Below are 230,686 nucleotides of genomic sequence, written 5' to 3' on the forward strand. Positions count from 1 at the left end.
CGACCTTGAAGCCCGCGTCGGCCGCCGCGTACGCGCCCGTCACCGTGGTGGCCCGTACGACGCAGGGGCACGCCTCGGGCGGCTCGGCGACGGGGATCCGCTTGCGGAAGCCGCCGTCCGCGCCCGTGGTGACGGCCCGCCCTTCCGCGTTGGCGCAGGAGTTGGTGCCGCCGATGGCGTTCTGGCCGCAGAGCAGCAGGGTGAGCAGAGTGCGGGGGCGCCAGCCCGTGCCGCGTACGGTGACGCTGCCGCCGGTGCCCGCCTCCTTCTTCGAGACGGTGATCTTCGGGCCGCCGTCCTTCGCGACGCCGGGCGCCGGGGCCGTACCGGACGCCGGGACCACGCGCGGTGCCGGGGCCGTACCGGCCGCCGAGGCCGACGCCGCGCTCGACGAGGGTGCGGCCAGCGCCGTCACCAGCAGCGCCGTGCCCAGCGCGCCGCCCGCGCTGCGCAGTGCCGCGCGCGCCCTCCTCCGGATGCTGGTGCTCACTTCGAGGCTCCCGTCAACTCGCGCTGCCCGCCGCCGTCCTGGCCGTCCCCGGTGCCGCCCCCGCCGCTCTCCTCCTCGTCGTCCCCGTCCCCGTCCCCGTTCCCGTCCCCGTCCCCGTCGTCGTTGCCGTCGCCGTCGGTGTCCCGCGCCCGGCCGCCGGACGCGCGCCGTCCGCTGAGCACGTACCAGCCCGTGCCGCCCCCGGCGAGGACCAGGAGCGCGCCGAGTGCGGCCACCCAGCCCCAGGGCACGGCCGTGTACGAGGCCGTGGCCGTACCCCGCGCGCCGCCCGCGGCGGTGACGGCCAGCCGCACCTGCGCGCGGTCCGCGGTGGGCGCCTGCGGCCAGCTCTCGTGGCGGGTGACGCGCTGTCCGGGCAGCAGTTCGACGGGCAGTGTGCGGGGCCCGGGGCCCGACAGGGGCCCGAAGAGCCCGCCGGCGCGGACGGTGAGCCGCGGTCGCAACGCGGTGTTGCCCCGGTTGACCAGCGTGTACGTCACGCTCGCGCCGCCCCCGTCGCGCGCGTGGACGGAGACGTTCTCGACGCTGAGCGCCGCCAGCGTGGGGCCGCTCACCCGCAGATGAATCCGGACCCCCACCTTCCGCTCGCCGTCGCCGACGACCACGGCCGCCGGATGGTCGCCGGGCACGGTGCCCTGCGGGAGGGTCACCGTGAAGGGCACTTCGGCGCGCGTGTGCGCGGGCACCTCGACGGTGTCCCGGGCCGGGGCCAGCCAGGTGCCCGGCCCCTCGCTCCGCCCCTCGCCGCGCACGGCGAAACCGCCGCCGCGCTCGTTGTACGCGTCAGCGCCCCGCAGCCGGAAGGTGCGGGTCCGCCCGCTGTCGTTGGTGAGCGCGAGGGTGTCCTTGAGGACGGTGCCGGGTGCGCCCTCCAGGTAGAAGTACGTCCGCGCGTCGCGACCGGGCGCCCCCTCCGGCGGCAGCGGCACGGCCGTCCACCCCCCCGACGCCGCGCCGCCCTCGCTGTGGCCCACGCCGCTCTTGCCGTCGCCGTCGCTCGTGGCCTCGTCCTCGCCCGTGCCCTCGCTCTGCACCGCGCTGTTGCCCTGAGCCCCGCCCCGGTCGCCGTCCCGGCCGGGTTCGGCCGCGCTCGCCGGTCCCGCGGCCAGCGCGCACACCGCCACCACGACGGCGATCCCCCTGGCGAGCACGGCCGACGACGACCGTACGGGCCACCCGGGCCATACGGACCGCACAGGCCGCCCGGACCGCCCGGACCGCGTGGGGGAGGGCGCCCCGGTGCTCCCCGCCGTTCCGGCCGACGGCGCACCCTCCGCCTCCCGGAGCGCGGGCGTGCCGGAGGCGGAGGTGGACGCGAAGGGCGGTGCGAAGGGCGGTGCGAAGGACTGCGCGGAGAGCGGTGCGGAAGGCGCATGGTGTGCGCGCGGGTCGCGGGCGACAGCCGAGGGATCTGTGCCGGGAGCGGCCCGGCCGTCCGACCCCGGACCCGCGCCCCGGCTATCCGGCCCCCGGCCCGCGCCCCGGCCGTCCGACCCCGGACGTACAGTCCGCCGGTCCGCCGCAGGACCCAGGCTCCGGCCGTGCGCTGTACGGCCCCCCACGGCCTAGTGCCGCACCGCGGCCCTGCGCCGCGTCACCCACAGTGTGCCGCCCACTCCGGCGAGGAGCACCGTGCCGCCGAGCGTGCCGAGCGCGACCGCGGAGTCCGCGGGGCCGGTCTTGGGCAGTTCGCCGCCGCTGGGCGAGGACTGGCTGCCGCCGCTCGCCGCCGCGCCGCCGGTGGCCGCGCCGCCTCCGGTGTCACCGCCGGTGGAGCCGCCGGACGAACCGCCGCTGCCGCCCGCCGCCTCCACGTCGAGGGTGAGGGAGGGCTTGGGGTTGTTCTTGGGGTTGCAGGTGGTGGTGGTGCCCAGGGCCTTGATGGTGAGGGTGCTGGCGGTGAGGGTGACCTTGCCGCTCTTCTTCGGGGTGTACGTGCCCGAGAGGGTCGAGATCTTGATGGGGGTGTTGGCGGGGATGGCCTCGCTGTTGGCCGGTCCGCTCACGGGGACGTTGCCGGTCTCGGCGCCGCCGAGCTTGATCAGCGCGCTGGGCTTCATGGCGCCCTTGCCCAGTTCGACGGGGCTGGAGGAGACGCCCTTCTCGAAGGACATCGACAGCTTGTAGGCGCTGCCGCTCTTGGTGCCCTTGATGTCGATCGGTGAGACGGCGCTCTTGTCGCCGATGGGCGTCTTGCACTGGTAGTCGACATCGACCGTCTCAGCGCTCGCGGCCGGAGCCGACAGCAGCACCGCCGATCCGGCGACGAGGGCCGCGACCGCCGTGGCTGCGGCGTTGCGGGTGTGGCGCTTCTTGCTGTGGGACACCGGGTTTCCCCCTTCATCCTTCTTCGCAAGTTACTGACGACACATCAGATTGGCCGCTGACAGTACGCCCGCCGTCTTACCGATGGAAGGGATCCCGCACCCCAAGTGCCGCCCCGTTCCCACGAGATGAGAAACGCGGCGGTGACCGGAGCGAGGCGGGGGCGACGCACGGGTGAGGCGGGGGATGACAAACCGCATGCCGAACGGGCAGGGCCCGGCGGAATCCGCTCCGCCGGGCCCTGCCCGTTGATGCCCGTTGACCGTCGTAGGCGTGTGTGACGCACCGCGCGGCGAGGCCCGCGCGTACGTCGGCCGGGAGCCGTAAGTCAGCCACCGTCAGCCGGATGCCCTCAGCTGGGGGCCGCGAGTTCGGCCCAGACCGTCTTGCCGGGGCCCTCCGCGTTGCGCACCACGCCCCAGTCGAGGCACAGCCGTTGGACTATGAACATCCCGTGGCCGCCGGGCCGCCCCGCGCGGTGCGGGGTACGGGGCGCGGGCGAGCCGCTGCCGCGGTCCACGATCTCCAGGCGCAGCACCTTCGAGCTGGCGCCGACCCGCAGTTCCTCGGGCCCGGTGGCGTGCAGGCAGGCGTTGGTGACCAGTTCCGAGACGACGAGGAGGACATCCTCGGCGGCTGCTCGCTGGTCGGCCGTGGCGGCGGGCAGCCAGCCCCAGTCCTGGAGCGCCTGCCGGGTGAAGTCGCGGGCGCGCGGTACGGCGCCACTGGCGCCGACGAGTCGCAGCCTGCGGACCTGGCGCATAGCCCGGCCCGCCTGCTGTGCGGTCGCGGAAGCGGCACTCTCCGCAGCGGTCTCCATGGCGCCACTTCCCCTCTCGGGTCCGGATGCTGAAGCGGAGTCGTCTGCTCCTGCCCTCGGCCCGCCCCCAGTATCCGGACCGGCCCGCACCTCCGTGTCACCGCCCCCGCCCCCGGCGGCTGCGCTCGACACGGTGCCCTCGGGCTCCGGCCCGCAGTCGCCCGCCGGGTGCGGCCGGGTGGTGCTCATCAGTGGTTCACCTCACCGATCACCGGTTGTACCTGTTCGCCGTCCCACGACGATCCGCACGGACCGTACGCGCTGTACACGAATGCCTGACAGATTCGAAAGGTCTCCTGCCCGGCCGCACCGTGAGAACACCCACGGATTCGGACGGACCGGTGTGACGCGCGTAACTCACTGGTGACGCGCTGGCCGGTGTTACGTCCCGGACGGATGGCGGAGGGCCGCTTCAAGGTCGTCGTGGACGGTGAATACGGCGTTGGCGCCCGTGATCTCGAAGACCCGCGCCACGACGGGCAGCATGCCCGCCAGATGGACGCCGCCCCCTTCGGCCTCCGCCTTGAGGCGGGCGCCGAGCAGGACGTTCAGTCCCGTCGAGTCGCAGAACTGGAGCCGTGAGCAGTCCACGACCAGGCGGCTGTAGCCGTCCTCGACGCTCTGCTCCAACGGCTCGCGCAGCAGATCAGCGGTGTGGTGATCCAACTCACCCTCGGGAGTCACCACGGCACTGTTGCCCACGTGCCGTACGTCGACCGTCAGCCGGCCCCGGCTTGTACTGCCGGGCATCCCGCGGTCCATGTACACCCCTTCTGATCGCGTAAGGGTCCTCACTGCTTCCCCCATCGAGGGGTTCGAACCCTACGCCCTCCGCGCCACTACCGGTAGCCGAACACCCAACGTTTTGGGGCAAATACGGACATAAGGAACTTGCTATGGGTGTAGATAAGCAGGTAGGTCTAGTAGAGATACGAAACCACGTCGGCTTTGGAGGCGCCGCACCTCGCAGTGCACGTCACGGCTTCGGCAGCCATATGCCGAGAAACAATGGAGGACAGCATGTCACCCCGGCTCGACAACGGGATACCGGACAGCGCCGACGCGCTCGCCCGGCAGGCTCCCGCCGTTCCGGAGCAGCATCGCCCGGACCGGCTGCCGGACCGACCCGCCACCCACGATTCCCTTGCCCAGTCCGCTGCCCAGGACTCCCTGAGCACTCAGGACGCCGGGGACGCCGAGAACGCCGAGAACGCCGAGAGCATGGTCGCCGAAGAGGCGGAAGCCGCCCTCATCGACCAGCTCCAGCTCCCCGAGATCCCACCGTACGACGAGGTGGGGCCGCTGGACGCGCGGGCCCTTTCCAAGACGCTCTTCGCGCGGCTGGAGACCCTCGAAGAGGGCACGCACGAATTCGCCTACGTACGCAACACCCTTGTCGAACTCAACCTCGCGCTGGTGAAGTTCGCGGCCTCCCGCTTCCGCTCCCGCAGCGAGCCGATGGAGGACATCGTCCAGGTCGGCACCATCGGGCTGATCAAGGCGATCGACCGCTTCGAGCTGAGCCGCGGCGTCGAGTTCCCCACGTTCGCCATGCCGACGATCGTCGGCGAGATCAAGCGCTTCTTCCGTGACACCTCCTGGTCGGTGCGAGTACCCCGCCGCCTCCAGGAACTGCGCCTGGATCTGGCCAAGGCCGGCGACGAACTCGCCCAGCGCCTGGATCGCGCCCCCACCGTCGAGGAGCTGGCCAAGCGGCTGAACCTCTCCACGGAGGAAGTCGTCGAGGGGATGGCGGCGAGCAACGCCTACACCGCCAGCTCGCTGGACGCGCAGCCCGAGGAGGACGACACCGAGGGTGCGCTGGCCGACCGCATCGGCTACGAGGACCACGGACTTGAGGGCATCGAGTACGTCGAGTCCCTGAAGCCTCTGATCGCGGAACTCCCCGCGCGCGACCGAAGAATTCTCTCGCTGCGCTTCGTGGCGAACATGACGCAGTCCGAGATCGGCGAGGAACTGGGCATCTCCCAGATGCACGTCTCCCGCCTCCTGTCCCGCACGCTGAGCAAGCTCCGCAAGGGGCTGATGGTCGAAGAGTGACGCGATCCCGTGCTGCCGCCGAAGCCGCCGGCGGCGCGGATGCGTGTGCCGAGGGCCCGGCCGGACGCCGCAAGGCAGTCCGGCCGGGCCCTCGGTGCGTGCGGACTCGGGTGACGCGGCTTCACCTGGCCGGTGTTCAGGTGGGCGGTCCGGAGACGGCCAGTGTTCGGGGGGCTGGTGCTCTTCAGGTGCTTGGTGCTCTTCAGGTGGTCGGTGGTGTCCTGGTGGCCGGTGTTCAGGTGATCGGGGGACGCCGGGCGGCGGCCAGGGACTCGGCCTGCCGCAGCACCTCGGCCGCGCCGTCCTCCTCCGCCATCCGGCCGGCGATCCGTCCGGCCGCCGCGCGCAGCCCCTGGTCCCGGACGGCGCGCTCGACCGGCGCCGCGAGCCGGTCCACGGCATCCGGCCAGGACAGCGAGGCGAACGGCACCGGCGGCGTGCCCGCGCCTGCCGCCGCCAGCCGCCCGGCCCAGAACGGCTGGTCGGCCGTCACGGGCACGGGCACCCCGGGCACACCGGCGCGCAGCGCGGCGGCCGTGGTGCCCGCGCCGCCGTGGTGCACCACGGCGGCGACATGGGGGAACAGCAGCTCGTGCGGTACGGGGCCGATGGCCAGCATGTCACCGTCCGCCAGATGCTCCCCGGGCGAGAGCCCGGCCGCGCCCGCCTGGAGAATTCCCCGTACCCCGGCGCGGCGCAGCGCGCGTACGACGACGGAGCCCAGCGGCTCTCCCCCGCGTGCGCGGCCCGCGGGCATGCTGCCGAAGCCGACGAGGACCGGGGCCGGTCCCGAGGCGAGGAAGTCGGCCAGCTCGGCGGGCAGGCGCGTATCCGCGGGGACGTACGGCCACCAGTTGCCGACGACGGTTGCCCCCGGGCGCCAGTCGGCGGGACGGGCCAGCAGCGCGGGGCTGAAACCGTGCGCGACGCCGCCGCCCCGCGTCCGTCCCCGGCGCCGCACGGCCCGCGCGGTGAGCGGGGGCAGCCCCAACTCGGTGCGGAGGGCGCGGACGGGCTCGCGGTAGAGCCGGCCGACCACGCGCCGCGAGAGGCGGCCGGCCCACAGGTTGCCGCGCCGCCCCAGGGAGCGCGCGCCGCCCCCGGGTGGCGCGAAGTCGCCGGTGGGCTCGGTGGGTTGGAGTGGGACGCCGAGCGCGGGGATGTCCAGTGCCTCGGCGAGGTGCACGCCGAGCGGGGCCGTCGTGGTGGAGAGCAGGAGCAGGTCGGGCGGATCGTCTTCGGTTGCCCGGACCAGGCCGGGGGCGAGGTCCTTGAGGAACGCGGCTGCGGTACGCAGGCTCGCCGCGCCGTGGCCGCGCGGATCGGCGCTCAGCGGGCGCGGCTGAAGCCCGGCGCTCCGGATGAGAGAGACGAGAGAGGCGTCGGAGCCGTGCGTGGTGAGGGCGACCTCGTGTCCGGCCTCCCGCAGGCGGACGCCGAGACCGGTGTAGGGGGCGATGTCGCCGTGGGAACCGGCGGCGGCGATGAGGACCTTCACGCCGCCCCCGCCCCCTGGGCCCCGGCCGCGCCCGGAATGTCCGCCGCGCCCTCCGGTTCTGCCGCGTCCGCCGGGCGCTGACCGTCCTGCCCGCCCTGACCGCCCTGGCCGCCCTGGCCGCCCTGGCCGTCCACGGCCTCCGGGCCCTGCCGTACGGCGTTCGCGTGGACCGCCGTACGCAGGTAACCGGCCAGTCCCGGACGCTGTTCGGAGGGCGGCACCAGCAGGGCGAAGGCGCGCGGGTCGGTGGCGAAGTCGTCCGCGATCCTGCCGTGCATGTCGAAGGGGCACGGGGTGAACCAGCGGGCCAGGTGCTGACGGTGCTCCTCCGCCACGTCCATCGCGGCTTCGCCCTCCGGTGACCCGCCCGCGTCGAAGACGGCCAGCAGCCGCTGCCGCCAGCGCGCGGCCTCGGCCATGATCAGCGCCCAGTCCTCCTTCGTATGCCGGGCCGCGCTGGCCATGGAGCGCCGATGGCCCTCGCTGTGCCCCCACTTGAGGTGGGCCTCGGTGGCGTAGCTGAGGTCGAAGGTGACCTCGCCGAACACCTCGAACCGCTCCTCGGGCGTCAGCTCCACCCCGGTGCCGCGCACCTCCATGGCCCGCTCGGCGACCTCGATGAGGCGCCCCAGCTTGGCGAACTGCTCGGTCAGCAGCCGGTGCCGGGCCCGCAGATGCTCCAGGACGTCGGTGTCCGGCTCCTTGACGAGCACGGCGATCTCATCGAGCGGGAAGCCGAGTTCGCGGTAGAAGAGGATCTGCTGGAGGCGCGCCAGGTCGGCGTCGGTGTAGAGGCGGTACCCGGCCGCGCTGCGGGCCCCGGGCGAGAGCAGCCCCGCCCTGTCGTAGTGGTGCAGCGTGCGCACCGTCACCCCGGCGAAGCCGGAGACCTGTCCCACGGAGTACATCCCCGCATGCCGCCCTTCTCCCGTACGGTCCGATCCAGCGATCCGGCGCGTGCCCGATCCGGTGTGCCCGCCGCTCCCCCGTGGGGGCGGGCACGGCGACCAGGGTGCTGCCTGACGTCGGGTGAGGGTCAATCCCCCGGCTCCGTGAGGGGCTTGGCGAGGCGGCCGGGAACGGTCGCGGCGGGTCGGCGCGGTGGGGGTGCGCTGGGAGACGACCTGGCGGCCGTCGTCCTGGACACGGACGCCGGGGGGTGGACCCGCTAGCATGCGTCACCTGGGAAGTGCCTCCGACGGCGGCGGGAACAAGGACCGCGATGATCCTCCTTCTTGCTGGTCAGAGGCATTTTTGCGTTCCGGACCGGCCGCCGGACAGCCCGCTTCACGCAGGAGCGGAGCCAGAGGTGATCAGCGGGGACGCCGGCCACGGCGAGCGTCCGGACGGAATCAGAGTTCCCTCTCATTGAATGCGTACATGTCACTCAACGTGCGGAGCAGCGGTGACCTCTTCCCCTTCTATGCGTGCAACACTGGTGACCAGGATCGACGAATGGACGCTGGGCGTACTGCCGCGCTTCAATCAGCAGATACCGACGGGACAAGCGCATGTGCCCGACATGGTAGCTGCCATGAATTCCATGCTCACCGACATGCCCTCCGCCGACACTTTCTCCCTTCTTCAAAAAAAGCAACTCCTGGTGCTTCTGGGAATCTGGGGATCCTCCGCTGTCCGGCATTCTCAGGAGCGGTCACCTTATCTGCGAGATAATGATCCGTCGGAAATTTTGAGGAATATTTCAGTCGGCGGTCGACCGGTCACTCTGAAGTCTTACTTCCGCCAACTCGCCGACTCCTCCGCAACCGGTCACCCTTACCGCGACGCGTACGCAAGCCTCGTCCGCTGGGGAACTCCGGCATCCGCCGCCTTCTGGAACGGTGAAAAACTGGTGGAATTGCCCAGCGTGTTCCCAGGGGGCCCCGCGCGCACGTACACGGATGATCCGGGCGAGCACCTCATCCTTGAGCTGTTCAAGCGCGCTGAAACGTTGGAGCGAGCCGCGAATCTGGTAGTAGAACCGCTCTGGGCGGGCAGTGAGAAGTGTTCGTCGCGCGAGGCTCAAGAACGCCTCTTCATCGCAACGAACATGCTGCTGGGCGTGCACCGGTTGTTCCTGGACTTCCCTCAGGGCGACGCCAGAGGAAAGCTCACGGTAGATCACTTTGTCGATGTCTTCCGGCAGTATGCGGTCCACTGGGAAATCGGGGACGTCCCGCCCAGCGGGCCGCAGGACGTCGAATTCGTGAGCCGGGACCTCATGTCCGGGTTCGGCACGGATTCCTACCGCCGGCACGTGTGGCGCATTTTTCCCGGCCTGCTCGCGGAGGAACGGGACAGGCTGCGAAACGCAATGGACCGGCCCTCACTTCCCGAACTGCTCATGACCGAGGCCGGAGTTACCGGGGAGCAACTGACAGCCGCTTCCACCGCCGAACTCTCAGAAATGGTGCGCACATTCCCCTCGTTCGCCTCGCTCTTCTACTTCCTGAACGCGGGGGCGCGCCTGTCGGCCATTCACCTGGCGATCGCCAAGAAATATCTGTTCAAAGAAATACGGGCACGTCAGCGGCGACTCGCCGAGGACAGCGCCGTGGTCCCCAACGATGCGGGCATAACCGGCCTGGAGGAAAAAAAGCTGGACGAGCTGCACCGAGCGCGCCACCAGCACTTTCTGCGCACGCTCTCGCGTATCTCACACGCCGATCTCCAGGAACTGTCCCGGGTGCGTCCGGTCCGCCAACTCACCTCTCAGCAGGCGAGGGACCTTCTAGGGCTCGGCCAGGGACCAGATGAGCATCGATTCGGCGCCGTTGTCGGCGAATCTGGTCGCTCTGTGGCCCGACACCTTTGATCCTGGCCGGAGTTCCCTCCGGGTCGAACGAGCGGTGGAAGGTGAAGGCGTGCGGTGCGGAGCCGTGGACGTGGAGGCCTGCCGGCCCGGAAACCCCCGTCCTGCCAGGTGGGTGGCACGGCCCTGTCGCGCACGGCCTCGCGCGCGACGTTCCGGTAACCGGCCCGCCGGGTGACGGCCCTGGAGCCCGGACAGGATGCACCGGAGCGCCGGGAGCGGTCACGGCAGGTCGGCGCCGTGGAGGATGCGCTCCAGGGCTGCCAGGTCCTCGGGGGGCAGGGCGCGAAGTGCCGGGGGCGGGGTGTCGGACAGGCGCGACATTTCGGCAGCGGCGGCGGCGCCCTCGGCCGTGACCGCGACCAGCTTGGAGCGGCGGTCGGCCGGGTTGGGGCTGCGGGTGACCAGGCCGCGCCGGACGAGGTGTTCGACGCTGACCGTCGTGTACGGCGCGTCCGCGTAGAGCGCGGCGGCCAGCGCGCTGAGCGTGAGAGGGCCCTCCAGGGCGATGTGGCGCAGCGCCTTGGCCCGGAAGTAGCTCATGCCCAGCGCCTCGGTGACCCTGGCACGGGTGTCGCCCGACTCCAGCACGAGCGACCGCAGCATGCGCCACGCACGAACGGCGGCATCCGCGTCGGCGGCCGTTGGCGCGTCGGCGGCCGTTGGCGCGTCGGCGGCCGTTGGCGCGTCGGCGGCCGTTGGCGCGTCGGCGGCCGTCTCCGCCTCAGTGCCCGTCGGCGCGTCCGTGGATGCCGCCGGGTTCACGGTTGCCATCCCGTCCGTGGATGCTGTCCCGCTCATCCGCGCGTCGCCTCGCCACTCGGGGAGACCGAACCGCTCGGGGCCACCGCGTCCGCGCGGGGGGAGACCGCGGCCGTGCTCGCGTCCCCGGCCGCGGACCCGCGTACGGGCTCGGGCTGGTCCAGGTCCTTGGCCACGCGGGCTGCCGTCGTCCGGGCCCAGCGGCCCGTGGTGAGGGCGCCCAGGGCGAGGACGGCCAGGCCGCAGCCGGACATGATCCACCAGGCGGTGCGCTCGGCGCCCTGGAAGCCCGCGCCGGGGTCGCCGTCGAGGGAGGCGCCGTTGACGGAGGCGGCCATGACGGCGCCGATGACGGCGACGCCGAGAGAGGTGCCGACCTGGCGGCTGGTGGAGGCGACGGCGGCGGCCACCCCGGCCTGTGCGCGGGGCATGCCGGAGACGGCGGTGTTGGTGATGGGCGCGTTGACCAGCCCGAAGCCGATACCGAAGACGACGTAGCCGCCGAAGAGCACCCACAGCGACTGGTCCGCCGAGGCGGTGCGGGCGAACAGCACGCCGGAGGCGGTCATGCACGCCCCCGCGACGAGCAGCGGCAGCCGGGGTCCGCGGGAGCCGACCAGGCGGCCCGAGAGCGGACCGCACAACAGCGTCATGAGGGCCATCGGCAGCATGCACAGTCCGGCGTGCAGCGCGCTCATGCCGCGTACGTCCTGGAGGTAGAGCGCCGTCAGGAACAGGAAGCCGCCCAGCGAGGCGAAGGCGCACACCGCGATGACGGTCGCGCCCGCGAACGGCACGCTGCGGAAGAAGCGCAGTTCGATCAGCGGCTCGGTGCGGCGCGACTCGTAGCCGAGCAGCGCCGCGAGGGACGCCAGCGCGAGCGCCCCGCAGCCCAGGACCAGCGGTGAGGTCAGCCCGGCGTGCGGGCTCTCGATGATGCCGTAGGTCAGCGAGCCCAGCAGGACGATCATCAGCAGCTGGCCGACGGGATCGACGCGACGGGCCCTGGGGGCACGGGATTCGGGGATGTAGAGCGTGGTGAGCAGCAGCGCCGCCAGGCCGACGGGGACGTTGACCCAGAAGATGGCCCGCCAGCCGCTGAGGTCCACGAGCAGGCCGCCGAGGATGGGCCCGGCCGCCATGCTGAGGCCGACGACGCCGCCCCATACGCCTATCGCGCGGGCGCGTTCGCGGGGTTCGGTGAAGGTGTTGGTGATGATCGACATCGCCACGGGGTTGAGCATGCACCCGCCCACGGCCTGGAGGGCGCGCGCCGCCACCAGCCAGTCGAGACCGGGCGCGAGGCTGCACAGCAGCGAACCGGCGACGAAGAGGGCGAGCCCCCAGCGGAAGACCCGCCGCCGTCCGATCCGGTCCGCGGTCGATCCGGCCAGCATCAGCAGCGCGGCCAGCACGAGGGTGTAGGCGTCGATGACCCACTGGAGCCCGGAGACCGAGGTGTCCAGGTCGGCGCGGATGTCGGGCAGCGCGACGTTGAGTGCGGTGACGTCGAGGCTGACGATCAGCAGCGACATGCAGCAGATCGCCAGCACGAGCATCCGGCGGCGTGGCGTGAGCGCCGTCTCTCCTGACCGGTCCGCCATGGGCGGTCCCCCCTGCAAGTAGTTGTGTGACTAAAACTATTGTGAGTCTACAACTAGCTTCGCGGGCTCCCCCACCGGGCCGGCCTCCCCCTTTTCTCCACCCCTGGGTGGAGCGCGGATTCCGAACCGGCACGGGATGTCCGCCTCGCCCCGCCTCCCTCTCGTTGTGCACGGTCGGGCAGGCCGCCTCCCGGCGGGACGGGCCGTCGTCTCACACCTCGCGCACACCCCGGCGCCAGACCTGCGCCACCAGCGGGACGCCGGGGCGGTAGGCGAGGTGCACATGCGAGGGGGCGTCCAGCAGGGTGAGGTCGGCGCGGGCCCCCGGGCTCAGGCGGCCGATGTCGGTGCGGCGCAGGGCGCGGGCGCCGCCCGCCGTCGCCGACCAGACCGCCTCACCAGGCGTCATGTTCATCTCGCGTACGGCGATGGCGATACAGAACGGCACGGACGAGGTGAAGGACGAGCCCGGGTTGCAGTCCGTGGACAGGGCGACCGTGGCCCCCGCGTCCAGCAGGCGGCGCGCGTCCGGGTACACCGCGCGCGTGGAGAACTCGCAGCCGGGCAGCAGCGTGGCGACCGTCTCGCCCTGGGCCAGCGCGTCCACGTCGGCGTCCGTCAGGTGGGTGCAGTGGTCGGCCGAGGCGGCGCCGAGTTCGACGGCGAGCTGGACGCCGGGGCCGTAGGAGAGCTGGTTGGCGTGGACGCGCGGGATCAGGCCCTTGGCCTTGCCCGCCGTGAGGATGGCCCGCGCTTGGTCGGCGCCGAAGGCGCCCTCCTCGCAGAAGACGTCCACCCAGCGGGCGTACGGGGCGCACGCGTCGAGCATCTCGCCCGCCACCAGCGCGGTGTACGCGTCCGCGCCGCCTGCGTCATGGGCGGATGCGTCGGATTCGGCGTACTCGGGAGCGACGATGTGCGCGCCGAGGTAGGTGACCTCCTCCGTGTGCGCGGCGGCGACGCGCAGGGCGCGGGCCTCGTCGTCCACCGTCAGGCCGTAGCCGGACTTGGTCTCCACCGTCGTCGTGCCCTGCGCCAGCATCTCGCGCAGGTGCGCGGCCAAGGTGGCGGCCAGCGCCTCGTCACTCGCCTCGCGGGTGGCCCGCACCGTGGTGCGGATGCCGCCGGCGGTGTAGGCGCGTCCGGACATGCGGGCGTTGAACTCGGCGGTCCGGTCGCCCGCGAACAGCAGGTGGGAGTGGCTGTCCACGAAGCCGGGGAGCGCGGCCCTGCCGCCCGCGTCGTGGGCGGTGTCGGCGGCCGGTGCCCGGTGCGCGGGACCGGCCCAGGCCACTTCGCCGTCCTCGACGATGAGGGTGGCGTTCTCGATGAGGCCCAGGGGCGACCCGTCGCCGAGGGCGGGGTCGTTGGTGACCAGGGAGGCGATGTTGGTGATCGCGGTGGTGGCGGACATGCGGGATGCGTCCTTAGTGGTTGATGCGTCCTCGGTGGCTGCTGCGTCCTCAGTGGCTGCGGAGGGCGGCGATGGCGTCGGTCAGGGCTGCCGGTACCGAGTCGATCGACTGGTGCGCGCCGTCCCGTACCACGTGACGGCCGCCCACCACCGTGTGCCGGACATCCGCCGCGCTCGCCGCGAAGACCGCCGTCTCTCCGGCGAGCCTGCGGACCGGGCCGGCTGTCCGGACGGAATCGAGCGCGACGGTCGTGAAGTCGGCCAGCATGCCCGTCTCCAGGCGGCCCGCCTCGGGCCAGCCCAGGGCGTGGTGGCCGTGCTCGGTCGCCGACCGCAGCAACTGGTCCGCCGTCCAGTGGCCGCGCGTACGGCTGCGGAGGCGCTCGTCGAGTTCCATGGCGCGGGCCTCCTCGAACAGGTCGATGACGGCGTGGCTGTCGCTGCCCAGCGACAGTGCGGCGCCCGCGTGGTCGAGGGCCGGGGCCGGGCCGATACCGTCGGCCAGGTCGCGTTCGGTGGTGGGGCACATGCACACCCCGGTGCCGGAGGTGCCGATGCGGCGGATGTCGTCGTCGGTGAGGTGGGTGGCGTGTACGGCGGTGGTGCGTGGCCCGAGTACGCCGTGCTCGGCCAGCAGCCCGGTCGGCGTCAGCCCGTGTACGTGGGCGCAGGCGTCGTTCTCGGCCGTCTGTTCGGACAGATGGACGTGCAGCGGCGCGCCCCGTTCCTCCGACCACGCGGCGATGGTGCCCAACTCGGCCGCCGGGACGGCCCGTACGGAGTGGACGGCGGCGCCGACTCGTACGTGCCATCCCTCGGGCCGGAACGCGGAGACCCGGTCGGCCCACGCCCCGGCGCTGCCGTCGGAGAAGCGCAGCTGCTTGTGGCCGGGGGGCTCGCCCCGGCCGCGCCTGCCGAGCCCGGCGGCCAGGTAGGCGGTGTCCAGGAGCGTGATGCGGATGCCCGCCTCGGCGGCGGCGGCCACCAGCGCGTGGCTCATCGCGTTGGGGTCGGCGTAGCGCTCGCCGCCGGGCGCGTGGTGCAGGTAGTGGAACTCGCCCACGCAGGTGATCCCGGCCAGCGCCATCTCCGCGTACACGGCCCGCGCCAGCGCGAAATAGCTGTCGGGGGTCAGCTGGGCCGCCGTCTGGTACATGGTGTCGCGCCAGGTCCAGAAGGTGCCGGAGCCGATCTGGACGGTGCCGCGCAGGGCGCGGTGGAAGGCGTGCGAGTGCGCGTTGGCCAGCCCGGGAAGGGTGAGGCCGCGCAGCGGGACGGCGCCGGGTGGCGGGGTGCCGAGGCCGGTGCGGACCGCGCCGAGCCGCCCCTCGGGGGTCGTCTCCAGGGCGACGCCCGGCTCGGCGGTCCCGTTGAGCCAGGCGGTTTCGCACCAGTACGTCGTCGTCACAGGAGACCTTCCAGTACGTCGGCGAGCGCGGCGACACCCGCCGCGCAGTCGTCCTCCCCGGCTGACTCGGCGGGTGAGTGCGAGATGCCGGTGGGGTTGCGGACGTACAGCATGGCCGTGGGGACCGAAGCGGACAAAATACCCGCGTCGTGTCCCGCGCCCGTGGGCAGCACGGGCGCTCCGCCCAGGCGGGCGGCCAGCGTGTCGCGCAGCGCGTGGTCGAACTCGACCAGCGGCGTCGCCGACTCCCGGGTGACCCGCACCCCCACCCCGTCCCGGCCGCCCCGCTCGGCGGCGGCGCGCTCGATCTCGGCGACGACACCGGCCAGGGTCTCCTCGTCCGGGGCGCGCGAGTCGAGCCAGCCGCTGACCAGCGACGGGATCGCGTTGACGCCGTTCGGCTCGACGGCGACCTTGCCGAAGGTGGCCAGCGCACCGGCCAGCCGGGCCTTCTTGCGAGCCGCGAGCACCGTGTTGGCGTAGGTGAGCATCGGGTCGTGGCGGTCCTCCAGGCGGGTGGTGCCCGCGTGGTTGGCCTCGCCGTGGAAGTCGAAGCGCCAGCGGCCGTGCGGCCAGATCGCGGAGGCGACCCCCACCGGGTGCGGTGTGCCGGCCAGTGCGCGGCCCTGCTCGATGTGCAGTTCGACGAACGCGCCGATACGGGAGAGCCGTTCGGGGTCGGCGCCGAGCGCGGCCGGGTCGTGGCCCGCGGCCTCCATCGCCTGCGGCAGCGCGATCCCGTCCGCGTCGCGCAGCGCGTGGGCCGCCTCGCGGGTGAGGGTCCCGGAGGCCAGCCGGGATCCCACGCACGCGACGCCGAAGCGGGCCCCCTCCTCGTCGGCGAAGTTGACGATGGCGAACGGGCGGGTGAAGCCGGTGCCTCTGGCGCGGAGTTCGTCGTAGGCGGCGAACGCGGAGAGGACGCCGAGGGGGCCGTCGTAGGCGCCGCCGTCCGGGACGGAGTCCAGGTGGGAGCCCGTCACCAGGGCGTTTCCGGCGGCGGGGTCACCGTGCCAGGCCCACTGGTTGCCGTTGCGGTCCACCTCTACGGCCAGGCCCCGGGCCCGCGCCTGTTCCGCGAACCACGCGCGGCACTCGGCGTCGGCCGGCGTCCACGCGTAGCGGCGGTAGCCGCCGCCGCTGTGCCTGCCCAGGGGGTGCAGGTCCTTCCACATGCTGTGGAACGACGGCGCCGCGCCGGGCGGGGGCGGCGTATCTCCGCGGTGGGAGTCCTGGCTCATCGGTCGCCCTCCCGCAGGGGGCGGTCGTCCTCCCGCATCGGCACGCGGACCCCGCGCTCGGCCGCGACCGCCTCCGCCTCCTCGTAGCCGGCGTCGACGTGGCGGATGACGCCCATGCCGGGGTCGTTGGTCAGCACGCGGCGCAGCTTCTCGCCCGCCAGCGCCGTCCCGTCCGCGACCGTGACCTGGCCGGCGTGCAGGGAGCGGCCCATGCCGACGCCGCCGCCGTGGTGGAGGGAGACCCAGGTGGCGCCGGAGGCCACGTTGATCATGGCGTTCAGCATGGGCCAGTCCGCGATGGCATCCGATCCGTCCCGCATGGCCTCCGTCTCGCGGTACGGGGAGGCCACCGAGCCGCAGTCGAGGTGGTCGCGGCCGAGCACGAGCGGGGCCTGGATCTCGCCCGAGGCGACCATGTCGTTGAAGCGCTCGCCGGCCGCCGCCCGCTCCCCGTAGCCGAGCCAGCAGATCCGCGCGGGCAGCCCCTGGTAGTGCACGCGTTCGCCCGCGAGGCGCAGCCAGCGGGCGAGGGACTCGTTCTCGGGGAAGAGGTCGAGGAGGGCGCGGTCGGTGGCCGCGATGTCCTTGGGGTCGCCGGAGAGCGCCGCCCAGCGGAAGGGGCCCTTGCCCTCGCAGAAGAGGGGGCGGATGTAGGCGGGCACGAAGCCGGGGAAGTCGAAGGCGCGGGTGTATCCGGCGAGTTGGGCCTCGCCCCGGATGGAGTTGCCGTAGTCGAAGACCTCGGCGCCCGCGTCCTGGAAGCCGACCATCGCTTCGACGTGGGCGGCCATCGACTCGCGGGCCCGCCGCGTGAAGTCGGCGGGCTTCTCGGCGGCGAGGGCCGCCATGTCGGCGAAGTCGAGGCCGGCGGGCAGGTAGGCGAGGGGGTCGTGGGCCGAGGTCTGGTCGGTGACGATGTCGATGGGCGCGCCCTCGGCGAGCATGCGCGGCAGCACCTCGGCGGCGTTGCCGAGCAGGCCGATGGAGAGGGGGCGGCGGGCGTCCCGGGCCTCGACGGCGAGGCGCAGCGCCTCGGCCAGGCTGTCGGCGCGTACGTCGAGGTAGCCGTGCTCGATACGGCGTTCGATGCGCGAGGGGTCGCACTCGACGACGATCGCGACGCCGTCGTTCATGGTGACGGCGAGCGGCTGGGCGCCTCCCATGCCGCCGAGCCCGGCGGTGAGGGTGATCGTCCCGGCGAGGGTCCCGGCGCTGTGCCCCTTCTTGGCGGCGAGCTTGGCGGCGACGGCGGCGAAGGTCTCGTAGGTGCCCTGGAGGATGCCCTGGGTGCCGATGTAGATCCACGAACCGGCCGTCATCTGGCCGTACATGGTCAGCCCGAGCTGCTCCAGGCGCCGGAACTCCTCCCAGTTGGCCCAGTCGCCGACCAGGTTGGAGTTGGCGATCAGCACGCGCGGCGCCCACTCGTGGGTGGTCATCACGCCGACGGGGCGGCCGGACTGGACGAGCATCGTCTCGTCGCCGCGCAGCGTGCGCAGGGTGCGGATCATCGCGTCGAAGGAGTTCCAGTCGCGGGCCGCCTTGCCCGTGCCGCCGTAGACGACGAGCTTGTCGGGGTGCTCGGCGACCTCCGGGTCCAGGTTGTTCTGGAGCATCCGCAACGCGGCTTCCTGCTGCCATCCGAGCGCGCTCAGTTCGCTGCCGCGCGGGGCCCGCACGGGGCGGGGCCCTCGGGACGCTCGGGGTTCTGCGGTGCCGGCCATGGGCGTAACTCCCTCGACTGGTGACGGTGGCGTGCTGCCGGTCCTCGCTCGGACGGCCGGGCGGGGCGCGGCGCACCCCGTGTAGCACAATTATTCAACCAGCTTATTCACTGAATAACTTTAGTCAACAGGTGCCCGCTCCCGGACTGCCGTGTTTGGCTGGCCCCATGAGCGCCGACCCCTTGAACCAGCCCGCCTCGGCCCCGGCCGCCCCGTCACCGAGCGACCCCGCCCGCCGCCGCGACCTCGCCGTACGCGCCGCCGTCGGGCGCGGGCTGCTGGCCGACGACCACACGCCGGTCGTGGGCCTGCTGGACGTCACCGCCGTACGCGAGTCGGCCCGCGCGCTGCACGCCGCCTTCCGAGAGGTGGCGGCACCGGACCAGCCCGTGCTGCACACCTTCGCCGTCAAAGCCTCCTCGCTGGTGCCGGTGCTGCGGCTGCTCGCCGACGAAGGGCTGGGCTGCGAGGTGGCCAGCCCCGGCGAACTCGCGCTCGCCCGCGCCGCCGGGGTGGACGCGGCGCACACCGTCCTGGACTCCCCCGCCAAGACCCGCACCGAACTGCGCGAGGCCCTCGCCGCGGGCATCGCGCTCAACGCGGACAACCCGCGGGAACTGGCCCGCCTCGACGCGCTGCTGGCCGGGGACGGGAGCGGCGGTGGCGGCCGGAACGGGGGCAGCGGGGCCGAGGGCGCCGGGGGCGCCGCGCTCGGGCTGCGGATCAACCCCCAGGTCGGCGGCGGCGCCATCGGCGCCATGAGCACGGCGACCGCCACCTCCAAATTCGGCTTCCCGCTGCGCGACCCGGGCGCGCGCGAGTGGCTGACCGAGGCGTTCCGCGCCCGCCCCTGGCTCACCCGGCTGCACGCGCACGTCGGCTCCCAGGGCATCCCGCTGGAGCTGATGGCACGCGGCGTCGCCACCGTGTACGAGCTGGCCGAGGAGATCAACGCGGCGGTGGGCAGGCGTCAGATCGACACCCTCGACCTGGGCGGCGGCCTCCCCGTCAACTTCGACTCCGACCAGAGCGCGCCCACCTTCGCCGCCTACGCGCGGCTGCTGGCCGAGACGGTGCCGGGCCTCTTCTCCGGCGCGTACGGCCTGGTCACCGAGTTCGGCCGGGCGCTGCTGGCCAAGGCGGGCACGGTGGTGGCGCGCGTGGAGTACGCCAAGAGCGCGGGCGGACGGCGGATCGCCGTCACCCACGCCGGGGCCCAGCTCGCGGTGCGCACCGTCTTCGCCCCCGACGCCTGGCCCCTGCGCGTCGCCGCCTACGACGCGCAGGGCCGCCCCAAGACGGCCCCGCCCGTGATACAGGACGTGGCGGGCCCCTGCTGCTTCGCGGGCGACCTCGTCGCCCGCGAGCGCCCCCTTCCCCCACTGGACGAGGACGACCACGCGGCCCTCCTGGACACCGGCGCCTACTACTACTCCACCCCGTTCGGCTACAACTCCCTCCCCCGGCCCGGCATTTACGGCTACACCGTCGGCGGGGACGAAACGGTCGCCCTCGCCACGGTCCGCGCGCCGCAGACGCTGGAGTCGGTGGTGGCCGAATCCGGCGCCGCACAGCGCGACGCGCTGCGCGACTGAGGCACCGCGGGGGGCCGACGCGCCGCGGGCGGGCGGGCCGACGGGCGTGAGCGGGCGGCGTGCGGGGACACGGGAGGGCGGCCCCGTTCGGACACGCGGCGCGTTGACGTCCTGCGTACGGTTGGTCGGCGTGTGACCCTGCGGGATGACGGAACAAGCCCCCGACGCTCCGGAGTACGACATGTCGCAGATCCTTTTCGTGATGACTGGCGCCGGCCACTGGACACTCGCCGACGGCACCCAGCACCCCACCGGCTTCTGGGCGGACGAGGCGCTCGCGCCGTACGAGGTGTTCAAGGCGGCGGGCCACCAGGTCTCCGTGGCCACGCCCGGCGGCGTCATCCCCGCCGCCGACCAGGCCAGCCTCACCGCCGACGCCAACGGCGGCCAGGAGAACGCGGACCGCATCGCCGCCGGACTGGAGTCCTTCACCGAGCTGCGCGAGCCCTTCGGCATCGAGGACGTGCGGCTCGACGCGTCAGGCGGCCCCGCCGGTTTCGAAGCCGTCTTCTATCCCGGCGGCCACGGTCCCATGGAGGACCTGGCCGAGGACACCGACTCGGGCACGCTGCTGGTGCGGACGCTCGCCTCGGGCAAGCCGCTCGGACTGGTGTGCCACGCGCCGGCCGCGCTGCTGGCCGCCCACGCCCAGGAAGGCGGCAACGCCTTCACCGGATACCGGCTGACCGGGTTCACCAACGCCGAGGAGCGCCAGGCGGGCCTGGCCGACAAGGCGAAGTGGCTGCTCCAGGACCGCCTCGTCGAGGTCGGCACCGACTTCCAGGAGGGCGAGCCGTGGGCCCCGCACGTGGTCGTGGACCGCAACCTGGTCACCGGCCAGAACCCGGCCTCCGCGGGCCCGGTCGCCGAGCAGCTCCTCAAGCAGCTGCCCTGACCCGGTGCGGCGTCGCGCTCACCGGCGCCCGTTCGTCTGCGCAGGTCCGACGGGGCAGCGAGCCACGAGGCAGCGGTCAGCGAGTCGGCGGTCCGCGAGGCCGTGCCGGGGGCCTCGGCGGGAATGCGGACCCGCAGCCGGGAAGACACGCCCGTCCGGGAGCGTTCATGACACCGGGGAGCCTCAGCTCTCCCTTTTTCCCGTACGACTCAACCCTTCTCGGTCGTCTCGAACGCCCCCACCAGCCCGGTCCCGGACCGGCCGACCTCGTCCGCGCCGATCCGCAGGTACCGCTCGCCGACCAGTTCGGCGAGCCGGTGCTGCTCCAGCAGGAGGGCGAGATCCGCCACATCGGCCTGTCCGAGGTCACCGTCGAGCAGGTGAAGCAGGCCAGGAAGCCGGCGGAGACCGTCTCCGTGCAGAACCTCTACAACCTCACCAACCGGGGCGCGGAGGACGTGCTGGAGTACGCGGAGCGGGAGAACCTCGCGTTCATCCCGTGGTTCCCGATCGCCACCGGCGAGCCGGCACGCCCGGGCGGCCCGCCGGACGCCCCGGCCAGGGAACACAGCGCCTCCCCCTCCCAGCTCGCGCTCGCCTGGCTGCTGCGCCGGTCACCGGTGATGCTGCCGATCCCCGACACCTCGCGGGTGGCGCACCCGGAGGAGAACACCGAGGCCGCGCGGATCACGCTGGGCGACGAGGAGTTCCAGGCGCCGGCCGACGCGGTCTGGACCCGGCGCGGTCCGGGCCGCGCACCGCCTGAGTCCCGCGCGGTCCGGGCAGCCGTCGGCCCGCGTCCCCGCCCGTGCGCCGGGTATCGACAACCGGCGCACGGGCGACTAATGAGCGGGCTATGGATCACACTCCGGCCTCCCGCCGCCCCCGCACGGCCGTCCTCACGACCACCTCCGCGTCCGTCACCACGTCGGGACCCGCATCCCTCGTGGCGTCCTTCCTCGCGTCCGCTGTGGCGCTCCTCCTCGCCGGGTGCGGCGTGCCGGGGGCCGGCGGCGGCGGGGGTCCGGCGCGGGAGCTGACCGGCGGCCGGATCACCGCACCGGTCACCCCGGCGGACGTCGCGGCGCACGGCAGGACGGAGCTGCGGCTACTCGCGGACTCCGGCGAACGGGGGTTCCTCAAGCGGCTGGTGGCCCGGTACGAGGAGAAGTACCCGAACGTCAGCGTCCGGGTGGAGACCAAGACGTTCGCCGACTTCTCCAAGACCATCGTGAACACGATGTCCGGCGCCCACCCGCCGGACCTCATCCAGGGCAACCAGGGCTACGGGATCGACGGCCCCCTCGTACAGAGCGGACTGCTGCGCCCCCTGGACGATGTGGCGCACGCCTACGGCTGGGACCTCGACCTGCCCCCCGGCGCCACCGCCCAACTGCGCTGGACCCAGGACGGCGCGATCTACGGCTCCGGCAACCTCTACGGCATCGGCCAGAGCAATGAGTACGTCGGCGTCTTCTACAACAGGAAGAAGCTCGACACCATAGGCGAGCACGGCATCGACCCGCCCCGCACCTGGGCGGACTTCACCCGGGCCCTGAAGCAGGCCAAGGCATCCGGGCAACAGCCCCTCATGCTCGGCAACTCCGAGCAGTATCCGGCCGAACAGCTCCTGGGCACCATCCAGGCGCAGACGGCCCCGGTCGGCGAGAGCCGCGCCTGGATCAACGGCGTCCCCGGCACCACGTTCGCCACCCGGGGCAACCGCGAGGCCGCCCGGACGCTGCGCGACTGGGCCGCGAAGGGCTACCTCGGCTCGGGCTACAACGGCATCAGCTCGGACGACGCGGTCACCAAGTTCCTCGGCGGCAAGGGCGTCTTCCTCGTCGCCGGCTCCTGGAACGCCCCGGCCATCGGCAAGGAACTCGGCCCGGACGCGGGCTTCGACATCCCACGCACCGCCGACGGACGCACCGTCGCGGCGGGCGCGCTCGGACTGCCCTGGCACATCTCGGCGAAGACCGACAACACCGACGCCGCCGTCGCCTTCCTCGGCATGATGCAGAGCAGGACCGGCGCCCAGGCCATGGCCGACGCCGGCCGCCTCCCGGTGCTCACCGAAGGCGTCACGATGCCCGACGCACTCGCCCGGCAGCAGGCCGCGACCGGCAGGCGGCTGCTGGACGACGACGGGCAGACCTTCTACTTCGACTGGGCCAGCAACTCCATGCTGGCCACTATCGGTTCGGCCACCCAGGACCTGCTGACCGGCCGCCTGAGTGTGGACGCCTACCTGAGAAAGGTGCAGGCCGACCGGGAATCCTTCCGCGCCGACCAGGAGAAGAAGGCCCGCCGGTCAGGACCCCGCCCATGAGGCCCGGCCCGGGGAAGCTCCTGGGGGCCGCGTCCGGGACGGCCAACGGACACGCGACGGCCCGGGGCGGGGACGGCCGTAGCGGGAGCGACCGTAGCGGGGAGGGCCGTAGCCGGGAGGGCCGGGTGCGGGTCTGGGCCCGGCGCCAGTACTGGCCCGCGTACCTGTACCTGCTGCCCGGCGCCGCGTTCTACATCCTGTTCGTGCTGCGCCCGCTGTTCACCACCGCGTGGATCTCCCTGTTCGACTGGGACGGGCTCACCCTCGGCACCTGGGCGGGCCCGGACAACTACACGGCGCTGCTGGGCGACCCGGCGCTGCGCTCCGCGCTGCTGCACTCGCTGGTCTTCCTCGTCTTCTACGCGCTGCTACCGGTCGCCGCCGGCCTGCTGCTGACGGGGCTGATGGTCCGTATCCGCATCCGTGGCCTGGCCGTCTTCCGCTCGCTGCTGTTCATCCCGCAGGTGCTCTCCACCGTCGTCATCGCCGTGTCCTGGCGCTGGATCTACGACACGGACGGCCCGGTCAACGGGCTGCTGCGCGCCCTCGGCCTGGACGGGTGGGCCCGCTCCTGGCTGGGCGACTACGGGACGGCGCTGCCCTCGGTCGGACTGATCGGCTCGTGGATCATGTACGGGCTGTGCATGGTGCTGTTCCTGACCGGCGCGCTGAAGGTCCCCCGCGAACTGTTCGAGGCCGCGCGGCTGGACGGGGCGGGGCCGGTGCGGGAGTTCTTCACCGTGATCCTGCCCGCGCTGCGCGGCGAGGCCGGCATCGCGCTGGTGCTCACCGTGACCCAGGCGCTGCGCAACTTCGACATCGTCTGGAACACCACCACCGGCGGCCCCGGCACCAGCACCACCGTGCCCAGTGTCTTCCTGTACCAGGGCGCGTTCGTCACCCGCCAGGTCGGCAGCGCCGCCGCCATCGGCATCGCACTGACCGCGCTGACGCTGCTCGTCTGCGGCACGATCCTGCGCGTGCTGCGCGAGCGGGACGCCCGAGGCGAGCGGGGCGACCGGGGTGGCCACCGGGGCAACCGGAATGGCCGGGGCGGGAACCGTCGGGGCGGGAATCGTCGGGGCGGGAAGGAGGGGATCTCATGAAGGGAGGGGGTCTCATGAACGGCGGACGGCGCGAGTCCGTCATCAGCCACGCGCTGCTGGTCATCGCCTCGCTCGTGGCGCTGTACCCGTTCGCGCAGATCCTGTTGGTGGCGCTGCACGAGCCGGGTGCGCGGGTGACCGGTTTCTCGGTTCCCTCCTCGCTCCACTTCGAGAACTTCGCCACGGCCTGGCAGCGGGGACTCTTCTCCAGCGCCCTGCTCTCCAGTCTGCTGGTGGCCGGGAGCGTGGTGGTGCTGACGCTGCTCGTCGCGGTGCCGGCCGGGTACGCGTTCGCGGTCTTCACGTTCCCGCTCAAAGGCCCCCTGCTGGGCATCCTGCTGATCGGGCTCGTACTGCCGTACGAGGCGACGGTGATCCCGCTCTACTACCAGATGCGGGCATGGGGCCTCCTGGACACCTACTGGGCGCTGATCCTGCCCCAGGTGGGCCTCTCCCTGGCACTGGGCACCTTCTGGATGCGCACCTTCTTCGCGGGCGTGCCCGGTTCGCTGCGCGAGGCGGCGGAGATCGACGGCGCGACGCGCCTCCAGACGCTCCGCAAGATCATGCTGCCGCTCGCCGTCCCGGCCCTGGGCGCCCTGGCGGCGCTGCTGTTCCTCTACGCCTGGAACGAGTTCCTGCTCGCACTCGTCCTCGTGCCCGACAACCCGGACGTGCGCACCGCGCCGCTCGCGCTCTCCTTCTTCACCAGCGACCGCCGCAACAGCGATCCCGGCGTCACCTCGGCCGCCGCCGTGCTCGTCGCGCTGCCCGTCCTCGCCGGCTACGTCCTGCTCCAGCGGACGTTCATCAGCGGGATGCTCGGCGGCGCGGTCAAGGAGTGAGCGGACGGGCGCGGGCGCCGGGCGATCGCGGTCCGGGCGATCACGGTCCGGGCGATCAGGACCTGGGTGAGCGGCACGGTGCGGGGCGGGGCGAGCGGCACGATGGGGGGCGAGCGGCACGGTGCCGGGTGATCGCCACGCCGGAGTTCGCGCCCTGGGCGATGAGTTTTCGTACCGTTCCCGGTCCCCACCCCGAGCGGCCCGGCCACCGGGCCTGTGGCCGGGAGGAGTGCCGCCATGGCGGAGCCGAAGCGTCCAAGGGAGACAGGAACTGCCCGCGCCGGATACCTCGGCGAGGCCGCCGCACTGCTGGAGCGCTCGGTCGGCTACGCGCTGGGCGCGGCCCGGTCCGTCACTCCGACCCTTCTCGGCCGCCCCACCCCGTGCGCGGCATGGGACCTGGGCCGGCTGCTGGCCCATATGGACGACTCCCTCGCGGCGCTGTACGAGGGCATCACCGAGGGAGCCGTCGCCCTCCGGCCACGGGCAGACCCGTACGACGAGCGAGCCCCGACTCAGGGGTCGGGTTCCCGGTCGGGTGCCGGGTCCGACCCGGCGGCCCTCTTCCGGCGGCGGGCGGTCCGGCTGCTGGGGGCCTGGGCGGCGGCAGGCACCGGCCACCGGCCGACCAGCATCGCCGGCTCCCCGCTGACGGCGGAGGCGCTGGCGCTGACCGGCGCGGTGGAACTGGCCGTACACGGCTGGGACATCACCCGGGCCACAGGAGAGCACGACCGGCCGCTCCCGGCGGCACTGTCCGCCGCACTCCTCCCGGTCGCACACCAGTTGGTCCCGCACGAGGCGGCGGCCCGCGCCCCGCTGTTCGCCCCCGTGATCCCGCTCCCGCCGGGAGCACCCCCGGCTGCCCGGCTGCTCGCGTTTCTGGGCCGCGCCCCCGAGAAATGACCGCGCCCCCAAGGGATGAGCGCACCCCGGAGGGATGAGCGCGCCCCCGAGCGGTGACGGCGGAGACCGGAGGGGGCGACGCCCGGACAGCCGGCTTCCCGCTCTCACTCCGCGAAGAGCCCCCGCTCCCGGGCGCGCGTGTCGAAGTCCTCCAGCCGGGCCTGCGCGTCGGGCAGCCCGTCGCACATGGCCTCCAGCAGCATCCGGCCCAAAAGCATCGGGGCGCAGGCGGTGTCGAAGGAGAGGCCGGTGCCGACGGCGGCGGGGAGCAGGACATCGTCCGGGTGTGCGACCGGCGCGAACACGCCGTCCGCGACCGTGACGACGGACAGTCCCGCGGCGCGCGCGTGCGCGAGGGCCTCGACGGTCTCGCGGGGGTGACGGGGCAGCGCGAAGCACAACAACGCGCGGGCCCCGGCCCGTACGCAGGCGTCGAGGCGATCGACGAGCATGGAGCCACCCTCGGTCAGCAGCCGCACGTCGGGGTGGACCTTGGCGGCGAAGTACGCGAATCCGCCCGCCTGCGCGGCGGCGGCCCGCAGCCCGAGCATGGGCAGCGGGCGGGAGGCCGCCAGCAGCGCTCCGGCCCGCTCGACCGGCGCGGGGTCGCTGAGCAGCGCGGAGAGCCGGCGCAGATTCTCGATCTCGGCGTACACCGCCTGCTGGTATTCGTTGCCGTCCGCGCCCTCGGCGCCGTCCCCCGCCTCGCCGTCCGGGAGCGCGGTCTCGCGCAGGTGGCGGCGGAGTGCGGGGTAGCCGTCGAAGCCGAGGGCGACGGCGAACCGGGTGACCGAGGGCTGGCTCACGCCCGCGAGTTCGGCCAGCTCCACGCTGGAGAGGAAGGGGGCGTCGGCGGCGCGGCGCACCATGCAGTGCGCGATACGGCGCTGGGTCGGCGTCAGCCGGTGCCCCTCGAAGAGTTGCAGCAGCCGCCCGTCCGCACCCATCCCGCCCCTCTCATTCAGCCCGCTCCTCCCTTGCATAACTCTATGCAGACAGCGGTCCGGCGGGCAAGACGCTGCGGCGCCCCGCGCCGCCCCGGCAGTGCGAGGCGGACTTCAGCCCTGGCCGCCCCCGGAGCTCTGGCCACCCTCCGCGCCCTGCCCGGCCCCCGAGCCCTGGCCGCCCGCGAACCAGTCGGCCAGCTCGGGGGCGACCCGGGTGACCGTGACCGGGCGGCCGTCCGCGCGCAGCGACTCCGTCGCGGCGACACCCGCGGCCACCGCCTCACGGGCCGCCACCGGGCTGGTGTCGGTCGCGCCCCCGGAGCGGACGAACCGCAGGAACTCGGCCACCAGCATCGGATCGGAGCCGCCGTGCCCTCCCTCGCCGGGGGAGGGCATCGGCACCACGAGGTCGGCGTCCGGGCGGTAGTCGCCGCGCCGCTTCCACACCCGCACCTCGGCGGTCTCGCCGTGGTCGCCGAAGTTCTCCAGCCGTCCCTCGTTGCCGATGACCGTGTAGTTGCGCCAGTAGTCCGGCGTGTAGTGGCACTGCTGGTAGCTGGCGTGGATGCCGCCCTCCAGCCGCATGACCATCATCGACAGGTCCTCGACATCGACGACCGGGTTGAGGCCGGTGTTCGACAGCGGCGGCCAGTTGTTCTCCGGGTCGTACCAGTCGGGCATCACCGCGCCGGGGGCCTGGCCCGAGCGGTCGGCGATGTCGCCGTAGACCGTGAGGCCGCCGAGCGCGGTGACGCGCTCGGTGTACGCGCCCGCGAGCCAGTGGATGACGTCCAGATCGTGGGCGCCCTTCTGGAGGAGCAGCCCTGTGGTGTTGCGGCGGTCGGCGTGCCAGTCCTTGAAGTAGAAGTCCCCGCCGTGGCCCACGAAGTGGCGGCACCAGATGGCCTTGACCTCGCCGATCTCGCCCCGCTGGATCAGCTCGCGCATGGTGCGCACCACCGGCATGTGGCGCATGTTGTGGCCCACGTACAGCCGCGCGCCGCCCGCCCGCGCGGCCTCCAGGACGCGGTCGCAGCCCTCGGTGGTGACGGCGAGTGGCTTCTCGACGAAGACGGCGACGCCCGCCTCCAGCAGCTCGACGGCCAGCTCCTCGTGGGTGTGGTCGGGGGTGATGACGAAGACCGCGTCCAGCTCCTCGGCGGCCAGCATCTCCCGGTGGCCGGAGTAGAGGTGTACGTCGTCGCCGAACCACTCGCGGGCCCGCTCGAACATTCCCGGCGCGGTGTCGGCGGCGGCGACCACCGCCGAGCCCTCGCCCGGGTGGTGGGCCTCCTGTGCGAGGTAGGCGCGCAGGCCGAGCCCGATGACGCCCAGCCGCAGGTCACGGACCGGCGCCTGGCCGCCGGCCGGGGCGGTGGAGGCCGGAGAAGGTGAGGTGGGTGAGCCGGGTGAGGTCGAGGCGAGGGAGGTGTCGGTCATAGGTGCTCAGCCCTTCATGCCGGAGAAAGCGATGCCCTGGATGAACTGCCGCTGCATGGCGACGAAGACGATGATCACGGGGAGGGTGGCCAGCAGCGAGCCCGCCATCAGCACCGGATACTCGGTCAGATGGGCGCCCTGGAGCGAGGCCAGCCCGGCCGACAGCGGCATCTTGGCCGGGTCGGTGTTGACGATCAGCGGCCACATCAGGTCGTTCCAGGACCACAGGAACGTGAGGATGCCCAGCGCCAGCAGCCCGGGCCGGGCCAACGGCAGGGCTATTCGCCAGAAGACGGTGAAGGGGTTGGCGCCGTCCAGCCGCGCCGCCTCCTCCAGTTCTTCGGGCAGCCCCATGAAGAACTGCCGCAGCAAGAACGTCCCGAAGGCGGAGAACATCCCCGGCACCACCAGCGCCTGCATCGAATCCAGCCAGCCGAGGTCCTGCATGATCTGGTACTGCGGCAGCAGGAAGAGCTGGCTGGGCACCATCAGCACGGCCAGGAACCCGAGGAAGATCGCCCCGCGCCCGGGAAAGCGGATGCGCGCGAACGCGTACGCGGCCATCGAGCACAGCAGCAGCTGCGCCGCGGTGCGCAGCAGCGTCATCACCACGGTGTTCACGAACTGCTGCCCGAAAGGGATCGCCTCGAACACCTTCGAGTAGTTCGACCAGTCCCAGTGCTGCGGCCAGATCGTCGGCGGGACGCGGACCGATTCGCCGAAAGTCTTGAAGGAGGTCAGCACCTCCCACAGCAGCGGGAAGACGGTGACCACCGCGCCGATGCACAGCACCACATGCGCGGGCCACATCCGGCCCTCGCGACCCTTGTGTCCCGTCGCGTCAGCCATAGTGGACCCACCTCTTCTGCAAGCGGAACTGGATGGCGGTCAGCGCCATGATCAGGAAGAACAGCACACACACGATCGCCGCGCCGTAGCTGCGCTGGTTGTCGAAGAACGCCTTCTGGAAGAAGAGCATCACGACGGTCTGTCCCTCGCCGTAGGCCGGATTCATCAGCGCGCCCTCGGTGTTGGCGCCCAGGATGAGGTAGACGAGGTCGAAGACCTGGAGCGACTGGATCACCGAGAGCACGGTGGTGAAGAACAGCGTCGGGCTCAGCAGCGGCAGCGTCAGCGAGAAGAACTGGCGCACGCGGCCCGCGCCGTCCAGCGACGACGCCTCGTAGAGGTCCTGCGGGATGCCCTGCAATCCGGCCAGCAGCAGGATCATGTTGTAGCCGACGGTCATCCACACGCCGATGACGGCTATCGCGAAGCGGACGGTGGACGGGTCGGAGACCCAGTACGTCCCGTCGATGCCGATCGCGTCCAACGCCTGGTTGACGATGCCGACATCGCCGTTGTAGAGCCAGCGCCACACCACCGCGACGGCGGCCGGCATGGTGACGACGGGGAGGAAGTAGAGCGTGCGGTAGACGCCGCTGCCTCGCATCCCCTTCAAGTTGAGCAGCACCGCCAGCACCATGGAGACCGGGATACCGAGCAGCACCAGTCCGGTGTAGATGCCGGAGTTGCCCAGCGCCTGCCAGAACTCGGGGTCCTGGACGAGCGTGCGGTAGTTGGACAGCCCGATCCAGCTCGTCCCGCCGAAGGGGCCCCACTCGGTGAAGCTGTAGTACAGGGTCTGCACCACCGGCCACAGGTAGAACACCGCCAGGCCCAGTCCGGCCGGGGCGATCAGCGCGTAGCCCCACCACTTGTCGCGGTGCTGGAAGCGGCGCTCGCGCTTGCGCAGCGCGCGCTCCCCGGTCCCGGGCCCGCTGTCGGCTCCGGAGCCGCTGTCGGACCCGGCACCGGCCGCTGGTCCGCCTGGCCGGGCAGACCGGGCGGACGGCCGGCCCGGGATCTTCGCGGCGTTCACTTCGAGGCTCATCAGGACCGGGCCTTCCCTTCCTGGGCCAGCAGCTGGTTCATGGCGTCGGTCAGGGTGCGCGTGACGCTGGTGAGGCTCTCGTCACCGCTCCAGGCGCGGGCCAGCATCCGCTGCTCCTTGTGCGCCCAGGCGGCCGTGTTGGCGGAGGTCGGATACGGCACCGCGTAGTCGAGCGCGTCCAGATGGACCTTGAGGTCGAACTTCGGCATGGACTCGGTCCACGGCTCCTGGGTGCCGTTGCGGGCCGGGATGGCGGTGCCGTACTTCGCCTGGATGAGCGACGCCTGCTTTCCCGCCATGAACCGGACGAACTCGCGGGCCAGTTCAGGGTGCGGGGTCTTGGCGTACACCACGTTGCCGAGCCCGTGGATGATGCTGGCGCGGCGGTGGCCCTTGGCCAGCGGGGCCACATCGACCTTGGCACGAAGCTCCCGGTCGGCCCAGAAGGTGGGCGCCTTGTACGACGCCTCCTGGATCATGGCGATGGTGCCCGACTGGAACATCTGGGTGGCTTCGGTGTCGGTCATCTGCTGGAGCGTGGGGGATGCCCGGTAGCGGTGGATCATGTCCACCCACAGCTTCAGCCCCTCCCGCGTGCGCGGGTCCGAGTATCCGGAGTGCTTGCCGTCCTTGGAGAGCACATAGCCGCCGGCCTGGGCGATGGAGTTGTAGTAGTTCTCCTGGTTCCACTCCGGCGCCGCCATGCCGTAGACGCCGCGCCTGCGGTCGGTGAGCCGCTGCGCGTTGGCGATCAGGTCCTGCCAGGTCCAGGTGTCGTCCGGATAATCGACCTTGGCGCGGTCGAAGATCTCCTTGTTGAACCACAGCGCGACCGTGTCGAAGTCCTTGGGGACGCCGTACTGGGTGCCCTTCCATCTGTAGAGGGAGATCAGGTCGGGCGGGAAGTCGCCGGGGCGCACGACGGCATCCGGGCCCTCGGTCTCCAGCGGGAGGAGCTGCCCGGCGGCGGCGTAGAGGCCGAGGTTGGGCCCGTTCATCCAGAAGACGTCGGGGGCCGCGCCGCCGGTGCAGGCGGTGCGCAGCTTTGTCCAGTACGTCCCGTTGGGGGTGAGCTGCACATCGACGCTCACCCCCGGCCGGGTCCGCTCGAACTCCTTGGCGGCCCGCTTCATGGCGGGCACTTGGTAGACGTCCCAGACGCCATAGGTGAGCCGCCCGCGCCGGGACCCGCCGGAGGGCGACGCGGAAGAGGGGGCGGAGGGGGCCGATGGCGCGGAGGAACCGCAGCCGGCCGCGAGCGGGGTCGCTGCCAGCGCCGACGCGGCGGCCGTGAGGAGAGAACGTCTGCGCACGCTGAGCCTTCCTTCCTGGTAGGAGCGGAGCCACGGCGTCACCGCGGCGGCACGGGCAGGCCGCGCCGAGCCGCGGTGAGGTCGCGGCGCGTTCCGTACGGGACGCGCCTCTCAGCCGGGATGCCCGGACGCTATTTGCTCAAAGTTGACGGGTCAATGCCTTCTTGAATCATCTTCACGCACTCACGGCCCTCCCGGGCCCCTCCGAGACGCCCCCCGGCGCGCGTTACCGGAACGGCCCGGGAGCCCAACCCCGCCCCCGTACACGGCGATTGAAGAGATACCGGAACCGGAAGCACCCACTCCGGACGGCTCGGCCCCGCGGGGGAGCCGGTGGAAAACCGGTGAGAAAACTGGTGGGAAACCCGACGGAGGAGGTTCGGGAACCTCCGGGACATTTCAGGGGGCTAGCCCCACTGCCGACCCCGCCTCGGCGCCGTAACGTGGCGAGCATGAGCGGTCCCGACCCTGAGCTGAAGAAGGAACTCGACGCGACCCTGCAAACGCGCAGGGAGCTGGGTCCCGAGTACGAGAGCGAGCTGATCGACTCCTTCATGGAGAAGGTCGAGCAGCGGCTGGACAGCGTCGTCGACAAGCGCGTGCGCCGTCAGATGGCCGAGCAGCAGATGGTGGTGGCCCGCGGCAGCACCCGCCCCCAGCAGGCACAGCCGCACCTGTACCCCGACGGCCTCGGCGCCCGCCTCGGCCTGGCGGTCGCCTCTCTGGTGCTGGCCATCCCGCTGTCGGCCATCGCGGTGGTCAACGCCGGGCTGATCGGCCTGATCTCCTGCTGGGCCGGCATCGTCGCGGTCAACGGCCTCCAGGCCAGCCGCGCCTGGTTCTCCCGCGAGACCGGCGCGGACCGCCACTGAGCGCCGGGGCGCCGCCCCGCGCCCCGCGCCCCGCGTCCCCGCGCGAAGTCAGCGAAAGAGGGGGACCGCCGCACCCCCGCGCAAGGCGCAAAGGGGCGGGACGACGGCGGTCCCCCACCAGGCACGCGCGCGGTCAGGCCCTGCCGCCGCGTGTGGGGACGCCGCCGGTCCGGGAGCCGCTCCGGAGGCCCGTGGCGCCCACACCCCCACTGTGGCCCCCGGTTGTTAACCCCGGTTTTCCAGCCCATGACACCCGGCAACCAGTTCCCGAACACCGGCCGCTCCCCCGGCCGGAAGCGGCCCCGAACTCCGCACAGGCCCCGCACCCACGGCCCCTCACCCCGCAGACACCCCGCCCCCCACAGGCCCTTCACCCCACGCGGGCCCCGTCACCCCACGCGGGCCCCGCACGCCGCGCCGGGCACCGCCCCCGGTGGCGCCGGCAACGTCACCGCACCTCGTTCGCCAGGAACGCGAGCAGGTCCTGCCTGCTGACCACCCCCGCCGGCTTGCCCTCGGCCAGCACGATCGCCGCGTCGGCGCCCTCCAGTACGGCCATCAGGTCGGCGACCGTCTCGCCCGAGCCGACGTGCGGGAGCGGGGCGCTCATGTGCTTGTCCAGGGCGTCGCCCAGCGAGGCCCGCTGCGCGAACAGCGCGTCCAGCAGTTCCCGTTCGACGACGGAGCCGATGACCTCGGCCGCCATCACATCCGGGTGACCGGCGCCCCGCTTGACTACGGGCATCTGCGAGACGCCGTATTCACGCAGCACGTCGATGGCGTCGCCGACCGTCTCCTCCGGGTGCATGTGGACCAGCGACGGCATCGGGCCCTCCTTGAAGCGCAGCACCTCGCCGACGCGGGAGACGGCGGTGCCGCCCTCCTCCAGGAAGCCGTAGTCGTTCATCCACTCGTCGTTGAAGATCTTGCTGAGGTAGCCGCGCCCGCTGTCGGGCAGCAGGACGACCATCACGTCCTCGGGGCCGAGCCGCTTGGCCACCTCCAGCGCGCCCGCGACGGCCATGCCGCACGAGCCGCCGACCAGCAGGCCCTCCTCCTTGGCCAGGCGGCGCGTCATCTGGAAGGAGTCCTTGTCGGAGACGGCCACGATCTCGTCGGTGATGGTGCGGTCGTAGGCGTCGGGCCAGAAGTCCTCTCCGACGCCCTCGACGAGGTAGGGGCGGCCGGAGCCGCCGGAGTAGACGGAGCCTTCCGGGTCGGCGCCGATGACCTGTACGGCGCCGCCGCTGACCTCTTTCAGGTAGCGGCCGGTGCCGCTGATGGTGCCGCCGGTGCCGATGCCCGCCACGAAGTGCGTGATGCGGCCTTCGGTCTGCTTCCACAGCTCGGGGCCGGTCGTCTCGTAGTGGGAGCGGGGGTTGTGGGGATTGCTGTACTGGTCCGGCTTCCAGGCACCCGGCGTTTCGCGGACGAGCCGGTCCGAAACGTTGTAGTAAGAGTCGGGATGTTCGGGATCGACCGCCGTCGGGCACACCACGACCTCGGCGCCGTAGGCGCGCAGCACGTTGATCTTGTCCATGGAGACCTTGTCGGGGCAGACGAAGAGGCAGCGGTAGCCCTTCTGCTGCGCCACGATGGCCAGGCCGACGCCGGTGTTCCCGGAAGTGGGCTCCACGATCACACCGCCGGGCCGCAGCTGGCCGGACTCCTCGGCGGCCTCGATCATCCGCAGCGCGATCCGGTCCTTCACCGAACCGCCCGGGTTGAAGTACTCGACCTTGGCAAGGACGGTGGCCTGGATGCCGTCCGTGACACTGTTCAGCTTGAGCAGCGGGGTGTTGCCGACAAGCTCGATCATCGACTCGTGATACTGCACCGTGGTCTCCGCGCGTAGTCGTGGGGCCGCGTGGTTGCGGGCCCATGCCGACACCATATGGGGCAACACGCGCACGCAGGGGGCGCGTTGCACACAGGGTCCGGCGGGGCAACACAGTGATGAGGGCGCGGGTACGGCGCACAGAGGCAGTTGAGCGCCACCGGCGGCGCTCAACACCCGCCGCATCCGCGGCCCGTGGCACTCGCGGTCCCGCGCGGCGCGGACCGCGGGATCCGCGGCCCCTGGCCCTCACGTTCCGTAACGAGACGAGCTTCACTGTCCGTAGCGCCAACTCCTCATCAGCCAGCACCGACCCGCACCAGCCGGCACCAGTCCACACCCGGCCGACAACCAGCCCGCACCAGCCCTGACCATCCGAAGCAAGAATTCGCAGGAGGCGGAGACAGCACAATGCCGATGTCGAAGGCGTCGAGTGCCAGAGTGGCCCGGCGGATCGCGACCGCAGCCGCCTATGGGGGCGGTGGGATCAGCCTGCTCGGCGGGGCGCTGATCGGACTGCTCTTCACGGAGATCCAGCTCGCCAAACGCAAGGTCGGCGGCTCGGACGACGAACCACCCCAGGCCGACGGCAGCTACGGCACCGCCTTCGGCCGGCTGTATCCGGGACGGCCGCTGCGGCTGGCCTTCCTCGGCGACTCGACCGCGGCGGGCCAGGGCGTCCGCCAGCCGCGTCAGACCCCGGGAGCGCTGCTGGCCTCCGCGCTGGCCGCGGTCGCCGAACGCCCGGTGGAGCTGCGCAATGTCGCCCTCTCCGGGGCGCAGTCGGACGATCTGGAGCGCCAGGTCACGCTGCTGCTGAGCGAGCGGGAACTGTCCGAGTCGCCCGACGTGTGCGTCATCATGGTCGGCGCCAACGACGTCACCCACCGGACGCCGCCCGCGCGCTCGGTGCGCTATCTGTCCGACGCGGTGGCGCGGCTGCGCACGGCGGGCTGCGAGGTGGTGGTGGGCACCTGCCCCGACCTGGGCAGCGTCGAGCCCGTGGGGCAGCCGCTGCGCTGGATCGCGCGGCGGCTGAGTCGTCAACTGGCCGCGGCACAGACCATCGCGGTCGTCGAGGAGGGCGGCCGTACGGTCTCGCTGGGCGACCTGCTGGGGCCCGAGTTCGCCGCGCACCCGCGCGAGTTGTTCGGACCCGACAACTACCACCCTTCGGCCGAGGGGTACGCGACGGCGGCGATGGCCGTACTGCCCACCCTGTGCGCGGCGCTGGGTCTGTGGCCGACCGAGGACGAGCGGCCCGACTCGCGGCGGCGCGAGGGCATCTTGCCGGTGGCCAGGGCCGCTGCCGAGGCGGCGGCCGAGGGCGGTACGGAGGTCGCGGGGATGCGCGGCCCGTGGGCCCTGCTCAAGCACCGCCGCCGCAGGCGGCTGCCGCCCCCCGAGGAAACGGGCCCCGAGACGGCGCCGGAGGCGGGCCGCGGGCCGGGCTCCGGACCGGCGGCGGGCTCCGGGCCGGGAAGGGGACCCGGAACCGGAAGGGGACCCGGAACCGGAAGGGACTCCGAGTCGGAGGCAGCGGCCTCCTCACGCGCCGCCCGGCCCGCGCTCGGCGGGGGCCGGAACCGGGGAGGCGGCCAGGCGAGCGCCTGAGCCGACGCCTGGACGAGCACCCGGGCGGACGCCTGGGCGAGCACCCGGGCGGACGCCTGGACGAGCACTGGGGCGAGCGCCTGAGCGAACCCCGGAAGCAGCCAAGCAAGCGCTTAGAAGAGGTCCGCATCACATGCTCCACACCGTGACCCGTCCGCTACGGGCGGGTAGCTTCCGCAGCAGGCCGCGCTTCCGCACCCCGGCGGCGCTTCCGCAGCGTAGACAAGCGACAGACCCCCTCTCCCAGGAGCCGTGATGCCCGAAGCAGTGATCGTCTCTGCCGCCCGCTCCCCCATCGGCCGCGCCGTGAAGGGCTCACTCAAGGACGTCCGCCCCGACGACCTCACGGCCGGCATCATCCAGGCGGCCCTCGACAAGGTGCCGCAGCTGGACCCGGCCCAGATCGACGACCTCATGCTGGGCTGCGGCCTCCCCGGCGGCGAACAAGGGCACAACCTCGGCCGGGTCGTCGCCGTCCAGATGGGCATGGACCACCTGCCGGGCTGCACCGTCACCCGCTACTGCTCCTCCTCGCTGCAGACCTCCCGCATGGCGCTGCACGCCATCAAGGCGGGCGAGGGCGACGTGTTCATCTCGGCCGGCGTCGAGACGGTCTCCCGCCAGGTCAACGGCTCCTCCGACGGCATGTCCGGCACCCACAACCCGCTCTTCGCCGACGCCGAGGCCCGCACCGCGGCCCGCGCCGAGCGGGGAGGAGAGGACTGGCACGACCCGCGCCAGGACGGCGCGGTCCCGGACGTCTACATCGCCATGGGCCAGACCGCCGAGAACCTCGCGCGCCACAAGGGCATCACCCGCCGCGAGATGGACGAGTTCGGCGTGCGCTCCCAGAACCTCGCGGAGAAGGCCCTCGCGGACGGCTTCTGGGAGCGCGAGATCACCCCGGTCACCACCCCCGACGGCACGCTCGTCACCAAGGACGACGGGCCGCGGCCCGGCGTCACCCTGGAGGGCGTCGAGGGCCTCAAGCCGGTCTTCCGGCCCGATGGCCGCGTCACGGCGGGCAACTGCTGCGCGCTCAACGACGGTGCGGCGGCACTGGTCATCATGTCCGACACCAAGGCCCGCGAACTGGGCCTGACCCCGCTGGCGCGGATCGTCTCCACCGGGCTCTCGGCGCTCTCCCCCGAGATCATGGGCCACGGCCCCGTGGAGGCCAGCAAGCAGGCGCTGGCCCGGGCGGGCATGACGATCGGCGACATCGATCTGGTCGAGATCAACGAGGCGTTCGCGGCCCAGGTGATCCCCTCCTACCAGGACCTGGGCATCGACTTGGACAAGCTCAACGTCAACGGCGGCGCCATCGCCGTCGGCCACCCCTTCGGCATGACCGGCGCACGCATCACCACCACGCTGATCAACTCCCTCCAGTGGCACGACAAGCAGTTCGCGCTGGAGACCATGTGCGTGGGCGGCGGCCAGGGCATGGCGATGGTCCTCGAACGCCTCAGCTGAGCACGCGCACCGGCGCGAGCCGGGGCCCCAGCATGCGGAAGCGGCCGGAGAGCGTCCCGAGAACGGCGATACAACAGCGAGACCGAAGCGCCCCCAGGATGTGATATACGCCCCGGGGGCGCTTCGTTCGCACAGGTCAGGGCGGTACGGTACCTCAACGCTCAACCTTCCCTCTGTCCAATTCCGAACGTTTTGCACTACGGTCGGAGAGGTTTTCGCGCAACGCTGTTGTAGGAATTCAGGGGGATCGAAACGGAACCGGGAGTACGTCAGTGAGCGCCATATCCCTCATCCTGCTGGGCACAGCGGCCACGGCCGCCGTGCTGGGCGGTGCCGCACTGCACACCGCACGCGGGCTGCGCGGCCAGCTGACCGCGCTGCGCGCCCAGCTCGACGCCCAGCACGACATCCAGTGCGGCGAAGCCGCACAGCGCCGCGCCGACGCCGAACGGCCCGCGACACGGCTCGCGGCACAGTCCGCCGCGACGGCCGCCGGATCCCGCGCAGCCGCCACACCCGCCGCCGCGGCCGGTGCCGTGCCGCACGCCCGCGAGGGCGACGGCCCCGTCACCGCCGCGGAGATCCGCACCGCCGTCGCCGAGGCGCTCGCCGACGAACGCGAGCGGGAACTGGCCGAGGCCCGCGCCTTCTGGGCCGCCCAGGAAGCGCGCGAGGGCGAGCCGGAGAGCGGCTCGCTGCTGGCCGGGCACGGCACCGAGTACGAGGTGGCACCCGGCGTGCTCGCCGACCACCTCGACGCCCTCTTGGACCTCGACCACGGGGCGGACGCCGGAGAGATCTTCATCCCCCGCCAGAACGGCCCCGAGCGCGGCGAGTACGCCCCGGCCGACGAAAGCGGACCGGAGAGCGAGGGGGCCCCCGAGCCCCCCGGGGCCTCTGGGACCTCTAGGACCTCTGGGGCCGAGGCACTGCCCGGGACGGGGTCACCGGCTGAGACAGAGCCGCTGCCCGGGACAGGGGCCCTCCCCGAAGCAGGGCCGCTCCCCGAGGCGGGGGCGCTGCCCGAGGCCGGGACCGGCGCGCCGCGTGCCGAGCCGCCCGATCTGGCCGCCGCGCGCCGCCGCCACCCCTCGCACCCGGACTACAACCTCAGCGGCGAGCCCGTCATCCCCTCCCCCGCGCCGTCCACGGCACCCACCGTCGCCGACCACGAGCGCACGGTCGAGCGGCTGGCCGAACTGGCGCTCGCCCGTACCCCGCTGGCCGACGTGCGCCCCGGACCGCTGGGCACGCTGGATGTGTACGTCTTCGAGGACGGCACGACGGTCTGCCTCTCCCCCGGCCACCGCGCCACCAGCGAAGCACTCGGCGAGGCGCTGCGCCGGGGCCGGCCGCCCGTGCTGATGGGCGGCTCCGGCATCGCCGGCTCCTTCGCCCTCACCTTCGGCTTCCCCAACGGCGATACGGCCTACCTCCTGGCCGACCGCGTCATCGCCTCGCTGTAACCGCCCGGCCCCCCGCTCCGCCGCGCGCGGCTCAACCCCGTACGCCGCTCAGCCCACGCGAGCCGCCGCCGACCGCACCTCGCGCAGGGCCCACTCCAGCGCGGCGGGGGCCGAGTCGGGGTCCTCTGCCAGTGCCTGGGCCATGTCGTGCCCCGCGACGGACACTTGGTCGCCGACAGCGAAGACGCCCGCGTCGGGCATCGTCCGGGGCTCCATCGCGGCGCCGAATTCCAGCCGTTGAGCGCGCTTCGAAAGCGACCGGGCGAGGGCGAGCCCTTCTTGGGCCGCACCCCGCCGCAAGGTGCTCTGCGGCAGCGCACGGAGCCGGTCGGCGAGCTGGTCCACGGCGGCGATCAGCGGAGTCGTATCAACGGAGGGCACATCGTCAGCCTATGCGCCGTCACCGGACTGTTGCCAACAACCCAAGGCTCAGGCAACGTGGCGTCAAGGACTCACTAAGAAGCGTCCGGAGGCGCCGATGTCCCAAATCTTCTCCGAAGAGACCCACCGGAACCTGCTCTCGCGCATCCCGCACTGCACCGGTCGTGAAGTCTCCGACTGGCTCCGCACGGTCGATGAAGGCCCTTCCCTCTTCCGCTTCGAGGAGAAGGTGAGCTGGCTGCGGGGCGAACACAACCTCGCCTACGGCCACGCCAAAGCGATCATCCACGAACATGACCTGCGGCGCGCCGCGCGCCACTACTAGCCCACCGCTGCTCCGACCCCCGACCCCCCGATCCCCGCACGAACGCGGATGCGGACGCGGATGCGGACGCGGACGCAGACGCAGACGCGAGAGGGCCCGGAAGGCATTGCCTTCCGGGCCCTCTCGGTGAGCACCGCGCGGTTCAGCCGACACCGCCCGGCTCGTCAGCACTGTGCGGTTCGTCGCTCCGCTTCCGCGTCAGTTGTCACCCTGGAGGATGGCGATCAGCCGGAGGAACTCCAGGTAGATCCACACCAGGGTCAGCGTCAGCCCGAAGGCCGCCAGCCACGACTCCTCCTTGGGGGCGCCGTAGGCGATGCCGTCCTCGACCTGCTTGAAGTCCAGCGCGAGGAACAGCGCGCCCAGCACGACGCCGATGACGCCGAACAGGATGCCCAGACCGCCGCTGCGGAAGCCGAGGCCGTCACCGCCGCCGAAGGCGGCGAACAGCAGGTTGACGGCCATGAGCAGCACGAAGCCGATCGCCGCCGCCATCACGAAGCGGTAGAACCGCTGGGTGACCCGGATGATCCGCGTCTTGTAGAGCACGAGGACGGCGGTGAAGACCGCCATCGTGCCGAGCACCGCCTGCATCGCGGCGCCGTTCACGAACCCGTTGACGTAGTTGCTCAGCGCGCCGAGGAAGAGGCCCTCGAAGGCGGCGTAGGCGAGGATCAGCGCCGGCGACGCCTTGCGCTTGAACGCCTGGACCAGCGACAGGACCATCGCGACGAGCCCGGCGCCGATGGCGAGGCCCAGCGACATGTCCGTGATCCAGGCCACGGCCGCGGTGACCACGACGAGGCCCAGGGTCATGCCCGTACGGGTGACGACGTCGTCCATCGTCATCCGGCCGGCCTGCGGCGGGGCCGCCGGCGGCGCGGCGTAGGGCTGCCCGGCGGCCTGCGGCTGCTGGGCATAGGGGTTGGGCTGTGCGTACGGGTTCGTCGCGTAGGGGTTCCCGGCCTGCGGCGGCTGCTGCTGGGCGTTGAAACCGGCATAGCCGTTGTCGCGGCTGAACCCCCGACGCGAGAAGACCGGGTTGCTGCTCCTCATCTCACTCCTCCATGGCCGCACGGCACGGCCTCGCGTCCAGCGTAATGCGTTAGTAAAAACAGCACGCTAGTGCAGAGTCAAGAACGAAGGGAAGCCACGGATTGTTCCGGGCGGTCAGCCCGCGGTCGCTGTGGACCGTTCGAGGATCTGCGTGATCTCCGCGCGGCCCGAACAGCCCAGCTTGCTGAGGATGTGCTCGACGTGCGCGTCGGCGGTGCGTTTGGAGATGACGAGGCGCTCGGCGATCTGCCGGTTCGTCAGCCCCTGGGCCACCAGCCCGGCGACCTCCCGCTCCCGCCCGGTGAGCACTCCGAGGCCGCCCTGGTCTGCCGGGCTCTCGCGCCGCGTGCCGTCTCCCGGGGCCGGAGCGCCCGGATGCTCACGGTCGGAGGCGGCCAGCTCCGCCGCCTCGACGGCCGTCAGCGCCCGGCCGCGTCGCATCAGGTTCTGCGCCCGCGCCTCCCCCAGCGCCGCCGTCACCCGCTCCAGCGCCTCCTGGTGGCAGGCGATGAGGCTGTCGATGCCCCACATCAGGGCGAGGTCCTGCCGCCAGTAGGCGTCGGCGGCCCCCAGCAGCCAGGCGGCCCGTACCGGGCGGCCGGATTCGGCGGCGTGCCAGGCCAGGGTCTCCAGGCAGACGGCGGTGCCGTCCGGCTCCTCCATGGCGGCCTTGAGGCGCGCGGCCTCCCGCAGCGGGACGGCGCTCTCGGCGCGCCGGCCCTCGTTCCACAGCGCGAGGCCGTGGAAGTACCGGATGAAGCCGCGGAAGAAATTCTCGCGCTCCTGGTCCCCCGCCTCGCCGTCCTCGCCCGCGTCGCTCTGCCCGGCCGGCCCGTCGGCTCCGCCGTGCGGACCTGCCCCCACGGGCGGAACGCTCCCCACGGACGGGCCGCTCGCGCCGTGCGGGGCACTCGCACCGGACGGGCCACTGCCGAGGGCCAGTTCGAAGGCCCGCTCGTTGCGCAGCGACTGCTCGCTCTTGCCGAGCAGCGCCGAGCGGACCGCCTCGTGCATGAAGTTGAGCGCCAGGTGATAGCGGTCGCCGGCCTCCTCCAGCAGGGGGCGGGCCTGGGCGATGAGGGGGCCGGCCGTCTCCGCGTCGCCGCTCATCAGGTGCACATAGCCGACGAAGTGCGTGGCCATCCCGCGCAGCCGGGGATCGCCGAGCGCCTCGGCGATCTCCCGCGCCTCCTCGGCGTACGGCATGGCCGCGTCCGTGCGCCCCTGTACGGCCGTGTGGTGGGCGAGGCCGCACAGCGCCTCGGCCCGCTCCGGGCACGGCTCGGTCACCAGTTCCAGGCCGCGCCGCAGCCAGTGGACGGATTCGGAGAAGGAGGAGCGGAACGTCCAGTAGGGGGCCAGCGCCATGGTGAGTGCCAGCCCGTCGCGGGGCCGCTCGCCCGGCCCGTGCGCGTATTCGAGGGCGAGCCGGTAGTTGGCCAGGTCGCGGGTGATGTCCCGGCTCAGCCGGTGCTGCGCGGGGCTCGTGCAGTGGTCGCGGAAGTGTTCGGCCGCCGCCCGGAACCAGACCATGTGCCGCTCGGCGCACTCCCCCTTCTCACCGGTGCTCGCCAGCCATTCGGCGCCGTACTCGCGGATGGTGTCCAGCAGCCGGTAGCGCGGCAGGTCCTCGTCGTCCACGCGCAGGACGACCGACTTGTCCACGAGCGCCACCAGGTGCTCCACGACGGTCTCCGGCCGCAGCACGCCGCCGGCGCCCACGGTCTCGGCGGCGCCGATGTCGAAGGCCCCGGCGAAGACCGACAGCCGGGCCCACAGCAGGCGTTCCTCGGCCGAGCACAGCTCGTGGCTCCAGCCGATCGTGGTGCGCAGGGTCTGGTGCCGGGGCAGCGCGGTGCGCCGGTCGCCGGTCAGCACCCGGAAGCGGTCCTCCAGACGGGCGGCGAGCTGGGTGAGCGAGAGGGCGCGCAGCCGTACGGTCGCCAGTTCGATCGCAAGCGGTATGCCATCCAGCCGCCGGCACAGCGCCACGACCTCGTCGCGGTTGGCGGCGGTGACGCGGAAGCCCGGTACGACGGCGGCGGCGCGCTGCGCGAAGAGGGCAACGGCGCTGCCGTCGGTGCGGGAGCCGCGGCCGTCGCACTCCTCGACGGCCAGCGGCGGGACGACGAAGGTGTGTTCGCCCGACACGTCCAGCGGCTGGCGGCTGGTGATCAGCAACGTCACCTCCGGCGCCTCGCACAGCACGAGGTCGGCCAGGACGGCGCACGCGTCGACGAGGTGTTCGCAGGTGTCGAGGATCAGCAGCTTGCGCAGCCCGCGCAGGTGCTCGACCAGCTGGTCGAGAGGTTCACGGCCGCTCTGGTCCGGCAGACCCATCAGCGCGGCGAGCCCGGCGGGCAGCAGATCGGGCTCCCGCAGTTCGGTCAGCTCGGCCAGGCACAGGCCGTCGGGATAGCTGTCCTTGACGGCGGCTGCGGCGCGCAGCGCGAGCCGCGTCTTGCCGACCCCTCCGGGGCCCACCAGCGAGACCAGCCGGGCACGGCGCAACAGCGCCTCGACGCAGGCGAGTTCCTCCTGGCGTCCGACGAAGCTGGTGACCTCCGCGGGGAGTGTCGAGCTCCGCCGCTTGAAGCCGAAGCCCATGTCGCCCCCGTTCGAGAGCAGTGACGTACGCATTTCGCACGTCAGGGTACTCAACCTGTCACCCAGCGCGAGGTGTGAGGGCGGGGGTCCAGCCGCATGGACGAGCGGACGGGAGCGCGCGGCCCCTCCCCAAGCTCCCCGCAGACGCCGGAAAAGGGCCCGGAAACAGCACGGAAGGACCCCGTCCGGACCTGGACGAGACCCCCCGGTGGGGCTCGGCGAGGCCGCGCCGGAGGCGGGCCGCCGCGCGGAACAGGCCGGCGGGGCGGGAAAACCGCAGGTCGTTGTCAGCCCACTTGGACGGAGCGCTTGGCCAGTCCGTGCCAGAAGCCGTCGATGACGGTGCGCTGCCCGGCCAGTTCGTCCTCACCGGCGCCCAGCGTGACAAACAGGGGCGCGAAGTGTTCCGTGCGCGGGTGCGCGATACGGCCCGCCGGGGCGCGGTGGGTGAAGTCGAGCAGCGCGTCGATGTCCTGGTCCGCCAGTGCTTCGCGCCCCCACGCGTCGAACTCCCGCGACCAGGAAGGGGCTTCGTCGGCTCCCGCACCCCAGTTCAGACCGCTGAGATTGTGGGTGAAGAAGCCGCTGCCGACGATCAGCGTGCCCTCCTCGCGCAGCGGCGCCAGCCTGCGGCCCAGCGCCATCAGCCGCGCGGGGTCCAGGGTCGGCAGCGAGAGCTGGAGGACCGGGACATCGGCGTCCGGGTACATCTCGACCAGCGGCACATAGGCCCCGTGGTCCAGGCCACGCTCCGGGGCGTCGGCCACCTGTTCGCCGCCGCCCAGGAGTTCCCGTACCCGCGCGGCCAGGGCGGGCGCGCCGGGCGCGGGGTAGCGCACCTGGTAGTAGCGCCCGGGGAACCCGGAGAAGTCGTGGACCAGTGGCACCGTCCGGGTGGCGGAGAGGGTGACCGGGCGCGACTCCCAGTGCGCGGAGACCATCAAGACGGCGCGCGGACGGGGCAGTTCGCGCGCCCAGGAGGCGAGCTGGGAGGTCCACAGCGGATCGTCGGCGAGCGGCGGGGCGCCATGGCTGAGATACAGCGCGGGCATCCGGCGGCCGTCCCAGGAGGCACCCTCGCCCCTGCTGTGGCCGTTGTGGCCGTTGCCGCTGTCGTTGTCACCGTTGACGTCGCCGCCGTCGTGCGGGGTGTTCGAGCGGCTCATGGCGCCCCTTCCGAGTGGAGTCAGCTGTGTTCAGCGCTGTTCAGCGGTGTGTTCCGGGCGGGCGGGTCAGTTCCGCAGGAGGAGGACGATCCCGGCCACGACCGCGCCCAGCACGAGCGCCGCGGCGCCGTGGACGAGGCGGTGGGTGCGCAGGACGGGCAGCGCGCGGTCGGCGGCCAGCCGGCCGGGGCCGGTGAGGGCGAGGGCCGCGGCGGCCGCGGCGAGGAGGAGTTCGTACTCGACGCCGTCCGGCGCGAAGAACCCGCCCCACTTCACGGCGAGAACGTTGAGCAGGGTGCCGAAGACGGCGGCGCCCGCGAGCGGCGTGAGCAGTCCGAGGGCCAGCCCGAGGCCGCCGAGGGTCTCGGACAGGCCCGCGATGACGGCCATGGTCTTGCCCGAGGGGTATCCGACGGAGGTGAAGTATCCGGCGGTGCCGTCCAGGCCGCCGCCGTTGAACCATCCGAAGAGCTTCTGGGAGCCGTGCGCCGCCATCGTCAGCCCGAGAACGAGCCGCAGCACGAGCAGACCCGCGTCATAGGCGGTCTGGGCCGACGCGGGGACGGCGGCGCCGTCGGTGCTCGCGGACCAGGCGGTGTCCGGCCCGGCATCCGGGGAGAGGGTGGTGGCGTGGGGGGACGGCATGAGCGGAGCCTCCTACGGGACGGGCAGGTCGGGAGTTCACATGTTGTTCAAATTCGAACTTCGTTCTCGGGGTGACCGTACAAGACGGTTCGAATTTGAACAACCGCGTAGAATGACACACATGGCTGAGACCAGGTGGCTCGACGAGCGGGAGATGGCGGCCTGGCACGGCTTCCTCGAAGCGACCAGCCGGGTCTCCCGCCGCCTCGAACAGCAGCTCAAGGACGACGCGGGGCTCTCCCACGCGCAGTACGAGATCCTCGTGCGCCTCGGGGACGCGCCGGACGGCGAGGTCCGGATGACCGAACTCGCCGAGGGGCTCTTCACCTCCAAGAGCGGGCTGACCTACCAGGTGAGCCAGCTGGAGAAGCGGGGCCTGGTGCGCCGCCGCTCCTGCCCCACCGACGTACGCGGCGTTCTGGCCGTCCTCACCACGGAGGGCCGCGACACCCTCCGCTCCGCGGCCCCCGGCCACGTCGCCGCCGTACGCGAAGCCCTCATCGACGTCCTGCGCCCGGACGAACTGGATGTGATGGCCGAGGCACTGGGCCGCGTCGGCGCCCGGCTGCGCCCCTGAGCCGGTGCGACGCTCGTCACCGTCAAGGGCAGCGCTGCCCCGCACCTGCCACCGCCTCGCAAAACCGTCACCGGTCAAGGGGGTGACGGTGCGGCACACGTACCCCACCGCGCCGGCGCCGGCCACATCCCCTGCCATCCCGATGCGCGAGGTCGAACGGGGCCCGAATCGCCGATTGCGCTCCCGGCCCGCGGGTACCCACGGGCCGATATTGGGCCTGCGGACAATTCGCGAGAAAGGGAGGCCCGCAATGGTGGCGGACACGTCCGGTGGGGACAGGGAAGTCTCCGTGCAGCTGAGCGAGTGCGGCGGCGCGGATGCCGAATCGGTGTTCGAGTCGCTCTGTGCGCTCTTCCCCTCGGACTGGGAGTCGGGAGGCGCCCTGGGGCAGGCCGATGTGTGGATGGCGCAGTTCGACACCGCCCGGGGCAGCGGCGGCCGACGACCGGCCCCGGTGGCCCTCGACGCCCCCGTCGCCGCGGAGATCCAGGGTCCGCCCACCGCTGTGGACACCCTCCACCGCGTGCTGGGCGACGCCTTCACCGTGCGCGAGGAACTGCGTGTGGCGGGCGATCAGGAGACACAGCTGCGGCTGTGGCTGGAGAACCGCTGAACCACTGAAGCGCTGGACCGACGCTGAAGCGCTGGACCGACGCTGAAGCACTCCGCGGGCGCCCCGTATCCCGCACTGTGCACCGCGTCTCAGGGCAGGGCGCGGACCAGGACGAGCGAGCCGTCCAGCGTGGGCTGCCGCCGCAGGTGCCCGTAGCGCTCGTCCCAGCGGCCGGAGTCGAGGTCCTCGCGCAGCCGCCCGACGTACTCCCGGCGCACCTGCGGCTCCACGAAGCTCCACGCCGAGCACGCCTGGCGGGCGCCGGGCTCCAGCAGCCGCTCGGGACGCGCGTAGTACGCCTCGTTGAAACCGTCCGTGCAGTCGGCGGGAACCGGGACCCGCTCGACCGTGACCCGGCCGCCGAGCGTCTCGGTGAGGTCGGCGACGGCGGGGTAGCGGCGGGCCTCGGTCTCCAGGACGAGGGGCGCGTAGTCGTACAGCCAGAAGTCGCGCACGAGGTCCGGATCGCAGGTGAGGATGACGACGGGCCCCCGCGCCACCCGCCGCATCTCGCGCAGCCCGGCCTTCAGGTCGCTCCACTGGTGCACGCTGAAGGTGGTCATGGCCGCGTCGAAGACGCCGTCGGGAAACGGAAGATGCTCGGCCGTCGCGTCAACGGCCGGGGCCAGGTGGGCCGGACGCTGGACCCGCATGGACTGCGACGGTTCCACGGCCGTGACCAGCAGCCTCCTGCACTCGTACGATCCTGCGCCGGCACCGACGTTGACGACGGTCCTGGCCTCCCCGAGGGCAGCGAGAACAGCCGACGCGATCCGCGGGTCCGGCTTGCGGTAGGCGCTGTATCCGGCACCGATCCGCCCGTAGTCGGCGTCCCCTACGCTGCCGTCCGCTCTTTGTTCCGTCACGACACAAATTTACCCCGCACTGTCAACAGCCGCCCCGTGTACGGACGTCGGCCACCGGCCGACGGCGCGCACCCCCTGCCGGAGGTCGCCCGCGCTCCGCAGAGTGAGGTAGTGCCCGGAGCCGGACTCGAACCGGCACGGCCCGAAGGCCAACGAGGTTTAAGCTCGTCGTGTCTGCATTCCACCATCCGGGCACCGGCTCCCGGACCGCGTCGCGCACCGCTCAGCACACGCGGCCCTCCCCCAGGGCACAGAGGTGAGCCTATCCAGGGTCACCCCCCGAACAGCGGATCGGCAGACCGATGTTGTCTTATTTTATTGGCAACTGACGGCGCATCAGCACACCGCGTACCACTTGGGAGGCGTGCCCCCTGAGTGTCCGGCTCGGGAGGAATGACGGAAAGTCGCCGTTCGGTCACACGTCCGGTCCCTACCGTACGGGCCTGAGCGCCGGTCGCCCACTCTCAGGGTCGGCCGTCATACCCAAGGAGGACCGAGAGGGCTCGGACTACCTCCCAGGGGTCCCCCGGAAACGGGAGCGGGGGCTGATCCCCGATCCGCGACGGGGCGGAACGATGGGGTGACAACGAAAGTTCCGCACTCGCCACCGTTCGACAGGAGCATCACGCCGTGACGACCCGTACTCGCCCCCACCACGTCGCGGGAGGCCCGTACCCCGGAGCCCCCGCCCAGCATGGAGCCGCCGGTGTCGCAGCGGCGCGCTCCACCGATCTGTCGAAGGTGTACGGCTCGGGCGAGACCCAAGTCGTCGCCCTGGACCGGGTATCCGTCGATTTCCGGCAGGCCGAGTTCACCGCGATCATGGGCCCCTCGGGCTCCGGCAAGTCCACGCTGATGCACTGCATGGCGGGCCTCGACTCGGTCTCCAGCGGCAGCGCCCGCATCGGGGACACCGAGCTGACCTCGCTCAAGGACAAGAAGCTGACCCAGCTGCGCAGGGACCGGATCGGTTTCATCTTCCAGGCGTTCAACCTGCTGCCCACGCTCAACGCGATCGAGAACATCACGCTGCCCATGGACATCGCCGGTACCAAGCCGGACAAGGCGTGGCTGGATCGTGTGATCCAGACGGTGGGCCTCGCCGACCGGCTCAAGCACCGGCCCAACCAGCTCTCCGGCGGCCAGCAGCAGCGCGTGGCAGTGGCCCGCGCCCTCGCCTCCAAGCCGGAGATCATCTTCGGCGACGAACCCACCGGAAACCTCGACTCGCGCTCCGGCGCCGAAGTCCTCGGCTTCCTGCGCAACTCCGTGCGCGAGCTGGGCCAGACCGTGGTCATGGTCACCCACGACCCGGTGGCCGCCTCCTACGCCGACCGCGTCGTCTTCCTCGCCGACGGCCGCATCGTCGATGACCTGATGGACCCGACGGCCGACAGCGTGCTGGAGCGGATGAAGTCCTTCGACACCAAGGCCCGTACGAGCTGAACCGGCCGCCGCGCCCCGGCGGCCACCCCGCCGCAGTCGGCGCACCCCAGTACGCCGAGTACGCCACTACGTCAGCACGTCACGACCCGGCACACCCGCCCCGCATCCGGCACGCGCCGCGCATCCCCGCGCGCGGCGCGTACGCCCGGTGAGGTGCGCGGTGAGGTGCACGGTGCGCGCCTGCGCGCCCCAGCCCAGGACTCTCCGCACTCAGGACCCCAGGAACCCTCATGCTCCGTACCGCCTTGCGCAACGTCTTCGCGCACAAGGCCCGGCTGCTGATGACCATGCTCGCCGTACTGCTCGGCGTCGCCTTCGTCTCCGGCACCCTGGTCTTCACCTCGACCATCTCGAACGCCTTCCAGAAAAGCTCGGAGAAGGGCTACTCCCACGTAGACGTCTCCATCAAGCAGGAGAGCAAGGGCGCGCCCGAGGGCCGCGACTCCGTCTCGCCGCTCAGCCGGCGCACGCTGGAGAAGGCGGCGGCACTGCCCGGCGCCAAGTCGGCCACCGGTGTGGTCTCCGGCTTCGCCGCGCTCTCCGGCAAGGACGGCAAGCTCGTCGGTGACGGCTTCTCCACCCAGGGCGCCAACTACTACGGCGGGCCCGACGGCAAGGGCGCCGACCCGCGCTACCCGATGAAGGACGGCGCCGCGCCCCGCGCGCCCGGCCAGATCGCGCTGGACGCCAAGACCGCCGAGCGCACCGGTTACAAGGTCGGCGACACCGTCCGCATGTCCGTGGACGGGCCCGTGCGCACCGAGAAGGTCACCGGCATCTACACCACCGACGACGGCAGCGTCGCGGCCGGCGGCAGCCTCGTCCTCTTCGACAACGCCACCGCCCAGAAGCTGTTCGCCAAACCCGGCGAGTACACCGAGATCTCCCTTCAGGCCGCCTCCGGCGTCTCCCAGGCCGCGCTCAAGAAGCAGGCCGAGAAGGTGCTGCCCGCCCACACCGAGGCCGTCACCGGCAAGAAGCTCGCCGACGACGAGTCCAAGCAGATCGCGGAGGGCATGTCCGGCATGCAGACCAGCATGCTGGCCTTCGCGGGCATCGCCCTGTTCGTCGGCATCTTCATCATCGCCAACACCTTCACCATGCTGGTCGCCCAGCGCACCAAGGAACTGGCCCTGCTGCGCGCGGTCGGCGCCAGCCGCCGCCAGGTGACGCGCTCGGTGCTGATCGAGGCGCTCGTGGTGGGCTTCGTCGCCGGTATCGCGGGCATGGCGGCAGGCATCGGCATCGCCGCCGGACTGCGCGCCGTCATCGGCAACATGGGCACCATGCCCTCGGGCCCGCTGGTGATCGAGCCGGGCACCTTCGTGGCCTCGCTGATCGTCGGCGTCGTCATCACCGTGCTGGCCGCCTGGCTGCCCGCGCGCCGAGCCGCCAAGATCCCGCCGGTCGCCGCGATGGGCAGCGTCCACGCCCCGGCCACCACCCGCTCCCTGGTCGTGCGCAACACCATCGGCGCGCTCTTCGCCGCCGCCGGTGCCGCGCTGGTGCTGATGGCGACCGGCGCGGGCGGCAGCAAGGCCCAGATGGGGCTGGGCGCCGGGCTGCTGCTCATCGGCGTGTTCGTGCTGACGCCGCTGCTGTCCCGCCCGCTGATCGCGGCTGCGGCGCCGGTGCTGCGGCTGTTCAAGGTGAGCGGCAAGCTGGCCCGCCAGAACGCGGTGCGCAACCCGCGCCGCACGGCGGCCACCGCCTCGGCGCTGATGATCGGCCTGACGCTGATCACCGGCCTGACCGTGATCGCCGGTGGCGTGCAGAACGCCATCGACAAGATGGCCTCGGACTCCCTCAAGGCCGACTACACCATCTCGATGGCCAACTTCACCCCGCTCTCGCCCGACGTGGAGAAGAAGCTGGCCAACTCGGACGAGGTCACCGCCAGTTCGCCGCTGCGCAACGCGCAGGCCAGGATCGGCGGCGGCACCGAGTACCTGACGGGCGTCAACGGCGACTCCATCGCCCAGCTCACCTCGCTCGACTTCACCAAGGGCGGCTGGTCCGGCATCGGCGGCGGCCACAAGGTCGTCGTGGACACCAAGACCGCCAAGGGCAACGGCTGGAAGGTCGGCTCGCGCTTCGAGGCCGAATTCGAGGACGGCAAGAAGCAGGTGCTCTCGGTCGGGGGGCTCTACAAGGGCAACCAGATGATCAAGGGCATCATGGTCGACAACAAGACCGTGACCCCCCACATGTCCAAGGTCGCGGACATGCAGGTGCTCGCCAAGACCAAGGGCGGCGCGACCGACGAGGTCAAGGACGCCCTCACCAAGCAGCTCGGCGACAACCCCGCGATCCAGGTCCAGGACAAGAAGGACGTCTCCGAGGGCATCGCGCAGATGATCAACATCCTGCTGAACATGCTCTACGGGCTGCTCGCCATGGCCGTCATCGTCGCCGTGCTCGGGGTGATCAACACCTTGGCCATGTCGGTCTTCGAACGCGGCCAGGAGATCGGCATGCTGCGCGCCATCGGCCTGGACCGCAAGGGCATCAAGCGAATGGTGCGGCTCGAGTCGCTCGTCATCTCGCTCTTCGGCGGAGTCCTCGGCATCGGCCTGGGCGTCTTCTTCGGCTGGGCGGCGGGCGAACTGATCGCGGGCGCGGGCCTGGACACCTACACGCTGGTGCTCCCCTGGGGCCGGCTCGGGCTCTTCCTCGCCCTGGCCGCGCTGGTCGGCGTCCTGGCCGCCCTGTGGCCGGCCCGCCGCGCGGCCAGGCTCAACATGCTGACGGCGATCAAGACGGAGTAGCCGCCGCCGACGGGAGGCGCTCCCGGACCGGTGCGAAACCGCGCACGACGCGCAGAGGGCCCCGCCCCCACCACTTGGGGGGCGGGCCCCTCTCGTCAGCCCGCTGTTCCGTCAGCCGTCCCGTCGGCCACCTCTCCGGCCGTCCGGTCCGCCGTCCAGACGCGGGAGCGCAGCGGCAGCCCCGAGGCGCCGCCCTCGGGGGTCTTCACGGCGAGGATCTGGTTGACGCCGATGCGGTTGCGCTCGAAGGCGAGCGCCGAGGCGGCCATGTAGAGGCGCCAGATGCGGGCCCTGCCCGGGGAGGTGAGCCGGGCGGCGCGGGCGAAGTCGGACTCCAGGTTGGCGACCCAGGCGCGCAGCGTCAGCGCGTAGTGCTCGCGCAGGGCCTCCACGTCCCGTACCTCGAACCCGGCCTCCTCCAGATGCCCGGCGGTAGCGCCGACCGGGGCGAGTTCGCCGTCGGGGAAGACGTAGGCGTCGATGAACTCATCGACCTCGTACGCCTCTTCGCGGGCCAGCGGGCGGCGGGCGATCTGGTGGTTGAGCAGCCGCCCGCCGGGCTTGAGGAGCGCGTACAGGTCGTCCGCGTACTCGCGGTAGCGGGCCGAGCCGACGTGCTCGGCCATGCCGACCGACGAGATCGCGTCGTAGGGGCCGTCGTCCACCTCGCGGTAGTCCTGGACCCGGATCTCGACCCGGTCGGTCAGCCCCTCCTCCGCGACCCGCTTGCGCCCGTAGGCGGCCTGCTCGCGGGAGAGGGTGACGGCCACGGCGCTGACGCCGTACTCGCGCGCGGCGTGCAGCACGAGCGAGCCCCAGCCGCCGCCGACGTCCAGCAGCCGCTGGCCCTCGCGCAGGCCGAGCTTGCGGCAGATGAGATCGAGCTTGTCACGCTGGGCCTCCTCCAGGGTCCCCTCCGGCTGCCAGTAGGCGCAGGAGTAGACCATGGTGGGGCCGAGCACCAGTTCGTAGAAGTCGTTGCCGACGTCGTAGTGGTGGCTGATGGCCTTGCGGTCGCGGCGCAGGGTGTGCCGCAGTCCGGTGCGATGGCGGACCTCCTCCGCCGGGGGCGGTGGCGGCAGCCCGGGGCCCGCCAGCTTCACCAGCTCCAGCCCGGCCTCGCGCACGGCGGGGTCGCGGGCGAGGTCCAGGGCCGAGCGGGTCGGTTGTCTGTCGTCGCCCTTCTCCCAGATCAGCTCGGCGAGCAGGTCGAGAGCGGCGTAGAGGTCGCCCTCTATGTCGAGGTCACCGGCGACCCAGGCGCGGGCCAGGCCCAGCTCACCCGGCCGCCACAGGACGCGGCGCAGTGCCCTGCGATTGCGGATGACCAGCACCGGAGCGCCGGGCGGCCCGGCCTCGCTGCGGTCCCACGTACGGATCCTGACCGGGAGCGGGGCCCCCAGTACCTTCTCCGTGAGCGCGACGATCCGTTGCGCTGCACCGGCCATTGAGCACACCTCCGCGAAATGAAGGGGTGGATTCCCCCTACACGTAACACGGTGCGGGGGTGTCGTATGCCCACTGTGCCCAAAAATCCGGATCCTCGATCAGCGCCGGGCATGCCGAAGGGGCGTGAGCCCCACGGATGGCTCACGCCCCTTCGGAACGCTGCGGAGAAGGCGCCGCGCACGCACCGGACCGTGCGCGGGGGCGCGCTGCCAGCGCGTTTCCCGCCCTGGGTGCGCGATGCGCGAGCGCCACGGGAGAGCTTGCGGCTGTGCGGCGCCCCGGCTACGGGGAGCCGCGGCGGGGAGGGGATGCCGGGGTCCCCGGTCGGCCCCGCCCCTCGCGGAACGCCGCGTTCCGGCGACCCCGCCGACTCCCCGGCCGCCGGCCAGAACTCAACGTTCCGGCCGCCGACCGCGCCCGGCGGCCCGGCCCAGGAAGCCGGTCGGGCGCGCGCGGGCAGTCGGCCGGTCCGGTCAGCCCGACGGCTCAGGACTCAGGAAGCCGCGGCCTTCTCGCCCTTGCTGTCGATCCGGCGGTCCGGCGCGCTGTCGGCGGTCTGGGTCTGGTCCTCGCGCTTGCCGGGAGCCGGCTCGGACTGTGCCGCCGCCTCCGCCTTGGCCGCCGCGGCGGCCGTGACCGGCGCCGCGGCCTCGTAGAACTCGCCGCGCGGGTGCTCCATGGCGCCCAGCGAGACGACCTCGCGCTTGAGGAACATGCCCAGCGTCCAGTCGGCGAAGACCCGGATCTTGCGGTTCCAGGTCGGCACCGCCATGCCGTGGTACGCCCGGTGGAAGTACCAGGCCAGCCGGCCCTTCAGCTTGATCTTGCTCTTGCCGACGACGATCATCGCGACGCCCTTGTGCAGGCCGAGCCCCGCGACGGCGCCCTTGTTGGCGTGCTTGTACTTGCCCTGCGGGAAGCCCCGCATGCCGGAGATGACGTTGTCGCCGAGCACCTTGGCCTGGCGCAGCGCGTGCTGGGCGTTGGGCGGGCAGAACGCGCCCTCCTTGCCCGCGGCCAGGTCGGGGACCTGCGCGTTGTCGCCGGCGGCCCAGGCGTAGTCGATGCCGTTGACCTGCATCGAGGCGTCCACGTCCACGTGACCCCTGGGGCCCAGCGGCAGCCCGAAACGGGAGAGCACCGGGTTGGGCTTGACGCCCGCGGTCCACACGATCGTGCTGGAGTCCACCTCCAGGCCGTTCTTGAGCACCACGTGGCCGTCCACGCAGGAGTCCATGGAGGTGCCGAGGTAGACCTCGATACCGCGCTTCTTGAGGTGTTCGAGGCCCCACTCGCCGAGCTTCGGGCCGACCTCGGGAAGGATCCCGGGGGCCGCGTCCACGAGCACGAAGCGCATGTCCTCGCGCTTCACGTTCGGGTAGTACTTGGCGGCGTCGCGCGCCATGTCCTCGACCTCGCCGATCGTCTCGGCACCGGCGAAGCCGCCGCCGATGAAGACGAAGGTGAGGGCCTTGCGCCGGGCGTCCTCGTCCTGGGTGGAGTCCGCCTTGTCGAGCTGCTCAAGTACGTGGTTGCGCAGGCCGATCGCCTCTTCCACGCCCTTCATGCCGATGCCGTTCTCCGCGAGACCCGGCACAGGGAAGGTACGGGAGACCGCGCCCATCGCGATGACCAGGTAGTCGAAGGGCAGCTCGTACGCCTCGCCGACCAGCGGCGTGACGGAGGCGACCTTGCGGTCCTGGTCGATGGTGGTGACGCGGCCGGTCAGAACCTCGGCCTTGGGGAGCACGCGCCGCAGGGGGACCACGACGTGGCGAGGTGAGATGCTGCCGGCGGCAGCTTCGGGCAGGAAGGGCTGGTACGTCATGTACGAGCGCGGATCGACGACCGTCACGGTCGCCTCGCCGTAGCGCATCTTCTTCAGAATGCGCCGCGCTGCGTACAGACCGACGTACCCGCCACCCACTACGAGGATTCGGGGACGCTCCGTGGTGCTCATGAAATCGAGTATCCACCCAGAGGCAGGGGGGACTTCGTGAGGGCCTTCACAAGGACCTTCCCACCCTCTGCTACACTGCGCCGCCCCGTGACCGAGCCCACAGCTGTGTTACGGAACCCCTGCCGCCTCTTGGCCGTTGACGCGCCTCATGAGCTGCGGAGATCGTCCGCCTCGCGGCGGGAGCCCCCGGTCGTTCACGTGTGAGTGACACGGCTGTCACACAGGGCCGTGGGTCCACATCGTTGGCCTCGACCCCCGGAACCCTTCATTCCCCCCTGAAAAACAGCCCTCACCGGGCACTTTCTCATGTGAAGAGTTTCACAAAACTCTTTGCGCGACCGGGCAGCGGAGGGCCCTGGGGCCGCCTCCAGACCTATCAGGAGAGAGGGGCGACGCTCAAGTGAGAGCGTTCGCGCCGGTCGGCATCCGGGGCGCTCCCGGGGGACCTTCGGGCCCCGCTCCGGGGGCGCCGCCCCCGGGAGGACCGCTCGGATCCGGCCACGCGATGAACGCTTTCCCCTCCGATTCCGTTTGGGATACCGCGGAGAGTTCCGCATGAGCGAGCCGCGCAGCTGACCCCCCCGGGTCGGAAAATACGGATTCCGTACGCGATCAACAGGAGGCGAGCCGCATGGCGTCAATTCGAGAGCAGATTTCCTCGCTGGGCCGCTCCCCCGGTGAGCAGCTGAGGGAGCGGCTGAGGGAGAGCGAGAGTGCGGTGATGGACGAATGGAATCGGCTGTTCAAGTGGCGTAGCCAGGGGGAACAGCTGAGGCGGGAGCACGGGAACAACCCGCAGGAATTGGACCGCCTCGTTCGCGAACACGACGAGAGGGGGCGGACGCTGTTCCGCGCGGAGGATGCGGTCACCCTGGCACACCTGCAACGAATGGAGGGTTTGCGAGAGGTGCCGAGGCAGGGGCGACTGGCCAGGTTGAGGCCGATCAGTCCTGAGGCGTGGCAGTCCGCGTGGACCCGCGAGTTGGATGCCTTCTGGAAACAGCGGGAGCTGATGATGGGGGCGGCGCGGCTACCGCATGCGGAACCAGCACAAGCCGCATCCGCCCAGCCCCAGCCGCAGCAGCACGCATCACAGGCCGCCGCGCCGCAGCAGCAGGCCGCGCCGACGGTGGCGACCGGCGCCGGGTCTTCAGCCGCTTCAGCCGCTTCGGCCGCTTCAGTCGCCGCCGGAGCCAGGGCGTCTCGCCCCCAGTCCCCGAACTCCCCCTCGGGGTCCATTCCTTCACACCATGCGTCGTCGTCTTCCTCGCGTTCGGTGTCATCACAACCAGGTCCCTCGGCGTCGGGGCCGACGCAACGGAGGAGGAGCCGCTGAAAGCGGGCGGCTGCGGATGTCCCGCTACGGGTGGTGCGGGCGGGCGCGGCCGGTATCCCTCACCTGCGGGAAACCACCGGCCTTCACGACCTCGCGGGCGATCTCGCCGTACTCCCGCGCGACCGTCGAGATCATCGACCTCCACGGGGCGAGCACGGCGTCCGACCGCCTCTGCTCGCCCAGTTCGACGGCGCGGCCGAGTCCCTCCCGTCCTTCAGGGGCAGCCGAACGCCGCTGCGTACTCGCCGCACCCCCGGCGCGGCTCGCGGACGTCGGAGGTCGGCGCCGCGCACAGGTAGATGACGACACGGAATCGGGCGGTCCGCCTCGCCTGGGCCGATACGTCGCCCTCGCCGGGCAGGTGACCCGCCCCGTGGTCGGCGAGAGCCTGGCGCGGCTTGCGGTCGCCCTCGATACAGCGGGCAGGGCGCGGGCCCTGCTGGAGTCCGCTCTGAGTGCTGACCCTGCGCCCATAGTGATGTCACGATCACCCATCGCGAAGAGCCGGCCCCTGCGAGCGGGCCCGAAGCCATGCGCATCCTGACCACACTGACCGCCCTCGGCGACAACCCGTACAGAGACAGCCTCGACGTCAAGAAACTCACCGATACCTCGGGGTGCCGCCCCCGGGAGACCACACGGGGCCCCTACGGGCGGCCCTGAGGCAGGGCCGTTGCAACGCGCCGTCGGGGATCACGCGGCGGGAGGATGTGCGTTCCCGGATCCGCGATGAACTCTTCCCCCGCTGATTCCGTGTGAGGCGCACAAGAAGTTCCGAACGAGCGAAGCTCTGTACGAGCGCGTAAGCTTCCCACCCGGCCCCCTATATCGGAACATATGGACTCTCTTCGCGATCAACAGGAGGGCACATGTCATCATTTCAAGAACGAATCTCTCTGCTTGACGCCGAATTGAACGGCGGGCCAGCGGGGTTGGAGGAGGGCTCTGGCCACCAACGGCCGACGGCACAGCTGGAGGACAGCTACCGCGCCGTCAGCATCGAGTGGGACTACCTGATCGAGTGGCGCAACCTAGGGGCGCAGATAAGGCAGTCAAACACGAGCGACCCGGCGGAACTGCTGCACGAACATGCCGAGGTGGGGCAACAGCTGATTGCGGACGCGGAGGACGCCGCGGTGGAGCACCTGGGCAATATGGAGCGTTTGTTTCACTCGGGGATGGAGCGACTGGCCGGCGCGGGGCCGGAAAGAATCCAAAGTTGGCAGTCGGCGTGGCGCCACGAGTTGGACGAATTCCACGAGGAGGTGCGGCTCATGCGGAATACGGCGCTGCTGCCGTACCCGGAACCACCGCAAGCACAGTCCCAGTCCCAGCCCCAGCAGCACGCGTCACAGGCACACGCGCCGCAGCAGCCCACACCGGCGGTGGTGGCCAGTGCCGCTCACAGCGCAGTCGCTTCCAGCGCCAGGACGTCTCGCCCCGACACCCCGAACCCCCCCTCGGGCTCCGCTTCTTCACACTCGGCATCGCCCCCCTCACCCCGTTCGGCATCCTCCTCGCGTCCCGTGTCACCCCCACCGGGTCCCTCGGGACCGAAGCCGAACGGGAAACGCTGAAGGGCCCAACTCGCGAGCCGTGAAGGGGATTGCGAAGCCGGACATCTCGCTACCGGCGGTGCGGCCGGGCCCGGTCGGAGTCCATGTCGTGCAGGAAGCCACCGGCCTTCTCGACGTCGCGGGCGAGCTCGTCGTACTCCTGCGGGATCGTCGAGATCATCGACCGCCACGGAGTGAGTACGGCGACCGCCCGCCTCTGTTCGACGAGTTCAACGGCCCTGCCGAGCCCCTCCCGGCGCGGCTCGCTGACGTCGGAGGTCGGCGCCGCGCACAGATAGATGACGACACGGAACCGGGCGGTCTGCCTCGCCTGGGCCGGTACATCCCCCTCGCCCGGCAGGTGACCCGCCGCGTGGTCGGCGAGGGCCTGCCGCCGCCGGCGGCCACGCTCGGTACGGCGGGCCTCATGCCTGAAGGGTTCTGGACGCAGTTCCTCGCCCGCCCCTCCACGCACTCCGCAGCGCAGGAGTGGCGGCACCTGCCAACCCCGTCACGCTGCTGGTCAACCGTCGTCGCCCGGGGGAGAACCAGCAGCGCGTTCCCAGTGCTCCACGAGGACAACCAGGGGAAGGTTCGCCGGACCGCCAACAGCGATGCCACCTATCAGCGCAGGCCAGAGCGATGCTGTGAAGCGTGCGATGACAACAAGGGCAGGGCATCCGACGAAGAACGTCGCCATTGAACTGTCTCGGAACTGGCCCACCGGCCCATTGACATGCCCAGAGACATGGTGAGCAACCTGTGGCTGTCCGGATTCTCGGCACGCCTCCCCCATCCGCTTACACGTACGAGGTGTCACTTGTCCACATGCGGGGCTCCGTCCAACTCACCCCACAGGAGGTCTACTTGAGGGTTCCTGGGACTGGTTCCTGGGACTGGCTCCCCGTGGCCGCCGCCACAGTGGGCCGAGGTGTACCGCGAGATGCGCGGGGACGACGCGGGGTACTCAGGTAACCGGCCGCGCCGGTGACTGTGCGCCGCGGTCGGCGAGTGACCACTTCAGTCGGCGGGCCCCGAGTGCGTGGTACTTGGCCCGGGGGGGGGCACGGCGCTACGCGGGGGCGGCGAGCGTCTCCCCGTTCCGTTCGGCGAACGGTCACATCGGCCGGCGCACCGCGAATGACTGGACGAAGCCTGCCCGGAAGGACGCACAGGAGCCCCCTTGAGCTGAGGTGTTCTGCGCTCCTACTCTTGAATTTCCAGGCGGCTGGAGGGGGAGGAAAGCATGGCAGGTGGATTACGGTACGTGGCTCCCGTTGCTGCGGTATTGCTGACCGTCATGGGATGTTCCTCTTCGACGCCGTCCAGCGACGATCGACCGGGGCATGCTTCCCCGAGTACCTCTTCCCCGTCTGATTCCCAGCCCGACAAGCCGTCCAGCACCGGGGCTTCGAAGACAAAGAAGAGCATCCTGGAACCCCCCACGTGCAAGGAGGTCTCCCGGTTCGGCGACCGGGTAACGGCCGAATACACCAGCACTCAGGTGGGCACCCATCCCGAAAGGGTGGGATATCGCGACGAAACCAATGTCTTGGGGCAGATCGCCCACATCTCCTATCGCGCACTGATGGACGGAAGCGAGATGCACAGCACCAAGCAACTGGACGAACCAGTCTTCGGCGCGACCATCAGCTACCGGATCGAAAGCTGCGAAGACCGTGTGGCCTCCCTTGAGCTCGGCTCGGATGCAAAGTTCGTCCGGGCTGTCGATGCCAAGCCCACCTCGCTCCATGCGTGCCGCGAAGCCCCCGGCCCGGTGATCACGGACTTCTCCATCCAGAATCTGCTGGGTAAAAAATTCTGCTTTCCCACCACGGACGGAGCCTTCTACTTCGCCGTGGAGGCACACGGCGAGCCCAACAGCCACGGCGCTCCCGCGATCGCGTTCACCGGTGCCGAGTACACCAACCCCTGAGCGGCTGAACAGCAGCCCGGCATCGGTGGCCAGGGGTGAAGAGCACCTCGACGTCGCTGCGGGGAACCTCCGTCGAAGAACCCAGGAGGTGCAGGAGCTCACCGGCGCGGCCCGTCGGCAATCGCGGCGGCGCCGATGTCGTCCCGCCTCCTTCGATCCTGCCGCCGAGCAACGACCCGAACCTGAGCAGAGGCACACCTACGGCGCCCAGTCCCGCCGACTGCACCGCTCAGGCACAGCGCTCGCCTGCGTGCACGGGCACCAACGGACCTACACCGAGCGCCGCAAGATGTGGGGTGCCGCCCCGACCCGGAACAGCACTGCCGACGGGCCACCGGCGGCCTCGCCCGCGTGATGACCCTGCCTGGTGTCGGGACCGTACCCGGCCCCGGGTTCATCGCAGGGTGCACCGTGAGCACGTGGCTTGCCCCGGACTCACCGGCCGGCGCTCTCGCCGTTCTGCTCATCGGCCACGCCCCCGCGCCTCGGGCCGGAGAGACGCCGAGACCGTCGAGACGGGGCTCTCGGGGATGACCGACGCGCTCGGCCTGCAACCCCCTTTCGAGAACCTGCCCGATACCGGCGCCCGGCCACCCCGTGACCGCTGCCGTACTGATCACCAACCCGAACAATGACCTGCTCATCGTCCACCCCGCCAAAGTCAGCACCGCCTGGCACCTCCCGGGGGGCATCGTCGAGCAGACCGAGTCGCCCCTCGACGCCGTACGCCGGGAAGCCCGCGAAGAACTCGGCCTCGACCTCGACATACACGAACAGGACCTCTTCACCGTCGAATGGCTGCAAGCCACCCGGCAGGCCGCCGTGACCGCCTCGCGTTCCTGTTCGCCGGCCCCGAGCTACAACCCGAGGACGCCCCGCGCATCGAGTTGCAGCCCGACCTACTCGACGCATGGCGCTGGGCCGGCCGCCGCGAAGCCGCGGCACTGCTGCACCCCGCCATCGCCGTACGCACCGTGGGGCCGCTCCAGTTCACAAGTGGCGCGGTCTACCGTGAAACCAGACACGAAGGGACGTTATGAACGACTTTCCGGGCCGCACCCTGCGCATCGGGACGCGCAGTTCACACATGGCCCGCGCTCAGGTCGACCACGTGTCGGCGCTGCTGCGCAAGCACGAACCGGACCTCGACATCGAGGTCGTGCCCGTCACCACCGAGGCGGACAAGTGGCAAGGCGACCTTGCCCAGCTCGGCGGAAAGGGGCTGTTCGTCAAGGAGATCGACCAGATGTTGCAGCGCGGACAGATCGACATGGCCGTCCACTGCATCAAGGACGTACCCGGCGACGTCCCCATGCCGCGCGGACTGATCTTCGCCGCCTACCTCCCCCGCGACGAGGTACGCGACACGCTGCTCTTCCCCGAAGGCTCCGAACGGCAGTCCCTCGACGACCTCCCGGCCGGCGCCACCGTCGCCACCTCCGCCGTGCGGCGCAAGGCGCAGATCAGCCGCGTACGCCCCGACCTCAACGTCGTACGCGTACGCGGCGCCGTCGGCTCCCGCGTCGAAAAACTCGACGGCACACGCAAGATCGACACCACGCTCGACGCGATGATCCTCGCCCGCGCCGGACTGGAACGCCTCGGCATCCTCGACCGCGCCCGCCAGGTCTTCACCGTCGAGGAGATGCTGCCCGCCGTCGGCGCCGGCGCGCTCGGCCTCGAATGCCGCAAGGCCGATGAAGCGGTCGCCCTCCTGCTCCAGCAACTCAACCACGAACGCACCATGACCGAGATCACGGCCGAGCGCGTCATGCTGCACGGCCTGCGCGGGCACTGCAACAGCCCCATCGCCGGATACTGCGTCACCGAACCCGATGGCCAGCTCAGCCTGCGCGGCATGGTCTTCTCACGCGACGGCTCCACGTTCGTCCACGCCCACTACTGGGGCGAATCGCTCAACGACCCCGCCGTACTCGGCTCCCGCGTGTGCGCCGAACTGCTACGCCAAGGGGCCCGCGACATCATCGAGGGCATCCCCCACTGAGCCACCCGACGCACTCGACGCCCTCGCCATCGGTATCGAACTGCTGCCCCCCTGACCGCCGCGCCGCCCTCGATCCCCCGCGGGGCGGCGCGGCTCCCGCAACCCACAGCGCCCATCACCTCGGGTCAGGGGCTATTGATCAGCTGACGCGACGCTCCACGCGATCCCATCGAGGATTGCGCACGTTTGACACTCAGCGCCCCCACTTGCCGTCGTCGAGCGGAGCCCATACTGGGATGACCTCGGCCCGGGTCTCGTATCTACTCGGACGGGGATATACGCGAATGCACCTGATCACCTGCTTCAAGATCAGGTTTCGCTGCACGGCCGTGAACGTCTTCCATCCCGGCAGCATGCCGACGGCCAAGGGCCGCATCTCCTCGCGCGTCGGCGGCGTCTCTTCTTCGGCTTCGAGCTCTTCGTCGCCGCCGATTTCAGCGATCCGGGCCGCGAGTCCGTCGCGGTCGCTCTCAAGGTCTTGGCGCGCGCTGTCGTAGGCGTCGGCCGGATACCTCTGCGGGTTCTTCGCATAGTCGATGATCAGCCGCGACAGGGCCTCTTGCAATCCGGCATGTTCGATGCGTAGCTCGGCGAGTTCGTGCTCGACGCTCGGCTCGATGACCGGCGCATCCTCCTCCGCGGGCGGCTGCTCGTCCACATCGTCGGCGATGCCCTCCAGGAACTCCATGACAATCCGGTCAAGCTCGCTCCCGGTTCCCGTGGCGCCCTCACAGTCGCTGCCCGCATCATGCCGGGCGCACCGCCAGAACACGTCCTCGCGCTTGCCGTGTCCGCCCATCGCGCCCCGGCAGAGCTGGCAGCGTGGCAGGCCGGTGATGTCGTGTCGAACCGCGCTCGGCCGGGCCCGGATGGGCGTACGGGCGACGGATACGCGACGAGCCCTGTACTCGTCCCATATTTTGCCGGCCTCCCGGCCCGAGCCGTAGGCGATGATCGGCGCGTGTGCGCCGCGGAAGTATCGCCAGTGCCCACAGTTCTTGTACGTCTTGCCGCTTACGCTCTTCGACTTGGTGTTCGTCAAGGCCACCGAAGGCACCAGCTACACCAACCCCCGCATGACCAAACAGGCGCAGCGCGCCCGCGCCGCCGGGCTGGTCGTCGGCTTCTATCACTTCCTCCGACCCGGCTCGATGAAGGAGCAGGCCCGGTACTTCGTCGAGCAGGCCGCCAGCATCGAGGGCGACCCCCTGTGGGCCGACTGGGAAGACCCGGGCGTCAGCGGCTCCGACAAGGACCGGTTTCTCTCCGAGGTCAAGCGGCTCCGCGGGAAGACGCACCGTGTCGGCCTGTACTGCAACGTCGACTACTGGACCCGCAGGGACACCACCAGCAACGCGGGCGACGCGCTGTGGATCGCTCAGTACAACGGGCGGCCGGGCAAGCCCTCCATTCGCGCGGCGTGGAAGTTCCACCAGTACACGTCGAGCCCCATCGACACCAACCTCGGCGACTTCAAGGACCGCGCCGCCCTCGCCAAGTGGGCGGGCGCCAAGCTCGACGACGGCCCGGCCGAGCGCCCCGTCGTCGACCTGTCCAACCTGATCGCCGCCGCCCGCAAGGACCCGGGCGCCAAGCAGGGCCACCAGACGCTCGCCGCCGACGTGCGGCCCGTCGAGGCCGCGCTCAAGTCCGAGGGCCTGCTCGCGGGCAAGTACGCGGGCGACGGCTCGTTCGGCACCGTCACCGTGTCCGCGTATGCCGCGTGGCAGCGACGCTGCGGCTACTCCGGCGCCGCGGCCGACGGCATTCCCGGCCGCGCCTCCCTCGACGCCCTCGCCGCCCGGCACGGCTTCACCGTGCAGGCGTGACCCGGCGCCGCTGGACCGTCCCCCACTTCACGAAAAGAGGAACCACCCCATGTCCGACGCCACGAAGCGCACCGCCCGCACCGTCCTGCAAGGCGTCGTCGCGTTCGCCGTCGCTCTGCCCGGAATCGTCGCCGCGTCCGGCGTGCCCGCGTCCCTGCCGTGGGTCGCCGGCGGGCTCGCCGTAGCGGGCGGCCTCGCGCGCGTGATGGCCCTCCCGAGCGTCGAGGCCCTGCTCGACCGGGTCGGCCTCGGCCTGGTCGATGGGGAGGGCACGACCGCGCCGTGAGCACCCCCTCCCCATCCGACTCGGCGGCGGTCACGCTGGAACTGGAGCGGCTACGAAGAAGCGTCGAGGTCGGGTTCGCCCGCGCCGACGGGTCGCTCGCCCTGCTCGTACAGCGCAGCGATCAGACAGACCAGACCATCGCCGACCACGAGCAGCGCCTCGCCCAGCTTGAGCGGGCACGTTGGCCGTTGCCGAGCCTCGCCGCAGTCGTCGCCGTTGCCGGGTTGCTCGTGTCCCTCTACCAGTTCGCACAGTGAAGCGCCCCCGCTCCGGCCAAGCGCCGGAGCGGGGGCGTTCTGTCGTAGGTCTACCGGTCGAGCTCACCCTCGGCGACGCCCATCACGAACGCGGTCCACTGATCGGCGCCGAAGGTCAGCACGGGGCCAGTCGGCGCCTTGCTGTCACGGGTGCCGACCCTCTCATCGAAACGAACCTCGACGCAGTTCTGCGTGCCATTGCTGTAAGACGACTTGAACCAGGCAGCGCGGTCGCGGCGGTTCTCAGAGTTGTTCATGTTTCCTCGCCATGTCGTAGATGAGGCGCCGAGACGCGTGCTCATCGAGGGCTGTTGTCCAGATGTTGTCGAAGGCGTCGGCGAACGCCTCGACTTCCTTTGGCTTGTCGAGGTAAAGGCACCCCGTGTATCCGTCGGCGTAGACGGTGGGAGGCTCGCTGTCCGTACCGTCACCCAGTGCTGGGAACCGGAGGATGACGAACGGGCCCGACAGAGCGCCGCGGTGCAGGCCGGCCGAGAACGGTACGACCCTGATCACGACGTTGTGCCACTCTGCCACGTCGCCAAGGTGCCTTAGCTGTTCCGCCATTACGGTGGGGCTTCCCACGCTACGATGCAGGATTGCCTCGTTGAGTACGAGACGCAGCGTTGGCGGTCCTGCGGAGCGGGTCAACAAGGTCTGCCGCTCGATGCGGAGTTGTACGCGCTGTTCGATCTCCTCGTCGGTGTTGTGCGGAAGGTGCTCGCGGATGACAGTGCGGGCATACGCCGCAGTCTGGAGCAGGCCGGGTACGAGCTCCGCCTCATAGGTGTCGAGGCTTGTCGCCGCTTCCTCAAGGCCGATATAGACGTCGAAGCCTTCCGGGATTACGTCGCCGTAGCTGTGCCACCAGCCGCGTGCCTTCGTCTCCTTGGCGAGGCCCATCAGCGCCTCGGTGATCTCCGGGGGCGCCCCATAGACCGCGCACATGGTCGCTGCGTCGTGGCTACGCAGAGAGGTTTGCCCGGTTTCGATGCGCCACATCTTCGCCTCGGACCACTCCAGCTCTCGCGCGGCTGCACGCACCGTGAGCCTCGCCTGGTTCCGCAAATCCCGTAGGTACCGCCCGAGTTGTCGTCGCGGCACCGTGCTTCCCGCCGATCTTTCCGGCATCCCGCACCCCTCCCCTGCACTCATTATGAAGGACTCCCGACACCACAAATGAAAGTACCGGAGAGCTCTATTCGCAATGCCTGTAACCAATTTGGGGTCGCTTCCCGAATTCTCAAAGTGAAGTCTTGCAGATTCTCCCTAGCGGGTGGACGCTTCCGGCATCGGCCCGCAACCTCCCCCGCCCGTCAGGCGATTGGCGTTGCGGCTACGCATGGCGTCGGGCACCCGGCTGCCTGCAAGACCTCGCATGAAACGGCGGAGAGGTACCTCCATGAGCTACCGAATCGGCGCATACGTCATCGACCGGCGCACGAGTGAACTCGGCCTCGTAATGAACTACGAGGGCCCCCACTTGCGACTACGACCCCCACGCGGCGGGATCGACTGGGACTGCCCACCCTCTGCGGCAAGACTCGCCACCGAGGCAGAGCGCCACGAAGCGGGCATCGCCGCGAACGGGACAGAGCGCACTCTCACCCGCGGAGACCACGCGTGAGTGCAAGCGAGCCGGACGCTGCCCGGCCGGACTGGTGCGCCAGCTCACAGGCCGCAAGGGACACCGAGCCCAACTTCCGGACCTACAGGGCGACTCCGGAATCGGTCGGACACGCCCGCGCGTTCGTGCGCGGGGCCCTCGCCGACCACCTCGGGGCCGACCGCGCCGACGACATCCTCGTGTGCGTCTCCGAACTCGCGACCAACGCCATCGAGCACGGCACCCCGCCCAGCCCCCCGCCCGGCCGCGAATTCCTGGTACGCGCCGCCGTCGAGGGCGACACGCTGCGCGTCGAAGTCCATGACGTAGGCGACGGACGACCCGAACCCCGCAAGGCGACAGCGGACGATGACAACGGCCGCGGCCTGTTCCTCGTCGCGTGCCTCGCCGACGACTGGGGCGTAACGACGCGCACCGGCACCGGGAAAGTCGTATGGGCCGAGTTCAAGCTCGCCGCGGGCCCGGCGGTGATCGCGTGCTGACGCCCTGCCCTCCTATCCGCGCCGTACCCGGCCCCGGATTCATCGCGGGGTGCACCGTGAGCACGTGGCTTGTGCCGGACTCACCGGCGGGCGCCCTCGCCGTTCTGCTCATCGGCCACGCCCCCGCACGCCGCACCGGAGAAACGGCCGAGACCATCGAGACGGGGCTCTTGGGGATCGCCGACGCGCTCGGCCTGCAACCCCCGTCCGAGCCCCTGCCCGATACCGGCGCCCGCCTCACCAGGGGCCGCGCCCTGGTCACCTTCGACTACGGCCACCCCGCCTACTCCCTGCACCTACCTCCCACCGGCCCCGAGTGGCGCGCCCACCTCGCCGACGGCGGCCCCGCGTGCGTCCTGATCGGCCTCGACCCGGTCCCCCCGGGCGCCAGCCCTGACGCCATGGACGACTACCTCTCCCGAATTATCGCCACGGGCCGCGTACGCATGGGCGTGACGCGACTCCGTAAGCACCCGCACCACGCATCGTGAACGGCGCATGCACGAACCGTCCTGTCCACCCACCCGAGGGGGAAGCGTGACCACCTACCCGGTATCGCCGAATACCGTTCTTGCCAACGCGCTTTCACACGCCCCGGACGTACTAACGCCCCGCATCCTCGACGCCGCGCCCGAGCGGATCGTGTTCGTGGTCGGGACGCAGATCAACGGGGCGCCGCACATCGGTACGTCGCTCGTCCAGTCGCTCACCTTCGCCACCGCGGCGCGGTTACGCGCCAAGTTCGGCGTGCCGGTCGAAGTGTTGTTCGCCGCGCTCGACAACGCCCCGCACACTCTCGTCACCGACCCCCCGACCGGACACCGCTACATGCGCACCTATGCGCACGCCCTCGGGGCGCAGACCATAGCCGAGCAGGCCGACGCCCTGTACGGGCCGTTCTTCGCGGCCCTCTCCGAGCGTCTGGCCGTCCCGTACGCCGTCGAAACGTACACGCAGCAGCAGGCCGCCGAGCACTACCGCCGCACGTGGCTGCGCGTCCTGCCCCGCATGGACGCCGCCCGCTGGTGGCTCGCCCCCTCGTCCGGCGTCGCCCACCTCCGCGTGCCGTGCCCGGAACAGGGCTGCGGCTGGTCGGAGAAGTACGCCCAGCGCACCCGAGTGAGAGACAGCAGCCTCGACCACGCCATCGTGACGGCCGAGTGCCTGCACCACGGCGAGTACGAGGTCACCATCGCGCCGGACAGCGACGGATACCTCGACCTCGCCACCCTGTACCGCAACCTCGTAAAAGAGCTCGCCCTCTCCGACACGCACGGCGGCACGCTTTCCGTGATGGTCAAGGGCGGCGACTGGGTGTTCGGCTCGCAACTTGTCGACGGCGCCCTCCAAGCCGTAGGACTCACCGTCGGGCAGCTCCCCGCCCGGCTGTTCTGCCCGCAGATCGTCACGGACACCGGCGCGAAACTGTCCAAGTCCCTCATCCGGGAAGGGCGCGCACCCTTGCCGGACGGCGCCGCGCCCTGGATGCTCGACGCCCGGGAGTGGCCCGGCACGGCGGCCGACTACGTCGAGCACCTGCTCGCCATGACCGAGGTTCTCCTCTCAGACCCCCGGCACTTCTTCCGCTCATACTCGGCCAGCGAGATCGGCCACCTGATGACCACCGCAGCAGCGAGGAGCATTCCCGCCCCATGACCGGTACCACGACTCGCGTGCACGAGCTCAACCTCTACCGCCCGTACTTCAACCTCGTCGCCGCGGGCGAGAAATCGACCGAGGTACGAGTCAAGTACCCGCGCCTCGCCGACCTCGCCGCGGGTGACGTGATCCGGCTCCGGATCAAGGGGACCGAGGAAACCGTCGACGTGCGCGTGACCCGGGTCAACGAGTACCCGACATTCGAGGCCCTGCTCGACGGCGAGGGGCCGGCGACCGTCAACCCGACTTCCTCGCGTGAGGAACAGCTCGCGAACATCCGCAACATCTACGGGCCGGAAAAGGAAGCACTCGGCGCCCTGGCGATCGGTATCGAGCTGCTTACCCCCTGACCGCCGCGCCGTCCCGATCCCCCGCGGGACAGCGCGGCTCCCGCAAAAGACAGCGCCCCCGGCATGAAGCCGGGGGCGCTGTTCTGTCCATCACCGCAGGTCAGGGCCATTGATCATTTGAGGCGCAACTGTGAGCGATGCCATCGAGGATGTCGTGCTCGCTCACCACGACCTCCTCCGCGCCCACGCGCTCCATCAGGGTGAGCAGGACGAGCGCGCCCGCGTTGATGACATCGACGCGGCCCGGGTGCATGGACGGGATGGCGGCGCGTTCGTCGTGGGTGGCGGACAGGAGGCGGGTGGTGATGTCGCGGACCTCGGCCAGGGAGAGGCGGCTGTGGTGGATGCGGCCGGGGTCGTAGGTGTCCAGGTCCAGGGCGATGGCGCCGAGGGTGGTCACCGTGCCCGCCAGGCCGACCAGGGTGTGCGCGCGAGCCAGGGGGACCGCGCGTTCGACCTCGTCGAGGGCGCTCGCCACATCGGCGCGCAGCGCCTCCGTGCTGGCGGGGTCGGGGGTGGCGATGATCGCGCCGTCCCGGGTGAAGTGCCGCTCGGTGAGCCGTACGCAGCCGATGTCCACGCTGCGGGCCGCCTCGACCTCGTCCGTGCCCAGGACGAACTCGGTCGAGCCGCCGCCGAGATCGACCACCAGGTACGGCGGGGCGAAGGTCTCGGGGCGCAGTTCCTTGGTGGCGCCGGTGAAGGAGAACGCGGCCTCCTGGTCTCCGGTGATCACCTCGGGCTCGACGCCGAGGATCTCCAGGACGCCGCGCACGAACTCCTCGCGGTTGTCCGCGTCCCGCGAGGCCGACGTCGCCACGAAGCGGGTCCGCTCCGCAGGGACGCCCAACTCGCGGATGACGGCGGCGTACTCGCGGCAGGCGGCGAACGTCCGCTCCAGCGCCTCGGGTGCCAGCCGCCCGGTGCGGTCCACGCCCTGGCCCAGCCGGACGATCTCCATCCGCCGGTCCAGTTCGTGGAACTCCCCCGTCTCGGGGGCCAGATCGGCCACCAGGAGACGGATGGAGTTGGTGCCGCAGTCGATCGCGGCGACACGGGTCATGGTCACGGGGCTCTCCTGTGAAGTCCTGGTCACGGGGTCACCTCCGGCCCCGGCTCCGACTGCGGCTCCGGCACGCTCACACAGGGGCCCTTGCGCCACCACTCGGGCAGCAGCGCCAGCGCCTCGTCGCCCAGCGGGTTGACGCCGGGACCGGCCACCAGCGAGTGCGCGACCAGGACGTGCAGGCACTTGACGCGATCGGGCATCCCGCCCGCGCTGGGGAAGCCCACCAGCTCCTCGATGGCGTCGCGGCGCGCGAGATAGTCCTCGTGCGCCGCGCGGTAGGCGGCGGCCAGCTCCTCATCCTCCTGGAGGCGGGCCGTCATCTCCTTCATCACGCCGTCCGCCTCCAGCGTGCCGATCGCGGAGGCGGCGCGCGGGCAGGTCAGGTAGTACGTGGTGGGGAACGGCGTGCCGTCCTCCAGCCGGGGCGCGGTCTCCACCACGTCCGGCAGCCCGCACGGGCAGCGGTGCGCGATGGTGCGCAGCCCGCGCGGGGGGCGTCCCAGCTGCTGCTGGAAGGCGCGGATGTCCGCCTCGGTGGGCGGTGTCGGCTCGGTCTGGGGCGGTGGGGTGTCCATCAGTACGGGTGCTCGTCGCTTCTGGTTCGTAGGGGACGCGTCAAGAGTGGGGCAGGACGGGGCGGGGTGGGGCGGGCGTCAGCGGGTGGAGGGTGAGGCGGCGTGGGAGACGGTGGCGGAGGCGCGGTCGGCGGTGTCGAGGCCGTCCCACAGGTTCTCGTACCAGGCCCGGTTGGCGGGACCCCGGTCGTAGGGTCTGCGCACATCGGCGGTGCCGTCCCGCATCGTGTAGCCCGTTTCGTCCGGCCGCACATAGTGCAGGTGCTCGCGCGCCTGCTGCTCGACGTACGCGGGATCCTGCCAGCGCGCCCGCAGCTCGCGCAGCTCGCGCACCTCGTCGCGGGCCCGCTCGGCCTGACGCCGCTGGTCGGCGATCTCCGAGCGCTGGGTGACGTACTGCCGCGTGGGATACGCCAGCGCCACCACGAGAGAGCACAGCACCAGCGCGAGCAGCGCGGCCCGGCCCGTGAGCCGGCCCTTGCGCGGGGTGCGCACGCGCCCCCAGCCCTCGGCGGGGCGATACCCCCAGCCCTGCGCGCGGTACACGCGCTCGGCGGCCTGCGCGCTCAGCGCTTTGAGCCGTGTCGATGTGGAGAAACGGTCCCGGTCCGCTCCCATTGATCTCCCTGCCCGGTGAGCCTGCTGGCCTGGCCTGCGGTCTTCCCGCGTACGCGGGGCACGCGCTCGGTGCATCGGGCGCCGCTCGGTGCGATGAGCCGTGCGCCACGGATCCGCGGTGCGCTGCGGCGCGCGCTGGGGCGCCGTACCGTCCGGTGGTGCCGCTCCCCCGGGGCATCGGGGACGTCGGGGACGTCGGGGACGTCGGGGAACACGGCACCGCCGGACGGCGGCGAGGTGGTCAGCGCTTGTAGCGCGGGAAGGCCGAGCGGCCGGCGTAGACCGCCGCGTCGTCCAGGATCTCCTCGATGCGCAGCAGCTGGTTGTACTTGGCCACGCGCTCCGAGCGGGCCGGGGCGCCCGACTTGATCTGACCGCAGTTGACCGCGACGGCCAGGTCCGCGATCGTCACGTCCTCCGTCTCACCGGAGCGGTGCGACATCATGCACTTGAAGCCGTTGCGCTGCGCCAGCTCCACGGCGTCCAGCGTCTCGGTCAGCGAGCCGATCTGGTTCACCTTGACGAGCAGCGCGTTGGCCGCGCCCTCCTCGATACCCCGGGCGAGCCGCTCCGGGTTGGTGACGAACAGGTCGTCGCCGACGAGCTGCACCTTGTCGCCGAGCTTGTCGGTGATGGTCTTCCAGCCCGCCCAGTCGTCCTCGAACAGCGGGTCCTCGATGGAGACCAGCGGGTAGTCCGCGACGAGCTGCTCGTAGTACTCGGTCATCTCGGCGGCCGAGCGCTTCTGGCCCTCGAACGCGTAGACGCCGTCCTCGTAGAACTCCGACGCGGCCACATCCAGTGCCAGCGCGATGTCCTGGCCGGCCGTGTAGCCGGCCTTCTGGATGGCTTCGATGATCAGGTCGAGGGCCTCGCGGTTGGAGCCGAGGTTCGGCGCGAAGCCGCCCTCGTCGCCGAGGCCGGTGGCCAGGCCGCGCTCCTTGAGGACGCCCTTGAGCGCGTGGTAGACCTCCGCGCCCCAGCGCACGGCCTCGGAGAACGACTCCGCGCCGATCGGCGCGATCATGAACTCCTGGATGTCGACATTCGAGTCAGCGTGCGAGCCGCCGTTGAGGATGTTCATCATCGGCACCGGCAGCTGGTGCGCGTTCGGACCGCCGAGGTAGCGGAAGAGCGGCAGGTCGGACGCCTCGGAGGCGGCGTGCGCCACCGCGAGGGAAACACCCAGAATGGCGTTGGCACCGAGCGACGACTTGTCCGCCGTCGCGTCCAGGTCGAACATCGCCTGGTCGATCAGGCGCTGCTCGGTGGCGTCATAGCCCACCAGCTCCGGGCCGATCTGCTCGATGACGGCCAGGACGGCCTTCTCCACGCCCTTCCCGCTGTAGCGCGCGGCGTCACCGTCGCGCAGTTCGAGGGCCTCGAAGGCACCGGTCGAGGCACCGGACGGTACGGCAGCACGGCCCGTGCTGCCGTCGTCGAGGCCGACCTCGACCTCGACCGTGGGGTTGCCTCGCGAGTCGAGGATCTCGCGGGCTACGACGACGTCGATGGACGGCACGAGGTTCTCCTTCGTAGGGGACGGATTCTCGGACCCGAGCCTAACCGTCCACCCCCCGCCCCGATGTCCTGCCCGGACCGGAAGAGCCGCACTATGCCCTTCCCGGGCCGGGTGAGCTCCCCTTTTCGCCGCTCTCTCCTTCCGCCGGAACGGCGATCGGCCCACGGCCACCTGACCGGCGGTGCCGAGCCCCGCCCAGGCCGGGCGCGTTGGACACCGCCGCCGAGCCGCGACATCCCGCGTCCCACCGTCGCGGCGGAAAAGAGGGGGGCTTCCCCGTCCCGGCGTCGCGGCGGACACATCGCGGCGGACAAGGGGCCCGGCGGGGCGGGCCGCCGCCGGAGGGGGTGCCTGGGGGCGTGGGGGAAGCGGCCTCGAAGAGGTCAGAGGCGGAGGGTCTGGCCGGGGTGGATGAGGTCGGGGTCGGGGCCCACCTCGTCCTTGTTGCGTTCGTAGAGCTCGGGCCAGCCGCCGCGCACGTCCTCGTCGGCGGCGATCTGGGAGAGGCTGTCACCGGGCTGGACCCGGTGCTTGGCGGGGGTGCGGTGTGCGCGGTCGTCGTCGCGGGAGGCGCGGTCGCTGTCGGAGGGGTGGTCGCCGCGCGACGCGTGGTCGTCCTCCGGGCTGCCCCGGTGCTTGCCCTTGCCGGGCGCGGAGGGTTTCGCCGAGTCGGAGGGGTTCGCGGTCTCGTCCGGGTTCTCCGGTGTCACGGGGCCCTCGGCGGCATCGGACGGCAGCTTGGACGACGGGCCGTCATCCGGTTTGTTCTGCTTGTTCTGCTTGTTCGGCTTGTTCTGCTTGTTCGACTTAGAGCCATCTGATGAGGAATCATCTGGCTTGCCCGACTTGGAGTCGTCCGGCTTGGAGTCGTGCTCGTCGGGGTCGAGCGACTCCTTGCCCGGAGCGTCCTCGCCGGAGGCGTGGTCCTCGGAGGGGGCCGGTGCGGGGTAGCCGCTGCCCGGATCGACGTCGGGGGTGCCCTGCGCCTGGTCGAGGTCCGCGCTGTCCGCGCAGTCGCCGAACGCCTCGGTACCCCGCGCCTGAAGGATCTTCTCGGCGACGGCGATCTGCTGGCTGCGGCTGGCCAGGTCGGGCCGCTCGGCGAACGAGGTGCCGCCGTACTGGTCCCACATTTCCTGGGACAGCTGGAGCCCGCCGTAGTGGCCGTCGGATCCCTTCGCGCTCCAGATGCCGTCGCTCGCGCACTGGGCGACCCGGTCCCAGGTGGCGGCGTCGGCGGCGTGTGCGCCGGTGGCGCCCAGCAGCGGAAGGGCGATGCCCGCACCGGTCACCCCCGCGGTGACGACGAAGGCGGGGGCCTGGCGGGGGCGGCGGTGCCTACCGTTCCCGGAGCGCATGGTGGACCTCTCGTAAGGACAAGCGGGAAGGAAAAAAGCGAAGTTGGCGACCGAACGTAGCCGCGAATTCTGATCATCACAAGCCAATGTCACGGACATCACGTCCCGGTCACGCATGTGACGATGTGTCACCCATTGACCGGTGTGAACTCCACCGGAAGTGTGCGCAGTCCACGCATGATGAGGCCGCCGCGCCACCGCAGGTCGGCGGGTTCGGCCGCCAGCCGCAGGTCAGGGAGGCGGCCCAGCAGCGCGGTCAGCGCCGTACGGCCCTCCAGGCGGGCGAGTGGCGCGCCGAGGCAGTAGTGGATGCCGTGCCCGTAGCCCAGGTGTTGATTGTCACGGCGCGTGAGGTCGAGCGTGTCGGGTGCGTCGAACTTCGCCGGGTCGCGGTCGGCCGCCGCGAGGACGACCAGCACCGGCTCGCCCTCCGCCACCGCCTGGCCGCCGATCGTCAGCGGACGGGTCGCGAAACGCCAGGTCGCCAGCTCCACGGGGCCGTCGTAGCGCAGCAGTTCCTCGACGGCGGCCTCCAGCAGCGCCGTGTCCCCCTCGGCGACCGCGCGTTGCAGGACGGCGCGCTGGGCGGGGTGGCGCAGCAGCGCGTACGTGCCGTTCCCGATGAGGTTGACGGTGGTCTCGAAGCCGGCGAACAGCAGGATGAAGGCCATCGCGGCGGCCTCGTTCTCGGTGAGGTGCTCGCCGTGGTCGGAGGCGCGGATCAGGCCGGAGATGAGGTCGTCGGCCTGCCCGCCGGCCGCCAGTTCGGCCCGCTTGCGGTGGATCAGCTCGGCGAGGTAGCGGCGCATCCGCTTGACCGCGCGCCCCACTCCGCCGCGCGGGCTGCCGGGCTGGTGGATCATCATCCCCGCCCAGGCCCGGAAGTCCTCCTGGTCCTCGTGCGGTACGCCGAGCATGTCGCAGATGGCGTAGATCGGCAGCGGGAAGGCGAACTCGTGGATGAGGTCGGCCTCGCCGCGCGCCGCGAAGGCGTCGATGAGACCATCGGCCAACTCCCGTACGCGGGGCTCGAAGGCCGCCACCCGGCGCGGGGTGAACGCCTTGGAGACCAGGCGGCGCAGCCGGGTGTGGTCGGGCGGGTCGATGTTGAGCAGGTGCGTCATCAAGTTCGCGCCGCGCTCGCCCGGAATGCCGACCTTGCCCTTGCCGTGGGCGCCCTGTTCGCTGTGGTGGTGCGGGTTCTTGCTCAGCCGCGGGTCGGCCAGCGCCTGCCGGGCATCGGCGTACCGCGTGACCAGCCACGCCTCCACCCCGCTGGGCAGTTCCGTCTTCCGCACGGGCGCGTGCTCGCGCAGCCAGGCGTAGGCGGGGTACGGGTCGGCCGCGAACTGCCAGTCGAACAGCGGCGGCATCGGGGACGGGGCCGGTGCCGGGGCTGCCGTCGGCTGCGGCTGGGGCGTTTCGGACGAGGACGAGGTGGGGCGGGTCGCGTCGGGCACCCTACGACGGTATGCGCTCCAGCCAGCCGGCCGTGATGAGGGACTGGCCCAGCAGGTAGCCCGCCATGATCAGCACTTCCTGTCCGGGGAACTCCCGCCCCGCCGCCTGGAGCCCGATCAGCGCGTCCGAGGCGACGAACGCGGCACCGCCCACGGCCACCTTGCCGCCGACGCCGAGCGCCGCCGCGCTCATCGCGGCGAGGGCGAGGCTGTATCCGGCGACGGGCAGCCGCAGCCGGCGCTCCAGCCCGGGGGCGAGCACCACGTTGGCCGCCGCCCACCCGGCGAGGACGGCGGCGGCCCGCTTCGGCCTGGCCCGCAGCCGCCGTACGGCGCCGAGCCGGGCCGTCATGCCCGCCGTATAGCTGAGCTGGGTGGCGAGGAAGGCGGCCATGCCCGCGAGAAGTGCGCGCTCGTCGCGGTCCCAGAGGAGCACCGTGTCCCCCACCGCGGCGCAGGCCAGCCCCGCGAGGAGGGCCCTGGGCGCGGGCGTGCCGGACGGGCCGGATACCTCGGGCCTGTCAGGCGTACCGGGCGCGGCACGGTGTTCGGCGGCGCGCTGGGCGTAGGCGGCCAGCGCGGGCATCAGGAAGGGCTTCGCCGCACGGGCCGGACCACGCGGCGCCTTCGCCGTCGCGTACAGGTCGGCCGCCGCGAGGCCGCCGAAGGCCGCGAGAGCGCTGTAGCGGTGGCGTGTCCAGCTCGCGGCCGGGCGCGAGCGCTGCCCGCCCGGCGCGAGCCGCCGCACGCCGGGCGCGGACTGGCCTCGCCCGTAGGAAGGCGGCTCCTGCTGCCCGTACGAAGATTGCCGCCGCCCGTACGAGGGCTGCCGCCGCCCGTCGGGGTTCCGCTTTCGTCCGCCGGGGAGTCGCGACCGTCCGCCGCGGATCGTCACCATCCCGGCAGTGTTACCAGCGGGTACAGTCGCGTCAACCCCTGTGCGGGGCCCCACGCAGGGCCGCTCCGCCCGTCAGCCCCGCTCCCAGCTCTCCCGCGGTCCTCTCCGCACCCCGCGCCCACGCCAGGCCAGCAAGATGAGCGCCATCAGCGCCGAGACGGCCTGGGCGATCACGGTCACGGTCTTGTCGGTGAACCACAGGGGCTCGTACATGTCGGGGAACGGGCCGAGCACCCCCACATCGATGTAGCGGTAGACCAAGAGCAGGGCCAGCCCGCCGAGGGAGACGGCCAGCGCGAACAAGTCGGCCAGCCGGCTGCGCCACACCAGGACGAGGAGCGCGGCCAGGGCGGCCAGCGCGGCCTCCAGGCGGAACAGCGTGCCCTGGCTGATCGATTCGGTCACCGAGTCGTACTTGTCGGCGAGGCGCGCGTGGACCTCTGCGTTCACCGCGAGACCGGCCGCCGCCAGCACGCGCAGCACGGCTTGCGCCGGGGTGGTGGTCCCGGCGCCTGGGAGAGACCGGAGAGACGGGCGAGAGGGCATGGGACGCTCCACGGGGTGGCATCGGCGGGGTGGCATCGGCCTGGGTTCAGGGGCCCGCCCGGTCGGCCGCCCCACCACCGGGGGCGGCGGGCGGCCGACGAGCAGGGCGGGCACGGGCCGCACTCGGGCCCGGCCTGCTGGGGACGGGCCGCGCTCGGGCCGGGGCCCGCGGGGGCGCGGGCCCCGCCCGGGCGCGGGCGCGCACCCGGGGGCGGGTCAGTAACCGCCGTTGCCCTTGCTCTTGCCCTTGCTCGGTGAGGACTTGCCCTTGTGCGACTTGTGGACGATCGCCTTGCCGTGCGGGTCCACGACGTACCACTTGCCGCCGAACTGGTTGAGGCCCTCGCCGTTGGTCTGCCCGGCCTTGCTGTCCCCGTGGAAGCGGTAGAGCGGGTGACCGTTGTAGGTGACCTGCTTCTTCCCCTTGCCCCGGCTCGACGTCGATACCAGGGACTTCATGGCACCCTTCGCGACCGTGGGGTGGCCCGAAGCCGTCATGGGCGGCCAGGTCTGCGCGCAAGTGCTCATGCAGGTGGACTTTTTGGACGTGTCCTTCTTGAAGAGGTAGAGCGTCCTGCCCTTCCCGTCCACCAGTATCTTTCCGTAGTCCGTCTTCTTCACCTTCACGGTCTGCGTGGAAGACGCCGCCTTCTTCTCCGGTGCCGCCTTCTTCTCCGATGTCGTCGTCACCCTCGTGCCCTCGGGGGCATCGGTGGCGAAGGAGGAACCGGCCGTGAAACCGGTGAACATGACGGCGGTGACCAGCGGGACCGCGGTCCTGATGAATCGAGCCATGAGACTTCCCCTCGTCCGGCCGCTCGTCACGGCCATGCGTGTGGCGCTGCTGCCACGCTCAACGGGACTATGTGTTCGAGTCCGAGGCGATCCGGCTGTGGCATTCGGGTGACTTCCGCCGCCCGGAGGAGGCCCGCCGCTCTTTCACCGGGCGGGGCGGGCTCCCCGCCGGGGCGGCAGGTCAGCTGTCCCCGTCAGCCGCGCGTTCCTGTTCCTGCTCCCGCACCTGCTCCCGCTCCCGCTCCCGCTCCCGGATGGTGTCGCGGTAGGCGCGGGCGGCGGCGCGCAGCGCGGTTTCGGGATCGATGCCCTCCCGCTCGGCCTCGACGGCGAGGGCCAGCAGCGCGTACCCCACCCCGTCCGCGTCCTGGGGCGCGCTCACCGGGACGGCGAGGCCCGCGGTACGTGCCCTTCCGGCGAGCTTCGCGGCGAGTGAGAGGGCGGGCTGCCCCAGCGGTACGCCCTCGGTCACGGAGGTGCGCTCGTGCTTCTCGGCCGCCTTGCGCCGCTTCCAGTGCGCCTCGACATCCTCGGCCGTCTCGGCGAAGTCGTCCCCGAAGACGTGCGGGTGCCGGTGCACGAGCTTGTCCACCAGCGTCCCGGCCACATCGTCGATGCCGAACGGCTCGTCCTCGTCCTCCTGTGCGATCCGGGCGTGGAAGACGACCTGGAGCAGCACATCCCCCAGTTCCTCGCGCAGTTCGACCCGGTCGCCGCGTTCGATCGCGTCGATCAGCTCGTAGATCTCCTCGACGGCGTACTTGAGCAGATCCCCGTGGGTGCGCGGGCGGCTCCAGGGGCACTCGCGGCGGATCCGGTCCATGACGTGGACGACGTCCAGAAGGCGGGCACCGGGCAGGTCGTAGGAGCCGGGCAGCAGTTCCAGCTCGGGCATGGCCCGGCGACCGGATCCGGCGAGCCGGGCGAGCCCGTCGGTGAGCGCGGGCTCGCCTTCGGCCCGGGCGACCACCACGACCGTACGGGGACCTCCGGTACGCACACCGGGCCCGGAGGACAGGCCGGTCCCGGTCTCGACCGGCGCACCGGACTCGGCGGGTGCCCCGCACGCGTCCACCAGCGCGGGCGCGTCCAGCGCGGCCCCCGCCTCCACCTCGATGCCCGCGTCGCGCAGGTAGGGGAGCTGGGGGTGGTCCGGGTCGGCGCACAGGACACGGCCGGCGGTGCGCAGCGCCTCCCAGGCGGGCCAGGACAGCAGGCCGGGCGCCACCCGGTGGGTGGTGGTGAGCAGGACGATACGGCCGGTCTCGGGGATCTCGTTCACCCTGAGAACGTAACGCGCGCCCTCACCTCGACCATCGCGGGCTCACCCCGGCCACCGCGCCCTCGCCACGGCCTCACCCCGGCCGCTGCGGGCTCACAGCTGCTGCTTGCGGTCGGCAGCGGCGCCGGAGAGGTCGCGCAGCCAGGGCGTCTTGGCGCCGGCGAGTGTGGACCTGCCCGCGTCCCAGGTGCCGTAACGCGGGTTCACATCGATCCTCATGGCCTTGGAAGTCTTGGCCAGTACGGCGTTGAGCTGCTGGTTCCCCTGCGGCGAGGAGGGGTCGATGCCCTCCTTCGACGCGAGCTTCTCCACCCGGAGCTGCATACGGATCCGGCTGTCGATCTCGTCGGGCGCGATGGCCTGCTGGCGCAGCAGCGTGGCCTCCAGCTGCTTGCGGCCACCGGCCTGGTGCTCGATCTGGGAGCGGGCGCGCCCCACGTCCCGGCGGGTGATCTTGACGCCGGAGTCCTTCGCCGCCTGCTGGACGATGCGGTCGCGGATCATGCCGTCCAGCGTGGCGCGGGTCAGCTGGCCGCTCTGCTTGATCAGCTGCTCGCCCTGCGGGGCCCCGCGCTGCGCGTCGCGCACGGCGCCCACCCGCGACTGGAGCTGCGCCATGCTGATCCGGTCGCCCTTCACGACCGCCGCCGCACCGGGGCGCGCGTCGTTGCCGCACGCGGTGAGCAGCGGGGCCGCCACGACGAGCGCGGCGACGGCGGAGAGGGTGAGCGCGGACCTGCGGCGACGGCTTTCCATGGGGCCTCCCGGCGGCGGCGAGGGCCGTGCGGCGTTGCACGGCCTGTGCGGTGATCGATGGTAAGGAGTCGAAGGGGCCCATGACCACTGCTTCGACATCAAATCGACCAACGATTCGGGGGCAGTTGAGTCGCACACCGCCCGCCGCCGGTCACATGTGCGAGCCTCACCGGGCGTGCGCGCAGCTCACCCGCACTGCGCGAGCATCGTCCGCTTGTCCGGTGCGGTGACCGCCAGCCCGTACTTCTTCGCCACCTGCGCGAAGCGGACGGAGTAGGCGCAGCGGATCTTCTTGTCCGGCGGCAGCCAGGAGGCGGGGCCCGAGTCGCGCTTGCCGGAGTTGGCGGGCCCGTCCACGGGCAGCAGGTTGAGCGGATCGTTGGCGATCTGCTTCCGCTTCGACTCGTTCCAGCCCGCCGCGCCCATCTGCCAGTCGTACGACAGCGGCATGACGTGGTCGATCTGCACCTCGGTCGCCCGGCTCTTGGTCCACTCGATGCGCTTGCCGGTGTACGGGTCATCCAGCGTCATCGACTGCACGACGCAGTCGGAGCCGGCGCGGTGGCGCAGCGCGGTGCCGTCCCTGGCGAGGAGGTCGTTGCGGGTGTCACAGCCGTTGCGCGCCAGCGGCACCCCGTCGGCCGTGTCCATCCAGGCGTAGCCGAACTCCTCGCGCGCATAACCCGTCTTCGGCCCGCGCCCCTTGGTCGTCAGCCCGGCGATGAGGGCACGTGCTTCCTTCTTCTCCCCCGCGCCGGTCACCGGGGCGAGACCCGGCTCGGTGCCCTTCGGATTCTCCAACGGGCTCACGGCCCTGCCCGGCCCCGCCGACCGCCCCCCGGACCCGGCGGACCCGTCCCCCTTGCCCTCCCCCGGCCCCTGAAGGCCATCACAACCAGCCACGAACACACTGAAGACGAGCACGGCACAGCCGAGCGCGGGACGACGAACAGGACGGCGGGACCTGCGGGTTATGACACTCACCGCACGATCGTATGCGCCCGCACCGCACTCCCGCGGACGCCCTGCCCACCCGTGCGCCCACACACCGGGCGGCGCGCGCCCGCGAGCGCCCGGCACCACGGCCCCGCACATGTGAGGTAGGTGAGCCGCCACGGAGGCGGCGTGTTGCCGGTGGTCAGTAGCGCCAGCGGGCTTGTCCGTCGGCGTCCTGCCCGCAGTGAATGACGCGCCCCGCCTCGTCCCGGGTGCTCAGCCCCAGGTGGGCTCGCTTGCAGAACTGCCCGGCCCGGTAGTGGTTTCCGGCAGGGGATCGCAGGTCCGGCAGGGTCGCCGCAGCCGTGGTTCTGGGGGCGGCCGGCCGGGAGGCGGTGGGACGCGGGGCCGGGGTGCCCCGCTCCGCCTTCGCCGTGTGGGGGCTCCGCGCCCGGCGGGAGGCGGGAGCGGACGCGGAGGTGGGCGTAGCCGGGGCTTCCGAGGTCGGGGGGACCGATGCGGTGGGGGTGGGGGACGCGCTGGACGAAGCACGGACGGAGGCGGAAGCGGACGTCGCCGCGGACCGGGGTTCGTCCCCCGCGCCCCCGGCGGACCCGCAGCCGCCGACGGCCAGGAGCACCGCCGCGGCCCATGCTGCCGTGCCTATCGCGGCGCCTCGTCCGGAGCGGGCTCTCCCCGCCCGCGCCCGTCTGCCGGAGCGTGCCCGCCTCGCTGCCGCCCTGGTGGTGCTGGTTCCGCTGCCACTTCCGCTTCGCATGATGCCCCCGCTTTCGTCGCTTCGAGGCACGAAAGGTACGAGCAGCGGTCTCAGTCGCACACGGGGCCGAACGGCCCGAAGTCCCCCCGAGGATGAGGCCGGGGCCGACCCGGACGGGGAGTCGCCGGGCCAACCGTGGAAAGCCCTCACGCCTGGAAGCCGACACAACCCGCGGAGCGGGGGTGCCCGGGAGCGGGGGTGCCCGGGAGCGGGGGTGCCCGGGAGGGGGGGCCGGGCTCGTCCTCCTCAGGCCGGGATCGTCGCCAGGAACTCGCCCACCCAGGCGAGCAGTTCGCGGCCCGAGAGGGGCTTCGCTCCCAGGGTTTTGGGCTTGGGGCGGGGGACGTGGACCTGGTGGGTGGACGGCTTGATCAGGGCCCCGGGGTAGAGCCGCTTGAGGCGCAGCTCCTGGGACTCGCGCAGCTCCAGGGGGCTGAAGCGGACGTTGTTGCCCTGGAGGGTGATGTCGGTGACGCCCGTCGTACGGGCCAGCATGCGCAAGCCCGCCACCAGCAGCAGGTTCTCGACCGGCTCGGGCAGCGGGCCGTAACGGTCGGCCAGCTCCTCGCGGACGGCGGTGATGTCCTCCTCCGAGTTCGCCGAGGCGATCGACCGGTACGCCTGGAGCCGCAGCCGCTCGCCGGGCGCGTAGTCGTGCGGGACGTGCGCGTCCACCGGCAGCTCGATCTTGACCTCCAGCGGGGCCTCCTCCACCGCCTCGCCGGACTCCAGCGCGGCGCGGTAGTCCGCTACGGCCTCCCCGACCATGCGGACATACAGGTCGAAGCCGACGCCCGCGATGTGCCCGGACTGCTCGCCGCCCAGCAGATTGCCCGCGCCGCGGATCTCCAGGTCCTTCATGGCCACATACATGCCCGCACCCATCTCGGTGTGCTGCGCGATGGTCGCCAGCCGCTCGTGCGCGGTCTCGGTCATCGGCTTCTCGGGCGGGTAGAGGAAGTAGGCGTACCCGCGCTCCCTGCCCCGGCCGACCCGGCCGCGCAGCTGGTGGAGCTGGCTGAGGCCGAAATTGTCGCCGCGCTCGACGATCAGGGTGTTGGCGTTGGAGATGTCGATGCCGTTCTCCACGATGGTCGTGGCGACCAGGACATCGGACTTCTTCTCCCAGAAGTCCACCACCACCTGCTCCAGCGCCTGCTCCGACATCTGCCCGTGCGCCGTCGAGATACGGGCCTCCGGCACGATCTGCCGCAGCCGGGCCGCCGCCCGGTCGATGGACTCGACCCGGTTGTGGATGTAGAAGACCTGGCCCTCACGCAGCAGTTCGCGGCGGATCGCCGCCCCGATCTGCTTCTCCTCGAACGGCCCCACGAACGTCAGCACCGGGTGCCGCTCCTCGGGCGGAGTGGTGATCGTCGACATCTCACGGATGCCGGTGACGGCCATCTCCAGGGTGCGCGGGATGGGCGTCGCCGACATCGTCAGGACATCCACATTCGCACGCAGCTTCTTGAGCTGCTCCTTGTGCTCGACACCGAAGCGCTGCTCCTCATCGACGATGACCAGGCCCAGCTCCTTGAACTTCGTGTCGGAGGAGAAGAGCCGGTGCGTGCCGATGACGACATCGACAGTGCCCTCGCGCAGCCCGTCCAGCGTCGCGCGCGAATCGCTCTCGCTCTGGAAACGGGAGAGCGCGCGCACGTTCACCGGGAACTGGCCGTAGCGCTCGGTGAACGTGCTGAAGTGCTGCTGCACCAGCAGCGTGGTGGGCACCAGGACGGCCACCTGCTTGCCGTCCTGGACCGCCTTGAAGGCCGCCCGCACCGCGATCTCCGTCTTGCCGTAGCCGACATCGCCGCAGATCAGCCGGTCCATCGGGACCGACTTCTCCATGTCCTCCTTGACCTCGCCGATCGTGGTGAGCTGATCGGGCGTCTCGGCGTACGGGAACGCGTCCTCCAGCTCCCGCTGCCAGGGGGTGTCCGCACCGAACGCGTGACCGGGCGCGGCCATCCGGGCGCTGTAGAGCTTGATCAGGTCGGCGGCGATCTCCTTGACGGCCTTCTTGGCGCGCGCCTTGGTCTTCGTCCAGTCGGCGCCGCCCAGCCGGTGCAAGGTCGGCTGCTCGCCGCCCACGTACTTGGTGATCTGCTCCAGCTGGTCCGTCGGCACGAACAGCCGGTCGCCGGGCTGGCCGCGCTTGGCCGGCGCGTACTCCACCAGGAGATACTCGCGGGTCGCGCCCTGCACCGTGCGCTGCACCATCTCGATGTAGCGGCCCACGCCGTGCTGCTCGTGCACGATGTAGTCACCGGCCTGGAGGGTGAGCGGGTCGATCTGCTTGCGGCGCCGCGCGGGCATGCGGGCCGCCTCCTTGCCCGCCGCCTTCTGGCCCGACAGGTCGGTCTCCGTCAGCACGGCCAGCCTCAGCCGGGAGTCGACGAAGCCGTGATCGATCGAGCCGCACGCCACATGGACGAGGCCCGGCTCGATGCCCGCCAGCCCCTGCGGCCCCTCCAGCCGCGCGGCCACACCTTCGCCGCCCAGCACCTCCACCGTGCGCGCCGCCGGACCGTGCCCCTCCGTGACGTACACGCAGCGCCAGCCCTCGGACAGCCAGCCCTTGGTGTCGGCCAGGGCCCGGGCCGTGTCACCCCGGTAGGTCTCGGGGGCCTGCATGCCCAGCTGAAGGGTGTCCTCCTCCGCCTCCGGCCCGGTATCGGCCAGCTCGGTGTCGGCGGCGAACTGGCTGACCGTCCACCACATCATCCCCAGCCCCCGCGCGTGCTCGCGCACCTCGGCCAGGCCGCGCAGCGAGGCCGCGCCCACATCGATGGGTGCCTCGCCGCCGCCTGCCGTCGCCGCCCAGGACGCCTGGAGGAACTCCTGACTGGTCGCCACCAGGTCGGCGGCGCGCGTACGCACCCGCTCCGGATCGCACACCACCGTCATGCTGCCCTGCGGCAGCACGTCCAGCAGCAGCTCCATCTCGTCCACCAGGACCGGAGCCAGCGACTCCATGCCGTCCACGGCGATACCCTCGGCGATCTTGCCGAGCAGTTCGTGCAGCTCGGGGTGCTGCTCGACGAGCACCGCGGCCCGCTCGCGCACATCCCGGGTCAGCAGCAGCTCACGGCACGGCGGCGCCCACAGCCCGTGCTCGGCGATCTCCAAAGAGCGCTGGTCGGCGACCCGGAAATAGCGGATCTCCTCCACCTCGTCGCCCCAGAACTCCACCCGCAAGGGGTGCTCCTCCGTGGGCGGGAAAACATCGAGGATCCCGCCGCGCACGGCGAAGTCACCGCGCTTTTCCACCAGCTCCACGCGGGCGTAGGCGGCATCGGCCAGCGCGTCCACGGTCTCTTCCAGATCGACGCTCTGCCCCTGCCGCAACGCCACGGGCACCAGATCGCCCAACCCCTTGACCTGCGGCTGGAGCACCGAGCGGATGGGCGCGACCACGACGGAGACGGGACCTGCGGCCGGATCGGACGGGTCGGGATGTGCCAGCCTGCGCAGCACCGCCAGCCGCCGCCCCACCGTGTCCGAACGAGGACTGAGCCGCTCGTGCGGCAGCGTCTCCCACGAGGGGTAATCGACGACGCCCTCCTCGGGGAGGAGGGAGCGCAGCGCGGCAGCCAGATCCTCGGCCTCCCGCCCCGTGGCGGTCACTGCCAGCACCGGCCGCTGCGCCGAGCGGGCCAGCGCCGCCACCGCGAAGGGCCGGGCCGCCGCCGGCCCCACGAGATCGACATGGTGACGGTGACCGTCGGCGGCGGCCTTGACGGCCTCCTCCAGCGCGGGGTCCTTGGTGACGGCGTCAAGCAGACCGTGCAGGCTCATGGGGGGCTTTCCGTCCAGGTGTGGGCACGACGAAGAACCCGGCACACTCATGGGCCGGGGGACCTTTCCAGCGTACGCCGCACCACGGACTTCATCCGGCCTGCGCGGAACGCCGGGACCAGGCCGGCTGCCAGGCCCACCACCGCTGTGCCGTGGCGCCCCGGCCCAGAGCTGGGCCAGGGCCGGGGAGAGGGCCCGGCCCTGCACGGCGACACTGGTCTCGCATGAGCCGTACGCCTTGGCCGCTTGGCGGGCCGATGCGGCAACAGTCGTCAGTGCCCCCTTGCCCCCGGTCCTGGGATTCGCTCCAGCCGTTGTCACGGTGCTTCTCCTCTTGTGTGCCTCAGCTCGTGTGCGCCTCGGTAAAGGTGCGCCTCGGGTGCAGGTTCGGGCTTACGGTCACCCCGCATCGCGTGGCCCCCCGTACTCACGGCGCGCACTCCGCGCCCCGCACACAAAGAGCTTCGCGGAGCGTGGAGGCCCCCGCGATAGTGCTGATGGGACTCTCCGTGGTGGGGCCAGCCCCACCCCCGGCTACGGAGAAGCACAGTACGCAGCACGAAGCAGCGAGACGCGAAGCAGCGAGACGCGAAGCTGGAAACGCCGAGCACGCCTTCACCCGGCGTCCCTGCGCCGGACCGAGGCCGCGCCTGGAAGAAGTCGGGGCCCGGCCCTTGATGGACCGGGCCCCGCACCGCCCACGATGTAAGGGCGCACACCGCGCACGGCGTAGGTTCACACCGCGCGAGCATCAGGCTCACGCCCGCACGAGCGCGTGATCGCGCCCGCCCCAGGAGCGGGTCACGCACGAGCAGCGGGTCACGCCCGCACGAGCAGCGGGAGTCACTCCTGCGCGTGAGCCGCCTGCGCGGCCGGCGGCTCGGCCGGGGAAGCCGCCGAAGGGACTGAGGGGGACGACGGAGCGGCCGGCGGCGCGGCGTCCTCGCCGGTGCGGCCGGTCAACGCGGCCAGCGAGGCCCGCACATGCGCCATGTGCTGCTTCAGTTCGTCGGCCCGCGCCGCATGCTCGCGCAGCGCCCGCTCGGTCTCCCGCTCGATGCCCTCCTCGCGCGCCCTGGCCTGCGCGACGAGTTCCTCACCCCGCGCACGGGCGTCCTCCTTGTGATGCCGCGCCTCCTCCTCGGCCTGCGCGTGCTCCCGCTTCGCCGCGGCCAGCAGCCGCGTGCCGCGCTCCTCCATTTCGGCGACGCGCGTGTCCACCGCCGCCTTCTGGTGGGCCAGTTCACGCTCGGCCGCCTCCGCCTCGGCCGCCTGTTCCTTCTCCTGTTCGGCGAGCAGCGAGGCGCACTTGCGGGACATCTCGGCGAGCCCCTCGGCCGCCTCACCGCTGATCCGCTCGGCCTGCGCCCTGGCCTCGCCGCGCAGCGCGTCGGCCTGCTGCTGCGCCGCCTCCACGGTCCGTACGGCGGTCGCCTCCGCGTCGGCGCGCAGCCGGGCCGCGGCCTCCCGCGCACCCTCTTTGAGCGTGCGCCCCTCGGCCTCGACGTGCTCGGCCAGGTCCTGGACCTGGGACTCGGCGGCGGCGCGCAGGTCCCGCGCCTCGGCCTCCGCCGTGGCCAGCAGGCCCTGGGCGCGGGGGCCGAGGGTCTCGTAGGTCTGCGGGGGCAGCGCGGCCACCACGCCGCGCAACCGCTCCGCGTCCTCGCCCATTTCCCTGGCGAGCACGGTGAGCTGTGCCGCGCGTTCCCAGGCGGCGTCCCGTTCCCCGCCGAGGTCGGTCACGCGCCGGTCGACCTGTTCGGGCCGGTACCCGCGGCCTCGGACGACAACGAAGCCGTGCGGCGACGACGCACTCATATCGAGCCCCTAACATCAACGACACATTCGAGGTAAACCAAGCGAATCAGCCATACCGGCATACTCCGCCCGAGCCTGTACCCAGGATGCGCTACTTCACGGTGGTTGCCGTAATCGGCACATCCCGGCGCAACTGATGAAAAAGCTCACGCGCCCGCCGAGTGTCCCAGGCCACCACGTCCCCGACCCCCGGGACGCTGAGCCCCGCATTCTTCACCGGAACGGTCGCCGTACCACCCGCACCGCCCGTCAGCCCCCTGACTTCCCACGCCATCCGTGTGAGTGACGTGACACCGCTCCCGCGATCGACGGTGACCGCGTCCAGGGCCGCACCCAGGAACGGATACAGCCGGAACGGGTTCAGCACGGTCGTGGCGCCCGCCCCCTCCCGTACCAGCGCACTCAACAGCGTGCGCTGCCGCTTCACCCGTCCGAGATCGCCCTCCGGATCGCTGTAGCGCGCCCGTACGAACGCCAGGGCCTGTTTGCCGTCCAACGTCTGGCATCCGGCGCGCAGGTTCGCGCCCGCCTTCGTGTCGCGCAGCGGCTTGGCCAGGCAGAAGCGCGCCCCGTCCAGCGCATCGACGACATGGGTGAAGCCGAGGAAATCGATCTCGGCGTAGTGGTCCAGGCGCAGCCCCGCGGCCTGTTCGACGGTGCGCGACAGCAGCTTCGGACCGCCCGGCGCATAAGCGGAGTTGATCTTTCCGCGCCCGTGACCCGGCACCGGGACGTAGGAGTCGCGCGGGATACTCACCACATACGGGCCCGCGTCCCCGTGGTGCAGCACCATCACCGTGTCCGTATTGTGCTGCCCGCCACCACCCACATGCAGTTCCTCGCGCTCCTTGCCGCTGAGGTCGGAGCGCGTGCCGGAGCCGACGATCAGCCAGTTGGTGCCCCTGCCCGCCGCCGGACGGCCCGGGTATCCGGCCGGCGCCGCCGTCTCCCGCAGCCGGCCGTCCGCCCACAGACACGTGCCGCCCAGCACCGCCGCGAGAACGAGCACAAGAGCGAGAACGACCAGGAGAACGACGAGGGCGGTGCGGACGACGACCCTCCGCCGGCAGTGCCGCCCCCTCCCGCGCCCGGGGCGCCCCGGCCCGCCCGCGGCGGTAGAGCGTGCCGCTCTCGCCGTCCATGCACCGAGAGTCCACCGGATACCCGGACCGCGCCCGCCGGACTGTTCCATTCCCCTTACCGCGAAGCAGCCCCACAGAGAGACAGAGAGAAGCAGTCCCCACGGAAAACGGAAAGGAGTTCCCCCTACCGCCCGGGGGACAGCTCCTGCCGTACCGCTCCTACCGAACGACGGCTAGTGCCGTGACCGGCGATGTTCGCCCGTGAAGGAGCGTCGTCGTGGGGGCACCGCCCGCGCGAGCGGAGCCGAGCGTGGGGCAGCGTGCGATCGCAAGGCGGCCGGAAGTCCTTGATTGGGGTCTCCCCTGCTCTGGGGGTCCCTCCCGGCCGAAGGCCGGGGGAGGGGTTGAGAGCTTGGGGAAGGAGCAACCAGGGCTTTCGGCCAACGTCGCGAGCGGGCGTGCCGGGCGGCGCGACGGGGCAAAGCTTGCCGGGAGGGGCACTAGAACAAGCCGTCCCACATCTGTTCCAGGAGCACGGACCACCAGTTCTCCGGCGACGACAGCGCGGCGGCGTCCAGCGCGGCGAGCTGCGACTGGAAATCGACGGTCCAGCGGCCCGCCTGCTCCTGCGTCAGCCCGTACCGCAGGCGCCACATCCGCCCCAGCATCGCCATGCAGCGCACGAACTCGGGAAGCCCGGTGTTCACGAACTGCGGCGCGCCCGGCTGCCCGCCCGGCCCGCCCTCCAGCGGGACCGCGACGATGTGCGCCGTGCCGTACTGCACACACAGCTGCCGCCCGAAGTCGGTGCCCATCACCAGATACGACCCGGCATCCGAGGCGGGCTGAACCCCCCGCTCCTGGGCCAGTTCCGCCAAGGTCGGCACCGGCCGGTTCGGCTGGGCCTGGCCCCAGAAGAACGGGGTGACGTCGATCGGGACGCCCGCCCACACCAGGGTCTGCGCGACGATGTCGGGCACCCCCTGGCGCGAGACCGCCCGCTGGTCGAAGCGGAAGACACCCTGCGGCCCGAACGCCTGCATGAGTTCCTGCCCGATGGCGTCGGGCGGCACGGGCGGCGTCGGCTGGATCTGGTGCGGCGGCGGCAGCGGTACCCGGTTCGGCGCGGGACGCGCGGGCCCGTCGGCGACCTGGTGCAGCTCGCCCTGGTGCTCGATCAGGTGCCGCATGCCCTGCTGCCGCGAGGCGTGATCGGTGCCGTACGCGGCGGTGTGGCTGATCCGTACCTGCGGCCAGGTCTCGCGGATCATGCGCGTGCAGTAGCCGCCCGGCAGATCGCAGGACTCCAGCTCCGTATGCAGCTCGACGACCTGCTGCGGCGGAATGTTCATACCGCGCAGCTCGTGCAGCAGCTGCCATTCGGGGTGCGGGGTGCCGGGCGCGGAACGGCGGATGAGCTGCTGCTCGGACCCGTCCGCCGCGCGATAGCGCAGCACCGCCATGTAGCCGGGCCCGACCGTCGGCTGCCCCTGGGCCTGCGGATAGCCGTACGCGGGCGCACCCGGCTGCGGCTGCGGCTGAACCGGGGGCTGGGGCTGGGGGAAGCCGTACGAGGCGCCGGCCTGCGGCGCCCCGGGCCCGGGCGCACCGGGCATACCGGGACCGGGCGCGCCCGGCGGGGGCGTACCCGGCGCGGGCGGGGGCGCGCTGGGGGGCGGAGGCGTGGTCGGTCCGGCTCCGCCGAGGCTGGCGGACCCGGGGCCGGCCAGCATGGTGGCCGCCTGATGCACGTCGCCGCCGGGCCCGCCGGGCGTACCGGGCGTACCCGGGCCGCCACTGCTGCCCGTACCACCGGAAGCGGAGGGAGCCGGGGATGCTCCGGGGGCCCCGGATGTCCCAGGGGCGCCAGGTGTGCCGGACGCGCCCGGCGTCCCAGGAGCCCCCGGAGCCCCTCCGGCTCCGCCGGCCTCGCCCGGACCGTCGATCTTGAGGTGCTGGCCGCTCTGATTGATCTGCTCGGCGAGGTCGTCAGCGGACACCATCTGGGTCGGCACATAGCCGCCGCCGGGCGCACCGGCCGCACCAGGAGCGCCGGGCGCCGCCGGAGACGGCGGCGCGGACGCGCCGCCCTGCGCAGGGGCGCCCGGCGCCGGGGTGCCGGGGCCGGAGCGCGCGCCAGGGGTGCCGGGCGCCCCGGGCGGCGGCGGTACGGAGGGACCCGAGCCCCGCGAGTGACGGCCCTGGCCTGTCGGGCCCGAGCCGCGGGCCGCCCGGCTGGTGGCGGCGTCCGCGATGTCACCGGCGCCCGGCGAGGCGGAGGCGCCCGGCGGCTGGGGCAGTTGGAGGCCGCCCTCCGAGGGGTCGGCCAGCATCGTGGCGGCGTGGTGCACGTCGCCGCCGCCCGTCCCGGGACCGGCGCCCGCACCACTGCCTTGCCCGCCCGGCCCGCCCGGCGCGCCCGGCCCGTTCGGCCCGTTCGGACCCTGCTGGGACCCGTTCGGGTCGTTCGGCCCGCCCTGCCGATAATGCTGCGGCTGCGCGTCATCCGGCCCGTTCGCTCCCGGGGCCCCCGGAGCTGCCGGGGCTCCCTCGGCTGCCTGGGCTCCCGGTTCGTTCAGGGCGGGCGCGATCGCGGTCCTGGGCAGGGCGCCGCCGCTCTCCGGCAGCAGCTCCGTCCGCGCCTCCGAACGGGCGCTCGGGGGCGGCGGCGTGCCGTCCTCGTCGCTGCCGATGAGCGGCGGCGCGAACACCGTCGCCGGGGGGCGCTGCGCCTCACCGCTGGAGGCGCCGCCCGTGTCCGCGCCGGCCCACGGGCTGACGCCGGGCGCGGCACCGCCCGAGGACGCGTCAGCGCCGGGAACGGGAGCCGGCGGGGGCGGGGCGACAGGCGCGGAAGACGCGGAAGACGGGGAAGGCAGGGAAGACGGAGACGGGGTGGGCGTGCGGCGCTGGTCCGGGATGCCCATCTGGTCGGCCGCCTGCTGGAGCCACTCCGGCGGCGTCAGCAGGAACGACGTCGCCTCCAGATCGAGCCGCTGCGGCGACGCGGGCGCCGGTGCGGCCTCCTGGACCGCGCCGTACTCCTCCTCGTAGCGCCGGATCACCTCACCCACCGGCAGCGCGGGCCACAGCGTCGTCTCGCCGCTGTCGCGGGCGATCACCAGCCGGGAGCCGCCGCCGTCGGAGACGGGCCCGCTCTCGCGGTCCTCCGACCACGCCACGAAGCCGAGGTCGAACTCGCGTACGCGCACCTCGCGGTGCTGGTAGCCGGGCACATCGCCGTTCACCCAGCGCTCGGCGCGCTCCTGGGCCTGCGCGAAGGTCACCATCGCGCTCTCACCTCTCCACAGGGACGTCGCGTGCGAAGCCGCCGTCCACCATCAGGTTCGCCACGGTCTCCAGCTCCGGCGGGCTGCCCGCCAGCCGCAGCAGGAACTCGTCGAAGTCGGCGCCGCACGGCCGCAGCAGCCGCTCCACCCGCTGCTGCACCGACAGCCCGTCCTCGTCCCGCGCGTCGTCGTACGCGCAAAACCACACGGACCCGGCCGCCTCGCCTCTGACCCGGACCGCGATCAGACCGCCCTGGACGAAGCCGACCCCGAGGTAGTCCTTGGTCAGGTGGTCGCGCAGGCACTTGTTGATGTACACGAGATCGTTGACGGCCGCCTCGTCGCGCACCGTGAAGAACGGCTGGTCGACCAGCAGGCCCAACTCGGCATCGAGCGCCACGCCGCTCGGCGCGCAGCCGCCCGCGGCCTTCAAGAACGTGCGGTAGGCGCCGGGCAGGCGGTAGCCGAGCTTCTCCTCGACGTCCACGATCTGCTGCTCCCCGACCGCCGGCTCCGGCCCGTGCGGCACCTGGAAGTGCGCCGGGCGGGTCTCCTGGAGCGGGCGGGTGCCGGTCTTGGTGTGATCGACGGCGGCCGTCGCCAGCCCGCCGTGGTGCCGCAGCAGGGCCTTGACCTCGACGGGCACCAGCTCCATCCGGCGACTGTGCGCCACGTGGTGCCATGTCCAGCCGTGCGGGGTGGCGACGGGGGGCAGGTCGGCCCACAGCTCGTGCCCGGCCGCGTGCAGTGCCGCGTTCGCCGACACATAGTCCGTCAGGCGCAATTCGTCCGCGCCGAAACCCTCCGGGGGCTCCGCGATCTCGGCCGCCGCACGGGCGTAGGCCGAGAAGTCCGGAAGACCGTCCTGACCGACCCGCACTCCCTGGGGGTGGCGGGCCGCCCTGACCGGATCCGGAAAATTCACCACTTGCCCGGCGTAAGCCCGGTTCGGTGGCGCGGCGTTTCCGCGGCCTTGGGGGCCGGGAGGTGCCCCCAGCCCGAGCCGACCTGTCGTCATGGCGTTAGCCCCCTGCTGCTGCTGGCTGGTACCGAACAGCCTATGCGGTACGACGAGAGGCAGACACCGCCCCTGTCGATCAGCCCCGGCCGGCCCCCTGGCCGCTCCCGCCGCCCTTGCCGCCGTCCGAGCCGGCCGGGCTCTCGCCGTCGCCCGGACCACCGCCGTCGCCCTTGCCGCCGCACGCCGCGAGCGGCACCAGCAGAGCCGGTACCAGTACCGCCGCGGCCAGAGCCCGGCGCGGAGAGTGAGCACGCATCAGTAAGTCCCCCCGTCGGAACGCGCTTTCACAGCCGTCCACCCGCACCTCGCCCCGATGCTCGCCGCGTCCTCCAGAACCGGCCACCCCTCCCGCACCCCAATCCCCCCGAACCGTCACAAGGTCATGACATGACCGGCAGAATGATCGACTCATGTATGACACTGCATACTTGGCGCGGATCCCCGGCACAGAGGGGACGCACGGGGAGGAAGCTCCATCATGCACACCGCACAACAACCGCACACCCCACCGGCGCACCAAGGACATGCGCAGCACCAGCACACCCAGCACACACCCGGACAGCAGTACGAGCAGCACGCGCAGTACGAGCACCACGAGCAGCACGGGCCGTACGACCAGCACAGCCGGCACGCACCGCACAACGACCCACGCGTCGGCTGGACCGCGGCGACCGACTCCATCAACGCCACCGCCCCCCTGCTGTTCCAGCGCCGCGACGGCATCCTCCCCGCCATCGCCGCCGCCCTGTCCATCCGCGGCGAAACCCTCACCTGCACCGGCAGCAGAGGCGACCGCCCGCCCCTCCACCACCCCCTCGTACAGGACTTCCTCGACACCCTCACCACCGAACGCCGCGCACGCCACACCGGTCGCTGCCCCGAAGCCGTCCTCCTCTCCCGCTTCCTGACCGCGACCGAGACCGCCCGCGCCGACAAACGCGCCGCCCGCAGGCCCGCCAAGAACGGCAAGTCCGCCTCCGCCAGGGCCGCCAAAGCCACCAAGGCACCCCGCGCGGCCAAACCCCCCAAGCCGCTCACCCTCAGCGAGGCCAAGCGCGCCCTCAAACACGCCAAACTCACCGCCCGCCGCATCCGCGAGGACGGCGACCCCCTGCACGGCAGCTACGCACCCCCGTGCCGCTCGTGCGGCGCGCTGCTGGCCCACTTCGGGGTGCGCGCCGTGGACCCCGCCCAGGAGCACAGCCAGTGACGACCCGCTTCCCCGTCGCCGTCGACGACCCCCTGCGCAACGCGGGCTGGGAGCCCGGCCGCTGGAACATCCGGCAGGCCGAACAGTGGGCCGACACCCTGCGCGGCCACACCTCCCCCGGCGGGCACCGCCACGCGGTCTTCCCGGCAGCCGTCGAGGTCTGGGCCGAATTCGGCGGCCTCCACATCGTCCCCACCGGACCAGGGCGCCACCTCGCGCCCGCTTCCGTGCTCATCGACCCGCTCCCCGGACTGCATGCGGCCCGCACCCTCTCCGACCTCGGCCGCGCACTCGACACCCAGATCTGCCCCCTCGGTACCGAAGGGGAGGGCGAGGCACTGCTCGTGATCGACGCCCAACGCCGCGTCTACAGCCTGGACCCCACCGGCGACTGGTACCTGGGCCCCGACTTCGACGGAGCCCTCTCCGCCCTGCTCATGGGCCTCCTCCCCGCCCGGCTCAGCCCCAACACGAGCCCCGCCCCTACCTCCCCGCCCCAGGCCCCGGGGCTCGAAGCGGGAACGGGAACGGAAGCGGGCGCGGGACCGGGAACGGGACCGGGAACGGGAACGGGAACGGGAACGGGAACGGGACCGGGAACGGGAACGGGAACGGGAACGGGAACGGGAACGGGAACGGGAACGGGAACGGGAACGGGAACGGGAACGGGAACGGGAACGACCGGCGGCACTCCGGCCGACGGCGCTGCGGACGGACCGTCAGGACCGCCAGCGAGTAGAGAAAGCACCGTGGGCGCCCCGGACGGCTACCCGGACTGAGCTTCAGGGCTCACGAACGCGCGTACGGAATGACCGCGGAAACCCGGAACCCCCCGGTATCCGTCGGCCCCGACACGAAGCCCCCGCCGAGCGCCGTCACCCGCTCCCGCATCCCCACCAGCCCGTTGCCGCCACTGGGCAGCCGTGCGTCGGCCGCGCCGTCCGCCGCGGGCTCGTTCTCCACCTGAAGCGCGACCTCCGCCTCACGGTGCGCGACCCGCACCCGCGTACTCGCACCCGCCGCGTGCTTGTGGACGTTGGTCAGCGCCTCCTGCACCACCCGGTAGGCCGTCTGCTCCACCGGCGGCGGGCAATCCCCCGCCGGCGTGCCCTCCACACTCAGCTCCACGGCCATACCCGCGGCCCGCGACTGGCCCACCAGCGCGTCCAGCTCCGCGAGCGTCGGCGCCACCCGGCCCGCCCCGGAGGCACTCGCCCGGCCCCCGTCGGCAGCCTGTCCGCCCGCTCCGGCGCGCTCGACCGCGGCCGAGGCGAGCCGCGCCAGCCGCGCCGGCGCCTCCACGGCCCCGGCGGAGGACGCCGCGGAAACGGCGGAGGCGAACGGAGGAGAGGACAGGCCGACAGCAGCGGCAGGAACAGCAGCAGCGGCACCACCGAGGCCAGCACCGGAACCGGACCCACCCCCCGCCGCCCCGTCACCAGCACCATCGGCACCGCCAGCACCGCCAGCGGATCCGCCACCGGCCGCACCCCCGGCGCCGTCAACGCCCTGGACACCGTCAACGCCCCGGGCGCCCGCACCGGCCACGGCCCCCTCACCGGCCACCGTCAACGCCCTGCCCGCCACCACCGACGACGACGCCTTGTCCGGCTCCCCCGACCGCAGCACCCCCAGCATCGTGCGCAGTTCATCCAGCGCGCGGCGGCCCATGTCACCCACCAAGGCCGCGTTCTTCGCCGCCTTCTCCGGATCCTTGAGCGCCACCGCCTGCAACGCGGCGGCATGTACCACCATCAAGCTCACCCGGTGCGCGACCACATCGTGCATCTCGCGCGCGATCCGCGTGCGCTCCTCGTTGCGCGCCCACTCCGCGCGCTCCTCCGCCCGGTCGGCCAGCAGCGACAGCTCGCGCTCCAGCCCGTCGGCCCGCTCCCGCAGCGACTCCACCAGCCGCCTGCGCGCCCCCACATACAGCCCCAGCAGCACCGGCGGAGCCGACAGCCCCACCGACATCAAGACGGAGACGAGCGGCACGAACCAACTGGCGGGATTGAAGTCCGGGTCCTGCCCCACGTTCTGCTGGAGCCGCACCATCGTCATCACGAGCGTCCCGACAGCGGCCATTCCGGCCAGCAGCGCGGTGATGCGACGCGGCACCTCGCTGGCCGCGAGCGTATAGAGGCCGACCACACCGAGCAGCATGCCCATCTCGGCCGGGATGACGGCGATGGCCACCAGCACCACCGCGATCGGCCAGCGCCGCCGCAGCACGAGCGCGCCACCCGCGATCACGGCCAGCGCCACCACCAGAGCAGGGGAAATCCCCACCTCTTGCGCGAACCCCTCCCCCTGCACCGCGCACTCCGACGCCGACAAGGCGGCGAGAGTGACATCCAGCACCACGCTCCTGGGGCGCCCCCACCACCACGGCGCGCCCCGCGCGCGATTTTCCCCCGACTCGGTCATACGGCCCAGCCTACGACCGCCCGAAACCCCTTTTCCCGCCGAGCCCCGGAACACCTCACTCCAGGCATCAGTCAGTGACCGGACGATTTCGCAAGCGAACAGATGTCTTTCATCCGAACTGTTGAAGGAGGCAGCATTTCCCCCCGACGACCTCCGCCCCTCGCGAAAACTGACGGCCGTGAACAGCACGGAAGACACCCGCGAACCCTCCGGCGACAGCTACGAACAGCTCCGCACCCAAGCCCTCGCCCTCCGCCGCGAGGGCCTCAGCCGCCGCCAGATCCGCGACCGCCTCAAGGTCTCCAACAACGAACTCCTCAACCGCCTCGTCGCCGGCGAACCCCCGCCCGCCTGGACCCGCCGCCCCCACGCCAAGGACGCCCTCCGCTCCCGCGCCCGCGAGCTGCGCCGCCAGGGCTGGACGTACGACCGGATCGAGCTGGAACTGGGCGTCTCCCGCAGTTCGGTGTCGCTGTGGGTGCGGGATCTGCCGAAGCCGCCGCGCCGCACCCGCGAAGAAGCGTCCGCCATCGCGCGCCGAGGGTGGGAGCGAACGCTTCAGCTGAGAGAGGAGGAACGCCGACGGACGAAGGACACCGCCACGGCCGAGATCGGCTCGCTCAGCGACCGGGAGTTGTTCTTGATCGGAGTGGGGCTCTATTGGGCGGAGGGATCTAAGAGCAAGCCGTACCGCCGCGTGGAGAGAGTCGTCTTCGTCAACAGCGACCCGGACATGATCCGCCTCCATCTCGCCTGGCTGCGCCTGTTGGGCATAGGAAATGAATGCCTGGTCTGCCACGTCATGATTCACGAGTCCGCGGATGTGAGGGGCGCAGAGCGTTACTGGGCGAACCTTGTAGGGATCCGCGTGGAGGATCTCCGTAAGACGGCACTGAAGAAGCACAACCCGAAAACCGCCCGCAAGAACACCGGAGAGGACTACCACGGGTGTCTCATGGTCCGGGTCCGGCAGGGTGCGGTGCTTTACCAGCGCATCGAGGGGTGGTGGCGGGGCCTCTCGAAGGCGGCCGAGGGTCATGCCCCCATCAGGTAGGCTCTGCCGGGCCGATCCCCTGTGGTGTAATCAGGCAGCACCCTGAGTTTTGGTCTCAGTAGTCAAGGTTCGAATCCTTGCGGGGGAGCCACAGCGCGGCGTCCGCGTCGTCCCGCGTCGTGCGGCGTTGATCCGCCTCCGGGCCCTGACCTCAGGTCAGGGCCCGTCCTCGTTCCCGGAGCGGGACCCCCCGGTATTCTGCGGGGCAGCACCCACCCCCGAAGCCGAAGGGCACACCCGTGAGCGCCAATCGCCCGGCAGCCGTCGTCGTTCTCGCAGCGGGTGAGGGCACCCGTATGAAGTCGGCGACTCCCAAGGTCCTGCACGAGATCTGCGGAAGGTCGCTGGTCGGCCATGTGGTCAGCGCGGCGCGGGTGCTGGATCCCGAGCATCTGGTCGTGGTCGTCGGCCATGCGCGCGAGCAGGTGACGGCGCACCTGTCCGAGACGGGCGCGGATGCTGTCACCGCCGTGCAGCACGAGCAGAACGGCACGGGCCACGCCGTGCGGATCGCGCTGGAGGAGCTGGCCGGAGCCGGTGTGACGGTGGCGGGGACGGTGCTGGTCACTTGTGGTGATACCCCGCTGTTGACCGGTGCGACGCTGCGGCGGCTGGCCGATGTCCATGCCGCGGACGGCAATGCCGTGACGGTACTGAGCGCCGAGGTTCCGGATGCGACGGGCTACGGGCGCATCGTGCGGGAGCTGGATGGCGGTGCGGTCACCGGGATCGTGGAGCACAAGGACGCGACCGAGGCGCAGCGGGCGATCCGGGAGATCAATTCGGGGGTGTTCGCGTTCGACGGCCGGCTGCTGAGCGAGGCGCTGGGGAAGGTCCGTACGGACAACAGTCAGGGGGAGGAGTACCTCACCGATGTGCTCGGCATTCTGCGGGAGGCGGGGCACCGGGTGGGGGCCGCGGTGGCGGATGATCACCGGGAGATCGTGGGGATCAACAACCGGGTGCAGCTCGCTCAGGCGCGGCGGATGCTGAATGGCCGCCTGGTGGAGGACGCCATGCTGGCGGGGGTGACGGTGGTGGATCCGGCGACGACGTGGATGGATGTGTCGGTGACGTACGAGCCGGACGCGGTGGTGCATCCGGGGACGCAGTTGCTGGGTGCGACGCGGCTGGGCGCGGGGTGTGAGGTGGGTCCGAACTCGCGGCTGACGGATACGGCTGTGGGTGCGGGCGCGGTGGTGAGCAATGCGGTGGCGCAGGGTGCGGAGATCGGTGCGGGTGCGTCGGTGGGGCCGTACACGTATCTGCGGCCGGGGACGCGGCTGGGTGGCGGGGTGAAGGCCGGCAGCTTTGTGGAGATGAAGAACGCGCAGGTGGGTGAGGGGACGAAGGTGCCGCATCTGTCGTATGTGGGGGATGCGGAGATCGGTGAGCACAGCAACATCGGTGCGGCGAGTGTGTTTGTGAATTACGACGGGCAGCACAAGCACCGTACGACGGTCGGCTCGCATTGCCGTACCGGTGCGGACAACATGTTCGTGGCGCCGGTCACGGTGGGGGACGGGGCGTATACGGCGGCGGGTTCGGTGATCACGAAGGATGTGCCGGCGGGTTCGCTGGCGGTGGCGCGGGGGCAGCAGCGCAATATCGCGGGCTGGGTGGCGCGCAAGCGGCCGGGGAGTGCCGCGGCGGTGGCGGCGGAGGCGGCCGGTGAGGGGGGCGCGGAGGATACCGGAGAGGGCCCGGCTTCGGAGGGCTGACCGGGTATCGGGCTGTATGGCGCGAGGCGTACGGTTGGGGTGAGCCGGTTTGGCCATGCGGCCGAAAACCGACGAGCCGCCGACGAGCCGCTGTGCGGCGCACCACACAGGGAGACAACAGCAGTGACCGGGATCAAGACGACCGGCGAGAAGAAGCTCATGCTCTTCTCCGGCCGCGCCCACCCTGAACTCGCCGAAGAGGTCGCCAAGCAGCTCGGTATCGGCGTGGTCCCGACCAAGGTTTTCGACTTTGCCAACGGCGAGATCTACGTCCGTTTCCAGGAGTCGGCGCGCGGTGCCGACTGCTTTTTGATGCAGAGCCATACGGCTCCGATCAATAAGTGGGTCATGGAGCAGCTCATCATGATCGATGCGCTGAAGCGGGCTTCGGCGCGGAGTATCACGGTGATCGTGCCGTTCTATGGTTATGCGCGGCAGGACAAGAAGCACCGTGGCCGTGAGCCGATTTCGGCGCGGCTGATGGCGGACATGTTCAAGACGGCGGGTGCGGATCGCATTCTTACGGTGGATCTGCACACCGATCAGATTCAGGGTTTCTTCGACGGTCCGGTGGACCATCTTTTCGCGCTGCCGCTGCTGGCGGATTACGTGGGCGCGAAGGTGGACCGGGACAAGCTGACGATCGTCTCACCGGACGCGGGCCGGGTGCGGGTGGCGGATCGTTGGGCGGACCGGCTGGGTGCGCCGCTGGCGATCGTGCACAAGCGCCGGGATCCGGATGTGGCGAATCAGGTGACGGTGCACGAGGTCGTCGGTGAGGTCAAGGGCCGGGTGTGTGTGCTGGTCGATGACATGATCGATACGGGTGGCACGATTTGTGCGGCTGCTGACGCGCTGTTCGCGAATGGTGCGGCGGATGTGATCGTGACGGCGACACACGGGGTGCTTTCGGGTCCGGCTGCCGACCGGCTGAAGAATTCCAAGGTGAGTGAGTTCGTGTTCACGAATACGCTGCCGACGCCGGGTGAGCTGGAACTGGACAAGATCACGGTGTTGTCGATGGCGCCGACGATCGCCCGTGCGGTGCGTGAGGTGTTCGAGGACGGCTCGGTGACGAGTCTCTTCGACGAGCAGGCGTAGCAGCGGGCCCGTCGCGCGGTCTCCGTGCGGAGCGTGTCCGGGTGGCTCGTTGCCCTGGCGCCGCGGGGGCTTCGGGTGTCCTGGGTGATCGATTTTTGGCCGGCCTCTTTTGCCGCGTAGACTCTGCGAGTCGCTCGGCGAGGGAGGCCGGTCCGCTGTGTTGTGGCGGTCGGGCTCCGTTATCGACGCGCGCTCTTCGTAGCAGGTCCGTCGGGACCGAGTGGCATCGCTGGTTTCTGTTCCACTTTCGATGACGAGGAGCGCAGCATGGCTGACGTGAATGTTTCCGCCACGGTTCGCAGCGAGTTCGGCAAGGGCGCGGCCCGTCGGCTCCGCCGCGAGGAGAAGGTTCCCGCGGTGATCTACGGTCACGGCGCCGAGCCGGTCCACGTGGCGCTGCCGAGCTACGACATGATGATGGCTCTCAAGAACTCGAACGTCCTGATTCACCTGGACGTCGAGGGCAAGAAGGAGCTGGTGATCCCGAAGGCTGTCCAGCGTGAGGCGATCCGTGGCTTCCTGGTCCACATCGACCTGCTGACGGTCAAGCGTGGCGAGAAGGTGCAGGTCGAGGTCCCGATTCACATCGAGGGTGAGCTGGCGCCGGGGCAGCACCTGCTGGAGCACGTGTACAACGCGCTGCCGGTCGAGGCCGAGGCGACGCACATCCCGGAGTCGGTGACCGTGTCCATCGAGGGTCTGTCCGCGGGCGACTCGGTCGAGGCGAAGGACATCGAGCTGCCGCGTGGCACGTCGCTGGCCATCGAGGGTGACGAGACGGTCATCCAGGTGCTGGCGGCGCAGGCGGAGGAGCCCGCGGCGGAGGGTGCCGAGGGTGAGGGCGAAGGCGCCGAGGCGGCTTCGGCGGAGTAGTCTCCGTTTCTCTTTTCGCATGACGCGCCGGGGCTTTTCGCGTGGCGCGGCAGTGGTTTTCGCGTGAGGCGCCGGGCAGGGCGGGTTCCGGCCTCCCCGGCGTTCGTGGACCGGCTGCTCCCGGGTGGGGGCCCGGGTGGATTCCTGACGACCGGAGGACTTCAGCATGTCGGCCAGCGCCAACGGGAGCACCAGTGCCGGTGGGAGCGGCCCTTGGCTCATCGCGGGGCTCGGTAATCCGGGGCCCGGTTATGCCGGTAACCGGCACAACGTCGGTTTCATGGTGGCCGATCTGCTGGCTTCTCGTATGGGGGCCGGCTTCAAGTCCCATAAGGCGGCCCGTGCTCAGGTGCTCGAGGGCCGGGTGGGGACGCCGGGGGTGGACAGTACGCGGGTGGTGCTGGCGAAGCCGATGTCCTTCATGAATGTGTCCGGCGGTCCGGTCAAGGCGCTGCTGGATTTCTACGGGGTTCCGGTGGAGCGGCTGGTCGTGGTGCACGACGAGTTGGATATTGATTACGGCACGCTGCGGCTGAAGTCCGGCGGTGGCGACAATGGCCACAACGGGCTGAAGGCGATCACGAAGGCGCTGGGTCCCGGCTATTTCCGGGTGCGTTTCGGCGTGGGCCGTCCGCCGGGCCGTATGCAGGTGGCGGACTACGTGTTGAAGGACTTTTCGTCGGTGGAGCGGAAAGAGCTGGACTACTTCGTGGACCGTGCGGCGGACGCCTGTGAGTCGCTGGTCACGGAGGGCCTGGAGCGGGCGCAGAGCGCGTACAACAGCTGATCGGGCGCGGGCCCGTGCGGCCCTCGCCTTTGTCGCCTGCTCCTCCTGGTGCCCGCTGCGCCGTGTCGGTCTCGTGGGTCTTGGCGGTCGTCAGGAAGTCGAGCCGGGCGGCCGACGCCGGAAGACGTGGTTCCGATAGTGGCCCAAGCAGGCACAAGTCACTCGGCCGGCCTTGACCGGTTACCGACAAGTGGCCAGGATCTCCGCCATGTCTTCACGAGTCGGCCAGCGCACGGTCAAACGCAACCGCCTGCGGCGGTTCGGTGAGAGCGCCTACGGGATGCTGCTGCTGGCGCGGGCCGGGCTGGTGGCGCTGTTCGCGCTGGTGCTCGTGGTGGCCGGGGTGTGGACGTCGTGGGGCACCTCGGCCACCGCCCTGGCGGGGGACGAACGCGGCACCGTCACCGTCGAGAAGTGCGCGGACGGCAAGTGCACCGGGACGTTCCTGAACGAGCAGGTGTCGAAGCCGGAGAAGGTGACCGTCTCGGAGTTCGTCTCCGGCGGTGCGGGCGCGACGCTGGATGTCGCCGTGAAGCCCGGCACGGATCATGTCGTGCGGACCGGGCCGGCCGGGATTCTGTACGCGTGGGTGCCGCTGGGAGGTGCGCTGCTGCTGGCCTCGCTGGTGATCGCGGGCGGGCTGCGGATGCGGCGTACGGCGCTGGCGGCCGGGCTGTGCGGGGCGCTGGTCATGGGTGGGGCCTGGGCGCTGCTCACGTTCTGAGCGGCGCCCAGGCCCCACATCCGGACCCGTGGGCCGGTGGCCCTGCGGGCTCAGCCGGTGTTGCGCAGGCCGGCGGCGACTCCGTTGACCGTCAGCAGCAGGGCGCGGCCGAGGTTCTCGTCGGGCTCCTGGCCCTCTGTGGCGGCCTGGCGCTGCCGGTGGAGGAGGGAGACCTGGAGGTAGGAGAGGGGGTCGAGGTAGGCGTCACGGATCTTGAGCGTCTGCTTGAGGACGGGGTTGGCCTCCAGCAGTTCGCTCTCGCCTGTTATGCGCAGCACCTCTTCGACGGTGAGGGCGTGTTCGGCCTCGATGGTGGCGAAGACGTGCCGCAGCTCGTCGGGGACGAGGGTGTCCACGTAGTGGCGCGCGATGCGCAAGTCGGTCTTGGCCAGCGTCATCTCGACGTTGGAGAGGAAGTTGCGGAAGAAGTGCCAGTGGGTCTGGGCCTCTTCGAGCACACTGTCGAGCCCGGCCTCGCGGGCGGCCTTGAGGCCGGTGCCGACGCCGAACCAGCCGGGGACGATCTGCCGGGACTGGGTCCAGCCGAACACCCAGGGGATGGCGCGCAGCCCGTCCAGGCCCGCTCCGGTGTCGGGGCGGCGGGAGGGGCGGGAGCCGAGGTGGAGTTCGGCGAGCTGGTCGACGGGGGTGGAGGCGAAGAAGTAGGCGGGCAGGTCCGGGTCCTCGACCAGCCGCCGGTACGCCTGGTGGGCCGCGTCGGAGACGGTGTCCATGGCGGCGTCCCAGCGGGCGAGCGCCTCGTCGGACTGGCGCGGCGCGGTGTGCAGGGCGCTGGCCTGGAGGGTGGCGGAGACCGTCAGCTCCAGGTTCTCCCGGGCGAGGGAGGGGACGAGGTACTTGTCGGAGATGACCTCGCCCTGCTCGGTGACCTTGATCTCGCCCTCCAGGGTGCCCCAGGGCTGGGCGAGGATCGCGTCGTGGGTGGGGCCGCCGCCCCGGCCGACGGTGCCGCCCCGGCCGTGGAAGAGGCGCAGCCGCACGCCGTGCCGGTGGGCGACGTCGCGCAGGCGGCGCTGGGCGCGGTGGATCTCCCACTGGCTGGTGGTGATGCCGCCGAACTTGGAGGAGTCGCTGTAGCCGAGCATGACCTCCTGGAGGTCGCCGCGCAGCGAGACCAGCTTGCGGTAGGAGGGGTCGGAGAGCATCGCGTCGAGGAGTTCGTCGGCGATCTTCAGCTCGTCGGTGGTCTCCAGCAGCGGGACGATGCCGATCTTGGCCCAGCCGCCGTGCAGGTCGATGAGCCCGGCCTCGCGGGCGAGGACGGCGGCGGCGAACACATCGTCGGCGCCCTGGCACATGGAGATGATGTAGGACTCGATGACCTCGGGCCCGAAGGTCTCCAGCGCCTTGCGGACCGTCGCGAAGACGCCGAGAGTCTTGGCGCCGGCCGCGTCCAGCGGCGCCGGGCGGGGGGAGAGCGGGCGGCGCGAGCGCAGTTCCTTGGTGAGGAGGCGCTGGCGGTACTCGCGGGGCATGTCGGCGTAGCGCCAGGACTCTTCGCCGAGCCGGTCGAAGAGCTGGCCGAGCGCGTGGTGGTGGGCCTCGGCGTGCTCGCGGACGTCCATGGTGGCGAGCTGGAGGCCGAAGGCGGCGACGGTGCGCAAGGCGCGCTCCACGCGGCCGTCGGCGACGAGGCCGCCGCGGTGTTCGCGCAGGGACTGCTGGATGAGGGCGAGATCGTCGAGGAGTTCGCCGGTGCCGAGGTAGTCCCAGCCGTCGGCGTGGGGGATGTTCTCGGCGAGGCGGGTGCGGGTGTTGAGGAGCTTCTGCCGGATGCAGGTGGCCTTGAGCCGGTAGGGCTCTTCCGCGTTCAGCCGCTTGTAGCGGGGGCTGATCTCGGGGAGCCGGGCGAGGTCTCTTTCGAGTGAGTCCAGGAGGGGCTGGGTGGCGCCGCAGTTGCGGATGGAGTTGGAGAGGGCGCCGCGCAGCTCGTCCACGTGTGCGAGGGCGTCGGTGATGCCGTGTTCGTGCTGGAGGATCAGCACGTCCCAGGTGACCTGGGGGGTGACGTTGGGGTTGCCGTCGCGGTCACCGCCGATCCAGGTGCCGAAGCTGAGCGGCCGTGAGCCGGGGGGCAACGGGGCCCCGGCGCGCTCCAGTTCGGCGGCGAGGTCTTCGAGGACGTCTCCGACGGCGCCGCGGTGCAGCTCGTCCAGGTAGTAGATCGCGTTACGGGCCTCGTCGGCGGGCTCGGGACGGGCCACGCGCAGCTCGTCGGTCTGCCAGATGAGGTCCACGTTCTCGGCCAGCCGCAGGTCGGTGCGGCGGCGCTCGGCACCGCCGGGCTGGGAGTCGGCCTCCTCCAGCAGCTCGGCGATCTTGCGCAGCTTGGTCAGCACGGAGCGGCGGGCCGCCTCGGTGGGGTGCGCGGTGAAGACGGGGCGCACGGAGAGGTTGCGGGCGGTCTCGGCGAGGTGCCCCGGGTCGGCGTCCTTGAGCATGTCGGCCGTACGGGAGAGGTTGCTGCCCTCTCCCGCGCGCCGGGCGCGCAGCTCGCGGCCCCGGTGGACCTGCTCGGTGACGTTGGCCAGGTGGAAGTAGGTGGAGAAGGCACGCACCAGCTTGGTCGCGGTCTCCAGGTCCGTCCTGCCCAGGAGGGCTGCCGCCGCTTCGCCGTCGCTGCGGGTCAGGGCGCGTACGCGTTCGACGAGGTCGAGGAGTTCGGCGCCTTCCTGGCGTACCAGCGTCTCGCCGAGCAGGTCACCGAGCCTGCGGATGTCCGCGCGGAGCGCGGAGGAAGCGTCGGCGTCGGCCGGGGCCTCGGCGGCGGTCCCGGCCCCGGCCCCGGCCGCCTCGGCGGCGAGGTCCGGCCGGTGCTGCTGGTTGCTGTCGGCTCTGCTCACAGGTGCGGCTCCCTTGCGGCTTTGCTTCTGGGCAGGTGGCGGACCGCGCTGTCCGACGTGACAAGGATAGGTCGGCGCTTCCGTGGTACAGCACGCAGTCCGGTGGGTGGGCACTCCGGCGCGGCAGGGACGCCCGCACGCGCGGTGGCGGGGCGGCCGAAGGCCCACCGGTTTCACAACGGAACAGGCCGGGGCGGACGGACCCGGCTCGAAAAACGTCACCGGTCAAACCGGTGACGAAAAGGAACGGAGGGAGCGCCCGAACGATGGCCACGCCCCACCGGGCCCCCGGACCGGGGGTTCGCCGAACGGACCAATGGCCCGGCGGAGGGCCCCCGGCACATGCCGTTCCCCTCTTGTCCCGCGCCGGACGGCTGCCATACTTACGATGCCGTAGGTTACGGAACCGTAGCCAAGCCGAGTTCCAATGAGGGACCTTTATGACCACTAGCCCCGACGTTGTCGACACTTCGCCGAAGGCTGACGCTTCTGCCCGCACGGCAGCGGGCGCGGAATCCCCCGCCACCTCCGACGCTGTCACACCACTCCCCTCCGCGACGCTGGGTGGCGAGAAGCGGCGGTCGGTGGAGCAGATCGCCCTGCTGCTGTTCATCATCGTCCCGTTCATCGGTCTGGTGGCCGCGGTGCCGCTGGCCTGGGGCTGGGGGGTGAGCTGGCTGGATCTGGGGCTGTTGGTCGTGATGTATTACATCGGCTGCCACGGCATCACGATCGGCTTCCACCGCTACTTCACACACGGCTCCTTCAAGGCGAAGCGGCCGTTGCGGATCGCGCTGGCGATCATGGGTTCGATGGCCGTCGAGGGCCCGCTGGTGCGCTGGGTGGCCGACCACCGCAAGCACCACAAGTTCTCCGACGCCGAGGGTGACCCGCACTCCCCGTGGCGCTACGGGGAGACGCTCCCGGCCCTGATGAAGGGCCTGTGGTGGGCGCACATGGCGTGGATGTTCGACGAGGAGCAGACGCCGCAGCACAAGTACGCACCGGACCTGATCAAGGACCCCGCGCTGCGTGCCATCTCGCGCCAGTTCGTGCTGTGGACGGTCATCTCGCTGATGATCCCGCCGCTGGTCGGCGGGCTGGCCACCTGGTCGTGGCAGGGCGCGGCGACCGCCTTCTTCTGGGGCTCGCTCGTCCGTGTCGCGCTGCTGCACCACGTCACGTGGTCGATCAACTCCATCTGCCACGCGGTCGGCAAGCGCCCCTTCAAGTCGCGGGACCGCTCGGGCAACGTGTGGTGGCTGGCCGTCCTCTCGTGCGGCGAGTCCTGGCACAACCTGCACCACGCGGACCCGACCTGCGCGCGGCACGGAGTGCAGCGCGGGCAGATCGACTCCAGCGCCCGGATCATCCGCTGGTTCGAGCTGGCCGGCTGGGCGTACGACGTGCGCTGGCCCAAGCAGGACCGGCTCGCCACACGCCGCAACGAGGACGGCGGAAAGCGCCGGAACAAGAGCAAGGACGCGGGCCGGGGCGCGGCCTCGGAAGCGGGAGATGTGGCCGGGGCCGGTGCGCAGACCGGCCGCCGCGAGGAGCGGACAGCCGAGGCGGCATGATGCTGTCCTGATGATGTTGACGACCCGGAGGACGTCCCCCGGGCCCCAACAACCCTCCGGGCCCCGGCAAGCCCTCGGGCCCCGACGAGGCAGCCACACAACAGGGAAGGCCCCACACTCCGTGCCCACCGACGAGACTCCGGCCGCGTTCGGCGGAGCGACGCCGTCCGGTCCCAGCAGCCCCAAGAAGCGCGCCCGTCGCCGGATGACCGGCAAGGAGCGCCGCGAGCAGCTGCTGGACATCGGCCGCACGCTCTTCGCCGAACGCGGCTTCGAGGGCACCTCGGTGGAGGAGATCGCCCACAAGGCCGGGGTCTCCAAGCCCGTGGTCTACGAACACTTCGGCGGCAAAGAGGGCCTGTACGCGGTGGTGGTCGACCGGGAAATGCGGCGCCTGCTGGACATGGTCACCGGCGCGCTGACCGGCGGCCACCCCCGCGAACTCCTGGAGCAGGCCGCGTTCGCGCTGCTCGACTACATCGAGCAGTACACCGACGGCTTCCGCATCCTGGTGCGGGACTCCCCGCTCCCCCAGTCCACCGGCACCTTCGCCTCGCTGATCTCGGACATCGCCACCCAGGTGGAGGACATCCTCGGCCGCGAGTTCAAATCCCGCGGCTTCGACACGAAGCTCTCCCCTCTCTATGCCCAGGCGCTGGTCGGCATGGTCGCGCTCACCGGCCAGTGGTGGCTGAACGTCCGCAAGCCGAAGAAGTCCGAGGTGGCGGCCCACCTGGTCAACCTCGCCTGGCACGGCCTGGACGGGCTGGAGCAGAAGCCGCGCCTGATAGGTCACAGGCGCAGCTGAACCGGCCCGGTGGCCGCCCGGCCGCCGTCCGCCGTCCGCCGTCCGCCGTCCGCCCTGGACCTGACCCGCTCGGGAGGGCATCGGCCCGGTCTGGTCGCCGACCTCCACGCTTTTGTGACGCGTTGTTCGATGCCGCCCGTTCCGGGCGTCACCCGCTGTGCTGACTCCCGTGAATTCCGGTCGGTACCGTGGAACCGCGAGCAGAGAATCCCGCCCATGGGGGGAACTATGACCGCCGAACCCCTCGCTCAGCCCGAACCGGACCCCAGCCGGGTTCGGAACCCGGCTGCCGCTGGCCGGTGCCGCCCCAGGACGGATACACCGTGGACGACCTGACCACGCTGCCCGACCTCCCGCCGCACACAGAGCTGATCGACGGGAGCCTGGTTTTCGTGAGTCCACAGCGGCGCTTCCACGCGAGGATGATTGATGTCCTCGTGCGCGGTGTGGGGGCCACGCTCCCCCACACCATGGATGTCGAACGCGAAATGACCGTTCTCCTGGACAGGCGCAACGCTCCCGAGCCGGATGTCCTGGTCGTCCGCGCGGATTCGACCGCGGATCTCGACATGGAACAGACCCGGTTCATGGCAAGTGACGTGCTGCTCGCTGTCGAGGTCGTCTCCCCCGACTCCGAGGCTCGGGCCCGGCACACAAAACCCCGCAAGTACGCCGCAGCCGGTATTCCGAACTTCTGGCTGGTGGAAATGGCGGGCGCCGACAGCCACCCCGTGGTCCGCGTCTACGAACTGGACCCGGTGTCAGGAACCCATGCCGTCACCGGCATCCACCATGGCCAACTCAAGGTCAGCGTGCCCTTCACCATCGACATCGACGTGAGCAAGGAAGCGCTCAGGAACCGCTGAGCCCAGCCTCAGCCTGCACCTGAGCCCTCAGCCGACGCCGTCCGGCGCCTCTCTTGAACGACCGGCGCGGCCCCAACAAGGAACGCCGTCGGCGCCCGGCCCCATGCCCCATGCCCCATGCCCCATTGGGCACCCTCCGCTGGAGGACGGCGCGAAACCCATGCCTCACAGTGATCACATCACTACAATCGCATGGCGGCAGGGCAGCTACGCACGGGCAGGGGCCTCAAGCGACCCATTCCCGTCACGACAGGTCACTCGACGGGCACACGGGGGGCTGTCCAGCCGCCGTGCGCGGGTCGGCCGTGCATGCGCGAACGGAGAAAGCGGGGGGACGTGTCGTTCGACCAGGAGTGGGCGCAGCTCAAGAAAGAGGGAGAAACCGGCAGCTCACCAGCTATGCGGCTAGCCGGCTACTCTGCCGGGGACCACCCCGACCGGGCCGGGGCCCGCGCGGATCTCGCCGTTCATCAAGATGACCTCGGGGCGGTCGGGAACGCGGCCTACGACCTCTACCAGGACATGGAACGGGTCGGCGGCCACGCACGAAAGAGCACCGTCACCGCCGCAGGCTCCCTCCCAGGGGAACTTGAGCTGGGCTCGGCCCTGAAGCACGTGGCCAAACGGTGGGCGAAACAGTGCCGTTCGCTCCAGGACGCCTGCGCCCACATCTCGAACCACCTCGATTACTCGGGGAAGGCGCACGGCAAGGACGAGGCGTACATCTCCGGCACGTTGAGCAAGATCAGCACCCTCGACAAGGGCTTCGACGAGCGAGGGCGGCCTCATGGATCCTGAAACCCTGCTCGGGTTGGGCAAGTTGAAGGCCCTCGACGAGGCCGTCGAGGACTGGAAGTGGATGCGGGACGAGCTCAAGAAACTCAAGTCCAGCGCCGAGGACGACTTACAGGCGAAAGCGAAGAAAGCTCACTGGCGTGGTGAGAACGCCGGCATCACACGCGAGTTCGTCACGAAGACCGTCCTGGAGTTCGTGGACGCGCACGGGCAGGCCAGCACGATCCACAACATCCTCAAGGACACCCGCGCGGAACTGCTCGGCTACAAGGAAGACCTTGAGGAAGTCCTTCGCAGGGCGAAGAAGGACGACATCTATCTCGTGAAATCGAGCGAGAAGAGCTTTCAACTGGACTCGGTCGTCACGCCCATGGTCAAGCCGCCCGACCAGGCGTTGCTGGACGGCTACGCGGCGGAGATCCGGGGGATCCTCAGCAAGGCCACCGAGTCCGACCGGTCGGCGGCCGACACGCTGCGATTCCTCGCCGACCAGGCGAAATTCGGATTCTCCAACGCCAGGTACAAGAACCGGGACGAGGCAGCCGAGGCGCTGCACGCCGCCGACGAGGCGGCCAAGCTGGCCAAGCTGAGTCCGGCGGACAGAAGCCCGACCCAACTGGCCCGCCTGAACAGCCTCGCGGAGAAGTACCACAAAGACCCCCTCTTCGCAGAGCGCTTCGCCACCAAAGTGGGCCCGGAGGACACGCTCAAACTGTGGGCGGGCGTCGCCAATCCGCAAAGCGGGGACATGAGCCCCAAGCAGGTGGCGATGGCGAAAAAATTCCAGAAGAACCTGAGCCTCACGCTGGCCTCGGCCACCCAGTCGGACAGCCCGAAGATGCAGCACTGGGAGAAAGAGATGATCGGCCTCGGCTCCCGGCCGGCGGGCGAACCGGCCCCGCACTCCCGGAACTTCCAGATCATGAGCAACCTCATGCGCTTCGGCGACTACGACCGGAAGTTCTTGAACGAGTACGGCGAACGGCTGATCGCCTTCGACAAGAAGAACGCGAAGGCGGAGAGCATCCGCGCCTGGACGGACCCGACGAACTCGGACAACTTCAACTTCTGGGGGAAGGACGACCACGGCAAGGACCCCATGACGGGGTTCCTCGAAGGTCTCGGCCACAACCCGGAAGCTTCCACCGAATTCTTCAAGAAGCCAGCCGGAAGCGAGGGCCCGGTACATCACCAGTCCGAGCTGAACGAGCACCTCAAGTACCTCGTGAAGGACCGCGAGTGGGAACCGGAAAACCTGCCGACCGGCGACGACAAAAAGATCCCGGGCCACAACGCCCTGGGCCACGCCCTTGAGGCCGCCACGATCGGCTACGCACATGACGATCCGGCTCTTTCCGGTAAGGACGCGGACGTCTTCAAGGAGGGCGGCGACCGGCGCACGGCGGCGACCGCCGGTGTCATGGAGCAGGTCGTGGCGCTCTACGGCGGCAAGGACGGCCCCCAGCTTCTCCACGATCAGCCGGGCATGGCCGACAGCCTGGGGAAAATGGGCGGGGCGTATGTGGATGACATCAATCGCTCGCTGACTCGGAGCGACAACGACTTTCCCTCCCCTTATCCCGGTCACGCACGATTCGGAAACCAAGGGGCCATTGATTTCCTCAGCGTGCTCGGGCAGAACGAAACCTCGCACGGTTACATGACTTCAGCTGAGCATATTTACACCCTCAACGCACTGGATGCAAAGCCCGCTACCAGCGACGAAAATTATCAGCACGGCAAGGACGCCATGGTCGCCGAGGCCCGAGCGCGGGGAATCTTGGACCATTCACGGGTGGGACAGGCAGAAGCCACTTTCGAAGCTGGCACGGAAGAGGCCAACAGTTCCATCGGGCGTTCCGCGGAGTGGGGGAAGTATGCGATCGGAACCGGCATCAGCGCGGGTGTCGCTCTCATCCCCGTGCCAGGCTCGACGGGCGCAGCTCTCACCGTTGCTCCTATTGCTGCAGACGCAGGGGGAGAACTTCTCAATACCTTTCTCGGCCAACAGATCGATCAAGCCACAGAGGACGGCGAGAAGGATCCTGCAGAAGATACTCAGATGACCTCTCGGGAGCTTTACAGGAAGGGTGAGCAAGGGCTCTATGCTACCCACGATCAGTACCTTGCTGGGCACCATGCGGCGCGAGACCAGGCAGACAGGGACGACCTCCAGGAAGACCTGCGAAATGCCTACATCGGGTCAGGCTCGAACACAAACCAATATCGCGGGCGTCCAGCTGTCCCGAATGATTAGCACGTCTGACAAGCGGGTCGGCGGAACAGGAATCTTTACCTGCTTACTCCTCACAACCCTGGCAGTCAGCAGTTGTGGCGGCGCAGACGAAAATAAGGGCCGGGGGGTGTCAGCAGCGCAAGTGTGCGACTCCACGCTGGACTCTTCCGCTCAATCCGCCCTTCGAAAAATAACGCGTCGAGAAAAATTCGAGGAGCCTCATCGTTTCAACGTTTCCCGTGCGGTCGAATCGCTGAGGAAGTCCAAGAGAACTGATGACTGCACAATTTTTCCGACTGAAGACGGTGACACACCCGACATTCAAGTCAATTTCGACGTACGCGATGAAGTCCCTGACTGGGAAAAGGAGGGCGCTCGCAACGGGGAAACATTTTACGATGCCGGCGCCCTCACTCGGGCGACAAAAAACGGGGTTGACATCTTCTTCACCTGCCACACTGCTGACCAAAAGGGCGGCAGTGGAGTCGTGAAGGGAGACCTCTGGTCACCCGCCGCCACGACGAAAGAGGACCATTATCGCCTGGTTACCATACTCAACTCGATCTCGCGCAGCCTGGCCGGCGAACTGGGATGCGGCTCGGAAACTCGACTCCACAAACGGGTACCACAACAGGCGCACGGATGAGTCTCAGGCCATAATGCGGCGAGTGGCATCGCTGGGGCCGAATGGGCACTTCAGCACCTCGCGAAAACCCGCGAGTGGAAGTCCCTGGAGGCCACCACGATCGGCTGTACACATGACGGTCCCGGTCTTTTGGACAGGGGCGACGACGTCCCCCGTACTGCGGAAAACCGAGGTCCGCGCGTGCGCCACGGCCGCCCTCCCCCGGAGCCACGCGACCCGTCACTCGTCAAACTGCCGCCGGGCGTCCTCGATGTGGTTGAGGTACTGGTGGGTCCAGCCGCACATCGCGTCCACCGTGCCGCGCAGGGCTCGGCCCGGGTCGGTGAGGGTGTATTCGACGCGCGGCGGCACCGTGGGGTGCACCTTGCGGTCGAGCAGACCGTTGCGCTCCAGCATGCGCAGGTTCTGGGTGAGCATCTTGTGGCTGACGCCCTCGACTTCGTTCCGCAGCTCACTGAACCGCAGGGTGCGTTCGCCGAGTGCCTCGATGATCAGGAACGCCCATTTGTTGGCGACGTCCGAGAAGATCTCCCGCGCCAGCGAGTCCGCGCGCCTCAGGTCGGCGTCCTCGGGCAGGCCCTTGAGCAGTTGCTTGGTCGCCATCAGGTTCCCCTGTCACCAAAAAGTGCGTTCTTCCAGATCAAACATCACTCTCCTACAGTTCCTGAGTAACCACAAGAGAGCAGGTCGGAAGGGCAAGCGACCATGACCACCATCGATGTCTTCAACCACAACGTGCCGGCCGAGGACGACTTCGGGTATTCGCAGGCGGTCAAGTCCGGCGAGCTGATCCATGTCTCCGGACAGCTCTCCCTCGACGAGGCGGGCGAGTTCCGCCACACCGGCGACTTCGCCGCCCAGCTTGAGCTGACCTACACCAACCTGGACAAGGTCTTGGACCACTACGGTGCCACCCGGAACCAGGTCGTCTCGCAGACCCTCTACGTCGTGGACCTGCCACAGCACGCCCCGGCGGTGGCAGCGGGCAACCTCGCGTACTTCGGCGGGCACCGCCCCGCGGCCACGGTACTCGGCGTCACCGAACTGACCTTTCCCGGACAGGTCATCGAGATCGGCTGTGTCATCGACATGAAGCTGCCCGCCTGAACCGTTCAGCCCGTCCAGCCCGTCCAGCCCGTCCAGTCCGTCCAGTTCGTCCGCCTTGGGTGAGCGGCACCTCGTAGAAGGGCCTCCCCGGGCCGCTCAGCGCTTGGTCGCCACCACGAACACCCGGCGGAACGGGAACGCCGTCATGCCGTCGTCGCCGGGCGGATACGCGTCGCGCAGCAGTTCCGCGTACTCGGCGAGGAAGGCGTCGCGGGCCTCGGGGGCGTCCTCCAGCCGGGCGAGTACGGGGCGCAGCGTGGTGCCCTTGGTCCAGTCGAGGACGGGGTCGGGGCCGGTGAGCAGGTGGAGGTAGGTGGTCTCCCACGCATCGACGTCGCAGCCGTGGGGGCCGAGGGGGCGCAGGGCCTCCGCGTAGCCGGCCGGGTCCAGGATCGCGCCGGTGCGGTGCGGGGGCCGGACGCGGTCGCGCCAGCGCGGGGAGTCGCACAGTTCGGCGAGCAGCGCGTGGCTGGGCGAGGTGAAGTTGCCGGGGACCTGGAAGGCGAGGACACCGCCGCTGGGCAGGGCATCGATCCAGCCGGGGAACGCGGCGGTGTGGCCGGGCACCCATTGGAGCGCGGCGTTGGAGAACAGGAGTCCGAAGCCGTCCCGGGCTGCCGGCTGCCAGTTGGCGAGGTCGGCGTGGGCGAAGTCGAGGCGGCCCTTGTTCCCGGGGCCGCCCTCCCGGGTGTGGGTGCGGGCCTCGGTCAGCATGGCCGCGGAGTTGTCGTATCCGGTGATGTGGGCGTCCGGCCAGCGCGCGGCGAGCGGGGCGCTGGGCCCGCCGGGGCCGCAGCCGAGGTCGGCGATCCGGGGCCCGGCCGCGGCCCCGGTGGAGGGGGCGGCCTGCGGCCCGGGCCGGGGCAAGTCGTCCGGCACGTGGGCGAGAAGGTCGAGGAGAGGACGCAGGCGGTGGCCGGCGTGACGGAGGTATTGCCGCGGATCCCACATGGGAGCAGCCTGCCCGGCACATCTCTTGACGTCAAGAGACTTCACATCGACACAACCTCTACACTGACCCTATGGAGGACGAGGTCGACCGTTTGGTGACAGCATGGCGCCGCGAGCGCCCTGACCTCGACGTTGAGCCCCTGGAGGTGCTCAGCCGGGTCAGCAGGCTGGCCCGGCATCTGGACCGGGCGCGGCGCATCGCCTTCTCCGAGCACGGTCTGGAGCCGTGGGAGTTCGACGTACTGACCGCGCTGCGCAGGGCCGGTACGCCCTACCAGCTCTCCCCCGGGCAGCTGCTGACCCAGACCCTCGTCACCTCCGGGACCATGACCAACCGTATCGACCGGCTCGCCAAGAAGGGCCTGGTCGAACGCCTTCCCGACCCCAGCGACCGGCGGGGCGTCCTGGTCCGGCTCACCCCCGAGGGCCGCGACCGCGGCGACAGCGCCCTGGCCGGACTCCTCGACCAGGAACGGGCGATCCTCGCCGAGCTGTCCCCCTTGCAGCGCGGCGAACTCGCCTCGCTGCTGCGCCAGTTGACGGCACCGTTCGACAACATCCCGACCTGACCCCTCCCCCACGCACAAAGACCGGCAAGGCACCCCGCACAGCGCCCCCAGCGCCGCCCTGTTCGCGCGCCCGTCATCCCCGTACCATCGCGCGCATGACCATGGGCGCGCGGTTCGAGGGACGTACGGTCATCGTCAGCGGCGGTGGCGCGGGGATAGGCGCCGCCACCGCGCACCGGCTGGCGGACGAGGGAGCCGCGGTGGTCATCCTCGACAACGAGGAGGCCGGGGCCCACCGCACCGCGCGGGAGATCACCGCGTCCGGCGGCCACGCCGCCTTCGTACTCGGCGACGTCACCGACGAGCCCGCCTGGGACCGTGCCGTACGCACCGCGCGCGAGGGCTTCGGCCCGGTGGACGGGCTGGTCAGCAACGCCGCCCTCACCGCCCACGGCCCCGCGCACGCGATCGGCCTGCGCGAGTGGGAGGCCCAGCTCGGGGTCAACCTGACCGGCGCGTTCCTCGGCGTCCGGGCCTGCGTCGCCGACCTGCGCGAGCGGCAGGGCGCGATCGTGCTGACCTCCTCCGTCCAGGCGCTCGTCGGACTGCCGGGCCGCCCCGCCTACGCGGCGACCAAGGCCGGCCTGGCCGGACTCGGCCGCCAACTCGCCGTGGACTACGGCCCGCACGTCCGCGTCAACTCGGTCCTGCCGGGCCCCGTCATGACGCGCGCCTGGGACGAACTGCCGGAGGAAGAGCGCCGGCGCACCGCGGAGGCGACCGTCATCGGCCGGCACGGGCGGCCCGACGAGGTCGCGGCGACCATCGCCTTCCTGCTCTCCGAGGATGCCTCGTACATCACCGGCTCCAGCCTGGTCGTGGACGGCGGCTGGAGCGTGAGCAAGGCGACCTCCTGACCCCCTTCGCTCCCGCACCCCGGCGAACCAGCATCACCGCACCCCCGCCGCCTCCAACTCCGCGGGCCCCACCCCCGCCCGCCGCGCTAACGCGACAGCGGCCAACGTCGAGTGAACACCCAGCTTGCCCAGCACGTTCTGCATGTGCGTCCGTACCGTGTGCGGGGACAGGTACAGCCGCTCCGCGACGGCCTTGCGGCCCAGCCCCGCGACCATGCACCGCAGCACCTCCCGCTCGCGCGGGGTGAGCGATTCCACGAGGCGTTCGCTCTCGGTGCGGTGCTTGCGGGTGGCGGTCAACTCCTTGAGGACGCCGGTCAGCAGGGCGGGCGGCAGGTGTGTCTCGTCCTTGAGGACGCCGCGGATGACCTGGAGGAGGCGGGAGAGGGAACAGTCCTTGGCGACCCAGCCGCCCGCGCCCGCCTGAAGGGCCGCCGCGGCGTGCCGGGGGTCGTCGCGCTCGGCGAGGACGACGGTGCGCACCTGCGGGTACTCGGCGCGGACGCGCGCCACCAGGGGCAGGCCCCCGGCGGGGTCCGCGGCAGCCGGCGCCGCGTCCTCCAGGGTGCTCAGCGGCTTGCCGGGACCCGGCGCCTCACCATTGACGCTGCCTCCAGCAGGCGGGCCACCGGCTGGGCCACCGGCGGCACCCATGGCCGGGCCACCGGCAGACGGAAGCCCGGCACCGGGCGGCAGGCCACCGGCAGACGGAAGCCCGGCACCGGGCGGCAGGCCACCGGCATGCGGAAGCCCGGTGCCGGGCGGCAGGCCACCGGCAGACGGAAGCCCGGCGCCGGGCGGCAGGCCACCGGCCGGCGGTCCGAGGGCCGCCGACGCGTGCAGGGGCGCGCCGAGATCGGCATCGACCAGCAGCACGTCGAAGCGGCGCCCTTCCGCCGCCCCGCGCTCAAGATGGCGCATCGCCGCGGCGCCGCTTCCCGCGGCGCCCACTTCGACGTCCTGTTCCGCCGCGAGCGCGGCGGCCAAGGACTCGGCGAAGATCCGGTGATCGTCGACCACCAGCACCCGAATACGTTGCATGGCACCCCCTGGCAGTGCGGGCACGGCGCCGGGTGCGGGCCACGCCGCGCCACGATGGCCGTCGCGCTCCGCTCGTCCCGCTCCCGGGCGACTGCCCGGCTGTCTCGCCCCCTGATCAGCACCGGCCCCCACCGGATGCTGTGCGTAGATTCAGAGTACGGCTGGGGTGTGTCAAGGGAAGGCAAATGGCGAAACTCGTTTGACGCAGCGTCTCAGACTCGTCGCGCTCCGGCGCCCGGGGTGGTCTCGAAAAGGTGCGGCTGCGGGTAACCCGCCGCCGCGAAAGCCGAGTTCAGCGCTTCTTCGACGGCCTTGAGCCGCTCCTGGGCCAGCAGGACGATCGCCGAGCCGCCGAAGCCGCCGCCGGTCATCCGGGCGCCGAGTGCCCCCGCCTCGTCGGCCGTGGCGACGGCCAGGTCGAGTTCGGGGCTGGAGACCTGGAAGTCGTCCCGCAAGGAGGCGTGGCCCTCGGTGAGCAGGGGGCCGACGGCGCGGGTCTCCCCCGCGTCCAGCAGCGCGATGACCCGCTCGACCCGCTGGTCCTCGGTGACCACATGCCGCACGTAGCGGCGCACGACCGGATCCGCCACGCGCTCCAACGCGCCGGGCAGTTCGGCGTACGCGATGTCGCGCAGCGCGGGCACGCCCAGCGTGCGCGCCCCCTCCTCACAGCCGGCGCGGCGCTCGGCGTACGCGCCGTCGCCGAGCGCGTGCTTGACGCGGGTGTCCACCACGAGCAGCCGCAGCCCCTGGGCCGCCAGGTCGAAGGGGACCTGGCGCTGGGTGAGGTCGCGGGTGTCGAGGTGGAGGGCGTGGCCCTCGGTGCAGCAGGCGGAGGCCATCTGGTCCATGATCCCGCTGGGTACGCCCACGAACGCGTTCTCGGCGCGCTGGCTCAGCCGGGCGATCCGCTCGGGGCTCAGGCCCAGGCCGTGGAGGCCGTCCAGCGCGCTCGCCGTGGCGACCTCCAGGGCCGCCGAGGAGGAGAGTCCGGCGCCGACCGGGACGGTGGAGGTGAAGTGCAGATCGGCGCCGCCCACGGGAAGCCCCGCCTCGCGCATCGCCCACACGACGCCTGCCGGGTACGCGGCCCAGTTGCCCTCTGGGGCCCCGGGGGCCAGCTCTTCGGCGCGGAGTTGGACGACGCCTTCCTCGACGTCGGCCGAGTGGAGCCGCAGCACTCCGTCGTCGCGGCGCGCGGCCTCCACGCGGCAGGTGTGTGCGAGGGCGAGGGGCAGGACGAACCCCTCGTTGTAGTCGGTGTGTTCGCCGATGAGGTTGACGCGGCCGGGCGCCTCCCAGGTGCCCTCGGGGGCGGTGCCGTAGACCTCGCGGAAGCTCATCGTTCACCCGCCGTCGCGGACCGCGCGAAGCGCCAGGCGTCCTCGACGATGCCGTCGAGCGCGGCGCGCTCCGGGTGCCAGCCCAGCCGCTGCCGGGCCCGCTCGGCGGAGGCCACCAGCACGGCGGGGTCGCCGGCCCGGCGCGGGGCGACCGTCTCGGGCACAGGGTGCCCGGTGACCTTGCGGACGGTCTCGATGACCTCGCGTACGGAGAAGCCGTTCCCGTTGCCGAGGTTGCACACCAGGTGCTCGCCCGGGGTGACCGCGTCCAGGGCGAGCAGGTGGGCGCGGGCGAGGTCGGCGACGTGGATGTAGTCGCGCACACAGGTGCCGTCGTCGGTGGGGTAGTCGTCCCCGTAGACGGAGATGGCCTCGCGGCGGCCCTGGGCGACCTGGAGGACGAGCGGGATCAGGTGGGATTCGGGGTCGTGGCGCTCGCCGTAGGCGGTGCCGTCGGCGGCGAAGTAGGCGCCCGCGACGTTGAAGTAGCGCAGGGAGGCGGCGGCCAGCCCGTGTGCGGTGCACGCGCCGTCGAGCATGTGGTCCACGGCGAGCTTGGAGGCGCCGTAGGGGCTGGTGGGCGCGGCGGGGTCGGTCTCGGTGATGGGGGTGTGCTCGGGCTCGCCGTAGACGGCGGCCGTGGAGGAGAAGACGAGCCGGCCCACCCCGGCACCGCGCATGGCGGCGAGCAGGTCGCCGGTGCCGCCGACGTTGTTGCGCCAGTACTTCTCCGGATGCTCCACGGATTCGCCGACCTTGGAGTGCGCGGCGAAGTGCAGCACCCCGTCGTAGGAGCTGTCCAGGACGCGGGCCGCGTCCTGGATGCGGCCCTCGACGAACTCGGCGCCGCCGGGCACGCCCTCGGCGAAGCCGGTGTCCAGGTCGTCGAGCACGGTCACCGCGTGTCCGGCCTCCAGCAGGTGCGCCGCCACGACGCTGCCGACGTATCCGGCGCCGCCGGTCACCAGGTACTTGCTCATGGGGTTGCCACCTCTCGCAGTCGTTCTGCCGCCGCCTCCGGTGGCACATCGTTGATGAACGCGTCCATGCCGGACTCGGAGCCCGCGAGGAACTTCAGCTTTCCCGGAGCGCGCCGGATGGTGAACAGCTCCAGGTGCAGCGCGAACTCCTCCCGCGGGGCCCGCTCGGGACGGTGTCCGCGTCCGAACGGCGCCTGGTGCCAGGCGGCGATATAGGGGGTGCGCGGCTCGCCCTCTCCAAAAATACGGTCGAAGCGGCGAAGAAGTTCCAGGTAGATGCCGGGGAACTCCGCGCGGGCCGGCTCCTCCAGCGCGAGGAGGTCGGGCACCCGCGGCTTGGGGTAGAGGTGCACCTCGTAGGGCCAGTGCGCGGCGTAGGGCACGAACGCGGTCCAGTGCTCGCCGTCGAGTACGACCCGCTCGCCGGAGGCCAGTTCGGCGGCGACCAGGTCGTCGAAGAGGTTGGCGCCGCCGGGGCCCGAGCCGTAGGCGGCCACGGAGCGCAGCATGCGGTCGGTGCGCGGGGTGGTGAACGGGTAGCCGTAGATCTGGCCGTGCGGGTGGGAGAGGGTGACCCCGATCTCCTCGCCCCGGTTCTCGAAGCAGTACACCTGCTCGACCCCGGGTTCCCCGGCCAGGGCCGCCGTACGGTCGGTCCACACGTCCAGGACGAGGCGGGCCTGCTCCTCGGTGAGGTCGGCGAAGGAGGCCCGGTGGTCGGAGGTGAAGCTGACGACCTCACAGCGGCCGGCGCCCGGCGCGTGCCGGAAGAGGCCCGCCGCGTCCTCGGTCTTTGCCGTGCCGGGTGCGCCGCGGAAGGAGGGGAAGCGGTTCTCGAACACCGCGACGTCGTAGCCGGGTTCGGGGATCTCGCTCATCCGTCCCTCGCGGGAGGGGCACAGCGGGCACTCGTCGGCCGGCGGGTGGTAGGTGCGGGCGTTGCGGTGGGCGGTGATGCCGACCCACTCGTCCAGCAGCGGGTCGTGGCGGATCTGGGAGTGCGCTCCCATGGGCGGCAGGGGGCGCTCGTCCACGGCGGTACGGGCGGCCGGGCCGGCAGCTTCGGCGGAGTCGGCGGGATCCGCGGAGCCGGCGGGATCCGCGGAGCCGGCGGGGTCGCGAAGGTCGTAGTAGATGATCTCGCGGCCGTCGGCAAGGCGGTGTGAGGTCTTCTTCACTCAGGTACTCCTCGTTCCTGGACCTCAACATAATCACACACAAAGAATCACGGGCCAACAGATGTGACATCGCCCGGTGCTCTGTGGCTCCGCGTTCGCAAACTTCGCATCTGACACAAAACGTTCGTGAAGAGCCCCGTATTCATCACAATCAAACAAACTCCAGCAACACGTCCTTTCAGAACGTGAACGATCGGAGGTAGCTTTCCGTCCGTTCCGATCGCGCAATGAAGCGAGTGACCCATGTTGCACCTGGCCGAAGGGCTACGGCTCCCCACCAACGGACTCGATTACACAATCCTTGGCATCTACTTCGCGGTCGTGCTCGGGATCGGCTTCGCCGCCCGGCGCAGCGTGAAGACCAGCCTCGACTTCTTCCTCTCCGGCCGGTCCCTCCCCGCGTGGATCACCGGCCTGGCGTTCGTCGCCGCCAACCTCGGCGCCACCGAGATCCTCGGCATGGCCGCCAACGGCGCCCAGTACGGCGCCTACACCGTGCACTGGTACTGGATCGGTGCCGTACCGGCCATGGTCTTCCTCGGCCTGGTGATGATGCCGTTCTACTACGGCTCGAAGGTCCGCTCGGTCCCCGAGTTCCTGCTGCACCGCTTCGGGCCCTCCTCCCACCTGCTCAGCTCGGTGATCTTCGCCGTCTCCGCCGTACTGATCGCGGGCGTGAACCTCTACGCGCTCGCCATCGTCCTGGAGGCGCTGCTGGGCTGGGAGCTGTGGGTCTCGATCGTGGTCGCGGGCCTGTTCGTGCTCGCCTACATCACCCTCGGCGGCCTCTCCTCGGCGATCTACACCGAGGTGCTCCAGTTCTTCGTGATCCTGGCCGCGCTCATCCCGCTGACCATCGTGGGTCTCAAGCGGGTCGGCGGCTGGGGCGGCATGAGCGACAGCCTCACCGGCAAGCACGGCGGTGCCTTCATGACCGCGTGGGAGGGAACCGGAATCGGCTCCTCCAACCCGCTGGGCGCCAACTGGCTGACGATCGTGCTCGGCCTGGGCTTCGTGATGAGCTTCGGCTACTGGACGACGAACTTCGCCGAGGTCCAGCGCGCCCTGTCGGCCAAGAACCTCTCCGCCGCCAAGCGCACCCCGCTGATCGCCGCCTTCCCCAAGATCCTCATCCCGGCTGTCGTGGTCGTCCCCGGCCTGATCGCGCTGGTGATGGAGCCCTCCTTGGGCAAGCCCGGCAGCGGCCTGGACTACAACCACGCCATTCCGGTGCTGATGCGCGACCTGCTGCCCAACGGTGTGCTGGGCATCGCCGTCACCGGCCTGCTCGCCGCGTTCATGGCGGGCATGGCGGCCAACATCTCCTCCTTCAACACCGTCTTCACCAACGACATCTGGGCGGCGTACCTGAAGAAGGACAAGCCCGACGAGTACTACGTCAAGACGGCCAGGACCGTCACCGTCATCGGCGTGCTGATCGGCATGGGGACCGCGTTCATCGCGTCCTCGTTCAGCAACATCATGAACTACCTCCAGACGCTGTTCTCCTTCTTCAACGTCCCGCTGTTCGTGGTCTTCATCATCGGCATGTTCTGGAAGCGGACCACCCCGGCGGCCGGCTTCTGGGGGCTGCTGTCCGGCACCGTCGCGGCGATGGTCAACTACTTCTGGTTCTACAAGCAGGGCATCATCTCGATCCCCAGCGACCAGGGGGCCAACTTCGTCTCCTCGATCGTGGCCTTCGTCGTCGGCGCCGTCGTGATGTTCGTGGTCACCCTGGTCACCAAGCCCAAGCCCGCCGAGCAGCTGGCAGGGCTGGTCTACGGCACGGTCTCGCCCGGCCTCGCCGAGCCGCCCGCCGAGGGCGACGACGCGTGGTACCGCAAGCCGGCCCTGCTGGGCTGGGGTGCCATCGTCCTGGCCGCCCTCTGCTACATCCCCTTCTCCTTCTGAACAGCGAAGGAAGCTGAAGCGCTATGAGCGACAAGAACAGCCCCCACGACGGGGCACAGACACAGCCCGGCCCGGAGTCGGAGCCGCCGGAGGCGGAGTCCGCGGCCCAGCGGATGGCCCGCGAGGTCGAGGACCTGGAGCGGCGCTCGGAGACGGCGGCCCGCCTGTTCGACGTACGCCGCATCATCGGCGGCCTGTTCGTGGTCTACGGCGTGATCGTCACCATCGCGGGGATCTTCGCCTCCGACGCGGACCTGAAGAAGGCACAGGACATCAACATCAACCTGTGGACCGGCATCGCCATGCTGATCCTCGGCCTGGTCTTCCTCCTGTGGCTGCGGCTGAGCCCGACCATCCCGCCGCCGGCGCCCGAGGAGGCGCCGGCCGATGCGGGCGGCACCCAGGAGTGAGCCGGTGAATCCGTAACCCCCTGAACCGGTGACGCGGCGCCGATGGTGCCCGGTGACCCGGTGACCGGTGCCCCGGCACCCGGGGCCGGGGATGCGCTACTCGCGCGCACCCCCGGCCCCGGCCGCCCGCTCCAGCAGCCCCGTACGGGCCGCCAGCGCGGCGGCCTCCAGCCGCGAGCCGACCCCCAACTTCATGAGCACGCGCTGCACATGGGTGCGCGCGGTACTCGGCGCGATGCCCATGCCGGCGGCTATGAGCCGGGTGTCCTCCCCCTCGGCGACCCGCACCAGCACCTCCACCTCGCGCGGGGTCAGCATCTGCAACAGCCGCACCCCCTCGTCGTCCGGCTCGGCGGCCGGATTGAGCAGTTCGGCGAAGGACTGCTGGAGAAGCTGCGGCGCGACGGCCGCCTCCCCCGCGCGGGCCTTGACCATCGCGCGCTCCACGCCCTCGATCCGCTCGTCGTGCCGCACATAGCCGGACGCCCCCGCCGCGAAGGCGGAGGCGATCCCGCGCGGGCTGGGCACCGGGCCGAGCACGACCACCGCGATCTGCGGCTTCTCCCTCTTGATCCGCACCACCGGGTCGAAGGCCCCGGCCTCCGCGGGTGTCGCCGTCCCCAGCAGGCACACCTCGGGCGCCCTGCTGATGACCAGTTCGGCGGCCCCGCCGCTGGGTGCGGCAGCAGCCAGTACGCGGTGGCCGCGCAGCTTGAGCGCCGAGGCAAGGGCCTCGGCGAGCAGCCGATGGTCGTCGACCACCATGAGCCGTACGCTCATTGAAGCTCCCCCCACACGCCTTGAAGGGCCGGCACCCCCCAGGCGCAGCCCTTCTCTCCTGCTCCGGGAAGCTACACGCTCACTCGCCGTTCCGCGCCCCTTACGAGGCGAAATCCCCGACGGAGGGCCGGAACGAGCCCCTCTGGAGCGGCACTTGGCCACCGCAGGGGCCACCCGGCCCCGTATACGGCAGGAACCCGGCCCGCCACAGGGGTCTGTGACGGGCCGGGTTCCTGCGACAGGCGAGACGGTCTCAGCGGGGAGAAGGTCTCCCCCGGGGTCAGTCCGCGCCGAAGCCGACGGCCAGCCGCGGCGTCTCCTCCTGGCTGGGCCTGCGCTCGGAGATCAGCTTGTCGTCGAGGAAGAGCCTGTTGTGCTCGAAGACGATCTGCGTGTCCACGGAGTACGCGTCCACGGAGAAGGACTGCTCGCCCTTGCCTATGTCGGAGACGGGCATCTGGAGGAGCTTCGTCTGCTTGCCGTGCTTCGGATCGATCGTGACGACCTGGCCTCCCGAGTCGTAGGAGGGCGGCTTGTAGCCGAGGACGTTCCGGCCCTGCATCTTGAAGGGGATGATCGTCCGCTTCTCGCCGGCCGCCGCCTTCCACTTGGTGTCGCCGGTGTTGATGTCGAAGGCCATGATCTCGTTGGTGTCACCGTACTCGGACTTGCCCGGGTGCTCGGCCGTGGACAGGTAGATCGCGTCGGGACCGACCGCCATGCCGTAGCAGCCGTCCACCTCCAGCTCACAGGGCTTGTTGTAGCGCTTGCCCAGGGAGATCTTGGCCTTCAGCTTCTTGTCCTCGCCGATGGAGAAGACATCGCTGGCCAGTTCGTCACCCGCGCCGGCCACCAGCACCATCGGGTCGGTGGAGGCCACCCGGACGTTCTTGACGCCCTTGGGGGGCTCGTACTTCCACTTCGCCTTGCCCGTGTCCGGATCCAGCTTCTGGACCGAGACCTCCGGGTTGTCCAGATCACGGCCGCACTCGACGACCACGACCAGCGACTTGCCGCCCTGGTATCCGGTGTCACGGCAGTTGCTGGGCTTGGCCTCCCACAGCTTCTTCTTGGTCGAGATCTTGTAGCCGACCGAGCCGCCGATCCACGCGGAGGCCACCGTGTCCCCGCTGATGGCCACGTTCTCGTTGCTGCGGGTGTCGGAGTTGGGCATCGTCTTGTCCCAGGCGATGGCCTTCTTGTCCAGGTCGACGATCACCATGCGGGTGCAGTCCGCGCTGTTGGAGATGGTCTCCTGCACGACGACGGCCACCTTGTGGTCCTTCGTCATGCCGTTGGAGGCCGCGCACACATTGCCCTTGAGGGAGATCTTGGACTGCTTCTTCGTCCGCAGATCCTGGACGATGATCTCCTGGACCGAGGACTTGGCGTACACCTTGTCCGTCGCCCAGGAGCCCGTGACCGTGGTGACGTCGTTGACGTCCGGCGCCTTCAGATCGACGATCTGCCTGCCGCTGGTGTTCTTCGGCTTGGCGTTGGGGTCCCCCTGGGAGGACGTACCGCCGCCGCCCTTGGACTCGTCCTTCTTGTCGTCGTCGTCCTTCGCCAGGAAGAAGACGCCGAGCCCGGCCACCAGCACCACCGCGACCACGGCGGCGACGATCGCGATGATCTTGGAGTTGTTCTTGCCGCCGCCACCGGGCGCCGGACCCGCCGGGCCCGCCGGATTGCCGTACGGGAAGGCGCCGGGGCCCTGCTGCCCGTAGGGGCCGGGCGGCGGGGGCGTCTGCGGGCCGCCGTACGGGGGCGAGGTGGGGGCCTGACCCGGCGTCTGCGGGTATCCGTAACCGGGCTGCTGCTGGTCTTGCGGATATCCGTAACCCGGCTGCGGCTGGCCCTGCGGGTATCCGTAACCGGCCGGAGGCTGCTGGCCGTACGGGCCGCCCCCCGGCGGCGGGGTGCCGGGCGCCGGCGGGGGCGTGCCGGGGGACTGCGGAGGCTGCTGCGGCGGGGGCGGCGCCTGGCCCGGCTGCTGGGGGTAGCCGTAAGACGGCGGCTGCCCCTGAGTCGGCTCCTGCGGCGCGCCGTAGCCGCCCGATGGAGGCTGGCTGGGCGGCGGAGGCGGCGGCTGCGACATGAACGATTCCCTCGGTACGGGCAGACCGGACGCCCTGACCCTCAAACCCCCGTAGGGTCGAGCGAATCGGACATTTGGCCCGCCAACGGCAGACAACTGAGCGGAAGTTCTTTCTACCATCGGACACGGACAGCCCACGGCGCGGTTCCCCCGGGGTCACCAAGTCGAGGCCGGACCGGAACCCTCGGCGCTCATCAGGCCGCTCAGCGCCGCGCCGCCGCCCTCAGCTCAGTACGCCGCCGCGGCCCCTCGGCTCAGCGCCTCAGCCGGCTCAGCGCCTCAGCGGGGCCCGAAGGCCATGACGAAGGCTTTGTCCGTGTCGCCCTTCCCGCTCAGCATGCCCTTCTGGAGAAAGAGCCGGCCGCGGTCGTAGAGCACCGGCGGGCTGTAGCCGACGCCCGGCACGAGGAAGTGGCCCTGCGCCTTGGCCGTCTCGTCGGGCAGCTTGAGCAGCCCGTGCTGCTTTCCGTCGGCCGGATCCAGGCTGACGACCTCGCCGCCCTTGTCGAAGGTCGGGGGCAGGTAGGCGATCGGCTTGCCGCCCTCGACCGCGACGGGGTAGATCTCGCGCTCGTCGGCGGCGCTCGACTTCCACTTGGTCCTGCCGGTGTGGAAGTCGAAGGCCATGACGTCGTTGGTCTCGCCGATGCCCGAGCCGGAAACGGGCCGGGCCTCGGTGGCGACATACACCTTGTCGTCGGTCGCCAGGACGTTGAAGCACGCCTCACTGCCCACAGTGCCGAGCCCGCAGCCGGGCTCATAGCGCTTGCCGAGGCTGAAGGTGGCCGCGATCTTCCCCTGGTCGTCGACGGTCATGACCTCCGAAGCCGTGGAGTCGCCCGTCCCGAGCACCAGGACCACCGGGTCGGTGTCGACGATCCGCACGGACTGCCAGTCCTCGATCTCCCGGGGCAGCTTGACGTCCCAGGTGGACTGACCGGTCCTGGGGTCGAGCCGGTTGACACTCAGCGAGTCGCCGTCACCGCACTCCAGGACGGCCATCAGCTTCGCACCGCCGCCGTACCTGCCGTGCTCACAGCTCTCGCCGGTCTCCTTGCTCTTCCACAGCGGCGGGCCGCCCTTGATGTCGAAGGCGGCGTAGCCGCCGATCCAGGAGATGGCGACGGTGTCCTCGGCGACGGTCAGGTTCGTCATGCCGCCGCCGAAGATGTGCTCGCCCTTGGGGATCGGCTTGCTCCACACCTTGTCGCCCGTGCCGACGTCGAAGACGGCGACGGTGTTGCAGCCGCCGCTGCCCTTCTCGTAGGCGACGGCCGTGAGATGGGCGCCGGTCATGTGCGGCGAGGCGGCGCACACCGGGCCGTCGAGCGGCAGGCGCCAGGCCCGCTTGCCGCTGGGGACGGCGTAGCCCTCGACGGCGTTGATCGTGGACTTCGCGTAGACCTTCCCGGTGGCCCAACTGCCGTCCGCGCCCTGGGTGTCCTTCACATGGGTCTCGGGTGCGTCCAGCTTGAAGAGCTGCTCGGCGGGCTTGCCCCCGGCGACAGCCGCACCCTCGCCGTCGCCGCCCCCGCCCCCGCCGTCCTCGTCGTCACCGGAGAACATCCATATGCCTCCCGCCACCAGCACGACGGCGACCACGGCGGCGATGATGCCCAGAACGCGGGAACCGGGACGGCTGCCGCCGCTGCCACCACCGGCACCGCCGCCGGGCGCGGGTGCGTGCGGGGGCGGGCCGTAGGGGGCCTGGGGGTACGGGGACCGGGGGTACGAGGGCTGGGCGTACGGCGACTGCGCGTACGGGGGCTGGCCCTGCGGCGGCGGCCCGTACGGGCCCGGCTGCTGGTGCGGAGGGTTCGGCGGCTGGTTCGGCGGCTGGTTCGGCGGCGGTGGGGGCGGGGGCTGCGTCATGGGAGTCCCTCGGTGTGGGAGAGCGGGCCGGCCGCGCCCGCCGCTGAGCCTCCACAGGGTCAACCGGACCGGACGTGCGAACCGCCATCGAACAGATGAGTGCGGGTCTTTCTACCATCGGCCCCGAGACCCCTCGCAGGCCCCGCCCGCACCAACCCGACCCAATCCCCGCCTCAGTCCCCGCCCGACTCGGCCAACTCCAGCCAGCGCGACTCCAGTTCCTCCCGGCGGGCGCGGACCTCGCGCAGCTCGGCGTCGAGTTCGGCCACCCGCTCGAAGTCGGTGGCGTGCTCGGCCAGCTGATCGTGCAGCCCGGCCTCGCGCTGCTCCGCTTTCTCCACCTGGCGCTCGATGCGCTGCATCTCCTTCTGCGCGGCCCGCGAGAGCACGGGCGCCGAGGAAGAGGAGGAGGAAGAAGAGGAAGAAGAGGAAGAAGCCGGGGACGACGGCGCGGCCGAGGCCGAAGACGGAGCGGCCGACGCGGTGACCGGCGCGGCGGAGCCCGATCCTCCGCGTGCCGGGGCCTGTTCGCGGGCCGAGACCCGCGCCCTGCGCTCCAGGTACTCGTCGATACCGCGCGGCATCATCCGCAGCGTGGCATCACCCAGCAGCGCGTAGACCCGGTCGGTGGTGCGCTCCACGAAGTACCGGTCGTGGGAGATGACCACCAGCGATCCGGCCCAGCCGTCGAGCAGGTCCTCCAGCTGGGTCAGGGTCTCGATGTCCAGGTCGTTGGTGGGCTCGTCCAGGAACAGCACGTTCGGCTCGTCCATCAGCAGCCGCAGGATCTGGAGCCGGCGGCGCTCGCCGCCGGACAGGTCACCGACCGGCGTCCACTGCTTCTCCTTGACGAAGCCGAACTTCTCGCACAGCTGCGAGGCCGTCATCTCGCGCCCCTTGCCCAGATCGACGCGCGAGCGCACCGCCTCGACCGCCTCCAGCACGCGCAGTGTCGGCTTCAGCTCGGCGACCTCCTGGGAGAGGTAGGCGAGCTTCACCGTCTTGCCGACCTTGATCCGCCCCCCGGTCACCAGCGGCGAGGGCTCCTCGCCCCGGGTGCGCGCGGTGTCGGCGAGGGCGCGCAGCAGCGAGGTCTTGCCCGCGCCGTTGACCCCCACCAGGCCGATCCGGTCGCCCGGGCCGAGCTGCCAGGTCAGGTGCTCGATCAGCACCCGTGGCGGCGCGGCCGACGGCTCGGACGCGCCGACCTGTACGGTCACATCCTCCAGGTCGAAGACCGTCTTGCCCAGCCGCGAGTTGGCGAAGGCCATCAGCTCCGTGGTGTCCCGGGGCGGCGGCTCCTCCTCGATCAGCGCGTTCGCGGCCTCGATACGGAAGCGCGGCTTGCTCGTGCGCGCGGGCGGGCCGCGCCGCAGCCAGGCCAGCTCCTTGCGCATGAGGTTCTGCCGCTTGGACTCCTCCTGGGCCGCGATGCGCTCGCGCTCCGCGCGGGCGAACACGTAGTCGGAATAGCCGCCCTCGTACTCGTGCACGGCGCCGCGCTGCACGTCCCACATGCGGGTCGCCACCTGGTCGAGGAACCAGCGGTCGTGCGTGACGCACACCAGCGCGGAGCGGCGGTTGCGCAGATGGCCCGCGAGCCAGGAGATGCCCTCGACGTCGAGGTGGTTGGTCGGCTCGTCCAGCACGATGAGGTCCTGCTCGCCGATCAGCAGCCTGGCCAGCGCGATGCGGCGGCGCTCGCCTCCGGAGAGGGGGCCGATCACGGTGTCCAGGCCCTGCGGGAAGCCGGGCAGCTCCAGGCCGCCGAACAGCCCGGTGAGCACGTCGCGGATCTTGGCGTCGCCCGCCCACTCGTGGTCGGCCATGTCGCCGATGACCTCGTGCCGGATGGTCGCGGTCGGATCGAGCGCGTCGTGCTGGGCCAGCACCGCCAGGCGCAGCCCGCCCGAGTGCGTCACCCGGCCCTTGTCCGGCTCCTCCAGCCGGGAGAGGACCCGGATGAGGGTGGTCTTGCCGTCGCCGTTCCGGCCCACGACGCCGATCCTGTCGCCTTCGCTGACACCGAGCGAAACGGCGTCGAGCAGGGCGCGGGTGCCGTGCACCTTGTCGACGGCTTCCAGATTGACGAGATTGACAGCCATCTCACTCCTGTAGGGGGCAGCCCCCAGGGTAGCCCCGCCCGGACGACCCCGATTCCCGCACCTGTGGGAGCGCCCCCGAAGGGGCGCGGGGAACTGCGCGAACAACCACCACGCACCCGCGCCCCGCGAATCACCGACAGGGGCTCCCCCGACCCCGGGACCAGAACCCTGTGGCTCAGCCACCGTGGAGCATCAGGGCGATACCGCCGACCATCAGCACCGAAGCGGCGGTACGCGGCCAGCCGAAGCGCTCTTTGAAGAAGAGCGCGCCGATGGCGGCCCCCGCGATGATCGACGACTCCCGCAGCGCCGCCACCGGCGCCATCGGCGCGCGGGTCTGCGCCCACAGCACGAGCCCGTAGGCCGCCACCGACAACACGCCGCCCAGCAGGCCGCGCAGCGCGACGGGCCGCAGTTGGGCGGCCAGCGCACCGCGCCGGGTGGCGAGGGCGTAGGCGGGGATGGCCAGGCCCTCCAGGGCCATCAGCCAGGCGATGTAGCCGAGTGTGGTTCCCGAGGCCCGGACGCCCACGCCGTCCACGACGGTGTACGAGGCGATGGCGAGCCCGGTGCACACGGCGGCGGTCAGCGCGGGCCACTGGGAGGGCGCGCCGTCGGCCCGCCGGCCGCGCAGCCCCCACAGCGCGACGCCCACGAGCCCGGCGGAGCTGAGCAGCACGCCCGCGATCTGCCATCCGCCGGGCAGTTCGTGCACGAAGACGGCGGCCAGCACGGTGACGACGAGCGGCGCCGTACCCCGGGCGATGGGATACATCTGCCCGAACTCCCCCATCTGGAAGGAGCGCATGAGCAGCATCTGGTAGAGGACGTGCAGCAGGACCGAGGCCAGCAGGGCGGGCCAGGCAGCCGCGGCGGGCAGCGGGGCGAAGCACGCCAGGAGCAGTCCGCACAGGGTGCCGCCGCCCCCGACGAGGGTGAAGGCGAGCAGTTGGTCACGGATGCCGTGGGCGAGGGCGTTCCAGCTCGCGTGGGTGAGTGCCGCTACCAGGACCGCGGCGACGACTGCCGGGGTCACTCGGCGAAGGAGGCGGTCGCCTCCCGCACCTCCACGGGGGTGGCGTCGGCGGCGGGGGCAGGGGGTGTCGCCTCCAAGCGGGGGCGGGCGACGGTGTGTTGTGTCATGAACGGGACGCTACCGCCCGGTGAACGCGCGGGGCAGTGTCCCTCGTCACCCCTGGGGGAACCGAGCCCTCAGCCCGCGGTGTCGAGCACCTTGCGGACGACGGGGCCGGCGAAATCGCCGCCGTGGCCGGAGGCCGGGACGACCGCCGCCGCGGCCAAGTCGCCGCGGTAGGCGGTGAACCAGGCGTTCGGCTTCTTCTGGCCGTCCACCTCCGCCGAGCCGGTCTTGCCGCCGACGTCGCCGCTGAGCCCCTTCAGCGCGTCGGCCGCGGTGCCGCTGAGCGCCGTGGTCCTCATCAGGGACTTGAGGTCCTTGTTGACCTGCGGCTTCATCGTCCGGGGGGCCTTGGCCAGGGTGCGGTTGTCCAGCGAGGCGGGCACCAGCACCGGCTGCCTGAAGGTGCCGCTCTGCACCGTCGCGGAGACGGACGCCATGGTGAGCGGGTTCATCCGCACCGCGCCCTGGCCGATGAGGGAGGCCGCCATCTGCGCGCCGGACTGCACCGGCACGCCGCCGTCGAATGTGCTCGTGCCGGTCTTCCAGTTCAGGCCGATGCCGAAGACGTCACGCGCCTCCTTGGTGAGGTCGTCGTTCTTCAGCTTGGGGGCCTGGGAGAGGAACGCGGTGTTGCACGAGCGCGCGAAGCTCTGCGCGAAGGTGCCGTTCTTGATGTCGAACTTGTCGTCGTTCTGGAACTTGAAGCCGCCGTGCGTGAAGTACTTCGGGCACGGGTGCACCCTGCCGGGTGAGGCCAGGCCCTTGTCCAGCAGCATCTCGCCGGTGATCACCTTCATGGTGGAGCCCGGTGCCAGGGAGCCCATCAGCGCGCTGTTGAAGCCGCTCGCCGGGGAGTTGGCGACGGCCAGGACCTCGCCGGTGCTGGGCTTGACGGCGACGACCGACGCCTTGGGCTTGCCGCGCACGGCCGCCTCGGCGACCGTCTGCACCGTGCTGTCGATGGTCGTCTTCAGCTCGCCGGGGGTCGGCTTGGACAGCTGGCGCAGTACGTCCTGGTCCTTGCCCTCGGCATCGACGATGCGGGTCTGCACGCCGGAGGAGCCCTCGGTCTTGTCGCCGTAGCGCTTGCCCACGTCGGCGAGGACGCCCGCCAGCGTGGGGTGGTCGTCCTTGGTGAGCGGGGCGCCGTCGCGATCGACGGCCTTGACGGGCGGGGTGCCGGACTCGTCGGTCCTGATGGTCTGCCCGTCCTTGAGCTTGGGGTGCAGCACGGCGGGCTGCCAGCCGACGAGGGGCTCGCCGGTCTTCTTGTCGCGCACGATCTCCAGCGAGGAGGTGTAGGACAAGGCGGAGCGCTGTTGCTTGTAGGCGATCCGGGCGCTGACGGCGAAGGGCACGTGCTCGCCCTTGGCGGCGCGGGGGGTGAGGGCGACTTTGCTCACGTGGCCCTTGGTACGGAAGCCGGTGAGGGCCTTGGTGGCGGCTTCGGCATCGTCGGTGAGGGCTGCGGCCTTCTTGGTGTCGCCGGCGGACCAGGCGCCGAGGAACTGCTTGGCCGCGGTGCGGACTTCGGACGCGCTGAGCGGGCCCTTCTTGATCTGGCGCGGCACCTTGCCGTCCCCGGCGGCGGCGACGCTGCCGTTCCCCTTGTCGTCACCGTCGCCGCCGACGAGGGCGTAGACGCCGACGCCGGTGAGCCCGACGACAACGGCGGCCACCCCGCCGATCACGGCCATCTTCTGAGAGTCGCGCATCCGAATTCTGCCCCTCCGCCCCGCCCCGGCCGACGCGACCGAGGTTCTGTTGCGAGGCACCCTAGAGCACGGCCGTGATCACCCGTGTCCCGGTATGCCCGTTCAGCCCCCTATTCCGGAGATGAGAATTCCAGGATTCACCGGTTCCGGGGGTTTGGACCGGGGGGCGGAACCGCCCGGCGCGGAGGCCGTGCCCGGCCGGACAGCCCCGTCGGACAGCCCTGCCGGTCAGCCCGCTGCGGGCTCCGTCGTCAGCACCCCCACCGGACGCGTCTCCGGCAGCAGTGCGAAGCAGCCCAGGCTCAGCAGGGCGACCCCCGCGAGATACGCGGCCACGCCCCAGGGCACCGGGCCGCCCCGCTCGGCGAGCGCCGTCGCCACGATCGGCGTCAGCGCACCGCCGAGGACCCCGCCGAGGTTGTAGCCGACCGCGGCCCCGGTGCAGCGCACGCGCGGCTCGTACAACTCGGGCAGATACGCGGCGATCACCGCGAACATCGTGAGGAACGACAGCATCGCCCCCAGGAAGCCGAGGAACATCAACAGCGGCGCCCCGGTGGCCAGCAGCGCGACCATGGGGAACATCCACAGCGCCGAGGCCGCGCATCCCACCAGGCACAGGGGCCGCCGGCCGAAGCGGTCGCCCAGCAGCGCCGCCGGGGGTGTCAAGACGCCCTGCACCACCACGGCGGCCATGACGCAGGTCAGCATGACGGTACGGCTCACGCCCAGCCGTTCCGTCGCGTAGGCGAGGGACCAGGTCGATACGGCGTAGAAGATGGCGTAGCCCACCGCGAGCGCGCCCGCGGTCAGCAGCACGAGCCGCCAGTGGTCGCGCACGACGACGGCGAGCGGCACCCGCGCGTGGTCCTCGATCTCGTGGAAGCGCGGGCTCTCGGCCAGCGACGAGCGCAGCCACAGCCCCGCCAGGGCCAGCAGCCCGGCCGCCCAGAAGGGCACGCGCCACCCCCAGGAGGCGAACTGCGCCTCGGACAGCGTCGCCGAGAGCGCCAGCACCACACCGTTGGCGAGCAGGAATCCCAGTGACGGCCCCACCTGCGGAATGCTCGTCCACAGCGCGCGCCGTCCGGCGGGCGCGTGTTCCGCGGTCAGCAGCACGGCCCCGCCCCACTCCCCGCCGAGCCCGAGCCCCTGGAGAAACCGCAGGACGAGCAGCAGCACGGGCGCTGCCACCCCGATCGCGTCGTACGTCGGCACGCAGCCGACCGCGACCGTGGCGGCGCCGGTGAGGAGCAGCGAGGCGAGGAGGACCGGGCGTCTGCCGTGCCGGTCCCCGATGTGTCCGAACAGCACCGAGCCGAGCGGCCGGGCGACGAAGCCCACGCCGAAGGTCCCGAAGGCGGCCAGCGTCCCGGCGAGCGAGGAGAAGGTGGGGAAGAACAGCGGCCCCAGGACCAGTGCGGCGGCGGTCCCGTAGACGAAGAAGTCGTAGAACTCGATGGTCGTCCCGGCCAGTGAGGCGACCGCGAGCCGCAACATGGAGGGCGCCCTTACGGTGCGTTCATCGTGCATGCCCCGTCAACTACCCACGGTGACACCGGTTACGGGAGCGCGCGGGGGTGCGGGCGCGTCGGAATGCCATGGCGACGCGCCCGGACAGCGCCCCGGACAACACGGCCGGCTAGATCCAGGTGTCGAACCACATCCGGTGCCGCCACTCGTCCATCGGAATGGTCTGCCCGGTGTAGATGGGCCAGAAGTAGATGAAGTTCCACACGATGAGCAGTCCGACGACTCCCGCCGCCGCCACACCCACCGTGCGCCGCCGGTCGCTGGAGCCCGGTGGTCCGGCGAGCGCTCCGGCGGCCATCGCCAGGGCGAGGCAGACGAACGGGACGAACACCACGGCGTAGAACAGGAAGATGGTCCGCTCCTGGTACATGAACCAGGGCAGATAGCCGGCCGCCACCCCGCACAAGATCGCGCCGGCCCGCCAGTCGCGGCGGAAGAACCAGCGGTAGAGGACGTACAGCAGCGCCAGGCAGCCCGCCCACCACAGCAACGGGGTGCCCAGCGCGAGGACTTCGCGCGCACAGCCCTTGGCCTGGTCGGTGCAGCCGTCCTCGCCCGCCTTGGGCGACTCGTAGAAGTAGGAGACGGGGCGGCCCAGGACCAGCCAGCTCCACGGGTTGGACTGGTAGGTGTGGCCCGAGGTGAGGTTGACGTGGAACTCGTAGACCTCGTGCTCGTAGTGCCACAGGCTGCGCAGCGGCCCCGGCAGCCAGCCCCAGGGGCCCGCGGCGCCCTGCTTGTCCGCCCAGTCCCTGAAGTAGCCGCCGGAGGTGGCGAACCAGCCGCTCCAGGACGCCACATAGGTGCCGAGCGCCACGATCGGCAAGGAGACGAAGGCGGGCAGCGCGTCCTTGCGCAGTGCGGAGAGGAAGGGGCGCGCGGCCCCTGCGGTACGGCGGGAGCCCATGTCCCACAGCACGGTGAGGATGCCGAAGGCCGCCAGCACGTAGAGGCCGTTCCACTTGGTGGCGACGCCCAGGCCCAGACACAGCCCGGCCAGCAGCCGCCAGGGGCGCCAGCCCAGCCCGGCCCGGTCCCCGACGAACGCGTCGGTCAGCACATCGCCGGTGCCGGGGCCCGACTCGGTCTCCCGGCGGGGCAGTCCGGCGGCCAGCCGGGCGCGGGTCCTGTCCCGGTCCACGAGCAGACAGCCGAAGGCCGCCAGCACCCAGAACATCACCACCAGGTCCAGCAGCGCGGCGCGGCTCATCACGAAGTGCAGCCCGTCCACGGCCATCAGCGCGCCCGCCAGACAGCCGAGCGCCGTCGAACGGAAGAGCCTGCGGCCGATACGGCACAGCATCAGCACCGAGAGGGTGCCGAGCAGCGCCGTCATGAACCGCCAGCCGAAGGGGTGCAGGCCGAACAGGCCCTCGCCCAGCGCGATGATCCACTTTCCGACCGGCGGGTGGACGACGTAGGAGCCCCGGTCGGACAGGGGGATGCGCTGCGGGTCGGCGAGGATCTGGTCGTTGGCCTTGTCCGGCCAGGTGGCCTCGTAGCCGTGGTGCAGCAGCGACCAGGCGTCCTTGGCGTAGTACGTCTCGTCGAATATCACCGCGTGCGGCGAACCGAGTTGCCAGAACCGCAGCACCCCGGCCAGCAGCGCGACCAGCAGCGGCGCGCCCCAGGCGGACCAGCGGGCGAGCCGGACCGCCGCCTGGGGAGACAGCCCGAAGACCGCCGCCACCCGGGGTTCGGGGCTGGGGAAGGGCGGTACCAGCCGCTCGTCCACGCCCGGCCGGCTCCTGGGCACATATCCGAAGCGACGCAGGCGGACCTGCCAGGTGGGCAGGGCGTCTGGGTCGCCTCGCGGTTGCCGGGCGTCCACCACGGTGTCACTGGTCGTCACGCGGGCCATCGTAGGGATAGCGGGGGGCGCTGTGCGCGGGAGCCTGGCCGCCGCTGCGAGGATGGGCGGGTGACTGGAACGCTCGTACTGGCCGGGACCCCCATCGGCGACCCCTCCGACGCCCCGCCCCGGCTCGCGGCCGAACTCGCGGCGGCCGACCTCGTGGCGGCCGAGGACACCCGGCGGCTGCGCCGGCTGACGCAGGCGCTGGGCGTCGAGCCGCCGGGCCGGATCGTCTCCTACTTCGAGGGCAACGAGTCGGCCCGCACCCCGGAGCTCGCCGACGCGCTGGCGGGCGGGGCGCGTGTGGTGCTGGTGACCGACGCGGGCATGCCGTCCGTCTCCGACCCCGGCTACCGGCTGGTGGCCGCCGCCGTGGAGCGCGGGGTACGGGTCACGGCGGTGCCGGGGCCCTCGGCGGTGCTCACGGCGCTCGCCGTCTCCGGGCTGCCGGTGGACCGCTTCTGCTTCGAGGGCTTCTTGCCGCGCAAGCAGGGCGAGCGCCTCGGCAGGCTGCGCGAGGCGGTCGGCGAGCGGCGCACGCTGGTCTACTTCGAGTCCCCGCACCGGGTGGAGGCCACGCTGCGCGCGATGGCCGAGGTCTTCGGCCCCGACCGGGAAGCGGCGGTGTGCCGCGAGCTGACCAAGACCTACGAACAGGTGCGGCGCGGCCCGCTCCAGGAGCTGGCCGAGTGGGCCGCCGAGGGGGTGCGCGGGGAGATCACGGTCGTGGTGCGGGGTGCCGGGGAGCCGGATCCGGGCGAGCTGGACGCGGCGGAGCTGGCGCGCCGGGTCGCGGTGCGCGAGGAGGCGGGCGAGCGGCGCAAGGAGGCCATCGCCCAGGTCGCGCGGGAGGCTTCGGTGCCCAAGCGGGAGGTCTTCGACGCCGTGGTGGCCCATAAGTCCGGGGCGGGCGGCAAGTCCGGCGCGACCCATGAGGCCGGCGACCGACAAGGCGGCCGCGCCCCCGGGAAAGCGAATTCTTAACGCATTCTTGATACTTGGCCTCCGGGCGCCGCGCGGCTATCGAGTCGGGCCCGGCTCATGTATCTCCCGGCACCCCTCCGGCTCGTATATTCCGGGTAAAGGAGTCACGCGAAAAGGCAAAGAGCATGCCTCGCCGATGGGTCGCACATTGACGCCTCAACAAAATCTCCCTCAATAGAAGGGCACGGCTGCTGCGCTTGCCTCCCTGGAGGAGTCCACTGGCAGTGGGCCTCCTGGCCCAGGGAAAGGAGCTGCGATGAAGCACGACAGCGGCATGGACACGAACGCCGGGACCACCGGGAACACGGTCCACGAGTCATATTCCTTCGCCTGCATGAAGTGCGGGCACGGGTGGGAGCAGGAATACGAGATAAAGCATCGCGAATATGCCGACGGCAGGCCGTTGGTCGTGTATTACGCGAACGGGGAACGCGTCCCTTCCCCTCTCACCAGGCCCACGTGCGACTACTGCGACGGGCACGCCGTGCGGATCATGCGCTCCGGCCGCGTCTCCACGGCGACGGCCGCCCTTCCGCACCACTGAGCGGCGGGCCGTCACGTACCGGCCCGGCAGGACCCGGTACGTGACGGCCCGGCTCGGGTCCTGACCACCGGCTCGGGCCCGCTCACCACCGGCTCGGACCCTGCGCACACCGGCACGCGTGCGGCGCCCGGCCGCGAATTATCATCGCGGGCATGCCGCACTCCGCCCCCCAAGGACCTTCCGAGCCCGAACGCCCTCACCGGCCGGAGCGGATCGAGCGGCGGGCCCGCGCCCAGGAGCCGCCCCCGCTGCCCGAGCCGCTCGCGGTGCCGGTCGCGGACTCGCACACCCATCTCGACATGCAGGAGCCCTCCGTCGCCGAAGCGCTGGCCGCGGCCTCCTCCGTGGGGGTGGAGACGCTTGTCCAGGTCGGCTGCGATCTGGAGCGCTCGCGCTGGGCCGCGCAGGTGGCCGCCGACCACGAGAGCGTGTGGGCCGCGGTGGCCCTGCACCCGAACGAGGCGCCCCGGCTGGCCGCCGAGGGCGGCGACGGCCTGCTGGACGAGGCGCTGGCCGGCATCGGGAAGCTCGCCGCGCTCCCCGAGGTACTGGCCGTCGGGGAGACCGGTCTGGACTACTTCCGCACCGGGCCCGAGGGCGTCGAGGCCCAGCAGCGTTCCTTCCGCGCTCACATCGAGTTGGCCAAGCGGCTGGACAAGGCGCTGGTCATTCACGACCGCGAGGCGCACCAGGACGTACTGCGGATCCTGGCGGAGGAAGGCGCACCCGAACGGACCGTCTTCCACTGCTATTCGGGCGACGCGGAGATGGCACAACTGTGCGCGGCGAAGGGCTGGTTCATGTCCTTCGCGGGGAACGTCACCTTCAAGAACGCCCGGCCGCTGCGCGAAGCGCTCGCCGTCGCACCCCCGGAGCTGGTGCTGGTGGAGACCGACGCCCCGTTCCTGACGCCCGCGCCCTACCGCGGTCGACCCAACGCGCCCTATCTGATTCCGGTCACGCTGCGCGCGATGGCCGAGACCCTGGGCATGCCGGAGACGTCGCTGGCCACGCACGTCGCCGCCAACACGGCGCGCGCGTTCGGCTACTGAGACTCCCTGCCCCCGCCGCCCACGGGACGGCCCATCCCGGCGACACAACGTATTCACGCGAATTGGGAGAGTGACGGAAGCTCGGCTACAGTCCCCGCCCGGCGGGCCTGTCCTACAGGCTCACTCAGGCCGGATCGCTGGGAGTACGTGTGAGCCAGTCGCCGACGGTGCAATTCGCTGCTCTTTCTTCGCCCCCTCCGCCCCACCCGCCTTCCCTTTCGCCGCCCCCGCCCCCGCCCCCGGCTCCGTATGAGCACGCGTCCTACGCGTACGAGCCGTACGCGTACGAGCCCCACGGGCACGAGCCGTACGGCCGCGAGTCCTTCGGGTACCAGCCGCACGGGTACGAGCCGCACGGGTACGAGCCGCACGGGTACCGGCCGGAGGTGTCCGGGCGTCCGGCGCGGGTGCCCGGTCAGCGCGGGGGGCGGGCGGAGCGGCGGCGGGCCGCGGCACGGCGGCGGCGCAGGCGGGGCGCCGGGCAGGGCGAGCTGCTGCGCAAACTGCTGCCCCAGGCACTGGTGGTGGCGTTCCTCGCGGGCGGCACCTCGGCTTTCGTCGCCTACGACAAGGCAGTTGAGCTGGAGGTGGACGGTCAGCGGCGCACCCTGCACACCTTCGCGGGCGATGTGACGCAGCTGCTGGAGGACGAGGGCGTGCGGCTGGGCGGCCACGACACGGTGCTGCCGGGCAGGGCCGCGCCGCTGGCGCACGGCGACGAGGTGGCCGTCCGCTACGGGCGTCCCCTCGCGCTCACGCTCGACGGGCACCGCCGCCAGGTGTGGGCGACGGCGGAGACGGTGGGCGGCGCGCTGCGCGAGCTGGGGGTGCGCGCCGCGGGCGCGCGGATCTCCGCCCCGCGCTCCGCGCCGATTCCCCGCAGCGGCAGAGAGCTGGAGGTGTGGACGGAGCGGACCCTCACGTTCCTGGTGGACAGCAGGGAACAGCAGGTGCGCACCAACGCGGCGAGCGTCGGGGAGGCACTCGACGACGCCGGGATCGCGCTGCGCGATCAGGACACCGCCTCCGTGCCGCTCACCAGCTTCCCGCGCGACGGGCAGACCATCACGGTCATGCGCATCAAGGGCAGCGAGCAGAGCCGCGAGGAGCGCATCCCCTTCCACACCGTGCGCCGCCCCGACCCGGATCTCCAGGAGGGCACGGAGGTCGTGGTGGCGCAGGGCATGACGGGCCTGCGGAAGGTCACCTTCGAGCTGCGCACCGTCAACGGCGTCCGGCAGCGCCCGCGCGAGACCGGCAGCGAGTTGATCCGCGCACCCCGGACGCAGGTCATCAAGGTCGGCACCAAGAAGCTGCCCGCAGCCGTGCGGGGCGCCGAGGGGCTCAACTGGCAGGGGCTGGCGCAGTGCGAGTCCGGCGGCCGGCCGCACGCGGTGGACTCGACGGGCACCTACGGGGGCCTCTACCAGTTCGACACCCACACCTGGCACAGCCTCGGCGGCAGCGGGCGCCCGCAGGACGCACCGGCCGGGGAACAGACGCTGCGCGCCAAGAAGCTCTATGTGAAACGGGGGGCGAGTCCCTGGCCGGTGTGCGGCCGTAAACTGTCGCAGTGAGCGCTGCCCCTGCCGATTCCCCTTCCGATCCCCCTGACGAGTCCTCCCACGACGCCCCCTCCGGGGCCGGTGCGGGCGCTACGGGCGGCGAGGCCCTGCTGGGGCCCGCCGACGTCCGTGAGCTGGCCGGGGCCCTGGGGGTGCGCCCCACCAAGCAGCGCGGCCAGAACTTCGTCATCGACCCCAACACGGTGCGCCGGATCGTGCGCACGGCCGGGGTCCGCCCGGACGACACCGTGCTGGAGATCGGCCCGGGTCTCGGCTCGCTCACGCTGGCGCTGCTGGAGACGGCGGAGCGGGTGACCGCCGTCGAGATCGACGACGTGCTCGCCGCCGCGCTGCCCGCGACCGTCCGGGCCCGGCTGCCCGAGCGTGCCGATCGCTTCTCGCTCGTCCACGAGGACGCGCTGCGGGTGACGCGGCTGCCGGGGCGGGCGCCGACCGCGCTGGTGGCCAACCTCCCCTACAACGTGGCCGTTCCGGTGCTGCTGCACATGCTGGCGACGTTCCCCGGCATCGAGCGCACGCTGGTGATGGTGCAGGCGGAGGTCGCCGACCGGCTGGCGGCGGCGCCCGGTTCGAAGGTGTACGGCGTGCCCTCGGTGAAGGCCGCCTGGTACTGCGAGGTCAAGCGGGCAGGCGCCATCGGGCGCAACGTGTTCTGGCCCGCGCCGAACGTCGATTCCGGGCTGGTCTCGCTGGTGCGCCGGCCGCGCCCGCCGCAGACGAGCGCGAGCCGCGAGGAGGTCTTCGCCGTCGTGGACGCGGCCTTCGCCCAGCGCCGCAAGACACTGCGCGCCGCACTCGCCGGGTGGGCGGGCTCGGGCGCGGCTGCCGAGGCGGCGCTGCGCGCCGCGGGCGTCTCGCCCCAGGCGCGCGGCGAGTCGCTGACGGTCGCCGAGTTCGCCGCCATCGCCGAGCGGGGCCCGCGCGGCGCGGGCACCCCGGACGTCCAGGACGCCGCGGACGCTCAGGAAGTCCAGGAAGCTTGGAAGAGGCGGTCCGCAGCCGCCGCACAGGAGGAGCACACCCCGTGACCCAGTCCGCCCAGTCCTCCCAGCCTCCCGGGTCCACCGCGACCAGCACCGTCACCGTCCGCGTACCGGCCAAGGTCAACGTCCAGCTCTCGGTGGGCGGTCTGCGTGCCGACGGCTTCCACGGCCTGGCCAATGTCTTCCTCGCCGTCGGCCTCTACGACTCGATCAGCGCCACCCGCGCCGAGGCGCCCCTGCTGACGGCCTCCGGGCCGGATGCCGCGCAGATCCCGCTGGACGACAGCAACCTCGCGGTGCGCGCGGCCCGGCTGCTGGCGCGGCGGCACGGCCTGGCGCCCGACGTACACCTGCACATCGCCAAGGACGTCCCCGTCGCGGGCGGCATGGCGGGCGGCAGCGCGGACGCGGCGGGCGCCCTGCTGGCGTGCGACACGCTGTGGGAGACGCGGACCCCGCGTGAGGAACTGCTGGAGCTGTGCGCCGAGTTGGGCTCCGATGTGCCCTTCAGCCTGCTGGGCGGCGCTGCGCTGGGCCGAGGCCGGGGGGAGATCCTGACGCCGCTGGAGGTGACCGGCACCTTCCACTGGGTCTTCGCCATCGCCGACGGCGGCCTGTCCACGCCCGAGGTCTACCGCGAGTGCGACCGGCTGCGGGAGGCGGCCGGGACGGGCTCGGGCGCCGCCAGTGTGCCCGACCCCGAGCCCGCGCCCGAACTGCTGGCGGCGCTGCGCGCCGGGGACGCGGACGCGCTGGCCGCCACGCTGCGCAACGACCTCCAGCCGGCGGCTGTCTCCCTGCGGCCCGCGCTGGCGGAGACCCTGGAGGCGGGAGTCGCGGCGGGCGCGCTGGCGGGGCTGGTGTCCGGATCCGGCCCGACCTGCGCGTTCTTGATGAACGACGCGGACTCGGCGGCCCGTACGGCCCAGGCGCTGCTGGCCTCCGGCACCTGCCGCGCCGCCCGCCCCACCACCGGCCCGGCCCCGGGCGCCACGCTCGTCCGCCCCCTGTAGCCGCGGCCGCCGCGACCCAGAAGGGCCCCGGCCCCGGTCTCCGCTCCGGTCTCAGCCCGTGGGGTCAGTTCACCAGGGTGCGCAGGGTGCGGACCAGGGCCTGAGTGCGGGGGTCGCTGGTGACGGAGCGGTGCAGGGTGTTGGTCACATAGCCGAACGAGGTGCCCGACTCCGGGTCGGCGAAGCCCAGCGAACCGCCCCGCCCGGGGTGGCCGAAGGAGCCGGGGCCGAGCAGGGGGCAGGCCGAGCCGTGCAGCATGTAGCCCAGTCCGAAACGGGTGTTGACGACCAGCACCCGGTCCGGCCCCCCGGACTCCTCCGAGCGGGCCTGGGCGAGTGTGGCGGCCGTGAACAGCCGCCGGGCGCGCGGGTGCCGGCCGGTACCGGCGGCCCCGCCCGCCCCCGGAGCCGTGCCGGGCGCCGCTGCGGGTGCGTCCCCGATGAGGGCCGCGTAGAAGGCGGAGAGCGAGCGGGCTGTGCCGATGCCGTTCGCGGCGGGCAGCTCGGCCGCCCGGTAGGCCGGATCGTTCTCGTCGGGGCGCGGTGTCAGCGCGTCGAAGGCGCGGCGGGTGAGGGAGCGCGGATCGGCGTACGCGTCGGTCACCGCGCGCTTGGGCCGCAGCCGCAGCGCGCCCGGCGCCGGTTCGGGGGCCGTCAGCTCCGCGACGCGCGCCACGCGCCGCGCGGCGCCGGACCCGTCGCCGCCGGATCCGTCCGCGCCCGTCCCGGCGAGGTGCGCGGGCAGGCCGATCCACAGGTCGAGCCCGAGGGGGCCGGCTATCTCCTCGGCGAACCAGCGCCCCAGGCTCCGCCCGCCGCTCGCCCGGCCCACCAGCTCCGACAGCAGCCAGCCGTAGGTGTGCGCGTGGTATCCGTGCGCGGTGCCCGGCTGCCAGGCGGGGGCCTGCGCGGCGAGCATGCGGGGCCCCGTCACCCCGTCGAGGGCCTGTTCGGGGGTCAGCGGCGTCTGCGGCGCGGGCAGCCCGGCGCGGTGCGCGAGCAGGTGCCGTACCAGGACGCGCTCCTTGCCCGCCGCCTTGAACTGCGGCCAGTAGGTGCCCACCGGGGCGTCGAGGTCGAGCTGGCCGCGCTGGTGCAGCAGATGCGGTACGGCCGCCGCCAGCCCTTTGGTGGCGGAGCGGATGATGACGGCCGTGTCCGCCGTCCAGCGTGTGGACCCGGGGTCGGCCGGGTCGGTGATGCCGCCCCACAGATCGACGACCGTGCGGCCGTGGCGGTGCACGGTGAGGGCCGCGCCGCGCTCGCCGCGCTCCTCGAAGTTCCTTGTGAAGGCGTCCCTGACGGCCTCGTACCCGTCCGCAACCGTCCCCTGAACGACCTCTGCCACGCTTGTTCCGCTCCTGTCGCCTTCATGGCGCTTTTGAGACGCCTTCAGAGGGCTTCGCCTCCGCCGCCCCTTCCATGGTGCTACGGGGCTCCGCCGCGCGGTGCACCGGGTTTCGGACCGACGAGAGGGCGGAGCCCGGCAATCTGGGCGAATCGGGAGCCCGGTCGGACGGACCGCGCTGCGGTGTCAGGCGATCCGCGGCGTCAGGCGATCCGCGCGGCGGCGTCAGGCGGCGGGGACGCTGACGGAGCGGGGATCGAAGCCGAAGGGGAGTTCGAGGCGGTGGGCGCGCATCAGCTCGGCGTCGGAGAGCAGGTCCTGGGTGGTGCCGTCGGCGACCAGCACCCCGTCGCTGAGCACGACCGAGCGCGGGCACAGCTCCAGCGCGTAGGGCAGGTCGTGGGTGACCATCAGCACGGTCAGGTCCAGGGAGCGGATGAGGTCGGCGAGTTCCCGGCGGGCCGCGGGGTCGAGGTTGGAGGAGGGCTCGTCCAGGACGAGGATCTCGGGGCGGCCCGCCAGCACCGTGGCCACCGCGACCCGGCGCCGCTGACCGAAGGAGAGGTGGTGCGGGGCCCGGTCGGCGTGCTCGGCCATGCCGACCCGCTCCAGCGCCTCCCGCACCCGCGCCGCCAGCTCGGCGCCGCGCAGTCCGGCGGCGGCCGGGCCGAAGGCGACGTCCTCGCGGACCGTCGGCATGAACAGCTGATCGTCGGGGTCCTGGAAGACGATCCCGACCCGGCGCCTGATCTCCGCCAGGTGCGCGCGCTCCACCGGCAGCCCCCCGACCGTCACACCGCCGGCCCCGGCCGTGAGGATGCCGTTGAGGTGCAGCACCAGCGTGGTCTTGCCCGCGCCGTTGGGGCCCAGCAGCGCGACGCGCTGGCCGCGCGGCACGGTCAGATCGACGCCGAACAGCGCCTGGTGGCCGTCCGGGTAGGCGTAGGCGAGGCCGCTCACCTGGAGCGAGGGGGTCTCGGCGGCGGGCCGGGGCGCGCCGGTGGCGCGGTCCTGGCCGGCGGCGGTGCGGGCGGCTTCGGCAGCGGTGCGGGGCAAAGGTTCCGTCCGGTTCACAGGGTCCATCCCAACAGGCAGATCGCGAGGGCGGTGAGCGGCAGCGCGGCCGAGCGCGTCCATGCGGCGCGGCTCGCGGGCCCGTCGGCGAGCGCGGGCGGCATGCTGCCCGTATAGCCCCGGCTGAGCATCGCGAGGTGGACGCGTTCGCCGCGCTCGTAGGAGCGGATGAACAGCGCCCCGGCCGACTTGGCCAGCACGCCCCAGTGGCGCGGGCCGCGGGCCTCGAAGCCGCGCGAGAGGCGGGCGGTGCGCATGCGGCGCAGCTCGCCGGAGATGACATCGCCGTAGCGGACCATGAACGTCGCGATCTGGCACAGCAGCGGCGGGAGCCGCAGCCGCGCCAGCCCCAGCAGGAGTTCATCCAGCCGGGTCGTGGTGGCCAGCAGCACGGAGGCGGCGACCCCGAGCGTCCCCTTGGCCAGCACGTTCCAGGCGCCCCACAGCCCGGACTCGGACAGGGACAGCCCCCACACCGTGACCCGCTGCCCCTCGGCCACGAACGGCAGCAGCACGGCGAAGGCCACGAACGGCACCTCGATCAGCATCCGCGTCAGCACATGCCGCGCGGGCACCCGCGCGGCCACGGCCACCCCGGCCAGCAGCAGCGCGTACGCGCCGAAGGCCCACACCGCCGCGCGCGGGGTGGCGACGACCAGCACGACGAAACAGAAGACCGCCGCCAGCTTGCAGTGCGCGGGCAGCGCGTGCACGGGTGAGTGCCCGTGCCGGTACAGCGTGTGCGAGTGCCCCGCTCCCATCGTGCGCCGCCTCGCCTATCGCTCGGAGGTGGAGGAACGGGGCAGGCCCTGGCCCGCCGCGCCGGATGACGGCTCCGTGCGGGTGCGGCGGCGCAGGACGAGGAAGACGCCCGAGCCGAGCGCCAGGGTGGCCCCCGCGCCGATGACCCCCGCCAGCCCCCCGGACAGGCGGGGGCTGGAGATGTCCTTGACCCCGTAATCGGCGAGTGGGGAGTCCTTGGCGGAGTGGTCCTGGGCCTTCTCGTCGATGCCGTTGTCGGCGGCGACCTTCTCCAGGCCGTCGGGGCTGGCCGAGGCGTAGAAGCTGAGCCCGCCCGCGCACAGCACGGTCACGATGATCCCGGTGATCCACAGCGGCCGGACCGACCGGCGGCGCGGGGAGGCGGCGCCGGAAGCCGCGACCGGCGCGGGGGCGGTCTCCGGGGCGGAATCGGGAGCGGGTCCGGGCTCGGAAGCGGAAGCGGGGGACGGCCCGGGGGCGGGGCGGGGAGAGGCGCCGCCGGGGGCCGCGAGCGGGGAGGTGCGCAGTTCGAGGCGTACGGCGAGGCGGTCGCGTGCCGCGTACACCAGGTCGGGGCGTACGGCCACCACCGCGCCCACCGTCAGCGCGGTGATCACGGCCTCGCCGATGCCGATCAGCACGTGCACGCCGACCATCGCGGCGAACACCTTGCCGAGCGAGACATCGGTCGTGCCGCCGAGCGCGTAGATGCCGGTGAAGGCCGTGGCCGCCGCGGGCACGGAGACCAGCGCTGCCACGAAGGAGGCGATGGTCACGGCGCTGCGCGCGCGGGGAAGCAGCCGCAGCAGCCCCCGGAAGAGGCCGTAGGCGACCAGGACGGTGACCACGCCCATGTCGGTGATGTTGGTGCCCAGCGCGGTCAGCCCGCCGTCGGCGAACAGCACGCCCTGGAGGAGCAGGACGACGGATACGCACAGCACACCCGTATACGGGCCGACGAGGATGGCGGCGAGCGCGCCGCCGAGCAGATGGCCGCTGGTGCCGGCGGCCACGGGGAAGTTGAGCATCTGGACGGCGAAGATGAAGGCGGCGACCAGTCCGGCCAGGGGTGCCGTCCGCTCGCCCGCCTCGCCGGGGCCGCCGCTCAGCTCACGCCGCGCCCCGCGCAGCGAGACCGCGACGGCGACGGCCGCCACGGCGCCCGTCCCCGCTGAGACGGGTGCGTTGATGAATCCGTCGGGCACATGCATGACGCGCTCCGCTTCTCGCGGCTGCTCTCGCGGCCCCGTTGGGCCATGGCTGGTTCGGTCGGGTCGTGGCCGGTTCGAGGCGACCGGTCTTTTGAGACTATCGGCCAACTGCAAAGGCGTCGCAAGAGGGCCTCCGTGAGCACCGCGCGCCCCCTCCGCGCCCGCCCGGCGCCGCCGGGCAGCCACCCGGCCGTCCCTCCGCCGTCCGTCCGGTCGACCCTCCGGCGCTCACCCGTCACCCGTTGTCACCGGGGCGGACGGGACAGATGATCCCGCCGCGATCCCCGTGAACGGCCGTGACCCTCGTGGCGTATGTGTCGCGTCAAGGGCGGCTCGATGTGTACGGAACGCCCGAGAATAGGAGTGACCTGAGTCACATTTTCACCATCTGTGGTACAGCTCACCTGGCCCCCTGGGTGACTGTCCCGGCGCGCTACGCGTCTGACAGGACGAAGGGGCAACCCGTCCCGAGCTGTGAGCGGAACAGGTGTCCCCGACCCAGAGGAGCAGATGTGTCCAAGGTCATCCACCACACCGTGCAGGCCCAACTGATCACCCGGCCCCCAGCGACCCGGCCGCTCTCCCCTGCGCTCCGCTATGACCAGGACGATCCGCTCGCCGTGCACATCGTCTTCCCCTCCGACATCTCCCTCGACGGGGGCGAGGTCGTCTGGGCCTTCTCCCGGGACCTGCTCGACGCCGGCTTGCGGGGACCGGCCGGTGAGGGCGATGTCCACGTATGGCCCTGCGGGGTGGAGTCCACGGTGATCGAGCTGCACGCCGGGGAGGGGGTCGCCGTGCTCGAATTCCGGAGCGCGGATCTGTGGAGCTTCCTGCGCTGCACCTATGACCTGGTCGGCGCGGGCAGCGAAGGCTCACGCCTCGACTTGGAGGAAGGGCTCACCGCCCTTCTCCGCGGCGTGTGAGACCGACCCGGCCCGCCCCGCGGCTCCGCGGCGACCGGCTCCCCTGGCGGGAGACCCCGGCACCCGGCCCTCCGGCACCCCGGCCCCCGGCCCTCCGGCCGGGAGGCGGTCGCCCCGCAGCAGCGGAAAGTGCCCCCGGCGGACGGATTCCCGTCCCGCGCGGGGGCACCTGTGTGTGGCGGCGCTGTGTGACGGCGTCCACCGCGGCGAGCGCAGTGGACGCCGCGAACGCAGCGAACGCAAGGAACGCACCTACACCCCCGTACGCTCCGGTTCGCGCTGGTGCGGCACGGTGGGCGCGGACCCGGCCGGCTGAAGGGCCTTGCGGAGACCTTCGCCCTCGACATCGACGTTCGGCAGCAGCCGGTCCAGCCAGCGCGGCAGCCACCAGGCGCGTCGGCCCAGCAGGGCGAGGGCTGCGGGGACGATCGCCATCCGGACGACGAACGCGTCGAAGAGGATGGCGATGGCCATCCCGAAGCCCATCATCTTGATCATCGCTTCGGAGGTCCCGATGAACCCGGCGAAGACGCTGATCATGATGATCGCCGCAGCCGTCACCACCCGCGCCCCGAGCCGGAAGCCGGTGACGATGGCCTGCCCCGGGCGCTCCCCGTGGACGTACGCCTCGCGCACGCGCGTAACCAGGAAGACCTCGTAGTCCATGGCGAGGCCGAAGATCACACCGATCATGAAGATCGGCATCATGCTCATGATCGGACCGGTCTGCTCCACGCCCAGCAGGCCCGCCAGCCAGCCCCACTGGAAGACGGCCACCACGGAGCCCAGCGCGGCGAGCACCGACAGCAGGAAGCCGAGCGCGGCCTTCAGCGGCACCAGCACCGAGCGGAAGACGAGCATCAGCAAGACGAAGGCCAGACCGACGACCAGCGCCAGGTAGGGCACCAGTGCGTCATTCATGACCTGCGAGAAGTCGATGGCCACCGCCGTCGAGCCGGTGACGAGCATCGTGGCGCCGGTCGCCCGTTCGATGTCGCCGGCCTGGTCGCGGAGGGCGTGGACGACGTCCTCGGTGCGCGCGTCGCTGGGCCCGGAGTCGGGCACGACGGTCAACGTGGCGGTGTCGCCGCCCTTGTTGAACTGCGGAGGCGTCACCGCGACCACCCCGTCCACCTTCTTCAGCCGCTTCTCGACCTCGGCCGCCGCGGCCTTGGGATCGTCGGCGCCCCGGGTGTCGGTCACGGTCATCAGCGGCCCGTTGAACCCGGCGCCGAAGCCGTCCGAGAGCAGGTCGTACGCCTTGCGCTGGGTGGTGTCGGCCGGCTGGTTGCCCTCATCGGGCAGGCCGAGCTTCATCGCACTGACCGGCAGCGCCAGGACGCCCAGCGCCAGCACCGCGGTGACCAGGACGATCACCGGACGGCGCAGCACGAACGACGCCCAGCGCACGCCCATCTTCGGCCGCTGGCCCGCGGCGTCGGCGGCCGGGGGCACGCCCGTCGCCGGGTTGGCCTTGCGCACCCGGCGGCCGAAGATCCGCTTGCCGGCCATGCCGAGCGCCGCCGGGACGAGCGTGAGTGCGACCAGTACGGCGATCACGACGGTGCCGGCCGCCGCCATGCCCATCTTGGTGAGCACCGGGATATTGACGACCGACAGCCCGACCAGCGCGATCACCACCGTCAGGCCCGCGAAGACCACGGCGGAACCGGCCGTTCCCACGGCGCGGCCCACCGCCTCCTCGCGGTCTCTGCCCTCGGTCAGCTCGGCGCGGTAGCGGGAGGCGATGAACAGCGCGTAGTCGATGCCGACCGCGAGGCCGATCATCATCGCGAGGGTGGTGGTGTTGGCGGACAGGCCGAGGGTGGCGCCGAGCGCGGTGATCGACGAGATGCCGATCATCACGCCGATCAGCGCGGTGATCAGCGGAAGTCCGGCCGCCAGCAGCGAGCCGAAGGTCAGCAGGAGCACGACGGCCGCGATGGCGATGCCGATGATCTCCGCGTTGCCCATCTCGGGCTCGACGAGGATCGCGTCGCCGCCGGTCTCCACCGTCAGGCCCGCGCTACGGGCCTCCTTGGCGGCGTCCTCGATGCCGGCGCGGGTCTTGTCGGTGATGTCCTGCGCGGGGACCTTGTAGGTGGCGGAGGTGTAGGCGATGCTGCCGTCCTTGCTGATCGCCCCGCTCCCCTTGGCGAAGGGGTCGGAGACGGCGGCGGCCTGGCCGCCGCTCAGCTCGGCGATGGTCTTCTTGACGGCGGCCTTGTTGTCCGTCGCCGTGATCTTCTCCCCGGTCGGGGCGCGGAAGACCATCCGGGCGGTGGCCCCCTCGGCGTTGGCGTCGGGGAAGCGCTCCTCCAGCAGGTCGAAGGCTTTCTGGGACTGCGTGCCGGGCAGTGCGAATTCGTCGTCGGGCGGGCTCGATGCGGTGGAGGCGCCCACCCCGGCCGCGACCAGCAGCGCCACCCATATGAGGGCGACGATGCGGCGGCGCCGGAAGGCGAGCCTGCCGAGCTTGTACAAGAAGGTGGCCACGGGTGCGGTCTCCGGTCGGGAAGTGACGGAACGGACGAAAGAAAGGGGATGAGCGTTATGAACGGGGCAGGCGGGATCTACAGGACGTAAGCGGAATAGGCGGGACCGGGCAGGATGGGCGGGAGCGGGCAGAATAGGCGGGACCGGGCGGGAGCGGGCGGGATGGGCCGGAGCGGGCGGAATTAATGACAGCTCATGTCAATCGACGCTTCCTCGCACACATACGGGTGACTCCCGATGAGGATTGAGGGGTATGTCACAACTTGCCGGGGCGCGAAACCCCCCGAACCATGGGACAGGTGACCGACGACGGCGCCTACCTCCGCTTTCCGCATCTGCACGGCGGCCTCCTCTCCTTCGTCACCGAGGACGACCTGTGGGTCGCCCCGCTGCCCGAGGACTCCGGGCCGGGCCGGGCCCGGCGGCTGACCGTGGACCGCACCCGCCTCGGCCACCCCCGCTTCTCCCCCGACGGACAGCTGATCGCCTACACCAACTGGCGCTCCCTGGACCCGGAGATCTACCTCGTCCCCGTCGAGGGCGGACCGGCCCGGCGGCTGACGTACTGGGGCGCGACCGACACCCGCGTCTGCGGCTGGACCCCCGAGGGCGACGTGCTGGCCGTGGCCTCGCACGGGCAGCCGTTCGCGCACTACTCGTGGTCCTACCGGGTCCCGGTCGCCGGACCCGACGGCCCGCGCGGGGAGCGGCACGGGGAAGCGCCCGGGGAGCGGCACGGGGAAGCGCCCGGGGAGCGGCACGGGGAAGCGCCCGGGACGCCCTGCCCCGGCAGCAGGCTGCCCTGGGGGCCCGTCACCGACATCGCCGTCGCCGAGCAGGACGGCGAGCGGCGCACGCTGCTGCTGACCGGCACTCCCCCGCACGAGCCCGCCTCCTGGAAGCGCTACCGGGGCGGTGCCACCGGCCGGTTGTGGCTGCACGGCGAGCGGCTGCTGCCGGACCTGGCCGGACACCTGGACTCGGTGATGTTCGTCGGCGGGCGGGTGGCCTTCCTCTCCGACCACGAGGGCACCGGCAACCTCTACTCCTGCCGCCCCGACGGCTCCGACCTGCGGCGGCACACCGACCACGACGCCTTCTACGCCCGGCAAGCGGCCACCGACGGGCGGCGCGTGGTCTACCAGTGCGCGGGCGAGCTGTGGCTCGTGGACGACTTCGCCCGGCAGGCGGGGCCCCGGCGGCTGACCGTCCGGCTGGGCGGCCCGCGCACCGGGCGGCGTACGTACCAGGTGCCGGCGGCGGCACACCTGGACGCGCTGGCCGTCGATCCGACCGGCCGGGCCAGCGCGGTGGGCGTACGCGGCAGCCTGTACTGGCTCACCCACCGGGACGGGCCCGCGCGGGCGCTGGCCGACCGGCCGGGTGTGCGGGTGCGGCTGCCGGAGATGCTCGGCGACACCGGACGCGTCGCCTGCGTCACCGACGCGGAGGGCGAGGACGCCATCGAGATCGCGGACCTGCCCCGCGCCAGCGGCCCCCGCCCCGCGCGCCGGGTGGCCGCCGGTCGCCTGGGGCGAGCACTGGAACTGGTGTCCTCGCCGGACGGTCAGCGGCTGGCCGTCGCCGCGCACGACGGCCGGCTGCTGCTCGTCGATGTCCCTGACACCCCCGGAATCCCTGATGGCCCCGGCACGGCAGCGGCGGGCCCGCCCGGTCGGCCGGACGAGGGCGCGGACCCGGCGGACGGGCCGGCCGTGGAGATCACCGAACTGATCCGCTCCGCGAACGGGCCCGTGCACGATCTGGCGTTCTCGCCGGACTCACGGTGGCTCGCCTGGGCCCACCCCGGCATCGGACGCTCGCTCTCCCAGATCAAGATCGCGAAGGTCGGCGGCCCGGAGCCGACGGCGGGGGCGGGGACGGCGGCCGGGGCGGGAACGACGGCGGACACGGCTGCGGACACGGCGGCGGAGTGCTCGGCGCTGGTGCTGGATGTGACGGACGGGCGGTTCGAGGACGAGCAGCCGGTCTTCACCCGCGACGGGCGCTACCTCGCCTTCCTCTCCTGGCGCGGCTTCGACCCCGTGTACGACGTGCACACCGGCGACCTCTCCTTCCCGCTGGGCTGCCGCCCGTACCTGGTGCCGCTCTCCTCGGCGACGCTCTCGCCGTTCGCGCTGACCCCGGAGGGACGTCCGGCCGCCGGCGGGCTCGACCCGCAGGACCGGCCCGAGGAGGGCGAGGAGGGCCCCGAGGTCACGGTGCTGGTGGAGGCGGAGGGGTTGGCGAGCCGGGTGACGCCGTTCCCGGTCACCGCCTCGAAGTACGCGGCGCTGTGCCCGGTCGCGGGCGGCGGCCTCATCTGGCTGCGGTATCCGATCTCCGGCGCACTGGGCGAGACGTTCGTGAACCCGGCGGACACCACCGGCCGCCCCACCCTCGAACACTTCGACCTCACCACCGCCAAGCGCACCGAACTGACCAGCGACATCGACGCGTTCGCGGTCAGCGGCGACGGCTCCCGGCTGGTCGTCAACGACGAGGGCGAGCTGCGGGTCGTCCCCGCCGACCAGGAGGCGGACGCCGACTCGACCACCTACATCGACCTGCGCCGCATCCTCCACGAGGTCGATCCGGCCGCCGAGTGGCGGCAGTCGTTCGAGGAGGCGGGGCGGCTGATCCGCGCGTACTTCTGGGACCCGGGAATGAGCGGGATCGACTGGGACGCGGTGCTCGCGCAATACCGGCCGCTGGTCGAACGGGTCGCCTCGCCCGACGAGTTCGCCGACCTGATCCGCGAGGTCCTCGGCGAACTGGGCACCTCGCACGCCTATGTGACCCCGGCCCGGCGCGACGAGGGCCCGCCCCACTACCAGCGGCCCCTCGGCCTCCTGGGCGCCGACCTGATCCGCACACCGCACGGCGCGTGGCAGCTCGCGCGCATCCTGCCGGGCAACTCCTCCGACTCGCGGGCGCGTTCACCCCTGGCGGGCGCCCCCGTACGCGAGGACGCGCTGCTCACGCACATCGACGCGCGGCCAGTCGATCCCGTCGCCGGGCCCGGTCCGCTGCTGGCCGCCGCCGGGGGGACGACCGTCGAACTCTCCCTCGACCAGGCGGGACCGCGCCGGGTGGCCGTCGTACCGCTGATCGACGAGCGCCCGCTGCGCTACCAGGACTGGGTCACCCGGCGCCGCGACGTCGTCCGCGAACTGAGCGGCGGCCGGTGCGGCTACCTGCACATCCCGGACATGGGCGGCTCCGGCTGGGCACAGTTCAACCGCGACCTGCGCATGGAAGTCTCGCGCCCCGCGCTGATCGTGGACGTACGGGGCAACGCGGGCGGCCACATCAGCGAACTCGTCCTGGAAAAACTGACCCGCACGATCCTCGGCTGGGACCTGACGCGCGACGCGCAGCCGGTCAGCTACGCGAGCAACGCGCCACGCGGCCCCGTCGTCGCGGTCGCCGACGAGGCCACGGCCTCCGACGGCGACATGATCATCGCCGCGTTCCGGCTGCTCGGCCTCGGCCCCGTGATCGGCACCCGCACCTGGGGCGGGGTCGTCGGCATGACCGGCCGCCACCGGCTCGGGGACGGCACGGTGATCACCGTGCCGATGAACGCGGCATGGTTCGACGGCTACGGATGGTCGGTCGAGAACCGCGGCGTGGCTCCGGACATCGAGGCCCTGCGCACCCCGCTGGACTGGGCCGAGGGCCGCCACTCCGTCCTGGAGACGGCCGTCCGCACCGCGCTCGGCCTCCTGGAGCGGCACCCCGCACGGGTCCCGCCCGACTACAGCGAAGCCCCGGACCGCTCCCGCCCGCCGCTGCCGCCCCGCCGTGGAGGGCGCCCGGGACGGGGCTGATCCCGACGCCGCACCTTTTACTACGGAATGCGAGTTACGCCCCGGCGTGCCAGGCTGGAAAAGCCCCTGAGTACCCGCACCCCAGAGGAGAGACCATGGGCCTCGCAGACCAGTTCAAGGAGAAGGCCGAGCAGCTTCAGCACAAGGCCAAGGGGAAGAAGGACGACAGCTCCAAGGGCTCCGCCCAACAGGGCGACCGGACCCAGGAGATGAAGGACAAGGCCCAGGGCAAGGCCAAGGAAAAAGCCAAGGACTGGACCGATGAAAACCACTGACCGCTGAAGGGGAGCCCCTTTTCCCCCGCCGCGACGGGCACAAGAGAGGGACGGGCCCCACCCGCGGCGGGGCCGAAATCCGGCTGAATCGGGCGAACTCCGGAAAGGTGGCGGCTAGCGCGAAGCGCGCGCCTTCTCGTCGGCTTCGCCGCCCGCGCCCATGAGCCCCGTGGGCAGCCCCGGGGCCTGCAGCCTCGGCACGACCGCTTCGACCTTGCGCCGGCCGAGGGGCCCGCCGATGGCGGACGGGAGGCAGCCGCGTACGCCCTGCATGCCGCGCAGCCACCACTGGCCGTACGTGTGCGCCGAGCGGCGTTCGATACCGGCCACCAGGCGATCGACGGCGGGGCCCAGCGGATAGGTCTTGTTGGTGGGCCACGGCAGCCGCTGCCGTATGTCGCGCAGGACCTCGTTCTCGTCCGCGCCGCGCACCATGTCCGTGTCGGTCCAGCTCAGATAGCCGACGCCGACCCGCACTCCCTTGTGGGCGACTTCCGCGCGCAGGCTGTGCGCGAACGCTTCGACGCCGGACTTGGAGGCGCAGTACGCGGTCATCATCGGCGCCGGGGTGATGGCGGCCAGGGAGGCGATCTGGAGGAAGTAGCCGCGTGACGCGCACAGGAGGGGCAGGAAGGCCCGCCCGGTGACGGCGCCGCCGATGAGGTTGACCTCGATCACGCGCCGCCAGGCGACGGGGTCGGAGTCCATGAACGGGCCCCCGGCCGCCACCCCGGCGTTGGCGACGGCGATGTCCACCTTGCCGAAATGGTCCTTGACTTCGCGGGCGACCCGCGCCATGGCCTCGTGGTCGGTGACGTCCGCGTGCCAGTACGCGGAGTCCGTGTACAGCGAGTCGCGGACGGTCCGCAGTGCGTCGGGCTCCAGGCCGACGAGGGCGATCCGCGCGCCGCGCGCCGCCATCTTGCGGGCGAGCAGCGCGCCCACGCCCCGGGCAGCGCCGGTGATGACGGCGACCTGTCCCTCCAGACCGACGCGGCTCATGCGCTCTCCTCACTGACGGGTGCGGCGGTGGCGGTGAGGTGGTTCGCGGCGAGGGCGGCGAGCACCTCGGCGAGGGTTTCCGGCTCCTCCAGCGGCGTCATGTGGCCGCGCCCGGCCAGCTCGTGGAGGCCGGTGCAGTGGGGCAGCAGTGCGGCCAGGCGGCGCGCCTGCGGGAGGGGGGTGAGGCGGTCGTGGGTGCCGCTGACGACGGCGGTCGGCGCGTCCAGGCGCGGCACTTTCGCCGAGAGGTCGAGCCCGGCCAGCACCCCGCCCCACGCGGCGCGCACCCCGGCGGGGCAGGCGTGCACGATGCGCGCCGTCGCCTCGACAGCCCCCGGTGGCGGGGCCGATCCCAGCGTCCCGTAGGCGAGCGCGCGACGGGTCAGGGGGGTGACGGGCCCCAGGGGCGCGCGGGAGCCCAGCAGCAGCCGGTGCGCGGTGGCGCGTACGCGCTCGGAGCGGAAGGGCAGCACGCGCGCCTCCCCCGTGAGGTGTCGCGCACCCGTACTGCACAGCAGCAACGCGGCTCCGTGCTCCCGCAGTTCGGGGCGTCCCGCTGCCGCCATGAGCGTCATGCCGCCCATGGAGTGCCCGCCGATGACAGCCCGTTCGCCCGGCTCCAGCGCTGCGTCGAGGACGGCGCACAGGTCGTCGGCGAGCATGGCCGTGCTGTACGCCTGGGGCAGGGCCGCCGCGGGGCTGCGGCCGTGGCCGCGCTGGTCGTAGACGATCACCCGGTGGCCACCGGCGGTCAGTTCGCGGATCACGGGCGCCCAGAACAGGGTGCTGCACGTCCAGCCGTGGGCGAGGACGACGGCGGGGTCGCCGTCGCGGCCGTGCACTTCGACGGGCAGGCGCACCCCGTCCCCCGCACGCGCGCTCAGCTCGCGCGCGGGCTCGGGCGGCGCGTACCGGCCGGTCAGTCCGGTCGGTCCGGTCGGCCGCACCGGTCCCCCAGGCCGCCCCGAGGGCCCCGCCGGCCGTCCTGGCCGTCCCGCCGGCCCGTTCATGCGGGACTCGGCTCCCCTTCGGGTGAACGCGCTCATCGCCTGCCCTCCGCCGGGCGGCCGGTGCCGGTGGCCGCGCTCTCCTTGATGCTGCCCGCCAGCAGCGGGGCTTTGCGCCGGGCGCCCTGGCCGCCGGTACGCGGTGCGCGCAGCACCTCGTACTCCTCCAGCCACACCTCGCGGGTGATCCTGCGGAATTCCGCGGTCGTCCCCGGCCACACGGCGACGGGCCGCCCGCGCGCGTCCAGATACCAACTGGTGCAACCGGATGCCCACACGCTGGATTTGATGCGCTCGCGCAACTTCGCGTTGTAGGCGTGCTGGGCGATGGGCCGTACATCCAGCGCGGCTTTGTCCCCGCCGCCGAGGGTGTCGAGTTTGCGCAGGTAGTCGGCCAGGTAATTCAGCTGGGCCTCGATGATCAGGATCATCGAGCTGGTGCCCAGGCCGGTGTTGGGGCCGATGACGAACAGGAAGTTGGGGAAGCCGGTGCTGGTCGTCCCGCGCAGCGCGTTCATGCCGTCCTCGGCCCAGGACTCGGCCAGCGTCTCGCCGTTGACTCCCTTGACCAGGCGGGCGACGGGCATGTCGGAGACGTGGAAGCCGCTGCAGAAGACGATGGCGTCGGCCTCCGCCTCCCGGCCGTCGGCGGAGACGAGCGTGTTCCCGCGGATCTCCTTCAGGCCCGAGTCGATGACGTGCGCGTTGGGCTGCGCGAGCGCCGGATAGTAGTCGTTGGACAGCAGGGCGCGCTTGCAGCCGACGCGGTAGTCGGGGGACAGCTTGCGGCGCAGCGCCGGGTCCTTGACGGCGCGCCGCATGTGCGCGGCGGAGACCTTCTCCACGGCGGGCAGCAGCCCCGGATGGTCGGCGAAGACCCGCGTCTCCAGCTCCCGTACCCCCCACAGCGCGAAGCGCCGCAGCTTCTGGGTGACGGGCAGCCTGGCGTGCAGCTTCTGCTCGAAGCGGGTGATGCGGCGGTCGTTGCGCGGGAGCACCCAGGCGGGGGTGCGCTGGAAGACGGTCAGCTCGCCGACGACGGGCTGGAGGGCCGGGATGATCTGGATGGCCGAGGCGCCGGTGCCGATGACGGCGACGCGTTTGCCGCGCAGGTCGTAGGAGTGGTCCCAGTCGGCCGAGTGGAAGACCTTGCCCTGGAAGCCGTCCAGCCCGGGGATGTCCGGCAGCTTCGGCTCGGAGAGCGGCCCGGCGGCGGAGACGACCACGTCCGCGGTCAGGGTTCCGGCCGAGGTCTCCACCCGCCAGTGCAGTTCCTCGGAGTCCCAGCTCATCCGCTGCGCTTCGGTACCGAAGCGGATGTGCCGGCGCAGGCCGAAGGTGTCGGCGACCCGGTCGAGGTAGGCGTGGATGTCCGGCTGGGAGGAAAAGGCGCGCGGCCACTCGGCGTTGGGCGCGAACGAGAACGAGTACAGGTGCGAGGGGATGTCGCACGCGCACCCCGGATAGGTGTTGTCGTACCAGGTGCCGCCGACGGACTCCCGGCGTTCCAGGACGACGAAATCGGTCACTCCCTCGCGGCGCAGCCGGACGGCGGCCCCCAGGCCGCCGAATCCGGATCCGATCACCGCCACCCGTACGTGCTCCTGCTCCTGCTCGGCCGCCATGCCGCCGCCTCCCGGAGATCCGCAGTGGACTCAGATTCAGGCTCAGATTCAGACTCAGCCGTACTCGGCCAGACCGCGCCAGTAATCACTGGCACTTTTCGAGAGTAGGACAGCCCGGATACTCGTGGGTAGCCCTCTGCGCGGAGAAATCGCGGGAAAGTCACCGGCTGTCGCACCCCCGTCCCCACCGGACCCCGGCGCATAGGCTGACTCCGTGGCGAGCGCGAACGAGCAACACCGGGCGGACGGCGGCAGAACGGCCCACGAGGCCCACGAGGCGGCGGGCCCGCCGCCGTCACCGGAAGAGACCGGCCCCACACCCCCCGGGCCTCCGGGGCCTCACCCCGGGCCCGCCGCCCAGCGGCGGGAGTACCGCGCGGCCGAGCTGGCCGAGGCGGCCGGCATCACCCCCCGCACCCTGCGCTTCTACCGCGAACGCAAACTGCTGCCACCGCCCCGCCGCGAGGGCCGTATCGCCTGGTACGACGAGCACCACCTCGCCCGGCTGCGCAGCATCACCGCGCTCCTGGCGCGCGGCCACACCCTCGGGGGCATCGCCGACTTGATGGCCGCCTTCGAAAAGGGCCGCGACGCCCGCACGGCCGCCGAGGTGATGGGCCTGGACAGCGCGCCGGCCACCCCGTTCTCCGAGGAGACCCCCGTACGGCTGACCCCGGAGGAGCTGGCCGACTATTTCCAGGGCGAGGTGACCGTGGACAACCTCGCCGCCTCGCTGGACATCGGCTATGTGGCCATCGACGGCGACGAGTTCGTCCACACCAGCCGCCGCCTGCTGGAGGGTTCGGCGGAACTGGTCGCCAAGGGGATCCCGTTGGCCGCCGTCCTCGAAGCGGGCCGCGAACTGCGCTCCAGGACCGACGAGATCGCCGCCCTGTTCGCCCGCCTCTTCCGCACCCACCTCCTCCCCCTCCAGAACACCACCGACCCCGCCGAACTCTCCGGCCTGCTCACCCGCGTGGCACCGCTGGCCAGACAGGTCGTGGAAGCGGAACTGGGCCTCGCCCTGGACCGCCGCGTGCGGACAGAGCTGGAGGCGTGGCTGAGCGGGGGCGCGGCGGAGGACGACGAGAAGGACGGGGGGCCCAGGGAGGACGGGGCGGACGAGGAGCCCAGAGCGGACGGGGCGGACGGGGCGGACGGGGCGGACGGAGGCAGCACGGCGTCACCCTCCGCGTGATCGTTGATGGTTGCCTCTGGTTCTTTACTCAAATGGTTGAACGCTTTCGACCAATAATCGGACATGGGCGCCGCATTGGGTCATGTGTGCGTACAAGTAGCGGTACGATCATGGTCTGTTGCCAATGACGCCGACTGGAACCCCGGGAGAACCATGCGCCGCACGCTCGGAATCGCCGCCCTCACACTGCTCGCACTGGCCATCGGCGGCCTCGGTGCCCAGGAGGCGTCCGAGACAGCCCCTCTCTCTTCGACCACCTCCCAGTCCTCGAAGTCCCGGACAGAACCCGCGACTTCGACGACGAGCCCGACCGTTGCGCACCAGGCCGCCGTCACCACCGAGGCCCGTATGAAGTGGTTCGCGCCCAGGGTCGCCACCATCTGACCCCAGGGCGGGGCGCACCGGGCCGACCATCCCTACGGCCCGGTGGCCCCGGCTTCGCCGAGGAGGTCGCGCAGGGAGGCGGCCTCCGCCGTGGCTTCAAGCCTTGCATAAAGGGCGATGGCCTCCCTCCCGTAGCGCGCCGCCTGCCCGGCCTCCCGGAGCGCGAGCGCGGTGCGTGCCATCCCGTCGAGCGCCTGGGCGATCCCCCGCGTGAAGTCGATCTCTCTGGCCATGCCGAGGGACTCCTCGTACGACTCCTGGGCCGCCTCGAAGTGGCCCGACTGCCGCTGCACATCCGCCAGACCGCATACCGCGCGCTGGCATTCATAGACGTTGCCCACACCGCGCGCCACCTCCTCGGCCATCCGCAGGTGCTCCGCCGCCTCGCCGAAGCGGCGGGCCTCGGCGCACGCGGAGCCAAGGAGGATGAGCGTGTCCGCCTCGCCGGAGGCGTCCCCGCTGCGGCGGTAACTGGTGAGGGCCCGCAGGTAGCAGGCGCGGGCCGGCCCCGTGGCGCCCGTGGCCTGGTGGACGGCGCCGAGGTTGCCGTCCACCAGGGCGACATCGAGGTGCCCGCCGACCCGTCGGACTCGCGTCAGCGCCTCTTCGAAATAGCGGCGGGCCGCCTCGTATCTGCCCTCAAGACAGTAGATCTCGCCAATATTGTTGAGCGCTGTGGCCTCTCCGAACGGGTCCTGGGCACGCTCATGAATGGCGAAGACCTGGCGGAACCTCTCCAGCGCCTGTTCGTAGTCGCCCGCGTAGTGCAGGGCCACGCCCTCCACGTTGAGCGCCTCGGCCTCCCCGTACTCGTCGCCGACCGCCCGGTAGAGGCGCAGGGACATCTCGAGCGCGCCGAGGGTCTCGCGCTGGCGTCCCGCGGCGAGATGGGCGCGGCCCGCCTGGAAGAGGGCCGCGGCGCGACCGTGGTCGTCACCGCAGCGCGCGAACAAGGAGGCCGCCTCCACGGCATGGCCCAGCGCCTTCTCGTGGCTCTGCTGCGCCGCCACATCGGCCATCTCCACCAGCGCCTGCGCCAGCTCCCGCGCCATCGCGTCCGCCCCGCTCCGCGCCCCCGCCCCGTACACCGTCCGCAGCGCGCACACGGCCGCGCCGTGCAGTTCGGCCGCGATGTCCCAGACGGCCCACAGCTTCAGCGCCTGGGCGAGTACGTGGGGGAAGAGTCTCGCGTGCCGGGGCGAGCGGCGTGCGGCCGAGCGCGCCACGGCCAGGAGGTTGGAGCGCTCGGCCCACAGCCACGCCGAAGCCTCTTCCGCGCTGCCGAAGTCCGGCGCGCCCGCGTCCGGCCGGGCGTGCGACGGCCCGAGGGGCAGGCGGCGACGGCGCGGATGGGCCGCTCTGTCCGCGCGGTCGGCGGCCGACAGATAGTGGTCGAGCAGCCGCTCGAAGGCGTCCCGGCGCACCGGAACCGGATCCTCCTCCTCGCACAGCCGGCGGCCGAAGGCGCGGGCGAGGTCGTGCAGCGCGTACCGCTCCGGAAGGGGCTCGTCCACCAGGTGGTGATCCAGCAGCGTCGCCAGCGCGCGCCGGACGGAACCGGCGTCCAGCTCCGCGAGGGCAGCCGCGGCGGAGACCGTCAGGTCGGGCCCGGGGTGGAGCGCGAGCCGCCGGAAGAGGCGCTGGGCGCTCTCGCCGAGCGCGGTGTAGCTGAGCCGGAAAGCCGAGCCCACCACGTCGTGTTCCAGCTCGCTGAGCGGGTCGGCGGCCTGCCCCACCCGGTCCGCGAGAAAACCCAGGTCCCACGACTCACGGTGCCGGAAACCGCTGGCGAGCAGCTGGATGGAGAGCGGGTGACCGCCGAAGACCCCCACCGCGCGGCGCAGCGCGCCGCTCTCCGGTACGCGGGCATCGCCCACGATCCGCGTGAAGAGGGTGGTGGCGTCGCTCTCGGTGAGCACATCGAGCGGAAGGCAGTTCACCCCCTCCAGCGCACGCAGCCGGTTGCGGCTGGTGATGATGGCCCGGCAGCCGGGGCCGACGGGCAGCAGCGGGCCCACCTGCCGCTCGTCGCGGGCGTCGTCGAGGATCAGCAGCGCCCGGTGCCTGGCCGTCCATTCGCGCCAGCGGCGGGTCCACTCATCCAGCGAGGCGGACTCCCGGTCGTGCGGCGCCTCGGCGTCCCCCAGCAGCAGCCCGAGCGCCTCGGCGGGCTCGCACCGGGGCTGGTCGTCGTATCCGCGCAGCTCGACGTAGAAGACCCCGTCCGGATACCGGGAGGCCAGCTGGTGCGCCGCGCGGAGGGCCAGCGCCGTCTTGCCCACCCCCGGCATGCCGTGGATCACGGTGATCCCGGACGTCCTGCCGTCCCGCTCCGCCGTCCCGGCCAGCAGCGACAGTTCGCGCGCGCGTCCGGTGAAGTCACGGATGTCGCGCGGCAGGTTGTTGCGCGGCCCTGCCGCCGGACGGGCCGCGCGGGGGACGGCCGCTGCTGCCTGAACGCCCTCGGGACGCAGCAGCGACTGGTCCTGTTCCAGGATGCGGCCGTGCAGCTTGCTCAGTTCCGCGCCCGGCTCGATGCCCAGGCCGTCGCGGAGCTGACGGCGGCACGCCAGATAGTGACCCAGCGCCTCCTCGGTGCGCCCGCACCGGTAGAGAGCCGTCATGAGCAGCCCGATGAGGCCCTGCGCCGTCGGATACTCGGCGGCGAGCTGGAGCAGCTCGCCCACCAGTTCGGCATGCTGCCCCATGTCGAGCGCCAGCCGGATGCGCTCCTCCCGCACACCTCGCAGATCCTCGTGCAGCCGGGACCGTACGGAATAGCCCCAGTCGCTGCTGAACTCGGCGAAGGGCTCCCCGTGCCACATCGACTCCGCGGTGTTCAGCAGCCCGATGGCCATCCGGCGCTCCCCCCGCCCCGCCGCGGCCCTCGCGTCGGCACGCAGCCGCTGGAAGCGGTGCAGATCGACGTCCTCGTCGTCCACGAGCAACTGGTAGAGCCCCGGCGACCGGTGGGCGATACGCGCCCGGTCGCCCACGGCCGACGCCAGGACCCCCCGCGACCGCGACACATAGGCACGCAGCGATTCGGTGGCCTTCTCCGGCGCCTCGTCCCCCCACACCCGGTCGATCACCGTACCGGCGGCAACGGGCTCCCCCCGGGCATGCAGCAGCACGGCGAGCACGCAGCGCTGCTTGACGGACCCGAGCGGGAACTGCTCGCCGCGGTCCCACAGTTCGAGAGGGCTGCCCAGCGCAACGAAGATCACCATCGCCCCCCTGCCGTTGTCACGGCTTTCTCTGCCGCGCGGAAGCCCGCGCGATAAGTGCGAGGTACTTCAACTTTTGCGCCGCGCGGAGGGGGAGCGGGCAGGGGCGCACGGGTGCGCGGGGCGGCGCATGCCCCCTTTACCGCATGCACCGCGCACGAGGGGTCCAGATGAGGCGATCAGGGAAATGCGAGGCGAAGCCCCCAGAAGACGAAGCCCCAGAAGAAAGCGCGCCACCGGCCCGCAGGGGGAACCTCAGCCGTAATCAACCGTAACCGGCGCATGATCACTCCACCGAAGCACATGCTCCGCGGCCCGCTCCACATACGCCTTCACCGCCCGCCCGGCAAGCCCCTGCGTAGCCATGTGGTAGTCAATGCGCCACCCGGCGTCGTTGTCGAAGGCCCGCCCCCGGTAGGACCACCACGAGTACGGCCCCTCGGTATCCGGATGAAGCGAGCGGACGACGTCGGTGTACCCCCCGTCGGCCGGGTCCAGAACGCGGGAGAGCCAGGCCCGCTCCTCGGGCAGGAAGCCGGAGTTCTTGCGGTTGCCGCGCCAGTTCTTCAAGTCGGCCTCCTGGTGGGCGATGTTCCAGTCGCCGCAGACGAGCACCTCGCGCCCGGCCGCCGCCGACCGCTCACGCAGGTCGCACAGGTAGGGCAGGAACGCCGCCATGAAGCGTTCCTTCTCCTCCTGCCGCTCGGTGCCGACCTCACCGGAGGGCAGGTACAAACTGGCGACGGTGAGCCCCGGCAGGTCCGCCTCGACGTACCGTCCCGAGTTCTCGAACTCGGCTGTGCCGAATCCCACCCGCACGCTCTCGGGCTCACGCCGCGTAAGCAGCGCGACCCCCGCCCTGCCCTTGGCCGACGAGGGCGCGTAGAAGGCGTGCCAGCCCTCCGGATACCGCACCGTCTCGGCGAGTTGTTCCGGCTCGGCCCGGACTTCCTGGAGGCAGATCACCTCCGCTTCCGTGGCCGCCAGCCACTCCGCGTAGCCCTTCTTGGCGGCAGCCCGGAGACCGTTGACATTGACTGTGGTGACCTTGCGCATCCGTGCACCTTACGATGCCGGGATGGAGATCGTTCCCATACATTTCGACCACCCCGACGCCCGGAAGCTCAACGACACCGTGCTCCAGGAGTACACCGAGCGTTACGGCGACCCGGAGGGGGACGCGACGCCACTGGATGCCGCGATGTTCCAGCCGCCGCGCGGTCTCTACCTGCTCGCCCGCGACGACGAAGGGCGGCCCCTCGCCACGGGCGGCTGGCGTTCCATGGACGCCGGCGAGGAGAACTACGCGGACGGCGACGCGGAGCTGAAGCGCATGTTCGTCGTCCGCGAGGCCCGCGGACAGGGACTGGCCCGCCGGATACTCGCGATGCTGGAAGATGACGCGCGCCTCGCGGGCCGCGTCCGGATGGTGCTGGAAACCGGCATCGAACAGCCGGAGGCCATCGCGCTCTACACCTCGTCCGGCTACGAGCCCGCCGAGGCCAAGTTCGGTCACTACCGCTTCATGAACGAGAGCCGCTGTTACGTCAAACGGCTGCGCTGACCGCCTCGTTCGCCGTCACCCCACTCGCCATCCCCCCGCTCGCCGTCCCGCTCAGGCACCTGCCCCGGTTCGGGCACAGCTGCCTGCCCAGGTCCGGGCACGGACACAGGCACCGGCCCGCGCACGAAATCGGCCGCGTCGGCGATCCCCCGCTCCTCGACGGAGACGGCCCGCACTCCGGGCAGTTCCTCGGCCAGCCGCCGGGTCAGCACCTGCCCGGGCGGCAACTCCACCAGGCAGTCCGCCCCGGCGTCTGCCAGCGTCATCGTCATCTCTTTCCAGCGCACCGGCAGCGCCACCGACCTGGCCAGATCGTCGAAGACCGCGTTCGTGGCGCCGCGCAGGCAGCGCCCCTCCGTGCTCGTCACATACGGCAGCGTGTACGAGCGGCGCTTGATCGTGGCCAGATGCTGCGCCATCCGGATACCGATGTCGTGCTCGGTCTCCGCCGCGCGCTCCAGCAGTTCGCCCCGCAGCCGTACGGCACGCAGCGCCTCGCCGAAGGTGAGCAGCCCGGTGACGACGGCCGCCGCGAAGCCTCCGAGCCCGTGGCCCGCGACGAGCGCCGGGGTGATCTCCTCGTCCTCCATGAGCGCGGCAGCGCCCGCCACTCCGGCGATCAGCAGGCATACGTGCCGGGCCACCTCCGACTCCTCCAGCGCCTGGGCGGTATCCAGTTCGGCGACCCCTCCCGGGTGGCTCCACTCGGCCTCGGCGAGTACGGTCGCCGAGGCCGTGGTGTCGGGCAGCCTGTGCAGCATGCCAGGCCGCTGCGAGCCCAGGCCGGGGAAGAGGAACGCGACGCTCATGGGGCTACCCTCACCCGCCGGGCCGGGCCCGCGCCAGTGGCGTCCATCCCGCGGCGGAGCCTCCTGGCGCACCGCCACCGCGGATGCCGCGCGCTCCGGGAGCCCCGATGGTGGGCGTATGACGGAAAACATCTTGTTCGCGGATTTCACCGACCGTGGCACCGAGGCGGCGCTCAGGGCGCTGGACGATTTGGCCGGCGCCCACACCGAGGGGCAGCTCACGCTGCGCGAGGCCCGGGTGATCGGCCGTGACGCGGAGGGGAACGTCGCTGTCCCCGGCGAGGTGGATCACACCAACAGCTCCGCCGGCTTCGCCGTCGGCGGGCTCGTCGGCGCGCTGGTGGGCCTGGTGGGCGGGCCGGTGGGGGCCATGCTCGGTTTCGGCGCCGGAGGGCTGATCGGCGGTGGCCACGACCTGCGCCGGGTGACGGAGACCAACGCCGCGCTGGAGGAGCTGACCTCGGAGGTCCCGCCGGGCAGTACGGTCCTGGTCGCCGAGGTGGACGAGGACGCCCCCGGCCCGGCGGACAAGGCGCTGGGGCCAGGCATCCGGCGCTACGCCGCCGCCCAGGTGCGCAAGGACCTGGAGGACGCGCTCTCGGCACCGGATGCTCCCTCGTCCCGGCCGGAGGAGTGATCCGGGACGGTCAGCCGGGAGGCGCCCGGACAGGGCGGTCCGGGACGTGGCCGGTCCGGGACGTGGATGGAGGGAGCGCCGATGGCTGTGGCCTGGGGAGTGCTGATCGTCTCCGGATGCCTGGAGACACTGTGGGCGACGGCCCTGGAGGCGTCGAGGAACTTCCACCGGCTGGGGCCCTCGCTGCTGTTCCTGGCCGCCCTCGCGTGCAGCATGGCCGGATTGTCGTACGCGGTCAGCCACATCCCGCTCGGCACCGCCTACGCGGTCTGGGTCGGCATCGGCGCCGTGGGCACCGCCGTGTACGGCATGGCGGCGCTCGGTGAACCCGCGACGGTGGCCCGCCTGCTCTGTCTGCTGCTGATCGTCGCCGGGGTGGTCGGACTGAAGCTCATCCCCTGAGCCCCGGCGCGCCGGGAGCGCACGCCCGGCCCGGAGCGCGGCCCGAGCCCGGAGCGCGCGCCCGAACCCGGAGCACGGGAGCGCGACCCCGCCGCCCCCGGCGACACCCCTGACCGCATCACACGGCGCCGGTCCCCGCCGTCCGGCACCCCCAGGCCCTGGGCCGGGCGCCCGGCACCACGTGAACCGGGCGCCCCGCACGTCGTACCAGAGGACAACGCCGGATCCCTACTGATGGGGACGCCGGCGCCCGCCCTCCCTGTCTAGCGTTGGCCCCATGACGCAGACCACCGCCGGGACCTCCACCACCGGGAGCTCCGCCTCCGTCCCGGACACCGGAGCGGGGGCCTCCGGCGCACTGTCGGGGCTCCGCCAGGACCTGTTCACCGGTGCGTTCGCCGCCCGGCCGCTGCCGCCCCTGCCGGAAGCGGGCCCCTCCAGCGTCCTGCGGCGCCTGCCGTCCGGTATCCGGCAGGGCCTCCGGTGGACTCCGCACTGGCTGCTCGGCGCGGGCGCCGCCCTGGCGTTCCTCGGGATGACCCCCGGGGCGGTCGGCGGCGGACCGCAGGAGACGCTGTTCCTGCTGAGCATGTGCCTGCTGCTGGCCGTGCCGCTCGTCCTGGTCCTCTCCCGGCCGGTGGGAGCGTTCTGGATCTCGCTGGTGGCCTTCGTCGCCACCTCGCTCATCGGAGGCGACCCTCCCTGGGAGGGCGGCATGGGGCCGTTGTGCCACCTGATCGTGATGGTGGTGGTGGTGCTGCGGACCCGCCCGCGCACCGCGCCGGAGATGTGGCTGCTGACCGTGGGCCCCATAGCCGTTCTCTCGGCCCTCACCCACGCAGTCGGCAGCCTGTCGTTCTTCACGCTCTTCTCCGCCGTCGTCCTGGTGGCAGCCGCCGCCGGGCGGGCCTGGCGCGAGGAGCGCCGGCACCTGGTGGAGACGGAGACCGTCACCGCCCACGAGCGCGCCCGGCGCACGCTGCTGGAGGAGCGCGCCGTCATCGCCCGCGAGCTGCACGACGTGGTGGCGCACCACATGTCCGTCATCGCCATCCAGGCCGAGGCCGCCCCCTTCCGTGTCAAGGACACCCCGCCGGAGCTGGCGGGCGCCTTCACCACCATCCGGGAGAACGCCGTTGCCGCGCTGACCGAACTGCGCCGCATCCTGGGCCTGGTACGGGCCGAGGGGGCGGAGGGGTTCCACGGGGACCCGGAGGCGCCGCAGCCCACCCTGTCCGACCTCGGTACGCTCCTGGAGGGTGTGCGGGAGGCGGGCCTGGAGACGGAGGCGGTCATCACAGGTGCGCCCCGGACGTTCCCGCAGGGCGTGGAGCTGTCGGCCTACCGGCTCGTCCAGGAGGCGCTCAGCAACGCGGTGCGGCACTCTCCGGGGGCCAGGGCCCGCGTCGAGCTGTCGTACGTCCTGGGCGGTCTGGGGCTGCGCGTCGTCAACGACGGGCCGCGGCGCCCGGTCGCACCGTCTCCCGGCTCGGGGCACGGCCTGCTGGGGATGCGGGAGCGGGTGCAGCTGCTGGGCGGGGAGATGACGGCCGGGGCGACGGAGGACGGTGGCTTCGAGGTGGCCGCCTTCCTGCCCGCCGCACCGGATGCCCCGTCCCCCGCACTTGGCGGGACGAGGGAGCGAGAGGGCGGGAGCGCCGCGCTGGGCGGCGGGAAGACGACACAGGGCGAGGGGAACGCGGCATGGGGAGAGGGAGCGGCGTGATTCGCGTAGTGCTCGTCGATGACCAGGAGTTGGTCCGGGAGGGCTTCTCGGTGCTGCTGGGGGCGATGCCGGACATCGAGGTCGTCGGGGAGGCCGACAGCGGCCAGGAGGCGGTGGAGAAGGTCGCCGCGCTCAGCCCTGACGTCGTCTTGATGGACATCCGGATGCCCGGCATGAACGGCCTGGAGGCCACTCGGGAGATCGTCGCCCGCGATACGGGGACCAAGGTGCTGGTCCTGACCACCTTCGACCTGGACGAGTACGTTTATCAGGCCCTGCGCGCTGGAGCGAGCGGCTTCCTGCTCAAGGACGCCTCCGTCGGCCAACTGGCGGAGGGCGTCCGGATAGTGGCGGCCGGGGAGGCTCTGCTCGCGCCGACGGTCACCAAGCGGCTCATCTCGGAGTTCTCCAAGCTCGGCGCCCCGCGCCCCACCGCCGAGCGCATCGACGACCTCACCGAGCGGGAGACGGAGGTGCTGGTGCTGGTCGCCCAGGGCCTGTCCAACCAGGAGATCGCCGAACGGCTGGTGGTCGCCGAATCGACGGTCAAGACGCACGTGGGCCGCATCCTGGTGAAGCTGGGCCTGCGCGACCGCACCCAGGCCGCTGTCTTCGCGTACGAGCGGCACTTGGTGAAGCCCGGCGGCTGAGCCCCTCGGCGGGCTCACGGGCGTCCGGCCGGCCAGGGGCCGGGCCGGCGCCACGATACCCGTCTCCGTCAGGGGTTTTCCGGGCCGGGAGCCGCCAATGGTCGGACCACCTTTGCCCGTTGTTTACACACCCCTGTCACCCCGCTACGTTGACGCCCACGCGCCACACGGCCCAGCCGGTCCCGCTGCTTTCCGAGCGGTATCCGGTCCACCAGTCCGGCAACACCCCTGCCCCTCCGGCAACGCCCCCGCCCGCCCCCGGAGCCGGCTCGCCCGCCCCGGAGTCCACCGCCGAAGCCGACACCAAGGAGATCCATGAGACCCGTCCGACGTGTGTGCACCGCCCTGCTCGGCACCGTGGCCGCCGTCGGCCTCGCGCTGGCCGGGACGCCGGCGCAGGCCGCACCGGTGAATTCCGCGTCCCCTCCGGTCAGTGCCGCACCGGAGGCCGGAAGCGGCCACCGGATCCTCGCGAAACTCACCCACGCACAGGCGACGGCCAAGTTCCGGGCCGCCGGCATCACCTGGACGTCCAGCGGGGGCTGTTCGGACCGCAACAACCCCAGCTGCACCTCCTTCGACCAGCTCAACTCCGCGACGGCCGACGGTGCCGTGACCCTGAAGAACGCCTCGGGCTGCGCCGTCCGCCTCACGGGCGGCACGGAGACCGGCCACGCCTCCGGTACGTACAGCCACTGGAACGGCTACAAGCTGGACATGTCCCTCTCCAGCTGCCTGGACGGCTACATCACCGGAACGTTCGCCTCCATCGGCGGCTCCAAGTGGAAGTCCGCCTCCGGCAACATCTACTACCGCGAGGGCAACCACTGGGATGTGACCTACTACAACTGCGGCGGCTGCTGAACCCGTCCGGGCCCGTTCGTCCAGGACACCCCGCACGCGCCTGAGCCGCACCACGCGGCCCGCCTCGCTCACCGCGGCCCGGTGGCAGCGGCCCTCCGGTAGACGGAGACGACGAAGGAGGCCGTGACGCCCACCGGGCCCCCCAGCGCGGCCACCCGCTCGCTCAGCTCCTCCGGGCGGACGTGCCGCGCGGCGGGGCCCATGGCGGCCAGGTTCGCCACGTCGCGCCCGGACAGCTCGACGGTGTATTCCAGGGTCTCGGACCGCTCCCGCTCGAAATACGCGGCCAAGGTGCGCTCCAAACGCTCCTCCTTGTCGGGATCGACCTCCAGCAGCCCCACCCCCCGCCGCAGCTCGCGCAGGTGTGCGCCCGTGGGCGTGACGACGACAAGGGCGCCACCGGCCCGCAGGACCCGGTGGAACTCGGCTCCATTGCGCGGCGCGAAGACATTCAGCACGGTGTCGATGCCGCCGTCCCGGACCGGAAAGGGCTTCCACACGTCCCAACTGGCCGCCCCCGCCCGCGGGTGCGCCCGCGCGGCCCGGCGCAGCGCGTACGGCGAGGCATCCAGTCCGAGCCCCGTCGCCCCCGGCAGCGCTTCCAGCGCGGCGGCGAGGTAGTAGCCGGTGCCGGCTCCGGCGTCCAGGAGGGTGCCGTCCTCCGGCCCGAGCGCGGCGACGGTCCGGGCCAGCGTGCGCGCCAGCGGCGCGTAGTGTCCGGCATCCAGGAAGCCGCCGCGGGCCTGGACCATCCCGGCGGTATCCGCGCTCCCCCCGCGCCGCCCTCCGCTCAGCAGACTCACGTAGCCGTGCTTGGCGACGTCGAAGGTGTGGCGGCGCGGGCAGCGGAGCGAGCGTTCATCCGGTTCGAGCCGCTCCTGACACAGCGGGCACCGGATGACGGTCAACAGGGTGGGCCACGGTTCGCGGCGCAGCGGGTGCGGTTCGGACATGGTGATTCCGCACAGTACCCGCGCCCACGGACACTCGACGCCCACCGCCGAGGGCGGCATCCGGTGCCCGCCCGACACCGGGAGGCCCGACGGCGCGGAGTGCTCACCCCCGCGCCGTCGGGGGCGGATCAGGCTGCGGCGAACCCTCCGAACTCCTCGACCAGATCGGCCGCCCGCGAAGTGCCGCCCTCCGAACGGGACTCGGCCTTCAGCCGCGCGCAGCGGCGCGCCACCTCCGGGTCGCTGGTGAGCGCCAGCAGTGCCTCGCGCAGCCGCTCGGGGGTGGCTTCCCCGGTGTCGATGCGCCGGGCGACGCCGAGACGGGCCAGGACATCCGCGTTGCCGAACTGTTCGGCTCCCTGCGGCACGGCGATCATCGGCGTGCCCGTGAACAGCCCCTCGGCGCTCCCGCCCATTCCGGCATGGGTGACGAAGGCGTCGGCCTGTTCGAGGATCGCCAACTGCGGCACCCAGGAGCGCACTTCCACGTTGTCCGGGATCTCCCCCAGTTCCGCGGGGTCGGTGTACTTGCCGATCTGGAGGACGACATGCCAGCCGGGCAGCCCGCCGAAGGCGGCGACGCAGCTGCGGTAGAACGCGCTCTGCCTGGTGTAGGCGGAGCCGAGCGAGACGAGTAGTACGCGTCCGGCGCCCGCCGGGCGCTCCCAGGTGCCCCGGTGGCCCGGCTCGCCGAAGCACGAGCCGACGAAGGTGACCCGGCCGGTGTCCACGCGCTCGGCGTGCGGCTGCATGGCGCGCGGGATCATCGCGAGCGCGCGCGGCGGGAGCCCCATGTACGCGTCCACATCGGTCGTGGTCGCCCCGCAGGAGGCCAGCCAGGAGGCGAATTTGGCCCGGAAGGCGTCCGCCCCCGGCAGCCCCCACAGCTGCGCCCCCACCTCTTCCTGGTAGCCCTCCCACGACACGTAGGTGGGCGAGAGCTGCATCACAGGCCGGCCCTGCTGCTCGGCCAGCGCGCGGGCCGCCATCGCGCCGATGTCGTACAGATACAGGTCGGGCCGGTCCTCGCGGTAGGCGGCGCGCAGTTGGGGCAGCACGGCGACGGCGTCCTCCAGGAAGACGTCCATCGCGGCGATCGGGTCCTCGGGCCAGTCGTTGTCCGCGACGGGCAGGCCCGACTTGTAGGGCACGAGGTGCGCTCCGGAGGATTCGACGAGTCCGGCGACGGCGGGGTCGTTGGCGTAGGTCACCCGGTGGCCCCGCGCCACCAGTTCCCGGACGATTTCCAGGCTGGGCAGGACATGGCTGACGGCGGGGATACCGATCATCGCGATATGGGCGCGCCGACGCGACGGGCGGGAGGTACTGGACATGAGTGATCACTCGATTCAGAGCTACGGGCGGAAGAGGACACGCGGACGAAGACACACGCGGCGGACCGGAATGCCACGTCTTCAGGCATCCGGTGCGCGGGAAGCGGTACGGGGCGATCGCCCCGCCTCGGTGTCAGCCGTAGATCTGGAGGTAACGCATGTCCGCAGCTTATCCGACCGGTCACGGCAACCGCCCGCGCATTTACGGCCGGGCTGCACAGGCCCCCACCCGGGCTTCGGTGCCGCCCCGGGCACGTGCTGCGGCCCGAGCGTGCGGGCCGCGCCCACACCCCGGCCGCCCGGCCCGCATGTCGCGCACAGGGCGGCACACCCCGTATCCGAGGCCCAGCGCGCCCGGGGCCCCGAGCGCACCCGGCGGCACCGCTACGACCATCATTCGGAAAGGATCAGCACCATCCTGAAAACCGCATGCTCATAAGTCTGAGTACTGCGAACAGGGGTTTCCGCTAGCTGGGGTATTCGTTGACCGTTTGTGGCCGAGACGGTCATCCTCAACAATTTCCCCCTAGCGCTGATCTCGTCGTGGACAACACATGTTTATGGGTCACCGGCCCTTGAACAGAAGGCCGTGCGCAAGTGGGACCGGTCTCGACACAAGTCGTCTGAACCTGCACTCAGAGAAGAGAGTTCAGCCTTGACCGAGCCTCCTCACACGTACACCGCCTACGTGCCCAGAGACCCCGACCCCGGTGTGCCCGGCCCGAGGACCTCGTTCGAACCGGCCTTGGACTCCCCCTCGACCGCCCACGGGCTGACCGCTCCCGACGACATCTCGGGGCTCACCGAAGTTCCCGACCCCCGGTTCACCGGCCTCACCAACGATCACCCGGAACGGCTCCCGGAAGGCGAACACGCCGACCTGGAGGCCGAGATCGCCTACTTCCTCGACACGGTCGAGCAGCCTCTCTACAGCGACTCCCGGGGCGGTCTGGCCGGCGCGCGCCACCGCAAGGACCGCCCGCTGGAGCGGATCAAGCAGAATCCGGACCTGTCCTGGCGGCGCGCCCTGAGTGCCTTCTCGGTGACGCTGACAGCCCTGATCGTCGTACTGGTCAGCCTGCTGGGCGCCCAGGCTTCCTACCCGCCGCTCTACGACCTCGCCAGGGACACCGCGCCACCGGGAGTCGCGCACGCCTGGCCGCTGCTGATCTACGCACCCTGGCTCGCCGCCACACTCTCGATCCTGCGCACCCGCGCCTACCGGCGCCGCAGCGTGCACTCCTGGCTGGTCGTCCTGTTCTTCGCCGCCGTGGCCTCGCTGCTGTGCGTCGCCGCCGCTCCCGCCACCCCGGCCGGCGTCGCCGTGGCCGGCCTGCCCCCGGTGACCGCGCTGCTCTGCTTCCACCAGCTCGTCCGCCAGCTCGACCTGACAGCCGCCGGACCGACGGCCTCCCGCCACGCACGCCCCGCCCGGGGCACCCACCGCCACCGCCCGGTCCGCTGAGACCCGCCGGGCGCCGTCGCAGGGGCGCCCGGCGGAGACGGGGTCGAGCTGCCCCCTGAAGCCCCGTTTTTCCAAAACAGCAATAAAGATTGCCAAACACGGTCACCCCGGCCCAACCTCGGGCACGGAGGTGATCGCGCCATGAGCGGCACATGGAACCGCGCGAAGTCCGCGGCCATCGAACCCAACGCGCCCGAAGGGCCGGACAGCCCCAACAGTCCGGCCCCGGAAGGGGCACTTCCGCCAAGGCATCCGGTGGCCGTGGCCGGAAAGCACGAGCCATTCGACAACCGCGATGAAAACGAACAGGTCACCCGGCGGCCGGAATTGACGACGCAGCGAGCCGACCCGGCCCCTGGTACTCGGCTCTGGAACCCGGCTCCGGCCCCCGGTTCCCGGCGCCTTGGTGTGCCCGGTGCCGCGCCGTCGCTCCCCCCGTGTGTGCGCTCGCCCAGGAGCAGGCCCACCGTGCCCGAACTGACCGTATCCGTCCGCCCGTTCGCACGTCTGGAGGAGATATGCATCCGCGCGGCCCCGAGAAGACCCCTGAAGACCACGACAAGGCCATGCTGAGCACTCAGCTCGAACGTGAAGCCGAACTCCACTCCCCCGCTCTGGAACAGGCGGCCGACTGGCTGCACACCTTGCTGGAACCCGCCGGAGCCACCACGTCCGCCCCGTCCTCCGGATCCGCCGGATCGGCGCCGGTGGCCGACAGCCCTCCCGGCCGCGAACTCGTCAACCGGATACTCGACATCGGCAGCGGGCCAGGAGCGACCAGCTGCCTGCTCGCCCGCCGGTTCCCCGGCGCGGAAGTCGTCGCCGTGGACCAGGATGCGAAGCTGCTCGAGGACACGCGGGCCCGCGCGGCCGGCCAAGGGCTGCACAGCCGGATATCCACCCAACAGGTCCGCCTGCCACGGGATTTCCCCGCACTGGGCCGCGCCGAGCTGATCTGGGCCGGGAACACCGTGCACCATCTCGGCGATCAGCAAGGCGCGTTGAGCGCGCTGGCGGCCTGCCTGCGGCCCGGTGGCGTACTCGCCGTGGCAGAGCGCGGGCTGACTCCCCGCTTCCTCCCTCGCGACATCGGTCTGGGCCGCCCCGGTCTCCAGGCCCGCCTGGACACCGCGGCAGAGGACGCCTTCCAGGCCATGCGTGCCGCGCTGCCGGACGCCACCAGAGCCATCGAGGACTGGCCCGCCATGCTGGCCGGAGCCGGCCTCGTCCCCACCGGCACCCGCACCTTTCTGATCGACCATCCGGCTCCCCTGTCCATGGCCGCCCACGAATACCTGCATACCTGGCTGGTCCACCGGCGCGCACAGGTGGGCGGCCTGCTGGACGAGGAGGACCGCGCCACCTTGGACCGGCTCGTGGACGGAGATGCCTGCACCGGCATCATCTGGCGCCCCGACGCGTTCTACCGCACCGCCATCACCGTCCACACGGCCCGCGCCTGCGCACCCCGGCCACCCGCCCGCCGCTAGAGACTCACCTGTTACGGGGTCCCTACCGGTCACCTCGGCACGTTCCCAGCAGTCTCCTTCCCTGAGCCCCGCGACGGAGGGATGCGGCCGATGGATGAGAACACCTGGCTGACAGAGCGGTTCGAGGAGCACCGGACGCACCTGCGCGCGGTGGCCTGCCGGATGCTCGGCTCCATGAGCGAGCCGGAGGACGCGGTTCAGGAACTGGCTGCGCCTGAACCGCACCGGCGCCGACCGCGTCGAGAACCTCTCCGGATAGCTGACGCCCGTCGTGGCACGGGTCAGCTTCAACCTGCTGCGCGACCGCGCCTCCCGCCGCGAGGACCCCTCGGGGCGAGGGCAACCGGCCCGGCGGAACCGGCCATCGAGAACAGCGCCGGTCCCGAGCAGGAAGCGCTGCTCGCCGATTCGGCCGGACTCGCCCTGCTGGTGGTACTCGACACCCTTGCGCCTGCCGAACGGCTCGCCTTCGTCCTGCATGACATGTTCGCCGTGCCCTTCGACGAGACAGGCCCCATGCTCGACCGCACCCCCGCCGCCGCCCGCCGCTCGCCAGCCGCGCCCGCCGCCGCGTCGGGGCAGCCACTCCGGCATCCGAGGCCGGTCTGAGCCGTCAGCGCCGGGTCATCGACGCCCTCCTCGCCTCACGCGGCGGGGACTTCGACGCGCTGGTCTCGCTGCTCCACCCCCGATGTGGTCCTCAAGGCCGACCGCGAGGCCGGGCCCACCCCCACCCTCGTCGTGGTGCGCGGCGCCCGCGCTGTGGCCAAGGGCGCGCACGCCGCCTCGGCACGCGACCGCTTCACCCGCCCGCCCTGGTGAACGGCACGGTCGGCCCCGTCATGGCCCCGCGCGGACACCTGTTCCCGCTGCTCGCCTTCACCCGCGTGGACGACAGGATCACCGAAACCGACATCATCGCCCCCGCCCGCCTCGCCACCCTGGACCTGGCGGTCCTCGACGCGTGAGATCCGACCACGCGCCCCGGGACCGCCACCCGGTCAACAGCGACAGACCCGCCCGGCAGCCACCCCCACATCCACCCCGCTCAGAAGCCCGCCCAGTCCGGCGCCCACACGTCGTGCGGGATTCGCGGGCCCGCGGTGCGCAGATGGTCGCGTAGCGCGGTCAGCACGGGGTGCTGGTCTCCGCTGCGGAACAGCAGCACGTGCGGGTAGACCGGAGTCGGGTCGTGCAACGGGATGCGCCGTAGGTCGTGGTTCTGGGGCCACAGGTACCGGTCCCCGCTGCCGACGAGGGTGGCCAGCGAGGCCGAGTCGGCCAGCGCGTCCATCAGGGCCTCGTCACCGAAGTTGGGGCCGAGCGCGTCGATGCTCAGCCCGAAGGCGTCGGTCAGCGCCTGGTAGAACGCGGCCCACTCGGTGCCCTCCCTGATCCCGGGGATCCAGATGCGGTGGCCGGCCAGGTCCGAAGGACTGATCCAGGGCGCGTCAGCCAACGCGTGGCCGGGTCCGACCAGGAGCTCCAGGGGCGCGTCCAGTAGTCGTTCGGCGCTGACCCCGGCCGGGACCTGATCCGCCGGCAGGGCACGGAAGGACGCGTCGACGGTCCCTTCGAGCACCGCCTGGGCGGCCTGGGCGGCGTTCTCCTTGCTCAGCGTGACCGCGTCCAGGTCCGTCCCGGGGTGGGAGCGGTAGAACCGGTAGACGGCCTGGGCCGGGGAGATGCGCCGATTGAGGACATCGACGCGCAGGGGACGGCTTCCGGGGCGCACGGCATGCTCGGCCTGCTCGATGGCCGCCAGGACCTTCTTGGCGTGCGGCAAGAAGACCTGGCCGTCCACGCTCAGCCGGGAGCCTCGGAAGGTCCGTACCAGGAGCGTGGCTTCGACGTGTCTCTCCAGGGCCGCGATCCGCTTGGAGACCGCCTGCTGGCTGATCCCCAGCTCGTCGGCTGCAGCCTGGAACTGGCCGGTCTCGGTGACGGCCAGGAACGTCCGCAGCGCTTCAACATCCACGTGCGCACCCTACTTTCACAACCACCAGTTGTTCCTTCTGCAGTACGGGGTTGTTTGATCGGGTGTTCTGCGCAGTGATGGGATCAGCGCATGTCCACCCGCACAGAGCAGGTCATGTATGTCGAGACGCCTGAGTTCGCGCGTCACGCGGAGCGGATCGTGGAGGTGACCGATGCGACGTCCCGACTGAACGTGCTTCCGTTCAGCGACAGCGAAGCTCGCGCGGAACTACTTTCTGTTGTATTCGGTGGCCCGCTGCCGGAATCAGTGATGATCTACCCGCCGTTCTTCACCGAGTACGGGCTGAACACGACGTTCGGGGAGAACGTCTTCGTCAACCAGGGATGCACCTTCATGGACAAGGGAGGCATTCACATCGGAAACGGCGTCATGATCGCCCCGAAGGTGAGCCTCATCACCGGAGGCCATCCACTGCCACTGGCGGAGCGCCGCGAGTATCTCTCCTTCGCCCCGATCGTCCTTGAGGACAACGTCTGGATCGGGACGGCTGCCGTGATCACGCAGGGGTGACCATCGGTGCCGGTGCGGTGGTCGCCGCCGGCGCTGTGGTCACTCGTCATGTTCCTGCTGGCACCGTGGTCGCGGGAGTGCCCGCCCGTGTGATCAAGAAGATCGACTGAGCCCGGCCGGGCTGCCGGCCCGGGTGCGCGGCACCTCTGCGGTCTGATCCTGATGCCTCGTCATGCCCGGCTGACCGACCGGCAGGGGGAACGCCTTCGGCCTCTGCACCCTCCAGCACCGGTCGTCGCGGCAGGCGGTGGGCCGAACACCGCCGCATCGTGGAGGCGGTCGTCCACCAGTACCGCACCGGTATTCCTCGGCGAGCGGGACCTCCCCGCCGGGTTCGGACCCTGGAAGACCGTGTGGGCCCGCCACCGCCGCCGGGCTGTCGGTGGGACCTGGGATCGCGCGCTCGGCGTCTTGCTCGCCCGCGCGGCAACGAATGCAGGAAAGAGTCCTTGAGTCCCTCCTGAAACCCGCTGCTGGCCGAGGCTCACCGGCCTGCGGGGCACGCGTCGGGCGAGCAGTGGACCGCATCCGACTCGGTGTTCACCACTCACTGCGGGACACCTGTCGAGCACCTGCGGATCGCTCCTCGCCGCACTCGACGTCCACCCGCGCATCGCGATGCAGATCCCCCGACACGGCAAGATCGCGATCACGATGGAGGTCTATACGCACGTACCGTCCGAGGAAACGCGCAAGGCGCTGCGGAAGCTCGGCAAGCACCCCGGCGGACCCACTGACGATCAAGGACAGTCGCCATAGTTGCTGTACTTCGCTGCTGTACGACGCGAAAGAGCCCCTGCCGGATGACTCCGACAGGGGCTCTGACGTCTGTGGACCTGAGGGGATTTGAACCCCTGACCCTCTCGTTGCGAACGAGATGCGCTACCGGACTGCGCCACAGGCCCTTGCGACGTGAGAAACCTTAGCATCCTCGTCGGGCCGGGAGGAAATCCGTTCCTGTGCTGGTCACAGGGCCGATCACTCGTTGGCGGCGCGGGGGCGCTCCTCTTGCTCGTACTGGTCGAAGAGGGGGGTGCGGTTCCGGTCCCGGGGGCGGCGGGGGCGGGGGGAGTCCTCGGATTCGGGCCGGTCGGAGGGGGCGGGCGCCTGCTCCGCGGCGGGGGCCGTGCTGGAGCGGGCCGAGCTCCAGGTGTCCGGGGCCTCCAGATCGACGCCGCGGGTGGTGCGGGGTGCGACTGGCGCGCTCACATAGGTCGGCAGGGGGACGGGAACGGGCTCCCAGCCTTCACCCTCCGCGCTCTCACGGTCCCGCGCACGCTGCTGGTCGACCCACTCCGCGTGATCGGTCTGCTCGACGAGCGCGCGCCGCTCGGCGGCCTCCTGCTCCTCGGCCCGGGTGCGGGCCCGGCCCTCTTGCAGCTCTTCATCCGGAGCGGCTTCATGACGAAGCTCCCCATACGGGTCTCCGTGCGGGTCTCCGGACGCGTTCTGTGCTTCATCCGGTGCGTCGAATCCCGCGCGGGCGTCCCGCGACGTGCTCCGGCCCGTCCGTGTGACGCGTCCGCCTCTGCCCGGACCGGATTCATGGCCGGTCTCCGCTTCGTGGTGCGCGGCCTGGCGCGGGCCGGAGGAAGGGCCGGGTGATCCGCTGCCGGGTGACCCGCCGCCGCGCGGTCCGTGCTCGCGCAGAACGCGGGCTGCGGCCTCGGCGCGCTGACGGTCCATGGCGGAGGCGAAGCGGCGGCGTTCCTGGGCTCGCAGATGGGCGATGTACGCGCTGAGCAGTACGGCAGGTACGGCGGGTGCCCACAGGAGCGCAAGCCCGCCGATGGCGGCGACGACGGCGCCCGCGGTGAAGCCCAGGAAGAGCAGCATGGTCGTACGGCGCCGCCGGGCCAGCAGTCTGGCGCGCTTAGCCTGTTTGGCCTGTTTGGCTCGCTGGGCGTCCAGCGCGGTGGCGCGCGCCTCGGCTCCGGAGGGCGCTGTCTCGCCGGCCGCGCCGGGGGCCGCCTGCTCGCGAGCGAGCCGCTCGTGCCCGGCGCCGGGCTCCCCATAGGGCCCCTGCGGCCCGTGTGACCCGGGCGGTTCCTGCGCTCCGTCCGCCGCTGCCCGCCCGGCCCCGCGGCCGACGGCTGGTCCGTGCTCGCCAAGGGGGCCGTGCGGGCCCGGCTGTCCCTGCCGGCCCCGTACGGCGCGCCGGGGCCCCGCGCGGCGCCCGTCGTGGGCGTCTTCGGATTCGCGTGTCTCCTGGCGCCGCTGCCCGCGCAGGTCGTCGGCCTCGGGCCCGGCGGTGCGGCCGTGGCGTTCGGCGGGGCGGTATGCGCGTACCTCGGTCGGCATCTCGGAGCCGAGCGCGCTGACCTTGGTCTTGGGGTCGGCGAATCCCCGGACGTCCACTGCCTCCTCGGCGGCGTCCGGTTCTCTCCGGTGCGCGTCATCGTCGTAGCCCTCGGACTGGGCCGGGCCGCTTCGTGCGGACGCGGCGCCGCCGCGCGCTTCCGGCACGGACGGGTCGTCCGTCTCACGCGCTTCGCGCGCCTCGCGTCGCTCCGCGTCCTTCGCGTACCGGCGCTCCATTCCGGCTTTGCCGGACAGCAGCCGGATGGCGGTGCTGAAGCGTTCCGTCGGACGGGCTTCGTTCAACTCGTCCTGGCGGCGAAGCCACATCGGCACCAAGTAGGCGGCCCAGGCCCCGACGATGACTGCGTAGATGAGGCCACTGCTGCTCACCCTCACACGGTAGAGGGGATTGCATGAGCCCATCTGCCAAATGCGGCGGCGTGTCGCACGATCTGGCTGATCTCTCCAACTTTTTTTGTGATTGCTGCACTACACAACGCGAAATGTGGCCGGTTAATGGCCGGAGAGAGACCATTCGGTGCTCGATATCGAACGTTTATTTTATTTCGGTTGAGCGTCCGGGGCTCGTCCGGTGCCAGCGCGTGAGGAGCCCTTCCGGTACTTCCTCCGCGGTGAGAGCGAAGACCAGATGGTCGCGCCAGGCCCCGTCGATGTGGAGATAGCGCGGGCGGGTGCCCTCTTCCCGGAAGCCGAGTTTCTCCACGACCCGGCGGCTGGGAACGTTCTCCGGCCGGATACAGATCTCGATCCGGTGCAGACCCACGGAACGGAAACAGTGGTCCACGGCGAGGGCGACGGCCGTCGGCATGACGCCGCGTCCGGCGACGGCCTGATCGACCCAGTATCCGATGTGGCCCGAACACATCGAGCCCCACGTGATCCCGGCGACCGTCAACTGGCCCGCCAGCCGCCCCTCGTACTCGACGACGAACGGCAGCATCCGGCCGGCCTGTGCCTCGCCACGCAGGTGACGGACCATCTGACGGTAGGTGGGGCGCCGCGGGGGCAGCTGGCCGGGCGGGGCCGGCGGGATCGTGGCCTCCCAGGGACGCAGCCAGTCGCGGTTGCGCTGGTTGACGTCGCGCCAGGCGCGCTGGTCGCGCAGCTTTATAGGACGGAGGACCGTGGGGCCGTCCGCCAGCTCAGCAGGCCACGGAGCGTTCAGCGGGGGTCGTCCCCTCTGGGTTCGCCGGGCTCTTGGGGAACGCCCGGTTCGGCCGGACGCCCGGTCCCGAGTTCCTGTCCCGGGCCCACCGGATGCCCGGGCCCGGATGCCGGCTCCGGCTCCACCTGATGCCCCGGATCGGTCGCCAGGCCGGTCTCCGCCAGATGGTCGCCGCCGTGGATCTGATCGACGGCGTGCCTCAACAGGCGGGTCAGGACCGCGAGTCCGTCGCGGACGCCGCCTGTGGAGCCGGGAAGGTTGACGATGAGGGTGCCATCCGCCACGCCCGCGGTGCCGCGGGAGAGGACGGCCGTGGGCACCTTGGTGAGCCCCTCTGCCCGGATGGCCTCGGGGATGCCGGGGATCTCGTAGTCCAGGACGGCGCGGGTCATCTCGGGGGTGCGGTCGGTGGGGGAGATTCCGGTGCCGCCCGTGGTGAGGATGACGTCATACCCTTCCGCGACCGCCTGCTGGAGCACCTTCCGGACCGGCTCACCATCCGGTACGACGGTGGGGCCCTCCGTGCTGAAGCCCAGCGCTGTCAGGCTCTCCACCAGGAGCGGGCCGCCCTTGTCCGCGTAGACACCGGCGGCGGCGCGGTTGGAGGCCGTGACGGCCAGGGCGCGGTACGTGGCGGTCGCGGGCCGGCACTTCCCCTGGGGCCGGGTTCCGGGCCCGGCCTGCGGCCGGCCGTGGCCGTCAGGGCCGTCGGGGCCGGTGTGGCCGTCATCTCCGGCGGGGCCGGCAGGGCCGGGCTGGTGCTGGTCGGGGCCGCTCACCTGTCCTCCTCGTCCGCCGGGAGCCCCCGGCTCCAGTCTCCCGATTTCCCGCCGGTCTTCTCCTCCACCCGCACATCGGTGATGGCCGCCGACTTGTCGACGGCCTTCACCATGTCGATGACCGTCAAAGCGGCGACCGTAACCGCCGTGAGGGCTTCCATTTCCACGCCGGTACGGTCGGTGGTCTTCACCTGGGCGGTGATCTCCACGGCGTCGTCGGCGACCGCGAGATCGACCTTCGCACCGGATACCGCGAGGGGGTGGCACAGGGGGATCAGTTCGGGGGTCCTCTTGGCTCCCATGATCCCTGCGATCCGGGCGGTGGCGAGCGCGTCCCCCTTGGGCATTCCCTCGCCCCTGAGCAGTTCGACGACGCGGGGCGAGACCAGCACGCGTCCTGTGGCCCGAGCTGTCCTCGCCGTCACGTCCTTGGCGGAAACATCGACCATCCGGGCAGCCCCGGACGCGTCGACGTGGGTGAGGTGCTGCTGCTGGGGGCTGCTCATCGTTCTCCCGGTCCGGTGCTGTGCCGGACACGGTACCGGCAGAGGCAAGAGCCGGGCCCGTTGCCTCAGTCGAGGGGGATGACCGTCACTTCCGCACCGGATACCACCTCGGTCGCCTTCTCCGGCAGGTCGATCAGCGCGTTGGCCTGGGCCAGGGCGGCGATCAGGTGGGAACTCGCGCCCCCGACGGGCCGTACCGTGCCCGTCTCGCCGTCGTCCTGGGGCGGGGTGTAGACGCCGCGCAGGAACTGCCGCTTCCCCTCGGGGGAGGTCAGCGCGGCCCCGGACCCGGTCTCCAGACGGGCGCTGACACTGCGGCGCCGGACGGGCTCATACCCCATGAGGGTGCGCAGCGCTGGCCGTACGAACAGTTCGAAGGAAACGTAGGCGCTCACCGGATTGCCGGGAAGGGTGAGGATCGGCGTGCGGTCGGGGCCGATCAGGCCGAAACCCTGGGGCTTGCCGGGCTGCATGGCCAGGCGCCGGAACTCGACGTCGTCGCTCGCGCCGTCCCGGTCCTCCTCGTCCTCGCCGCCGCCGAGGGTGCCGACGCGCGAGAGCGCCTCCTTGACGACGTCGTAGGCGCCGACGCTGACGCCTCCGCTGGTGACCACCAGGTCGGCCCGGATGAGTTGGTCCTCCAAGGTGGAGCGCAGGGTCTCGGCGTCGTCGGCCACCGCACCGACGCGGTAGGCGATGGCGCCCGCGTCCTGGGCGGCCGAGGTCAGCACGAAGCTGTTGGAGTCGTGGATCTGGCCGGGGCCCAACGGCTCGCCCGGGGGCACGAGTTCGCTCCCGGTGGACAGGACGACCACTCTGGGGCGCGGCCTGACCTTGACAGCACCGCGTCCGATGGAAGCCAGCAGGCCGACCTGCGGGGGGCCGAGGACCGTGCCGGCGGTGAGTGCGACCGTGCCGGCCTTCACGTCGCTTCCCTTGGCGCGCACATGCTGGCGCGGGGTGACCGGGCGGTGCACCCTGACGTGGCCCGACGCATCCTCCGGTGCGGCGCTGCGCGAGCGCATGGCGTCGGCCGGGCCCTCTCCGGTGCCGCCGTCGGTCCACTCGACGGGGACGACGGCCTCGGCCCCCGGGGGCAGGGGCGCGCCGGTCATGATGCGCGCCGCCTGACCGGGGGCGACCTCCGGCAGGTCCGCACTGCCCGCCGCGATGTCGCCGATGACGGTGAGCACGGCGGGGAAGTCCTCGCTGGCGCCCTGGACATCCGCGATACGCACGGCGTAGCCGTCCATGGAACTGTTGTCGAAGGGCGGGAGGGCCGCCGGAACGATGACATCCTCGACCAGGACGCAGCCTTGCGCGTCGAGGAGCTTCAACTCGATGGGGTCCAGGGGCCGGATGCTGCGGAGGATGTCCTCCAGATGCTCATCGACCGACCAGGTCTTGCTCAAGACTTACATCTCCTCGGTGACATAACTGCGCAGCCAGTCCCGGAAGTCCGGGCCAAGGTCCTCACGTTCGCACGCGAGCCTGACGATGGCACGCAGATAGTCGCCCCGGTCACCGGTGTCGTAGCGACGGCCGCGGAAGACCACGCCGTGGACGGGCCCGCCGAGCGACGTGTCCGAGGCGAGGGACTGGAGGGCGTCGGTGAGCTGGATCTCGCCGCCGCGCCCCGGCCGGGTCTTGCGCAGGACCTCGAAGACTCCGGGGTCGAGCACGTAGCGGCCGATGATCGCCAGGTTGCTGGGGGCCTCCTCCGCCGAGGGCTTCTCCACCAGGTCGGAGACGCGGACGACGTCCTGGTCCGCCGTGGGGCGGGCCGCCGCGGCGCCGTAGAGGTGGATGCTCTCGGGCTCGACCTCCATGAGCGCGATCACACTGCCGCCGTGCTCCTCCTGGACCTCGATCATCTTGGTGAGGAGCGGGTCGCGGGGGTCGATGAGGTCGTCTCCGAGCAGTACCGCGAACGGCTGGTCGCCCACGTGCGGCGCCGCGCACAAGACGGCGTGCCCGAGGCCGCGCGGGTCTCCCTGGCGCACGTAGTGCATGGTGGCGAGGTCGCTGGATTCCTGGACCCGGGCGAGCTTGGCGGCGTCGCCCTTGTCGCGGAGCACCTGCTCCAGCTCGTAGTTGCGGTCGAAGTGGTCCTCAAGGGGGCGCTTGTTGCGGCCGGTGACCATCAGGACGTCGGAGAGCCCGGCGGTCACCGCCTCTTCCACCACATACTGGATCGCGGGCTTGTCGACGACCGGAAGCATCTCTTTCGGCGTGGCCTTGGTGGCGGGGAGAAAGCGGGTGCCCAGGCCCGCCGCCGGGATGACAGCCTTGGTGATCCGTGTACGGGTAGTAGTCATGTCCCGCACGATAACCGCTGACTTGAAGCAGAAGATAAGCGTCCGCACAGTTTGTTGCCATATGCGGACGAGGGAGGGGTTTAGCACCAGATGAGCCAGTCGGCCTCCTCGGAGCAGCGTAGTAAGCGGGAGTTGCGGCGCGGTGTCCTCGCGGTGAGGGCCGCGTTGAGCGCGGATGACGTAGCGGAGTCGGCGCGGGCACTCGCGCGGCAGGTGCTGGAACTGCCGGAGCTGGCCGGCGCCGCCTCGGTCGCCGCCTATGTGTCGGTCGGGACGGAACCCGGCACCGGGCCCCTCCTCGAGGCGCTGCGCGAGCGGGGGGTGCGCGTGCTGCTGCCGGTGCTCCTTCCGGACAACGACCTGGACTGGGCGCTGTTCGAGGGCGCCGGGGCGCTCGTACGGGCCGGGCGCGGGCTGCTGGAGCCGTCCGGGGCAAGGCTCGGCCCGGATGCCGTGACCGGGGTGGACGCGGTGCTGCTGCCCGGCCTGGCGGCCGATCGGCGCGGGCTGCGGCTGGGGCGTGGCGCCGGATGCTACGACCGCGTCCTCGCCCGCCTGACGGCTTCCGGGGCCGGGCCGGTGCGAGCGGTGCTGCTCTACGAGGGCGAACTCCTCGCCCACGTGCCCGAGGAGGAGCACGACCGTCCCGTCGGACTGGCGGTGACCCCGCGCGGCGTACACCGCTTCGGAGACGTACACCGGCTCGGGGGCGGCCCGGCCTGAGGGCGGGGGTCCGACCGGGCTCCGCCGGGAAGACCTCTCCGACTCCGCCGGGGCGGCCCTCGGAGGCCGCCCCGGCGGGTTCTCACGGTGTGAGGGCCATCTGGTCCTCGGTGGCCTTGTTGACGGCCTTCTCGCCGTAGGGCCACTTCAGGAGTTCACCCCTGGCCCATTTGCTGGTCTGGTCCGTGTAGTGCTCGTTGTACGCGTGCCCGGATGCTCCGGTGAGGTTGATCCACCGCGAGTTGTCCAGGTCGTTCAGATCGACGACCATCCGCATCGAGGGCACCCAGGTGACGTCGTAGCCGCCCGCCGCGTTCCATCCGGTGGCGTTGACGGCGGCCTCGCCCCCGCTGAGGTTCCAGGGGCCCCTGTTGAAGATCCACTGGATGTAGCCGGGGCCCGAGGTGCCGAGCGTCTGGTGCTTGAGCATCAGCCGGTGCAGCCTGCCCCAGCTCCAGGTGTTGATGTCCTTGCCGAGCTTGGAGGTCAGCTCCCAGCGGGCGTCCTTCATGGCGTGGGCCAGCAGTTCGTCGCGGTTCTTGTCACCGTCGCGCCGCAGTGTGCCCTGGGTCTTCCACCACTCGCTGTCCGGATGCTTCAGAAGTTCGCGCACCACCTCGAACCAGCGGTCGCCGCCGTCCGGCTGCGCCAGGTCGGCCGAGCGCTGTCCGCACTCGCGCACCAGACGCGCGTTGCCGTCCAGGTCGTCGAGCGGGCCGGAGTCGTCGGAGGGTGCCACGCTCAGGCAGTCGCCCTTGACACGCAGTTCCTTGGGGAGCTTGTTGCCGAAGGCGAGCTTGAGGAGGTTGCGCCATACGGCGTTGAAGTAGGCGGCGGGGGCCGAGTCGGAGTCCTGGGTGTAGTCCCAGCCCTCCAGCAGTTCCTGCGCCTCGCGTACGTACTTGTCGCCGACCTCGATCTTGAGCAGGTAGGGCACCAGCAGCTTGGCGATCTCGCTGCTGTTGTCCATCTGCATCGTCTCCATGTCGCCCATGGAGATCTTGCCGCCGTCCTTGATCTTCGACTGGATCAGGTCGTTGATCCGCTGGCTGCGCGCCCCGTAGCCCCAGTCGTCCGTCAGCAGGTACGGATACTTCTCGCGGTCCACGACGGCCTGGTTGGCGGTCACGATGTAGCCGCGCGAGGGGTTGTACTCCCACGGCAGGGCGCGCTGCGGGATGTAGCCCTTCCACCGGTAGCGCTTGTCCCAGCCGGGGGCGGGGTAGCGCCCGTCGCCGGCGCCGCGCACCGGGATGCGGCCGGGGGCCTGGTATCCGATGTTGCCCTTGGTGTCGGCGTAGATGAGGTTCTGCGAGGGGACGGCGAAGTCGCGGGCGGCCTCGCGGAACTGCTTGAAGTTCGCGGCCTTGTTGAGCTTGAAGATGCCGTCCATGGTCTTGGAGGGCTCCAGGGCCGTCCAGCGCAGCGACACGGCGTAGCCGTCGCCTCTGTCCGGTGCCGAGTTGCCGACGGGCGCCTCGTCGCCGACCTTGCGCAGTTCCTTGTCACGGTCGGAGATGATCGGGCCGTTGTTGGTCTCCCGCACCGTGATCTCGCGGTTCTTGCCGCCGGCGACCTTGATGGTCTCCTTGCGGGTGCGGTAGGGCACTTCCTCGCCGTCGTAGAGGTAGTGGCCGTCCTTGACCTTCTCCAGGTACAGGTCGGTCACATCGGCGCCGAGGTTGGTCAGGCCCCAGGAGATGTCCTGGTTGTGGCCGATGACCACGCCCGGCATGCCGGAGAAGGTGAAGCCGGAGACGTCGTAGGGGCAGGAGGCGTCCACGGTGCGGCAGTGCAGGCCCATCTGGTACCAGACCGAGGGCAGTTGCGGCGCCAGGTGCGGGTCGTTGGCGAGCAGCGGCTTGCCGGTGGTCGTGTACTTCCCGGACACCACCCAGGAGTTGGAGCCGATCCCGCTGCCGTTGGGCCCGAGCAGGCCGGGGATCTCATCCAGCTTCTTGGCGACGGTGCCGAGTTGGGTACTGGCCCCCTCAGCGGCCCCAGCGGCGCCCTGAGCGCCGTTTCCGGCGCTGGGGGCCCCGGGGTCCGGGGCGCCTCCTCCGGCACCTGTGGAGGCACCCTGAGTGCTTTCACCGGTTCCACCGGAGCCTCCGGACCGGGAGGAGGTGCCGGCGCCGCCCGCCGCACCCTGGGAGCCGGGGTCGCGCTTGGCCTTGGGGTCGAAGCTCTTGCCCGCCGGGTCCACCGCGCCCTTGTCGACGACGGGCTTGTTCCGCTCGTAGGGGTAGCTCGGGTACAGCTGCTCGATCTGCTTCTTGGTCAGCCTGCTGGACATCAGCGCCCTGTCGGTCTCGTCCGACATGTTGCCGCGCAGGTCCCAGGCCATCGCCTTGAGCCAGGCCACGGAGTCGACCGGCGTCCAGGAGTGGGGCTTGTAACCGTCGCCCGCCAGGTCGAGCGCCGCGTACTCGGCGGAGAGCGCCGAGCCCTTGTGGTCCTTGAGGTAGGCGTTGACACCCGCCGAGTACGCCTTGAGGAAGTCCCTGGACTTGGCCGGGAGTTGCTTGTACTCCTTCTCCGCGACCTCGCGCCATCCGAGCGTCCGCAAGAAGGCGTCGGTCTCCACCTGGCTGTCGCCGAACATCTCCGAGAGGCGCCCGGCGGTCATGTGGCGGCGTACGTCCATCTCCCAGAAGCGGTCCTGGGCCTGGACGTAGCCCTGGGCCAGGAAGAGGTCCTCGGCCTTGTCCGCGTAGATCTGCGGGATCCCGCTGCCGTCCCGCTTCACGCTCACGGGGGCGGCGAGGCCCTTCAGTTTGAGCGAGCCCGTCGTCTGCGGGAAGGAGTCGCGGACGGTACTGACACCCCAGTACGTCCCGCCTCCGATGCCTGCCACGAGCAGCAACACGACTGCGATCACGATCAGACGGGCGCGTCGCGAGGTCTTCTTGGCGGGCATCGCTGTCCTTCGAGGGGCAGGGCGGACCTTGGGCTGGGGGACGGACGGGACCGATCCGTCCGGAGCAACCATAGGACGACCTTCGGCGCGGCCGGACAGCGAGTCACCAACTGCGGATCTCCGAGGTGGGCATATTCAAGCAATGGTAAATTGTTAGCTACCCAAACGAACTAGAGGTTCGGGGACAACAGTCCAGAACCTGTGGATAACCCATGGGCGGGGCGTTAAGAATCCGTTAGGAAGGCATCAGGAGGCCGTAAGAACGACCCGCACAGCCACCGCCGTGCCCACGCGCCCGCCACGGGATCCCGCGTCCACCCCATCTGGACGTGAGTCTCACCGCGGACCGGGGCCGCGGCTGCCACGGCCAACTCCCCACCGCACACCGGCCCCAAGAGCACACCGGATACCCGCCAACCCGCACGGACCGCGCCGCCGGCCACCGGGCCGTGCACCGAGGAGAGAAGCCCCCGGAAGAGAGGACCGCGCCCTGACCGTCGACAGCCTCAACCAACTACTGCTCTTCAGCGCCCTCGTCCTGCTCGTCGCCGTCGCGGCCGTCCGCCTCTCCTCCCGCAGCGGGCTGCCCAGCCTGCTCATCTACCTCGGGATAGGCGTGGCCATAGGGCAGGACGGAATCGGATTCGGCTTCTCGGACGCCGAGCTGACCCAGGTCCTCGGATACGCCGCCCTCGTGGTGATCCTCGCCGAGGGCGGACTCAGTACGAAATGGCGCGATATTCGTCCCTCTGTCCCCGCGGCTGCCGTCCTCTCGACGTTCGGCGTCGGCGTGAGCGTCACCGTCACCGCCCTCGCGGCCCACTACCTGGTGGGGCTCCCCTGGCAGGCGGCGCTCCTGATGGGTGCCGTCGTCTCCTCGACCGACGCCGCCGCGGTCTTCTCCGTACTGCGCAAGGTGCCGCTCCCCCGGCGGCTCACCGGCGTGCTGGAGGCCGAGTCCGGCTTCAACGACGCGCCCATCGTGCTCCTGGTCGTCACCTTCTCCTCGCTCGACGCCCTGCACCACCCCTGGTACTTCCTGGCCGGCGAGATCGTCATGGAACTCGTCATCGGCCTCCTGGTGGGCCTGGTGGTGGGCAAGCTGGGCGAACTGGGCATGCGGCATGTGGCGCTGCCCGCCTCCGGCCTCTATCCGATCGCCGTGCTGGCACTGTGCGTTCTCGCGTACGCCGGGGGCGCGCTGGCGCACGGCTCCGGATTCCTCGCCGTCTACGTCGCGGCGCTCATCCTCGGCAACGGAAAACTGCCGCACCGGCCCGCTGTGCGCGGTTTCGCGGACGGCATGGCCTGGATAGCGCAGATCGGGCTGTTCGTCCTGCTGGGCCTGCTCGTCACTCCGCACAACCTGTGGAAGGACTTCTGGCCGGCCATGCTGATCGGGCTGGCACTGACCCTGGTCGCCCGCCCGCTGTCCGTCTTCCTCTGCCTGGACCGCTTCCGGATCTCCTGGCAGGACAAGGTGCTGCTGTCCTGGGCGGGCCTGCGCGGCGCCGTGCCCATCGTGCTGGCGACGATTCCGATGGTCGCGGATGTCTCCGGAAGTGAGCGCATCTTCAACATCGTCTTCGTACTGGCCGTTGTCTTCACCGTCCTCCAGGGCCCCACGCTGCCCTGGCTCGCACAGAAACTGCGGCTCAACGAGGCGGACGAGGCCGCGGACGTCGATATCGAGTCGGCACCCCTGGAGCGGCTGCGGGGGCATCTGCTGTCCGTCGCGATCCCGGAGTCCTCCCGGATGCACGGCGTAGAAGTGACGGAACTTCGCCTTCCCACCGGCTCGGCCGTCACCCTCGTGGTGCGCGGCGGCACGAGTTTCGTCCCCTCGCCCTCGACGGTGCTGCGGCACGGCGACGAACTGCTGGTGGTCGCGACCGACGAGGTCCGGGACGCCGTGGAACGCCGCCTGCTGTCGGTCAGCCGCGGCGGCAAGCTCGCCGGATGGCTGGGCACGGGCGGCAGTACGGCGATGCGCGGGTAGCGGCCTTCCGCCGCTCCCGGGCTGCTGGGAGCGGCGGAGGGCAGGCGCTGGTTCGGGGCTCCTTCCTGTCGGCGGACCGGCTTCGTTTCGGCCGGGCCGGTTCGCTTCGGCCGCGCCGGTTCGCTTCGGCCGCGCCGGTTCGTTTCGGCCGGGCCGGTTCGCTTCGGCCGGGCCGGTTCGCTTCGGCCGGGCCGGTTCGCTTCGGCGGGCCTGATCAGAGGTTTCGGCGGGGCCTGATCAGAGCGGTTATCCTCATAATGGAAAGATTCACCCCAACTCTGCCTGAAGCAGAGCTGGCGCGACCGCTCGGCGGCCACGGCCCGATCGCCCTCCGCGACGGGCCGGGTATCTACCCCGGTCATGCGCGAGAGGACAGCTCTCGGCGCGTCACCGCGACACGCGCCACCAGGCGGCAGAAAGGCCCGGCCGTGGAAGCCCCGGCCACCACGACTGACGACGCCCGGTCCTCCGACCGGCGCTCCCCCGAACGGCCCGGATACGGGCACCTCCTGCGCACACAAGGCGCCTGGTCCTTCCTGGTTCCCGGGTTCCTCGCGCGACAGCCCTTCGCGATGCTCACCATCAGCATCGTCTTGCTGGTGGAACACACCTCGGGCTCGTTCGGGCCGGCCGGTGCCGTATCGGCCACGGCCGGCATCTCCATGGCCCTCATCGCGCCGCAGAGCGGCAAACTCGCAGACCGGTTCGGCCAGGGCGCGGTACTGGTGCCGCAGGTGTTCTTGCACGCACTGGCCGTCGGCGCCCTGATCACCGTGGCGCTCCTGGACGCGCCCCTGTGGGCCCTGTTCGCGGCCACCGTTCCGGCCGGGGCCACCGCGCCGCAGATCAGCCCCATGGTGCGGGCGCGCTGGGCGGCGCGTTTGCAGGGGACGCCGCTGATGAACACGGCCGCGGCCTTCGAGTCGGTGACGGACGAGTTCACCTTCGTGGTCGGGCCGGTACTGGCGACGGCACTGTGCACCGGCGTTCATCCGGCTGCCGGCCTGATCGCGGAGGCGGCCGTCTCGCTCGCGGGCGGGCTGGTCTTCGCCGCGCAGCGCCGTACCCAGCCCGCCCCGGCCCGGGCCAGGACCAGCCTTGCCAAGGGCCGCAAAGGTGCGAGCGGCGGTGCGGCAGGTGGTGCGGAGACCGGTGCGGCGAGTGACAGGGCAGGCGGCACGAAGAGCGGCGCGGGGGCTTCCGTCGCACCGCATGAAGCCGGTCTTCCGGCGTCCGCGCTGGCCGCGCCCGGTGCGCGGGTGCTGATCGCCACCGTCCTCGGCCTCGGCACGGTCTTCGGCGGAATGCAGGTGTCCCTGACCGCGTTCACCGAATCGACCGGGCAGCCGGGCATCAACGGCGTCATGTACGGGGTCTTCGCGGCGGGCAACATGCTGGCGGCGGTCGCCGTGGGCATCGTCCGGTGGAAGCGCGGGCCGCAGACCCGGCTGCTCGTCGCCTACCCCTCGCTCGTGGCGGCGGCGGCGCTGATGGCGGTGGCGGCGAAACTGGGTCCGTGGACGGCGCTGCTGGGCGCGCTGGGCCTGCTCGTCGGCCTGTGTGTGGCCCCGTGCATGATCACTTGCTTCACGCTGGTCGAGACGCTGGTGCCCGCGGGGGCGCGCACCGAGGCGTTCACCTGGCTGACCGGGGCCATCGCGCTGGGCCAGGCCGCCGGTTCGACGGTGGCGGGCCAGCTGGCGGACCGCGCGGGCGCGGTCACCGGATTCCTCGCCCCGGTCGCCGGAACGGGTCTCGCCCTCGTGGTGCTGCTGGCCTTCCAGAAGGCGCTCCGCCCCCGGAACGACGGGTGGGTGGCGGCACGTGGGCTCGGTCACCGAACGGCGGTCCCGGTGGACTGACGCGCGGGAATACTGCAATATGGATCGTCGTTAGCACTCAACGAGTGAGAGTGCCAGGAGGAAGAACGTGCCGACGTACCAGTACCAGTGCACCGAGTGCCGCGAGGGCCTCGAAGTGGTGCAGAAGTTCACGGACGACTCGCTGACCGTGTGCCCCAACTGCGAGGGGCGCCTCAAGAAGGTCTTCTCGGCCGTCGGCATCGTCTTCAAGGGATCCGGCTTCTACCGAAACGACAGCCGTAGCTCCTCGTCGAGCAGCAGCGCGGCCTCGTCCAGCTCTTCCTCGGACTCGTCCGCCAAGAACGGCGATTCCAAGGGCTCGGATTCCTCGTCGTCCTCCTCGGACTCTTCTTCGTCCAACGCTTCCTCCGGCTCCTCCTCTTCGGAGTCGAAGTCCTCGGGGAAGAGCGAGAGCAAGAGCACCCCGAAGGCGAGCACATCGGCCTGATACAGGCCCTGCCGGTCCCGTTCATGGCCCCCTGCCGAGGGTTCACTCACCCCTTTAGGGTGACGGCATGAGCGAACAGGCAGAGATCGGCGTCATCGGCGGATCCGGCTTCTACTCCTTTCTCGACAATGTGACCGAGGTCACCGTGGAGACGCCGTACGGGCCGCCGAGCGACTCGCTCTTTCTGGGCGAGACCGGCGGCCGGCGGGTGGCCTTCCTCCCCCGGCACGGCCGCGGCCACCATCTGCCGCCCCACCGCATCAACTACCGCGCCAACATGTGGGCGCTGCGGTCCGTGGGAGTGCGGCAGGTCATCGCACCCTGCGCGGTCGGCGGCCTCCAACCTCAGTACGGGCCCGGCACGCTCCTGGTCCCCGACCAACTCGTGGACCGTACGAAGTCGCGGGTCCAGACCTACTTCGACGGTGAGCCGCTGCCCGATGGCAGCGTGCCCCACGTCATTCACGTCAGCTTCGCCGACCCGTACTGCGAGACCGGCCGCCAGGCCGCCTTGCGTGCGGCGCGGGGGCAGGGCTGGGAGGCGGTCGACGGGGGCACGATCTGTGTGATCGAGGGCCCTCGCTTCTCCACGCGCGCCGAGTCGCGCTGGCATGCCGCCCAGGGCTGGTCGGTGGTGGGCATGACGGGCCACCCCGAGGCGATCCTGGCCCGGGAGCTGGAGCTGTGCTACTCCTCGCTCGCGCTCGTCACGGACCTGGACGCCGGGGCGGAGAGCAGCGAGGGCGTCTCCCATGAGGAAGTCCTGCGAGTCTTCGGCGAGAACGTGGGCCGCCTGCGGGATGTCCTCTTCGACGCGGTGCGCGAACTGCCCGCCGCCGACGCGCGCGCCTGCGGCTGCGCAACGGCGTTGGGCGGGCAGGACTTGGGCCTCACGCTGCCTTGAGCGGGCGGCTACGGAGTCGGCGCTGCGGGCTGCGGGCTGCGGGCTGCGGGCTGCGGGCTGCGGGCTGCGGGCTGCGGGCTGCGGGAGGGCATCACGGTCGGCAAGCTGCGCGGGGTGGAACGGTCGGCGGCTGCGCGGGGTGGTGGCCCGTGCGGGCGTGGGAGGGGTGGGTGGGGTGGGTGTGGAGGGGCACGTTCGGGTGGCGGAGTTTTCCACAAATGCCGCGCCGTCCACAGAATTCGGGGCCCCTCAGCGGGATTTCACGAGCGGCGGCAATCTAGCCACAGAAGGCCGTGACCAGGCGGTACTTCACCTGTGATGCCTGGTGGTGAGCGCTGTGCCCCGACCCCGAAGCTCTTTTCCCTCCCGGAGTTCCCTCTCCGCGCCTGTTCCGCAGTTCCCTCCCGTGCGGGCCGGGCGGGGCGGTCGCGGGCCGCGCCGCCGCCGCGCTTCGGCCCGGCGGCGGCTGCTGTCGGCCGGGCTGGCGGTCTGTGCCGCGGCCATCGCGGTCGCCGCTCCGGGAAGGGGCACGGCGCGGGAGAGCGAGAGCCGACAGACGCAGGGACAGCGCCCCGGAAGTGAGAGATCCGTCACCCGCCAGTCGTCCGGCACGGACACGGTGTCGGCGCCCGTCCGGATCTCCGACGCCGCCACGGTCCGTCTGCTGAGCCCCGGCGACCGGATCGACGTGCTGGCGAGCGAATCCAGGAGCGATTCGGCGCGGGTCGTGGCCAGAAGTGTCCGGGTGGCCCAGGTGCCGAAGTCCGGCGACACTGTCACGGGCGATGAAGCGGATGGTGCGCTGATCGTGGTTGCCGTGACCCGGCGGGCGGCTACGGCCCTCGCGGGTGCCGCGGCGGACTCCCGGCTGACGGTGTCGCTGTGCTGAGCCGTCGCCGTGCCCGGCCTCCTCGCGGCCCCGCCCCTTGGTGCCGCGTATGCCATCGGCGCCGGTCCCACACGTCCCACGGTGTGCTCTCCACCCGCTTCCCGCCCGTCATCAGCACCGTCACATGGTTGTGGAAGAGGCAGTTCGTTGAGCAACGAGAATCCCCCCGAGCAGAAGGGCATCCTGGCCGGGTTCAGGGAGTTCCTGATGCGCGGCAACGTGGTCGAGTTGGCCGTAGCCGTCGTCGTAGGAACGGCGTTCAGCAAGATCGTGGACGCGATCGTCAAGGGGTTCATCAACCCGCTGGTAGGAGCCGTCGGCACGCAGGACCTGGACAAGTACAACTCCTGCCTCAAGGGCCCGTGTTCGATCAACAGCAGCGGCGAGGCAAAGGGCGTCGTACTGAACTGGGGCCCGGTCCTCAGCGCCGCGCTCACGTTCTTGATCACGGCGGCCGTCGTCTACTTCCTCATGATTCTTCCGATGAACAAGTACAAGGAGCGCCAGGCGGCCAAGGCGGGACCGGTCGAGGTCCCCAAGACCGAGATCGAGCTGCTCACGGAGATCCGCGACGCGCTGGTCGGACAGCGCACCGGGGAGGCTGGTGCCGAGCCCGGCTCCGGGTCGGCCTCGGCGCCGGACTCCGGCCCGGCCGCCGCCGGCGGTCCGGACACTCCGGTGGGACGACAGCGCGGCGGGGGCGTCAGTACGGAGAAGTAGCGCGGGTCCGCCCGGCCCCCTCGGGCGCGCCGGGCGAGGGGCTGCGCGCCTGCGCTGCCTCGCCCTCTCCGCTGAGGACCGTAGGGGGATGGTTCAGGAGGGCGGCGAGGCGGCGGCTTGCCGCGGTGGGAAGGCCCCACGGGGTGGCGGACCCCGGCTGGGTGGCACGCCTGAAGCCAGTGGCACGCCTGAAGCCGGCGGCATCCTGGAAGCGGTGGACACATCCGGGCCAGGCGGTATGCCCGAGTGGCGCGGCTTGCCTGAGCAAGGTGGGGTGCCGCTGTCGGGTGGTGGAGGGCGCGACGAGGTGGCCCTGTGGCCGTAGGGGCTGCCAGGCTTCGCCGTGGCGCCGGGTTCAGATGTGGTGGGGCGGCTTCTCGGCGAGAAAGCGCGCGAGGTCCGACTCCGCGCCCCCGGCGCCCTCTGCCCCCTCGCCCCAGCCCTGGTCGGTGTCGTCGGAGGACGGCCGGCTCAGCGGGTCGTCGAAAATCAGCGAGGCGGCAGCGTCTCGCTGCTGCTGCCCGCCGGGGCACTGTGGATCGACGCTCATGGCTCAAGCGTACGACTACCGGACCGGCCGCCTGGTATCCATGCGCCATGGATACTCACGACGCCCCCGCATCGCGCGCTCCGAGGGATGCCCTGACCGATGTGCCCGGTCTGCGCGTAGGTCACGCGCAGCGCACGGGCGACGGCTGGCTGACGGGCACGACAGTGGTGCTGGCCCCCGAGAACGGCGGCGTCGCGGGGGTGGACGCCCGGGGCGGGGCTCCGGGCACCCGCGAGACGGACGCCCTGGATCCGAGGAACGTAGTGGAGCGGATCCACGCCGTGGTCCTCAGCGGCGGAAGCGCGTTCGGCCTCGACGCGGCCTCGGGAGTGATGGCCTGGCTGGAGGAGCAGGGTCGCGGCGTGCGCGTCGGCCCGGACCCCTCACAGGTGGTGCCGGTGGTGCCGGCGGCGGTCATCTTCGATCTGGGACGCGGGGGCGACTGGGGCGCGAGGCCCGACGCGAACCTGGGCAGGAGGGCCGTGGAGGAGGCCGCGGCCAGCGCACCGGGGGCAGCGGTGGCCGAGGGCTGTGTGGGTGCCGGGACGGGTGCGGTGGTCGGCGGGCTCAAGGGCGGGATCGGAACCGCCAGCGCGATGCTCCCCTCCGGCGCTGTCGTCGGCGCTCTGGTCGTGCTCAACGCCGCCGGTTCGGCGACGGACCCCGCCACGGGCGTCCTCTACGGCGAACTGACAGGCGGCATCCCGCACGTCCCGCCGGAGGACGAGCACGCCGAGGCGGAGATGCTGCTGGCGGAGGCGCAGGAGGAGACCGGCCGGCGAGCGGCCGGCTCGCTGCGGCCACCCCTCAACACCACGCTGGCGGTAGTGGCGACCGACGCGTCCCTCACCCGCCCGCAGGCGCAGCGCCTGGCAGGCAGCGCACACGACGGGCTGGCGCGGGCGGTGCGCCCGATACATCTCATGCACGACGGGGACACCGTCTTCGCGCTCTCGACGGAGGATCGGCGGCTGGCGGAAGGGGAGTTCAACGACGTGCTGGCGGCAGGGGCCGACGTGGTGACCCGAGCGGTGGTCAAGGCAGTCCGCGCGGCGGAGGGCGTGGACGGGCCTGGCGGCGTCTTCCCCTCGTACCGCGACCTCTACGGCGAGGCGCCCTCACCCCCTGCCCCGTACACCGAGGACTCTCCGGAGGACTGCCCCGCCGACTGACCCCGCCCGAAGCGCTGGACCGCCCGGCGCACCGCGGAAGCCGACCGGCGCACCGCGGGGGCCATCCCGTTCGCTACGGGGGCCGTCCGGTTCGCGGACCCGTCTCGCGGGCGGGCGGATACGCGAGCCCGGTGGCGGTCCCCGCCCGGCGGACGGAGCCGCCACCGGGCAGGTCAGGTCCGGCCGAGGGCTCAGGCCGCCGCGGGGACTCGTGTCTCTTCGCTGTTCTCGGAGGTTGCGCCCTGGGGCTTGGGGCTCGCTTTGCGCGCGCCCTTGAGCAGCACGGTCAATCCGGCGGTGACGACGGTTCCAGCGGCGACGGCCACGAGGTAGAGCAGCGGGGAGCCGATCAGCGGCACTACGAAGATGCCTCCGTGCGGCGCCCTGAGCGTGCTTCCGAAGGCCATCGAGAGGGCACCGGTGACCGCGCCGCCCGCCATGGAGGCGGGGATGACGCGCAACGGGTCGGCGGCGGCGAAGGGGATGGCGCCCTCGGTGATGAAGGAGGCCCCCAGCACCCAGGCGGCCTTGCCGTTCTCCTGCTCGGTCTTGGTGAAGAGCCTGCCGCGCACCGTCGTGGCCAGGGCCATGCCCAAGGGCGGCACCATACCGGCGCCCATGGCGGCTGCCATGACCATCAGGCTGCCGTTGCCGGGGTCGGCGCTGGCGATGCCGCCGGTGGCGAAGGCGTAGGCGACCTTGTTGACCGGGCCGCCCAGGTCGAAGCACATCATGAGCCCGATCAGCATGCCCAGCAGCACGGCGTTGGTGCCGGTGAGTCCGCCGAGCCAGTCGGTCATGGCCTTCTGCGCGGTGGCGATGGGCTTGCCGATGACGACGAACATCAGCGCCCCGATGATCGCCGAGGAGATCAGGGGGATGACGACGACCGGCATGATGCCACGCAGCACGGGCGGGATGGTGACCTTCTGGATGGCCATGACCAGTGCGCCGGCGAGCAGCCCGGCCACCAGGCCGCCGAGGAAGCCTGCTTCGATCTGCACGGCGACCGCACCGCCCACGAAGCCGGGCACGAGTCCGGGCCGGTCCGCCATGCCGTAGGCGATGTATCCCGCGAGGACGGGCACCAGGAAGCTGAAGGCGAGACCGCCGACCTGGTTGAGGAGCGCGGCCCAGCTGTGGACCTCGGTCCACACGAAGTGGTCGGCGACGGACTTGGCGTCGGCGATCTCGTAACCGCCGATGGCGAAGGAGAGCGCGATCAGCAGACCACCGGCCGCGACGAACGGCACCATGTAGCTGACGCCGGTCATCAGCCAGGTACGCAGCCGCGTACCGAAACTGTCTCCCGGCGCCCCCGCGCTGTCCATGGGCGCGCCGACCGTGACGGCGGCGGTGACATCGCCCCGCTCGGCCTTGGCACGGGCTTCGGCGATGAGTTCAGCGGGACGGTTGATGGCGGCCTTCACCCCGACATCGACGGTGGGCTTGCCCGCGAAGCGGTCACGTTCCCGTACTTCCACGTCGTGGGCGAAGATCACCGCGTCGGCGGCGGAGATGAGTTCGGGGCCGAGTCGTTCGAAGCCCGCGGAGCCCTGCGTCTCGACGGTGATCTCCACCCCGGTGCCGCTCTCCCCAGCGGCGCGCTCCAGGGATTCGGCGGCCATGTAGGTGTGGGCGATCCCGGTCGGGCAGGAGGTGACGGCGACGATCCGGAAGGGAGCGGCGGCGTTCGCGGGTGCAAGCGGGTCCGGGGTCTCCGGGTCCCCGTCATGCGGTTCCGAAGGTGTCGTCGGCTTGTGACCCGGTGCCGGAGGGCGGGGAGCGGACTCCTCGGTCTGCTGCGGCGCTTCCGCCGCCGCGGTGGATTCGCTGGTCTCGGCCTTGGCGTCGGCCTCTTCGGCCGGTTCCGGTACGGGGGCGGCGGGGGCTTCGCCACGTATGAGCGCGGCGGCGCGGTCCGGGTCGGCGACGGTGCGCAGGGCGGCGGTGAAGTCGGGGTCCGCGAGATGCCGCGCCAGCGAGGACAGGATGCTGAGGTGGTCGCTGTCGGCGCCGTCCGGTGCGGCGATCAGGAAGATGAGGTCGGCCGGACCGTCGGTCGCTCCGAAGTCGATGGGCGCGGGCGCTCGTCCGAAGCCCAGGGTGGGCTCGGTGACATGGGCGCTGCGGCAGTGCGGGATGCCGATGCCCCCTTCGAGTCCGGTCGGCATCTGGGCCTCGCGGGCGGCGACATCGGCGAGGAAACCGTCGAGGTCGGTCACCCTGCCGAGCGCGACCATCCGCTCCGCGAGCGAGCGCGCCGCTTCGTCTTTGGTCGGTGCGGACAGATCGAGATCGACCAGCTCCGCTGTGATCAACTGGCTCATCGAACGGCTCCGTTGACGTTGTGGGACAGGGGGAGGTCCAAGGGGACATGGGCGGCGAGGGTGACCGCTTCCGGGCGGACATCGTCCGGGCTCGGCATCTGGCTGCCGGGAAGCTGCACCGCAGCCGCACCGTGTGCGACGGCGGAGACCAGCGCTTCGGCGCGGGCTCCGCCCGCTGCGAGGAAGCCCGCGAGCGAGGCGTCTCCCGCGCCGACATCGCTGCGGACGGAGGCCACGGGGGCGGTGGCGAAGTAGGCGCCGCCGGCATCGACGAGGAGTTGTCCTGTCGCGCCGAGGCTGGCCAACACCGCCCCCGCGCCGGCCGTCCGTAGGTCCTCGGCTGCCTTGACCGCGTCACCGACGGTGGCGAGAGGGCAGCCGACGGCCTCGGCGAGTTCATCGGCATTGGGCTTGACGACGTCGGGCCGGGCCGCGAGCGCTGCCCGGAGCGGCGGGCCCGAGGTGTCGAGAGCCACGCGCACGCCTGCCGAGCGGGCACGGGCAACGAGGGTCGCGTACCACTGGTCATCGAGGCCGCGGGGGAGGCTGCCGCAGCACACGAGCCAGGAGGCGCGGTGGCGGTGTGCCTCGGCGGCGATGGTGTCCACCAGGACCCGGGACTCGTCGCCGTCGAGGTCGGGCCCAGCCGCGTTGATCTTGGTGAGGGTCCCGTCCGATTCGGCGAGGGAGATGTTCACTCTGGTCGAGCCACGGACAGGAACACCGGTCACCTCGACCCCGAGATCACCGAGGAGCTGGGCCAGAAGGGCCCCTTCGGGTCCGCCGAGCGGGAGCACCGCGACCGTACGGTGCCCGGCTGCGGCCACGGCGCGGGAGACGTTGACCCCCTTGCCGCCGGGATCCACCCGGTCCCCGTCGGCTCGCAGCACACTTCCCCGGCCGAGGACGGGTATCTCGTACGTGCGATCCAGGCTGGGGTTGGGAGTGACGGTGAGAACGGTCATACGGGGGTTCCAGTCGGTCATCTCGGCGGCGAGGCCGGAGGGGCGAGGGGCGAGGGAAAGGCAGGAGGGTTGGGGGTGGTGGGGGTGGGGGGCCGGGGGGAGGGAGCGGGATGGAGTCGAGTGAAGTGCAAGCGGTCACAGTTCAGACGCGTTTGACGCGGGTGCCCTGCGCTTCGATCAAACGCGCCTCGTCACCGCTCAAGCCGGTGTCGGTGATGAGGAGGTCAACATGTGAAAGGTCGCCGAAGCGGGCGAAGTGTTCCCGGTCCGCTTTGGTGGAGTCCGCGAGCAGGACCACGCGCCGCGCCGCGGCCATGATCTTGCGCTTGACCGCGGCCTCGGCGAGGTCGGGGGTGGTGAGTCCGCCAACGAGGGAGAAGCCGTTGGTCGCGAGGAAAAGGACGTCAGCTTTGATCTCGTCGTAGTTCCGCAGGGCCCACGCGTCAACGGCGGCCCGGGTGCGGTGGCGGACCCGTCCGCCGACGAGATGCAGCTCGATCCCTGGATGATCCGCGAGGCGGGCCGCTGTGGGGAGAGCGTGGGTGACGACAGTGAGCGTGGCGTCCAGCGGGATGGCTGTAGCCAGCCGGGAGGTGGTGGTGCCCGCGTCGAGCACCACGCTCCCCTCGGTGGGCAGCTCCTCGACGGCGGCCTGCGCGATGCGTTCCTTCTCGTCAATGGCGGCGGACTCGCGGGCTGCCAGGTCTGGCTCGAAGTCGAGCTGCCCGGCCGGGATGGCGCCCCCGTGTACGCGGCGGACCAGGCCGGCTCGGTCGAGGGCTTTGAGGTCCCGGCGCACTGTCTCGGCGGTGACGTCGAATTCGGCGGCCAGGGATGGCACATCGACCCGGCCGTTCTCCCGCGCGATGCGGAGGATGGCCTGCTGTCGCTCCGGTGCGTACATGTGGGTTCAGGTCCGTTCTGTGCCCGCTCTTGTGACTTATCGGCGAGGTTACGGCGAGTTTCGCGCAAAGTAAACACACTTGGGCATCTACTCGGGCACAGATCAACACCCGAAGGCGGGCCGAGGAGGAGGAAGGGAGAGGGAGGGAGAGGGAGGGGAAAGAGAAAGGGGGCCTGGCGGCGGGGGCCGGAAACGCGCTGAGGTCAGATGCGGCGCCAGCGCAGGTGACAGGGCCGGCCGGGGGGGGTGGCCGGAGCGGTGCCGAGCGCGGAGCGGTGCCGAGCGCGGAGCGGTGCCGAGCGCGGAGCGGTGCCGAGCGCGGAGCGGTGCCGAGCGCCGCAAGCGGGCGCGAAAGAGCCCCGGCGCTCGGGGGAGGGCACCGGGGCTCGTCTGTGGGGACGGGGGCTCTGTGGATTACGCCGCCGCGTCGAAGCCCGTGGCGTGAGCCATCTTCTTCAGCTCCAGCAGGGCGTGCTTCTCGATCTGCCGAATACGCTCACGTGTCAGGCCGTGCTGCTTGCCGACCTCGGTCAGCGTGCGCTCGCGGCCATCGACCATTCCGTAGCGGGCCTTGATGATCGAGGCTGTGCGGTCATCGAGCCTGCCGATGAGGTCGTCCAGCTCTTCCCGGCGCAGCACGGTGAGCACCGACTGCTCGGGCGAGGCGGCGGAGGTGTCCTCCAGCAGGTCACCGAACTGGGTTTCGCCTTCGTCGTCGACCGACATGTTCAAACTGACCGGATCCCGGGCCCAGTCGAGGACGTCGGTAACGCGCTCAGGTGTGGAGTTCAGCTCCTGGGCCACCTCCGCCGGCTCCGGGTCCCGCCCGTGCTCACGGTTGAACTCGCGCTGCACTCGCCGTATCCGGCCCAGCTCCTCCACGAGGTGGACGGGGAGCCGGATGGTGCGGGACTGGTCGGCGATCGAGCGGGTGATGGCCTGGCGGATCCACCACGTCGCGTAGGTGGAGAACTTGAAGCCCTTGGTGTAGTCGAACTTCTCCACAGCGCGGACGAGGCCGGCGTTGCCCTCCTGGATCAGATCCAGCAGGGGCAGGCCGCTGCGTGGGTAGCGACGGGCGACGGCGACGACCAGGCGGAGGTTGGACCGGATGAATACGTCCTTCGCGCGCTCTCCCTCGGCGACGACCCCCTCCAACTCCTCCCGGCTCGCCTTCGCACTGGGCGAGTCACCGGCGAGGGGCTCCTCTAGGCCGTCCAGGATCCTCTGGGCGTAGACGCCCGCCTCTATCGCGAGCGACAGCTCGACTTCCTTGGCGGCGTCCAGCAGCGGCGTCCGGGCGATCTCGTCGAGATACATGCCGACCAGGTCGCGGTCCGCGACTTCGCTGCCGGCGGCGCGAACACTGCCTGCCGTGTCAGAGACACCGGTCGCGCGCTCCTGACGACGGGCGACGGCACGGGTTGCCATGCGTGCTCCCTTGCGAGTGGTCTAAAGCTTGGCCTGGTGGCTTGTTGGACACTCCCCGAGTGCCCGTCCTGCGTAGATGTCAACGGCTGGAATCCGGACTAAATTCCCAACTCGCGCATCATTTTTCGGATCATGCAGTACCCTGTGCGACCACTCATGCGGGCTCGACAGTGACAGAGTGCGCTAATGCGCTGGTCGGAGCGGTATCGAGGCCACTCGCGACCGGGGCCCCAGACCCCCGGAAAGGCGTCGCTTCCGGCCGTCCGTTCACCTGAGTAGACGGCGAAGGACCCCTCTTGGTTGCGTGGCGCCCAGATGATCACCTCACATCGGATCCGCAGAGCACTGGACGGCGGCTCTGGCGGACAGCGCCGGGGCGGCCCCCGTACCACTGGTACGGGGGCCGCCTCAGAGAGTGGCCGAACGGGCCCGCGCCGAGTGGCGCAGGCGCCCGTGGCCGAGGGGCGCAGGTGCGCCCAGCATGGTCAGTGCATCGCCACCAGCACGGGCTCCGGCTCGCCGGTGCCGTCGGCCGTGGCCTCGCCGTCCGACGCCTTTTCGGTGGCGCCGCCCTGGCCCCGTGTGTTCACGAAGACCGCGACGATGGAGGCGGAGACGAGCAGGATGCCGACCGCCCACCAGATCGCCGAGGTGTAGCCGTGCACCATGGCCTCCAGCTTGAGCATCTGCTGGGCGGGCTTGGTGGTGGCCTCGGCGACGTGCGAGGTGACGTACGCGGTGGTGGCACTCGCCGCGATGGTGTTCAGGAGTGCGGTACCGATGGCGCCGCCCACCTGCTGCGAGGTGTTGACCATGGCGGATGCCACACCGGCGTCGCTGGCTCGCACACCGTGCGTGGCCAGTGACATCGCGGGCATGAACGCCGTACCCAGACCCAGGCCGAGCAGGATTTCGGCAGGCAGGATCAGCGCCGGGTAGGAGCTGTCCACCTCCAGCTGGGTGAGCAGCAGCATGCCCAGCGCGGCGACCAGGAAGCCGGGCATCAGCAGCAGGCGCGGCGGGACCCTCGTCATCAGCCGGGCGCCGATCTGTGTGGAGCCAGTGATCATTCCGGCGACCATCGGGAGGAAGGCCACGCCGGTGCGGACCGGGGAGTAACCCTTGACGATCTGGAGGTAGTACGTCAGGAAGAGGAACAGTCCGAACATCGCGATGGTGGCCAGACCCAGCGACAGGAACACGCCGCCACGGTTACGGTCGGTGACCACGCGCAGGGGCAGCAGCGGCGCCCGGACCTTGGACTCGACGAGTGCGAACGCGCTCAGCAGCACGGCGGAGGCCACGAACATGCCGATCGTGCCGCCCTCGCTCCAGCCTTCCGATTCGGCACGGGTGAAGCCGTAGACGAGGGAGACCAAGCCGAGCGTGGAGAGGATGACGCCGGGGATGTCGAGTGCCGAACGGTTGTGCGTGGCCTTGGGCTCGCGGACGACGAGTACGGCGCCGATGGCGGCGATCACGGCGAACGGGATGTTCACGTAGAACGTCCAGCGCCAGTTCATGTACTCGGTGAGAACGCCGCCCAGGATCAGGCCGATGGCACCGCCACCGCCGGCGATGGCGCCGTAGATACCAAATGCCTTGGCCCGCTCCTTGCCGTCGGTGAACATCACCGCGAGCAGGGACAGCGCGGCCGGCGCGAGGAGCGCGCCGAAGGCGCCCTGGAGGGCGCGTGCGCCCAGCAGCATGGCCTCGTTCGTGGCGGCGCCGCCGATCGCCGAGGCTGCGGCGAAGCCGATGAGCCCGGTGACGAAGGACTGCTTGCGGCCCCACATGTCGGCGATCCTGCCGCCGAAGAGCAGCAGGCCACCGAAGGCGAGGGCGTAGGCGGTGATGACCCATTGCCGATTGGCGTCGGATATGCCCAGGTCGGTCTGGGCGGAGGGGAGCGCGATGTTCACGATCGTCGCGTCCAGGACGACCATGAGCTGCGCGATGGCGATGAAGGCGAGGGCCTTCCATCTCCGGGGGTCGAGCCCGGCCTGTGCGGCGGCCGAGGTGGGTGCTTCTGGCATGGGTGTGCCTACCTCACGGTGCGGAATACGAAAAACGGAATGTGTGGGTCTGATTACTGAAATGTGCTGCTGAGCGCCCGCATGAGCCCCCCGTGCTCTTACGGATGCGGTGCTTGCCGGGTGCCGGTACCTGACCGACGCGTACTCGGGTGTACGGAGGTCAAGGGGCGTCGGCGAGGGTGGTCGCGATGGTGACTGCTGCGGTGGCGGGACGATGAGGATGACGGCGGGATCTGCCGGGCTTGCGAGGGGTTGACGACGGTGTCAGAGGTGTCACGGCCGGAGGGCTGTACGGCCGTGAGCCGAACCCCGCCGCTGTCCAGCACTCGGGCCCGGGCCCTGGCACCGAACCTGAGCCGACCCTCCGGCTGGATGCGCCGGAGCACGGCCGCCGGAGTACCGCCACCGGGCCACAAGCCGCAGGCCCGAGCGCCTGAGTTCCTCCGCCCGGCCATCGGCCGCTTCCGGCTTTCTGGTCCTCCAGGTCCCCCGGTCCTCTCCGCCTGGCCGCGCTCCCGGCCGCCCGGCCACGTCCCTCCGTTCGATCACTCGGCTGACGTGCCGCCGCCCTTCTGCGGGGCCGCGGGCACGACGGTCAGTTCTTTGGTCGCAGTTCCTCCAAGGTCGCGGCGTGGCCGGGGAGTTCGGATGGAGCGGGTGCGCGCAGTCCGTCGAGGAAGAGCAGCAGATGGCGCTCGACGAAACGTTCGATCCGCTGGCATCCGACGCCTGGGAGCGGGCGGGTGAGCTGACTCAGGGCGATCATGACGTCGCCGACATCGATGTCGTCGCGCACTTCACCGGCGTGTTGTGCCCGCCGGATGAGCTCCTTGGTCAGCTTCTCGATCCGCGTGCGCGCCTCCAGGCACTCGGGGTCCGAGGGGTCGAACCGGCCGGAGAGCATGGGACAGAGCGCGCCGATGCGCTCTGCCGCGGCCCCGAAGGCATAACTGCGCAGGGCCTCGAAGGGGCCGTCCTCCTGCTCCAGTGCCAGGGCCGCCCGGTTCGCTATGCGCTCGGTGACGAAGTGCATGACCCCGTGGATCAAGGCGTCGCGGTCCGGGAAGTGGCGGTAGAGAGTGGCGTTGCCGACGCCCGCCGAGCGTGCGATGTCATCCAGGGACGCCTCCGCCCCGTGGACGACGAACGCCTCGCGTGCGGCGGTGAGGATGCGCTCGCGGTTGCGGGCGGCGTCGGCGCGCGCCTTGGGCGCGGCACCGGTCGTGGTGCCCCCCTTGGCGGCGATGGTGGCGCTCGCGCTGCTCATGCTGCGCTCCTCGTGGTCGTCGTCCGGTCTACGGCGTATACCGCACACCGGCTGTGGTGCGTGGTGGTCCTGCTATGGGTGATGTGCGTGTTGAGCGTGATGGCTGTGCTGTGCGCGGTGGTGCTGCGCAGGCGCCCCGTGTGCGCGCCTGTCCCCATGCGCCCGTACGCCCGTTTCACGCCGCGTGCGTCGGCCGCATGCGGCGTCCTCGTGACGGGTACGGACCGACGTGATTCGTGCGGCCTGAACGCATCAGAGGGAACGCCTTGGCGCTCTCAGGTCGAACTGTCACTCTGGCCCATCCGGGGACCTGGTCCCCGTTTTCGTGAGGACGCCTATGTAAACGGGGACGCGTTCCCCGGTTATTTCCCTGACTCGCGTGACCCACATCACTCTTTGGGGCCCGACGGGTTTTCGGGATCACAGCGCACCGCCGACGAAAGACCTTCAAGATTCAACTAGGACGCCGATGCCCGATCGGCGCCGCCCAAAGTCACCCGCACACCGAACCCATACCGAACGCCGCGAACGCCACGGACGCCGTGACCGCAGTGAACTTCGCGGGATATCGGAACCATCGAAAACGGAGCCATCATGTCCGCAGCCACGTCCCCCTCCTCCACCCCCGCCGGGCCCGTGAAACTCGCCGTCATCTACTACTCGGCAACCGGCACCGTCGCCACGATCGCCAAGGAGATGGCCGAGACAGCGGAGCGAGTCGGCGCCGACGTCCGGCTGCGCCGGGTGCGGGAGCTGGCACCGCAGGAGGCCGTCGACTCGAACCCGGCCTGGGCCGAGAACGCCCGCGCCACGGCCGACATTCCCGAGGCCACACCGGACGACATCGACTGGGCCGACGCCGTCCTCTTCGGTACCCCGACCCGCTACGGGAACGTCACCTCGCAGCTCAAGCAGTACCTGGACATGCTCGGCCCGCTCTGGCAGGAGGGCAGGCTGGCCGACAAGGTCTACAGCGGCTTCACCTCCTCCGCGACCCTGCACGGCGGGCAGGAGAGCACCCTGCTCGCGCTCTACAACACCGTCCACCACTTCGGCGGCATTCTCGTGGCCCCCGGATACACGGACCCGTCGAAGTTCGTCGACGGCAACCCATACGGCACCTCGCACGTAGACGCGCAGGGCCAGAGCCCGGTCGAGGGGACCACGCTGAAGGCCGCGCGGGTTCAGTGCGAGCGGGTCGTCCGAGTCACCAGGGCGCTGGCCTCCGGATTCGCGGAAAACTGAGCCGGCCGCCTTTTTCCGCACCCTCCGGTGCGCCACTGGACTGGACCCATGAAGTTCCGCGCGCCGTCTGGTATGGCCGGAGTCCACGCTGCGACGATGTGCTGTCGCATCCAGCGGTGTCCCCCACATGCACCCCGTGCAGCAACAGCCCGCACATGTGAGGAGCGTTCCGATGCAGCAGCCCACATCCCGCAGACAGGTGATCGCCGCCGCGGCAGGGACCGCGGCGGCGATCGGCGTCACAGGCCCGAAGGCGACCGCGGCGCCACCCTCCGCCGCCTCGCCCCCCTCGCCTCTTTCCGCCTCGTCTTCGCCCGCCACGACGGCGGCCGTACGCGCCCGCGCCGCCTCGCTTCTGAACCGGCTCAGCCTCGAACAGAAGGTCGGCCAGCTCTTCGTCGTCGAGGTCTACGGGCGGACGGCCGATACGGAGCACGCCAAGAACCGTGATCTGTACGGCGTCTCCACCCCGGCCGAGGTCATCACCAAGTACCGGCCCGGCGGCGTCATCTACTTCGACTCCCGGCGCGGCCCCGACAACGTCCGCGAACCGCGCCAGATCGCCCGCCTCTCCAACGGGCTCCAGCGCGCGGCCCTGCGCGGCGGCGCCCACGTCCCGCTCCTCGTCTCCATCGACCAGGAGGGAGGCAGCGTCGTCTACCGGATGCTGGAGCCGGCCACCCAGCTCCCGGGCAACATGGCGCTGGCCGCCACGCGCTCGGCCCGGGACGTCTACGAGTCGGCCGACATCATCGGCACCGAACTGACCGCCCTCGGCATCAACCAGAACTACGCACCCGTGGCCGACGTCAACATCAATCCGGCCAACCCGATCATCGGCGTTCGCTCGTTCGGGTCGGACTCGCGGCTGTGCGCGGACTTCGTCTCGGCCGCCGTACGCGGCTACCACCACGGCGGAGTCGCCAGCGCGGGCAAACATTTCCCGGGCCACGGCGACACGGACATCGACAGCCACACCGGACTGCCGAAGATCACCCACACGCGCGAGGAACTGGACCGTATCGACCTGCCTCCGTTCCGTGCCGCCATCCGGCGCGGCGTGGACACGATCATGACGGCACACATCGTCGTGCCGTCCCTGGACGCCTCGTTGGTCCCTGCGACGATGTCGCGGCCCATTGTGACCGGGCTGCTGCGAGAGGAACTGGGCTTCGAGGGCGTCATCGCGACGGACGCGCTGGACATGGGCGGAGCCACCGCGGACTTCCCGCCCGACGTGGCGCCCGTACGCGCGTTCCAGGCGGGCTGCGACCAGTTGGTGCTGGCACCGAAGCTGGACACCGCCTTCGCGGCGGTGCTGTCCGCCGTGCGTACGGGAAAGATCTCGAGGGAGCGGCTGGACGCCTCGGTCACCCGTATTCTCGAACACAAGCTGCGCAGACGGCTGTTCCCCTACCCGTATGTGAGCGAGCAGCGGGCCGCGCGCGTGGTCGGCAGCAGGCGGCACCGCTCCCGAGCCCGCGCGATCACCGAGCGGTCGGTGACGCTGATCCGGAACGAGCGCGGCGCTCTGCCGCTGACGGGCGCCCCGCGCGAGATCCTTGTCACCGGCTGGGGCACCGCGCCTCTCGCAGCACTCGCCCGCGCGGTCGGCGAGCGGCGCGGACAGTCGGCGACCATCCTGGAGACCGGCCTCGCCCCCAACGCCGCCAAGATCGCCGAAGCCGTCTCGGCGGCACGCGAACACGAGGTGACCATCGTCCTCGCGAACGCCGCGGCGGCCCCCACCGACAAGGGTGCCGCCCAGGCCGCACTGATCCAGGCGCTGCACGCCACCCATACCCGCCTGGTGGTGGCCGCCGTACGCAACCCCTACGACATCCAGCGCTACCCCGACATCCCCGCCTACCTGGCGACGTACTCCTATGGCGCACCCTCCATGGCATCCCTCGCCGACACCTTGTACGGCGACCTCAACCCAAGCGGACGCCTCCCCGTCGCCATCGCCGCCCTCAACGACCCGAACCGCACCCTCTACCGCTTCGGCCACGGCCTGCGGTACGCGCGGCACTAGCGACACGCACCGGACCGGCCTGACGCCATACCCCGGCCCCGCCCCCTGCGTACCAAGGCGCGCCCCACACCGGGGCGCGCCCGCCCGCGCGCACGACCGGATGCCCGGCCGGACGAACGGGTCCTTGAAGGCTGCCCCGGTGCCCGGCTTCCCGGATGCCCTCCAGGCATCCGGACGCGCCGCGTGACGCCTGGACGCCTGGACGCCTGGACGCCTGGACGACGTTCGACAGCGGCCCGCTCAGCAGCCGTACTCGATCGGCGCCCGACCCCTTGACCGTGGCGCTGAGGCGCTGATGGCGCTGCGCCCCACCCCGGCCCCGCGCCACGCCCCTCGTCTATCCGCTAACCTGTCCTGGGCCGCCCTTCAGGGGCGTCCCAGCGCTTGCGAACGGCGTGGAACCACTCCAACCCGCCAGCAGGCACGCCTCCGTAGCTCAGGGGATAGAGCACCGCTCTCCTAAAGCGGGTGTCGCAGGTTCGAATCCTGCCGGGGGCACAGCAAAGCAGCAGGTCAGAGGCCCTGTCGTCCGTGAGGGCGGCGGGGCCTCCGTCTTGCAGCACACATATGGCACACATGCGCCTGTGCCCCTCCCCGTGGGAGCTGTGCCCGATGCCCAAGAAGGACGAGCTGTCCCAGCGCCGGCACCGGAACCTGGTGGATCACCTTGAGGACCTGATGAGGGCAGCGCTGAAGCCCGAATACGAGGGCTACTACGGGCAGCTGATCCTCGGCAGCGGAGACCTCGCGGAACTGGGCGAGCTGGGCGACGTCCGCCGGGCGGCGCGTGAGGCGGGCCGACGCCTTTACTGGAAGCCCGTCACCAGGCTCGTGGGCGGCCGACTCTTCGTACTCGACACACGCGAGGCTCCGGACAAGATCGCACGGCTCGCCGAAGAACATGCGGCCGAAGCCATGGCCGAAGCCTTCCGCCGGAAGCCCTGAACGCTCCATACCCCGGCCGATCTGCCGCTGGGGCCACGCCTTCCCCCGGAAATGGCGACACGGCCCCAGCGACTGCCCAGCACGGGTAAAGCACACATCACGCTGCGGAGCCCTCCAGTTCAACCACCTCTTCGGCGGCCCTGCGTGCCTTCTTCTCCGCCTTCTTCAGCTTGTCCTTCGCCTTGGCAAGTTGCTTGGCGCGGCGCTTGTGCATCTTCTTCGAGACCTCGTCCAGACGGTCCGGGAAGAGATGGCCGTAGGTGTCCAGCGTCAGGGTCGCGGACTTGTGGCCGAGCATGGACTGGACGACGTTGACGTCCGCGCCGCTGGCGATGGCGAGCGAGGCTGCCGTGTGGCGCAGCTTGTGCGGGGTGAGCTTCAGATGGCCCAGGCCCGCCTTGGCCACGGCGGGCGCGAAGAGCCGCTGACGGAAGTTGCGGGCACGTAGCGGCCCGTCATGCGGGGCGGTGAACATCAGCTCGCTTTCGCCCCGCCCCTCGACGTACGGCTGGAGTTCTTCGACGAGGAAACGCGGGATTGGTACTGACCGGCGCTCATGGTTCTTCGGGCTGTCGAGGTAGAGCTTGCCGTTGTCCTCGACGTACGCCTCGACGACGTGCGCACGGCACGCGTCGAGATCCACCCGCCCCACCTTCAGCGCTGATGCCTCGCCCCAGCGCAGGCCCGTATAGGCGAGCAGCAGGATGAACACCCGGTACGCGCCAGCCGCGTCGGCCAGGGCTTCGACCTGCATGTCATCGAGGTAGACATGATCGGCCGGCACCGCCTTGGGCAGCTCCACGCCGACAGCCGGATTGAACGCCAGACGACGGGACTTGACGGCGAAGCCGAGGACGCGGCTGAGCACGACGTACGCCTTGCGCACCGAGCGTGCGCTGAGCTTCCTGCCGCCCGTGGCCTCACCGGACAGTATCGCCGCGAGCCACTCGGAGACGTCCTCGAAACGGATGCGGTCCAGGCGTGTGTTTCCCCAACGGGGAAACACGTGGACGTCGAGAACTCCTCGGTAGCGAATGCGTGTTGAGCGCTTCAGATGGACCTGTGCCGCCAGCCACGACTCCGCCAGCTCGGCGAACTTGACCCGCGCCGCCGCCGGATCGCGGTACGTGCCGTCGGAGAGGCGGGACTCGACCTTCGTCCGCTCGTTCTCCGCGTCGATCTTGCGGGCCACGGTCTTCATCTTCGGCTTGCCGTCAAGGTCGTACCAGCGCACGCGATAGCGGCCCGGCGGAGTACGGCCCGCCTGCTTGGCCTGCGCCAGGGCGCGCGCGTACGTCGTGTGATCGATACGGTCTTCGATCCAGACGCGCGCCATCAGCTCTCCCTCCGCTGGAGCAGGGCCACCGGCGGGACTTCGAGGGCCCCGGCTATGGCAACGAGATCGTCGACGTCGCAGCGCCGTCGAAGGCATTCGATACGGCTGAGGGCCGTGTGCGCGAGTGGATGACCGAGCCGGTTCAAACGCGCAGCCAGTTCACGCTGGCTGAGGCCACGCTCATTCCGGACATGCTCGATCAGTCGGGCAGTCCGGAATCCGGCAGGCCCGATTGCAAGGGGTCGTTTCGCCATGTCGATGTTGTAGCTCGACATTCGCGTTTTTGGAAACCGTGAATCATGGTGTATACGCCCTCGCGCACAGTTCGGGAGAGGGTAAATGGGCAGTGGAGCTGCGCATTACGGGTCCGGGACGCCTGCGGCGGTCCTGGCGCGTCGCGCCGAAGGTTCCCTGTTCAAGCGTCCGATGTGAGCCACCCCCGTCAGCGCGGGGCGGAACATAGCAGCACATCGCCGGTTACCCAAACCGGCGTTTCTCCATAGGCTTTTTACTGCTTCGTAGAGCTGCCGTTTGGTGCGGCCGTGATTCGTCCGCACAATGACGCTCGCTTTCGCGACGAACGTGTGGCTGTGTTGTCCACACCTCCGTACGGATCAGACCAGAAGGGAAATGCATGCCTTCCACCTCGCCCCGCAATTCCGCCCCCACCAGCCCTCGGGCCCTGGCCAGCCCGAAGGAGGTCGCCGACTACCTCGGCGTGCCGGTTCCGACCCTCTACCAGTGGAAGTACCGGGGCATCGGCCCGCAGGTCCACAAGGTTGGCAAGCACCTGCGCTACCGCTGGGTCGAGGTCGATGCCTGGCTGGACCGCGATATGGACCTGGCTTCCTGAATTGCCCCGGGGGAACAGAAGAGCGGCCTCCAGCGCGCCAACGCCGGAGGCCGCAGGCTCCCCGAGGTGTCACCCATCGCTAAACGTTTGACCTGGTGGGGCCGGCACTTCGCACGTGCCGGCCCCACCGCATGAGGAGCATCTGTATGAACGATCCTATGCCCCCGCGCCGCCCGCAGGTGGAGTGGCCGCCGGTGGCCGTCCCCGGTCAGGGCCTCCGGTCAGTCCCCACGGTCCCGAGCGGGGACGGTGGGACCGCCGAGCCCGGGGCCGGAGACGGTCCCCGCCATGAAGCTGGTCCCCAAGCGTCGGAGGCCGGGGACCGAGCTGCCACCTCCGGGGAAGAAGTGCAGGCCAGTGGCTTGGGGACCGGGGACGAGACCGGGACCGGTCCCCACGTGGCCCGGGGACCGGAAGGGGTGGACGGTCCCGCACGCCCCGGCGGATCAGCGTCCCATGGGGACCAAGCGGTCAGCGAGGGAGCCGAGTTGCTGACCGAGTTGCGAGCTGCGGTCGGTCGGTATGTGGTCCTGCCCAGCCCGGAGGCGCTGACCGCGGTCACCTTGTGGGTGGCGGCCACCCACCTCCAGCCGGTGCTCCAGCACGCGCCACGGCTCGCGGTCGTCGGACCGACAAAGGGATGTGGGAAGTCCCGCCTGCTGGATGTGATCACCGAGACCGTGCACCGACCGATGATCACGGTCAACACCTCCCCGGCGGTGGTCTACCGGGTCATCGGGAAGAACCCGCCCACCCTGCTGGTGGACGAGGCCGACACCATCTTCGGCCCCAAGGCGGGCGACAAGGAGGACCTGCGCGGCCTGCTGAACGCGGGCCACCAGCGCAATCGGCCCGCCTGGCGCATCAGCGGTCCCGAACACAAGCCGACCCAGTTCCCTACCTTCGCCATGGCAGCGCTCGCCGGAATCGGCAACCTGCCGGACACGATCATGGACCGGGCCATCGTCATCCGCATGCAGAAGCGCAAGTCCGGCGAGAAGATCGCGCAGTTCCGCTCCCGTACCAGCGTCCCGGACCTGCACAGTCTGCGTGACCGGCTCGGTGCCTGGCTGACCCCGCTGGCGGAGTCCGCCGCCGACCTCGTACCCGAGATGCCGGTCCAGGACCGGGCCGCGGATACCTGGGAACCCCTCGTCCTCGCCGCCGACCTGGCCGGTGGTGACTGGCCCGGCCTCGCCCGTGCCGCCTGTTCGACCATGACTCGGTACGAAGCCGACCATGACGAGGAGACCGCCCTCAAGACACGGCTCCTGCGCGACATCCGCCACATCTTCGCCAAGAGGGACGACCCGGAGGCCCTGCGCACACACGACCTGATCGAGGCGCTGCGCAGCGACCCCGAAGCCCCCTGGGCGGAACACGGAGCCAACGGCCTGAACGCCTACCACCTGGCCAATCTGCTGCGGGGCTTCGACATCGCGCCCGCCAACGTCCGCTTCGCAGACGGACGCCAGGCCAAGGGCTTCACACGCAACAAGTTCCGCGACGCGTGGGAGCGCTACTGCCCCGAACCCTCGGCAGCGGCAAACGAACCCGGGTCGCCTGGTCAGCGTGGGCCACTCGCGCCCCCGTCCGGGCCGGTCGCCGCCACACCGCCGCCGGGCCTTCCGGCCGGTCCCAAGCACCACCGCTGACCGGCCCGAATCCGTCTCGATCCGTCCCGTCCGTCCCCGTGCAGGTCAGCACGGGGACGGACGTCCTCACCGGGACGGATCTATCCGTACCTGCACCCGCATCCGTACCTGCGCTGACCAGCCACGGGACGGACGGGACGCATGTGACAGCGCCCCGCCTCATTTCAGGAGCACCCCATGCACGACGAAAACACCCCCGGCAGTCGCAAGCGTCGCTGGGGACTGTTCCACCGCTCCGACCGATCAGCAGCAAGCTGGAGCGAACGAGCCTCTAACGAGGCCTCGTCCGCGCTTGCCCCCGCCCCAGGGGAGGCGGGGGACACGGCCGGGCGCCAGGGGGCGCCCGAGCTGGGGGTGGGAGTGGCCGAGCCCGGTGTCCCGCCCATTGCCGACGCTCCTGACTCCGACGCGCCGCACTCCGAGATGGCTCTCGACGCCGGACCGGCTGCTGAATCGCCCTCCTGGCGTGAGATCGACGCTCCGGTGCTGCCCGCGATGATGAACCGCAAGCGCACCGTCGAGAAGCGCGACCAGGTCAAGAACATCCGCTTCACCCCGACCGCAGTACGCCTCATCAACGCAGCGGCCGAGCAGCGCGGCCAACGCTTCGCCAGCTTCGTCGGCGACGCCGCGCTCGCAGCAGCCCTCGGCACACCGGGGCTCGTCGGCAGTCCGGAGGACGACCCGATGCGTCCACTGGTGGAGGCCGTCGAGGCGCACATCAAGGCGTTGAACCGGATCGGCACCAACCTCAACCAGATCACCGCAGCCATCCACCGGGACACGATCCCCGAGCACGCCCATACCGTCCTGGACAACGTCGATCAGGCAGTGCAGCACAGCTACCGGCTGATGGACGAGATCATGGCGAAGGGCGTCCGCCATGGTGCCTGACGTCTCCACCGGCTCCGACACCCGTGGCCTGATCGCCTACCTCTTCGGCCCAGGCCGACGTGACGAGCACACCGACGCCCACATCGTCGCCGCCTGGGACATGGCCGGCGCCCCCGATCCCGGCCGCGATCCCGAGGCCACTTACACCAGCCTCGCCAAACGCCTCGACCATCATGTCGACCTGCGCGCCCGCGAACTGGGCGACACCAAGCCCGCGCGGCATGTGTGGCACTGCCCAGTACGTACCGCACCCGGTGACCGCTACCTGACCGACACCGAGTGGGCCGATGTCGCCCGCCGGGTGGTGGCCGCCGTCGGCATCGCGCCCAACGGGGACGAGAAGGCATGCCGGTGGATCGCAGTGCGGCACGCGGACGACCATGTCCACGTCCTCGCGACCACGGTGCGCGCCGACGGCCGCCGCCCCCGTACTCACCGTGACGGGCAGCGCGCGCAGCAGGAATGCCGCGAGATCGAAGCCGGGTTCGGGCTGCGCCGCCTCAAGCCTGGCGACATGACCGCCCCCAAGACACCCACTGGCGCTGAACGGGCCAAGGCCGAGCGCCAGGGCCGGGAGGTGACCGCGCGGCAGTGGCTGCGCGAGCAGGCGTACGCGGTCGCCGCTGCCGTGCACAGTACGGAGGACTACTTCACCGTCCTGTCGTCGCTGGGGATCCAGGTCAAAGCTCGCATCGGTCCCGAGACTGGCGAAGTCACCGGCTACAGTCTGGCCGCCCCCGGCGACACGGTGTTCTTCGGCGGCTCCAAACTCGCCCCGGACCTGTCCTACATCCGACTGGCCGAACGCCTCCCCGTGCAGAGCACGCCTGACCACGTCCTTCAGCAGGCGGCGGATCCGGACGAGCCGTGGCGCCGTGCCGAAGCCGCCATCCACGCGGCCCGGACGGTGCTCCACTCGGGTCCCGACGCCAGCGCCCAGGGCCACTTGGACGCCTTCGGAGACACCCTCCACAACCTGGCCCGCGCCACACCGGGCCCGAACCACGCCGAGCTGCAAGCAGCGGCAACGGCGTTCAACCGGGCCCGCCGATCTGCGATACGGGCCGATCGCCAGGCCACGACCGAACTGCGCAAGGCTGCCACGGAACTTGTCTATGCACCCAGCGTTCCAGGCGGAGTCGCCATCGCGCTCGTCTTCGCCGCCGTGCACCTGGCCCGCGCCGCCGCCACGTGGCACGAGCAGCGTGGCCACCAGCAGCAGGCTGCCGCGGCCGAGGAAGCCTTCCGCCACCTGCGAGCGGGGTATCGCCGCGTCGCCGAGCCCGTCCTGGCCGACCTCGCCCGGCGCACCCCGCGACCTGAGACAGTCCAGCGCTTCGAGGCCGCTGTGCGCCAAACTGCTCCCGACCACGCCGACCGCATCCTCACCGACCCCGCCTGGCCTGCCTTGGCCACCACTCTCGCCAAGGCCGAAACCGCCGGTCACAACCCCCGCCAGCTCCTTGCCGACGTGGCCGCCCGCCGAGAACTACACACCGCCGATCGCCCCGCTGAGGTTCTCAACTGGCGCATCACCGCCCAGCCGAACAGGCGCGCACAGGCAGCCCGCACACGAAGTACCCGCCACGCCACACCCACCGCACCGCCCGCGCCCCAACGCGCGTCCACGGCGTTCATCGAACAGACCGAGGACCGCCGCCGACGCCGATAACGAACACAGGGTGCTTCTTCAGCTCTGCCTGGCCGAGGACAGCGTCTGCAACAGCTCGTTCAGGTCACCGGTGTAGGCGATCGTCTCTTCGTCATCATCCGGTGGCTCGAAGCGCGCGAAGAAGTCGTCGAGTGCCTCGGGAGTCACGGTCAGGGCATTGGCATCCTCGCGCTGGTTGCGCTCGGCAAGGCGCCGGAGCAGTTCCTCCCGGTCGGCCGGAAGGTACACCACGAGAGGGAGGCCCCCCGCGCCGCGGGCGGCCTCCCTCCACGCATCGCGTTCCTCACGCCGCCACAGACCATGGTCCAGCACGACGTCATGGCCAGCCGCGATCTCCTTGATGAAGCGTTCCTGGATGGTCTCGACGGCGGGGCGTTGCCGCTCGAAGTAGGTGTGTTCGGCATAGTCCACGCCGTACCGGCCGTGCAGGCGATGTACTTCCTCGTCCACGGACAGCCGGACATATCCATGACGCGCCAGAGCCTGGGCAACTGTGGTTTTGCCGGAGCCGGTCAGGCCGGCCAGGAGTACGGCGAGGGGCACGTGGTCTTCCCTTCCGCGACGAGCGAGCGCGAGCCTCGTCATTGTCTCCGGTCCTGGCCGGTCCGCGTGGGCCGCCAGGTGGTGAAGATGCCGCGTGCCTCGGCGAGCCAGCCGGAGGGCATCCGGTCCAGGCCCACCCGACGGAAGGCGAGCCGCGGATCGCCGATGTTGATCACCCCGCCGTGTCGGCCGACGTGCGACAGCAGGCGGCCGGCCTCCTCGCGCACGGCGGGGGTCTGTTCCTGCCAGGTACCGGAGGAGAAGTGCTGGATGCGGCGGCGGAGGTCGTCCAGGACACCCGAGCGCCACTTGAAGTGGTGAACCGCACAGAGGCGATCCGCATCCGGCTTGTGCCCCGGCGCCCGGTGATTGCCGGAGGCCACCGCGACGTCGTGGCGAGCGAGGACAATATTTCTGGGGTCACCGTGCAGGAGCCGGTGGGTGAGATGGCCGCCGAGGGGATAGGCGCGATCCAGCCCGCCTTGGGTCGTCCAGCCCGTCAGACGTCCGCTCGCGGTGATGCGGTCGAGCATCAGCCCGCCCACGACACGGTGCCCGGACTTCTCGGCCTGAGCGATGACTTCGGTGAGAGGGGCGGGGTACTGCTGGAACTCGTCAGCGTCGGCGAGAAGGTGCCAGCCAGGCCCGGCCTGATGCCGCAAAGCATCCGTGAGCCGAGTGTTGGTGTGTTCGTGCCACGGACCCGAGCTGGTGCCGACAGGGATGATGCCCAGCTCACGGACGGCCGCCTGGAGTCCCTGCCGCTGCGCGTTGGAGACATGATCGGGAAAGTGGAAGGCGATCAGGAATCGCTCGACGCCCAGCCACCTGTAGTGGCGGACCCAAGCGGCGAGCAACGCAGGTTCGACGGGCCCGATGACGGCGATCAGGGCGGGGGATGTGCTCATCATCGTGACTCCTTCGTACGCAGACAGCCGAAGATGCGGGTGAGGAAGTCGGCCTGCTCGGCAGCCGACCCCATCCCCAGCAGGCAGGGCGCCTCCGGGCCGGGCTGCTCGGGCGGCTGCCATACCACGACCCGCAGGGCATCGGCGAGACCGTCCGGATCGCCGGCGGGGAAGGTCAACGCCCAGGGCATACCCCGCAGGCGGGCGGTCAGCTCGGGGTCGTGATCAGAGACAACGAGAGGGACGCCGAGGCGGACCGCGTCCATCACGAGCCCGGACTCCTTGCCCACCCCGAAGTGCCTGGCCACCAAGGCGGCATCAGAGGCGCCGTAGACCAGCCGCAGCACGCTCTCCGGGACGGGCCCGGGAACCGTGTGCAGCGTGAGACGGGGCAGGGCCCGCCACCGCTCCAGCACAGCCTCATCGAGGGGGGCGCCGGTGACCACGAGATGCAGCGGCTCCTTCAGCCGGGACAGAGCGGCGTCGATGGTGCTGATGTCCTTGTACGGCCACCAGCCGCCCACTAGGCACACCACGGATTCAGCGGCGGGGATTCCGAAGGCTGCCCGACCGCCGGCACGCTCGGCGTCGGTGAGGCGGCGGCCGTCGTCGACGGCGAAGGCCCGCACCACTGCGGGCAGGCCGGGAAAAGCGGAGGCGAACTGCTCGCTCACGGCCTTGGTCGGGTACAGGGCGGTCACCTGTTTCTCGCCCCGGCGGGCAAGTCGGCCGAACAGCCGCACAGCGGCATCCTCGACGGTGACCGCTTCGTGGACGAACCGCAGGTGCGGCTGACCGCCGAGGAGGGCTGCGGCCCCGTGCAGGGCCTCGCTCGCCGTGAGGATCACCACCGCGTCGGCGGCGGCAACAAGACGACGAACGGAGCGCAGCGCGGCTGCCTCGGACAGGCAGCGGGCGGTGAGAGTGACCTGGTGCGGTAGCCGCCTCAGGCGGCGGGGCCAGCGCCGTGAACGCAACACACGCCGTCCGACCGCAGACAGCCCGGCCGCCAGCCGCGAGGCAACCGACAGGACGCCCGCCCGGCGCCCGGCCGGTGCGGTCACCAGCCGGGCGCCGGCTTCACGTAGGGCTGTGACGGCCTCGGGGGCGATCCCGTGCGGGGCGATGACCAGGCTGCCGGGCCGGGCCTGGGTCAGCGCCACCAGCGTGCGCTGGTGGTGCCCGCCCCGGCGGTTGGCGTACGGCTCGATCAGCACGAGCGGGCGGCCGGTCATCCGGACACCGCCTGGTCTCCGTGGGCAGCGGTGAACCTTTCCCGCAGCCAGGTGGGATCGTTGAGGCAGTCGAACCGCTTTCCACCGCGAGCTACCTCGTGGGCGAAGGCCACACCCTCACGAGCCCCTGTTGCGGCGAAGGCGGCAAACTCGCCGCCTCGGCTCGTTGTCCATGCCTCGACCCGCCGACGGGCGTTGTCGTCGGCCATGCCGTACTCGCTCCCACGAGCGAGCATCGCGCACTCCCGGAAGCCTGCCTTCCAGGCGTGGAACGGGCTCTGGTTGAAGCGCGTGGTCCCGGCGTTCCGCCCGGCGAACTCGATGCGCCCGGGCAATCCGGCGAGGACGTCCACAGCCTCGCCCATCTCCCGCAGAGCGCTGCGGCGTACGAGTTTGAGACCGCCATAGCCGTAGACCAGGCTGTTGACGGGGTTGACCGCCCGCCACACCCGCATGGACACGTCCTCGTCCATGGGCTCCACAGCGAGGGGATCGAAGTCGGTGTCGATGGCGAAGTCTCCATCGGCGAGGAAGAACTGCTCGCGGTCGACGATCTCGGCGCACAGCCGATAGGCCCGACGCATCCCGTGCACGCCGTGCAGCCGCTTGACCGTCCCGCCGAGGGTGCGTTGCAGACGGCAGTGCAGAGCGTCGGCCATGGGTTCGTCGTAGGACAGCAGGACGGCGTCAAAGAGGGTCATGACAGCGCCTCCAGGTAGCGGGCGGCTACCCGTGACGACGTGAGGTCGGCCGTGGAGGCGTGGGCGCGCTTGGCGTGGACAGCATGGAACTCGTCATCCAGGACCAGCCGTTCCGCCAGGTCGAGTGCCTCGGCGTGGGTGGTGAAGCACAGGTCGGTGTCGATGTGTTCGTCGAACCAGCCCAGCCTGGGGGCGATGACAGGCAGGCCCATGCTCTGGCAGTCGATCACGCTCATCGACCACGGGCAGCCGGGTCGGAACGGGGCGATGCCGAAGCGCGCGCCGGCCAGTAGGTTTTTGTAGCGCATGCGGTCGCCTCGGTCGGACACGACCTGAACGTGCGGCAGGGCGGCGAGTTGATCACGCATGCGCTCCGGGCTGTCGTCCAGTCCTGTGCGCTCCGCCCGACGCGAGCCGAAAAGGTCCATGACGCGCAGCCGCACACTGCCGGAAACCGCCAGGCGCCGGGCGAGATCCACGAACTGCTCGGTGCCGTAATGCGCGTACAGGCGATGGTTGTAGACCCCGATCGCACACGGGCTGGACGCGGGTTTGACGAGAGCCGGGTCCCGGACGAGGCGTTCGTCCCGGGGAGCAGGCACCACACGCAGCTTGTCGCCGAGGTCCACCGTCATGCGGGCGGCAGCGGCAGACACCCAGGACGCTGCGGTGCCGGAGTGGACCAGCACTCGGTCGCAGGCCGCCAGCCCGGCGGCGAACGCCAGCAATACCGGCCTGCCGAGCCCCGCATCATCCAGGGCTGGATCGAGCAGGAGCCCGCCACCATCCGAGAAGGAGAACGGAAGGTAGTGGCAGTACCCGGCCAGCAGCGCGTCCGACCCTGACTCCAGCAAGGCCGTACGGATGGCAGGAGCCTCCTCGATCTGATTGGCCACCACCACGTCTGGCCGCTCCTCACCGACCAGTTCCACCAAATCGTCGAGATCCGACGAGAACCGTGCGCGGTACTTCGTCCTCGGTACCCCGGTCAGGTAGAAGCCACAGCGCCCGTCCCCGACCGGAGCCGGCGCGGCCACGGTCACGCTCGCTCCGGCATCCACCAACGCCGGGGCGAGCAGATCCGCGAAGATCCACCCTGAATCGGCGGACAAGCGGTCAGGATTGGAGATGTTGAGCAGGTACAGCACGCGCATCGGGGTCGCCTTCCTCGTCTGCCCGGACGGATCGATCCGGGACGGTGAGGGAAGGAAAACGGTGACGCGGGCCGTGATGGGATGGTGAACTTGGATCACTCACGGTTCATTCATGCTCACTGACCATCACGCGGGGGCGGGTCTGCCTATGGACGCGCAAGAAGAAGAGATCACCGTCCACCAAGCGGCCGAGGATTTCGCAGCGGAGCTGGCCCGCTGGCGCGAGGTACGCGGCCTGTCCAAACGGGCGCTGGCCCAGGCGATGGGGTTCGACCCGTCCTACGTCAGCCACATGGAATCAGGCCGGCACAAGCCCAGCGAAGACTTCGCACGGCTCGCCGATGAGGCCCTGAACGCCGGGAAGGCGATCTGGCGGCGCTGGGGTGAGTACGAAAGGGCCCGCACACGGAACAACCGCACGCTGCCCTCGGCACCAGAGCCCCGCCCGCCGGAGCAGCCCTATGCCACCGGTTCCGCCCTCGTCGTCGAGCACGACGCGGCCCGCCTTCAGTACGACGGCCGCTCTTACCGACTCACCATGCGCCGTCGACTCCGCAACACCGGCACCGAGCCGGTGACCCGTTACCTGATTCGCATCTCTGTCGACCGCTACCCCGGCGACCCCGAGCGCTCCAACATCCATTACCGGCAGCACCCACTGACCTGGGATGAACTCGCCCTCACCGCCACCTGCCGGGGCGAGGCGATGCGCTGGCAGTCCAAGCACGACCGCGACGCCTTCAAAGAAGTCTGGCTGCTCTTCGACAATGAACAGGGCCGCTTCCCGCTCTACCCCGGCGAGTCCGTGTGGATCGAGTACGCCTACACCGTCAGCGACGAGAAATGGGGCAACTGGTTCCAGCGGGCTGTACGCCTGCCCACCGAACGTCTCGAAGTCCAGCTCGCTTTCCCCGCTGTCCTCGATCCGGTCGTCTGGGGCACCGAGACATCCATGACCGCCGAAACCTCTCCACTCCGCACCCCGCCCGTTCGCAGCGACGATGCTGAACTGCGGACCTTCACATGGATCACGACCACACCGGCCCTACATGCTCGATACCGTCTGGAGTGGCGGTTCCGGGCGGGTCCCGAATGCGGTGGTACACAGCAAAGGGAGTTCAGGTGAACGACGTACAGCCCAGCCAGCAGATGCGCGACCTCGGCGTGGTCCAGCAAGGCGCCGCCATCCTGAACGAGCCGGTCCGCCCCTTCGACCTGCCCGCCGAGCGCGACGAGGCCGAGCGCGTCATCGACGAGCTCTTCGCCGCCATGGCCCGCGTCGGCCAAGTCCACGCCTTCGCCAAGGGCATGGGCATCGCCGCCCCACAGATCGGCATCGCACGCGCCGCCGCCGTCGTACAGCCGCCCGGCGACATCCCTGCCATCACTCTGCTCAACCCACGAATCACCACTCGCTCCGACGAAACAGACGAACAGTACGAAGGTTGCCTGAGCTTCTTCGACGTCCGTGGCCTCGTACCCCGCCCTCTGAAGATCACGGTGGAGTCCATGGCCCTCGCCGGCGAGACAGTCACCACCCTTTACGAACGCGGCATCGCCCGCCTCATCCACCACGAGATCGACCACCTCGACGGCTGGCTGTACACCACCCGGATGCTGCCAGGAGTCAAGCCGATCCCCGTGGAGGAGTACCGACAGACCGGCCGCACCTGGGCATATGACGGTGTCTGACCTACTGGACGCCGCCCATGTATCTCACGCCCGTCAGCGACCACGAGGCGGCCTATGCAGTTAGCCGCCCCTCCTCGGAAGTGAGCCATTTCGGCTCGTTGATCACTTTCCTGAAGTGCCAGCCCATACCTCGGAGTTATTGATTCATTATCAGCCGAAGTATGTACGCAACCGGGGAGGAGACACTGTGGGGCCGACACCCATCGCCATGGCCAGCGCGGACGGTGCCGCCGTGGTATCAGTCAGGACAACAGACGGGTGGAACACGCTTCGACCTGGCGTCATCACACACGTCACAGGCCCAGGGAAAAGTCCTGATGCGGAGGTCGAGGATTCGAATCCTACGCGCGTCGACCTACTGTCCGGGGGCTTCTCTCCCACAGGAACAGCCTATTCCACCGCCCGCCCCCTGAGATAGACCCATACGCGAGCAGGGTCGGCGATCCCAGTGCCTCACCACGTGGGCACCTCCATGCTCGACTACCCGGCCGGGCGTCCGGGTTGCGCTATAACAGGCCACCGTTTGTTGTGAGCTGCCTACCCGTCCGCATACAACGGCACTTCACAGACGCGTGACTGCCCGTATCTCCCGAGCAGTCTCTCCTCATCGCTTCCAACCTGCGCAAAGGCACCTTCACGGAGCACTGCGCGCGTACTGCCGCTAAACCGTTCAGCACCTCCGCAGCCAGCCCATCAGCAAGCCCACGGCGCCGGAACCGTGGAACAGATCCGGTCATGTTGCCCAGAGCTAGTTGTTGCGGCCCTGGTCGACCCTCATTCTGGAACGTTCGTCAGCGGCCGAGAGGAGAACGGTGAAGCACCCGCGACGCCACGCGAGTGACCCCGACGTCATCGGGCAAACAGCAGGGTTGGTCAACTTCCTGCGCGACATGGTCCACAGCAGCCACCAGCGACAGCGTGACGACCGCAGCCGTGAGCACCTCTGGCTGGCCAAGCTGCCTGAACCCGTACGCAAACTGGCACCGCCCCCTGATGGCGTGCTGCTGACGCTCGACCACGTGCCACAAAGTGCGCCGCCGGACCTGCCCGACTCGCTCGACGGCTGGGTCGAGCCGACGCACTGCCTTAACCCCGACGGTGGTGACCCGCCTCTTGCAGAGGAGGGGCCGGGGGCCGAGTTGGTCCGCGTCGCAGACGCGAAGGAGCCGCTGGCTGATGAAGGCACCATGCGCCGAGAAGAGGCCGGTGACGTGCTGCGGGCCTACGGAGCCTGGCTGGATCGCTGGCGCCGGTGGGCAGCGCGGGAGCGCAGCGAACGACCGCTTCGTGAGCTCTACGATCGGATGTACGCGTGGCACCAGAAGCTGGCCCGGGAGGACGACCAGACGGAGCTCGTCCTCGGCGTTGGTCTTCTGACCTGGCTCGGCCCGGACGGGGACGTGGTGCACCGCCATCTGTTCACCCAACGGGTGGAGACATCGATCGACCGACGCACAGCGCAACTGACGGTCAGGCTGTCGTCGGAGAGCGCCCTGCGTCTCGAAGACCAGGACTTCCTGGACAGCGACGACGGATGGGTACGTGAGCGCGGTGCTGCTCTCTCGGAAGAGATCACAACTCGTGGTGTTGAACCGCTCGGGCCCGAGGCGCTGGAGCAGTTGGCGCAGTGGCAGGAGCGGGCGACCACTCGCCCCATGGGCTTCAGCGCGGCGTGGGAACCACCCCGCGCGCCTGAACCGGGGGCACGCCTCACCTACGCACCCGCCCTGGTCATGCGCCCACGCAATCTCAACTCTCTGCTCCGGTTCTACGACCAAATCGCGGAGGCGGTGGCCTCTGAGGGCCGTGCACCGCTCGGCCTAGCCCAGATGGCCATGACGGTTGAGACCGCCGACCGTTCTGCCTGGGACGGGGCCCAGAAGGCACCGCTCTTCGGCGACGATCCCCTCTTCCCGGGCAAGACGAACGCTCAGCAGCGCAGTGTGCTGGGGCGCCTGGAGCACGACACCGGTGTGGTGGTCCAGGGGCCGCCAGGGACGGGTAAGACCCACACGATCGCCAACCTTGTCTCTGCGCTGCTCGCACAAGGCCAGCGGGTACTCGTCACCAGCGCCCGCGACCAGCCCCTCACCGTGCTGCGGGACAAGCTTCCGTCACCTGTACGGGACTTGTGCGTCCTGCTGCTCAGCTCCACCCGCCGCGATGGCGAGGACGAGTTGGAACGCACCATCAACGCACTCACCGACCAGGTGGCCACCAGCGATCCCGACGAACTGCGCGCCGAGATCCGCCGCCTCACAGGCGAACGGGATGAGGTGCGGGGACGGATCGAAACGCTCACGGAGAAGGTGATCTCGCTCCGGGAAGCCGAGTACCGGCATCGGAGCGTGGCACCGGGATACGCAGGAACGCTCGCCGAGATTGTCGAGCGGGTCCATGCCGGTGCCGAGGAGTTCGGATGGATCGGCCGTGTTCCCGACACCGCCGAGGACGTCCCTCCGCTGACCTCCGAGCAGGCTCACGAACTGCTCCTCCTGCTGCGTGACGGCGCGGGCGAACCGCGTGTCGGCGGTCCGCTTCCCGTTCTCCACGACCTTCCTTCGCCCCGGCAGACCGCGGACATTTTCGCAGCCAGTCGCCTCAGCGACGAGGGCTTGTCTCCGGAGGCTGTCGAGATCCGGAACGCACTCGCGCACCTCGACGCGTCTGTGACCTCCGAATTGGACTCCCTGCTCGATGCCTGCGGGACTGCCCTTCATCATCTCGGGATGCATGCCGACGCCACGCGCTGGGACCCTGGTTCCTGGATAACCCGGGCTCTGACGGACCGACTCTCCCGTTCCGACCTCGGACTGTGGCGACGCGTATCAGCCGTCACGGACGACATCGATGCAGTCGCGCGGGATGTGGATGCGCTGGGTCTGCGTTTGGTGAAGGTCCCCGAGAACCTGATTGCCCAGAAGGTAGCTCGCCTCGCAACCGTCGGCAGCGCGCTCCGGGACCACCTGGCCACGGGGAAGACCCTACGGTCTCGGTTCCCCAGCAAAGCGCAGAAGAATGCGCGGGAACTGCTGGACTCTTGCACCGTCGACGGCCGTTCGCCGCAAACGGCCGAGGATTTGGATGCCGTGCTGACGCACCTGCGGGCGTATTCCGCGCTCGCCGGGGCGGCCACGCGCTGGAAGCAGGTGAACGCCGACCTCCCGCAGGGGGACGTGGAAGTTCTGCTGGCCGAACTCACTGCACGGGCCGTGCACCTTGAGCATGTACAGGCATTCGGCTCGGCCAGGGACAGCATCGACGCTCTTCTCGTACGTCACGGTGTACGGCTGACGCTCGCCTCCTGCCAGGCATGGCAGGACTTCAACGTCGGTGTCGCCGCGCTCCGTGACCGCCGGGCCGCCGACGAGGCGGTCGAGCAGCTGGCCGCGTGGGACGAACTCCTGCACACCCCGACCAGTGGCACACAGCTTGCTGCGGAGTCCACGGCCTTGCTACGGGCTCTCCGCGATCAGGACGTGGAGGCTTATTCCGAGGCTCTGGAGGCATTGGCCGCTGCGCACCGGCAGGAACACCGCACACATCGATGCACCGAGTTGCTGGGCGCTCTGCGCACCGAACACTCCCTGCTCGCAGGCCGCCTCGTCGACAGCGCAGATGATCCCGACTGGGAGGAACGGCTCGACTCCCTGGAGCGGGCCTGGGCGTGGGCGAAGGCGTCGCGGTTCCTGGAGAGGCAGCGCACGCCTGGTTTGGAGCGCAAGCTCGAAGGGGACCTGAGCGAGCACGAAGACCGGCTGGAGAAGGTAACCGGTGAACTTGCTGCGGCCTGGGGTCGGTTGCACTGCCTGGAGCGGATGACGCAAGAGCAGCGCTCGGCGCTCCAGGCGTACCGGACGCACATGGCGTCCCTCGGTAAGGGCAAGGGGAAGAACACGGGCCTCTTCCGAGCCGCGGCACGCGATGCGATGTCCGTGGCCCAAGACGCGGTGCCTGCGTGGGTCATGCCCATCCCACAAGTCGCGGAGATGGTCCAACCAAGGCGGGACGCCTTCGACGTCGTCATCGTGGACGAGGCAAGTCAGGCGGGCATGGACGCGCTGTTCCTACTGTGGCTCGCTCCCCGCGTGATCGTCGTCGGCGACGACAAGCAATGTGCGCCCGCCCTTACGCGCAACGGCCGTCACCAAGCCATCCGGGACAAGCTGGCCGCCCATCTACCGGAGATGCCCAGTCGGCTGCGGCAGCTCTACACGCCGCACACCAACCTGTACCAGTTGCTTTCCACCTTCTTTTCGCAGGTGATCCGCCTCGAAGAGCACTTCCGCTGTGTGCCCGAGATCATCAACTGGTCTTCCAGCACCTTCTACAACAACAAGCTCATGCCCCTGCGCCAGTACGGCGCCGAGCGGCTGGACCCGTTGCGTACCCACTTCGTCGAGGACGCCATCGTCGTGGGCCGCGAGAGCCGTATCCACAATCCCAAGGAGGCCGAGGCGATCGTCGACTGCCTGGCTCGCCTCGCTGAGGATCCGGCCTATCAGGACAAGACCATGGGTGTGATCGTCCTCCAGGGCTTCGGGCAGATCAAGCTCCTGGAGACTCTCATCGAGCAGCGACTGCCGGCCACCGTGCGCGAGCAGCACGAGATTCGCGTAGGCAATGCGGCCTCGTTCCAGGGCGACGAACGCCACATCATTCTGCTGTCCATGGTCGTGACGAACCCACCGCGTGTAGCGGGCGGGAACAAGAGCGAACAGCAGGCGTACAACGTCGCCGCCAGCCGCGCTCAGGATCAGATGTGGCTCTTCTACTCTGTTCCGCCAGACCGTCTCAGGCCGCATGACCTACGACTCAACCTCCTGACGTACGTGGAGAACCCACCTGCCGCCTTGGAGGCCGCCGACGACATCGGACTGGTGCTGCCGGACGTCCGTAGGGCTCCCTTCGACTCGCTTTTCGAGCAGCAGGTGTATCTGAAGATCAAGGAGCGGGGCTACCACGTGATCCCGCAGTTCCCGGCTGGCAGCAAGCGCATCGACCTGGTGGTCGTTGGGGCTCGCGGCCGTCTCGCCGTCGAGTGCGACGGTGATGCCTTCCACCACGCCACGCGAGAGCAGATCGAAAACGACCAGCGGCGGGGCCGCGAACTCAAGCGCGTGGGATGGAAGTTCTGGAGGGTACGGGAGAGCGAATTCCGCTTCGATCCTCGCGCAGCGCTCGATGGCCTGTGGGAGGAACTCGACCGCCAGGGGATCGGTCCCGCCAACTACACGCAGTTCCCTACAGCCGACCGGCCGGCCGACGCTCACGCCGAGTGGAAGCCGCTCGACCTCTCCTCGGACGACGGGCTCACCGATGACGAGGATGCCGGGGACGAACAGGCCGACGACGACACCGCGAAGGACGCCGCATGAAACAGGAGACTGTTCTGGGCCCGCTCGACGGCAACACCTTGAAGGAACTGGCTCGCGTTATCTGCGGCGACGATCACCTCTACTACCGCAGGGGTTTCGAGATCGCCCAGTTCCTGGAGAATGCGGGATGGCACAACCTTCCCGAGTACGACGGCGAGTACCGGGGCGAGTGGACACTCCAACTACTCATGGAACGTCGCGAAAACCCTACCGAGCTGGAGAAGGTGCTTCTCAGACTCGCAGACCCTCGCGAGTACCTCGGAGAACCCGAGGTACTGCCGACCATCGTGAGTGCGGTCAACACCTTCCTTGTCCACGAAGGCTTCCGTTTGGAAAACCCCGGAGGCCGACCCAGGGTTGTCGTCTGCGACCCAGCCATGGCGCACCCGGGCCATCAGGCCCCGGTCGAGCTCAAGGCAACCATGGCCGAGATCATCGGTGAGCCGCGGATGGCCGCGCTGCTTCAGCGCCGTCTGGACGAAGCGCGCACCTGCTTTTCCGAGGGCGCTCACGTCGCAGCCATCATCATGTTGGGCAGTCTCCTTGAAGGCGTCCTGCTTACAGTGATCGAGGAGCGCAACGCCTCCCTGCTGAAAAACAAGGATCCGAATTTCATCGGTCTCAAGGCGCTCATCGACATCTGTCACCAGGCGGGCTGGATCGACGTCGACATGGAACGCTTCAGCCAGGCCGTTTGCAAGTACCGCAATTTCGTTCACCCACGGCGTGAGTTCCGCGAGGCGCACACTCCTGACCGCGACACCCTCACCGTGTCCTGGTACGTCGTGAACGGTGCCCTCAACGATCTCGCGGCCAGCCAGCCCGACGCCGACGCGTAGGCCAGCGCGGATGAAAGCCGCGGCGTGGCTGCCGGGCCACGGCGCTCAGACCAGGCACGTCTGATCACGAGGGGGTGCAGGTTGAAGATCACGGCAGAAGTACTGAGAGACCTTGCGAAGGCGTCGAACGTCTCAGTCCACTCGAACCGGGAGCTGGCCGGAGATGTGAGCGCAGCAGCGGCGGACGACGACGCGCAAAGAGAGGAAAAGGAGCTTGATCGACTTCGCCGGAAGCCTGGATTGCGCCCCACACCGGCAGAGGATCTCGCGCAACTCACGCCCTGGGATGTGCTGCACTCCTTTGGACGGGCCGTCACCCTGGCCCGACGCGGAGCGGGACGCGGCCTCGCCGAACACTGGGGCTGCCTGAAGTACAACCAGGCTCTGACCGGGGATTCGGGCTCCTTCATGGCGCTGTCCACCGAGGGCAAGGAGACCGCGGACTACTACAAGGCGCTCCAGTCGGCAGAACTCGGCACCGGATTCGCCCTGGCTCTCGTTACACGGCTCCTGAGCAAGCGCTACCCCGACCGCTTCGTCTCGATCGTGCCAGCTGACACAACTCTGCGCGCAGGGTGGGCCCTGACCAGCAGGGACTCCGGCCCAAAGACGGGATACCGATACCGACCGCAGTTCTTCGCCGAGGTATGGAGGCCCGGCGAGCCCTCTCGTGTCTTTCCGATCGCGTGCAAGGGCAACCACAGTGGGCTCTCCGCCTCACATACCCAGCTCGCCTCGGCCTCCGCCCACGTCGAGGCAGTGCACATCGGAGCGTGGGACGAGACACCATGTCTGGTGTTCAGCACCGAGCTCCCACTCGACGGCCCTCTGACGGTCCACACACTGCAGGCGGGCGGAGAAGGAGGTTGGCTGGATGCTCCAGGCCGCGTCCTTGATCACGCGCTGGAGGACGAGAACGTCTATCCCGGCATCCAGCCACCCGCGCAAGGCGAAAAACACGCTGAGCCCGAACCTGGCTTTCACGTGAGTCCCGCCCTCTACGGGTGGTTCCAACATGCGCTCGCCCGCACAGCCGCAGCCGGTGCTACCGCTTTCGCCGGAGACGCAAGGGCGACCGCCCCTTACCTGACGAAACGACAAGGACAACGACACTTCGCAGGCATTACCCACGCGGCAACAGACAGCGTCCAGGACGCACGGCACCGCTTCTTCGGTACCGACTTCGTCGGCACAGACCACGTCTTCCGGCTTAACAGGAAGCGGGTGGAGGCGTTCTCTGGAGTGGCGAAGGACCTCTTCCGCCATCTTGAGGAGGGCAGGGTGGAGCAATACCGTCGCGAAATCTACGCGCGCCGGTCCAGCTGGCAACGCAACACCTGGGCCCCGCGCTGGAACGGCCCAGTCTCCATACATCCTGACGGTTCCGTGCTGGCTATGCGCGCACTACGCGATTAGCCACACCGCACGTATGCGCAGGCGGTGCTCGGTCCTGTCGTGGGCGCAACCCGGCTTGGACTCCATGCGGTCGGATCGGCGCCCGCACGGAACGGATTCAGCACACATGAGGCCGAGAAGCCCCGCGAACACGTGAGAACCACGGAGGGGTATCTTCCCAGGCCAGATGCCTCATGGCTGCCGTTTCCGCAGGTCACAGCCCCACCCAAGGAAATCTCCTAACCTCGCGCTTTCACGTGGCAGGGCGTCCGGTGGTTGATCAGAAACGCGAAGAGTGCTCCTGACCTGCAACGATGGGACTTGTCTAGGGTCCAGGTCGTCGCAGGAAAGAAGCACTCTCCAGGTGAAGAAGCGTATCGGGTCCTACCCGCGTGTCCGTACTGAAGGCGGTGGTCGCGGGGTGGTCTCCCAGGCCGGCGGGGTGCTGCTGGTGGAGACGATCCGCAAAATCGGTCTGGATCAGGCGATATCGGCGGCATTGACGCCGTGGCGCAAGCCGCGGACGATGCATGATCCGGGCAAGGTCCTGCTGGACGTGGCGCTCGCGGTCGCACTGGGCGGTGACTGCCTGGCAGACGTGGGCATGCTGCGGGCCGATTCCGCGGTGTTCGGGCCGGTGGCCTCCGATCCGACGGTGTCCCGGCTGATCGACACGCTGGCTGCGAGTGGGAAGCGCGCGCTGACCGCACTGCGGCAGGCCCGCGCTCAGGTCCGCGAATATGTATGGGGGTTGGCCGGTGACGCGGCGCCGGACTCGGCCGGGCAGGTGATCGTGGACCTGGAGGGGGTGCTCGTTCTCGCGCATTCCGAGAAGCAGGATGCGGCCGCGACCTGGAAGAAGACCTTCGGGCACCATCCGCTGATGGGGTTCGTCGACCACGGACGGGGCGGGTCCGGGGAGCCGGTGGTCGGACTGCTGCGGCCCGGGAACGCGGGCAGCAACACCGCCGCAGACCACGTCGAAGCCGCCCGACTCGCCCTGAAGCAGCTGCCGAAGAAGTACCGACGGGGACGGCAGACGCTGATCCGCACCGACTCGGGCGGGGGCACCCACGAGTTCGTCGACTGGCTTTCCGCCCGCGGCCGGTGGTTGTCCTACTCGGTCGGCATGACCATCACCGACGCTATGCACGCCGCTGTTCTGAAGGTTCCCGCATCGGCCTGGACGCCGGCCGTCGAGCCCGACGGAGAGATCCGCGACGGCGCTTGGGTGGCCGAGCTAGACGGCGACTGCCTCAAGGGCTGGCCCACGGGCATCCGGCTGATCGTGCGGAAGGAACGGCCGCACCCCGGCGCCCAGTTGCGCTTCACCGACGCCGACGGCATGCGCTTGACCTGCTTCGCCACCAACACCAAGAACGCTCCGATCGCCGCGCTGGAGCTGCGGCACCGCCAGCGTGCCCGGGCCGAGGACCGCATTCGCGCTGCCCGCGCCACCGGCCTGCGCAACCTCCCGCTCCACGACGCCGCACAGAACCAGATCTGGCTGGAGATCGTCCAGATCGCTCTGGACCTCCTGGCCTGGATGCCCCTGCTCGCCCTCACCGGCCAGGCCCGCCGGTGGGAGCCTCGCCGCCTGCGGCTGCGGCTGTTCTCCGCGGCCGCTCAGCTCGTCACTACCGGGCGCCGCCGCATCCTCCGCTTCGCCAGGCACTGGCCCTGGGCCGACGTGATCACCGACGCCCTGCAACGGCTCACGGCTCTGCCAAACCCTGGCTGACCAGCAACCTCCCGTCCCTACGAGCAGCACCACACCCGACCGGAGCGTGGAACCCGGCGCCCACCCGACGCGACAGCCGGGCCGTCAGCCTGCATACCGGCAGGAATCTCCGCCCCGAACGAGCCGAAAGGGTCCGCCAGCAAGCTGACGGACCCTCATGCAAGATCGAGGCTAGTTGCAATACCAGTGACTTAAGGTTTGTCCCGGCTTCGTGGGGTCTTGGTGGGTGGGTTGATCGGGGCGGTGCGCCAGTGTGGGGCGATGGCCACGGCTTCTGCGGGGCTCCGGTCGGGCTGGGGCGGGTGGCGGTGTTCGTCGCGTTTGACACCGAAGCCGGACATCTTGCGTTTCATGACGCGGGGGTTGAAGCGTCTGCGGCGCGCGGGCAGCAGGTGCCGGGCTATCTCCCGTAACCCCTCGGCGAGAGCGGTGGCGAGGTGGTCAGGGGGAAAAAGCCGCCTGCGCGGTGACCTGTCGGCGCGCGAGGCGGATGGTGCGGGTGAAGGAGAGCCGGTCGGAGTCGAGTTGGTCCTGCCCGGCGGTGTCGTGCATCAGGCTGCGGATTGCGTAATGGACCAGCAGATGGCCCCAGACCTCCTGCTCCACACCGTCGGGCGAGCGGGACCGCAGGACCTGGGCCGGGCCGCGCTGATGCGTCTTGAGCTCATCCAGCGCA

The 230,686-nt window shown here is 71.1% G+C and carries 189 protein-coding genes, 4 tRNA genes and 5 pseudogenes (2 of these 198 only partly in view); 93 read left to right on the forward strand and 105 right to left on the reverse strand.

Features of this window, described 5'->3' with window-relative positions; genetic code table 11:
• The 5 genes from ABD339_RS17690 to ABD339_RS17710 all read right to left on the reverse strand — a co-directional run.
• Positions 1-490: the start of a hypothetical protein gene (locus tag ABD339_RS17690; RefSeq protein ID WP_344567141.1), read on the reverse strand. 722 nt of this gene lie to the left of the window's left edge; the window shows 490 of its 1,212 coding nt (coding positions 1-490); it begins with the start codon at positions 488-490; its stop codon lies beyond the left edge, outside the window.
• A complete protein-coding gene (locus ABD339_RS17695; protein WP_344567142.1) occupies positions 487-1,662 on the reverse strand; it encodes a COG1470 family protein in 1,176 nt (391 codons plus the stop codon). Before ABD339_RS17695 ends, ABD339_RS17690 begins: the two co-directional genes overlap by 4 nt.
• Positions 1,663-2,076: 414 nt before the next feature.
• Positions 2,077-2,838 (reverse strand): LPXTG cell wall anchor domain-containing protein, encoded by a 762-nt coding sequence (locus tag ABD339_RS17700; protein ID WP_344567144.1) that lies wholly within the window; start codon positions 2,836-2,838, stop codon positions 2,077-2,079.
• A 350-nt stretch (positions 2,839-3,188) separates the two neighbouring features.
• A complete protein-coding gene (locus ABD339_RS17705) occupies positions 3,189-3,845 on the reverse strand; it encodes an ATP-binding protein (RefSeq protein ID WP_425576020.1) in 657 nt (218 codons plus the stop codon).
• Positions 3,846-4,037: 192 nt separating this feature from the next.
• The gene (locus tag ABD339_RS17710) at positions 4,038-4,418 is read right to left on the reverse strand and encodes an STAS domain-containing protein (protein ID WP_344567148.1); all 381 of its coding nucleotides are present in this window, start codon (positions 4,416-4,418) and stop codon (positions 4,038-4,040) included.
• A gap of 258 nt (positions 4,419-4,676) precedes the next feature.
• Between ABD339_RS17710 and ABD339_RS17715 the strand changes: the two genes are divergently transcribed.
• Positions 4,677-5,717: an RNA polymerase sigma factor SigF gene (locus ABD339_RS17715; RefSeq protein WP_425576021.1), complete on the forward strand. Its 1,041-nt coding sequence runs from the start codon at positions 4,677-4,679 to the stop codon at positions 5,715-5,717.
• Between the two features lie 235 nt (positions 5,718-5,952).
• Here ABD339_RS17715 and ABD339_RS17720 read toward each other — a convergent pair whose 3' ends face one another.
• The gene (locus tag ABD339_RS17720; protein ID WP_344567150.1) at positions 5,953-7,215 is read right to left on the reverse strand and encodes a nucleotide disphospho-sugar-binding domain-containing protein; all 1,263 of its coding nucleotides are present in this window, start codon (positions 7,213-7,215) and stop codon (positions 5,953-5,955) included.
• Positions 7,212-8,123 (reverse strand): MerR family transcriptional regulator, encoded by a 912-nt coding sequence (locus ABD339_RS17725; protein ID WP_344567152.1) that lies wholly within the window; start codon positions 8,121-8,123, stop codon positions 7,212-7,214. The genes ABD339_RS17720 and ABD339_RS17725 overlap by 4 nt, the downstream gene beginning before the upstream one ends.
• A 530-nt stretch (positions 8,124-8,653) precedes the next feature.
• Here ABD339_RS17725 and ABD339_RS17730 point away from each other — a divergent pair.
• On the forward strand, positions 8,654-10,030 hold the full coding sequence (locus tag ABD339_RS17730) for a hypothetical protein (protein WP_344567154.1): 1,377 nt from the start codon (positions 8,654-8,656) through the stop codon (positions 10,028-10,030).
• Between the two features lie 219 nt (positions 10,031-10,249).
• Here the strand turns inward: ABD339_RS17730 and ABD339_RS17735 are convergent, their stop codons facing one another.
• From ABD339_RS17735 to hutU, 6 genes are all read right to left on the reverse strand, one after another.
• Positions 10,250-10,828 carry a MarR family transcriptional regulator gene (locus ABD339_RS17735; protein ID WP_344567156.1) on the reverse strand — a complete coding sequence of 193 codons (579 nt, stop codon included), beginning with the start codon at positions 10,826-10,828 and terminating at the stop codon, positions 10,250-10,252.
• A complete protein-coding gene (locus ABD339_RS17740) occupies positions 10,825-12,393 on the reverse strand; it encodes an MFS transporter (protein ID WP_344567158.1) in 1,569 nt (522 codons plus the stop codon). The genes ABD339_RS17735 and ABD339_RS17740 overlap by 4 nt, the downstream gene beginning before the upstream one ends.
• Before the next feature lie 211 nt (positions 12,394-12,604).
• A complete protein-coding gene (gene hutI, locus ABD339_RS17745) occupies positions 12,605-13,807 on the reverse strand; it encodes an imidazolonepropionase (RefSeq protein ID WP_344567160.1) in 1,203 nt (400 codons plus the stop codon).
• A gap of 49 nt (positions 13,808-13,856) precedes the next feature.
• Entirely contained in the window at positions 13,857-15,215 is a 1,359-nt protein-coding gene (locus ABD339_RS17750) for a formimidoylglutamate deiminase (protein ID WP_344567162.1), read from the reverse strand.
• On the reverse strand, positions 15,212-16,390 hold the full coding sequence (locus ABD339_RS17755) for an allantoate amidohydrolase (protein ID WP_425576023.1): 1,179 nt from the start codon (positions 16,388-16,390) through the stop codon (positions 15,212-15,214). The genes ABD339_RS17750 and ABD339_RS17755 overlap by 4 nt, the downstream gene beginning before the upstream one ends.
• 62 nt (positions 16,391-16,452) lie before the next feature.
• Positions 16,453-18,180, reverse strand: coding sequence for a urocanate hydratase (hutU, locus tag ABD339_RS17760; protein WP_344567166.1), 1,728 nt, complete (start codon positions 18,178-18,180; stop codon positions 16,453-16,455).
• Between the two features lie 167 nt (positions 18,181-18,347).
• Here hutU and ABD339_RS17765 point away from each other — a divergent pair, with 167 nt between their 5' ends.
• The 7 genes and pseudogenes from ABD339_RS17765 to ABD339_RS17795 all read left to right on the forward strand — a co-directional run bounded on the left by ABD339_RS17765 (position 18,348) and on the right by ABD339_RS17795 (position 25,859).
• On the forward strand, positions 18,348-19,775 hold the full coding sequence (locus ABD339_RS17765) for a type III PLP-dependent enzyme domain-containing protein (protein ID WP_344567167.1): 1,428 nt from the start codon (positions 18,348-18,350) through the stop codon (positions 19,773-19,775).
• A 181-nt stretch (positions 19,776-19,956) separates the two neighbouring features.
• A complete protein-coding gene (locus ABD339_RS17770) occupies positions 19,957-20,670 on the forward strand; it encodes a type 1 glutamine amidotransferase domain-containing protein (RefSeq protein ID WP_344567168.1) in 714 nt (237 codons plus the stop codon).
• Between the two features lie 266 nt (positions 20,671-20,936).
• Positions 20,937-21,401 (forward strand): annotated as a pseudogene (locus tag ABD339_RS17775) (aldo/keto reductase); the annotation flags it as partial.
• A 215-nt stretch (positions 21,402-21,616) separates the two neighbouring features.
• Positions 21,617-23,002, forward strand: a complete 1,386-nt coding sequence (locus tag ABD339_RS17780) for an ABC transporter substrate-binding protein (RefSeq protein WP_344567170.1) — start codon at positions 21,617-21,619, stop codon at positions 23,000-23,002.
• Positions 22,999-24,108, forward strand: a complete 1,110-nt coding sequence (locus ABD339_RS17785; RefSeq protein WP_344567172.1) for a carbohydrate ABC transporter permease — start codon at positions 22,999-23,001, stop codon at positions 24,106-24,108. Before ABD339_RS17780 ends, ABD339_RS17785 begins: the two co-directional genes overlap by 4 nt.
• Positions 24,105-24,953, forward strand: a complete 849-nt coding sequence (locus ABD339_RS17790) for a carbohydrate ABC transporter permease (protein WP_344567174.1) — start codon at positions 24,105-24,107, stop codon at positions 24,951-24,953. Before ABD339_RS17785 ends, ABD339_RS17790 begins: the two co-directional genes overlap by 4 nt.
• 237 nt (positions 24,954-25,190) lie before the next feature.
• Entirely contained in the window at positions 25,191-25,859 is a 669-nt protein-coding gene (locus ABD339_RS17795; protein ID WP_344567176.1) for a TIGR03086 family metal-binding protein, read from the forward strand.
• Positions 25,860-25,963: 104 nt separating this feature from the next.
• On the opposite strand, the gene ABD339_RS17800 is transcribed toward ABD339_RS17795, so the two are convergent.
• The 5 genes from ABD339_RS17800 to ABD339_RS17820 form a co-directional block, all read right to left on the reverse strand.
• The gene (locus ABD339_RS17800) at positions 25,964-26,806 is read right to left on the reverse strand and encodes a MurR/RpiR family transcriptional regulator (protein WP_344567178.1); all 843 of its coding nucleotides are present in this window, start codon (positions 26,804-26,806) and stop codon (positions 25,964-25,966) included.
• A 111-nt stretch (positions 26,807-26,917) separates the two neighbouring features.
• Positions 26,918-28,246, reverse strand: a complete 1,329-nt coding sequence (locus tag ABD339_RS17805) for a Gfo/Idh/MocA family protein (RefSeq protein WP_344567180.1) — start codon at positions 28,244-28,246, stop codon at positions 26,918-26,920.
• 6 nt (positions 28,247-28,252) lie between these two features.
• Positions 28,253-29,095, reverse strand: coding sequence for a carbohydrate ABC transporter permease (locus ABD339_RS17810; RefSeq protein ID WP_344567182.1), 843 nt, complete (start codon positions 29,093-29,095; stop codon positions 28,253-28,255).
• Positions 29,088-30,140, reverse strand: coding sequence for a carbohydrate ABC transporter permease (locus ABD339_RS17815; protein ID WP_344567184.1), 1,053 nt, complete (start codon positions 30,138-30,140; stop codon positions 29,088-29,090). The genes ABD339_RS17810 and ABD339_RS17815 overlap by 8 nt, the downstream gene beginning before the upstream one ends.
• Complete coding sequence (locus tag ABD339_RS17820; protein WP_344567186.1) at positions 30,140-31,453, reverse strand: ABC transporter substrate-binding protein; 1,314 nt, start codon at positions 31,451-31,453, stop codon at positions 30,140-30,142. Before ABD339_RS17820 ends, ABD339_RS17815 begins: the two co-directional genes overlap by 1 nt.
• Before the next feature lie 452 nt (positions 31,454-31,905).
• On the opposite strand from ABD339_RS17820, the gene ABD339_RS17825 reads away from it, so the two are divergent.
• Positions 31,906-32,325 carry a hypothetical protein gene (locus ABD339_RS17825; protein ID WP_344567188.1) on the forward strand — a complete coding sequence of 140 codons (420 nt, stop codon included), beginning with the start codon at positions 31,906-31,908 and terminating at the stop codon, positions 32,323-32,325.
• Positions 32,326-32,773: 448 nt separating this feature from the next.
• On the opposite strand, the gene ABD339_RS17830 is transcribed toward ABD339_RS17825, so the two are convergent.
• Positions 32,774-34,162 carry a cystathionine beta-synthase gene (locus ABD339_RS17830; protein WP_344567190.1) on the reverse strand — a complete coding sequence of 463 codons (1,389 nt, stop codon included), beginning with the start codon at positions 34,160-34,162 and terminating at the stop codon, positions 32,774-32,776.
• 411 nt (positions 34,163-34,573) lie between these two features.
• Here ABD339_RS17830 and ABD339_RS17835 point away from each other — a divergent pair, with 411 nt between their 5' ends.
• From ABD339_RS17835 to ABD339_RS17845, 3 genes are all read left to right on the forward strand, one after another.
• Positions 34,574-35,776: an SGNH/GDSL hydrolase family protein gene (locus ABD339_RS17835; RefSeq protein ID WP_344567192.1), complete on the forward strand. Its 1,203-nt coding sequence runs from the start codon at positions 34,574-34,576 to the stop codon at positions 35,774-35,776.
• 255 nt (positions 35,777-36,031) lie between these two features.
• A complete protein-coding gene (locus ABD339_RS17840) occupies positions 36,032-37,252 on the forward strand; it encodes an acetyl-CoA C-acetyltransferase (RefSeq protein WP_344567194.1) in 1,221 nt (406 codons plus the stop codon).
• A gap of 272 nt (positions 37,253-37,524) precedes the next feature.
• Entirely contained in the window at positions 37,525-38,718 is a 1,194-nt protein-coding gene (locus tag ABD339_RS17845) for a hypothetical protein (RefSeq protein WP_344567196.1), read from the forward strand.
• 48 nt (positions 38,719-38,766) lie between these two features.
• Here ABD339_RS17845 and ABD339_RS17850 read toward each other — a convergent pair whose 3' ends face one another.
• The gene (locus ABD339_RS17850; RefSeq protein ID WP_344567198.1) at positions 38,767-39,099 is read right to left on the reverse strand and encodes a hypothetical protein; all 333 of its coding nucleotides are present in this window, start codon (positions 39,097-39,099) and stop codon (positions 38,767-38,769) included.
• Positions 39,100-39,196: 97 nt separating this feature from the next.
• On the opposite strand from ABD339_RS17850, the gene ABD339_RS17855 reads away from it, so the two are divergent.
• Entirely contained in the window at positions 39,197-39,424 is a 228-nt protein-coding gene (locus ABD339_RS17855; RefSeq protein ID WP_344567200.1) for a DUF4287 domain-containing protein, read from the forward strand.
• A 198-nt stretch (positions 39,425-39,622) separates the two neighbouring features.
• Here ABD339_RS17855 and ABD339_RS17860 read toward each other — a convergent pair whose 3' ends face one another.
• From ABD339_RS17860 to ABD339_RS17875, 4 genes are all read right to left on the reverse strand, one after another.
• Positions 39,623-40,480, reverse strand: a complete 858-nt coding sequence (locus ABD339_RS17860) for a Bax inhibitor-1/YccA family protein (RefSeq protein ID WP_344567202.1) — start codon at positions 40,478-40,480, stop codon at positions 39,623-39,625.
• A 114-nt stretch (positions 40,481-40,594) separates the two neighbouring features.
• Entirely contained in the window at positions 40,595-43,120 is a 2,526-nt protein-coding gene (locus ABD339_RS17865) for an ATP-binding protein (RefSeq protein ID WP_344567204.1), read from the reverse strand.
• Between the two features lie 254 nt (positions 43,121-43,374).
• Complete coding sequence (locus tag ABD339_RS17870) at positions 43,375-44,139, reverse strand: dioxygenase family protein (RefSeq protein ID WP_344567469.1); 765 nt, start codon at positions 44,137-44,139, stop codon at positions 43,375-43,377.
• A 180-nt stretch (positions 44,140-44,319) separates the two neighbouring features.
• The gene (locus ABD339_RS17875; protein WP_344567206.1) at positions 44,320-44,898 is read right to left on the reverse strand and encodes a DoxX family membrane protein; all 579 of its coding nucleotides are present in this window, start codon (positions 44,896-44,898) and stop codon (positions 44,320-44,322) included.
• A gap of 121 nt (positions 44,899-45,019) precedes the next feature.
• On the opposite strand from ABD339_RS17875, the gene ABD339_RS17880 reads away from it, so the two are divergent.
• Complete coding sequence (locus tag ABD339_RS17880) at positions 45,020-45,475, forward strand: MarR family winged helix-turn-helix transcriptional regulator (protein WP_344567208.1); 456 nt, start codon at positions 45,020-45,022, stop codon at positions 45,473-45,475.
• Between the two features lie 250 nt (positions 45,476-45,725).
• Positions 45,726-46,088 (forward strand): hypothetical protein, encoded by a 363-nt coding sequence (locus ABD339_RS17885; RefSeq protein ID WP_344567209.1) that lies wholly within the window; start codon positions 45,726-45,728, stop codon positions 46,086-46,088.
• Positions 46,089-46,177: 89 nt separating this feature from the next.
• Here the strand turns inward: ABD339_RS17885 and ABD339_RS17890 are convergent, their stop codons facing one another.
• Together ABD339_RS17890 and ABD339_RS17895 are read right to left on the reverse strand one after the other, a co-directional pair.
• Positions 46,178-46,954, reverse strand: coding sequence for a class I SAM-dependent methyltransferase (locus ABD339_RS17890; protein ID WP_344567210.1), 777 nt, complete (start codon positions 46,952-46,954; stop codon positions 46,178-46,180).
• A gap of 112 nt (positions 46,955-47,066) precedes the next feature.
• A tRNA-Leu gene (locus ABD339_RS17895) sits at positions 47,067-47,148 on the reverse strand.
• 436 nt (positions 47,149-47,584) lie between these two features.
• On the opposite strand from ABD339_RS17895, the gene ABD339_RS17900 reads away from it, so the two are divergent.
• Together ABD339_RS17900 and ABD339_RS17905 are read left to right on the forward strand one after the other, a co-directional pair.
• Positions 47,585-48,400, forward strand: coding sequence for an ABC transporter ATP-binding protein (locus ABD339_RS17900; protein ID WP_344567212.1), 816 nt, complete (start codon positions 47,585-47,587; stop codon positions 48,398-48,400).
• A 230-nt stretch (positions 48,401-48,630) separates the two neighbouring features.
• Positions 48,631-51,168: an ABC transporter permease gene (locus ABD339_RS17905; RefSeq protein ID WP_344567213.1), complete on the forward strand. Its 2,538-nt coding sequence runs from the start codon at positions 48,631-48,633 to the stop codon at positions 51,166-51,168.
• 95 nt (positions 51,169-51,263) lie between these two features.
• On the opposite strand, the gene ABD339_RS17910 is transcribed toward ABD339_RS17905, so the two are convergent.
• From ABD339_RS17910 to ABD339_RS17925, 4 genes are all read right to left on the reverse strand, one after another.
• Positions 51,264-52,616, reverse strand: a complete 1,353-nt coding sequence (locus ABD339_RS17910; protein WP_344567215.1) for a class I SAM-dependent methyltransferase — start codon at positions 52,614-52,616, stop codon at positions 51,264-51,266.
• Between the two features lie 494 nt (positions 52,617-53,110).
• The gene (locus ABD339_RS17915; RefSeq protein WP_344567216.1) at positions 53,111-54,577 is read right to left on the reverse strand and encodes an NAD(P)/FAD-dependent oxidoreductase; all 1,467 of its coding nucleotides are present in this window, start codon (positions 54,575-54,577) and stop codon (positions 53,111-53,113) included.
• 2,962 nt (positions 54,578-57,539) lie between these two features.
• Positions 57,540-57,968: a hypothetical protein gene (locus tag ABD339_RS17920; protein ID WP_344567222.1), complete on the reverse strand. Its 429-nt coding sequence runs from the start codon at positions 57,966-57,968 to the stop codon at positions 57,540-57,542.
• A gap of 707 nt (positions 57,969-58,675) precedes the next feature.
• Entirely contained in the window at positions 58,676-58,900 is a 225-nt protein-coding gene (locus tag ABD339_RS17925; RefSeq protein ID WP_344567224.1) for a hypothetical protein, read from the reverse strand.
• Positions 58,901-58,973: 73 nt separating this feature from the next.
• Between ABD339_RS17925 and ABD339_RS17930 the strand changes: the two genes are divergently transcribed.
• The 4 genes and pseudogenes from ABD339_RS17930 to hemC all read left to right on the forward strand — a co-directional run bounded on the left by ABD339_RS17930 (position 58,974) and on the right by hemC (position 61,410).
• Entirely contained in the window at positions 58,974-59,405 is a 432-nt protein-coding gene (locus ABD339_RS17930) for a hypothetical protein (RefSeq protein WP_344567225.1), read from the forward strand.
• Positions 59,406-60,002: 597 nt separating this feature from the next.
• Positions 60,003-60,161: pseudogene (locus ABD339_RS33850) on the forward strand (NUDIX domain-containing protein); the annotation flags it as partial.
• A gap of 38 nt (positions 60,162-60,199) precedes the next feature.
• Positions 60,200-60,445 carry an NUDIX hydrolase gene (locus ABD339_RS17935; protein WP_344567226.1) on the forward strand — a complete coding sequence of 82 codons (246 nt, stop codon included), beginning with the start codon at positions 60,200-60,202 and terminating at the stop codon, positions 60,443-60,445.
• Positions 60,442-61,410: a hydroxymethylbilane synthase gene (hemC, locus tag ABD339_RS17940; protein ID WP_344567227.1), complete on the forward strand. Its 969-nt coding sequence runs from the start codon at positions 60,442-60,444 to the stop codon at positions 61,408-61,410. The genes ABD339_RS17935 and hemC overlap by 4 nt, the downstream gene beginning before the upstream one ends.
• A gap of 193 nt (positions 61,411-61,603) precedes the next feature.
• On the opposite strand, the gene ABD339_RS17945 is transcribed toward hemC, so the two are convergent.
• Positions 61,604-62,452 (reverse strand): hypothetical protein, encoded by an 849-nt coding sequence (locus ABD339_RS17945; protein ID WP_344567228.1) that lies wholly within the window; start codon positions 62,450-62,452, stop codon positions 61,604-61,606.
• Here ABD339_RS17945 and ABD339_RS17950 point away from each other — a divergent pair.
• The 3 genes from ABD339_RS17950 to ABD339_RS17960 are packed head-to-tail and all read left to right on the forward strand — an operon-like array spanning position 62,442 to position 63,782.
• Positions 62,442-63,239 carry a GH25 family lysozyme gene (locus tag ABD339_RS17950; protein ID WP_344567471.1) on the forward strand — a complete coding sequence of 266 codons (798 nt, stop codon included), beginning with the start codon at positions 62,442-62,444 and terminating at the stop codon, positions 63,237-63,239. The genes ABD339_RS17945 and ABD339_RS17950 overlap by 11 nt on opposite strands.
• 49 nt (positions 63,240-63,288) lie before the next feature.
• On the forward strand, positions 63,289-63,525 hold the full coding sequence (locus ABD339_RS17955) for a hypothetical protein (protein WP_344567229.1): 237 nt from the start codon (positions 63,289-63,291) through the stop codon (positions 63,523-63,525).
• On the forward strand, positions 63,522-63,782 hold the full coding sequence (locus ABD339_RS17960) for a hypothetical protein (protein WP_344567230.1): 261 nt from the start codon (positions 63,522-63,524) through the stop codon (positions 63,780-63,782). The genes ABD339_RS17955 and ABD339_RS17960 overlap by 4 nt, the downstream gene beginning before the upstream one ends.
• A 50-nt stretch (positions 63,783-63,832) precedes the next feature.
• Here ABD339_RS17960 and ABD339_RS17965 read toward each other — a convergent pair whose 3' ends face one another.
• On the reverse strand, positions 63,833-64,039 hold the full coding sequence (locus ABD339_RS17965) for a DUF397 domain-containing protein (protein WP_344567231.1): 207 nt from the start codon (positions 64,037-64,039) through the stop codon (positions 63,833-63,835).
• The gene (locus ABD339_RS17970) at positions 64,026-64,913 is read right to left on the reverse strand and encodes a helix-turn-helix domain-containing protein (protein WP_344567232.1); all 888 of its coding nucleotides are present in this window, start codon (positions 64,911-64,913) and stop codon (positions 64,026-64,028) included. Before ABD339_RS17970 ends, ABD339_RS17965 begins: the two co-directional genes overlap by 14 nt.
• A gap of 271 nt (positions 64,914-65,184) precedes the next feature.
• Between ABD339_RS17970 and ABD339_RS17975 the strand changes: the two genes are divergently transcribed.
• From ABD339_RS17975 to ABD339_RS17995, 5 genes are read left to right on the forward strand one after another with little or no spacing between them, the layout of a single operon-like run.
• A complete protein-coding gene (locus tag ABD339_RS17975; RefSeq protein WP_344567233.1) occupies positions 65,185-65,409 on the forward strand; it encodes a hypothetical protein in 225 nt (74 codons plus the stop codon).
• The gene (locus ABD339_RS17980) at positions 65,406-65,891 is read left to right on the forward strand and encodes an ATP-binding protein (RefSeq protein WP_344567235.1); all 486 of its coding nucleotides are present in this window, start codon (positions 65,406-65,408) and stop codon (positions 65,889-65,891) included. The genes ABD339_RS17975 and ABD339_RS17980 overlap by 4 nt, the downstream gene beginning before the upstream one ends.
• Before the next feature lie 56 nt (positions 65,892-65,947).
• Positions 65,948-66,382, forward strand: a complete 435-nt coding sequence (locus ABD339_RS17985; RefSeq protein WP_344567237.1) for a hypothetical protein — start codon at positions 65,948-65,950, stop codon at positions 66,380-66,382.
• 46 nt (positions 66,383-66,428) lie between these two features.
• Positions 66,429-67,547 (forward strand): hypothetical protein, encoded by a 1,119-nt coding sequence (locus tag ABD339_RS17990; protein ID WP_344567239.1) that lies wholly within the window; start codon positions 66,429-66,431, stop codon positions 67,545-67,547.
• A complete protein-coding gene (locus tag ABD339_RS17995) occupies positions 67,544-67,900 on the forward strand; it encodes an ASCH domain-containing protein (protein WP_344567241.1) in 357 nt (118 codons plus the stop codon). Before ABD339_RS17990 ends, ABD339_RS17995 begins: the two co-directional genes overlap by 4 nt.
• A gap of 100 nt (positions 67,901-68,000) precedes the next feature.
• Here ABD339_RS17995 and ABD339_RS18000 read toward each other — a convergent pair whose 3' ends face one another.
• From ABD339_RS18000 to ABD339_RS18085, 18 genes are all read right to left on the reverse strand, one after another.
• Positions 68,001-68,963, reverse strand: coding sequence for a Ppx/GppA phosphatase family protein (locus ABD339_RS18000; RefSeq protein ID WP_344567473.1), 963 nt, complete (start codon positions 68,961-68,963; stop codon positions 68,001-68,003).
• Positions 68,964-68,992: 29 nt separating this feature from the next.
• Complete coding sequence (locus ABD339_RS18005; RefSeq protein ID WP_344567243.1) at positions 68,993-69,544, reverse strand: DUF501 domain-containing protein; 552 nt, start codon at positions 69,542-69,544, stop codon at positions 68,993-68,995.
• Positions 69,545-69,622: 78 nt separating this feature from the next.
• Entirely contained in the window at positions 69,623-70,162 is a 540-nt protein-coding gene (locus ABD339_RS18010) for an FtsB family cell division protein (RefSeq protein ID WP_344567244.1), read from the reverse strand.
• Between the two features lie 241 nt (positions 70,163-70,403).
• On the reverse strand, positions 70,404-71,684 hold the full coding sequence (gene eno / locus ABD339_RS18015; protein WP_344567246.1) for a phosphopyruvate hydratase: 1,281 nt from the start codon (positions 71,682-71,684) through the stop codon (positions 70,404-70,406).
• A 383-nt stretch (positions 71,685-72,067) separates the two neighbouring features.
• Positions 72,068-73,042 (reverse strand): LysM peptidoglycan-binding domain-containing protein, encoded by a 975-nt coding sequence (locus ABD339_RS18020; protein ID WP_344567248.1) that lies wholly within the window; start codon positions 73,040-73,042, stop codon positions 72,068-72,070.
• Positions 73,043-73,170: 128 nt separating this feature from the next.
• On the reverse strand, positions 73,171-74,415 hold the full coding sequence (locus ABD339_RS18025; protein ID WP_344567475.1) for a cytochrome P450 family protein: 1,245 nt from the start codon (positions 74,413-74,415) through the stop codon (positions 73,171-73,173).
• A gap of 88 nt (positions 74,416-74,503) precedes the next feature.
• A complete protein-coding gene (locus ABD339_RS18030; protein WP_344567250.1) occupies positions 74,504-75,400 on the reverse strand; it encodes a lysoplasmalogenase family protein in 897 nt (298 codons plus the stop codon).
• Positions 75,401-75,472: 72 nt separating this feature from the next.
• Positions 75,473-75,946: a hypothetical protein gene (locus ABD339_RS18035; RefSeq protein ID WP_344567252.1), complete on the reverse strand. Its 474-nt coding sequence runs from the start codon at positions 75,944-75,946 to the stop codon at positions 75,473-75,475.
• Positions 75,947-76,162: 216 nt separating this feature from the next.
• Entirely contained in the window at positions 76,163-76,741 is a 579-nt protein-coding gene (locus tag ABD339_RS18040; RefSeq protein WP_344567254.1) for a COG4315 family predicted lipoprotein, read from the reverse strand.
• A gap of 181 nt (positions 76,742-76,922) precedes the next feature.
• A complete protein-coding gene (locus ABD339_RS18045) occupies positions 76,923-78,023 on the reverse strand; it encodes a nucleoside triphosphate pyrophosphohydrolase (RefSeq protein WP_344567256.1) in 1,101 nt (366 codons plus the stop codon).
• Between the two features lie 93 nt (positions 78,024-78,116).
• On the reverse strand, positions 78,117-78,779 hold the full coding sequence (locus ABD339_RS18050) for a SurA N-terminal domain-containing protein (protein WP_344567258.1): 663 nt from the start codon (positions 78,777-78,779) through the stop codon (positions 78,117-78,119).
• A 186-nt stretch (positions 78,780-78,965) separates the two neighbouring features.
• Positions 78,966-79,754, reverse strand: a complete 789-nt coding sequence (locus tag ABD339_RS18055) for an HNH endonuclease family protein (RefSeq protein ID WP_344567477.1) — start codon at positions 79,752-79,754, stop codon at positions 78,966-78,968.
• A 985-nt stretch (positions 79,755-80,739) separates the two neighbouring features.
• Complete coding sequence (gene mfd, locus ABD339_RS18060; protein WP_344567260.1) at positions 80,740-84,297, reverse strand: transcription-repair coupling factor; 3,558 nt, start codon at positions 84,295-84,297, stop codon at positions 80,740-80,742.
• Positions 84,298-85,140: 843 nt separating this feature from the next.
• Entirely contained in the window at positions 85,141-86,115 is a 975-nt protein-coding gene (locus ABD339_RS18065) for a coiled-coil domain-containing protein (protein WP_344567262.1), read from the reverse strand.
• A gap of 91 nt (positions 86,116-86,206) precedes the next feature.
• On the reverse strand, positions 86,207-87,124 hold the full coding sequence (locus ABD339_RS18070; RefSeq protein ID WP_344567264.1) for an LCP family protein: 918 nt from the start codon (positions 87,122-87,124) through the stop codon (positions 86,207-86,209).
• A gap of 573 nt (positions 87,125-87,697) precedes the next feature.
• A complete protein-coding gene (locus ABD339_RS18075) occupies positions 87,698-90,487 on the reverse strand; it encodes an SUKH-4 family immunity protein (protein ID WP_344567266.1) in 2,790 nt (929 codons plus the stop codon).
• A 7-nt stretch (positions 90,488-90,494) separates the two neighbouring features.
• Positions 90,495-91,505 carry an SMI1/KNR4 family protein gene (locus ABD339_RS18080; protein ID WP_344567268.1) on the reverse strand — a complete coding sequence of 337 codons (1,011 nt, stop codon included), beginning with the start codon at positions 91,503-91,505 and terminating at the stop codon, positions 90,495-90,497.
• Between the two features lie 79 nt (positions 91,506-91,584).
• Positions 91,585-91,764, reverse strand: coding sequence for a hypothetical protein (locus tag ABD339_RS18085; protein WP_344567269.1), 180 nt, complete (start codon positions 91,762-91,764; stop codon positions 91,585-91,587).
• 222 nt (positions 91,765-91,986) lie between these two features.
• Between ABD339_RS18085 and ABD339_RS18090 the strand changes: the two genes are divergently transcribed.
• Positions 91,987-92,718: a YwqJ-related putative deaminase gene (locus ABD339_RS18090; RefSeq protein ID WP_344567271.1), complete on the forward strand. Its 732-nt coding sequence runs from the start codon at positions 91,987-91,989 to the stop codon at positions 92,716-92,718.
• Positions 92,715-93,182, forward strand: a pseudogene (locus ABD339_RS18095) (SUKH-3 domain-containing protein); the annotation flags it as partial. The gene ABD339_RS18090 and the pseudogene ABD339_RS18095, both read left to right, overlap by 4 nt.
• 325 nt (positions 93,183-93,507) lie before the next feature.
• Here the strand turns inward: ABD339_RS18095 and ABD339_RS18100 are convergent.
• Complete coding sequence (locus tag ABD339_RS18100; protein ID WP_344567273.1) at positions 93,508-95,145, reverse strand: sensor histidine kinase; 1,638 nt, start codon at positions 95,143-95,145, stop codon at positions 93,508-93,510.
• A 169-nt stretch (positions 95,146-95,314) separates the two neighbouring features.
• On the opposite strand from ABD339_RS18100, the gene ABD339_RS18105 reads away from it, so the two are divergent.
• The 7 genes from ABD339_RS18105 to ABD339_RS18135 all read left to right on the forward strand — a co-directional run bounded on the left by ABD339_RS18105 (position 95,315) and on the right by ABD339_RS18135 (position 101,405).
• On the forward strand, positions 95,315-96,199 hold the full coding sequence (locus ABD339_RS18105; protein WP_425576024.1) for a hypothetical protein: 885 nt from the start codon (positions 95,315-95,317) through the stop codon (positions 96,197-96,199).
• Positions 96,200-96,214: 15 nt separating this feature from the next.
• Positions 96,215-96,290: transfer RNA gene (locus tag ABD339_RS18110), tRNA-Gln, on the forward strand.
• Between the two features lie 148 nt (positions 96,291-96,438).
• Entirely contained in the window at positions 96,439-97,920 is a 1,482-nt protein-coding gene (gene glmU / locus ABD339_RS18115) for a bifunctional UDP-N-acetylglucosamine diphosphorylase/glucosamine-1-phosphate N-acetyltransferase GlmU (RefSeq protein ID WP_344567277.1), read from the forward strand.
• A gap of 123 nt (positions 97,921-98,043) precedes the next feature.
• On the forward strand, positions 98,044-99,021 hold the full coding sequence (locus ABD339_RS18120) for a ribose-phosphate diphosphokinase (RefSeq protein ID WP_344567279.1): 978 nt from the start codon (positions 98,044-98,046) through the stop codon (positions 99,019-99,021).
• Positions 99,022-99,288: 267 nt separating this feature from the next.
• A complete protein-coding gene (locus ABD339_RS18125) occupies positions 99,289-99,894 on the forward strand; it encodes a 50S ribosomal protein L25/general stress protein Ctc (RefSeq protein ID WP_344567281.1) in 606 nt (201 codons plus the stop codon).
• Positions 99,895-100,060: 166 nt separating this feature from the next.
• Positions 100,061-100,681 carry an aminoacyl-tRNA hydrolase gene (gene pth, locus ABD339_RS18130; RefSeq protein ID WP_344567283.1) on the forward strand — a complete coding sequence of 207 codons (621 nt, stop codon included), beginning with the start codon at positions 100,061-100,063 and terminating at the stop codon, positions 100,679-100,681.
• A 208-nt stretch (positions 100,682-100,889) separates the two neighbouring features.
• Positions 100,890-101,405, forward strand: coding sequence for a hypothetical protein (locus ABD339_RS18135; RefSeq protein ID WP_344567285.1), 516 nt, complete (start codon positions 100,890-100,892; stop codon positions 101,403-101,405).
• Between the two features lie 50 nt (positions 101,406-101,455).
• Here ABD339_RS18135 and ppc read toward each other — a convergent pair whose 3' ends face one another.
• Positions 101,456-104,143: a phosphoenolpyruvate carboxylase gene (ppc, locus tag ABD339_RS18140; protein ID WP_344567479.1), complete on the reverse strand. Its 2,688-nt coding sequence runs from the start codon at positions 104,141-104,143 to the stop codon at positions 101,456-101,458.
• 566 nt (positions 104,144-104,709) lie between these two features.
• Between ppc and ABD339_RS18145 the strand changes: the two genes are divergently transcribed.
• The 6 genes from ABD339_RS18145 to ABD339_RS18170 all read left to right on the forward strand — a co-directional run bounded on the left by ABD339_RS18145 (position 104,710) and on the right by ABD339_RS18170 (position 111,197).
• Positions 104,710-105,846 carry an acyl-CoA desaturase gene (locus ABD339_RS18145; RefSeq protein WP_344567287.1) on the forward strand — a complete coding sequence of 379 codons (1,137 nt, stop codon included), beginning with the start codon at positions 104,710-104,712 and terminating at the stop codon, positions 105,844-105,846.
• Positions 105,847-105,967: 121 nt separating this feature from the next.
• Positions 105,968-106,654, forward strand: a complete 687-nt coding sequence (locus ABD339_RS18150; RefSeq protein WP_344567289.1) for a TetR/AcrR family transcriptional regulator — start codon at positions 105,968-105,970, stop codon at positions 106,652-106,654.
• A gap of 323 nt (positions 106,655-106,977) precedes the next feature.
• Complete coding sequence (locus tag ABD339_RS18155) at positions 106,978-107,520, forward strand: Uma2 family endonuclease (RefSeq protein ID WP_344567291.1); 543 nt, start codon at positions 106,978-106,980, stop codon at positions 107,518-107,520.
• Positions 107,521-107,856: 336 nt separating this feature from the next.
• A complete protein-coding gene (locus tag ABD339_RS18160; protein WP_344567293.1) occupies positions 107,857-108,318 on the forward strand; it encodes a hypothetical protein in 462 nt (153 codons plus the stop codon).
• Positions 108,308-110,572, forward strand: a complete 2,265-nt coding sequence (locus tag ABD339_RS18165) for a chorismate mutase family protein (protein WP_344567295.1) — start codon at positions 108,308-108,310, stop codon at positions 110,570-110,572. Before ABD339_RS18160 ends, ABD339_RS18165 begins: the two co-directional genes overlap by 11 nt.
• Before the next feature lie 106 nt (positions 110,573-110,678).
• Positions 110,679-111,197 (forward strand): hypothetical protein, encoded by a 519-nt coding sequence (locus ABD339_RS18170; protein ID WP_344567297.1) that lies wholly within the window; start codon positions 110,679-110,681, stop codon positions 111,195-111,197.
• Between the two features lie 219 nt (positions 111,198-111,416).
• Here the strand turns inward: ABD339_RS18170 and ABD339_RS18175 are convergent, their stop codons facing one another.
• Positions 111,417-111,800: a winged helix-turn-helix transcriptional regulator gene (locus tag ABD339_RS18175; protein ID WP_344567299.1), complete on the reverse strand. Its 384-nt coding sequence runs from the start codon at positions 111,798-111,800 to the stop codon at positions 111,417-111,419.
• A gap of 102 nt (positions 111,801-111,902) precedes the next feature.
• Between ABD339_RS18175 and ABD339_RS18180 the strand changes: the two genes are divergently transcribed.
• Complete coding sequence (locus ABD339_RS18180) at positions 111,903-112,304, forward strand: RidA family protein (RefSeq protein WP_344567301.1); 402 nt, start codon at positions 111,903-111,905, stop codon at positions 112,302-112,304.
• A gap of 96 nt (positions 112,305-112,400) precedes the next feature.
• On the opposite strand, the gene ABD339_RS18185 is transcribed toward ABD339_RS18180, so the two are convergent.
• On the reverse strand, positions 112,401-113,255 hold the full coding sequence (locus tag ABD339_RS18185; RefSeq protein ID WP_344567303.1) for a methyltransferase domain-containing protein: 855 nt from the start codon (positions 113,253-113,255) through the stop codon (positions 112,401-112,403).
• Between the two features lie 71 nt (positions 113,256-113,326).
• Between ABD339_RS18185 and ABD339_RS18190 the strand changes: the two genes are divergently transcribed.
• Together ABD339_RS18190 and ABD339_RS18195 are read left to right on the forward strand one after the other, a co-directional pair.
• Complete coding sequence (locus ABD339_RS18190) at positions 113,327-113,824, forward strand: MarR family winged helix-turn-helix transcriptional regulator (protein WP_326689850.1); 498 nt, start codon at positions 113,327-113,329, stop codon at positions 113,822-113,824.
• Positions 113,825-113,925: 101 nt separating this feature from the next.
• A complete protein-coding gene (locus tag ABD339_RS18195) occupies positions 113,926-114,681 on the forward strand; it encodes an SDR family NAD(P)-dependent oxidoreductase (protein WP_344567481.1) in 756 nt (251 codons plus the stop codon).
• A 33-nt stretch (positions 114,682-114,714) separates the two neighbouring features.
• Here the strand turns inward: ABD339_RS18195 and ABD339_RS18200 are convergent, their stop codons facing one another.
• From ABD339_RS18200 to galT, 4 genes are all read right to left on the reverse strand, one after another.
• Complete coding sequence (locus ABD339_RS18200; protein ID WP_344567306.1) at positions 114,715-115,722, reverse strand: helix-turn-helix transcriptional regulator; 1,008 nt, start codon at positions 115,720-115,722, stop codon at positions 114,715-114,717.
• A gap of 212 nt (positions 115,723-115,934) precedes the next feature.
• Positions 115,935-117,065 (reverse strand): galactokinase, encoded by a 1,131-nt coding sequence (gene galK / locus ABD339_RS18205; RefSeq protein WP_344567308.1) that lies wholly within the window; start codon positions 117,063-117,065, stop codon positions 115,935-115,937.
• A complete protein-coding gene (galE, locus tag ABD339_RS18210) occupies positions 117,062-118,045 on the reverse strand; it encodes a UDP-glucose 4-epimerase GalE (RefSeq protein WP_344567310.1) in 984 nt (327 codons plus the stop codon). Before galE ends, galK begins: the two co-directional genes overlap by 4 nt.
• The gene (gene galT, locus ABD339_RS18215) at positions 118,042-119,223 is read right to left on the reverse strand and encodes a galactose-1-phosphate uridylyltransferase (RefSeq protein WP_344567312.1); all 1,182 of its coding nucleotides are present in this window, start codon (positions 119,221-119,223) and stop codon (positions 118,042-118,044) included. The genes galE and galT overlap by 4 nt, the downstream gene beginning before the upstream one ends.
• A gap of 243 nt (positions 119,224-119,466) precedes the next feature.
• Between galT and ABD339_RS18220 the strand changes: the two genes are divergently transcribed.
• On the forward strand, positions 119,467-121,137 hold the full coding sequence (locus tag ABD339_RS18220) for a sodium:solute symporter family protein (RefSeq protein ID WP_344567314.1): 1,671 nt from the start codon (positions 119,467-119,469) through the stop codon (positions 121,135-121,137).
• A gap of 113 nt (positions 121,138-121,250) precedes the next feature.
• Positions 121,251-121,547, forward strand: coding sequence for a hypothetical protein (locus ABD339_RS18225; protein WP_344567484.1), 297 nt, complete (start codon positions 121,251-121,253; stop codon positions 121,545-121,547).
• A gap of 96 nt (positions 121,548-121,643) precedes the next feature.
• Here ABD339_RS18225 and ABD339_RS18230 read toward each other — a convergent pair whose 3' ends face one another.
• The 8 genes from ABD339_RS18230 to ABD339_RS18265 all read right to left on the reverse strand — a co-directional run bounded on the left by ABD339_RS18230 (position 121,644) and on the right by ABD339_RS18265 (position 134,652).
• Positions 121,644-122,327: a response regulator transcription factor gene (locus ABD339_RS18230; protein ID WP_344567318.1), complete on the reverse strand. Its 684-nt coding sequence runs from the start codon at positions 122,325-122,327 to the stop codon at positions 121,644-121,646.
• A gap of 280 nt (positions 122,328-122,607) precedes the next feature.
• A complete protein-coding gene (locus ABD339_RS18235) occupies positions 122,608-124,425 on the reverse strand; it encodes an outer membrane protein assembly factor BamB family protein (RefSeq protein ID WP_344567319.1) in 1,818 nt (605 codons plus the stop codon).
• 279 nt (positions 124,426-124,704) lie between these two features.
• Positions 124,705-126,297 (reverse strand): outer membrane protein assembly factor BamB family protein, encoded by a 1,593-nt coding sequence (locus tag ABD339_RS18240; RefSeq protein WP_344567320.1) that lies wholly within the window; start codon positions 126,295-126,297, stop codon positions 124,705-124,707.
• Positions 126,298-126,470: 173 nt separating this feature from the next.
• Positions 126,471-128,402, reverse strand: a complete 1,932-nt coding sequence (locus ABD339_RS18245) for an ABC-F family ATP-binding cassette domain-containing protein (RefSeq protein WP_344567322.1) — start codon at positions 128,400-128,402, stop codon at positions 126,471-126,473.
• 175 nt (positions 128,403-128,577) lie between these two features.
• Positions 128,578-129,438, reverse strand: coding sequence for an EamA family transporter (locus ABD339_RS18250; protein ID WP_344567324.1), 861 nt, complete (start codon positions 129,436-129,438; stop codon positions 128,578-128,580).
• A gap of 176 nt (positions 129,439-129,614) precedes the next feature.
• A complete protein-coding gene (locus tag ABD339_RS18255; RefSeq protein WP_344567326.1) occupies positions 129,615-131,258 on the reverse strand; it encodes a penicillin-binding transpeptidase domain-containing protein in 1,644 nt (547 codons plus the stop codon).
• Positions 131,259-131,486: 228 nt separating this feature from the next.
• Positions 131,487-132,791, reverse strand: a complete 1,305-nt coding sequence (locus tag ABD339_RS18260; RefSeq protein WP_344567328.1) for an MFS transporter — start codon at positions 132,789-132,791, stop codon at positions 131,487-131,489.
• Positions 132,792-132,900: 109 nt separating this feature from the next.
• Positions 132,901-134,652, reverse strand: coding sequence for a dolichyl-phosphate-mannose--protein mannosyltransferase (locus ABD339_RS18265; protein ID WP_344567330.1), 1,752 nt, complete (start codon positions 134,650-134,652; stop codon positions 132,901-132,903).
• A 60-nt stretch (positions 134,653-134,712) separates the two neighbouring features.
• Between ABD339_RS18265 and rsmI the strand changes: the two genes are divergently transcribed.
• From rsmI to ABD339_RS18295, 6 genes are all read left to right on the forward strand, one after another.
• The gene (gene rsmI, locus ABD339_RS18270; protein ID WP_344567332.1) at positions 134,713-135,630 is read left to right on the forward strand and encodes a 16S rRNA (cytidine(1402)-2'-O)-methyltransferase; all 918 of its coding nucleotides are present in this window, start codon (positions 134,713-134,715) and stop codon (positions 135,628-135,630) included.
• Between the two features lie 256 nt (positions 135,631-135,886).
• Positions 135,887-136,174: a hypothetical protein gene (locus tag ABD339_RS18275; protein ID WP_344567334.1), complete on the forward strand. Its 288-nt coding sequence runs from the start codon at positions 135,887-135,889 to the stop codon at positions 136,172-136,174.
• Positions 136,175-136,326: 152 nt separating this feature from the next.
• A complete protein-coding gene (locus tag ABD339_RS18280) occupies positions 136,327-137,226 on the forward strand; it encodes a TatD family hydrolase (protein ID WP_344567336.1) in 900 nt (299 codons plus the stop codon).
• Between the two features lie 149 nt (positions 137,227-137,375).
• Complete coding sequence (locus tag ABD339_RS18285) at positions 137,376-138,803, forward strand: resuscitation-promoting factor (RefSeq protein ID WP_344567338.1); 1,428 nt, start codon at positions 137,376-137,378, stop codon at positions 138,801-138,803.
• A 95-nt stretch (positions 138,804-138,898) separates the two neighbouring features.
• Complete coding sequence (rsmA, locus tag ABD339_RS18290; RefSeq protein ID WP_344567486.1) at positions 138,899-139,840, forward strand: 16S rRNA (adenine(1518)-N(6)/adenine(1519)-N(6))-dimethyltransferase RsmA; 942 nt, start codon at positions 138,899-138,901, stop codon at positions 139,838-139,840.
• The gene (locus ABD339_RS18295; RefSeq protein WP_344567339.1) at positions 139,837-140,808 is read left to right on the forward strand and encodes a 4-(cytidine 5'-diphospho)-2-C-methyl-D-erythritol kinase; all 972 of its coding nucleotides are present in this window, start codon (positions 139,837-139,839) and stop codon (positions 140,806-140,808) included. Before rsmA ends, ABD339_RS18295 begins: the two co-directional genes overlap by 4 nt.
• 64 nt (positions 140,809-140,872) lie before the next feature.
• Here the strand turns inward: ABD339_RS18295 and ABD339_RS18300 are convergent, their stop codons facing one another.
• The 4 genes from ABD339_RS18300 to ABD339_RS18315 form a co-directional block, all read right to left on the reverse strand.
• Complete coding sequence (locus tag ABD339_RS18300) at positions 140,873-142,156, reverse strand: serine hydrolase domain-containing protein (RefSeq protein WP_344567341.1); 1,284 nt, start codon at positions 142,154-142,156, stop codon at positions 140,873-140,875.
• Between the two features lie 225 nt (positions 142,157-142,381).
• A complete protein-coding gene (locus ABD339_RS18305; protein ID WP_344567343.1) occupies positions 142,382-143,212 on the reverse strand; it encodes an energy-coupling factor ABC transporter ATP-binding protein in 831 nt (276 codons plus the stop codon).
• A 14-nt stretch (positions 143,213-143,226) separates the two neighbouring features.
• Entirely contained in the window at positions 143,227-143,991 is a 765-nt protein-coding gene (gene cbiQ, locus ABD339_RS18310; RefSeq protein ID WP_344567345.1) for a cobalt ECF transporter T component CbiQ, read from the reverse strand.
• A gap of 15 nt (positions 143,992-144,006) precedes the next feature.
• On the reverse strand, positions 144,007-145,203 hold the full coding sequence (locus ABD339_RS18315) for an energy-coupling factor ABC transporter permease (RefSeq protein WP_344567347.1): 1,197 nt from the start codon (positions 145,201-145,203) through the stop codon (positions 144,007-144,009).
• A 512-nt stretch (positions 145,204-145,715) separates the two neighbouring features.
• On the opposite strand from ABD339_RS18315, the gene ABD339_RS18320 reads away from it, so the two are divergent.
• Positions 145,716-146,129, forward strand: a complete 414-nt coding sequence (locus ABD339_RS18320; protein WP_344567349.1) for an SsgA family sporulation/cell division regulator — start codon at positions 145,716-145,718, stop codon at positions 146,127-146,129.
• A gap of 252 nt (positions 146,130-146,381) precedes the next feature.
• Here ABD339_RS18320 and ABD339_RS18325 read toward each other — a convergent pair whose 3' ends face one another.
• Entirely contained in the window at positions 146,382-148,625 is a 2,244-nt protein-coding gene (locus ABD339_RS18325) for an MMPL family transporter (protein WP_344567351.1), read from the reverse strand.
• Between the two features lie 290 nt (positions 148,626-148,915).
• Between ABD339_RS18325 and ABD339_RS18330 the strand changes: the two genes are divergently transcribed.
• Positions 148,916-152,458 carry a S41 family peptidase gene (locus ABD339_RS18330; RefSeq protein ID WP_344567353.1) on the forward strand — a complete coding sequence of 1,181 codons (3,543 nt, stop codon included), beginning with the start codon at positions 148,916-148,918 and terminating at the stop codon, positions 152,456-152,458.
• A 95-nt stretch (positions 152,459-152,553) separates the two neighbouring features.
• Entirely contained in the window at positions 152,554-152,733 is a 180-nt protein-coding gene (locus ABD339_RS18335; RefSeq protein WP_344567355.1) for a hypothetical protein, read from the forward strand.
• A 114-nt stretch (positions 152,734-152,847) separates the two neighbouring features.
• On the opposite strand, the gene ABD339_RS18340 is transcribed toward ABD339_RS18335, so the two are convergent.
• The 3 genes from ABD339_RS18340 to ABD339_RS18350 all read right to left on the reverse strand — a co-directional run bounded on the left by ABD339_RS18340 (position 152,848) and on the right by ABD339_RS18350 (position 156,367).
• Positions 152,848-153,735, reverse strand: coding sequence for an SDR family oxidoreductase (locus ABD339_RS18340; RefSeq protein WP_344567356.1), 888 nt, complete (start codon positions 153,733-153,735; stop codon positions 152,848-152,850).
• Positions 153,732-154,682 carry an alpha/beta fold hydrolase gene (locus tag ABD339_RS18345; RefSeq protein WP_344567357.1) on the reverse strand — a complete coding sequence of 317 codons (951 nt, stop codon included), beginning with the start codon at positions 154,680-154,682 and terminating at the stop codon, positions 153,732-153,734. Before ABD339_RS18345 ends, ABD339_RS18340 begins: the two co-directional genes overlap by 4 nt.
• A 95-nt stretch (positions 154,683-154,777) precedes the next feature.
• Entirely contained in the window at positions 154,778-156,367 is a 1,590-nt protein-coding gene (locus tag ABD339_RS18350; protein ID WP_344567358.1) for a flavin-containing monooxygenase, read from the reverse strand.
• A 214-nt stretch (positions 156,368-156,581) separates the two neighbouring features.
• On the opposite strand from ABD339_RS18350, the gene ABD339_RS18355 reads away from it, so the two are divergent.
• Both ABD339_RS18355 and ABD339_RS18360 read left to right on the forward strand, forming a co-directional pair.
• Entirely contained in the window at positions 156,582-157,565 is a 984-nt protein-coding gene (locus tag ABD339_RS18355) for a MerR family transcriptional regulator (protein ID WP_344567359.1), read from the forward strand.
• 153 nt (positions 157,566-157,718) lie between these two features.
• On the forward strand, positions 157,719-157,949 hold the full coding sequence (locus ABD339_RS18360) for a hypothetical protein (protein ID WP_344567360.1): 231 nt from the start codon (positions 157,719-157,721) through the stop codon (positions 157,947-157,949).
• A gap of 32 nt (positions 157,950-157,981) precedes the next feature.
• On the opposite strand, the gene ABD339_RS18365 is transcribed toward ABD339_RS18360, so the two are convergent.
• Both ABD339_RS18365 and ABD339_RS18370 read right to left on the reverse strand, forming a co-directional pair.
• A complete protein-coding gene (locus ABD339_RS18365; protein WP_344567361.1) occupies positions 157,982-161,179 on the reverse strand; it encodes an AfsR/SARP family transcriptional regulator in 3,198 nt (1,065 codons plus the stop codon).
• Between the two features lie 252 nt (positions 161,180-161,431).
• Positions 161,432-162,232 carry an exodeoxyribonuclease III gene (locus ABD339_RS18370; protein ID WP_344567362.1) on the reverse strand — a complete coding sequence of 267 codons (801 nt, stop codon included), beginning with the start codon at positions 162,230-162,232 and terminating at the stop codon, positions 161,432-161,434.
• 22 nt (positions 162,233-162,254) lie between these two features.
• On the opposite strand from ABD339_RS18370, the gene ABD339_RS18375 reads away from it, so the two are divergent.
• Positions 162,255-162,740 (forward strand): GNAT family N-acetyltransferase, encoded by a 486-nt coding sequence (locus ABD339_RS18375; protein ID WP_344567363.1) that lies wholly within the window; start codon positions 162,255-162,257, stop codon positions 162,738-162,740.
• On the opposite strand, the gene ABD339_RS18380 is transcribed toward ABD339_RS18375, so the two are convergent.
• Positions 162,719-163,549, reverse strand: a complete 831-nt coding sequence (locus ABD339_RS18380) for an acyltransferase domain-containing protein (RefSeq protein ID WP_344567365.1) — start codon at positions 163,547-163,549, stop codon at positions 162,719-162,721. The two genes, ABD339_RS18375 and ABD339_RS18380, sit on opposite strands and share 22 nt — an antisense overlap.
• 118 nt (positions 163,550-163,667) lie before the next feature.
• Between ABD339_RS18380 and ABD339_RS18385 the strand changes: the two genes are divergently transcribed.
• The 5 genes from ABD339_RS18385 to ABD339_RS18405 all read left to right on the forward strand — a co-directional run bounded on the left by ABD339_RS18385 (position 163,668) and on the right by ABD339_RS18405 (position 167,828).
• Entirely contained in the window at positions 163,668-164,186 is a 519-nt protein-coding gene (locus ABD339_RS18385) for a DUF1269 domain-containing protein (RefSeq protein WP_344567367.1), read from the forward strand.
• An 81-nt stretch (positions 164,187-164,267) separates the two neighbouring features.
• Positions 164,268-164,588: a DMT family transporter gene (locus ABD339_RS18390; protein ID WP_344567369.1), complete on the forward strand. Its 321-nt coding sequence runs from the start codon at positions 164,268-164,270 to the stop codon at positions 164,586-164,588.
• Between the two features lie 277 nt (positions 164,589-164,865).
• A complete protein-coding gene (locus tag ABD339_RS18395) occupies positions 164,866-166,314 on the forward strand; it encodes a sensor histidine kinase (protein WP_344567370.1) in 1,449 nt (482 codons plus the stop codon).
• Entirely contained in the window at positions 166,293-166,964 is a 672-nt protein-coding gene (locus ABD339_RS18400; protein WP_344567372.1) for a response regulator, read from the forward strand. The genes ABD339_RS18395 and ABD339_RS18400 overlap by 22 nt, the downstream gene beginning before the upstream one ends.
• A gap of 315 nt (positions 166,965-167,279) precedes the next feature.
• Positions 167,280-167,828, forward strand: coding sequence for a hypothetical protein (locus tag ABD339_RS18405; RefSeq protein ID WP_344567374.1), 549 nt, complete (start codon positions 167,280-167,282; stop codon positions 167,826-167,828).
• 68 nt (positions 167,829-167,896) lie between these two features.
• On the opposite strand, the gene ABD339_RS18410 is transcribed toward ABD339_RS18405, so the two are convergent.
• Both ABD339_RS18410 and ABD339_RS18415 read right to left on the reverse strand, forming a co-directional pair.
• The gene (locus ABD339_RS18410) at positions 167,897-168,781 is read right to left on the reverse strand and encodes a putative RNA methyltransferase (RefSeq protein WP_344567376.1); all 885 of its coding nucleotides are present in this window, start codon (positions 168,779-168,781) and stop codon (positions 167,897-167,899) included.
• A gap of 128 nt (positions 168,782-168,909) precedes the next feature.
• Positions 168,910-170,115: a macrolide family glycosyltransferase gene (locus ABD339_RS18415; protein ID WP_344567378.1), complete on the reverse strand. Its 1,206-nt coding sequence runs from the start codon at positions 170,113-170,115 to the stop codon at positions 168,910-168,912.
• Between the two features lie 655 nt (positions 170,116-170,770).
• Here ABD339_RS18415 and ABD339_RS18420 point away from each other — a divergent pair.
• From ABD339_RS18420 to ABD339_RS33855, 3 genes and pseudogenes are all read left to right on the forward strand, one after another.
• Positions 170,771-171,580, forward strand: coding sequence for a DUF2637 domain-containing protein (locus ABD339_RS18420; RefSeq protein WP_344567380.1), 810 nt, complete (start codon positions 170,771-170,773; stop codon positions 171,578-171,580).
• A gap of 518 nt (positions 171,581-172,098) precedes the next feature.
• Positions 172,099-173,070, forward strand: coding sequence for a class I SAM-dependent methyltransferase (locus ABD339_RS18425; protein ID WP_344567382.1), 972 nt, complete (start codon positions 172,099-172,101; stop codon positions 173,068-173,070).
• A gap of 90 nt (positions 173,071-173,160) precedes the next feature.
• Positions 173,161-174,038 (forward strand): annotated as a pseudogene (locus ABD339_RS33855) (sigma factor).
• 80 nt (positions 174,039-174,118) lie between these two features.
• Here the strand turns inward: ABD339_RS33855 and ABD339_RS18445 are convergent.
• Positions 174,119-175,048: a LysR family transcriptional regulator gene (locus ABD339_RS18445; RefSeq protein WP_344567390.1), complete on the reverse strand. Its 930-nt coding sequence runs from the start codon at positions 175,046-175,048 to the stop codon at positions 174,119-174,121.
• 114 nt (positions 175,049-175,162) lie between these two features.
• Between ABD339_RS18445 and ABD339_RS18450 the strand changes: the two are divergent.
• Positions 175,163-175,689 (forward strand): annotated as a pseudogene (locus ABD339_RS18450) (DapH/DapD/GlmU-related protein).
• A gap of 721 nt (positions 175,690-176,410) precedes the next feature.
• On the opposite strand, the gene ABD339_RS18460 reads toward ABD339_RS18450, so the two are convergent.
• The 7 genes from ABD339_RS18460 to galU all read right to left on the reverse strand — a co-directional run bounded on the left by ABD339_RS18460 (position 176,411) and on the right by galU (position 182,669).
• Positions 176,411-176,484, reverse strand: a tRNA-Ala gene (locus ABD339_RS18460).
• Positions 176,485-176,557: 73 nt separating this feature from the next.
• On the reverse strand, positions 176,558-178,270 hold the full coding sequence (locus tag ABD339_RS18465; RefSeq protein WP_425576022.1) for a collagen-like domain-containing protein: 1,713 nt from the start codon (positions 178,268-178,270) through the stop codon (positions 176,558-176,560).
• Positions 178,271-178,436: 166 nt separating this feature from the next.
• On the reverse strand, positions 178,437-179,066 hold the full coding sequence (locus ABD339_RS18470) for a GNAT family N-acetyltransferase (RefSeq protein ID WP_344567489.1): 630 nt from the start codon (positions 179,064-179,066) through the stop codon (positions 178,437-178,439).
• On the reverse strand, positions 179,063-179,686 hold the full coding sequence (locus ABD339_RS18475) for a MogA/MoaB family molybdenum cofactor biosynthesis protein (RefSeq protein ID WP_344567491.1): 624 nt from the start codon (positions 179,684-179,686) through the stop codon (positions 179,063-179,065). The genes ABD339_RS18470 and ABD339_RS18475 overlap by 4 nt, the downstream gene beginning before the upstream one ends.
• Before the next feature lie 155 nt (positions 179,687-179,841).
• Positions 179,842-180,351, reverse strand: coding sequence for a cyclic pyranopterin monophosphate synthase MoaC (moaC, locus tag ABD339_RS18480; protein ID WP_344567392.1), 510 nt, complete (start codon positions 180,349-180,351; stop codon positions 179,842-179,844).
• Positions 180,352-180,416: 65 nt separating this feature from the next.
• Entirely contained in the window at positions 180,417-181,763 is a 1,347-nt protein-coding gene (gene glp / locus ABD339_RS18485; RefSeq protein ID WP_344567394.1) for a molybdotransferase-like divisome protein Glp, read from the reverse strand.
• Between the two features lie 3 nt (positions 181,764-181,766).
• Positions 181,767-182,669 (reverse strand): UTP--glucose-1-phosphate uridylyltransferase GalU, encoded by a 903-nt coding sequence (gene galU, locus ABD339_RS18490; protein WP_344567396.1) that lies wholly within the window; start codon positions 182,667-182,669, stop codon positions 181,767-181,769.
• Between the two features lie 90 nt (positions 182,670-182,759).
• Here galU and ABD339_RS18495 point away from each other — a divergent pair, with 90 nt between their 5' ends.
• A complete protein-coding gene (locus ABD339_RS18495; RefSeq protein ID WP_344567398.1) occupies positions 182,760-183,392 on the forward strand; it encodes a 5-formyltetrahydrofolate cyclo-ligase in 633 nt (210 codons plus the stop codon).
• An 82-nt stretch (positions 183,393-183,474) separates the two neighbouring features.
• On the opposite strand, the gene ABD339_RS18500 is transcribed toward ABD339_RS18495, so the two are convergent.
• Complete coding sequence (locus tag ABD339_RS18500) at positions 183,475-186,312, reverse strand: penicillin acylase family protein (protein ID WP_344567401.1); 2,838 nt, start codon at positions 186,310-186,312, stop codon at positions 183,475-183,477.
• A 490-nt stretch (positions 186,313-186,802) separates the two neighbouring features.
• On the opposite strand from ABD339_RS18500, the gene ABD339_RS18505 reads away from it, so the two are divergent.
• On the forward strand, positions 186,803-188,311 hold the full coding sequence (locus ABD339_RS18505; RefSeq protein WP_344567493.1) for a potassium/proton antiporter: 1,509 nt from the start codon (positions 186,803-186,805) through the stop codon (positions 188,309-188,311).
• Positions 188,312-188,739: 428 nt separating this feature from the next.
• Positions 188,740-190,173: an MFS transporter gene (locus ABD339_RS18510; RefSeq protein WP_344567403.1), complete on the forward strand. Its 1,434-nt coding sequence runs from the start codon at positions 188,740-188,742 to the stop codon at positions 190,171-190,173.
• 30 nt (positions 190,174-190,203) lie between these two features.
• Here ABD339_RS18510 and ABD339_RS18515 read toward each other — a convergent pair whose 3' ends face one another.
• Entirely contained in the window at positions 190,204-190,374 is a 171-nt protein-coding gene (locus ABD339_RS18515; RefSeq protein WP_344567498.1) for a hypothetical protein, read from the reverse strand.
• Between ABD339_RS18515 and ABD339_RS18520 the strand changes: the two genes are divergently transcribed.
• From ABD339_RS18520 to mscL, 4 genes are all read left to right on the forward strand, one after another.
• Positions 190,292-190,621, forward strand: a complete 330-nt coding sequence (locus ABD339_RS18520) for an FmdB family zinc ribbon protein (RefSeq protein ID WP_344567495.1) — start codon at positions 190,292-190,294, stop codon at positions 190,619-190,621. The two genes, ABD339_RS18515 and ABD339_RS18520, sit on opposite strands and share 83 nt — an antisense overlap.
• Positions 190,622-190,688: 67 nt before the next feature.
• Positions 190,689-191,525 (forward strand): S-methyl-5'-thioadenosine phosphorylase, encoded by an 837-nt coding sequence (locus tag ABD339_RS18525; RefSeq protein ID WP_344567405.1) that lies wholly within the window; start codon positions 190,689-190,691, stop codon positions 191,523-191,525.
• A gap of 619 nt (positions 191,526-192,144) precedes the next feature.
• Positions 192,145-192,414, forward strand: a complete 270-nt coding sequence (locus ABD339_RS18530) for an RcpC/CpaB family pilus assembly protein (protein ID WP_344567406.1) — start codon at positions 192,145-192,147, stop codon at positions 192,412-192,414.
• Between the two features lie 147 nt (positions 192,415-192,561).
• A complete protein-coding gene (mscL, locus tag ABD339_RS18535) occupies positions 192,562-193,134 on the forward strand; it encodes a large conductance mechanosensitive channel protein MscL (RefSeq protein ID WP_344567408.1) in 573 nt (190 codons plus the stop codon).
• Between the two features lie 355 nt (positions 193,135-193,489).
• On the opposite strand, the gene ABD339_RS18540 is transcribed toward mscL, so the two are convergent.
• Positions 193,490-193,684 (reverse strand): hypothetical protein, encoded by a 195-nt coding sequence (locus tag ABD339_RS18540; protein ID WP_344567410.1) that lies wholly within the window; start codon positions 193,682-193,684, stop codon positions 193,490-193,492.
• Positions 193,685-193,731: 47 nt separating this feature from the next.
• On the opposite strand from ABD339_RS18540, the gene ABD339_RS18545 reads away from it, so the two are divergent.
• A complete protein-coding gene (locus tag ABD339_RS18545; protein WP_344567411.1) occupies positions 193,732-194,856 on the forward strand; it encodes a P1 family peptidase in 1,125 nt (374 codons plus the stop codon).
• 191 nt (positions 194,857-195,047) lie between these two features.
• Here ABD339_RS18545 and ABD339_RS18550 read toward each other — a convergent pair whose 3' ends face one another.
• The 6 genes from ABD339_RS18550 to ABD339_RS18575 all read right to left on the reverse strand — a co-directional run bounded on the left by ABD339_RS18550 (position 195,048) and on the right by ABD339_RS18575 (position 203,789).
• Entirely contained in the window at positions 195,048-197,186 is a 2,139-nt protein-coding gene (locus ABD339_RS18550) for a PTS fructose transporter subunit IIABC (protein ID WP_344567412.1), read from the reverse strand.
• A complete protein-coding gene (gene pfkB, locus ABD339_RS18555) occupies positions 197,183-198,151 on the reverse strand; it encodes a 1-phosphofructokinase (RefSeq protein WP_344567414.1) in 969 nt (322 codons plus the stop codon). The genes ABD339_RS18550 and pfkB overlap by 4 nt, the downstream gene beginning before the upstream one ends.
• Before the next feature lie 142 nt (positions 198,152-198,293).
• Positions 198,294-199,055 (reverse strand): DeoR/GlpR family DNA-binding transcription regulator, encoded by a 762-nt coding sequence (locus tag ABD339_RS18560; RefSeq protein ID WP_344567416.1) that lies wholly within the window; start codon positions 199,053-199,055, stop codon positions 198,294-198,296.
• Positions 199,056-199,469: 414 nt separating this feature from the next.
• On the reverse strand, positions 199,470-200,486 hold the full coding sequence (locus tag ABD339_RS18565; protein WP_344567417.1) for a sigma-70 family RNA polymerase sigma factor: 1,017 nt from the start codon (positions 200,484-200,486) through the stop codon (positions 199,470-199,472).
• A gap of 485 nt (positions 200,487-200,971) precedes the next feature.
• Complete coding sequence (locus ABD339_RS18570; protein WP_344567418.1) at positions 200,972-202,522, reverse strand: MFS transporter; 1,551 nt, start codon at positions 202,520-202,522, stop codon at positions 200,972-200,974.
• A 595-nt stretch (positions 202,523-203,117) separates the two neighbouring features.
• Positions 203,118-203,789, reverse strand: coding sequence for a TetR/AcrR family transcriptional regulator (locus tag ABD339_RS18575; RefSeq protein WP_344567420.1), 672 nt, complete (start codon positions 203,787-203,789; stop codon positions 203,118-203,120).
• Positions 203,790-204,383: 594 nt separating this feature from the next.
• On the opposite strand from ABD339_RS18575, the gene wrbA reads away from it, so the two are divergent.
• From wrbA to ABD339_RS18595, 4 genes are all read left to right on the forward strand, one after another.
• Positions 204,384-205,034, forward strand: coding sequence for an NAD(P)H:quinone oxidoreductase (gene wrbA, locus ABD339_RS18580; RefSeq protein WP_344567422.1), 651 nt, complete (start codon positions 204,384-204,386; stop codon positions 205,032-205,034).
• A 172-nt stretch (positions 205,035-205,206) separates the two neighbouring features.
• Positions 205,207-207,069, forward strand: a complete 1,863-nt coding sequence (locus ABD339_RS18585) for a glycoside hydrolase family 3 protein (RefSeq protein WP_344567423.1) — start codon at positions 205,207-205,209, stop codon at positions 207,067-207,069.
• Positions 207,070-207,494: 425 nt separating this feature from the next.
• A tRNA-Arg gene (locus ABD339_RS18590) sits at positions 207,495-207,567 on the forward strand.
• A 69-nt stretch (positions 207,568-207,636) separates the two neighbouring features.
• Positions 207,637-208,014, forward strand: coding sequence for a hypothetical protein (locus tag ABD339_RS18595; protein WP_344567425.1), 378 nt, complete (start codon positions 207,637-207,639; stop codon positions 208,012-208,014).
• 97 nt (positions 208,015-208,111) lie between these two features.
• On the opposite strand, the gene ABD339_RS18600 is transcribed toward ABD339_RS18595, so the two are convergent.
• Both ABD339_RS18600 and ABD339_RS18605 read right to left on the reverse strand, forming a co-directional pair.
• Positions 208,112-209,350, reverse strand: coding sequence for a tyrosine-type recombinase/integrase (locus ABD339_RS18600; protein WP_344567426.1), 1,239 nt, complete (start codon positions 209,348-209,350; stop codon positions 208,112-208,114).
• Positions 209,350-209,625 (reverse strand): helix-turn-helix domain-containing protein, encoded by a 276-nt coding sequence (locus ABD339_RS18605; protein ID WP_344567427.1) that lies wholly within the window; start codon positions 209,623-209,625, stop codon positions 209,350-209,352. Before ABD339_RS18605 ends, ABD339_RS18600 begins: the two co-directional genes overlap by 1 nt.
• A 359-nt stretch (positions 209,626-209,984) precedes the next feature.
• On the opposite strand from ABD339_RS18605, the gene ABD339_RS18610 reads away from it, so the two are divergent.
• The 4 genes from ABD339_RS18610 to ABD339_RS18625 all read left to right on the forward strand — a co-directional run bounded on the left by ABD339_RS18610 (position 209,985) and on the right by ABD339_RS18625 (position 214,424).
• Positions 209,985-210,203 carry a helix-turn-helix transcriptional regulator gene (locus tag ABD339_RS18610; RefSeq protein ID WP_344567428.1) on the forward strand — a complete coding sequence of 73 codons (219 nt, stop codon included), beginning with the start codon at positions 209,985-209,987 and terminating at the stop codon, positions 210,201-210,203.
• A gap of 158 nt (positions 210,204-210,361) precedes the next feature.
• Entirely contained in the window at positions 210,362-211,858 is a 1,497-nt protein-coding gene (locus ABD339_RS18615) for a DUF3631 domain-containing protein (RefSeq protein WP_425576025.1), read from the forward strand.
• Positions 211,859-212,035: 177 nt separating this feature from the next.
• Positions 212,036-212,752: a hypothetical protein gene (locus ABD339_RS18620; protein ID WP_344567434.1), complete on the forward strand. Its 717-nt coding sequence runs from the start codon at positions 212,036-212,038 to the stop codon at positions 212,750-212,752.
• Positions 212,742-214,424 carry a relaxase/mobilization nuclease domain-containing protein gene (locus tag ABD339_RS18625; protein WP_344567436.1) on the forward strand — a complete coding sequence of 561 codons (1,683 nt, stop codon included), beginning with the start codon at positions 212,742-212,744 and terminating at the stop codon, positions 214,422-214,424. The genes ABD339_RS18620 and ABD339_RS18625 overlap by 11 nt, the downstream gene beginning before the upstream one ends.
• Before the next feature lie 18 nt (positions 214,425-214,442).
• On the opposite strand, the gene ABD339_RS18630 is transcribed toward ABD339_RS18625, so the two are convergent.
• The 5 genes from ABD339_RS18630 to ABD339_RS18650 are packed head-to-tail and all read right to left on the reverse strand — an operon-like array spanning position 214,443 to position 218,965.
• Positions 214,443-214,967: a P-loop nucleotide/nucleoside kinase family protein gene (locus tag ABD339_RS18630; protein ID WP_344567438.1), complete on the reverse strand. Its 525-nt coding sequence runs from the start codon at positions 214,965-214,967 to the stop codon at positions 214,443-214,445.
• Positions 214,968-215,005: 38 nt separating this feature from the next.
• Complete coding sequence (locus ABD339_RS18635) at positions 215,006-215,878, reverse strand: glycosyltransferase family 2 protein (protein WP_344567440.1); 873 nt, start codon at positions 215,876-215,878, stop codon at positions 215,006-215,008.
• The gene (locus tag ABD339_RS18640) at positions 215,875-217,110 is read right to left on the reverse strand and encodes a glycosyltransferase (RefSeq protein ID WP_344567442.1); all 1,236 of its coding nucleotides are present in this window, start codon (positions 217,108-217,110) and stop codon (positions 215,875-215,877) included. The genes ABD339_RS18635 and ABD339_RS18640 overlap by 4 nt, the downstream gene beginning before the upstream one ends.
• The gene (locus ABD339_RS18645) at positions 217,107-217,811 is read right to left on the reverse strand and encodes a hypothetical protein (RefSeq protein WP_344567444.1); all 705 of its coding nucleotides are present in this window, start codon (positions 217,809-217,811) and stop codon (positions 217,107-217,109) included. The genes ABD339_RS18640 and ABD339_RS18645 overlap by 4 nt, the downstream gene beginning before the upstream one ends.
• Complete coding sequence (locus ABD339_RS18650; RefSeq protein WP_344567446.1) at positions 217,808-218,965, reverse strand: glycosyltransferase family protein; 1,158 nt, start codon at positions 218,963-218,965, stop codon at positions 217,808-217,810. Before ABD339_RS18650 ends, ABD339_RS18645 begins: the two co-directional genes overlap by 4 nt.
• A gap of 112 nt (positions 218,966-219,077) precedes the next feature.
• On the opposite strand from ABD339_RS18650, the gene ABD339_RS18655 reads away from it, so the two are divergent.
• From ABD339_RS18655 to ABD339_RS18680, 6 genes are all read left to right on the forward strand, one after another.
• Positions 219,078-220,091 (forward strand): helix-turn-helix domain-containing protein, encoded by a 1,014-nt coding sequence (locus ABD339_RS18655; protein ID WP_344567448.1) that lies wholly within the window; start codon positions 219,078-219,080, stop codon positions 220,089-220,091.
• Positions 220,088-220,657, forward strand: a complete 570-nt coding sequence (locus tag ABD339_RS18660; RefSeq protein WP_344567450.1) for a peptide deformylase — start codon at positions 220,088-220,090, stop codon at positions 220,655-220,657. The genes ABD339_RS18655 and ABD339_RS18660 overlap by 4 nt, the downstream gene beginning before the upstream one ends.
• Before the next feature lie 812 nt (positions 220,658-221,469).
• Positions 221,470-226,035 (forward strand): AAA domain-containing protein, encoded by a 4,566-nt coding sequence (locus tag ABD339_RS18665; RefSeq protein WP_344567452.1) that lies wholly within the window; start codon positions 221,470-221,472, stop codon positions 226,033-226,035.
• Entirely contained in the window at positions 226,032-226,874 is an 843-nt protein-coding gene (locus tag ABD339_RS18670; protein WP_344567454.1) for a hypothetical protein, read from the forward strand. Before ABD339_RS18665 ends, ABD339_RS18670 begins: the two co-directional genes overlap by 4 nt.
• Before the next feature lie 81 nt (positions 226,875-226,955).
• Positions 226,956-228,290 (forward strand): hypothetical protein, encoded by a 1,335-nt coding sequence (locus tag ABD339_RS18675; protein WP_344567456.1) that lies wholly within the window; start codon positions 226,956-226,958, stop codon positions 228,288-228,290.
• 343 nt (positions 228,291-228,633) lie between these two features.
• Positions 228,634-230,010, forward strand: a complete 1,377-nt coding sequence (locus ABD339_RS18680; protein ID WP_344567458.1) for an IS1380 family transposase — start codon at positions 228,634-228,636, stop codon at positions 230,008-230,010.
• Between the two features lie 441 nt (positions 230,011-230,451).
• Here ABD339_RS18680 and ABD339_RS18685 read toward each other — a convergent pair whose 3' ends face one another.
• A protein-coding gene (locus tag ABD339_RS18685) for an IS4 family transposase (RefSeq protein ID WP_344567460.1) crosses the window boundary here: on the reverse strand, positions 230,452-230,686 show its 3' end. Its footprint extends 974 nt past the window's final position; 235 of the gene's 1,209 nt are visible here — the last part of the coding sequence; its start codon lies beyond the right edge, outside the window; its stop codon occupies positions 230,452-230,454.

This window comes from Streptomyces axinellae, from assembly GCF_039532135.1.
Classification (GTDB): domain Bacteria; phylum Actinomycetota; class Actinomycetes; order Streptomycetales; family Streptomycetaceae; genus Streptomyces; species Streptomyces axinellae.

Excerpts from the sequence above, each read along its gene's own strand:
- ABD339_RS18230 (WP_344567318.1), bottom strand. The coding sequence starts at position 122,327 with ATGAGCGTACGGCTCATGGTGGTCGACGACCATCGGCTGCTCGCCGAG.
- ABD339_RS18030 (WP_344567250.1), bottom strand. The coding sequence starts at position 75,400 with ATGGTGACGATCCGCGGCGGACGGTCGCGACTCCCCGGCGGACGAAAG.
- ABD339_RS17825 (WP_344567188.1), top strand. The coding sequence starts at position 31,906 with ATGAGCGGTCCCGACCCTGAGCTGAAGAAGGAACTCGACGCGACCCTG.
- ABD339_RS18245 (WP_344567322.1), bottom strand. The coding sequence starts at position 128,402 with ATGGCTGTCAATCTCGTCAATCTGGAAGCCGTCGACAAGGTGCACGGC.
- ABD339_RS17915 (WP_344567216.1), bottom strand. The coding sequence starts at position 54,577 with ATGAGCACCACGGAGCGTCCCCGAATCCTCGTAGTGGGTGGCGGGTAC.
- ABD339_RS18185 (WP_344567303.1), bottom strand. The coding sequence starts at position 113,255 with ATGTGGGATCCGCGGCAATACCTCCGTCACGCCGGCCACCGCCTGCGT.
- ABD339_RS18525 (WP_344567405.1), top strand. The coding sequence starts at position 190,689 with ATGAGCGAACAGGCAGAGATCGGCGTCATCGGCGGATCCGGCTTCTAC.
- ABD339_RS17800 (WP_344567178.1), bottom strand. The coding sequence starts at position 26,806 with ATGGGTGCGGACGGGCGGCTGCTGCAACTCTTCGAGGGGCACCGGCTG.
- ABD339_RS18135 (WP_344567285.1), top strand. The coding sequence starts at position 100,890 with ATGTCTTCACGAGTCGGCCAGCGCACGGTCAAACGCAACCGCCTGCGG.
- ABD339_RS18080 (WP_344567268.1), bottom strand. The coding sequence starts at position 91,505 with ATGACGACAGGTCGGCTCGGGCTGGGGGCACCTCCCGGCCCCCAAGGC.
- ABD339_RS18145 (WP_344567287.1), top strand. The coding sequence starts at position 104,710 with ATGACCACTAGCCCCGACGTTGTCGACACTTCGCCGAAGGCTGACGCT.
- ABD339_RS18330 (WP_344567353.1), top strand. The coding sequence starts at position 148,916 with ATGGGACAGGTGACCGACGACGGCGCCTACCTCCGCTTTCCGCATCTG.
- galE (WP_344567310.1), bottom strand. The coding sequence starts at position 118,045 with ATGAGCAAGTACCTGGTGACCGGCGGCGCCGGATACGTCGGCAGCGTC.
- ABD339_RS18500 (WP_344567401.1), bottom strand. The coding sequence starts at position 186,312 with ATGCCCGCCAAGAAGACCTCGCGACGCGCCCGTCTGATCGTGATCGCA.
- ABD339_RS18620 (WP_344567434.1), top strand. The coding sequence starts at position 212,036 with ATGCACGACGAAAACACCCCCGGCAGTCGCAAGCGTCGCTGGGGACTG.
- ABD339_RS18340 (WP_344567356.1), bottom strand. The coding sequence starts at position 153,735 with ATGAGCCGCGTCGGTCTGGAGGGACAGGTCGCCGTCATCACCGGCGCT.
- ABD339_RS18010 (WP_344567244.1), bottom strand. The coding sequence starts at position 70,162 with ATGGGAGCGGACCGGGACCGTTTCTCCACATCGACACGGCTCAAAGCG.
- ABD339_RS17970 (WP_344567232.1), bottom strand. The coding sequence starts at position 64,913 with ATGCCGGAAAGATCGGCGGGAAGCACGGTGCCGCGACGACAACTCGGG.
- ABD339_RS17710 (WP_344567148.1), bottom strand. The coding sequence starts at position 4,418 with ATGGACCGCGGGATGCCCGGCAGTACAAGCCGGGGCCGGCTGACGGTC.
- ABD339_RS17785 (WP_344567172.1), top strand. The coding sequence starts at position 22,999 with ATGAGGCCCGGCCCGGGGAAGCTCCTGGGGGCCGCGTCCGGGACGGCC.
- ABD339_RS18085 (WP_344567269.1), bottom strand. The coding sequence starts at position 91,764 with ATGCGTGCTCACTCTCCGCGCCGGGCTCTGGCCGCGGCGGTACTGGTA.
- ABD339_RS17880 (WP_344567208.1), top strand. The coding sequence starts at position 45,020 with ATGGCTGAGACCAGGTGGCTCGACGAGCGGGAGATGGCGGCCTGGCAC.
- ABD339_RS18000 (WP_344567473.1), bottom strand. The coding sequence starts at position 68,963 with ATGACCCGTGTCGCCGCGATCGACTGCGGCACCAACTCCATCCGTCTC.
- galK (WP_344567308.1), bottom strand. The coding sequence starts at position 117,065 with ATGAGCTTCCGCGAGGTCTACGGCACCGCCCCCGAGGGCACCTGGGAG.
- ABD339_RS18255 (WP_344567326.1), bottom strand. The coding sequence starts at position 131,258 with ATGCGCGACTCTCAGAAGATGGCCGTGATCGGCGGGGTGGCCGCCGTT.
- hutI (WP_344567160.1), bottom strand. The coding sequence starts at position 13,807 with ATGTCCGCCACCACCGCGATCACCAACATCGCCTCCCTGGTCACCAAC.
- ABD339_RS18515 (WP_344567498.1), bottom strand. The coding sequence starts at position 190,374 with ATGCCGACGGCCGAGAAGACCTTCTTGAGGCGCCCCTCGCAGTTGGGG.
- ABD339_RS17735 (WP_344567156.1), bottom strand. The coding sequence starts at position 10,828 with ATGAGCGGGACAGCATCCACGGACGGGATGGCAACCGTGAACCCGGCG.
- ABD339_RS18545 (WP_344567411.1), top strand. The coding sequence starts at position 193,732 with ATGGATACTCACGACGCCCCCGCATCGCGCGCTCCGAGGGATGCCCTG.
- ABD339_RS17840 (WP_344567194.1), top strand. The coding sequence starts at position 36,032 with ATGCCCGAAGCAGTGATCGTCTCTGCCGCCCGCTCCCCCATCGGCCGC.
- ABD339_RS18315 (WP_344567347.1), bottom strand. The coding sequence starts at position 145,203 with ATGCATGTGCCCGACGGATTCATCAACGCACCCGTCTCAGCGGGGACG.
- ABD339_RS17705 (WP_425576020.1), bottom strand. The coding sequence starts at position 3,845 with ATGAGCACCACCCGGCCGCACCCGGCGGGCGACTGCGGGCCGGAGCCC.
- ABD339_RS17925 (WP_344567224.1), bottom strand. The coding sequence starts at position 58,900 with ATGCTCTTCTTTGTCTTCGAAGCCCCGGTGCTGGACGGCTTGTCGGGC.
- ABD339_RS17905 (WP_344567213.1), top strand. The coding sequence starts at position 48,631 with ATGCTCCGTACCGCCTTGCGCAACGTCTTCGCGCACAAGGCCCGGCTG.
- pth (WP_344567283.1), top strand. The coding sequence starts at position 100,061 with ATGTCGGCCAGCGCCAACGGGAGCACCAGTGCCGGTGGGAGCGGCCCT.
- ABD339_RS17995 (WP_344567241.1), top strand. The coding sequence starts at position 67,544 with ATGACCGGTACCACGACTCGCGTGCACGAGCTCAACCTCTACCGCCCG.
- ABD339_RS18050 (WP_344567258.1), bottom strand. The coding sequence starts at position 78,779 with ATGGAAAGCCGTCGCCGCAGGTCCGCGCTCACCCTCTCCGCCGTCGCC.
- ABD339_RS18350 (WP_344567358.1), bottom strand. The coding sequence starts at position 156,367 with ATGGCGGCCGAGCAGGAGCAGGAGCACGTACGGGTGGCGGTGATCGGA.
- ABD339_RS18195 (WP_344567481.1), top strand. The coding sequence starts at position 113,926 with ATGGGCGCGCGGTTCGAGGGACGTACGGTCATCGTCAGCGGCGGTGGC.
- ABD339_RS18600 (WP_344567426.1), bottom strand. The coding sequence starts at position 209,350 with ATGGCGCGCGTCTGGATCGAAGACCGTATCGATCACACGACGTACGCG.
- mfd (WP_344567260.1), bottom strand. The coding sequence starts at position 84,297 with ATGAGCCTGCACGGTCTGCTTGACGCCGTCACCAAGGACCCCGCGCTG.
- ABD339_RS18125 (WP_344567281.1), top strand. The coding sequence starts at position 99,289 with ATGGCTGACGTGAATGTTTCCGCCACGGTTCGCAGCGAGTTCGGCAAG.
- ABD339_RS18635 (WP_344567440.1), bottom strand. The coding sequence starts at position 215,878 with ATGATGAGCACATCCCCCGCCCTGATCGCCGTCATCGGGCCCGTCGAA.
- ABD339_RS18405 (WP_344567374.1), top strand. The coding sequence starts at position 167,280 with ATGAGACCCGTCCGACGTGTGTGCACCGCCCTGCTCGGCACCGTGGCC.
- ABD339_RS17860 (WP_344567202.1), bottom strand. The coding sequence starts at position 40,480 with ATGAGGAGCAGCAACCCGGTCTTCTCGCGTCGGGGGTTCAGCCGCGAC.
- ABD339_RS17885 (WP_344567209.1), top strand. The coding sequence starts at position 45,726 with ATGGTGGCGGACACGTCCGGTGGGGACAGGGAAGTCTCCGTGCAGCTG.
- ABD339_RS18260 (WP_344567328.1), bottom strand. The coding sequence starts at position 132,791 with ATGCACGATGAACGCACCGTAAGGGCGCCCTCCATGTTGCGGCTCGCG.
- ABD339_RS17790 (WP_344567174.1), top strand. The coding sequence starts at position 24,105 with ATGAAGGGAGGGGGTCTCATGAACGGCGGACGGCGCGAGTCCGTCATC.
- ABD339_RS18560 (WP_344567416.1), bottom strand. The coding sequence starts at position 199,055 with ATGTACGCACCGGAGCGACAGCAGGCCATCCTCCGCATCGCGCGGGAG.
- ABD339_RS18360 (WP_344567360.1), top strand. The coding sequence starts at position 157,719 with ATGCGCCGCACGCTCGGAATCGCCGCCCTCACACTGCTCGCACTGGCC.
- ABD339_RS18225 (WP_344567484.1), top strand. The coding sequence starts at position 121,251 with ATGGCCCGCGAGGTCGAGGACCTGGAGCGGCGCTCGGAGACGGCGGCC.
- ABD339_RS18410 (WP_344567376.1), bottom strand. The coding sequence starts at position 168,781 with ATGTCCGAACCGCACCCGCTGCGCCGCGAACCGTGGCCCACCCTGTTG.
- ABD339_RS18670 (WP_344567454.1), top strand. The coding sequence starts at position 226,032 with ATGAAACAGGAGACTGTTCTGGGCCCGCTCGACGGCAACACCTTGAAG.
- ABD339_RS17770 (WP_344567168.1), top strand. The coding sequence starts at position 19,957 with ATGTCGCAGATCCTTTTCGTGATGACTGGCGCCGGCCACTGGACACTC.
- ABD339_RS18100 (WP_344567273.1), bottom strand. The coding sequence starts at position 95,145 with ATGACCGAGTCGGGGGAAAATCGCGCGCGGGGCGCGCCGTGGTGGTGG.
- ABD339_RS18265 (WP_344567330.1), bottom strand. The coding sequence starts at position 134,652 with ATGGCCCGCGTGACGACCAGTGACACCGTGGTGGACGCCCGGCAACCG.
- ABD339_RS18655 (WP_344567448.1), top strand. The coding sequence starts at position 219,078 with ATGCTCACTGACCATCACGCGGGGGCGGGTCTGCCTATGGACGCGCAA.
- ABD339_RS17855 (WP_344567200.1), top strand. The coding sequence starts at position 39,197 with ATGTCCCAAATCTTCTCCGAAGAGACCCACCGGAACCTGCTCTCGCGC.
- ABD339_RS18585 (WP_344567423.1), top strand. The coding sequence starts at position 205,207 with ATGCAGCAGCCCACATCCCGCAGACAGGTGATCGCCGCCGCGGCAGGG.
- ABD339_RS18275 (WP_344567334.1), top strand. The coding sequence starts at position 135,887 with ATGAAGCACGACAGCGGCATGGACACGAACGCCGGGACCACCGGGAAC.
- ABD339_RS17935 (WP_344567226.1), top strand. The coding sequence starts at position 60,200 with ATGGCTGCAAGCCACCCGGCAGGCCGCCGTGACCGCCTCGCGTTCCTG.
- ABD339_RS18280 (WP_344567336.1), top strand. The coding sequence starts at position 136,327 with ATGCCGCACTCCGCCCCCCAAGGACCTTCCGAGCCCGAACGCCCTCAC.
- ABD339_RS17955 (WP_344567229.1), top strand. The coding sequence starts at position 63,289 with ATGTCCGACGCCACGAAGCGCACCGCCCGCACCGTCCTGCAAGGCGTC.
- ABD339_RS18220 (WP_344567314.1), top strand. The coding sequence starts at position 119,467 with ATGTTGCACCTGGCCGAAGGGCTACGGCTCCCCACCAACGGACTCGAT.
- ABD339_RS18090 (WP_344567271.1), top strand. The coding sequence starts at position 91,987 with ATGCACACCGCACAACAACCGCACACCCCACCGGCGCACCAAGGACAT.
- ABD339_RS17975 (WP_344567233.1), top strand. The coding sequence starts at position 65,185 with ATGAGCTACCGAATCGGCGCATACGTCATCGACCGGCGCACGAGTGAA.
- ABD339_RS18240 (WP_344567320.1), bottom strand. The coding sequence starts at position 126,297 with ATGACGCAGCCCCCGCCCCCACCGCCGCCGAACCAGCCGCCGAACCAG.
- cbiQ (WP_344567345.1), bottom strand. The coding sequence starts at position 143,991 with ATGGGAGCGGGGCACTCGCACACGCTGTACCGGCACGGGCACTCACCC.
- ABD339_RS18075 (WP_344567266.1), bottom strand. The coding sequence starts at position 90,487 with ATGGTGACCTTCGCGCAGGCCCAGGAGCGCGCCGAGCGCTGGGTGAAC.
- ABD339_RS18365 (WP_344567361.1), bottom strand. The coding sequence starts at position 161,179 with ATGGTGATCTTCGTTGCGCTGGGCAGCCCTCTCGAACTGTGGGACCGC.
- pfkB (WP_344567414.1), bottom strand. The coding sequence starts at position 198,151 with ATGACCGTTCTCACCGTCACTCCCAACCCCAGCCTGGATCGCACGTAC.
- ABD339_RS18650 (WP_344567446.1), bottom strand. The coding sequence starts at position 218,965 with ATGCGCGTGCTGTACCTGCTCAACATCTCCAATCCTGACCGCTTGTCC.
- moaC (WP_344567392.1), bottom strand. The coding sequence starts at position 180,351 with ATGAGCAGCCCCCAGCAGCAGCACCTCACCCACGTCGACGCGTCCGGG.
- ABD339_RS18415 (WP_344567378.1), bottom strand. The coding sequence starts at position 170,115 with ATGTCCAGTACCTCCCGCCCGTCGCGTCGGCGCGCCCATATCGCGATG.
- ABD339_RS18565 (WP_344567417.1), bottom strand. The coding sequence starts at position 200,486 with ATGGCAACCCGTGCCGTCGCCCGTCGTCAGGAGCGCGCGACCGGTGTC.
- hutU (WP_344567166.1), bottom strand. The coding sequence starts at position 18,180 with ATGGCCGGCACCGCAGAACCCCGAGCGTCCCGAGGGCCCCGCCCCGTG.
- ABD339_RS17725 (WP_344567152.1), bottom strand. The coding sequence starts at position 8,123 with ATGTACTCCGTGGGACAGGTCTCCGGCTTCGCCGGGGTGACGGTGCGC.
- ABD339_RS17870 (WP_344567469.1), bottom strand. The coding sequence starts at position 44,139 with ATGCCCGCGCTGTATCTCAGCCATGGCGCCCCGCCGCTCGCCGACGAT.
- ABD339_RS17815 (WP_344567184.1), bottom strand. The coding sequence starts at position 30,140 with ATGAGCCTCGAAGTGAACGCCGCGAAGATCCCGGGCCGGCCGTCCGCC.
- ABD339_RS17875 (WP_344567206.1), bottom strand. The coding sequence starts at position 44,898 with ATGCCGTCCCCCCACGCCACCACCCTCTCCCCGGATGCCGGGCCGGAC.
- ABD339_RS18385 (WP_344567367.1), top strand. The coding sequence starts at position 163,668 with ATGACGGAAAACATCTTGTTCGCGGATTTCACCGACCGTGGCACCGAG.
- ABD339_RS18570 (WP_344567418.1), bottom strand. The coding sequence starts at position 202,522 with ATGCCAGAAGCACCCACCTCGGCCGCCGCACAGGCCGGGCTCGACCCC.
- ABD339_RS18645 (WP_344567444.1), bottom strand. The coding sequence starts at position 217,811 with ATGACCCTCTTTGACGCCGTCCTGCTGTCCTACGACGAACCCATGGCC.
- ABD339_RS18005 (WP_344567243.1), bottom strand. The coding sequence starts at position 69,544 with ATGGACACCCCACCGCCCCAGACCGAGCCGACACCGCCCACCGAGGCG.
- ABD339_RS17795 (WP_344567176.1), top strand. The coding sequence starts at position 25,191 with ATGGCGGAGCCGAAGCGTCCAAGGGAGACAGGAACTGCCCGCGCCGGA.
- ABD339_RS18040 (WP_344567254.1), bottom strand. The coding sequence starts at position 76,741 with ATGGCTCGATTCATCAGGACCGCGGTCCCGCTGGTCACCGCCGTCATG.
- ABD339_RS17835 (WP_344567192.1), top strand. The coding sequence starts at position 34,574 with ATGCCGATGTCGAAGGCGTCGAGTGCCAGAGTGGCCCGGCGGATCGCG.
- ABD339_RS18540 (WP_344567410.1), bottom strand. The coding sequence starts at position 193,684 with ATGAGCGTCGATCCACAGTGCCCCGGCGGGCAGCAGCAGCGAGACGCT.
- ABD339_RS18375 (WP_344567363.1), top strand. The coding sequence starts at position 162,255 with ATGGAGATCGTTCCCATACATTTCGACCACCCCGACGCCCGGAAGCTC.
- ABD339_RS18595 (WP_344567425.1), top strand. The coding sequence starts at position 207,637 with ATGGCACACATGCGCCTGTGCCCCTCCCCGTGGGAGCTGTGCCCGATG.
- ABD339_RS17765 (WP_344567167.1), top strand. The coding sequence starts at position 18,348 with ATGAGCGCCGACCCCTTGAACCAGCCCGCCTCGGCCCCGGCCGCCCCG.
- ABD339_RS18175 (WP_344567299.1), bottom strand. The coding sequence starts at position 111,800 with ATGGCGACCAAGCAACTGCTCAAGGGCCTGCCCGAGGACGCCGACCTG.
- ABD339_RS18165 (WP_344567295.1), top strand. The coding sequence starts at position 108,308 with ATGGATCCTGAAACCCTGCTCGGGTTGGGCAAGTTGAAGGCCCTCGAC.
- ABD339_RS18335 (WP_344567355.1), top strand. The coding sequence starts at position 152,554 with ATGGGCCTCGCAGACCAGTTCAAGGAGAAGGCCGAGCAGCTTCAGCAC.
- ABD339_RS17965 (WP_344567231.1), bottom strand. The coding sequence starts at position 64,039 with ATGAACAACTCTGAGAACCGCCGCGACCGCGCTGCCTGGTTCAAGTCG.
- ABD339_RS18495 (WP_344567398.1), top strand. The coding sequence starts at position 182,760 with ATGAGCCAGTCGGCCTCCTCGGAGCAGCGTAGTAAGCGGGAGTTGCGG.
- wrbA (WP_344567422.1), top strand. The coding sequence starts at position 204,384 with ATGTCCGCAGCCACGTCCCCCTCCTCCACCCCCGCCGGGCCCGTGAAA.
- ABD339_RS18605 (WP_344567427.1), bottom strand. The coding sequence starts at position 209,625 with ATGTCGAGCTACAACATCGACATGGCGAAACGACCCCTTGCAATCGGG.
- ABD339_RS18200 (WP_344567306.1), bottom strand. The coding sequence starts at position 115,722 with ATGCAACGTATTCGGGTGCTGGTGGTCGACGATCACCGGATCTTCGCC.
- ABD339_RS18615 (WP_425576025.1), top strand. The coding sequence starts at position 210,362 with ATGCCCCCGCGCCGCCCGCAGGTGGAGTGGCCGCCGGTGGCCGTCCCC.
- ABD339_RS18180 (WP_344567301.1), top strand. The coding sequence starts at position 111,903 with ATGACCACCATCGATGTCTTCAACCACAACGTGCCGGCCGAGGACGAC.
- ABD339_RS18575 (WP_344567420.1), bottom strand. The coding sequence starts at position 203,789 with ATGAGCAGCGCGAGCGCCACCATCGCCGCCAAGGGGGGCACCACGACC.
- ABD339_RS18235 (WP_344567319.1), bottom strand. The coding sequence starts at position 124,425 with ATGTCGCAGCCGCCGCCTCCGCCGCCCAGCCAGCCTCCATCGGGCGGC.
- ABD339_RS18020 (WP_344567248.1), bottom strand. The coding sequence starts at position 73,042 with ATGCGCTCCGGGAACGGTAGGCACCGCCGCCCCCGCCAGGCCCCCGCC.
- ABD339_RS17910 (WP_344567215.1), bottom strand. The coding sequence starts at position 52,616 with ATGGCCGGTGCAGCGCAACGGATCGTCGCGCTCACGGAGAAGGTACTG.
- ABD339_RS17740 (WP_344567158.1), bottom strand. The coding sequence starts at position 12,393 with ATGGCGGACCGGTCAGGAGAGACGGCGCTCACGCCACGCCGCCGGATG.
- ABD339_RS17715 (WP_425576021.1), top strand. The coding sequence starts at position 4,677 with ATGTCACCCCGGCTCGACAACGGGATACCGGACAGCGCCGACGCGCTC.
- ABD339_RS18550 (WP_344567412.1), bottom strand. The coding sequence starts at position 197,186 with ATGAGCCAGTTGATCACAGCGGAGCTGGTCGATCTCGATCTGTCCGCA.
- ABD339_RS17805 (WP_344567180.1), bottom strand. The coding sequence starts at position 28,246 with ATGACCGACACCTCCCTCGCCTCGACCTCACCCGGCTCACCCACCTCA.
- hemC (WP_344567227.1), top strand. The coding sequence starts at position 60,442 with ATGAACGACTTTCCGGGCCGCACCCTGCGCATCGGGACGCGCAGTTCA.
- ABD339_RS18625 (WP_344567436.1), top strand. The coding sequence starts at position 212,742 with ATGGTGCCTGACGTCTCCACCGGCTCCGACACCCGTGGCCTGATCGCC.
- ABD339_RS18610 (WP_344567428.1), top strand. The coding sequence starts at position 209,985 with ATGCCTTCCACCTCGCCCCGCAATTCCGCCCCCACCAGCCCTCGGGCC.
- ABD339_RS18395 (WP_344567370.1), top strand. The coding sequence starts at position 164,866 with ATGACGCAGACCACCGCCGGGACCTCCACCACCGGGAGCTCCGCCTCC.
- ABD339_RS18035 (WP_344567252.1), bottom strand. The coding sequence starts at position 75,946 with ATGCCCTCTCGCCCGTCTCTCCGGTCTCTCCCAGGCGCCGGGACCACC.
- ABD339_RS18370 (WP_344567362.1), bottom strand. The coding sequence starts at position 162,232 with ATGCGCAAGGTCACCACAGTCAATGTCAACGGTCTCCGGGCTGCCGCC.
- ABD339_RS18400 (WP_344567372.1), top strand. The coding sequence starts at position 166,293 with ATGGGGAGAGGGAGCGGCGTGATTCGCGTAGTGCTCGTCGATGACCAG.
- ABD339_RS18025 (WP_344567475.1), bottom strand. The coding sequence starts at position 74,415 with ATGCCGCCGCTGTTCGACTGGCAGTTCGCGGCCGACCCGTACCCCGCC.
- ABD339_RS18425 (WP_344567382.1), top strand. The coding sequence starts at position 172,099 with ATGCATCCGCGCGGCCCCGAGAAGACCCCTGAAGACCACGACAAGGCC.
- ABD339_RS18065 (WP_344567262.1), bottom strand. The coding sequence starts at position 86,115 with ATGAGTGCGTCGTCGCCGCACGGCTTCGTTGTCGTCCGAGGCCGCGGG.
- ABD339_RS17755 (WP_425576023.1), bottom strand. The coding sequence starts at position 16,390 with ATGTGGAAGGACCTGCACCCCCTGGGCAGGCACAGCGGCGGCGGCTAC.
- ABD339_RS18640 (WP_344567442.1), bottom strand. The coding sequence starts at position 217,110 with ATGACCGGCCGCCCGCTCGTGCTGATCGAGCCGTACGCCAACCGCCGG.
- galU (WP_344567396.1), bottom strand. The coding sequence starts at position 182,669 with ATGACTACTACCCGTACACGGATCACCAAGGCTGTCATCCCGGCGGCG.
- ABD339_RS18190 (WP_326689850.1), top strand. The coding sequence starts at position 113,327 with ATGGAGGACGAGGTCGACCGTTTGGTGACAGCATGGCGCCGCGAGCGC.
- ABD339_RS17810 (WP_344567182.1), bottom strand. The coding sequence starts at position 29,095 with ATGGCTGACGCGACGGGACACAAGGGTCGCGAGGGCCGGATGTGGCCC.
- ABD339_RS18390 (WP_344567369.1), top strand. The coding sequence starts at position 164,268 with ATGGCTGTGGCCTGGGGAGTGCTGATCGTCTCCGGATGCCTGGAGACA.
- ABD339_RS18380 (WP_344567365.1), bottom strand. The coding sequence starts at position 163,549 with ATGAGCGTCGCGTTCCTCTTCCCCGGCCTGGGCTCGCAGCGGCCTGGC.
- ABD339_RS17865 (WP_344567204.1), bottom strand. The coding sequence starts at position 43,120 with ATGCGTACGTCACTGCTCTCGAACGGGGGCGACATGGGCTTCGGCTTC.